The organism is Janibacter sp. YB324, assembly GCF_014217915.1.
GTDB classification, from domain to species: Bacteria; Actinomycetota; Actinomycetes; order Actinomycetales; family Dermatophilaceae; genus Janibacter; species Janibacter indicus.
The window spans coordinates 1,809,667-2,037,710 of record NZ_CP060120.1 but is presented as its reverse complement, the minus strand read 5'-3'; the positions used below and the strand labels follow the sequence as shown (position 1 = coordinate 2,037,710).

At 71.8% G+C, this 228,044-nt stretch carries 218 protein-coding genes, 3 tRNA genes, 3 rRNA genes, 1 other RNA gene and 5 pseudogenes (2 of these 230 only partly in view); 163 read left to right on the top strand and 67 right to left on the bottom strand.

Annotation, left to right across the window (positions count from 1 at the left end; genetic code table 11):
• The 3 genes in view from H7A72_RS09865 to H7A72_RS09855 are tightly spaced (each overlapping or abutting the next) and all read right to left on the bottom strand, a layout consistent with a single transcriptional unit that may run on beyond the window.
• Positions 1-84, bottom strand: the beginning of a protein-coding gene (locus tag H7A72_RS09865) for a response regulator transcription factor (RefSeq protein WP_185220421.1). 552 nt of this gene lie to the left of the window's left edge; the window shows 84 of its 636 coding nt (coding positions 1-84); it begins with the start codon at positions 82-84; the stop codon falls past the left edge of the window.
• Positions 81-1,280: a sensor histidine kinase gene (locus tag H7A72_RS09860; RefSeq protein ID WP_185220420.1), complete on the bottom strand. Its 1,200-nt coding sequence runs from the start codon at positions 1,278-1,280 to the stop codon at positions 81-83. Before H7A72_RS09860 ends, H7A72_RS09865 begins: the two co-directional genes overlap by 4 nt.
• The gene (locus H7A72_RS09855) at positions 1,277-3,346 is read right to left on the bottom strand and encodes an MMPL family transporter (protein WP_223277599.1); all 2,070 of its coding nucleotides are present in this window, start codon (positions 3,344-3,346) and stop codon (positions 1,277-1,279) included. Before H7A72_RS09855 ends, H7A72_RS09860 begins: the two co-directional genes overlap by 4 nt.
• Positions 3,347-3,684: 338 nt before the next feature.
• On the opposite strand from H7A72_RS09855, the gene H7A72_RS09850 reads away from it, so the two are divergent.
• From H7A72_RS09850 to rpsT, 4 genes are all read left to right on the top strand, one after another.
• Entirely contained in the window at positions 3,685-5,919 is a 2,235-nt protein-coding gene (locus H7A72_RS09850) for an ATP-dependent DNA helicase (protein WP_223277598.1), read from the top strand.
• Positions 5,920-5,928: 9 nt separating this feature from the next.
• Positions 5,929-6,903, top strand: a complete 975-nt coding sequence (locus H7A72_RS09845; RefSeq protein WP_185220419.1) for an aldo/keto reductase — start codon at positions 5,929-5,931, stop codon at positions 6,901-6,903.
• The gene (gene holA, locus H7A72_RS09840) at positions 6,900-7,865 is read left to right on the top strand and encodes a DNA polymerase III subunit delta (RefSeq protein WP_185220418.1); all 966 of its coding nucleotides are present in this window, start codon (positions 6,900-6,902) and stop codon (positions 7,863-7,865) included. Before H7A72_RS09845 ends, holA begins: the two co-directional genes overlap by 4 nt.
• Positions 7,866-8,008: 143 nt before the next feature.
• Complete coding sequence (rpsT, locus tag H7A72_RS09835) at positions 8,009-8,269, top strand: 30S ribosomal protein S20 (protein WP_072624931.1); 261 nt, start codon at positions 8,009-8,011, stop codon at positions 8,267-8,269.
• Positions 8,270-8,349: 80 nt separating this feature from the next.
• On the opposite strand, the gene H7A72_RS09830 is transcribed toward rpsT, so the two are convergent.
• Entirely contained in the window at positions 8,350-8,790 is a 441-nt protein-coding gene (locus H7A72_RS09830; RefSeq protein ID WP_185220417.1) for a type II toxin-antitoxin system PemK/MazF family toxin, read from the bottom strand.
• Positions 8,791-8,899: 109 nt separating this feature from the next.
• On the opposite strand from H7A72_RS09830, the gene H7A72_RS09825 reads away from it, so the two are divergent.
• The 6 genes from H7A72_RS09825 to H7A72_RS09800 all read left to right on the top strand — a co-directional run bounded on the left by H7A72_RS09825 (position 8,900) and on the right by H7A72_RS09800 (position 15,576).
• Complete coding sequence (locus H7A72_RS09825; RefSeq protein ID WP_185220416.1) at positions 8,900-10,588, top strand: alkaline phosphatase; 1,689 nt, start codon at positions 8,900-8,902, stop codon at positions 10,586-10,588.
• Between the two features lie 16 nt (positions 10,589-10,604).
• Complete coding sequence (locus H7A72_RS09820) at positions 10,605-11,864, top strand: alkaline phosphatase family protein (RefSeq protein WP_185220415.1); 1,260 nt, start codon at positions 10,605-10,607, stop codon at positions 11,862-11,864.
• Between the two features lie 40 nt (positions 11,865-11,904).
• Complete coding sequence (gene lepA, locus H7A72_RS09815; protein WP_370543528.1) at positions 11,905-13,806, top strand: translation elongation factor 4; 1,902 nt, start codon at positions 11,905-11,907, stop codon at positions 13,804-13,806.
• Between the two features lie 22 nt (positions 13,807-13,828).
• Positions 13,829-14,647, top strand: a complete 819-nt coding sequence (locus tag H7A72_RS09810; protein ID WP_072624924.1) for a helix-turn-helix domain-containing protein — start codon at positions 13,829-13,831, stop codon at positions 14,645-14,647.
• A gap of 128 nt (positions 14,648-14,775) precedes the next feature.
• Positions 14,776-15,042, top strand: a complete 267-nt coding sequence (locus H7A72_RS09805; protein ID WP_223277597.1) for a glyoxalase/bleomycin resistance/extradiol dioxygenase family protein — start codon at positions 14,776-14,778, stop codon at positions 15,040-15,042.
• A gap of 57 nt (positions 15,043-15,099) precedes the next feature.
• Positions 15,100-15,576: a hotdog fold domain-containing protein gene (locus tag H7A72_RS09800; protein WP_084451272.1), complete on the top strand. Its 477-nt coding sequence runs from the start codon at positions 15,100-15,102 to the stop codon at positions 15,574-15,576.
• 3 nt (positions 15,577-15,579) lie between these two features.
• Here the strand turns inward: H7A72_RS09800 and H7A72_RS09795 are convergent, their stop codons facing one another.
• On the bottom strand, positions 15,580-16,353 hold the full coding sequence (locus H7A72_RS09795; protein WP_084451344.1) for a tyrosine-protein phosphatase: 774 nt from the start codon (positions 16,351-16,353) through the stop codon (positions 15,580-15,582).
• A 32-nt stretch (positions 16,354-16,385) separates the two neighbouring features.
• On the opposite strand from H7A72_RS09795, the gene hemW reads away from it, so the two are divergent.
• The 3 genes from hemW to fabG all read left to right on the top strand — a co-directional run bounded on the left by hemW (position 16,386) and on the right by fabG (position 19,018).
• Complete coding sequence (hemW, locus tag H7A72_RS09790) at positions 16,386-17,549, top strand: radical SAM family heme chaperone HemW (protein WP_084451271.1); 1,164 nt, start codon at positions 16,386-16,388, stop codon at positions 17,547-17,549.
• On the top strand, positions 17,542-18,192 hold the full coding sequence (locus H7A72_RS09785) for a trimeric intracellular cation channel family protein (protein ID WP_084451270.1): 651 nt from the start codon (positions 17,542-17,544) through the stop codon (positions 18,190-18,192). Before hemW ends, H7A72_RS09785 begins: the two co-directional genes overlap by 8 nt.
• Positions 18,193-18,262: 70 nt before the next feature.
• Positions 18,263-19,018: a 3-oxoacyl-ACP reductase FabG gene (gene fabG / locus H7A72_RS09780; protein ID WP_185220413.1), complete on the top strand. Its 756-nt coding sequence runs from the start codon at positions 18,263-18,265 to the stop codon at positions 19,016-19,018.
• A 264-nt stretch (positions 19,019-19,282) separates the two neighbouring features.
• Here the strand turns inward: fabG and H7A72_RS09775 are convergent, their stop codons facing one another.
• Positions 19,283-20,164, bottom strand: coding sequence for a DUF3097 domain-containing protein (locus H7A72_RS09775; protein WP_084451268.1), 882 nt, complete (start codon positions 20,162-20,164; stop codon positions 19,283-19,285).
• A gap of 141 nt (positions 20,165-20,305) precedes the next feature.
• Between H7A72_RS09775 and hrcA the strand changes: the two genes are divergently transcribed.
• The 18 genes and pseudogenes from hrcA (at position 20,306) to H7A72_RS09685 (ending at position 37,372) form a co-directional block, all read left to right on the top strand.
• Positions 20,306-21,340 (top strand): heat-inducible transcriptional repressor HrcA, encoded by a 1,035-nt coding sequence (gene hrcA / locus H7A72_RS09770; protein ID WP_084451267.1) that lies wholly within the window; start codon positions 20,306-20,308, stop codon positions 21,338-21,340.
• A gap of 56 nt (positions 21,341-21,396) precedes the next feature.
• A pseudogene (gene dnaJ / locus H7A72_RS09765) lies at positions 21,397-22,517 on the top strand (molecular chaperone DnaJ).
• 84 nt (positions 22,518-22,601) lie between these two features.
• Positions 22,602-23,573, top strand: a complete 972-nt coding sequence (locus H7A72_RS09760; protein ID WP_185220412.1) for a WXG100 family type VII secretion target — start codon at positions 22,602-22,604, stop codon at positions 23,571-23,573.
• Between the two features lie 14 nt (positions 23,574-23,587).
• The gene (locus H7A72_RS09755) at positions 23,588-24,397 is read left to right on the top strand and encodes a hypothetical protein (protein WP_185220411.1); all 810 of its coding nucleotides are present in this window, start codon (positions 23,588-23,590) and stop codon (positions 24,395-24,397) included.
• Positions 24,394-25,527 carry a hypothetical protein gene (locus H7A72_RS09750; protein WP_185220410.1) on the top strand — a complete coding sequence of 378 codons (1,134 nt, stop codon included), beginning with the start codon at positions 24,394-24,396 and terminating at the stop codon, positions 25,525-25,527. Before H7A72_RS09755 ends, H7A72_RS09750 begins: the two co-directional genes overlap by 4 nt.
• Before the next feature lie 9 nt (positions 25,528-25,536).
• Positions 25,537-25,980, top strand: a complete 444-nt coding sequence (locus H7A72_RS09745; protein WP_185220409.1) for a hypothetical protein — start codon at positions 25,537-25,539, stop codon at positions 25,978-25,980.
• Positions 25,981-26,032: 52 nt separating this feature from the next.
• Entirely contained in the window at positions 26,033-26,365 is a 333-nt protein-coding gene (locus H7A72_RS09740; RefSeq protein ID WP_185220408.1) for a hypothetical protein, read from the top strand.
• Positions 26,362-27,117 carry a hypothetical protein gene (locus H7A72_RS09735; RefSeq protein WP_185220407.1) on the top strand — a complete coding sequence of 252 codons (756 nt, stop codon included), beginning with the start codon at positions 26,362-26,364 and terminating at the stop codon, positions 27,115-27,117. Before H7A72_RS09740 ends, H7A72_RS09735 begins: the two co-directional genes overlap by 4 nt.
• Positions 27,118-27,136: 19 nt before the next feature.
• Complete coding sequence (locus H7A72_RS09730; RefSeq protein WP_185220406.1) at positions 27,137-27,877, top strand: 16S rRNA (uracil(1498)-N(3))-methyltransferase; 741 nt, start codon at positions 27,137-27,139, stop codon at positions 27,875-27,877.
• Between the two features lie 83 nt (positions 27,878-27,960).
• Positions 27,961-28,968, top strand: a complete 1,008-nt coding sequence (locus tag H7A72_RS09725) for a hypothetical protein (RefSeq protein WP_072624911.1) — start codon at positions 27,961-27,963, stop codon at positions 28,966-28,968.
• Entirely contained in the window at positions 28,969-29,751 is a 783-nt protein-coding gene (locus H7A72_RS09720; RefSeq protein ID WP_072624910.1) for a hypothetical protein, read from the top strand.
• A 20-nt stretch (positions 29,752-29,771) separates the two neighbouring features.
• Positions 29,772-30,500: a hypothetical protein gene (locus tag H7A72_RS09715; protein ID WP_143445531.1), complete on the top strand. Its 729-nt coding sequence runs from the start codon at positions 29,772-29,774 to the stop codon at positions 30,498-30,500.
• 13 nt (positions 30,501-30,513) lie between these two features.
• Positions 30,514-31,566, top strand: a complete 1,053-nt coding sequence (locus H7A72_RS09710; protein WP_185220405.1) for a PhoH family protein — start codon at positions 30,514-30,516, stop codon at positions 31,564-31,566.
• A complete protein-coding gene (ybeY, locus tag H7A72_RS09705) occupies positions 31,563-32,033 on the top strand; it encodes an rRNA maturation RNase YbeY (protein ID WP_072624907.1) in 471 nt (156 codons plus the stop codon). The genes H7A72_RS09710 and ybeY overlap by 4 nt, the downstream gene beginning before the upstream one ends.
• A complete protein-coding gene (locus H7A72_RS09700; protein WP_185220404.1) occupies positions 32,030-33,322 on the top strand; it encodes a hemolysin family protein in 1,293 nt (430 codons plus the stop codon). The genes ybeY and H7A72_RS09700 overlap by 4 nt, the downstream gene beginning before the upstream one ends.
• The gene (gene era, locus H7A72_RS09695) at positions 33,319-34,251 is read left to right on the top strand and encodes a GTPase Era (RefSeq protein WP_072624905.1); all 933 of its coding nucleotides are present in this window, start codon (positions 33,319-33,321) and stop codon (positions 34,249-34,251) included. The genes H7A72_RS09700 and era overlap by 4 nt, the downstream gene beginning before the upstream one ends.
• 231 nt (positions 34,252-34,482) lie before the next feature.
• Entirely contained in the window at positions 34,483-36,267 is a 1,785-nt protein-coding gene (locus H7A72_RS09690) for a BCCT family transporter (RefSeq protein WP_223277596.1), read from the top strand.
• A gap of 67 nt (positions 36,268-36,334) precedes the next feature.
• A complete protein-coding gene (locus H7A72_RS09685) occupies positions 36,335-37,372 on the top strand; it encodes an aspartate-semialdehyde dehydrogenase (RefSeq protein WP_185220403.1) in 1,038 nt (345 codons plus the stop codon).
• Between the two features lie 98 nt (positions 37,373-37,470).
• On the opposite strand, the gene H7A72_RS09680 is transcribed toward H7A72_RS09685, so the two are convergent.
• The 8 genes from H7A72_RS09680 to H7A72_RS09645 are packed head-to-tail and all read right to left on the bottom strand — an operon-like array spanning position 37,471 to position 45,021.
• The gene (locus tag H7A72_RS09680) at positions 37,471-38,592 is read right to left on the bottom strand and encodes an MSMEG_0565 family glycosyltransferase (protein ID WP_185220402.1); all 1,122 of its coding nucleotides are present in this window, start codon (positions 38,590-38,592) and stop codon (positions 37,471-37,473) included.
• 31 nt (positions 38,593-38,623) lie between these two features.
• Positions 38,624-39,484 (bottom strand): carbon-nitrogen hydrolase family protein, encoded by an 861-nt coding sequence (locus H7A72_RS09675; RefSeq protein ID WP_084451256.1) that lies wholly within the window; start codon positions 39,482-39,484, stop codon positions 38,624-38,626.
• A gap of 20 nt (positions 39,485-39,504) precedes the next feature.
• On the bottom strand, positions 39,505-40,758 hold the full coding sequence (locus tag H7A72_RS09670) for an MSMEG_0569 family flavin-dependent oxidoreductase (RefSeq protein ID WP_185220401.1): 1,254 nt from the start codon (positions 40,756-40,758) through the stop codon (positions 39,505-39,507).
• Positions 40,755-41,069, bottom strand: coding sequence for an MSMEG_0570 family nitrogen starvation response protein (locus tag H7A72_RS09665; RefSeq protein WP_007926305.1), 315 nt, complete (start codon positions 41,067-41,069; stop codon positions 40,755-40,757). Before H7A72_RS09665 ends, H7A72_RS09670 begins: the two co-directional genes overlap by 4 nt.
• Positions 41,062-41,943 carry a carbon-nitrogen hydrolase family protein gene (locus H7A72_RS09660; protein WP_200811207.1) on the bottom strand — a complete coding sequence of 294 codons (882 nt, stop codon included), beginning with the start codon at positions 41,941-41,943 and terminating at the stop codon, positions 41,062-41,064. Before H7A72_RS09660 ends, H7A72_RS09665 begins: the two co-directional genes overlap by 8 nt.
• A gap of 29 nt (positions 41,944-41,972) precedes the next feature.
• Positions 41,973-42,500 (bottom strand): MSMEG_0572/Sll0783 family nitrogen starvation response protein, encoded by a 528-nt coding sequence (locus tag H7A72_RS09655; protein ID WP_007926309.1) that lies wholly within the window; start codon positions 42,498-42,500, stop codon positions 41,973-41,975.
• Positions 42,501-42,532: 32 nt separating this feature from the next.
• On the bottom strand, positions 42,533-43,936 hold the full coding sequence (locus H7A72_RS09650) for an MSMEG_0567/sll0787 family protein (RefSeq protein ID WP_223277595.1): 1,404 nt from the start codon (positions 43,934-43,936) through the stop codon (positions 42,533-42,535).
• Positions 43,936-45,021 carry an MSMEG_0568 family radical SAM protein gene (locus tag H7A72_RS09645; protein WP_185220399.1) on the bottom strand — a complete coding sequence of 362 codons (1,086 nt, stop codon included), beginning with the start codon at positions 45,019-45,021 and terminating at the stop codon, positions 43,936-43,938. Before H7A72_RS09645 ends, H7A72_RS09650 begins: the two co-directional genes overlap by 1 nt.
• 245 nt (positions 45,022-45,266) lie before the next feature.
• On the opposite strand from H7A72_RS09645, the gene leuA reads away from it, so the two are divergent.
• Positions 45,267-47,009 (top strand): 2-isopropylmalate synthase, encoded by a 1,743-nt coding sequence (leuA, locus tag H7A72_RS09640; protein WP_185220398.1) that lies wholly within the window; start codon positions 45,267-45,269, stop codon positions 47,007-47,009.
• A gap of 7 nt (positions 47,010-47,016) precedes the next feature.
• On the opposite strand, the gene H7A72_RS09635 is transcribed toward leuA, so the two are convergent.
• The gene (locus H7A72_RS09635) at positions 47,017-47,640 is read right to left on the bottom strand and encodes an alpha-ketoglutarate-dependent dioxygenase AlkB (RefSeq protein ID WP_185220397.1); all 624 of its coding nucleotides are present in this window, start codon (positions 47,638-47,640) and stop codon (positions 47,017-47,019) included.
• 98 nt (positions 47,641-47,738) lie between these two features.
• On the opposite strand from H7A72_RS09635, the gene recO reads away from it, so the two are divergent.
• From recO to H7A72_RS09620, 3 genes and pseudogenes are all read left to right on the top strand, one after another.
• A complete protein-coding gene (recO, locus tag H7A72_RS09630; RefSeq protein WP_084451249.1) occupies positions 47,739-48,500 on the top strand; it encodes a DNA repair protein RecO in 762 nt (253 codons plus the stop codon).
• Positions 48,497-49,286, top strand: a pseudogene (locus tag H7A72_RS09625) (isoprenyl transferase). Before recO ends, H7A72_RS09625 begins: the two are co-directional and overlap by 4 nt.
• A gap of 63 nt (positions 49,287-49,349) precedes the next feature.
• The gene (locus tag H7A72_RS09620) at positions 49,350-50,315 is read left to right on the top strand and encodes a class II glutamine amidotransferase (RefSeq protein WP_185220396.1); all 966 of its coding nucleotides are present in this window, start codon (positions 49,350-49,352) and stop codon (positions 50,313-50,315) included.
• 9 nt (positions 50,316-50,324) lie between these two features.
• On the opposite strand, the gene H7A72_RS09615 is transcribed toward H7A72_RS09620, so the two are convergent.
• From H7A72_RS09615 to H7A72_RS09595, 5 genes are read right to left on the bottom strand one after another with little or no spacing between them, the layout of a single operon-like run.
• Positions 50,325-50,717, bottom strand: coding sequence for a Fur family transcriptional regulator (locus H7A72_RS09615; protein ID WP_084451247.1), 393 nt, complete (start codon positions 50,715-50,717; stop codon positions 50,325-50,327).
• Positions 50,714-51,715 (bottom strand): metal ABC transporter permease, encoded by a 1,002-nt coding sequence (locus H7A72_RS09610; protein WP_084451342.1) that lies wholly within the window; start codon positions 51,713-51,715, stop codon positions 50,714-50,716. The genes H7A72_RS09615 and H7A72_RS09610 overlap by 4 nt, the downstream gene beginning before the upstream one ends.
• The gene (locus tag H7A72_RS09605) at positions 51,712-52,509 is read right to left on the bottom strand and encodes a metal ABC transporter ATP-binding protein (RefSeq protein ID WP_223277594.1); all 798 of its coding nucleotides are present in this window, start codon (positions 52,507-52,509) and stop codon (positions 51,712-51,714) included. The genes H7A72_RS09610 and H7A72_RS09605 overlap by 4 nt, the downstream gene beginning before the upstream one ends.
• Complete coding sequence (locus tag H7A72_RS09600) at positions 52,506-53,462, bottom strand: metal ABC transporter substrate-binding protein (RefSeq protein ID WP_185220395.1); 957 nt, start codon at positions 53,460-53,462, stop codon at positions 52,506-52,508. Before H7A72_RS09600 ends, H7A72_RS09605 begins: the two co-directional genes overlap by 4 nt.
• Before the next feature lie 49 nt (positions 53,463-53,511).
• Positions 53,512-53,820 carry a DUF6703 family protein gene (locus H7A72_RS09595; protein WP_185220394.1) on the bottom strand — a complete coding sequence of 103 codons (309 nt, stop codon included), beginning with the start codon at positions 53,818-53,820 and terminating at the stop codon, positions 53,512-53,514.
• A 60-nt stretch (positions 53,821-53,880) separates the two neighbouring features.
• Here H7A72_RS09595 and H7A72_RS09590 point away from each other — a divergent pair, with 60 nt between their 5' ends.
• Entirely contained in the window at positions 53,881-55,287 is a 1,407-nt protein-coding gene (locus H7A72_RS09590) for a glycine--tRNA ligase (RefSeq protein ID WP_185220393.1), read from the top strand.
• A gap of 24 nt (positions 55,288-55,311) precedes the next feature.
• Entirely contained in the window at positions 55,312-56,037 is a 726-nt protein-coding gene (locus H7A72_RS09585) for an alpha/beta fold hydrolase (protein WP_185222351.1), read from the top strand.
• A gap of 7 nt (positions 56,038-56,044) precedes the next feature.
• Here H7A72_RS09585 and H7A72_RS09580 read toward each other — a convergent pair whose 3' ends face one another.
• A complete protein-coding gene (locus H7A72_RS09580) occupies positions 56,045-56,866 on the bottom strand; it encodes a sulfurtransferase (protein WP_185220392.1) in 822 nt (273 codons plus the stop codon).
• Positions 56,863-57,822: a cation diffusion facilitator family transporter gene (locus H7A72_RS09575; protein WP_185220391.1), complete on the bottom strand. Its 960-nt coding sequence runs from the start codon at positions 57,820-57,822 to the stop codon at positions 56,863-56,865. Before H7A72_RS09575 ends, H7A72_RS09580 begins: the two co-directional genes overlap by 4 nt.
• A 49-nt stretch (positions 57,823-57,871) precedes the next feature.
• Here H7A72_RS09575 and dusB point away from each other — a divergent pair, with 49 nt between their 5' ends.
• A complete protein-coding gene (dusB, locus tag H7A72_RS09570) occupies positions 57,872-59,107 on the top strand; it encodes a tRNA dihydrouridine synthase DusB (protein WP_185220390.1) in 1,236 nt (411 codons plus the stop codon).
• Between the two features lie 3 nt (positions 59,108-59,110).
• Here dusB and H7A72_RS09565 read toward each other — a convergent pair whose 3' ends face one another.
• A complete protein-coding gene (locus H7A72_RS09565) occupies positions 59,111-62,485 on the bottom strand; it encodes a pyruvate carboxylase (protein WP_185220389.1) in 3,375 nt (1,124 codons plus the stop codon).
• 116 nt (positions 62,486-62,601) lie between these two features.
• Between H7A72_RS09565 and H7A72_RS09560 the strand changes: the two genes are divergently transcribed.
• The 7 genes from H7A72_RS09560 (at position 62,602) to H7A72_RS09530 (ending at position 68,902) form a co-directional block, all read left to right on the top strand.
• The gene (locus H7A72_RS09560) at positions 62,602-63,834 is read left to right on the top strand and encodes a deoxyguanosinetriphosphate triphosphohydrolase (protein ID WP_185220388.1); all 1,233 of its coding nucleotides are present in this window, start codon (positions 62,602-62,604) and stop codon (positions 63,832-63,834) included.
• A gap of 81 nt (positions 63,835-63,915) precedes the next feature.
• Entirely contained in the window at positions 63,916-64,824 is a 909-nt protein-coding gene (locus H7A72_RS09555) for an HNH endonuclease (RefSeq protein WP_223277909.1), read from the top strand.
• Positions 64,824-65,264 (top strand): SMI1/KNR4 family protein, encoded by a 441-nt coding sequence (locus H7A72_RS09550; RefSeq protein WP_185220386.1) that lies wholly within the window; start codon positions 64,824-64,826, stop codon positions 65,262-65,264. The genes H7A72_RS09555 and H7A72_RS09550 overlap by 1 nt, the downstream gene beginning before the upstream one ends.
• A 69-nt stretch (positions 65,265-65,333) precedes the next feature.
• On the top strand, positions 65,334-67,256 hold the full coding sequence (gene dnaG, locus H7A72_RS09545; protein ID WP_185220385.1) for a DNA primase: 1,923 nt from the start codon (positions 65,334-65,336) through the stop codon (positions 67,254-67,256).
• Complete coding sequence (locus H7A72_RS09540; protein WP_143445529.1) at positions 67,253-67,765, top strand: hypothetical protein; 513 nt, start codon at positions 67,253-67,255, stop codon at positions 67,763-67,765. Before dnaG ends, H7A72_RS09540 begins: the two co-directional genes overlap by 4 nt.
• Positions 67,765-68,763: an isopenicillin N synthase family oxygenase gene (locus tag H7A72_RS09535; RefSeq protein ID WP_185220384.1), complete on the top strand. Its 999-nt coding sequence runs from the start codon at positions 67,765-67,767 to the stop codon at positions 68,761-68,763. Before H7A72_RS09540 ends, H7A72_RS09535 begins: the two co-directional genes overlap by 1 nt.
• Positions 68,764-68,826: 63 nt before the next feature.
• Positions 68,827-68,902, top strand: a tRNA-Asn gene (locus tag H7A72_RS09530).
• Positions 68,903-68,953: 51 nt separating this feature from the next.
• Here the strand turns inward: H7A72_RS09530 and H7A72_RS09525 are convergent.
• Positions 68,954-69,988 carry a transporter substrate-binding domain-containing protein gene (locus H7A72_RS09525; RefSeq protein WP_185220383.1) on the bottom strand — a complete coding sequence of 345 codons (1,035 nt, stop codon included), beginning with the start codon at positions 69,986-69,988 and terminating at the stop codon, positions 68,954-68,956.
• A gap of 125 nt (positions 69,989-70,113) precedes the next feature.
• Here H7A72_RS09525 and H7A72_RS09520 point away from each other — a divergent pair, with 125 nt between their 5' ends.
• Genes H7A72_RS09520 through H7A72_RS09510 form a run of 3 tightly spaced genes read left to right on the top strand, consistent with a single transcriptional unit; the run spans position 70,114 to position 71,588 of the window.
• Positions 70,114-70,557, top strand: a complete 444-nt coding sequence (locus tag H7A72_RS09520; RefSeq protein ID WP_185220382.1) for a hypothetical protein — start codon at positions 70,114-70,116, stop codon at positions 70,555-70,557.
• Entirely contained in the window at positions 70,554-71,012 is a 459-nt protein-coding gene (locus tag H7A72_RS09515) for a hypothetical protein (protein WP_185220381.1), read from the top strand. Before H7A72_RS09520 ends, H7A72_RS09515 begins: the two co-directional genes overlap by 4 nt.
• Before the next feature lie 42 nt (positions 71,013-71,054).
• Positions 71,055-71,588: a glycine cleavage system protein R gene (locus H7A72_RS09510; RefSeq protein WP_185220380.1), complete on the top strand. Its 534-nt coding sequence runs from the start codon at positions 71,055-71,057 to the stop codon at positions 71,586-71,588.
• Between the two features lie 17 nt (positions 71,589-71,605).
• Here the strand turns inward: H7A72_RS09510 and H7A72_RS09505 are convergent, their stop codons facing one another.
• The 3 genes from H7A72_RS09505 to H7A72_RS09495 form a co-directional block, all read right to left on the bottom strand.
• Positions 71,606-72,277, bottom strand: a complete 672-nt coding sequence (locus H7A72_RS09505; RefSeq protein ID WP_185220379.1) for a hypothetical protein — start codon at positions 72,275-72,277, stop codon at positions 71,606-71,608.
• A gap of 110 nt (positions 72,278-72,387) precedes the next feature.
• Complete coding sequence (locus H7A72_RS09500; RefSeq protein WP_143445527.1) at positions 72,388-72,963, bottom strand: hypothetical protein; 576 nt, start codon at positions 72,961-72,963, stop codon at positions 72,388-72,390.
• Positions 72,964-73,079: 116 nt separating this feature from the next.
• A tRNA-Ile gene (locus H7A72_RS09495) sits at positions 73,080-73,153 on the bottom strand.
• 365 nt (positions 73,154-73,518) lie between these two features.
• On the opposite strand from H7A72_RS09495, the gene H7A72_RS09490 reads away from it, so the two are divergent.
• Positions 73,519-74,031: a DUF3145 domain-containing protein gene (locus tag H7A72_RS09490; protein ID WP_084451228.1), complete on the top strand. Its 513-nt coding sequence runs from the start codon at positions 73,519-73,521 to the stop codon at positions 74,029-74,031.
• Between the two features lie 74 nt (positions 74,032-74,105).
• Here H7A72_RS09490 and H7A72_RS09485 read toward each other — a convergent pair whose 3' ends face one another.
• Complete coding sequence (locus H7A72_RS09485) at positions 74,106-75,308, bottom strand: serine hydrolase (protein ID WP_185220378.1); 1,203 nt, start codon at positions 75,306-75,308, stop codon at positions 74,106-74,108.
• A gap of 179 nt (positions 75,309-75,487) precedes the next feature.
• Between H7A72_RS09485 and H7A72_RS09480 the strand changes: the two genes are divergently transcribed.
• Both H7A72_RS09480 and H7A72_RS09475 read left to right on the top strand, forming a co-directional pair.
• On the top strand, positions 75,488-76,456 hold the full coding sequence (locus H7A72_RS09480; RefSeq protein ID WP_185220377.1) for an alpha/beta hydrolase: 969 nt from the start codon (positions 75,488-75,490) through the stop codon (positions 76,454-76,456).
• A 39-nt stretch (positions 76,457-76,495) separates the two neighbouring features.
• Positions 76,496-77,557 (top strand): helix-turn-helix domain-containing protein, encoded by a 1,062-nt coding sequence (locus H7A72_RS09475; RefSeq protein ID WP_185220376.1) that lies wholly within the window; start codon positions 76,496-76,498, stop codon positions 77,555-77,557.
• Between the two features lie 38 nt (positions 77,558-77,595).
• Here H7A72_RS09475 and H7A72_RS09470 read toward each other — a convergent pair whose 3' ends face one another.
• The 12 genes from H7A72_RS09470 to argG form a co-directional block, all read right to left on the bottom strand.
• Entirely contained in the window at positions 77,596-78,474 is an 879-nt protein-coding gene (locus tag H7A72_RS09470) for an amino acid ABC transporter permease (protein ID WP_084451225.1), read from the bottom strand.
• Positions 78,471-79,151, bottom strand: coding sequence for an amino acid ABC transporter permease (locus tag H7A72_RS09465; RefSeq protein ID WP_185220375.1), 681 nt, complete (start codon positions 79,149-79,151; stop codon positions 78,471-78,473). The genes H7A72_RS09470 and H7A72_RS09465 overlap by 4 nt, the downstream gene beginning before the upstream one ends.
• A gap of 91 nt (positions 79,152-79,242) precedes the next feature.
• The gene (locus H7A72_RS09460; protein WP_084451337.1) at positions 79,243-80,079 is read right to left on the bottom strand and encodes a glutamate ABC transporter substrate-binding protein; all 837 of its coding nucleotides are present in this window, start codon (positions 80,077-80,079) and stop codon (positions 79,243-79,245) included.
• A gap of 63 nt (positions 80,080-80,142) precedes the next feature.
• Positions 80,143-80,901, bottom strand: a complete 759-nt coding sequence (locus tag H7A72_RS09455) for an amino acid ABC transporter ATP-binding protein (protein WP_084451224.1) — start codon at positions 80,899-80,901, stop codon at positions 80,143-80,145.
• A 96-nt stretch (positions 80,902-80,997) separates the two neighbouring features.
• Positions 80,998-81,423 carry a pyridoxamine 5'-phosphate oxidase family protein gene (locus H7A72_RS09450; protein WP_084451223.1) on the bottom strand — a complete coding sequence of 142 codons (426 nt, stop codon included), beginning with the start codon at positions 81,421-81,423 and terminating at the stop codon, positions 80,998-81,000.
• Positions 81,420-82,826: a carboxyl transferase domain-containing protein gene (locus H7A72_RS09445; RefSeq protein ID WP_084451336.1), complete on the bottom strand. Its 1,407-nt coding sequence runs from the start codon at positions 82,824-82,826 to the stop codon at positions 81,420-81,422. The genes H7A72_RS09450 and H7A72_RS09445 overlap by 4 nt, the downstream gene beginning before the upstream one ends.
• A 29-nt stretch (positions 82,827-82,855) precedes the next feature.
• Positions 82,856-84,106, bottom strand: a complete 1,251-nt coding sequence (gene fabF / locus H7A72_RS09440; RefSeq protein ID WP_084451222.1) for a beta-ketoacyl-ACP synthase II — start codon at positions 84,104-84,106, stop codon at positions 82,856-82,858.
• Between the two features lie 80 nt (positions 84,107-84,186).
• Positions 84,187-84,438, bottom strand: a complete 252-nt coding sequence (locus H7A72_RS09435; protein WP_068318328.1) for an acyl carrier protein — start codon at positions 84,436-84,438, stop codon at positions 84,187-84,189.
• 69 nt (positions 84,439-84,507) lie between these two features.
• The gene (locus H7A72_RS09430) at positions 84,508-85,512 is read right to left on the bottom strand and encodes a beta-ketoacyl-ACP synthase III (RefSeq protein WP_185220373.1); all 1,005 of its coding nucleotides are present in this window, start codon (positions 85,510-85,512) and stop codon (positions 84,508-84,510) included.
• The gene (locus H7A72_RS09425; RefSeq protein ID WP_185220372.1) at positions 85,509-86,690 is read right to left on the bottom strand and encodes an acyltransferase domain-containing protein; all 1,182 of its coding nucleotides are present in this window, start codon (positions 86,688-86,690) and stop codon (positions 85,509-85,511) included. The genes H7A72_RS09430 and H7A72_RS09425 overlap by 4 nt, the downstream gene beginning before the upstream one ends.
• A 55-nt stretch (positions 86,691-86,745) precedes the next feature.
• Complete coding sequence (locus H7A72_RS09420; protein ID WP_084451220.1) at positions 86,746-87,924, bottom strand: CdaR family transcriptional regulator; 1,179 nt, start codon at positions 87,922-87,924, stop codon at positions 86,746-86,748.
• 32 nt (positions 87,925-87,956) lie between these two features.
• Positions 87,957-89,384 carry an argininosuccinate synthase gene (gene argG, locus H7A72_RS09415; protein WP_084451219.1) on the bottom strand — a complete coding sequence of 476 codons (1,428 nt, stop codon included), beginning with the start codon at positions 89,382-89,384 and terminating at the stop codon, positions 87,957-87,959.
• 150 nt (positions 89,385-89,534) lie between these two features.
• Between argG and H7A72_RS09410 the strand changes: the two genes are divergently transcribed.
• The 3 genes from H7A72_RS09410 to H7A72_RS09400 all read left to right on the top strand — a co-directional run bounded on the left by H7A72_RS09410 (position 89,535) and on the right by H7A72_RS09400 (position 92,380).
• The gene (locus tag H7A72_RS09410; RefSeq protein ID WP_185220371.1) at positions 89,535-90,683 is read left to right on the top strand and encodes a glycerophosphodiester phosphodiesterase; all 1,149 of its coding nucleotides are present in this window, start codon (positions 89,535-89,537) and stop codon (positions 90,681-90,683) included.
• Between the two features lie 159 nt (positions 90,684-90,842).
• A complete protein-coding gene (locus H7A72_RS09405) occupies positions 90,843-91,550 on the top strand; it encodes a DUF2470 domain-containing protein (protein WP_159451186.1) in 708 nt (235 codons plus the stop codon).
• Positions 91,547-92,380: an arylamine N-acetyltransferase gene (locus tag H7A72_RS09400; RefSeq protein WP_185220370.1), complete on the top strand. Its 834-nt coding sequence runs from the start codon at positions 91,547-91,549 to the stop codon at positions 92,378-92,380. Before H7A72_RS09405 ends, H7A72_RS09400 begins: the two co-directional genes overlap by 4 nt.
• 18 nt (positions 92,381-92,398) lie before the next feature.
• On the opposite strand, the gene aceE is transcribed toward H7A72_RS09400, so the two are convergent.
• A complete protein-coding gene (gene aceE, locus H7A72_RS09395; RefSeq protein ID WP_185220369.1) occupies positions 92,399-95,191 on the bottom strand; it encodes a pyruvate dehydrogenase (acetyl-transferring), homodimeric type in 2,793 nt (930 codons plus the stop codon).
• Positions 95,192-95,278: 87 nt separating this feature from the next.
• On the bottom strand, positions 95,279-96,151 hold the full coding sequence (gene fdhD, locus H7A72_RS09390) for a formate dehydrogenase accessory sulfurtransferase FdhD (RefSeq protein ID WP_084451215.1): 873 nt from the start codon (positions 96,149-96,151) through the stop codon (positions 95,279-95,281).
• 80 nt (positions 96,152-96,231) lie between these two features.
• Between fdhD and H7A72_RS09385 the strand changes: the two genes are divergently transcribed.
• The 12 genes from H7A72_RS09385 to H7A72_RS09330 all read left to right on the top strand — a co-directional run bounded on the left by H7A72_RS09385 (position 96,232) and on the right by H7A72_RS09330 (position 105,270).
• Positions 96,232-96,753, top strand: coding sequence for a PH domain-containing protein (locus H7A72_RS09385; protein ID WP_223277592.1), 522 nt, complete (start codon positions 96,232-96,234; stop codon positions 96,751-96,753).
• Entirely contained in the window at positions 96,750-98,231 is a 1,482-nt protein-coding gene (locus tag H7A72_RS09380; protein ID WP_185220368.1) for a PH domain-containing protein, read from the top strand. Before H7A72_RS09385 ends, H7A72_RS09380 begins: the two co-directional genes overlap by 4 nt.
• Positions 98,232-98,263: 32 nt before the next feature.
• The gene (locus H7A72_RS09375; protein WP_084451212.1) at positions 98,264-98,698 is read left to right on the top strand and encodes a DUF3052 domain-containing protein; all 435 of its coding nucleotides are present in this window, start codon (positions 98,264-98,266) and stop codon (positions 98,696-98,698) included.
• On the top strand, positions 98,656-99,162 hold the full coding sequence (locus H7A72_RS09370) for a peroxiredoxin (protein WP_200811206.1): 507 nt from the start codon (positions 98,656-98,658) through the stop codon (positions 99,160-99,162). The genes H7A72_RS09375 and H7A72_RS09370 overlap by 43 nt, the downstream gene beginning before the upstream one ends.
• A 31-nt stretch (positions 99,163-99,193) precedes the next feature.
• Entirely contained in the window at positions 99,194-100,168 is a 975-nt protein-coding gene (locus H7A72_RS09365) for an isopenicillin N synthase family oxygenase (RefSeq protein WP_084451211.1), read from the top strand.
• A 51-nt stretch (positions 100,169-100,219) separates the two neighbouring features.
• Positions 100,220-100,292: transfer RNA gene (locus H7A72_RS09360), tRNA-Val, on the top strand.
• A 1-nt stretch (position 100,293) separates the two neighbouring features.
• Complete coding sequence (locus H7A72_RS09355) at positions 100,294-101,157, top strand: Nif3-like dinuclear metal center hexameric protein (RefSeq protein ID WP_185220366.1); 864 nt, start codon at positions 100,294-100,296, stop codon at positions 101,155-101,157.
• Positions 101,154-101,894 carry a zinc ribbon domain-containing protein gene (locus H7A72_RS09350; RefSeq protein ID WP_185220365.1) on the top strand — a complete coding sequence of 247 codons (741 nt, stop codon included), beginning with the start codon at positions 101,154-101,156 and terminating at the stop codon, positions 101,892-101,894. Before H7A72_RS09355 ends, H7A72_RS09350 begins: the two co-directional genes overlap by 4 nt.
• Entirely contained in the window at positions 101,894-103,015 is a 1,122-nt protein-coding gene (locus H7A72_RS09345; protein WP_185220364.1) for a bifunctional RNase H/acid phosphatase, read from the top strand. Before H7A72_RS09350 ends, H7A72_RS09345 begins: the two co-directional genes overlap by 1 nt.
• A 59-nt stretch (positions 103,016-103,074) precedes the next feature.
• Positions 103,075-103,569, top strand: a complete 495-nt coding sequence (locus tag H7A72_RS09340) for a hypothetical protein (protein ID WP_072624849.1) — start codon at positions 103,075-103,077, stop codon at positions 103,567-103,569.
• Between the two features lie 73 nt (positions 103,570-103,642).
• Positions 103,643-104,056, top strand: coding sequence for a rhodanese-like domain-containing protein (locus H7A72_RS09335; protein WP_185220363.1), 414 nt, complete (start codon positions 103,643-103,645; stop codon positions 104,054-104,056).
• Positions 104,053-105,270, top strand: coding sequence for an O-succinylhomoserine sulfhydrylase (locus H7A72_RS09330; protein ID WP_185220362.1), 1,218 nt, complete (start codon positions 104,053-104,055; stop codon positions 105,268-105,270). Before H7A72_RS09335 ends, H7A72_RS09330 begins: the two co-directional genes overlap by 4 nt.
• A 205-nt stretch (positions 105,271-105,475) precedes the next feature.
• On the opposite strand, the gene H7A72_RS09325 is transcribed toward H7A72_RS09330, so the two are convergent.
• Together H7A72_RS09325 and H7A72_RS09320 are read right to left on the bottom strand one after the other, a co-directional pair.
• A complete protein-coding gene (locus tag H7A72_RS09325; RefSeq protein WP_223277591.1) occupies positions 105,476-106,567 on the bottom strand; it encodes an ArsB/NhaD family transporter in 1,092 nt (363 codons plus the stop codon).
• Positions 106,564-107,310 carry a YaaA family protein gene (locus tag H7A72_RS09320; protein ID WP_185220361.1) on the bottom strand — a complete coding sequence of 249 codons (747 nt, stop codon included), beginning with the start codon at positions 107,308-107,310 and terminating at the stop codon, positions 106,564-106,566. The genes H7A72_RS09325 and H7A72_RS09320 overlap by 4 nt, the downstream gene beginning before the upstream one ends.
• A 37-nt stretch (positions 107,311-107,347) precedes the next feature.
• Here H7A72_RS09320 and H7A72_RS09315 point away from each other — a divergent pair, with 37 nt between their 5' ends.
• From H7A72_RS09315 to rnpB, 3 genes are all read left to right on the top strand, one after another.
• The gene (locus H7A72_RS09315) at positions 107,348-108,814 is read left to right on the top strand and encodes an RNB domain-containing ribonuclease (protein WP_185220360.1); all 1,467 of its coding nucleotides are present in this window, start codon (positions 107,348-107,350) and stop codon (positions 108,812-108,814) included.
• A 239-nt stretch (positions 108,815-109,053) separates the two neighbouring features.
• Positions 109,054-109,638, top strand: coding sequence for a TMEM165/GDT1 family protein (locus H7A72_RS09310; protein WP_185220359.1), 585 nt, complete (start codon positions 109,054-109,056; stop codon positions 109,636-109,638).
• A gap of 30 nt (positions 109,639-109,668) precedes the next feature.
• Positions 109,669-110,049: RNase P RNA component class A (rnpB, locus tag H7A72_RS09305), an RNA gene on the top strand.
• 29 nt (positions 110,050-110,078) lie between these two features.
• On the opposite strand, the gene H7A72_RS09300 is transcribed toward rnpB, so the two are convergent.
• The 3 genes from H7A72_RS09300 to map all read right to left on the bottom strand — a co-directional run bounded on the left by H7A72_RS09300 (position 110,079) and on the right by map (position 113,037).
• Positions 110,079-111,338, bottom strand: a complete 1,260-nt coding sequence (locus H7A72_RS09300; RefSeq protein WP_185220358.1) for an APC family permease — start codon at positions 111,336-111,338, stop codon at positions 110,079-110,081.
• A 67-nt stretch (positions 111,339-111,405) separates the two neighbouring features.
• A complete protein-coding gene (gene ppgK / locus H7A72_RS09295) occupies positions 111,406-112,161 on the bottom strand; it encodes a polyphosphate--glucose phosphotransferase (protein WP_185220357.1) in 756 nt (251 codons plus the stop codon).
• Positions 112,162-112,173: 12 nt separating this feature from the next.
• Positions 112,174-113,037 (bottom strand): type I methionyl aminopeptidase, encoded by an 864-nt coding sequence (map, locus tag H7A72_RS09290; protein WP_185220356.1) that lies wholly within the window; start codon positions 113,035-113,037, stop codon positions 112,174-112,176.
• A 32-nt stretch (positions 113,038-113,069) separates the two neighbouring features.
• Here map and H7A72_RS09285 point away from each other — a divergent pair, with 32 nt between their 5' ends.
• Complete coding sequence (locus H7A72_RS09285) at positions 113,070-113,312, top strand: methionine aminopeptidase (RefSeq protein WP_318843239.1); 243 nt, start codon at positions 113,070-113,072, stop codon at positions 113,310-113,312.
• Between the two features lie 3 nt (positions 113,313-113,315).
• Here the strand turns inward: H7A72_RS09285 and H7A72_RS09280 are convergent, their stop codons facing one another.
• Complete coding sequence (locus H7A72_RS09280) at positions 113,316-113,945, bottom strand: class I SAM-dependent methyltransferase (RefSeq protein WP_084451202.1); 630 nt, start codon at positions 113,943-113,945, stop codon at positions 113,316-113,318.
• Between the two features lie 2 nt (positions 113,946-113,947).
• Entirely contained in the window at positions 113,948-114,802 is an 855-nt protein-coding gene (gene panB / locus H7A72_RS09275; protein WP_084451201.1) for a 3-methyl-2-oxobutanoate hydroxymethyltransferase, read from the bottom strand.
• Positions 114,803-115,052: 250 nt separating this feature from the next.
• On the opposite strand from panB, the gene H7A72_RS09270 reads away from it, so the two are divergent.
• The 14 genes from H7A72_RS09270 (at position 115,053) to H7A72_RS09205 (ending at position 130,068) form a co-directional block, all read left to right on the top strand.
• A complete protein-coding gene (locus tag H7A72_RS09270) occupies positions 115,053-117,380 on the top strand; it encodes an immune inhibitor A domain-containing protein (protein WP_223277590.1) in 2,328 nt (775 codons plus the stop codon).
• 128 nt (positions 117,381-117,508) lie between these two features.
• Positions 117,509-118,846: a glutamine synthetase family protein gene (locus H7A72_RS09265; protein ID WP_185220355.1), complete on the top strand. Its 1,338-nt coding sequence runs from the start codon at positions 117,509-117,511 to the stop codon at positions 118,844-118,846.
• 7 nt (positions 118,847-118,853) lie between these two features.
• Positions 118,854-121,823: a bifunctional [glutamine synthetase] adenylyltransferase/[glutamine synthetase]-adenylyl-L-tyrosine phosphorylase gene (locus H7A72_RS09260; protein WP_185220354.1), complete on the top strand. Its 2,970-nt coding sequence runs from the start codon at positions 118,854-118,856 to the stop codon at positions 121,821-121,823.
• 56 nt (positions 121,824-121,879) lie between these two features.
• Positions 121,880-123,226 carry a histidinol dehydrogenase gene (gene hisD / locus H7A72_RS09255; RefSeq protein ID WP_084451198.1) on the top strand — a complete coding sequence of 449 codons (1,347 nt, stop codon included), beginning with the start codon at positions 121,880-121,882 and terminating at the stop codon, positions 123,224-123,226.
• Complete coding sequence (locus H7A72_RS09250; protein WP_084451197.1) at positions 123,223-124,341, top strand: histidinol-phosphate transaminase; 1,119 nt, start codon at positions 123,223-123,225, stop codon at positions 124,339-124,341. The genes hisD and H7A72_RS09250 overlap by 4 nt, the downstream gene beginning before the upstream one ends.
• Positions 124,338-124,946, top strand: coding sequence for an imidazoleglycerol-phosphate dehydratase HisB (hisB, locus tag H7A72_RS09245; protein ID WP_072624819.1), 609 nt, complete (start codon positions 124,338-124,340; stop codon positions 124,944-124,946). Before H7A72_RS09250 ends, hisB begins: the two co-directional genes overlap by 4 nt.
• An 8-nt stretch (positions 124,947-124,954) precedes the next feature.
• Entirely contained in the window at positions 124,955-125,545 is a 591-nt protein-coding gene (locus H7A72_RS09240; RefSeq protein ID WP_185220353.1) for a hypothetical protein, read from the top strand.
• The gene (gene hisH / locus H7A72_RS09235; RefSeq protein WP_185220352.1) at positions 125,542-126,195 is read left to right on the top strand and encodes an imidazole glycerol phosphate synthase subunit HisH; all 654 of its coding nucleotides are present in this window, start codon (positions 125,542-125,544) and stop codon (positions 126,193-126,195) included. Before H7A72_RS09240 ends, hisH begins: the two co-directional genes overlap by 4 nt.
• Entirely contained in the window at positions 126,192-126,935 is a 744-nt protein-coding gene (gene priA, locus H7A72_RS09230) for a bifunctional 1-(5-phosphoribosyl)-5-((5-phosphoribosylamino)methylideneamino)imidazole-4-carboxamide isomerase/phosphoribosylanthranilate isomerase PriA (protein WP_072624816.1), read from the top strand. The genes hisH and priA overlap by 4 nt, the downstream gene beginning before the upstream one ends.
• Positions 126,932-127,654 (top strand): SseB family protein, encoded by a 723-nt coding sequence (locus H7A72_RS09225; RefSeq protein ID WP_185220351.1) that lies wholly within the window; start codon positions 126,932-126,934, stop codon positions 127,652-127,654. The genes priA and H7A72_RS09225 overlap by 4 nt, the downstream gene beginning before the upstream one ends.
• 293 nt (positions 127,655-127,947) lie before the next feature.
• Entirely contained in the window at positions 127,948-128,586 is a 639-nt protein-coding gene (gene infC / locus H7A72_RS09220) for a translation initiation factor IF-3 (RefSeq protein WP_083546307.1), read from the top strand.
• Positions 128,587-128,629: 43 nt separating this feature from the next.
• On the top strand, positions 128,630-128,824 hold the full coding sequence (gene rpmI / locus H7A72_RS09215) for a 50S ribosomal protein L35 (RefSeq protein ID WP_007925928.1): 195 nt from the start codon (positions 128,630-128,632) through the stop codon (positions 128,822-128,824).
• A 39-nt stretch (positions 128,825-128,863) separates the two neighbouring features.
• Positions 128,864-129,247 carry a 50S ribosomal protein L20 gene (rplT, locus tag H7A72_RS09210; protein ID WP_072624813.1) on the top strand — a complete coding sequence of 128 codons (384 nt, stop codon included), beginning with the start codon at positions 128,864-128,866 and terminating at the stop codon, positions 129,245-129,247.
• Positions 129,248-129,303: 56 nt separating this feature from the next.
• Positions 129,304-130,068 (top strand): RNA methyltransferase, encoded by a 765-nt coding sequence (locus tag H7A72_RS09205; protein ID WP_185220350.1) that lies wholly within the window; start codon positions 129,304-129,306, stop codon positions 130,066-130,068.
• Between the two features lie 60 nt (positions 130,069-130,128).
• Here the strand turns inward: H7A72_RS09205 and H7A72_RS09200 are convergent, their stop codons facing one another.
• Together H7A72_RS09200 and H7A72_RS09195 are read right to left on the bottom strand one after the other, a co-directional pair.
• Positions 130,129-131,700: a catalase gene (locus H7A72_RS09200; protein ID WP_185220349.1), complete on the bottom strand. Its 1,572-nt coding sequence runs from the start codon at positions 131,698-131,700 to the stop codon at positions 130,129-130,131.
• 41 nt (positions 131,701-131,741) lie between these two features.
• On the bottom strand, positions 131,742-132,182 hold the full coding sequence (locus H7A72_RS09195) for a Fur family transcriptional regulator (protein ID WP_185220348.1): 441 nt from the start codon (positions 132,180-132,182) through the stop codon (positions 131,742-131,744).
• Between the two features lie 65 nt (positions 132,183-132,247).
• On the opposite strand from H7A72_RS09195, the gene H7A72_RS09190 reads away from it, so the two are divergent.
• Genes H7A72_RS09190 through H7A72_RS09140 form a run of 11 tightly spaced genes read left to right on the top strand, consistent with a single transcriptional unit; the run spans position 132,248 to position 144,675 of the window.
• Complete coding sequence (locus H7A72_RS09190) at positions 132,248-133,084, top strand: hypothetical protein (RefSeq protein ID WP_185220347.1); 837 nt, start codon at positions 132,248-132,250, stop codon at positions 133,082-133,084.
• Between the two features lie 25 nt (positions 133,085-133,109).
• On the top strand, positions 133,110-134,204 hold the full coding sequence (pheS, locus tag H7A72_RS09185; RefSeq protein WP_084451188.1) for a phenylalanine--tRNA ligase subunit alpha: 1,095 nt from the start codon (positions 133,110-133,112) through the stop codon (positions 134,202-134,204).
• A complete protein-coding gene (pheT, locus tag H7A72_RS09180) occupies positions 134,204-136,723 on the top strand; it encodes a phenylalanine--tRNA ligase subunit beta (protein ID WP_185220346.1) in 2,520 nt (839 codons plus the stop codon). Before pheS ends, pheT begins: the two co-directional genes overlap by 1 nt.
• A 37-nt stretch (positions 136,724-136,760) precedes the next feature.
• Entirely contained in the window at positions 136,761-137,828 is a 1,068-nt protein-coding gene (gene argC / locus H7A72_RS09175; protein ID WP_223277589.1) for an N-acetyl-gamma-glutamyl-phosphate reductase, read from the top strand.
• The gene (argJ, locus tag H7A72_RS09170; RefSeq protein ID WP_185220345.1) at positions 137,825-138,976 is read left to right on the top strand and encodes a bifunctional glutamate N-acetyltransferase/amino-acid acetyltransferase ArgJ; all 1,152 of its coding nucleotides are present in this window, start codon (positions 137,825-137,827) and stop codon (positions 138,974-138,976) included. The genes argC and argJ overlap by 4 nt, the downstream gene beginning before the upstream one ends.
• 14 nt (positions 138,977-138,990) lie before the next feature.
• A complete protein-coding gene (gene argB, locus H7A72_RS09165) occupies positions 138,991-139,950 on the top strand; it encodes an acetylglutamate kinase (RefSeq protein WP_185220344.1) in 960 nt (319 codons plus the stop codon).
• Positions 139,947-141,155, top strand: a complete 1,209-nt coding sequence (locus H7A72_RS09160; RefSeq protein ID WP_185220343.1) for an acetylornithine transaminase — start codon at positions 139,947-139,949, stop codon at positions 141,153-141,155. The genes argB and H7A72_RS09160 overlap by 4 nt, the downstream gene beginning before the upstream one ends.
• Positions 141,152-142,090 (top strand): ornithine carbamoyltransferase, encoded by a 939-nt coding sequence (gene argF, locus H7A72_RS09155; protein WP_185220342.1) that lies wholly within the window; start codon positions 141,152-141,154, stop codon positions 142,088-142,090. Before H7A72_RS09160 ends, argF begins: the two co-directional genes overlap by 4 nt.
• Positions 142,087-142,599, top strand: a complete 513-nt coding sequence (locus tag H7A72_RS09150; RefSeq protein ID WP_185220341.1) for an arginine repressor — start codon at positions 142,087-142,089, stop codon at positions 142,597-142,599. The genes argF and H7A72_RS09150 overlap by 4 nt, the downstream gene beginning before the upstream one ends.
• Complete coding sequence (argH, locus tag H7A72_RS09145) at positions 142,596-144,044, top strand: argininosuccinate lyase (protein ID WP_185220340.1); 1,449 nt, start codon at positions 142,596-142,598, stop codon at positions 144,042-144,044. Before H7A72_RS09150 ends, argH begins: the two co-directional genes overlap by 4 nt.
• A 1-nt stretch (position 144,045) precedes the next feature.
• Positions 144,046-144,675 (top strand): DNA-3-methyladenine glycosylase, encoded by a 630-nt coding sequence (locus H7A72_RS09140; RefSeq protein ID WP_185220339.1) that lies wholly within the window; start codon positions 144,046-144,048, stop codon positions 144,673-144,675.
• Here H7A72_RS09140 and bfr read toward each other — a convergent pair.
• Entirely contained in the window at positions 144,662-145,150 is a 489-nt protein-coding gene (gene bfr, locus H7A72_RS09135; RefSeq protein ID WP_185220338.1) for a bacterioferritin, read from the bottom strand. The two genes, H7A72_RS09140 and bfr, sit on opposite strands and share 14 nt — an antisense overlap.
• On the bottom strand, positions 145,137-145,394 hold the full coding sequence (locus tag H7A72_RS09130) for a bacterioferritin-associated ferredoxin (protein ID WP_223277588.1): 258 nt from the start codon (positions 145,392-145,394) through the stop codon (positions 145,137-145,139). Before H7A72_RS09130 ends, bfr begins: the two co-directional genes overlap by 14 nt.
• Before the next feature lie 161 nt (positions 145,395-145,555).
• Here H7A72_RS09130 and tyrS point away from each other — a divergent pair, with 161 nt between their 5' ends.
• Positions 145,556-146,827, top strand: coding sequence for a tyrosine--tRNA ligase (gene tyrS / locus H7A72_RS09125; RefSeq protein ID WP_185220336.1), 1,272 nt, complete (start codon positions 145,556-145,558; stop codon positions 146,825-146,827).
• Positions 146,828-147,075: 248 nt separating this feature from the next.
• Here tyrS and H7A72_RS09120 read toward each other — a convergent pair whose 3' ends face one another.
• Positions 147,076-147,387, bottom strand: coding sequence for a hypothetical protein (locus H7A72_RS09120; RefSeq protein WP_185220335.1), 312 nt, complete (start codon positions 147,385-147,387; stop codon positions 147,076-147,078).
• A gap of 75 nt (positions 147,388-147,462) precedes the next feature.
• Between H7A72_RS09120 and H7A72_RS09115 the strand changes: the two genes are divergently transcribed.
• The 20 genes and pseudogenes from H7A72_RS09115 (at position 147,463) to H7A72_RS09020 (ending at position 169,666) form a co-directional block, all read left to right on the top strand.
• Positions 147,463-148,985 (top strand): 16S ribosomal RNA (locus H7A72_RS09115).
• Positions 148,986-149,384: 399 nt separating this feature from the next.
• Positions 149,385-152,496: ribosomal RNA gene (locus H7A72_RS09110) — 23S ribosomal RNA — on the top strand.
• A gap of 108 nt (positions 152,497-152,604) precedes the next feature.
• Positions 152,605-152,721: ribosomal RNA gene (rrf, locus tag H7A72_RS09105) — 5S ribosomal RNA — on the top strand.
• Together the 16S, 23S and 5S rRNA genes form the textbook arrangement of a ribosomal RNA operon.
• 381 nt (positions 152,722-153,102) lie before the next feature.
• Positions 153,103-153,864, top strand: a complete 762-nt coding sequence (locus H7A72_RS09100) for a lipopolysaccharide assembly protein LapB (protein WP_185220334.1) — start codon at positions 153,103-153,105, stop codon at positions 153,862-153,864.
• Positions 153,861-154,859 (top strand): HAD-IIA family hydrolase, encoded by a 999-nt coding sequence (locus tag H7A72_RS09095; RefSeq protein ID WP_223277587.1) that lies wholly within the window; start codon positions 153,861-153,863, stop codon positions 154,857-154,859. Before H7A72_RS09100 ends, H7A72_RS09095 begins: the two co-directional genes overlap by 4 nt.
• Before the next feature lie 28 nt (positions 154,860-154,887).
• Entirely contained in the window at positions 154,888-155,400 is a 513-nt protein-coding gene (locus H7A72_RS09090; RefSeq protein WP_185220333.1) for a hypothetical protein, read from the top strand.
• Between the two features lie 13 nt (positions 155,401-155,413).
• Positions 155,414-155,626, top strand: coding sequence for a hypothetical protein (locus tag H7A72_RS09085; protein ID WP_185220332.1), 213 nt, complete (start codon positions 155,414-155,416; stop codon positions 155,624-155,626).
• A gap of 3 nt (positions 155,627-155,629) precedes the next feature.
• Positions 155,630-156,436: a TlyA family RNA methyltransferase gene (locus tag H7A72_RS09080; RefSeq protein ID WP_185220331.1), complete on the top strand. Its 807-nt coding sequence runs from the start codon at positions 155,630-155,632 to the stop codon at positions 156,434-156,436.
• Positions 156,433-157,341: an NAD kinase gene (locus tag H7A72_RS09075; protein ID WP_185220330.1), complete on the top strand. Its 909-nt coding sequence runs from the start codon at positions 156,433-156,435 to the stop codon at positions 157,339-157,341. The genes H7A72_RS09080 and H7A72_RS09075 overlap by 4 nt, the downstream gene beginning before the upstream one ends.
• A gap of 1 nt (position 157,342) precedes the next feature.
• Positions 157,343-159,076, top strand: a complete 1,734-nt coding sequence (gene recN / locus H7A72_RS09070) for a DNA repair protein RecN (RefSeq protein ID WP_185220329.1) — start codon at positions 157,343-157,345, stop codon at positions 159,074-159,076.
• 31 nt (positions 159,077-159,107) lie between these two features.
• Entirely contained in the window at positions 159,108-160,289 is a 1,182-nt protein-coding gene (gene steA, locus H7A72_RS09065) for a putative cytokinetic ring protein SteA (protein WP_185220328.1), read from the top strand.
• Positions 160,290-160,325: 36 nt separating this feature from the next.
• Positions 160,326-160,451 (top strand): annotated as a pseudogene (locus H7A72_RS17170) (copper transporter); the annotation flags it as partial.
• A gap of 13 nt (positions 160,452-160,464) precedes the next feature.
• Positions 160,465-161,268, top strand: coding sequence for a copper transporter (locus tag H7A72_RS09055; RefSeq protein WP_185220327.1), 804 nt, complete (start codon positions 160,465-160,467; stop codon positions 161,266-161,268).
• Positions 161,265-162,080, top strand: a complete 816-nt coding sequence (locus H7A72_RS09050) for a hypothetical protein (protein ID WP_185220326.1) — start codon at positions 161,265-161,267, stop codon at positions 162,078-162,080. The genes H7A72_RS09055 and H7A72_RS09050 overlap by 4 nt, the downstream gene beginning before the upstream one ends.
• A 5-nt stretch (positions 162,081-162,085) precedes the next feature.
• Positions 162,086-163,663, top strand: coding sequence for a lipid II flippase MurJ (locus tag H7A72_RS09045; protein WP_185220325.1), 1,578 nt, complete (start codon positions 162,086-162,088; stop codon positions 163,661-163,663).
• The gene (locus H7A72_RS09040; RefSeq protein ID WP_185220324.1) at positions 163,660-164,718 is read left to right on the top strand and encodes a glycosyltransferase family 4 protein; all 1,059 of its coding nucleotides are present in this window, start codon (positions 163,660-163,662) and stop codon (positions 164,716-164,718) included. The genes H7A72_RS09045 and H7A72_RS09040 overlap by 4 nt, the downstream gene beginning before the upstream one ends.
• 11 nt (positions 164,719-164,729) lie before the next feature.
• A complete protein-coding gene (locus H7A72_RS09035) occupies positions 164,730-166,451 on the top strand; it encodes a CTP synthase (protein WP_305066826.1) in 1,722 nt (573 codons plus the stop codon).
• Positions 166,451-167,104 carry an NUDIX hydrolase gene (locus H7A72_RS09030; protein ID WP_185220323.1) on the top strand — a complete coding sequence of 218 codons (654 nt, stop codon included), beginning with the start codon at positions 166,451-166,453 and terminating at the stop codon, positions 167,102-167,104. Before H7A72_RS09035 ends, H7A72_RS09030 begins: the two co-directional genes overlap by 1 nt.
• Positions 167,105-167,196: 92 nt before the next feature.
• Positions 167,197-169,023 (top strand): aspartate--tRNA ligase, encoded by a 1,827-nt coding sequence (aspS, locus tag H7A72_RS09025; RefSeq protein ID WP_185220322.1) that lies wholly within the window; start codon positions 167,197-167,199, stop codon positions 169,021-169,023.
• 4 nt (positions 169,024-169,027) lie between these two features.
• A complete protein-coding gene (locus H7A72_RS09020) occupies positions 169,028-169,666 on the top strand; it encodes an HAD family hydrolase (RefSeq protein ID WP_185220321.1) in 639 nt (212 codons plus the stop codon).
• A gap of 36 nt (positions 169,667-169,702) precedes the next feature.
• Here H7A72_RS09020 and H7A72_RS09015 read toward each other — a convergent pair whose 3' ends face one another.
• Genes H7A72_RS09015 through H7A72_RS09005 form a run of 3 tightly spaced genes read right to left on the bottom strand, consistent with a single transcriptional unit; the run spans position 169,703 to position 172,657 of the window.
• A complete protein-coding gene (locus tag H7A72_RS09015; protein WP_370543527.1) occupies positions 169,703-170,128 on the bottom strand; it encodes an NUDIX domain-containing protein in 426 nt (141 codons plus the stop codon).
• Between the two features lie 40 nt (positions 170,129-170,168).
• A complete protein-coding gene (locus H7A72_RS09010) occupies positions 170,169-171,881 on the bottom strand; it encodes an FUSC family protein (protein WP_185220319.1) in 1,713 nt (570 codons plus the stop codon).
• Positions 171,881-172,657 carry a GNAT family N-acetyltransferase gene (locus tag H7A72_RS09005; RefSeq protein WP_185220318.1) on the bottom strand — a complete coding sequence of 259 codons (777 nt, stop codon included), beginning with the start codon at positions 172,655-172,657 and terminating at the stop codon, positions 171,881-171,883. The genes H7A72_RS09010 and H7A72_RS09005 overlap by 1 nt, the downstream gene beginning before the upstream one ends.
• Before the next feature lie 18 nt (positions 172,658-172,675).
• On the opposite strand from H7A72_RS09005, the gene H7A72_RS09000 reads away from it, so the two are divergent.
• Complete coding sequence (locus H7A72_RS09000; RefSeq protein ID WP_185220317.1) at positions 172,676-174,094, top strand: replication-associated recombination protein A; 1,419 nt, start codon at positions 172,676-172,678, stop codon at positions 174,092-174,094.
• Positions 174,095-174,098: 4 nt separating this feature from the next.
• Here H7A72_RS09000 and H7A72_RS08995 read toward each other — a convergent pair whose 3' ends face one another.
• The gene (locus tag H7A72_RS08995; RefSeq protein WP_185220316.1) at positions 174,099-175,133 is read right to left on the bottom strand and encodes an LLM class flavin-dependent oxidoreductase; all 1,035 of its coding nucleotides are present in this window, start codon (positions 175,131-175,133) and stop codon (positions 174,099-174,101) included.
• 63 nt (positions 175,134-175,196) lie between these two features.
• Between H7A72_RS08995 and H7A72_RS08990 the strand changes: the two genes are divergently transcribed.
• From H7A72_RS08990 to aroB, 9 genes and pseudogenes are all read left to right on the top strand, one after another.
• On the top strand, positions 175,197-176,672 hold the full coding sequence (locus tag H7A72_RS08990) for an HNH endonuclease signature motif containing protein (protein WP_185220315.1): 1,476 nt from the start codon (positions 175,197-175,199) through the stop codon (positions 176,670-176,672).
• Positions 176,673-176,768: 96 nt separating this feature from the next.
• Entirely contained in the window at positions 176,769-177,668 is a 900-nt protein-coding gene (locus H7A72_RS08985; protein ID WP_185220314.1) for a hypothetical protein, read from the top strand.
• A gap of 174 nt (positions 177,669-177,842) precedes the next feature.
• Complete coding sequence (alaS, locus tag H7A72_RS08980; protein WP_185220313.1) at positions 177,843-180,524, top strand: alanine--tRNA ligase; 2,682 nt, start codon at positions 177,843-177,845, stop codon at positions 180,522-180,524.
• A gap of 79 nt (positions 180,525-180,603) precedes the next feature.
• Positions 180,604-181,059, top strand: a complete 456-nt coding sequence (gene ruvX / locus H7A72_RS08975; protein ID WP_234993858.1) for a Holliday junction resolvase RuvX — start codon at positions 180,604-180,606, stop codon at positions 181,057-181,059.
• A complete protein-coding gene (gene mltG, locus H7A72_RS08970) occupies positions 181,056-182,207 on the top strand; it encodes an endolytic transglycosylase MltG (protein ID WP_185220312.1) in 1,152 nt (383 codons plus the stop codon). The genes ruvX and mltG overlap by 4 nt, the downstream gene beginning before the upstream one ends.
• Positions 182,177-183,016, top strand: a pseudogene (locus H7A72_RS16675) (shikimate dehydrogenase); the annotation flags it as partial. The gene mltG and the pseudogene H7A72_RS16675, both read left to right, overlap by 31 nt.
• A gap of 66 nt (positions 183,017-183,082) precedes the next feature.
• Entirely contained in the window at positions 183,083-184,312 is a 1,230-nt protein-coding gene (gene aroC, locus H7A72_RS16670) for a chorismate synthase (protein ID WP_223277906.1), read from the top strand.
• Positions 184,309-184,824, top strand: coding sequence for a shikimate kinase (locus tag H7A72_RS08960; RefSeq protein WP_084451789.1), 516 nt, complete (start codon positions 184,309-184,311; stop codon positions 184,822-184,824). The genes aroC and H7A72_RS08960 overlap by 4 nt, the downstream gene beginning before the upstream one ends.
• Entirely contained in the window at positions 184,821-185,891 is a 1,071-nt protein-coding gene (aroB, locus tag H7A72_RS08955; RefSeq protein ID WP_185220310.1) for a 3-dehydroquinate synthase, read from the top strand. The genes H7A72_RS08960 and aroB overlap by 4 nt, the downstream gene beginning before the upstream one ends.
• Positions 185,892-185,906: 15 nt before the next feature.
• On the opposite strand, the gene H7A72_RS08950 is transcribed toward aroB, so the two are convergent.
• The 3 genes from H7A72_RS08950 to H7A72_RS08940 all read right to left on the bottom strand — a co-directional run bounded on the left by H7A72_RS08950 (position 185,907) and on the right by H7A72_RS08940 (position 187,796).
• On the bottom strand, positions 185,907-186,542 hold the full coding sequence (locus H7A72_RS08950; protein WP_255494301.1) for a response regulator transcription factor: 636 nt from the start codon (positions 186,540-186,542) through the stop codon (positions 185,907-185,909).
• A 50-nt stretch (positions 186,543-186,592) separates the two neighbouring features.
• Positions 186,593-187,282, bottom strand: coding sequence for a sensor histidine kinase (locus tag H7A72_RS08945; protein WP_185220308.1), 690 nt, complete (start codon positions 187,280-187,282; stop codon positions 186,593-186,595).
• Between the two features lie 73 nt (positions 187,283-187,355).
• On the bottom strand, positions 187,356-187,796 hold the full coding sequence (locus tag H7A72_RS08940) for a hypothetical protein (RefSeq protein ID WP_185220307.1): 441 nt from the start codon (positions 187,794-187,796) through the stop codon (positions 187,356-187,358).
• 145 nt (positions 187,797-187,941) lie between these two features.
• Here H7A72_RS08940 and H7A72_RS08935 point away from each other — a divergent pair, with 145 nt between their 5' ends.
• Together H7A72_RS08935 and H7A72_RS08930 are read left to right on the top strand one after the other, a co-directional pair.
• Positions 187,942-188,838, top strand: a complete 897-nt coding sequence (locus tag H7A72_RS08935; RefSeq protein WP_185220306.1) for an ABC transporter ATP-binding protein — start codon at positions 187,942-187,944, stop codon at positions 188,836-188,838.
• On the top strand, positions 188,835-189,626 hold the full coding sequence (locus H7A72_RS08930; RefSeq protein ID WP_084451785.1) for an ABC transporter permease: 792 nt from the start codon (positions 188,835-188,837) through the stop codon (positions 189,624-189,626). The genes H7A72_RS08935 and H7A72_RS08930 overlap by 4 nt, the downstream gene beginning before the upstream one ends.
• On the opposite strand, the gene H7A72_RS08925 is transcribed toward H7A72_RS08930, so the two are convergent.
• On the bottom strand, positions 189,619-191,181 hold the full coding sequence (locus H7A72_RS08925; protein WP_185220305.1) for an FMN-binding glutamate synthase family protein: 1,563 nt from the start codon (positions 191,179-191,181) through the stop codon (positions 189,619-189,621). The genes H7A72_RS08930 and H7A72_RS08925 overlap by 8 nt on opposite strands.
• A 47-nt stretch (positions 191,182-191,228) precedes the next feature.
• On the opposite strand from H7A72_RS08925, the gene H7A72_RS08920 reads away from it, so the two are divergent.
• The 5 genes from H7A72_RS08920 (at position 191,229) to H7A72_RS08900 (ending at position 195,380) form a co-directional block, all read left to right on the top strand.
• On the top strand, positions 191,229-192,479 hold the full coding sequence (locus tag H7A72_RS08920; protein WP_185220304.1) for an alpha/beta fold hydrolase: 1,251 nt from the start codon (positions 191,229-191,231) through the stop codon (positions 192,477-192,479).
• A 76-nt stretch (positions 192,480-192,555) separates the two neighbouring features.
• A complete protein-coding gene (gene efp, locus H7A72_RS08915) occupies positions 192,556-193,116 on the top strand; it encodes an elongation factor P (RefSeq protein WP_072624767.1) in 561 nt (186 codons plus the stop codon).
• Positions 193,117-193,530, top strand: a complete 414-nt coding sequence (gene nusB, locus H7A72_RS08910; RefSeq protein WP_072624766.1) for a transcription antitermination factor NusB — start codon at positions 193,117-193,119, stop codon at positions 193,528-193,530.
• Positions 193,531-193,539: 9 nt separating this feature from the next.
• On the top strand, positions 193,540-194,727 hold the full coding sequence (locus H7A72_RS08905) for an AI-2E family transporter (RefSeq protein WP_185220303.1): 1,188 nt from the start codon (positions 193,540-193,542) through the stop codon (positions 194,725-194,727).
• On the top strand, positions 194,724-195,380 hold the full coding sequence (locus H7A72_RS08900; protein WP_185220302.1) for an NUDIX hydrolase: 657 nt from the start codon (positions 194,724-194,726) through the stop codon (positions 195,378-195,380). The genes H7A72_RS08905 and H7A72_RS08900 overlap by 4 nt, the downstream gene beginning before the upstream one ends.
• Before the next feature lie 6 nt (positions 195,381-195,386).
• On the opposite strand, the pseudogene H7A72_RS08895 reads toward H7A72_RS08900, so the two are convergent.
• From H7A72_RS08895 to H7A72_RS08885, 3 genes and pseudogenes are all read right to left on the bottom strand, one after another.
• Positions 195,387-196,156, bottom strand: a pseudogene (locus H7A72_RS08895) (MetQ/NlpA family ABC transporter substrate-binding protein).
• A 155-nt stretch (positions 196,157-196,311) separates the two neighbouring features.
• Entirely contained in the window at positions 196,312-197,004 is a 693-nt protein-coding gene (locus H7A72_RS08890; protein WP_185220301.1) for a methionine ABC transporter permease, read from the bottom strand.
• On the bottom strand, positions 197,001-197,912 hold the full coding sequence (locus H7A72_RS08885; protein ID WP_370543525.1) for a methionine ABC transporter ATP-binding protein: 912 nt from the start codon (positions 197,910-197,912) through the stop codon (positions 197,001-197,003). Before H7A72_RS08885 ends, H7A72_RS08890 begins: the two co-directional genes overlap by 4 nt.
• 231 nt (positions 197,913-198,143) lie before the next feature.
• On the opposite strand from H7A72_RS08885, the gene pyrR reads away from it, so the two are divergent.
• The 22 genes from pyrR to H7A72_RS08775 all read left to right on the top strand — a co-directional run bounded on the left by pyrR (position 198,144) and on the right by H7A72_RS08775 (position 220,223).
• A complete protein-coding gene (pyrR, locus tag H7A72_RS08880; RefSeq protein ID WP_185220299.1) occupies positions 198,144-198,725 on the top strand; it encodes a bifunctional pyr operon transcriptional regulator/uracil phosphoribosyltransferase PyrR in 582 nt (193 codons plus the stop codon).
• Entirely contained in the window at positions 198,722-199,708 is a 987-nt protein-coding gene (locus H7A72_RS08875; RefSeq protein WP_185220298.1) for an aspartate carbamoyltransferase catalytic subunit, read from the top strand. The genes pyrR and H7A72_RS08875 overlap by 4 nt, the downstream gene beginning before the upstream one ends.
• Positions 199,705-201,027, top strand: a complete 1,323-nt coding sequence (locus tag H7A72_RS08870) for a dihydroorotase (RefSeq protein WP_084451768.1) — start codon at positions 199,705-199,707, stop codon at positions 201,025-201,027. Before H7A72_RS08875 ends, H7A72_RS08870 begins: the two co-directional genes overlap by 4 nt.
• Complete coding sequence (carA, locus tag H7A72_RS08865) at positions 201,024-202,193, top strand: glutamine-hydrolyzing carbamoyl-phosphate synthase small subunit (protein WP_185220297.1); 1,170 nt, start codon at positions 201,024-201,026, stop codon at positions 202,191-202,193. The genes H7A72_RS08870 and carA overlap by 4 nt, the downstream gene beginning before the upstream one ends.
• Positions 202,193-205,495, top strand: coding sequence for a carbamoyl-phosphate synthase large subunit (gene carB / locus H7A72_RS08860; protein WP_185220296.1), 3,303 nt, complete (start codon positions 202,193-202,195; stop codon positions 205,493-205,495). Before carA ends, carB begins: the two co-directional genes overlap by 1 nt.
• Positions 205,492-206,391, top strand: coding sequence for a dihydroorotate dehydrogenase electron transfer subunit (locus H7A72_RS08855; protein ID WP_223277585.1), 900 nt, complete (start codon positions 205,492-205,494; stop codon positions 206,389-206,391). The genes carB and H7A72_RS08855 overlap by 4 nt, the downstream gene beginning before the upstream one ends.
• A complete protein-coding gene (locus tag H7A72_RS08850) occupies positions 206,388-207,371 on the top strand; it encodes a dihydroorotate dehydrogenase (protein WP_072624756.1) in 984 nt (327 codons plus the stop codon). Before H7A72_RS08855 ends, H7A72_RS08850 begins: the two co-directional genes overlap by 4 nt.
• Positions 207,368-208,258 (top strand): orotidine-5'-phosphate decarboxylase, encoded by an 891-nt coding sequence (gene pyrF, locus H7A72_RS08845; RefSeq protein WP_185220295.1) that lies wholly within the window; start codon positions 207,368-207,370, stop codon positions 208,256-208,258. Before H7A72_RS08850 ends, pyrF begins: the two co-directional genes overlap by 4 nt.
• A 40-nt stretch (positions 208,259-208,298) precedes the next feature.
• Positions 208,299-208,610, top strand: a complete 312-nt coding sequence (gene mihF, locus H7A72_RS08840) for an integration host factor, actinobacterial type (RefSeq protein ID WP_185220294.1) — start codon at positions 208,299-208,301, stop codon at positions 208,608-208,610.
• Positions 208,607-209,164, top strand: a complete 558-nt coding sequence (gene gmk, locus H7A72_RS08835; RefSeq protein ID WP_084451756.1) for a guanylate kinase — start codon at positions 208,607-208,609, stop codon at positions 209,162-209,164. The genes mihF and gmk overlap by 4 nt, the downstream gene beginning before the upstream one ends.
• A gap of 25 nt (positions 209,165-209,189) precedes the next feature.
• Positions 209,190-209,504: a DNA-directed RNA polymerase subunit omega gene (rpoZ, locus tag H7A72_RS08830; protein ID WP_185220293.1), complete on the top strand. Its 315-nt coding sequence runs from the start codon at positions 209,190-209,192 to the stop codon at positions 209,502-209,504.
• Positions 209,505-209,517: 13 nt separating this feature from the next.
• Entirely contained in the window at positions 209,518-210,774 is a 1,257-nt protein-coding gene (coaBC, locus tag H7A72_RS08825) for a bifunctional phosphopantothenoylcysteine decarboxylase/phosphopantothenate--cysteine ligase CoaBC (RefSeq protein ID WP_185220292.1), read from the top strand.
• 76 nt (positions 210,775-210,850) lie between these two features.
• Positions 210,851-212,071: a methionine adenosyltransferase gene (gene metK / locus H7A72_RS08820; protein ID WP_084451750.1), complete on the top strand. Its 1,221-nt coding sequence runs from the start codon at positions 210,851-210,853 to the stop codon at positions 212,069-212,071.
• 59 nt (positions 212,072-212,130) lie between these two features.
• Complete coding sequence (locus tag H7A72_RS08815; RefSeq protein ID WP_185220291.1) at positions 212,131-214,164, top strand: primosome assembly protein PriA; 2,034 nt, start codon at positions 212,131-212,133, stop codon at positions 214,162-214,164.
• Positions 214,165-214,209: 45 nt separating this feature from the next.
• A complete protein-coding gene (gene fmt, locus H7A72_RS08810) occupies positions 214,210-215,142 on the top strand; it encodes a methionyl-tRNA formyltransferase (protein ID WP_185220290.1) in 933 nt (310 codons plus the stop codon).
• Positions 215,139-216,659 (top strand): RsmB/NOP family class I SAM-dependent RNA methyltransferase, encoded by a 1,521-nt coding sequence (locus H7A72_RS08805; RefSeq protein WP_185220289.1) that lies wholly within the window; start codon positions 215,139-215,141, stop codon positions 216,657-216,659. The genes fmt and H7A72_RS08805 overlap by 4 nt, the downstream gene beginning before the upstream one ends.
• Before the next feature lie 4 nt (positions 216,660-216,663).
• Positions 216,664-217,047 carry a VOC family protein gene (locus H7A72_RS08800; RefSeq protein WP_072624746.1) on the top strand — a complete coding sequence of 128 codons (384 nt, stop codon included), beginning with the start codon at positions 216,664-216,666 and terminating at the stop codon, positions 217,045-217,047.
• A gap of 41 nt (positions 217,048-217,088) precedes the next feature.
• Entirely contained in the window at positions 217,089-217,745 is a 657-nt protein-coding gene (gene rpe, locus H7A72_RS08795; RefSeq protein WP_185220288.1) for a ribulose-phosphate 3-epimerase, read from the top strand.
• 217 nt (positions 217,746-217,962) lie between these two features.
• Positions 217,963-218,676, top strand: coding sequence for a nicotinamide mononucleotide transporter family protein (locus H7A72_RS08790; protein WP_084451741.1), 714 nt, complete (start codon positions 217,963-217,965; stop codon positions 218,674-218,676).
• 11 nt (positions 218,677-218,687) lie between these two features.
• Positions 218,688-218,951 carry a phosphoribosyl-ATP diphosphatase gene (locus H7A72_RS08785; RefSeq protein WP_072624743.1) on the top strand — a complete coding sequence of 88 codons (264 nt, stop codon included), beginning with the start codon at positions 218,688-218,690 and terminating at the stop codon, positions 218,949-218,951.
• 10 nt (positions 218,952-218,961) lie between these two features.
• Positions 218,962-219,801, top strand: a complete 840-nt coding sequence (gene hisG, locus H7A72_RS08780; RefSeq protein ID WP_072624742.1) for an ATP phosphoribosyltransferase — start codon at positions 218,962-218,964, stop codon at positions 219,799-219,801.
• Positions 219,789-220,223 (top strand): PH domain-containing protein, encoded by a 435-nt coding sequence (locus H7A72_RS08775; protein ID WP_185220287.1) that lies wholly within the window; start codon positions 219,789-219,791, stop codon positions 220,221-220,223. Before hisG ends, H7A72_RS08775 begins: the two co-directional genes overlap by 13 nt.
• Before the next feature lie 23 nt (positions 220,224-220,246).
• Here the strand turns inward: H7A72_RS08775 and H7A72_RS08770 are convergent, their stop codons facing one another.
• Positions 220,247-220,795 (bottom strand): hypothetical protein, encoded by a 549-nt coding sequence (locus H7A72_RS08770; RefSeq protein ID WP_084451737.1) that lies wholly within the window; start codon positions 220,793-220,795, stop codon positions 220,247-220,249.
• Positions 220,796-220,876: 81 nt separating this feature from the next.
• Between H7A72_RS08770 and hisF the strand changes: the two genes are divergently transcribed.
• Positions 220,877-221,665: an imidazole glycerol phosphate synthase subunit HisF gene (gene hisF / locus H7A72_RS08765; RefSeq protein ID WP_185220286.1), complete on the top strand. Its 789-nt coding sequence runs from the start codon at positions 220,877-220,879 to the stop codon at positions 221,663-221,665.
• 19 nt (positions 221,666-221,684) lie between these two features.
• Here the strand turns inward: hisF and H7A72_RS08760 are convergent, their stop codons facing one another.
• Positions 221,685-222,323 (bottom strand): TIGR03085 family metal-binding protein, encoded by a 639-nt coding sequence (locus tag H7A72_RS08760; protein WP_072624738.1) that lies wholly within the window; start codon positions 222,321-222,323, stop codon positions 221,685-221,687.
• A 96-nt stretch (positions 222,324-222,419) separates the two neighbouring features.
• Between H7A72_RS08760 and hisI the strand changes: the two genes are divergently transcribed.
• The 7 genes in view from hisI to H7A72_RS08725 are tightly spaced (at most 14 nt apart) and all read left to right on the top strand, a layout consistent with a single transcriptional unit that may run on beyond the window.
• Positions 222,420-222,794, top strand: coding sequence for a phosphoribosyl-AMP cyclohydrolase (hisI, locus tag H7A72_RS08755; RefSeq protein ID WP_072624737.1), 375 nt, complete (start codon positions 222,420-222,422; stop codon positions 222,792-222,794).
• On the top strand, positions 222,791-224,362 hold the full coding sequence (locus tag H7A72_RS08750) for an anthranilate synthase component I (protein ID WP_223277584.1): 1,572 nt from the start codon (positions 222,791-222,793) through the stop codon (positions 224,360-224,362). The genes hisI and H7A72_RS08750 overlap by 4 nt, the downstream gene beginning before the upstream one ends.
• The gene (locus H7A72_RS08745) at positions 224,359-224,949 is read left to right on the top strand and encodes a Trp biosynthesis-associated membrane protein (RefSeq protein ID WP_084451734.1); all 591 of its coding nucleotides are present in this window, start codon (positions 224,359-224,361) and stop codon (positions 224,947-224,949) included. The genes H7A72_RS08750 and H7A72_RS08745 overlap by 4 nt, the downstream gene beginning before the upstream one ends.
• A gap of 9 nt (positions 224,950-224,958) precedes the next feature.
• Positions 224,959-225,747 (top strand): indole-3-glycerol phosphate synthase TrpC, encoded by a 789-nt coding sequence (gene trpC, locus H7A72_RS08740; RefSeq protein WP_185220285.1) that lies wholly within the window; start codon positions 224,959-224,961, stop codon positions 225,745-225,747.
• A 14-nt stretch (positions 225,748-225,761) separates the two neighbouring features.
• The gene (trpB, locus tag H7A72_RS08735) at positions 225,762-226,982 is read left to right on the top strand and encodes a tryptophan synthase subunit beta (protein WP_185220284.1); all 1,221 of its coding nucleotides are present in this window, start codon (positions 225,762-225,764) and stop codon (positions 226,980-226,982) included.
• Positions 226,979-227,776: a tryptophan synthase subunit alpha gene (gene trpA, locus H7A72_RS08730; protein ID WP_084451731.1), complete on the top strand. Its 798-nt coding sequence runs from the start codon at positions 226,979-226,981 to the stop codon at positions 227,774-227,776. The genes trpB and trpA overlap by 4 nt, the downstream gene beginning before the upstream one ends.
• A protein-coding gene (locus H7A72_RS08725; RefSeq protein ID WP_185220283.1) for a MauE/DoxX family redox-associated membrane protein crosses the window boundary here: on the top strand, positions 227,773-228,044 show its 5' portion. It continues 208 nt past the right edge of the window; only the first 272 of its 480 coding nucleotides appear in the window; it begins with the start codon at positions 227,773-227,775; its stop codon lies beyond the right edge, outside the window. Before trpA ends, H7A72_RS08725 begins: the two co-directional genes overlap by 4 nt.

Genomic DNA, 228,044 nt, shown 5'->3' with positions numbered 1-228,044 from the left:
CTGCCCGAGCAGGGCCACGACACCCATCCGGGTCACCGGGTGGTCCTCGACGACGACCACCCGCACCGCGCTCGTCGTGCTCATCGCCCGACCTCCACCCATCCGGAGACGGCCGTGCCCTCACCGGGGGCGGACTCGACGCTGAGGCCGCCACCCAGCTCGCGCAGGCGGGCGCGGGTGGCACGCAGGCCGTAGCCCCCTTCGCCCGAGGTCGGGGAGGGGCGCTGCCACCAATCGGTCGGGTCGAAGCCCACCCCGTCGTCGACGACGTCGACACGGACCGTCGTGCCGGCCTCCTCGAGGCTCACCCCGACGGTCTCGGCCCCGGCGTGGGTGCGGACATTGGCCAGCGCGCCCTGGACGAGGCGCAGCAGCGCCACCTCGACCGTCGTCGGGACCGGCGGCAGGTCCGGCGAGGCGGTGACCGTCGCCCGCACCCCGCTCTCGGCGGCGAAGCGGTCGGCGACCCGGCGGATCGCTGCGGCCAGGCTCCCTTCGTCGAGGTCGGTCGGGGCGAGCGCGCCCACGATCCGGCGCGACTCCTCCAGCCCCTGGGCGGCACCGGACTCGATGTGCTCGAGCAGCTGCGCCCGCCGCTGGGCGTCGGACTCGGCGCGGGCGGCCCGGGAGAGCAGGAGCAGGGAAGAAAATCCCTGGGCGATGCCGTCGTGGATGTCACGCGAGAGGCGGGTCCGCTCGCTCGTCACGCCCTGGGCCCGCTGCACCCGGGCCAGCTCGTCGGTGAGGGCGGCACTCTCCTCCTGCGCGGCGTAGAGCGAGGCGATGAGGCGCTGGCGCTCGATGCCGTCGCGGACCAGGGCCCGCTGCGCCCGGGCGACCCCGAGCGCGACGACCATGCCGATGCACGGCCCGATGATGGCGGCGTAGGAGACCTCGCCGCTGTGCCGCACCGGCTCGAGCGCGACGACGACGAGGACCGCGAGCGAGGTGGGCACCGCGGGCAGCAGCGGCAGCACGTGCCCGGCGAGGAGCCACAGGGGGAAGGCGAGCCAGACGTTTTCGGGGGAGACGAGTACGAGCAGCCCCCACAGGAGCACGAGCCCGACGAACCAGCCGGTGCCGTCGCGGCCGGCGCGCGCGACCCGCGGGCCGAGGGCGTACCAGCCGGCGAAGAGCGCGAGCGCGGCGAGCTCGGCCGCCGGGTGGGTGCCGTCGGCGATCGCCCGCACGGCGCACACGACGGCGAGCACCGCGAGGAGCGCGTGCTGGCCCAGCCGCAGCCAGCGGCTCGTGCCCGTCGGGTCGCTCGTGCTGCTCACGAGCGCGACGCTACCCGGCCCGGCCACCAGAAGCGCTCACCCAGCAGGGCGGTCGCCGCCGGGACGACGAGGGTGCGCACGAGCAGGGTGTCGAGCAGGACCCCGAGGCCGACGGCCAGGCCGAGCTGACCGAGGACGACGAGCGGCAGCACGCCGAGCGCGGCGAAGACCGCGGCCAGGACGATCCCCGCACTCGTGATGACGGCGCCGGTGCGCGCGACGGCTCGGGAGACACCCTCGCGGGTGCCGCGGCCGACCGCCTCGTGCCGGGCCCGGTGCATGAGGAAGATCGTGTAGTCGATGCCGAGCGCCACGAGGAAGAGGAAGGCCACGAGCGGGGTCTGCACGTCGAGTGCCGGGTGGCCGAGGAGGTGCTCGTCGAGCCAGGCGCCCAGACCGAGGGCGGCGAGAGCGCTCAGGGCGTTGAGGGTGAGCAGGACGAGCGGCCCGACGAGTGCGCGCAGCAGCACGACGAGCACGGCCAGGCTGACGAGGAGCACGAGCGGGGCCACGGTGCGCAGGTCCGCCTCGGCGGCGGCCCGGGCGTCGAGCAGCTCCGCGGACCCACCGCCGACGAGGGCCCGGGCGCCCGGCACCCCGTGGGCTGCAGACCGTAGGTCGGTGGCGAGCTCGAGGCTCGCGGGCGTGCCGGGGGACGGCTCGCCGACGACGGTGAGCCGGGCGCGGCCTGCGCCGTCGGTGCCGGACGGGGCGACGGTCGTCACGCCCGGCACCGAGCGCAGGGCAGCGGTCGTCGCGGCGGTGGAGTCCTCGTCCGTCGTGACGACGAACGGGGCGGCGGACCCGGCGGGGAAGTGCTCGCCGACCGTCACGAGACCGTCGGCCGACTCAGAGGCGGTGCGGAAGGAGTCGGCCTGGCTCAGCCCGACCCGGGCGCCGAGCAGCCCCGAGGCGAGCACTGCCAGGACGACGAGCCCCCCGACGAGGAAGGCGGCCGGACGCCGTACGACCACCCGGGCGACTCGGCCCCAGACGCCCTCGTGGGAGATCTCGTCGCCGGGGTGCGGGACGAAGGGCCAGAAGACGCGGCGACCGACGAGCGCCAGAGCGGCGGGCAGGACGACGACGACCGCGGCGAGGGCGATGAGCAGGCCGACGGCGGAGGCCAGGCCGAGCCCGCGCGTGCCCGGGACGGCGGCGAGCAGGAGGGTGCCCAGGGCGAGGACGACGGTCGCATTGCTCGCGACGATCGCCGGCACGGTGGCCCGCCACGCGGCGCGCAGCGCGACGCGGTGGTCGCCGTGCTCGTGGAGCTCCTCGCGGTAGCGCGAGATGAGCAGGAGGGCGTAGTTGGCCCCGGCGCCGAAGACGAGGACGGAGACGATGCCCGCGTCGAAGGGGAGGCCGCTCGCCTCCCCGACGGCAGCGGTCACCCGCCCGGCCACCTGGTCGGCGATGCCGACGACGGTGAGCGGGACGAGCCACAGGACGGGTGAGCGGTAGGTGAGCAGGAGCAGCAGCGCGACGACACCGATGGTCACCGCGAGGAGGGTGAAGTCGGCGCTGTCGAAGGCCGAGGCGATGTCGGCGCCGAAGGCCGGCCCACCGGTGACCTGCACGTCCAGTCCGTCAGGGGCGTGGTCGGCGACCTCGGCGCGCAGGTCCTTGATCGTCCGCACCTGGGCGTCGGAGTCCGCGCTGGTCGCAACGGGCACGGTGACCGTCGCGGCCTGCCCGTCGTCGCTGACCTGTGCCTGGGCGCGCTGCGCGCCGAGGTCGGTCGCCAGCCGCGTGAGACCCGTGGTGTCGGCCGGGGAGAGGGGCGCGCCCCCCTTCGTCGCGACGAGGAGGACCGGCGCCTCGTCGCTGCCCGGGAAACTCTCGAGCTGGTCGGCGACGACCGCCGACTCGGCCGTCGCCGGGTACGCCTCCCCGCGCGGCGGGGCCTCCGCCGACCCGAGGAGGGCGCTCGCCAGCCCGACGACGAGCACGGCGAGGACGAGCACGACCGGCGCCCCCCGCCGGCCGAGGATGCGCTGGACGAAGGGGGACGTGGTGATCCTGGGTGGGTTCTTCTGGGGTGCGGGGCGCAGGGAGGTCGACATGCCATCCAGTCCACCGGCGAAGGGGGTCCCGCCACATCGCGCACGAGGTTGGTCCTGCGATCAACCTTTCGATGGATGGGCGACGCACCAGCGAGCGGACGACGAAGCAGGTCGGCGCAGGCCCGCGCCTGCCACCACGACCCCTGAATCTGCATTGCCCTACGGCAATGCAGCCTGGTTGGGCCTGGAGGCTGCATTGCCGTAGGGCAATGCAGAGATCAGAGGGCCGGCCTCAGACGGTGACGGACGGGGAGGTCGGCGCGGGTCCTCGTCGGGCGCGGGGAACAGGGCTGTGGATGACGGGAGGGGCAGTCGGACCCACCACATAGGGTGGGGCGGTGTCCTCGTCCGTGGAGTCCCTGCTCGCCGCCGCCGTCGGGGGAGTGGGTGGTTCGACCCGGCCCGGGCAGGTCGAGATGGCCCTGGCCGTCGCCCGCGCCATCGACACCGAGGAGCACCTGCTCGTGCAGGCCGGCACCGGTACGGGCAAGTCGCTGGCCTACCTCGTGCCGGCCGTCGAGCACGCCCAGCGGGTGGGCAAGCCCGCGGTCGTCGCGACCGCGACGCTCGCGCTCCAGGGGCAGATCGTCGACCGCGACATGCCGCGTCTGGCTGATGCCCTGACTCCGCACCTGCGGCGCCGCCCGACCTACGCGATCGTCAAGGGCCGCCGCAACTACGTCTGCAAGCACAAGATCGAGGGCGGCTTCCCCGACGACGAGGACGGGCTCTTCGACGTCGGCGAGGCCGACGCGCAGGCCGGCTGGCTGGGCAAGGAGGTCGTGCGGGTCCGTGAGTGGGCTGCCGAGACCGAGTCGGGCGACCGCGACGAGCTCGTCCCCGGCGTCTCCGAGAAGGCGTGGCGGCAGGTCTCCGTGTCCGCCCAGGAGTGCCTCGGCTCGAAGTGCCCCATGGTCGCCGAGTGCTTCGTGGAGCTATCCCGCGAGGCGGCCAAGGACGTCGACGTCATCGTCACCAACCACTCCTTCATGGCCATCGACGCCTTCGAGGGCCGGCCGATGCTGCCCGACCACGACGTGCTCGTCATCGACGAGGCGCACGAGCTCGTCGACCGGGTGACCTCGACCGTCACCGACGAGCTCGCCCCCGGAGGAGTGAGGGCAGCGGCCAAGCGGGCCCGCAAGTTCGCCGAGTCGTCCGAGGTGCTCGACGACCTCGCGACCGACCTCGAGGCGGTCCTCGAGGAGGCCCCCGAGGGACGGCTGGCCACCGGCATCCCCGACGCGCTCGCCGGGGTGCTCGGCCGCTGCCGTGACGTCGCCCGCTCTCTCCTCACGGAGATGAAGCCGCCCAAGGGCGAGCAGGTCGACGGCACCCGCCAGGTCGCGCTCGTCGCCGTCGAGGAGGTCCACGACACCGCCGCACGGATGCTCGAGGAGCACGAGCTCGACGTCATCTGGGTCAGCCGCGACCTGCGGCGCGGTCCGCTGCTGAGGGTCGCACCGATGAGCGTGGCCATGCGCATGCGCGAGCGGATCTTCGGTGCCGGGGCCAGCGACGACGACGAGTCGGTGCGCGACCGCACCGTGGTGCTCACCTCCGCGACCCTCGAGCTCGGCGGCACCTTCGACGCCGTCGCCGGCACCCTCGGGCTGCGCGGTCAGGGCTCTCCCGAGTGGACCGGGCTCGACGTCGGGTCCCCCTTCGACTACGCCCAGCAGGGCATCGCCTACGTCGCCGAGCACCTCCCCGCTCCCGGCCGCGACGGGCTGGCGCCGCAGACGCTCGACGAGATCGAGGCCCTCGTGCGCGCCGCCGGCGGACGCACGCTCGGCCTCTTCTCCTCGATGCGCGCGGCCAAGGAGGCCACCGAGGCGATGCGTGAGCGGCTGGGTGACGACTTCGCCGTGCTCTGCCAGGGCGAGGAGATGATCGGCACGCTCGTGCGCGAGTTCGCCCGCGAGCCGCGCACCATCCTCTTCGGCACGCTCACCCTGTGGCAGGGCGTCGACGTGCCGGGCAGCAGCTGCCAGCTCGTGCTCATCGACCGCATCCCCTTCCCTCGTCCCGATGACCCGCTCTCGTCGGCGCGCACCCAGGAGATCGCCCGACGCGGGGGCAACGGCTTCATGGCGGTCTCGGCGACCCACGCGGCGCTGCGCCTGGCCCAGGGGGCCGGCCGGCTGATCCGGCGCGGTGACGACCGCGGGGTGGTCGTTTTCCTCGACCACCGGATGATCAAGGCGCGCTACGCCGGCTTCCTCCAGCGCTCGCTGCCGCCCTTCTGGCCGACGACCGACCGCGAGCTCGTCCTCGGGGCCCTGCGTCGGCTCGACCAGGTCGCGCCCCCTCCGCAGCCGGTCGCCGAGCCGGCCCGGCGCGGCATGACCAGCCGGGTGAGCGCGCCGGTCGCCGATCCCGGTCCGGCCGACGGAGCTCGCACGGCCGTCGTCCGTGGCGAGGGGTGGTCCGCCCAGGACGACGACGAGCTGCGCGACGGGGTCGACCTCGGGCTGCCGCTCACGGAGCTCGCCGAGTCCCTCGACCGCGACGAGGGCGCCGTCGCGGCCCGGGCCGAGACGCTCGGCCTGGTTGTCCCACCCCGCGGTTAGCCTGTCGCCATGGAACTTCGTCGACTCGGCTCCTCCGGACTCACCGTCTCCGTGGTCGGGCTCGGGTGCAACAACCTCGGCCGCCCCGGCACCGCCACCGAGAGCCAGGCGGGCACCGACGCCGTCGTCCACGCGGCGCTCGACGCGGGCATCACGCTCTTCGACGTCGCCGACACCTACGGTGCCGAGCCCGGCCTGTCCGAGACCCGCCTCGGTGCCGCGCTCGGAGCCCACCGCGACGAGGTCGTCCTCGCGACGAAGTTCGGCATGGACGTGCGCGGGGCCAACGGCCCCGACTTCGGTGCCCGCGGGTCGCGGCGCTACATCACGACCGCCGTCGAGGCCTCCCTTCGTCGGCTCGGCACGGACCGCATCGACCTCTACCAGTTGCACACGCCCGACCCGCTGACGCCCGTCGAGGAGACGCTCGACGCGCTCGACGACCTCGTGCGCGCGGGCAAGGTGCGCTACATCGGCCACTCCAACCTCGCCGGCTGGCAGATCGCCGACGCCGAGCACACCGCGCGCGCCCGCGGGGGAGCGCGCTTCGTCTCGAGCCAGAGCCACTACAACCTCCTCGACCGCCGGGCCGAGCTCGAGGTGACCCCGGCGGCCGAGCACTTCGGGCTCGGCGTGCTGCCCTACTTCCCCCTCGCCAGCGGGCTGCTCACCGGCAAGTACTCATCGGGCTCCGCGCCCGAGGGCAGCCGGCTGACCCACTCGCGCCAGTTCCTGCTCGAGGAGGCCGACCTCGACCAGCTGCGTGCCTTCGGCGACTACGCCCGAGCCCGTGACCTCACCGAGCTCGAGGTGGCCTTCTCGTGGCTCGCCTCGCGCCCGGCCGTCACGAGCGTCATCGCCGGCGCGACCCGTCCCGAGCAGATCGCGGCCAACGCCGCGGCCGTCTCCTGGGTGCCGACCCCCGACGACGAGGCCGAGCTCGACGAGATCTTCCCGACGGTGCCGCGGGTGGCCCTGTTTTGAGCGCACCCCCCCTCGTCCTCGTCCAGGGACCCGAGACCGTCCTGGCAGACCGCGCCGTCGAGCAGGTCATCGCCGACGTGCGGGTGACCTCACCCGAGCTCGAGGTCGTCACCCTGCGGGCCGAGGGCTACGAGGAGGGCGCGCTCACCGTCCAGGCCAGCCCGTCGCTCTTCGGCGAGGACAAACTCATCGTCGTGCGCGACCTGCACCAGGCGCCCGACGCGCTGCAGGTCGACCTGCTCGCCTACCTCGCCGACCCCGAGGACTCGGTGGCCCTCGTCGTCACCCACGCCTCGGGCAACAGGGGCAAAAAGGTCCTCGACACACTCAAGAAGGCCAAGGCGCTCGTGCTCGAGGCCCCGGCGATCAAGAGCGACCGCGACAAGGCCGACTTCGTGACCAACGAGTTCCGCCGGCAGCGCCGCAAGGCGACGAGCGAGGCCGTCCAGGCCCTCGTCGAGGCCGTCGGCAAGGACGTGCGCGAGCTCGCCTCAGCCTGCCAGCAGCTCGTCGACGACACGACCGGCACGATCGACGCCGACGTCGTCGAGCGCTACCACGGGGGTCGGGTCGAGGCGACCGGGTTCAAGGTCGCCGACGCCGCGGTCGCCGGGCAGACCGGCGAGGCGCTGCGGCTGCTGCGCCACGCGGTCAACGTCGGTGTCGACCCGGTGCCGATCGTCGCCGTCCTGGCCCAGCAGCTGCGCCAGCTGGCCAAGGTCGGGGGAGCGGGCCGCGGCCGCAGCGCCGACCTCGCCCGTGACCTGGGCATGGCGCCCTGGCAGGTCGACAAGGCGCGCCGCGCGCTGCGGGGGTGGACCGGGCCAGGACTCGGCCGCAGCATCCAGGCCGTCGCGGCCGCCGACTTCGAGGTCAAGGGCGGTGGTCGCGACCCCGTCTACGCCGTCGAGAAGGCGATCCTGTCGATCACCAGCGAGTTTGGCCGCGACCAGCGCCGCTGATAGATTTGTCGCTTGCGTGCGCGCATGGTCGTGCGCGCACCGCAGCAGTACCCAGGGCGTCTCTCCCACGGTGTCCCCACGCCGGTCCCGAGACGTCTTGCCGCCCTCTAACGGCAATCTTCGACCAAGCAGAAAGAAACCTCGTGGCAAACATCAAGTCCCAGATCAAGCGCGTCAAGACGAACGCCGCCCGGACCGAGCGCAACCGCGCCTACAAGTCCGAGCTGCGCACGTGGATCCGCAAGGTCCGCACGGCCGCCGACGCCGGCGACGCCGAGGCTGCCCAGGCCGCTCTCGTCACCGCCAGCAAGAAGCTCGACAAGGCCGTGAGCAAGGGTGTCATCCACGCCAACCAGGCCGCCAACAAGAAGTCGGCCCTGGCCAAGCGCGTCAACTCCCTCTGAGCTGACAACCTGACGAAGGGGGCCGGTCACCGCGAGGTGACCGGCCCCCTTCGTCGTGCGCACGACCTCCAGGCCAGGCGCTAGACCGGGTCGTCGTCGTAGTCGCGGCCGGCGGCCACGGCACGGACGGCCTCGGTCACCGCCGCGAAGACCTGCTCGTCGAGGACGGCTCCGTCGCGTCGGACCGAGCCGGGGTCGATCCGCAGCACCCGGTTGACCCGGGCCTCGCTGCGGCGACCGCCGCGGTCCCAGGCGCCGGCGCCGATGTCGATCCAGCGTCGACCGGCGGCCGCCTCCCGCTCGGCGTCGAGGTCGTGGTCCTGACTGGTCAGCTGCAGACCGAGGAGCCAGCCGCCGTCGCGGCCGACGAGGAGCACCGGGCGGTCCTTGCCCTGGGCGTGGTCCTCCTCGTAGGGCACCCACGCCCACACGACTTCGCCGGGGGAGGGCGTCGGGTCGTCGGGGGTCGGGGCCCAGTGCATCGTCGGCGTGCCGGTGAAGTCGCCGGGGTAGTTGCTCATGGCAGCCCACGCTAGTGCCGGCGCCCGTGAGCATCCTCACGAACTGTCCGCCGGGAAAGTTACCCACGAGGTAACCGGCCGTCCACCTCCGCCCGCAAGCCTTGCCGCCATGCCCTCGGACGCCACACCCCAGTCACCCCTGCCCGGACCCGCCCGACGCGATGTCGTGCGCGGGGCCGCCGCCGGGGCCGTCGTCACCACGGCGACGCTCGCCCCCTTCGCCACGTCGCCGGCGCACGCCGCACCGACCACCGGCTTCCTCCACGGAGTCGCCTCCGGCGACCCCCTGCCCACGTCCGTCGTCCTGTGGACGCGCGTGACCCCGACCGGCGACGCGACGCCCGGATCGGGCCGCGGGAGCCGCGTGTCCGTCGCCTGGGAGGTCGCGACGGACGCGAGCTTCGTCAAGGTGGTGCGGCGCGGCTCGATGGCGACCGGCACCGAGCGCGACCACACGGTCAAGGTCGACGCGACCGGACTGAAGCCCGGGACGCGCTACGCCTACCGCTTCCGCAGCCGCGGTCACGTCTCGCCGGTGGGCTGGACCCGGACCGCCCCGGCGGCCTCGGCGACGCCCTCCCGGCTGCGCCTCGGCGTCGTGTCCTGCTCCAACTGGGAGGCGGGCTACTTCGCCGCCTACCGGCACCTGGCCGACCGCGGCGACCTCGACGTCGTGCTGCACCTGGGGGACTACCTCTACGAGTACCCCACCGGCGAGTACGGCGCGGCGAAGGGAGCGGTGCGCGCCAGCGAGCCGGCCCACGAGATCGTCACCCTCGCCGACTACCGCGTGAGGCACGGCCACTACAAGACCGACCCCGACCTGCAACGGCTGCACGCCGCCGCGCCCTGGGTGACCACGTGGGACGACCACGAGAGCGCCAACGACGCGTGGATCGACGGGGCCGAGAACCACCAGCCGGAGAGCGAGGGGTCCTGGGCCGACCGCGCTGCTGCCGCCCGCCGGGCCTACGACGAGTGGATGCCGATCCGCCTGTCGGGGACCTCCGCCCTCGGTGACGGGAGCCAGGTCTACCGGCAGCTCTCCTTCGGCACCCTGGCCGACCTGCGGATGCTCGACCTGCGCTCCTACCGCAGCGAGCAGGCGTCGCCCGCCGCGCTCGGTGCGGTCGGCGACGCCGACCGCACAATCCTCGGAGACGGGCAGATGGCCTGGCTCAAGCAGTCGCTGAGCGACTCGTCGGCCACGTGGAAGCTCGTCGGCAACCCCGCGATGATCTCGCCGGTGACCTTCGGCGCCGTGGACGTCGAGGTCGGGCAGGCGCTGCACGACATGGGCGGGATCCTCCCGCCCGAGGGGATCCCCTACAACGTCGACCAGTGGGACGGCTACACCGCCGACCGGCGCGAGCTCATCGACCACCTCGCCGACCACGCGATCACCAACACGGTCTTCCTCACGGGCGACATCCACTCCGCGTGGGCGTGCGACGTGCCGAAGAACGTCGGCACCTACCCCTTCAGCAAGAGCGTCGCCGTGGAGTGGGTCGGCACGTCGGTGACGTCCAACAACCTCGACGACATCCTCAAGGTCGCGCCGCGCACGGTGTCGCTGAGCGTCGAGGGCGCGATCCGCACGGCCAACCCGCACGTGCGCTACCTCGACTTCGACCGGCACGGCTACAGCGTGCTCACCCTCACCCCGGCGCGGGCGCAGATGGACTGGTACGTCCTCGCCGACCGCACCGACCCGGACTCCGCCGCTCGGTGGAGCGCGGGCTTCGAGACCCTGCCCGGCACGCAGCGCACCCGCCGCGTCTGGTACCCAGCCAGCTGACACCACCGGAGAGACGATGACCGACCAGACCCAGCCCTCCCGCCGGACCCTGCTGCGCTTCGCCGCGGCCGGCGGCACGAGCGTGGCGATCTCGGGGGTGCTCGGTGCCCCCTGGGCGTCCGCGAAGTCCCGCAAGAGCTCGCGCCGCGTCTACGTGCTCGTCACCGACGGCCTGCGCCCCGACGAGATCACCGCCGACTGCACCCCCCACCTCCACGCCCTGCGCAGCGGTGGCACCTGGTACCCCAATGCCCGGTCGCTGCCGATCATGGAGACCATCCCCAACCACGTGATGATGATGACCGGCGTGCGGCCCGACCGCAGCGGCGTGCCGGCCAACAAGATCTACGACCGTGGCCTCGGCGAGGTCCGCGACATGGACCAACCGAGCGACATCAAGGTGCCGACCGTTATCGAGCGCCTCAACGCGCGGGGCCTCACGACCGGCACCGTGCTGTCGAAGGACTACCTCTACGGGATCTTCGGCGACCGGGCCACCTACCGGTGGGAGCCCAAGCCGCTCATGCCGATCACCGACCACGCGCCCGACGGCTACACCTACGACGCCCTGGTCAAGATGGTCGACGAGGCCGACCCGCACCTGGTCTTCGCCAACTTCGGCGACATCGACCGCGTCGGTCACGCCGACCTCGGCGGCACCATCAACCTGCCGGCGATGCGGTACGCCGCGCTCGCCAACACCGACCGCCTCGTCGGCAACTTCGTCGAGCACCTCAAGGCGAAGGGGGTGTGGGAGCAGTCGGTCGTCATCGTCCTCGCCGACCACTCGATGGACTGGTCGATGACCCATCGGGTCATCTCCCTCGGCGCACCGATCTGGTTCGACACCACCCTGCGGGACAAGGTCGAGATCGCGCAGAACGGGGGCGCCGACGGCTTCTACTGGACCGGCCCGGCGGGGGAGAAGGCCGCCGGCATCGCCCGGCTGCGCGAGCTCGTGCTGCGCCAGCCGGGGGTGCTGTCGGTCCACACGCCGGCCCAGCTGCGGCTGAGCCCGGTGGCCGGTGACCTCATCGCCTACTGCAAGCAGGGCTGGCGCTTCTCCGACCCGACGATCTTCAACAACCCGATCCCGGGCAACCACGGCCACCCGGTCACGGCGCCCATCCCCTTCGTCGTCGCAGGAGGCTCATCGCTCGTGCGGCCCGGCACCCGGACCGCGACCGCGCACACCGTCGACGTGGCGGCGACCGTCGGTGCGGTCTTCGACCTGCCGTCCCTGCCCGGCGGCTACGACGGGGTCTCCCGCCTCTGACCCGCGCCGTGTGCCGGCCCGGCCCCTCGTCCGTGGGAGGATGGGGGGCCGAGCCCTGTCCCGTCGAACCCGAGGTCCGTCACCCGTGTCACCCCAGGCCAGTCAGGCCCTCCCGCCGAACGCGACGCCGCCCGCGCAGATCCGCAACTTCTGCATCATCGCCCACATCGACCACGGCAAGTCGACCCTGGCCGACCGGATGCTGCAGATCACCGGTGTCGTCGAGGCTCGCCAGATGCGCGCGCAGTACCTCGACCGGATGGACATCGAGCGCGAGCGCGGCATCACCATCAAGTCGCAGGCCGTGCGCATGCCGTGGGAGCAGCAGGGCGAGGTCTTCTGCCTCAACATGATCGACACCCCGGGCCACGTCGACTTCACCTACGAGGTCTCCCGCTCGCTCGCCGCGTGCGAGGGCGCGATCCTGCTCGTCGACGCCGCGCAGGGCATCGAGGCCCAGACCCTCGCCAACCTCTACCTGGCGATGGAAAACGACCTGACGATCATCCCGGTGCTCAACAAGATCGACCTGCCGGCCGCGCAGCCGGACAAATACGCCGAGGAGATCGCCGGCCTCATCGGCTGCGACCCCGCCGACGTGCTCAAGGTCAGCGGCAAGACGGGCGAAGGGGTCGAGGAGCTCCTCGACGAGATCGTCGCCAAGCTGCCCCCGCCGGAGGGCGACGCGGACGCGCCCGCCCGGGCGATGATCTTCGACTCCGTCTACGACAACTACCGGGGGGTCGTCACCTACGTCCGCGTCGTCGACGGTGCCCTCCACCCGCGCGAGAAGATCGCGATGATGTCGACCAAGGCGACCCACGAGCTGCTCGAGATCGGGGTGATCTCCCCGGAGATGCTGCCGAGCAAGGGCCTTGGCGTCGGCGAGGTCGGCTACCTCATCACCGGCGTCAAGGACGTGCGCCAGTCCAAGGTGGGTGACACGGTGACCAATGCGGGGGCGCCGGCCACGGAGGCGATCGGGGGCTACAAGGACCCCAACCCGATGGTCTTCTCCGGGCTCTACCCGATCGACGGCAGTGACTACCCGACGCTGCGCGATGCGCTCGACAAGCTCAAGCTCAACGACGCTGCGCTCGTCTACGAGCCGGAGACCTCCGCGGCGCTCGGCTTCGGGTTCCGCTGCGGCTTCCTCGGACTGCTCCACCTCGAGATCGTGCGCGAGCGGCTCGAGCGCGAGTTCGACCTCGACCTCATCTCGACCCAGCCCAATGTCGTCTACGAGGTGACGATGGACGACGGGTCGCTCATCACGGTGACCAACCCGAGCGAGTTTCCCTACGGCAAGGTGGCCGAGGTCCGCGAGCCGGTCGTCAACGCGACGATCCTCGCACCGAGCGAGTTCATCGGCGCGATCATGGAGCTGTGCCAGTCCAAGCGCGGCCAGCTCGGCGGCATGGACTACCTCTCCGAGGACCGTGTCGAGATGCGCTACACGCTGCCGCTCGCCGAGATCGTCTTCGACTTCTTCGACCAGCTGAAGTCCAAGACCCGCGGCTACGCCTCGCTCGACTACCAGGAGGCCGGCGACCAGGCGGCCGACCTCGTCAAGGTCGACATTCTCCTGCAGGGCGAGACCGTCGATGCCTTCAGCGCCGTGGTCCACAAGGACAAGGCCTATGCCTACGGCACGATGATGGCCGGCAAGCTCAAGGAGCTCATCCCGCGGCAGCAGTTCGAGGTGCCGATCCAGGCCGCCATCGGCGCCCGGATCATCGCCCGCGAAAACATCCGTGCCATCCGCAAGGACGTGCTCGCCAAGTGCTACGGCGGTGACATCTCCCGCAAGCGCAAGCTCCTGGAGAAGCAGAAGGAGGGCAAGAAGCGGATGAAGAACATCGGCACCGTCGAGGTGCCGCAGGAGGCCTTCATCGCCGCACTCTCCTCCGACGACTCCGCGGTGGACAAGGCCAAGAAGTAGCCCATCCCACTAGCGTGGGTGGATGACCGACGCCGTCACGGCCGCGCTGCCCCGGCACCTCACCCCCTTCGTCGAGGCGATGGTCGGCTATCGCATCACCGGCGCGTCCCCGGGGACGCACGTCGGGATGCCGTCCGGGACGGTCACGCTCGTCCTCTCCCTCGACGCCCCGCTCGACCTGGTCGGGCCGGACGGCCGCGAGGGTCGCTTCGACGCGGTCGTCGCCGGGCTGCACGACCGCCCCGCCCTCATCCGGCATGACGGCAGCCAGCACGGTGTCCAGCTCGACCTGACCCCGGCCGGTGCGTCGCTGCTGCTCGGCGGTCCGGCCGCGGAGCTCGCGGGGACGGCCGTCGACCTCGCCGCGCTCGTCGGCCCGGATGCCGCGCGGCTGCACGAGCGCCTGTCGGAGACCGACGGCTGGGAGGGCCGCTTCGCGCTGGTGACCGACGCCCTCTTCGCCCGGCGCGAGCCGCGCCGACGGCCGCAGCCCGAGGTCGAGCACGCCTGGCGACTCCTGCAGCGCACCGCCGGGCGGGCCCCGGTCCACGAGGTGGCCCGCGAGGTGGGCTGGTCCACGCGACACTTGGCCGCACGCTTCCGGGCCGAGTACGGCCACGCGCCCAAGACGACCGCGCGGGTCCTGCGATTCCAGCGCAGCCACCGCCTCGTCGGGGCGGGGAGGCCGCTCGCGGACGTCGCGGCCGTCTGCGGCTACTCGGACCAGTCGCACCTGACCCGCGACTGGGTCGCCCTCGCGGGTGCCTCCCCGACCCGCTGGCTGCGCGAGGACGAGATCGCATTCGTCCAAGACGCCGGCGGCCCCCACGCCCGAGGCTGAGGGCATGGACACGACCACCGACCACAGCATCTGGCCCGGCCTGACCGCCCGCGACCCGCACGCCCTGCGCGCCTGGGCTCGTCACGCTCGGCTTCACCGAGGGCGTCCTCGTCGAGGAGGGGGACCTCGTGCGGCACAGCGAGATGCTCTGGCCCGAGGGCGGCCGGGTGATGATCGCGAGCGCCCGGCCGGACGACCCGCACTTCACGACGCCGGCCGGCAGCGCGAACCTCTACGTCGTCACCGACGACCCCGACGCGGTGCACGCGCACGCCGAGGCGCTGGGGGCGAGCTTCCCGGCCGATGAAGGAGGAGGACTACGGCTCGCGCGGGTTCAGCATCCTCGACCCCGAGGGCAACTCCTGGAGCTTCGGCACCTACGCCGGATGACGTGACGCAGCCGACGCGGCCTCCCCTTCCGGGGAACCAAGCGCGCGCTTAGTGTGTCGGGCATGGCCCAGCAGACCTTCGACCTGTACCAGCGCATCACGAGTCTCCCGGCGGGTAAGCGGATCTTCTCCCTGCTCTACGCCGTCAAGGCGCCCTACTTCGCGACGGTGCGCCCCCAGGTGCGCGAGGTCCGCGCCCACCACGCCGAGCTGTCGATCCGCAACCGCAAGCGGGTGCACAACCACATCGGCACCCTCCACGCGATCGCCGTGTGCAACGGCCTCGAAGCCGCCATGGGCCTGCTCGCCGAGGCGACCTGCCCGAGCGACCATCGGTGGCTGCCGCGCGGCCTGCAGGTGAGTTACCTGGCCAAGTCGACGACCGATCTGCTGTGCGTCGCCGAGACCGATCCCGAGCAGTGGACGGGCGAGGCTCCCTACGACGTCGACATCCGGGTCAAGGCGGTGCGCACCGACGGCGTCGTCGTCGTCGAGGGCGTCATCCCCGTCTACGTCACCGCCAAGCCGAAGAAGGCCTGAGCCTCACCCCGCGAGCCGGTCGCGCAGCCGCGTGACCTCCTCCTGGGACCACCCGGCGGCCTCGAGCCAGCCGACCGTCCCGCCGTGCTCCGCGTCGAGGTGCGAGAGCACCGCGGCCATCGACTCCGCGCGGGGTAGCTGCTCCTCGAGCGTGTGGGTCGGCAGCGACCTGCGGTAGGGCTCCACCTCGATCAGGCGCCCGATGATCCGCTCGAGTCGCTCGGCGGTCAGGACGTAGTCGGCGATGATCTCCTCCTCGGGCACCCCGGCGACGGCCAGGGCCATGCCGACGACCGTGCCCGTGCGGTCCTTGCCCGCGGCGCAGTGGACGACGGTGCCCCCGGCGCTGTCCCGGACCGCGGCGAGCGCGGCGGCCACGGAGTCGGGACGCCTCGTGAGGTAGCCCGTGTAGTGACGCGCCCAGAAGGTCCCGTCCCGCGGGGCGGGGTCCTCCCGACCCCACCGCACCGCGAGCGCCTCCGCGACCGTCTCGCCGGCATCGAGATCCTCGCGCAGCAGGCTGTGGTGGTGGTGGGTGAGCGGCGTGGACCGCAGCGGCCCGGCGCCGGTGACCTCGTGCTCCACGTGGCTGCGCAGGTCGACGACGTCGGTCACCCCGAGCTCCTCGACGAGGTGACGGACGTCCCCTTCGCTCAGGGCCTGGAGGTTGTCGCTGCGGATCAGCCGACCCTCGCGGGTGGTGCGGCCGTCGCGGGTGGGCAGCCCGCCGAGGTCCCGCATGTTGACGACGCCGTCGAGCTCGATCCACCGGGTCATGGCGACCACGCTATCGGTGGGAGGATGGGCCGGTGCGTCCCCCCTTCGGCATCTACCTGCACGTGCCCTTCTGCACGGTCCGCTGCGGGTACTGCGACTTCAACACCTACACGGCCACCGAGCTGGGTCCCGCCGGCGGGGCGAAGGGGGCGAGCGTCGCCACCTTCGTCGACGCCGCGATCAGCGAGCTCGACCTGGCGCTGCGGTCCGTGGGCACCGATCGCCCGGTCTCGACGGTCTTCGTCGGCGGCGGCACGCCGACCCTGCTGCCGCCGCAGGACCTCGTGCGCTTCCTCGACGCGGTGCGCGAGCGGTGGGGGCTGGCCGACGACGTCGAGGTGACCACCGAGGCCAACCCGGACAGCGTCACCGAGGAGTCGCTGCGCATGCTCGCCGACGGTGGGTTCACCCGGGTGAGCATCGGCATGCAGTCGGCCGTACCGCAGGTCCTCGCGACGCTCGACCGCACCCACGACCCGGCCAATGTCGCCCGCGCCCTGACCGCGGCCCGGGCCGCGGAGCTCGCGGTGAGCCTCGACCTCATCTACGGCACGCCGGGGGAGTCCCTCGAGCAGTGGCGCACCTCGCTCGAGACCGCGCTCGCCCTCGAGCCCGACCACCTGTCGGCCTACGCCCTGACCGTCGAGGACGGGACCAAGATGGCGGCCCGGGTGCGCCGCGGCGAGCTGCCGATGCCGACGGGTGACGACGAGGCCGACAAGTACGAGCTCGCCGACGAGCTGCTGACCGCCGCCGGCTACGACTGGTACGAGATCAGCAACTGGGCGCGCACCACCGCCGACCGCTGCCGGCACAACGAGGCCTACTGGCGCAGCCACGACTGGTGGGGCGTCGGCCCCGGCGCCCACAGCCACGTCGACGGCGAGCGCTGGTGGAACCTCAAGCACCCCGCGACCTGGGCCAGGTCGCTGGCCGAGGGCGACCCGGCCGCCGAGCGTGAGGCCCTGACGGCCGAGCAGCGCGCTGACGAAGAGGTCCTCCTCGGGGTGCGCCTGCGCGAGGGGCTGCCGACCGATCGCCTTGAGCCGCAGGGCCGCCGGGCGGTCGCCGGCCTCGTCGCCGACGGGCTCGTCGACGGCCGCGAGGCAGTGCGCGGTCGGGTCGTCCTCACCCGCCGGGGTCGGCTGCTCGCGGACACCGTCGTCCACCACCTCGTGGGGAGCGCCGGTGCCTGACGTCCCGCAGATCCCTGACCTCATCGCGGCCTTCGATCTGCTCGGCGTCTTCGCCAACGGTCTGCTGGGTGGGGCCGTCGCCCGCCGCCACCAGCTCGACCCGGTCGGATTCTCGGTGCTGGCGATCATCTCCGCTTTGGGGGGCGGCGCGATCCGTGACGTGCTCCTCGACGTCCAGCCCGTCGCGCTGACCGACCTGCGCTACCTCACCGTGGCCCTCGTCGCGGCGGGCATCGCCTTCCTCGTCCCGCTCGAAGGGCGCCGCTGGCGGCAGGTCTTCCCCTGGGTGGACGCCGTGGCGCTCGGCACCTGGGCCGTCGTCGGCACCCAGAAGGCGCTGCTGCTCGACATCCACTGGCTCCCGGCGATCCTGCTCGGCGTGCTCACCGCGTGCGGGGGAGGAGTCGTGCGCGACGTCATGCTCGGCAGCGTGCCCGCGATCCTGCAGCGCTCCGAGCTCTACGCGACCGCGGCCTTCGCCGGCGGCGCCTCCTTCGTCCTGCTCGAGCTGGTGACCGCTGATCCGCTCGCCTCGTTGGGCGCACTGCTCATCGGCGGCGGCGTGTGCGACCTCGCTCGACGGCGTGGGTGGATGCTGCCGACCGAGGCGACGTGGCGCCCGAGCCGGGTGCACCGCCGCTGACCCGGGCCTCGATGACCGCTCCGCGGACTCAGGTGTGCGAGCGCTTACCCGATGGCGCACGATGGGCCGCATGACCACGACTCGCACCGCCATCGTCACCGGAGCCGCCCGCGGGATCGGCCGGGCCATCGCCCTTCGCCTCGCCACCGACGGCCACCACGTCGCCGTGCTCGACCTCGACGAGTCCGCTTGCCAGGCGGTCGTCGACGAGATCACCGAAGGGGGCGGGACCGCCCTGGCCGTGGGCGTCGACGTCTCCGACGCCGAGCAGGTCGAGGCGGGCGTCGCTCGCGTGGCCGAGGAGCTCGGTGCCCCGACGCTGCTCGTCAACAACGCCGGCATCATCCGCGACAACATGCTCTTCAAGATGAGCGTCGACGACTGGGACTCGGTCATGGCGGTCCACCTGCGGGGCGCCTTCCTCATGACCAAGGCCGCCCAGGCGCACATGACCGCGGAAAAGTACGGCCGCATCGTCAACCTCAGCTCGACCTCTGCCCTGGGCAACCGCGGCCAGACCAACTACTCGGCCGCCAAGGCCGGCATGCAGGGCTTCACCAAGACCCTGGCGATCGAGCTCGGCAAGTTCGGCGTGACGGCCAATGCGATCGCCCCCGGCTTCATCCAGACCGACATGACGGCCGCGACCGCAGAGCGCATCGGTGTGCCCTTCGAGGACTTCCTCGCCCACGCGGCCAAGGAGACCCCGGTCGGCCGCGTCGGCCAGCCCGAGGACATCGCCGCCACCGCGTCCTTCCTCCTGTCCGAGGAGGCCGGCTTCGTGTCCGGCCAGGTCATCTACGTCGCAGGCGGCCCGAAGGACTGACCCCTCGGCGGCCGTCGTCGTGCGTGACGTCGGCTGGATCTGCGCCGGCATCCCCCTTCGCCTGCGGTCCGGTGCCGACGCGCTCAGCCCGTGGCCGGGAAATCCGCTCGTGGCCGGGAAAGCTGCAGGTGACCGCGCAATTTCGCGGTCACCAGCAGCTTTCCCGGCCGGATCCGATCTTCCCGGTCAATCGGTCCGGCCGGACGGGCGTCGGGGCAACCCTTCGAGACGGCCGCGGGCGACCTCCTCAGGGAGCGGGGAGGATCAGCCCTCGGGCGCCGTGACGAAGTCGATGAGCTCCTCGACGCGCCCGAGGAGGGCGGGCTCGAGGTCGGCATAGCTGCGGACGGTGCCCAGGATCTGCTTCCAGGCGCGGGCGATGTCGGCCTGGGAGTCGTGGGGCCAGCCGAGGTGGGCGCAGATCCCGCGCTTCCACTCCATCGAGCGGGGGATCGTCGGCCAGACCTCCATGCCGAGGCGCTGCGGGCGCACCGACTGCCACACGTCGACGTAGGGGTGCCCGAGGACGAGCACGTGCTCGGGCGCGACCTTGTTGGCCTCGGCGACGATGCGCGACTCCTTGCTGCCCGGCACGAGGTGGTCGACGAGGACCCCCATCCGCCGACCGCGGCCGGGGGCGAAGTCGCGGATCGCGGCCGCGAGGTCGTCGACGCCGTCGAGCATCTCGACGACGACGCCCTCGACCCGCAGGTCGTGGCCCCAGACCTTTTCGACGAGCTCGGCGTCGTGGCGGCCCTCGACGAAGATCCGGGACCCGATGGCGACCCGGGCCTTGGCGTCGTGCACGGCGACGGACCCGCTCGTAGTGCGGGAGGCCTGCTTCTCGGCGGCTGCGAGGGCCGCGCGCTGGGCCCCCTTCGGCGCGGTGAGCGAGACCGGGGCGCCGTCGACGAGGAAGCCCGGACCGAGCGGGAAGGCCTTGACCTTGCCCCGCCGGTCCTCGAGGTGGACGACGTGGACGCCGCCCGCCTTCTCCACGGCGACCACGGCGCCGACCCAGCCGGTCTCGACGTCCTCGACGACGGTGCCCGGCGCGGCCTCCATCGCCCGCGAGGTCGGTCGGGCCAGCCGGCCCTTCGACTTCCAGTCGCCGGAGAGGACGTCCATGCCGTATCGATCGCTCACGGCACGGACGGTAGGCCGAAGGGAGGTCACTCGCGGCGTCGGCACGCCGGATTCCGGGGAATGGCCGCCCCGGTCGTAGACTTGGCACTCAGGTGGACCGAGTGCCAGCGGTCCCGTTCGTGGGTGTCGAAGGAGGTCAGCATGAGCCAGGAGCGCCGCATGGCCGTGCTCAGCGCCATCGTCGAGGACTACGTCCAGACGTCGGAGCCGGTCGGCTCCAAGGCGCTGCTCGACCGCCACCAGCTCAACGTCTCGGCCGCGACCGTGCGCAACGACATGGCCGCGCTCGAGGACGAGGGGCTCATCATCGCCCCACACACCTCTGCGGGGCGCATCCCGACCGATGCCGGCTACCGGCTCTTCGTCGACCGGCTGCAGGCGATCCGCCCCATGTCCCGGGGGGAGCGCGCGGCGATCACCGACTACCTCGAGGGTGCCGACGACCTCGACGTCGTCCTCGACCGCACGGTCCGTCTGCTGTCGACGCTGACCCGGCAGGTCGCGGTCGTGCAGTACCCCTCGCTCACCCGCAGCACGGTCAAGCACATCGAGCTGGTGCCGATGAGCGAGACCCGGCTCATGGTCGTCGTCATCATGGGCACCGGCCGCGTCGAGCAGCGCGTGGTGCCCACGGGGGTCGACTACCTGGCTCCCCAGGGCGCCGATGCCCTGGCCAGCGCACGCGGCCGGGTCAACGCCGCCACCCGCGACCGCCGCCTCGCCGAGGCGCTGGAGTCGCTGCGCACCCTGCACGACGAGGACGTCGAGACCGAGGACGCCCTCACCGCCGGGGTCATCGGTGTCGTCGAGGCGGCACTGGCCGAGGAGCGGGCGACCAAGGTCACCCTGGCCGGCACGGCCAACCTCGCGCGCAGCTCGAGCGACTTCCCGATGACCCTCGAGCCGGTGCTCGACGCCCTCGAGCAGCACGTCGTGCTGCTCAAGCTGCTCAGCGTCGAGGCCGATCAGGAGGCGCCCGGCGTGTCCGTGCGCATCGGCTCCGAAAATCCCGTGACCGGGCTGCAGGGGACCTCGCTCGTCACCTCCGGCTACGGCGCGGGCGACGAGCAGGTCGGTGCCGTCGGCGTGCTCGGCCCGACCCGCATGGACTACCCGGCGACGATGGCACAGGTGCGTGCCGTCGCCACCTATCTCTCGCGGATCGTGGATGCCTGACCGGCGTCCGCTCCGCACCTGACCAGACCGACCCACGACCCACGAGGACGTCACGCGTGAACGACTACTACGAGGACCTGGGCGTCAGCCGTGAGGCGACGCCCGAGGAGATCAAGCGGGCCTACCGCAAGCTCGCCCGCACCCTGCACCCCGACGTCAACCCCGGGGCCCCGAGGCCGAGGAGCAGTTCAAGCGGGTCTCGCAGGCCTACGACGTCCTCTCCGACGAGACGAAGCGCCGCCAGTACGACATGGGCGGCGACCCCTACGGTGCCCACGACGGCTTCGGCGCCGGCTTCACCTTCAGCGACATCATGGAGCAGTTCTTCGGGCAGGCGGCCGGCGGCGCCGGCCGCGGCCCCCGCTCGCGCTCGGCGCGCGGGCAGGACGGTCTCGTGGGGCTCGAGCTCGACCTCGCGACCGCGGTCTTCGGCGGTCAGGAGGAGCTGACCATCGACACCGCCGTCGTCTGCGGCACCTGCTCCGGCGACGGCGCCCAGCCGGGCACCGGCCGCCGCACGTGCGAGACCTGCGCCGGCCGCGGCGAGGTCCAGCAGGTGCAGCGCTCCTTCCTGGGTCAGGTGATGACCAGCCGCCCGTGCCCGACCTGCCAGGGCTTCGGCGAGGTCATCCCCAACCCCTGCCACGAGTGCTCCGGCCAGGGCCGGGTGCGCAACCGCCGCACGATGACCGTGCGCATCCCCGCCGGCGTCGACAGCGGCACCCGCATCCACCTCGAGGGCGAAGGGGAGGTCGGTCCCGGTGGCGGGCCGGCCGGTGACCTCTACGTCGAGCTGCGGGTGCGTGACCACGAGACCTTCACCCGGCGCGGTGACGACCTGCACGCGTCCGTCGCGGTGCCGATGACCGCGGCGGCGCTCGGGGTGACGATGAGCTTCGCCACCCTCGACGGCGAGCAGGAGATCACCATCAAGCGGGGCACCCAGCCCGGCGACACGATCGTCCTGCCCGGCCTCGGCGTCACGCACCTGCGGCGCGAGGGCCGCGGTGACCTCGTCATCCACGTCGACGTGCGCACCCCGACCAAGCTCGACGCGGAGCAGGAGCGTCTGCTGCGGGAGCTCGCGGCCGTGCGCGACGAGGAGCAGCCCGATGGCGAGCTCGACGACGTCGACTCCGGCTTCGTCGGTCGGCTGCGGCACGCCTTCAAGCGCTGACCGGAGGGGGGAGTCCTCCCCATGTCGTCACCCCGGCTGCGTCGCTAGGTTCGTCGCAACACAGACCGTCCAGGGGAGTAGGCGATGATCAGCGAGGGAATGGATGCCGGCCGGGTCCGGCAGGTCGCGGGAGCGCTGCGGGCGCAGAGCTCGGCGCTCGGCGACGTGGGAGGCAAGGGCACGGCGCTGATGCGTGTGCTCGACGGCGCGTGGGAGGGCTCCGACACGGAGCAGTTCTCCCGGGCGTGGGACGGACTGCGCCCGGCCATCGAGCGGGCCAGCCAGATGCTCTCCCAGATGGCCGAGGGCCTGGCGGTGCAGGCCGAGGACCAGGAGGGCGCCTCCGAGGGTGAGGGCGGCCCGCGGCTGCCTCGCCTGCCCTTCCCGATCCCGCTCCCTCCGCTCCCGCCGCTGCCGCGGTGGCCCAAGCTGCCCCGACTGCCGCTGCCGCCGTGGCCCTTCCCGGTGCCGCCGATCCCGCCCTTCCCGCGGATCCCGCGGCTGCCGCTGCCGCCGTGGCCCTTCCCGCCCATCCCGCGGTGCCCCGTGCCCGTCCCGCCGCTCCCGGAGCCGCGCATCCCGCGCGTCCCCGATGGCGGGGGCGACGACGGCCCGAAACTGCCGCCGCCGGTCCCGCCGATCATGGCCACCTCGCCCTTCGCGTCGACCATGGTGGCCGATCCGCTGCCCACGCCGCCGTCCATCCCGGAGGACTTCCCCAAGGGGCCGTACAACCCGGTCCCTATGCCGGAGCCGTTGCCCATGCCGTGGCCGGAGGACTTTCCGGAGGGGCCGTTCAACCCGGTGCCGATGCCGGAGCCGATGCCCATGCCGTTCCCGGAGGACTTTCCGGAGGGGCCGTTCAACCCGGTGCCGATGCCGGAGCCGATGCCGTGGCCGGAGGACTTCCCCAAGGGGCCTTACAACCCGGTGCCGACGCCGATCCCGGTCGACCCCATGCCCTACCCGCTCGACCCGGACCCCTTCTCACCGGGTGGTCCCTTCGCGCACCCGCTGGACCGTCCCTTCCCCGAGCGTCCCTTCCCCGAGAACTGACGAGGTAGCCAGTCATGACCGACACGACCACCGCCCAGGATGCCGTGGAGCTGCCCGACCTGAGGTCCGCTCTCATGGCCGAGGCTGCGGGGGAGGCGGCGGCTGCCGTCACCGCCCGCCGGACCGAGCCCGGGGCGATGCGCCTGGGGTCGCTCACCGACGAGGAGCTGGTGGCCGCCCTCGGCGACGTCGAGACCGCGGCACCGCTCGGCCGGTGGTTCAGCGGACTCGACGACGCCACGGCCCAGACGGTCCGGGCATCGGCGCTGCGCTCCCTGACCTCTCGTGGGGAGGTCGTCTTCGCCCCCGACGAGGAGGGCACGGTCGCGCCCCGGGTGGGGCAGCGACTGCTGGGGCTGCTGCGCCTGCGCCTCGAGCCGGCTCGCCTCGTCGTCGAGTCCGTCGTCGGCTCCGGCCCCGCCTTCTACGTCCTGCGCCAGGGTTCAGCAGGGTGGATGCGTGAGCTCGTGAGCGCGGACGGCTTCCACTCCTTCGACCTGCTCGAGCTCGACGACACGGAGATCAACACCTTCGCGGCCGCGCTGGTTGTGGGCGCCGGGGCCGCCCCGAGCGATGTCGACCTCGTCCAGCCGGCCGACGGCGAAGCCCCGGCCGCGGTGCGCGAGGTCCTCGCTGCGCAGGAGCACGTCGCGCAGGTGACGCTCACCAGTGCCGAAGGGGAGACCACCGGGCTCGTCGTGGCGGTGGGTGCCGATGGTGCGCTGACCCTCGGCCGCCCGGCGGAGGACGGCTCGGTGCACTTCACCGGGGCGAGCACCGACGAACTGCGGGCCGTCTGGACCACGTGGAGGACCGACCAGTGAGCGTCGCAGAGGGGATGGAGACCGGCAGGGCCCGGTCGATCGCCGACCAGCTCAGGTCGCAGGGCTCCGTGATCGGCGACGTCGCCGCGCGCGGCAGCGCGATGATGAGCGTGCTCGAGGACGTCTGGCAGGGGCCCGACGTCGAGCAGTTCGCGCGCGAGTGGGGCAGTGCCCGGCCGCAGCTCGATCGCGCCGAGCAGCTGGTGCGGGACATGGGGGAGGAGCTCGCGCGCCAGGCCGAGGACCAGGACCGTGCCTCCGAGGGCTCGGGCATCGGTCCCGGGGGCCCACAGCTGCCCAAGCTGCCGGGCCTCCCGGACTTCCCGGGCTTGCCCGGCCTCCCGAAGCTGCCGTCCTTCCCCGACATCTTCGGTGTCATCGGCGACCTGCTCAAGGGGGCGTGGGACTTCCTGCGCAGCTTCGCCTACTCCATCCCGGCCTTCTTCTCGGACCTCCTGGGCTGGGCCGACGAGACCTTCAACGCGCTGAAGAACCTCAAGTGGCTCAAGTGGCTCTCCCTTCCGCTCAAGCTCCTCGGCAAGGTCACCCCCTTCCTCGGGGCGATCCTCGGGCTGTGGGACATGGGCGAGTCGATCTACCGCTGGTTCACCGAGGGCTTCTCCAAGGACTCGGTGCTGCAGTTCTTCCAGGGGCTCACCGGCACGATCGCCGGTGGCCTGGGCATCGCGGCCCTCTTTGCGACCGGCACGATCCTCGGGGCGCCGGCCGGGCTCGTGCTCGGGGGGTTGGCGCTCGTCTTCGGTGGGATCTCGATCGGCATCGGCATCTACCGCGAGTTCGACGACGAGATCGACGCCGCGGCGAAGTGGGCCTGGGACAACGGGCTCATCGGTGGCCCGCTCAACCCCAACAGCCCGCTGCCCGGGTTGCCGCTGCCCCTGCCGCAGTTCCCGCCGCCGACGATCCCCGGCCCTGGGCTACCGGACTGGCCGGGAGCGCCCACGCCGACGATCCCGCCGCTGCCCGTCCCGAGTCTGCCGGGGATCCCCACGCCGAGCTTCCCGAGCCTGCCGGGCCTCCCGACCCTGCCCGGCGTTCCGAGCCTGCCGGGGATCCCGGGCCTGCCCAAGCCGTCCTTCCCGGGCATCCCGATGCCCCGACTGTGGTGAGGTTGACCCATGACGACGATGCCGACCGATGCGCCCCCCGCGCCCGACGACCTGCCGGACCTGCGACCGATCATCGCCTCCGACGACGCGGCGCAGGCCGTGCATGAGGTGCTGGCCCAGTACGCGGAGTCTGCGGACACCAGCCACCTCGGGTCGCTGACCGACGAGGAGCTCGTCGTCCTCATGGGTGGCATCGAGGCCGTCGAGCCGGTGGGGCAGTGGTACCCGGGGCTCGGTGAGCACCCCCAGCGGGTCAGCCGCGCCACGGCCCTGCGCTCGCTGACCTCCCGCGAGGAGGTCATCGTCACCCAGGACGCCGAGGGCGACCTCAGCGCCCGCGTCTCCCGTCGCCTCATGGCCCTGCTGCGGATGCGCTTCGAGCCGGTCGGGCTCTCGGCGCAGTCGATGACCCGGCAGGGGCCGTCCTGGTACGTCCTGCGGAGGGCCGGGTGACCTCTGGCTGCGCGAGGTCGTCACCGCCCAGGGCTTCCACGCCTTCGACCTCGTGCGGCTCGACGACGACGAGGAGCTCTTCTTCCGCGGCATCCTCGGCCTGCTCGACCACGCCACCGCGTCGTCCGTCGACGGGCTGCGCCAGCCGGGTGGCGGGGCGCCGGCGCCGGGCGAGGTCACGACCTTCCTCGCCCGCCAGCGAAACGTCACCCAGCTGGCCCTCGTGCCGCCGGGGGAGGACGCGGAGCCCGAGGCGTGCGTCGTCGCCGTGGACGAGCAGGGCGGGACGACCGTCGGCACCGTCGAGGGCGACGGGCTCGTCTACGCCGGCACCGCGCCGCAGGACGTCCTCGAGCGCTACCGGGCCTGGCGCGGCGCCTGGTGACCCGGGGCTTCGTCCGCCTCGACGGTTCCGCCCGCTCGGCGGCGGACCTCGACGCCTGGCTGCGCCTCGGACCCGAGCACCTCGGCCAGGTCCGGACGCGCCACACGGTGCCCGCGGCCTCCCGCCCCGTCGCGGTCCTCCTCGGACTCGTGGCGCTGCTCCTCGTGGGACTGGTCGTCGTCATGGGCGTGCTGGCCGCGGTCGGGGCCATTCCTCTGGTCGCGGTGCTCTGCCCCCTCGGCGTCGGCGTGGTCGTCGCGGCGCTCCTGCTCCCGGCGATGCTCGCCACCCGCGGCAGCCGGACCATCGAGGTGCGTGAGCACGGCCTGCTCGTCGCCTCGCGCCCCGTGCCCTACGCGACGATGGACCCCGGCCGCATGGTGTGGGCGACCTCGGCGCGCGCCGCTCGGTCGGTCGTGACGCTCAACCGGCGCCGTCGGGTCGCCGGCGGGGAGTGCCTCCTGCTCAACGGCACCGACGGCCCTGACGCGGTCGAGGACTGGCGGGGGCTGGGCACCAAGTACGACCCGCTCTCCACCGCTCCCCGGCTGGACACCCCCTTCGTCTGGTGGGTGCTCGGGCCGCGCGACGTCGGCGGCTTCGTCCGTGATCTGGAGGCCGCGATGGCCGCCGACGGCTACCCCGTGCGGGGTCTCGCCGACCACCTGACGCGGCACCGCGCCGACGTCCCGACCGGACGTGAGGCTTACCCGCGCCGCGCGCCGTACGACCCGCCGCTCTGGCGGAGTTGACGCGAGGCAGGATGGGCGCATGACCGCGCCGCTCTTCCTCGTCGACCCCGGTGACCTGGACGGTCTCGCCGCGGACGACGTCGTCGACCTCACCGGGCCGGAGGCCCACCACGCCGCCACCGTCGTGCGGCTCGAGGTGGGGGAGGAGGTGCTCGTCGCCGACGGGCAGGGTGCGCGTGTGCTCACCGAGGCGGCCGAGGTCGGCCGTGACCTCGTGCGGCTGCGGGTGCGGCAGCGCGCCGACGAGCCGGAGCCCTCCCTTCGCCTGACGCTCGTACAGGCCCTGTCCAAGGACGGCCGCGACGAGGACGCCGTCGAGGCGGCCACCGAGCTCGGCGTCGACGGGGTCGTCCCTTGGCAGGCCGACCGCTCGATCGTGCGGTGGAAGGGACCCAAGGTCGACAAGGGCCTGCGCAAGTGGGCCAACGTGATCGAGCGGGCGGCCAAGCAGTCCCGCCGCGGCCGGTGGCCGCAGCTCGAGGGTCTGGCCACGAGCCAGACCCTCGCCGAGCGCTTCGCCGGGGCGACCCCCTTCGTCCTGCACGAGGACGCCACGACGCCGTTGGCCACGGCCGACCTGCCCGACGGGGGGGAGGTCCTCCTGGTCGTCGGTCCCGAGGGTGGGATCTCGCCGCAGGAGCTGGAGCGCTTCGTGGCCGCCGGCGGTGTCCCGGTCCGCCTCGGCACCCAGGTGCTGCGGGCCTCGACGGCCGGTCCGGCGGCCGTCTCCGTGCTCAGCGCACGGGATCGGTGGCGCTGAGGGGAGTGCTCCCCATGTCACGATCCACGAATGGTGCCTAGGCTCGGGGGTCGAGACAGGACCATCGAGCAGGAGGGCCACGGATGAGCGTGCAGGAGGGCATGGACGTCGAGCGCGTCCGGCAGATCGCGAGCGATCTGCTGCGCAACGGCGAGACGCTGAGCAACATCGGCAGCCAGGGGCGCGGTCAGCTGTCCGTCCTGTCGGGTGCGTGGGAGGGTCCGGATCTCGAGAGCTTCAGCGGCTCGTGGGGAGGTGCGGAGAAGTCCCTCGCCGCGGCCAGCCAGACGGTGCAGGCGCTGGGCAAGGGCCTGCAGCAGCAGGCGTCCGACCAGGACCAGGCCTCTCAGGGCGGGGGAGGTGCACCCGGTGGCGGGGGCCAGCCCGGTGGCCCGGGAGGGTCGGGTGCCCCCGGAGGCGGCGGAGGGGACGACGGCTTCGGGTTCGACGACCTGGCCGCGCTCGGCCCGCTGGGGTCGGGTATCGCAGCACTGGTGACCAAGGGCCCGCGCCTGCTCGCCGCCCTCACCGGCAACACCTTCAAGATGTACCAGGCACTGATGCCGGAGGCTCGCCTGCAGAGCATGCTCGGTGCGACGGCGAGTCAGATGGACGATCTCTTCCGCGGCACGATCCCGGCCAAGATCAGCTCCAAGCTGGGTGGCCTGCTGCGGGCGACCGGGCCGACCCTCGGCAAGGTCCTCGGGCCGCTGGGCGTCATCACCGGCGGCATCGACCTCGTGCAGGGCATCCGCGAGGGTGACTACCTGAGGGCAGCGGGCGGCGGTCTGGGAGCCCTGAGCGGTGGCCTGGCCACGGCGGCGGCCTTCGGTGTCGCGCTGGGCCCGGTGGGGATCGGCGTCATGGCCGTGGCCGGCATCGCCGCTGCGGGCATCGCGATCTACCAGAACTGGGATGCCATCTCGGGGGCGCTCTCCGACGCAGGCGGCGCCATCGTCGACGGCGCCAAGGCCGTCGGTGGGGCGATCGCGGACGGCGCCGGTGCGGTGGCCGACGGAGCCAAGGCAGTTGCCGACGGCGTTGGTAGTGTCCTGTCTGACCCTGTCGGCGCCATCGGAGGCCTGTTCTAAGTGCCTGAGCTCAAGACACCCGGAATCATCGACTCACCCGCAGCGGAGCAGGCAGCCGCGCAGGCGCTCGCGGCGCTGGGCGGCGACGCGCGACTCACCCTCGGTGCGCTGCCCGACGAGGCCATGGTGGCGCTCGTCGGCGATGCACAGCTCGCGGGCCCTCTCGGTGAGTGGTACCGCGGCTTGTCGCCCGAGGACAAGCAGCTCGCCCAGTCGGCCGCTCTGCGGACCCTGACGACCTTCGACGCTTTTGCGCTCGTGGCCGAGCGCGAGGACGGCGACAACGAGTACGAGGTGGCCGAGTCCCTCCTGGCCGCTCTGCACCTGCGACGCGTCGACGCCTCGCTCGTCGCGCAGCGGATGACCGAGGACGGCCAGTCGTGGCTGAGCTATCGGCCCGCCGGCGACGGCGTGCTCCTGCGAGAGGTCGTGAGCCCGCAGGGGTACCACGCCTTCGTGCTGACCCGGTCCGATGCCGACGAGATGGCCGAGTTCCTGCGCTTTCTCGGGGTCTCCGAGACTTCTGCCTCGAGTGGCGAGCCCCGCTCCGTCGGGGAGTCGGACCTGGCCAGTGGTGAGCGGCTGGACTTCCTCGCGGGGATCACCCACGTGACGACCTTGGCGCGGCAGCTGGGCGAGGCGGGTGACCTCAAGGTCGTCCACGCCTCTCCGTCGGAGCTCTACGTGGCCGAGCCCGGGGCAGATTCCGTGACCTACACGCCCGTGGCCCAGTCGGCCGTCATCGACCTGTGGACGCAGTGGAGCGAGGGCGCCGCGTCGTGACCGGACCGGCTGCTCCCCACGTGCGACCTCTCTTCCACCACGACGGCAGCCCAGCGGCCCAGGCGCACCTCGAGCAGCTCGTCGCCGCGGCGCAGGCCGACCCCGGTCGCGAGCTGGCGACCTTCCGTGCCCGCCCCACCGCGGGCTTCCTCACGGCACTCGTCCTGCCCTTCGTCCTCGTCGCGGTTCTCGCGGCCGTGATCGCGCCCGACCCCGCCATCGCGGTGGTCCCGCTGGCGATCGGCCTCGGTGCTGCGGCGATCTTCGTCGTCGCCGGGGCGTTGGACCGCATCAGGGTCCACGAGCGGGCCCTGGTCCTGGGCTTCCGGGGCCAGACAGCGATCCCGCTGGAGACCATCGACCCGGGGCGGGTCTACGTGTCCCGAGCGCTCTTCCTCACCCGGAATGTGGCGGCTCCTGCGGGCGCGACGCGCGGCACCGCCGGGCCCATGGTCGTGGTCAACGGATGGCAGCGATCGATGCTGTCGGCCAACGTGGCGGGAGCACCGGACCCCGGCCGATCGGTCTTCGGCTGGTACCTGCTGGGGGCGCGCAACCGCCGCGCCTTCCTCGCGGCGCTGGAGCAGGCGATGCTTGGGCAGGGCCTGACGGCCGCGACCGGTCTGGCCCAGGACGTCCTGGCCCACCGCGCGATCACCCCGACGTGGAGCGTGGCCCACCCCCCGCTCGTGGCCCCGCGGTCGACCACCGATCCGCCTCTGGGAGTGGGACCGCGCTCGCGCCCGTAGAATCGGGAGCACGATGCCTCCATCAGACCACCCCGACCTGCGCGCCCTCGACGCGATCTCCGACGACCCGCGGGCGGCCGCGTCCGGCCCGGCGCCCCGGGTGCAGCAGACGATCGTCCTGCCCGACAACATCCCGATGGTCAGCCTGCTCGGCCCGACCGACGAGCTGCTGCGGACCATGGAGCGGGCCTTCCCGCGCACCGAGATCCTCGTCCGGGGCAATGAGTTCCGCCTCCACGGGCCGGCCGGCGACCTCGAGGTCCTCGACCGGCTGCTCGACGAGCTGCTCGAGATCCTCGAGGCCGGGCAGCCGCTCAACAAGGATGCCGTCGAGCGCTCGATCACCATGCTGCGCGGCCAGACCCGCGAGCGCCCCGCCGACGTGCTGACGACCAACATCGTCTCCAACCGCGGTCGCACGATCCGCCCCAAGACGCTCGGGCAGAAGCACTACGTCGACGCCATCGGCGACAACACCGTCGTCTTCGGCATCGGGCCCGCCGGCACTGGCAAGACCTACCTCGCGATGGCCAAGGCGGTCGCCGCCCTGCAGGCCAAGCAGGTCAACCGGATCATCCTCACCCGCCCGGCCGTCGAGGCGGGGGAGAAGCTCGGCTTCCTGCCCGGGACGCTCAACGACAAGATCGACCCCTACCTGCGACCGCTCTACGACGCGCTGCACGACATGATCGACCCCGAGTCGATCCCGCGGCTCATGGCCGCCGGCACCATCGAGGTCGCGCCCCTGGCCTTCATGCGCGGGCGCACGCTCAACGACTCCTTCATCATCCTCGACGAGGCGCAGAACACCTCGCCCGAGCAGATGAAGATGTTCCTCACCCGCTTGGGGTTCGGCTCCAAGATGGTCGTCACCGGCGACACCAGTCAGGTCGACCTGCCCGGCGGCATCGAGTCCGGCCTCAAGGTGGTCCAACGGATCCTCACCGACGTCGACGGTGTGCACTTCGCCCACCTCGACGCCGCCGACGTCGTCCGGCACCGGCTCGTCGGGGAGATCGTGAGCGCCTACGACCGCTACGACGCGACGAAGGGGGCCCGCCGATGAGCATCGACGTGCTCAACGAGACCGACCACGTCGTCGACGAGGCCGAGTTCGTCGAGATCAGCCGCTACGTGCTGGCGCAGATGCGCGTGCACCCGCAGGCCGAGCTGTGCATCCGCTTCGTCGACGAGGCGACGATGACGGTGCTGCACGAGCAGTGGATGGACCTCGCCGGCCCGACCGACGTCATGAGCTTCCCCATGGACGAGCTGCGACCGGGGCGCGAGGGGGAGGCCCCGCTCGAGGGCGTCCTCGGAGACATCGTGCTGTGCCCCTCGGTCGCCGAACGCCAGGCCGCGACGGCCGGGCACGCCCCGATCGAGGAGATGCTGCTGCTCACCACGCACGGCATCCTCCACCTGCTCGGCTACGACCACGCCGAGCCCGAGGAGGAGCGTGAGATGTTCGAGCTGCAGCGCCAGCTCCTGCTCACCTTCCTCGCCGGGCGGGGCCGGGAGAGCGGCGCGTGACGACGCTGATCATCGGCGCGGTCGTCTCGATCGTCGCCGCCTTCGTCCTCACACTCGTCGACGCGGCGATCGGATCCGCCTCCCGGGTGGCCGCCGACGAGGCCGAGGCTGAGGGACGCCGCGGGGCCAGCGCGCTGCGGACGATCCTCGCCGACAGCGCGGGCCCGATCTCCGTCCTGGCCTTCCTCCGGGCCATCGCCGAGGCGACCGCGGCGGTGCTCATCACGCTCGTCGTCGTGGAGCAGGCCGAGCGCACCTGGGTGGCCCTGCTCATCTCCGCCGCCATCATGGTCGTCGTGACCTTCGTGCTCGTCGGGGTCTCCCCGCGGACCCTCGGGCGGCAGCACAGCACCGCGATCGCCCTGGCGTCCGCCCCCTTCGTCGTCGGGGTCCGGCGCGTCCTCGGGCCGGTGGCGCGGCTGCTCGTCACCTTCGGCAATGCCGTGACGCCGGGGCGCGGCTACCGCGACGGGCCCTTCCGCTCCGAGGCCGAGCTGCGTGACCTGCTCGACCTCGCGGGGGAGTCGTCGATCATCGAGGACGAGGAGCGCGACATGCTCCACTCCGTCTTCGAGCTGGGCGACACCCTGGCGCGCGAGGTCATGGTGCCCCGCACCGACATGATCACCATCGAGTCGGACAAGCCGGCGCGCAAGGCGCTCAACCTCTTCATCCGGTCCGGCTTCTCGCGGGTGCCGGTCGTGGGGGAGTCCAGCGACGACATCGTCGGCCTGCTCTACCTCAAGGACGTCGTGCGGCGCCTGCTCGCCGACGAGGAGGGACGCGACCTGCCCGTCGCGGACTTCATGCGGCCGGCCCCCTTCGTCCCCGAGAGCAAGCCCGTCGACCAGCTGCTGCGCGACATGCAGCGCGACCAGATCCACGCGGCGATCGTCGTCGACGAATACGGCGGCACGGCCGGCCTGGTGACGATCGAGGACATCCTCGAGGAGATCGTCGGCGAGATCACCGACGAGTACGACCGCGAGGGGCCGGGCATCGAGGAGCTCGACGACGGACGCACGCGGGTGCCCGCGGGGTTGCACGTCGACGACCTCGCCGAGCACTTCGGCGTGACGATCGACGAGGAGGAGGTCGACACCGTCGGTGGCCTCATCGGCAAGATCTCCGGGCGCGTCCCCATCGTCGGGGCCCACTGCGAGGTCGCCGGCCTCTCCCTCACGGCTGAGAAGATGTCCGGACGACAGCACCGCATCGCGACGGTCATCGTCGAGCGGGTCGAGCCCGTCGACAGCCGGCAGAGCGAGCACGAGGAGATCGGGGCATGACGATGGACGAGACGCAGACCGAGTGGCGCGCCGGGTTCGCCTGCCTCGTCGGCCGGCCCAATGCCGGCAAGTCGACCCTGACCAATGCCCTCGTCGGCGACAAGGTCGCCATCACCTCGAGCAAGCCGCAGACGACGCGGCACACGATCCGCGGCATCGTCACACGCGACCACCAGCAGGTCGTGCTCGTCGACACCCCCGGCCTCCACAAGCCCCGCACCCTGCTGGGGGAGCGGCTCAACGACCTCGTACGCGAGACTCTCCTCGAGGTCGACGTCATCGGCTTCTGCCTGCCGGCCGACCAGAAGATCGGTCCGGGCGACACCTTCATCGCCAAGGACCTCGCGGAGCTGCAGCGGGCCAAGCGCGTGCCCGTCGTCGCGATCGCGACCAAGAGCGACGCCGTCGACCGCGACCGGCTGGCCGAGCACCTCATCGCCATCGACCAGTTGGGCGACTGGGCCGCGATCGTGCCCTGCTCCGCGGTGCGCGGCGACCAGGTCGACGACGTGCTGCGCGTCCTGGCCGAGCACCTGCCGCCGTCGCCGGCGCCGCTCTACCCCGAGGACCAGCTGAGCGACGAGGACGACGAGCGGATGATCGCCGAGCTCGTCCGCGAGGCGGCCCTCGAGGGGGTGCGCGACGAGCTGCCGCACAGCCTGGCCGTCGTCGTCGAGGAGATCGTCCCGCGCGAGGGGCGCCCGGCCGACGACCCGATGCTCGACGTGCGGGTCAACGTCTACGTCGAGCGTGACAGCCAGAAGGCGATCATCATCGGACGAGGCGGGTCACGGCTGCGCGAGGTCGGCACGACGGCGCGGGCGGGCATCGAAAGGCTGCTCGACCACAAGGTCTTCCTCGACCTGCACGTCAAGGTGGCCAAGGACTGGCAGCGCGACCCCAAGCAGCTGCAGCGTCTGGGCTTCTGACCGGGTCGGATCACCCGACCCCAGGTCACGAGTCGGTCACGACCATTTGGGCGGCCGTGCGCCCGTGGGTCAAAGTGGGTGGTTGGCAGCATGCTGCCCAGAGACCGCCACCAACTCGATTTCGGGAGGAGTGGCCCCGGAGGCCTTGTCCACCGGGCCATACATAACGTGACAGACACCGCGCAACCACCAGCCTCTGGCAAGAACGCCCCGCCGCGTGACACCCGCCGGGTGGACCACCCGGCTCTCGAGCCGCGGATCATCCGCAAGCAGGACAAGCTCGGGATCGACTGGATCGTCTTCGGCATCACCGCCGTGCTGTCCCTCGCCTTCGTGCTCTGGGGCGTCATCAGCACCTCGTCGCTGTCCGATGCCTCGGCCAGCGGCCTGGACTGGGTCGTGACCAACACGGGCTGGCTCTTCGCCCTCGCGTCCACCGGCTTCGTCTTCTTCGTCATCTGGCTCGCGGCGAGCAAGTACGGCAACATCCCGCTCGGCGCCGACGGCGAGGAGCCGGAGTTCCGCACCATCTCGTGGATCGCGATGATGTTCTCCGCCGGCATGGGCATCGGCCTGATGTTCTGGGGTGCGGCCGAGCCGCTGGCCCACTACATCACCCCGCCGCCCGGCACCGGTGAGGCGGGCAACGACAGCTCGACCCGCACCGCGATGGCGACCACGCTCTTCCACTGGACCCTGCACCCGTGGGCGATCTACACGGTGGCCGGTCTGGCCATCGGTTACGGCGTCTTCCGCAAGGGCCGCGGCCTGACGATCAGCGCGGTCTTCGAGCCGCTCATCGGCAAGCGCCAGGTCAACGGCCCGGTGGGCAAGGTCATCGACATCTTCGCGATCTTCGCCACGCTCTTCGGCTCGGCGACCTCGCTGGGCCTGGGCGCTCTGCAGATCGCCTCCGGTGCCAAGATCGTCGGCTGGGCCGACGACGTGACCAACACGGTGCTCGTGCTGATCATCGTGGTGCTGACCATCTGCTTCATCTTCTCCGCTGTGTCCGGCGTCGAGAAGGGCATCCAGTGGCTGTCCAACACCAACATGGTGCTGGCCTTCGTCCTGGCGCTCTTCGTCTTCGTCCTCGGCCCGACGATCTTCATCCTCAACCTTGTCCCGACCTCGCTCGGCACCTACCTCCACCACATGATGGAGTACTCCGCGCGCACCAACGCTCAGGGCGAGCACGGCATCAAGTCGTGGCTGTCCGGATGGACGATCTTCTACTGGGCCTGGTGGGTCAGCTGGACCCCCTTCGTCGGCATGTTCATCGCCCGCATCTCCCGCGGCCGCACCATCCGTGAGTTCGTCACCGGCGTCCTGCTCGTCCCGAGCACGGTGAGCCTCATCTGGTTCGCGATCTTCGGTGGCGCCGCCATCAAGGCGCAGGAGATGGGCGCGACGCTCGACAAGTTCGGTGACGGTGAGGAGAGCACCCTCTTCGCGCTCCTCGACTCGATGCCCTGGGCGGGGGCCACCTCGATCCTCGTCATGGTCCTCGTGGCGATCTTCTTCGTCTCGGGTGCCGACGCGGCCTCGATCGTCATGGGCTCGCTGAGCGAGCGCGGCACGCTCGAGCCCAACAAGTTCACGGTCGTCTTCTGGGGTGTCGCCACGGGTGCGGCCGCGGCGATCATGCTCACGATCGGAGGCGAGGACTCGCTGACCGGTCTGCAGCAGATCACGATCATCGCGGCCCTGCCCTTCGTGCTGATCATGATCGGCATGGCGGTCGCACTGGTCAAGGACCTGCAGACCGACCCGATGGCGGTGCGCCGCGCCTACGCCCGCGAGGCCCTCAAGCAGGCCGTCGTCGCGGGGGTCACGGAGCACGGCGACGACTTCGTCCTGTCGATCGACCACGCCGAGCCGGGCGAGGGCATCGACCGCGACAAGGTCGCGGCCGTCGTGCCCGAGTCCAGGACGCCCAAGCGGCCCGAGGAGGCGCCGGACGTCACCGCCGACGGCTCCGCGGAGTCCGGGGAGCCCGAGCAGCCCCAGGGCTGACCCGCTCCACCGTCCGGGGCCTGAACACCGATGTGGGTGTTCAGGCCCCGACGCCTATCCTTGGCCCATGCACATCGGAGTCTTTGGAGCCACCGGCCAGGTCGGACAGGTCATGCGCACGCTGCTCGAGGAGCGGGACTTCCCCGTCACCTCGATCCGCTACTTCGCCTCTGCCCGGTCCGCCGGGTCGACCCTGCCGTGGAAGGGCGAGGAGGTGACCGTCGAGGACACCGCGACCGCCGACTTCTCCGGTCTCGACATCGCGCTGTTTTCCAACGGCGGGTCCACGAGCAAGGAGTGGGCGCCCAAGGTCGCGGCCGCCGGCGCCACCGTGGTCGACAACTCGAGCGCCTGGCGCAAGGACCCCCAGGTCCCGCTCGTCGTCTCCGAGGTCAACTCGGGCGACCTCGACGACCTGCCCAAGGGCATCATCGCCAACCCCAACTGCACGACCATGGCCGCAATGCCGGTCCTCAAGCCGCTGCACGACGAGGCGGGCCTGGTCGCCCTTCGCGTCGCCACTTACCAGGCCGTCTCCGGCTCCGGCGGCGCCGGCCTGACCGAGCTCGACAGCCAGCTGCGCGGCGGCTACGCCTCCGGTGACCCCAAGGACCTCGCCCGCGACGGTGGCGCCCTGACGCTGCCGGCTCCGCAGGTCTACGAGGTGCCCGTCGGCTTCAACGTCGTCGCGATCGCCGGGTCCGTCCAGGACGACGGCACCCTCGAGACCGACGAGGAGCAGAAGCTGCGCAACGAGTCGCGCAAGATCCTGCACATCCCCGACCTGCGCGTCTCCGGCACCTGCGTGCGCGTGCCCGTCTTCAGCGGCCACTCGCTGGCGATCCACGCCGAGTTCGAGCGCGAGATCAGCCCCGAGCGGGCCACCGAGATCCTCGAGTCGGCCGACGGCGTCGTCGTGACGGCCGTGCCCAACCCCCTCGAGGCCACCGGCAAGGACGAGGTCTTCGTCGGTCGCATCCGCGCCGACCAGTCGGTCGCGGACGGCAAGGGCCTGACGCTCTTCGTCGTCGGCGACAACCTGCGCAAGGGCGCCGCCCTCAACGCCGTGCAGATCGCCGAGGCGATCGTCGCGCGCAAGGGCTGACGGCGCCTCGTCCCACCCGTCACCCGATTCTCGGGTCACCCGATGAACCCCGGCTTCGCAAGGGTTTGGTACTCCTGCGAAGCCGGGGTTTCTCTTGCTCAGCGCGAAGGGAGGACCGCTCGGGCCGTCGTCGCGTCGAGGTGGCGGACGTAGAAGTCCTCGTGCGCGGAGGCCGCCGCGGCCCAGGTGTAGCCGGCCGCCAGCTCCCGCCCGGACTCGGCGTGGCCAGAGGGGTCGGACAGCGCAGCGTCGAGCGCCGCCGCCAGACCGTCGACGTCGCTGCCGTAGCGCACGGTGTCCCCGAAGACCTCCTGCAGCACCGGCAGGTCACGGGCGACGACAGGGACCCCGGCGGCGAGTGCTTCCATCGCCGCGAGTCCGAACCCCTCCTTCGTCGAGGGGAAGCCGAGCACCTGTGCGCCGGCGACGAGTGCTGGCAGCTCGTCGTCCTCGACCGGCCCCAGCACGAGCGGGCTGACGCCGAGCTCGCGGGCGCGGGCGTCACATCGGGCGCGGTAGTCGCGGTAGTCGAAGAGCGTCTCCCCACCACCGATGACGAGCTGCAGATCGCGGCGGTCGAGCCGGGCGAAGGCCTCGATCAGGTCGATCGTGCCCTTGCGTGGCTCGATGCCACCGAGCGCCAGGACGTAGCCGCCCAGCCGGGCGGTCCAGGCGTCGCGGGCGGGCGCACCCGCGGGGCCGGCAGCGCGGGCGAACCGGCCCGCGTCGACCCCGTTGGGAATCACCGCCGCGCGGTAGCCGTAGGCGGCCTCGACCTCGTCGGCAACCGCCCGCGAGACGCAGATGCGCGCGGCCGGGGCGTGGATGGCGCGCTCGTGGCAGGAGACCAGACGAGGTGTCGTGAAGGCGTCCAGGTGGTGGATGGTGCGGATGGGCGCGACGCCGGCGTCGAGCACGGCATTGGCCGAGATGCAGTCCTGCGCGTGCACGACGTCCGCGCCGGTGTCGAAGGCCGCGGCCAGAGCCGCGATGGACCGCTCGATGCGGTCACCGACGCTCTCGTCCTCGCGGGAGACGAAGGGGACGACCCGCACCTGCACGCGCGGGTCGAGGTCCCGGAAGAAGGCGCGGTCACCGCCCCGTCCCAGGGTCCAGATCTCGATGTCGTGCCCGCGGGCCGCGAGTGCCTCTGACAGGGCGAGCGTGTGGACGACCCCGCCACGGGGCTTGGTGGAGTAGGTGAGCTGGGCGATACGCATGGGTGGTCCGATCGTGCGCCGCCGGTGACGGTCAGGCGCTGGTGGTGGTGAGTCGGTAGGCGTGCTCCACCCGCTGGTGGATGTGGTCGAGGGAGCGGCGGGCCCGCGCCACGGCAGTGCTGACATCGGCCCCGGCGACGGCCAGTCCCCCCTTCGCCCAGGTCTTGGCGACGATCTCGCCGGCGGGGTCGACGACCTTGGCCTGACCGAGAAAGCGCAGGCCCCCGAGCACCCCGGTCTGGTTCGACGACACGAGGTACACCTGGTTCTCGGCGGCCCGGGCGCAGTCGTAGAGGTCGAAGAGGTGGGCCTGGCGGTCGTTGCGGATCCGGTCCGACCGGTCTGTGACGCTGGCGGGCCACGCGCTGAGGCAGGTCACCACCTCGGCGCCGTCGAGGGCCAGCGTGCGGGCGGCCTCGGGGAAGGTCTTGTCGAAGTCGATGAGCATGCCGATCCGTCCGACCGGGGTGTCGAAGGCCCGGAAACTGTCGCCGGAGCGATAGGCCTCGGCCTCGCCGAGCGGTAGGTGCACCTTGCGGTGCACGCCGAGCAGGCCGTCGCCGCTCACGCAGGCCGCGGTGTTGAAGCGCACCTCCTCGCCGTCGACGACGGCGCGCTCCGTGAGGCCGAAGCAGACCGTCATCCCGCCCGCCAGCGACACGACGGCGGCGACCTCGGGCCCGTCGAGCGCGATGGCCGGAGGCAGGTCGGCCCCCGTACCTCCCGGATGCCTCAGATCGCCGAGGTAACCGCCGATCGTGGCATCCGGGAGGACGAGCAGATCGACGCCGCGCTCGCGGGCCTGCTGGACGATGCCGGACAGCTTGGTGAGGGTGCGCTCGACGTCGCGTCCGAAGTGTGCGGCCACGGCCGCCATCGTCACGGTGCTCATCGGCCCAGACTAGGGACGTGTCAGGCCGCGCGGGCGGCCGCGCCCTCGGCGACGAGCGATGCCACGTGCTCCGCGTCGCGGGCGATCGCGTGGAACCGCCCGGAGCCCCATGTGTGGAGCCACGGCAAACCGAGGAAGTGGAAGCCGGGCACGGACGTGGCACCGCGCTCGTGCCTCGGGTGGCCGTCCTCGTCGAGGACGCGGAGCTCGCCGAGCCAGCCCCAGTCCGCCCGGAAGCCGACGGCCCAGACGATGCTGCCGATGTCGCGGAGGTCCAGGCTGCTGCCCCCGGGCCGTGGTTGCCACACGGGGGCGTGGCGTGCCTCCACCGGGGCGTCGATCCCTTCCCGCTCGATGTACCGGTCGATGTCGTCCTTGATGGACTCGGCGACCGAGTCGGCGTGGTCGAGGTTGCTCGCCAGGGAGTCGTCGAAGTGGACTGCCCCGTCGACGACCGCGAGCGCCCGGCCGTGCAACGTCATGCCGCCGACGGCGAACTGCCGCAGATCGATGTCGCGGCCGCCGTCGCGCCCCGTGACGTAGTGGTTGGTGGACTCCCGCTTGGTGAGGCCGCGCGTCGTGACCGGCACGTCGTACAGTCCCATCTCGGCGAGCCAGGTCATGCAGTCCCTGCCCCGGTAGAACCGGGCGACACGGGGTGCCCGGCCCACGGCGAGGTGCACGTTGCGGCCCTCGATGTGCAGGTCCTCGGCGATCTGGGTGCCCGACTGCCCGGTGCCGACGACGAGCACCGGCCCCTCCGGCAGCTGGCGCGCGTTGCGGTACTCGTGCGAGTGCACATGCGTGACCGACGCCGGGACGTCCTTCGCCCAGTCGGGCACCACGGGCTCGTGGTACCCACCGGTGGCGGAGGTGACGGTGTCGGCGGTGATCACCCCGGCCGAGGTGACGACGGTGAAGCCGCCCTCCGGCCGCTGCTCGACCCGGACGACCTCGACGCCCTGCGCGACGGGAGCGTCGAAGGTGTCGGCATACGCCCGCACCCAGGCGTGGACCTCGTCGCGCGTCATGAACCCGTCGGGGTCCGGGCCGTCGTACGCGTATCCCGGGAGCCGGCAGTGCCAGTTCGGCGTGACGAGCGTGAAGGCGTCCCACCGGCCGTCGCGCCACTCGTGGGCGACCTCGTCACGCTCGATGACGATGTGCCGGATGTCCCTCTCGACGAGGTGGTGGCTGAGCGAGACGCCGGCCTGCCCACCTCCCACGATGACGGCGTCGAAGTGGTCACCTGCGACGACTGGGGTCGGGATCATGATCCGGTCCTCTCGAGCTGCGGTTCCATGGTGAGCACCTCGACCTCGGCCGTCGGGTGGACGTCGGCTGGGTAGTGGGCGGCCGTGGCCGCGATCGTCTGCTGCGACTGCATGGCCGAGGTGCAGGCCATGCCGTACTTCGCGCGCACGCGCTCGCTGGCCTCGCCCAGGGCCGCGCCCGTCCGGGCGACGAAGTCCGCAAGCGGGTACCGGGCACCCGCCTCGAGGTGGTCGTGCATCACCAGGCTGGGGGAGTAGTGCGAGGTCTCGGCGCCGTCCGGCCAGCGCACGGAGAAGGTCATCTCAGGCATGGGCGAGCTCCCGCCACCGGTCGACGTGCGGCGCCGAGACCGCGGCCACCGGGCCGTACACGTGCGGGCACCGGTCGCGCAGGTGGAACATCCCGGCACGCATGGTCCGGAAGGTCGCGTCGACGTCGATCTCCGCGATCGCCAGCCCGGTCCCGAGCAGGGTGGTGGCGAGGATGTTGCCGCCCGGGTCGACGACCTTGGCGTTGCCGACGTAGCGCAGCGAGCCGAAGGTGCCGGACTGGTTCGACGCCATCCAGAAGACCTGGTTGTCCAGGGCACGCGCGATGTCGAACTGGTTGAACCGGTAGGTCCAGCGGTCCTCCTGCAGGTTGTCCGCCGTCGCGGTCCGGGCGGCGGGCCACGCGGACATGCTCACGACGATCTCGGCACCGTCGAGGGCGAGCATGCGGGCGGCCTCGGGGAAGGCCTTGTCGTAGCAGATCTGCATGCCGACGCGGCCGACCGGGGTGTCGAACGCGCGGTAGCTGTCACCCGCGGAGTAGGACATGTTCTCGCCGAGCGGCTGGTGCACCTTGCGGTAGGAGCCGTAGATCGTGCTGCCGTCGAGACACACCGCGGCGTTGTAGCGGGTGCTCCCGTCGTCGGCGAGCTCGCAGAAGCCGATCGTCAGCACGATGTCACCCGCGAGCTCCTGCACGCGTCGGATCTCCGGTCCGTCCAGCCGGATCGCCGGCGGCAGGGACCTGCTGGTCGTCTGCAGGGTGTCCCCGTGGTTGCCGAGCGACGAGAGGTAGCCGCCGATCGCGGCCTCGGGGAAGGCGACGAAGGAGACCCCCTCGGCGCGGGCGTCGTCGAGCAGCTGGGCGATGAGGGCGTAGTTCTGCTCCAGGTCCCGGGTGAAGTTCGCGGACACGGACGCGACTTTGATGGTCATCGCAGGCCTCAGAGGTTGTAGGTGGAGTTGATGATGGCGCCCTTGCGGGCGTAGTGGATGAGGGCGTCCTGCACGTCCAGGGGGTGCGCGGGGATGACGCCTTCGATGAGGTCCTCCTCGCGGATGCCGTGGAGCGCGAGCCCGAAGCGACAGCAGTAGACCGTGCCGCCCTCCTTGATGAAGGTCTCGAGCGAGTCGTTCATGTTGAGCTCACCCGGGAAGCCCGAGTCACCCGAGGTCGGGAACCCGCGGTTCGCGGTGGCCGCCAGGGTGCCCGGTCCGTAGAGGTAGATCGCGGACTCGAAGCCCTTGCGCAGGGCGCGGGTGGCCTGGAGGACGGCGACGAAGCTCACCGACGACTCGTGCGGGATCCCGTGGATGAGGGTGAAGTAGCTCTCCCCGTCCTCGGCCTGATAGTCGGGGAAGATCTTCGTCGAGCCGTACACGTTGCTGCCCTTGGGCAGGGCGGGGTGGGGGATCTCGCCGAGCGACTTGGCGATGTTGTCGGCGATCTGGGCGTCGATGTCGTTGGTCACGGTGGTGCCTTTCGTGGGGGTGCGGTGGGTGGTCAACCGGGCAGGAGCCCGGTGGCTGTGGGACCGACGGCGTCGGTCTCGACGCCGTCCGGCCAGAGGAGGCGCACGCCGGGCTCGGCGGTGGCGGTGCCGATGCGCGCGGTCCGCGCGATCGGGGAGGTCATCCGCCCCTGCCCGGGGCGGTCGGCGGTGAGCATGGCGAAGCCGGGGAAGCAGGTGAGCCAGTCGCCGAAGGGGACGCCGTCCGGTGCGGGGATCGAGTCCGGTTCGAGGGTTGCCCCGATCGCCGACGCCTCGGCGAGCATCGCGGCCGTGCCGACGATGCCGGCCATGCTGACGTCCTTGGCCGCTGCGGGACGAGCACCCGCGACGAGCGACCCCAGTGCGCGCAGGTCGGCGCCGGTGCGGGTGGAGGTGCTGTCCCACTGACGGCCCTCGAATCCGGGACGCCAGCGACCGTGCAGGTCGACGGTGAGCGAGATGTCGTCCCCACGGCGCGCGCCACCACCGGGGACCGGGGCGTCCGTCCGGCCGAGGGCGGTGACGGTGAGCGCGGAGGGCACACCGATCTGGGTGTGGCCGCCCAGGACGGGCACACCCCATGCCTGTGCGGCGCTGCGGATGCCACCGACGACGCGCCGGGCGATCTCGGGGGAGGGGGCGCCGATCGCGTCGAGGAGGCCGACCGGCGAGGCGCCCATCGCGGCGAGGTCGTTGACGTTGACGAGCACGGCGCACCAGCCAGCCCACTCGGGGTCCCGGTCGACGAGGGCCGGGAGGATCGCGTCGCAGGCGGCGACGACGTCGGTGCCGGGGACAGGGGCTCCGTCGTCGCCGAGGAACTCGGCCCCGCCGAGGGCGAACGGGCTGTCCTGCCGCAGGTCGCCGACGAGAGAGCCCAGCTCGCTCTTGGTGGACGCCACGAGGTCGCGGATCCGGGTGATGGGCCAGCGCATCCGCACGTGCGGCGTGCCCTGGATGCGCGTCGCCCCCCAGGCCGTCCACCCGAGTCTGCGGAAGAGGACCTCGTTGGGCTCCTGGACGGTCGCCTCGAAGCGCAGCACGCCCATGCGCAACGCGGTGGCGCAGGCCTCGCGGACGAGGGCGGGCCCGATGCCACCGGACTGGCGAGCGACCCGACGGACCACGAGCCGGCTGCCCGTCCACCAGCCGATGTCGCGCCCCGGGGTGGCGGGGGCCAGCCTGACGCCGCCGAGCACTCGGCCGTCCGCGCCGCGGGCGACGAGGACGATCGTGCGCGGGTCGTCGTCGAGATCGTCGTGGTCGACGTCGAGGACGCGTTGCTCGGCGACGAAGACCTCGCGGCGCAGGGCCCGGTAGTCCGCCGTCTCGCGCGGGTCGGCACGGCCGATGGTCCAGGCTCCCGTGTCGGGGGCCACCGTCGGCCCCATGAGCGAGGGGATCTCGAGCCGCATCAGGCACCTGCCGTCTGCAGGGCGCTGCAGGCGCCGCAGGCGGCGCACCCTGCTCGCTGGTCGGCGCCGCGCATCCCGGCGTCCCGCAGCAGTGTCGCCACGCGGGCCGTGACGTCGTTGACGACCTGTCGGTCGGGGGCCGGGACGTGGTCGACGTCGGTCGCGAGGGTCCCAGCGAGCGGGCGGAAGGGGACGACGAAGGGGTAGACGCCCATGTCGACGAGCTCCCGTGCTCCCTCGACGAGCTCGTCCGGGTCCTCCCCGAGCCCGACGAGCAGATAGGTCGAGACCTGGTTCCGGCCGAAGACCCGCACCGCCTCCCGCCAGGCAGTGCGGTACTCGGCCATGGTCACGCGTGACTTGCCCGGCATCCAGCGGGACCGTACGGCGTCGTCCATCGATTCGACGTGGATGCCGATGGATCGGGCGCCGGCGTCGTAGAGGTCGGTGATCGCCTGCAGGTCCGCGGGTGGCTCGCACTGGACCTGGATCTCCAGCGAGGGCACCGCGTCGTTGACCGCCCGGACGCATCGGGCCAGGTGCTTGGCGCCGCGGTCCCACCCGTTTGACGTCCCGGTGGTCATCACCATGCTCGTCACGCCGTCCAGGCGGACCGCCGCCTCGGCGACCTCGGCGAGCATCGCCGGGGTCTTGACGGCGATCGTCGAGCCGGCGTCGAGGGAGGCCTCGATCGCGCAGAAGCGACAGCGCTCGCTCTCCGCATACCGCACGCACGTCTGCACGACGGTGGTGGCGAGCACGTTGGTTCCGTGGAGCTTGGCGATCTTGTCGTAGGCGACGCCGTCCGCCGTCGACAGGTCGTAGAAGCGGGGGCGGGCGACGGGGGAGATGTCGAGGCCCAGGTCCGCGCCGTCAAGCGTCAGACGGCCGGCCGGATCGACGACGTAGGGGCTGCTGCTGTCGAGCCGGAGTGCGGCTCCGAGGCCATCGATGGCAAAATGTCCGTCATCGCTCGGGCCCGCACCGCCCGCACGGCGGACCGGTGCGTCGCTACGGACGCCGAGGATCGCGATGTCGACACGAGTGGAGACGCGGTCGGGGTTCGGTGTCGGGTTCGGGGCCATGCGGCAAGTACACGGGCGGCCCGTTTCGGAGTGGTTTCACTCGGAATGCAGGACTGTTTCCGGGAAACGATCGTGTTTCGTCCGCATGGTGACCGCCGTCATGACCCTCCGGGGTGAGGAGTAAGGTGCTGGGCATGCGGACGGACCTCCTCCTTCTCTGCCGCGGCGAGGCCTGACAGACGGCCACCTCGTCGCGGAGTTCGTGGTGCCGGCCAGCCCCCACCCCACGTGACGAAGGACAGAGCATGATCCACCCCCAGCGGCCCACCGCGATGCCGGTGCGCAAGTACGTCCCCTTCCAGGAGCAGATCGCCGTCGAGCTGCCCGACCGCACCTGGCCCGACCGCGTCATGACCCGGGCCCCGCGCTGGTGCGCGGTCGACCTGCGCGACGGCAACCAGGCCCTCATCGACCCCATGGACGCCGAGCGCAAACTGCAGATGTTCCAGCTGCTCGTCAGGATGGGCTACAAGGAGATCGAGGTCGGCTTCCCCAGTGCGAGCGAGACCGACTACAACTTCTGCCGCCAGCTCATCGATGGCGGTCACATCCCCGACGACGTCACCATCCAGGTGCTCACGCAGTGCCGTGACCACCTCATCGAAAAGACCTTCGACGCCATCGCCGGCAGCAAGACGGCGATCGTCCACTTCTACAACTCGACGTCGGTCCTGCAGCGTCGGGTGGTCTTCAACTCCGACCAGGACGGCATCGTCGACATCGCCCTGCAGGGTGCGCGGCTGTGCAAGAAGCTCGAGGAGACCATCCCCGACACCGACGTCTACTACCAGTACTCGCCGGAGTCCTACACGGGCACCGAGCTCGACTTCGCGGCGCGCATCTGCAACGAGGTCATCGACATCATCGACCCGACGCCGGACCACAAGATGATCATCAACCTGCCGGCGACGGTGGAGATGGCCACGCCCAATGTCTATGCCGACTCGATCGAGTGGATGAGCCGCAACCTCGAGCGTCGCGAGTCGGTCGTGCTGTCGCTCCACCCGCACAACGACCGCGGCGAGGGCGTGGCTGCCGCCGAGCTGGGCTATCTCGCCGGTGCCGACCGCATCGAGGGCTGCCTCTTCGGCAACGGCGAGCGCACCGGCAATGTCGACCTGGTGACGCTGGGGATGAACCTCTTCAGCCAGGGCATCGACCCGCAGGTCGACTTCTCGCAGATGGACGAGATCCGTCGCACCGTCGAGCACTGCACCCAGCTGCCGGTCCACCCGCGTCACCCGTGGGGTGGCGACCTCGTGTACACCGCCTTCTCGGGCTCGCACCAGGATGCGATCAAGAAGGGCTTCGAGGACATGGAGGTGCGGGCCAAGGAGGCCGGCACCGACGTCAACGGCATCGACTGGGGCGTGCCCTACCTGCCCATCGACCCGCACGACATCGGCCGCTCCTACGAGGCCGTCGTCCGAGTCAACTCCCAGTCCGGCAAGGGCGGCGTCGCCTACCTGCTGAAGTCCGAGCACGGCCTCGACCTGCCGCGTCGACTGCAGATGGAGTTCTCCGCGGTCGTCCAGCACAAGACCGACAGCGACGGTGGCGAGATGAGCGGGCTGGCCCTGTGGCAGGTCTTCAACGACGAGTACCTGCACAGCGAGGACAAGGACGGCTGGGGTCGCTTCCAGCCGGTGCGCTCGACGCTCACCGGTGAGGACTCCGGCCTGGACCGCATCGAGGGGCACATCCTCGACGCCGGCCAGGAGGTCGAGATCTCCGGCAGCGGCAACGGCCCGATCGCGGCCTTCCTCGACGCGCTGGCTCCGCTGGGTGTCGACGTGCGGGTCCTCGACTACGCCGAGCACGCCCTGTCGGCCGGTGGCGACGCCCGCGCGGCTGCCTACGTCGAGTGCGCCGTCGGTGACCGTGTCCTGTGGGGCGTCGGCTTGCACGACTCGATCGTCAAGGCCTCGCTGCGCGCGATCCTCTCGGCGGTCAACCGCGCGGAGCGGGACATGGTCGCTCAGGCCTGAGGCGCTGTCAGCGCACCCCGGCCACGCGGAACTGGATGGACACCCGGGGCCCGACCCGGGCGCTCGTCTTGGGCACGGCGTGCTCCCAGGTGCGCTGGCAGGCGCCGCCCATGACGACGAGGTCGCCGTGGCCGAGCGCGACCCGCTGCGAGGGTCCGCCCTCGCGTGGGCGCAGGCAGAGGTGCCGCGCGGAGCCGAGGGAGACGATGGCGATCATCGTGTCCTGCTCGCGGCTGCGGCCGATGCGGTCGCCGTGCCAGGCGACGGAGTCCTGGCCGTCGCGGTAGAGGCACAGCCCGGCGGTGACGAAGGGTTCACCCAGCTCCGTCGCGTAGTGCGCCGAGAGCTGCTCACGCATGTCGGTCAGCAGCGGGTGGGGAAGGCTCTCGCCTGCGGCGTAGAAGCAGGTCAGACGAGGGACGTCGACGACCGAGTCGTACATCCGACGGCGCTCGGCCCGCCACGGGACGTCGTGGAGCAGGGCGTCGAGGACCTCGTCGCTGCCGCACGCCCAGCCTGGCAGCAGGTCGACCCACGCCGTGCCGTCGAGGTAGCGCCGATGGCGCCGCCCGAGATCACCGAGCGTGGGGGAGTCGGCGGTGTCGAAGAGCGAGGACTGGAGCGCCTGCATGTTGAGACCATAGCAGTGGGTCGAACAACTGTTCGACAGGTCGTGCGGGCGCGGCGTGGGGTCGGCGCGCTGTCAGGGCGAAGGGAGACAATGGAGCCATGCCCCTCTACCGCGACTCCGGAGTCGTGCTGCGCACCCACAAGCTGGGTGAGGCCGACCGGATCATCACCGTGCTCACACGGGGCCGGGGCAAGATTCGCACGGTGGCCAAGGGGGTGCGCCGCACCAAGTCCAAGTTCGGCGCCCGCCTCGAGCCGGGCATGCACGTCGACCTCCAGTGCTACGAGGGCCGCAACCTCGACACCGTGACGCAGGCCGAGTCGCTCGACCCGTGGGGCGACCAGATCGCGCGCGACTACTCGCGCTGGACCGCAGGCACGGCGATCCTCGAGACGGCTGACCGCCTCAGCGAGGAGCACGAGCCCTCGGTGCAGCAGTACCTCCTGCTCGCCGGAGCCCTGCGGACCCTGGCCCAGGGCGACCACGCCGCCGAGCTCGTCCTCGACGCCTACCTCCTGCGGGCGCTGGCCGTCGCGGGGTGGGCACCGAGCTTCCACGACTGCGCCCAGTGCGGCGAGCCGGGGCCGCACCGCGCCTTCCACGTCGCCCACGGCGGGGTCCTGTGCCGCAGCTGTCGGGTCCCGGGCTCGTCGGCTCCCGCGACCGAGACCCTCGAGCTCCTCGCTGCGCTGCTCGTCGGTGACTGGGTCGTCGCCGACGCCTCCGACCCACGCCATCGACGTGAGGGGTCCGGCCTGACCGCCGCCTACCTCCAGTGGCACCTCGAGCGCGGGGTGCTCTCCCTTCGTCACGTCGACCGCACCACCAGCCACCCCACCCCATCGCAGAGGACCGGATGAGCCGCTACGAGACCCCCTTCGCCCACCCGAGCGGAGCGACGCCGCCGCCGGTGCCCGCCGACCTGGTCCCCGGGCACGTCGCGATCGTCATGGACGGCAACGGCCGCTGGGCCAACCAGCGCGGCCTGCCGCGGACCAAGGGGCACGAGGCCGGCGAGGGTGCGCTGCTCGACGTCGTCGCCGGCGCGCTCGACATCGGCGTCAAGCACCTGTCGACCTATGCCTTCTCGACGGAAAACTGGCGGCGCTCGCCCGAGGAGGTCCGCTTCCTCATGGGCTTCAACCGCGACGTCATCCGGCGCCGCCGCGACCAGCTGCACGCGTGGGGTGTGCGCATGCGCTGGGTCGGCCGCCGGCCGCGGCTGTGGAGCTCGGTCATCAAGGAGCTCGAGATCGCCCAGGAGATGACCCGCGACAACGACGCGATGACGCTGTACTTCTGCGTCAACTACGGCGGCCGCGCCCGAGATCGTCGACGGGGTGCGGCGCATCGCCGACGACGTGAAGGCCGGCCGGCTCAAGGGCTCGGGCATCGACGAGCGCACCATCGCGCGCTACCTCACCGAGCCGACGATGCCCGACGTCGACCTCTTCCTGCGCAGCTCGGGGGAGCAGCGCACGAGCAACTTCCTGCTGTGGCAGTCGGCCTACGCCGAGATGGTCTTCCAGGACACCCTGTGGCCCGACTACGACCGCCGCCACCTGTGGGAGGCCATCGAGACGTATGCCCGGCGCGAGCGCCGGTACGGCGGAGCGGTGGACGCCCCCACCCCGGGGATCGTCTGAGCGTCACCTACGCTGGCGAGACCGTGCACCGACGCACGGTGAGCCGTCACGGAGAGGTCGCACATGTGTCGAGTCCTTGCCTACATCGGGCCGGAGACCCCGCTGGAGAGCCTGCTGCTCACGCCGGACAACAGCCTGATCAACCAGGCGCTCGACCCGGAGCGTCACCCCGAGCTGCAGCTCGCGGGGTGGGGCTTCGGCGCCTGGGGTGACCACCTGCTCAAGCCCGACGAGCCACTCGTCTACCGCCGGCCGATGGCGGCCTTCTACGACGACAATGCCGCAAGTATCATCCCCAGCCTCCAGGCCAACACCCTCCTCGCGCACGTGCGGGCGGCGGCCTACGACTCCCAGGTCGTCCTGGCCGACGAGAACTGCCACCCCTTCTTCTTCGAGGGCGCGCCGTGGCTCGTCGCGCAGAACGGCTACCTGCCGAGCTGGCAGATCCTGCAGCGCGAGCTGCTGCAGCACTGCACGGACGAGTACCTCCAGCAGATGCGCGGCACGACCGACACCGAGTTCCTCGCCGTGCTCCTGCTGTCCTTGCTCGAGGGTGAGAGCGACGAGGACGTCCAGCGTGCCGTCGAGCGACTGGTCCGACTCGTGGCCGATGCCATGGAGACCCTGCAGCTCCCGGGCCTGACCAAACTCAAGATGGCCCTGGTCTCGCCGGGACGCATCATCGGGATCAACTGGGGTCTCGGGCACCACGGCGAGGTGGACCCGCCGGGAGACTGGCGCGAGCTGCGCAAGGCTCCCGCAGGCAGCGACGACTTCGACCTCGGGATGCTCCTCGAGCCGATGTACCTGCTGCTGGGACGCAACTTCGAGCAGGCTGAGGGGACCTACGGCTTCGAGGAGTGCACCGAGGAGGACGCCACCGCGGCCGTCTTCGCCTCCGAGCCCCTCACCGAGGACGGCGAGGGCTGGCTGCCGCTGGAGTACGGCTCGATGATGTTCCTCGCCAAGCAGGAGGACGGCCGCATCACCCGGTCGGTCCGCGGGCTCGCCCTGCCCGCCGCGCCGTAGCCGGTTCGCCTAGCCACAGTCCACGCAGCGGCCGAAGAGCTCGAGGGTGTGCGACACGTCGGTGAAGCCGTGCTCGGCGCTCACCTTGTCGGCCCACCGCTCGACCGCCGGGCCCTCGACCTCGACGGTGCGGCCGCAGTCGCGGCAGACGAGGTGGTGGTGGTGCCCGGTGCTGCAGCGGCGGTAGACGATCTCCCCGTCGTCGGTGCGAAGGGAGTCCAGCGCCTCCTCGTCGACCATGGCCTGCAGGGTCCGGTAGACGGTCGCCAGACCGATCTTGTCGCCGCCGGCGGCGAGGCTCGCGTGGACCTCCTGCGCCGAGCGGAACTCGTCGGACCGGTCGACGTCGGCCTCGATCGCCGTGCGCTGGCGGGTGGGGCGGCGGGTGCGGGTGTCGGTCATCGGGGGCTCCCTTCGAGGGTGGGGCCTGCGGGGTCGGGGGTGTGCTCGTCCCAGTGGTCGCCGTGGCGGGCGTGCCGGCGCCCGTCGTGCAGGTAGTCGACGTGGTCGCCGTGCAGGACGACCTCGTGACCGCAGTCCTCCCAGTGCACGTGCTCGTGCGCCTCGGCGGTGCGGTGTCGTCGGTGGCCGAGGGCCCGCACGAGCGTCATGCCCGCAGCGGCGACGACGAAGACGGCGATGGCCAGCAGGACGATCGTCGCGCCCGAGGGGGTGTCGACGTAGAAGCTCGTGACGACGCCGCCGACGCTCGTCAGCGTGCCAACGAGAACCGCCCAGACCAGGCTCCCGCGGAAGGATCGTCCGAGGTACTGGCCGGTGGCATTGGGCAGGATCATCAGGGCGCTGATGAGCAGCAGCCCGATGACCCGCATCGAGATGACGACGGTGACGCCGGTGAGCACGGCGAGCAGGATGTTGGTGGCGAGAACGGGCAGGCCCGAGGCGCGGGCGTACTCGTCGTCCTGGGCGACGGCGAAGAGCCGCTCGCGCAGGACGATCACCGTGACGACCACGGCCGCCGCGAGCACGGCGAACTGGACGAGGTCGCTGGGCGAGACGGTCGTCAGGGCTCCGAAGAGGTAGCCCTGCAGGTTGTTGGCCGACCCGGCGGGGGCCTTGGCGATGATGACCACACCGGCGGCGAGGCCGCCGTAGAACATCACGGCGAGCGCGAGGTCACCACCGGTGCGGCCGAGGTGGCGCAGTAGCTCGATGGCGACCGCCGCGAGGACGACGACGACGAGGGCGGTGAGCACGGGGGAGGTGCTCGTGAGCACCCCGATGCCGACGCCGGCGAGGGCGACGTGCCCCATGCCGTCGCCGACGAGCGACATGCCCCGCTGCACGAGGAAGACACCCACGAGCGGCGCCGACGCCCCCACGAGCAGGGCGGCGATGAGCGAGTTGCGCATGAAGTCCAGGGCCAGCAGGTCCATCAGCGGTGCCCTCCCGCGGACGTGATGATCGTGGTCGGCACGGTCGAAGGGGGTGGTGCCTCCTCGCCGGAGTGGTGGGTGTGGGCCTCCTCGCCGGCGGCCAGCTCACCCGGCGCGCAGTCCTGCCGGATGCCACCGCCGCGCACGACGATCGTGCGGGTGACGATCTCGGCGAGGGCGTCGAGCTCGTGGGTGACGATGATCAGGGTCGCGCCGCGCTCGACGAGACGGCGCATGACGGCCACGAGCACCGCCTGGTGCCCGCGGTCGACGCCGGCAGTCGGCTCGTCCATGAGGAAGACGTCGGCCCGGCTGGCCAGTGCCCGAGCGATGAGGACCCGGCGTTGCTGGCCACCCGAGAGCGTGGCGACGTCGTGCGTGGCCAGGTCGGCGAGGCCGACGACCGACAAGGATTGGTGGACGAGGTCTCGTCCCGCCGCGTCGCGGATGCGCCACGGCGCCCACCACGGGGTGCGCACGGTACGGCCCATGGTGACGATCTCGGCGGCGGTGGCCCGCACGGCCGAGGCGAGGGTGTGTCGCTGGGGCACGTAACCGATCCCGGCGCGCGCGCCGGGGGAGCCGACCTCGTGACCGAGGACCCGCGCGCTGCCGGCGTGCAGCTCGGACAGGCCGAGCAGCCCCTTGACCAGGGTCGACTTGCCGGAACCGTTGGGGCCGAGCACGGCGACGACCTCACCGCGGCGGACGGTGAGGTCGAGGTCGCTGACGATCGTGCGGTCCTCGTAGCCGAAGGCGGCGCCCTCGAGCTCGATGACGGGGGTCGCTCCGGTCATGAGCAGCCCTGCCCCTCACGCACGGTCTCGAGGTTGCTGCGCATGACCGAGACGTAGTCGTCGCCGGCGGACGCGTCGGTCAGCCCCTCGATCGGGTCGAGCACGGCGACCTCGGCGCCCGTCTCGCGGGCGATGGTGTCGGCGGTGTCCTGGGGGACGAGCGTCTCGGCGTACACGGTCGTGATCTTCTCATCCTCGATGTGCTCGACGAGGTCGGCGAGGGCCGTCGGGCTCGGCTCGGCGCCGGGGGTCAGCCCGCTCACCGACTCCTGGTGGAAGCCGTAGCGGTCGGCGAAGTACGCGAAGGCGGAGTGCCCGGTCACCAGGTCGGTGCTCGTGCAGTCGTCGAGCCCGGCCGTGAGGTCCTCGTCCAGAGCCGTGAGCTCGCCGGCGAACTCCTTGGCGTTGGCGCGGTAGTCGGCGGCGTGGTCGGGGTCGGCCTCGGCGAAGCGCTCGCCGAGGGCCTCGACGACGTCGGCGTAGCGCGTCGGGTCGAGCCAGAAGTGCGGGTCGGTGCCGCCGTGATCATGTCCGGCGTGGCCCTCCTCGCCTTCCTCGTGGTCGTGCCCCTCGTGCTCGCCGGTCTCGATGTCCAGACGGGCGAAGGGGGAGACGTCCATCGCGCTGTCTCCGGCCTCCTTGGCCGCGTCGTCGACCGACGGCTGGAAGTCCCCCAGGTAGACGAGGGCGTCGGCGCGGGTGGCCTCGAGGACCTGCTTGGGCGTCAGCTCGAGGTCGTGCGGCTCGGCGCCGGGCTTGGTGAGGTTGGTGACGGCGACGTGGTCGCCGCCGACCTGCTCGGCCGCGTGCTGGAGCGGGTAGAAGGAGGTGGCGACGGTCAGCGAGGCGTCGCCGTCGGCGGAACCCCCTTCGCCACCGTCGGCGGAACCGCACCCGGTGAGGGCGAGGACGAGGGCGGAGACGGCGAGGGGGAGACGGTGGCGCATCGGCATGAGAACGATTCTCAGATGAAATGAGAACCGTTGTCAAACCACGGGCGAGCTACCGGGGGAAGAGCCGCACGGCCGTCACGCCCACGACCAGAAGGATCACGGCGACGCGCATGAGGCGCTCGCTCGACGTCAGCCGCGGCCAGCTCAGGGCGAGCATCCACGCGAGGAAGAGCACGACGATGCCGAGCGGGATCGCTCCCCACGGACCGAGGAAGGCGCCGACGAGCACGAGGGCGAAGACGGCGACGATCGGCACGGCCGGCGGCAGGCCCGCGATGACACGGGTCAGCGGCAGGCTCGCGCGCTCGAAGGCATTGGTCGCGACGGGCTCGGGGCGGCGGGAGGAGCTGCTGGACACCCCCACAGGGTAAGCGGGCCGATGCGGCTGCTCGGCACGGCGCCGGATAACCTCTCCCACATGGCCAAGCAGACCTCCACCGTGGACACCGTCGTCAACCTCTGCAAGCGCAGGGGCTTCGTCTTCCCGTGCGGTGAGATCTACGGCGGTACCCGCTCCGCGTGGGACTACGGGCCGCTCGGTGTCGAGCTGAAGGAGAACATCAAGCGTCAGTGGTGGCGCTCGATGGTCACCGGCCGCGACGACGTCGTCGGCCTCGACTCCTCGATCATCCTGCCCCGGGAGACCTGGGTCGCCTCGGGGCACGTCGGTACCTTCACCGACCCGCTCACCGAGTGCCTCAACTGCCACAAGCGCCACCGCCAGGACCACCTGCAGGAGGCCGTGGCCGACAAGGCGGCGAAGAAGGGTCAGGAGATCGACCCCGACAGCATCCCGATGAGCGAAATCGTCTGCCCGGACTGCGGCACGCGCGGCCAGTGGACCGAGGCCCGCGAGTTCAACATGATGCTCAAGACCTATCTCGGCGTCATCGAGGACGAGTCCGGTCTGCACTACCTGCGCCCGGAGACCGCGCAGGGCATCTTCATCAACTTCAACAACGTCCTGCAGACCTCGCGCAAGAAGCCGCCCTTCGGCATCGCGCAGACCGGCAAGTCCTTCCGCAACGAGATCACGCCGGGCAACTTCATCTTCCGCACCCGCGAGTTCGAGCAGATGGAGATGGAGTTCTTCGTCAAGCCGGGCGAGGACGAGGACTGGCACCAGTACTGGATCGACGAGCGCACCCGCTGGTACACCGATCTGGGCATCAACCCCGACAACCTGCGCCACTTCGAGCACCCGCAGGACAAGCTGAGCCACTACTCCAAGCGCACCGTCGACATCGAGTACCGGTTCAACTTCGCGGGCAGCGAGTGGGGCGAGCTCGAGGGCATCGCCAACCGCACCGACTACGACCTGACGAGCCACAGCAAGCACTCGGGCACCGACCTCGTCTTCTACGACCAGGCCAACAACGAGCGCTACACCCCCTACGTCATCGAGCCTGCGGCCGGCCTGTCCCGCTCGATCATGACCTTCCTCGTCGACGCCTACGCCGAGGACGAGGCGCCCAACGCCAAGGGCGGCGTCGACAAGCGGACCGTCCTGCGCCTCGACCACCGGCTCGCGCCGGTCAAGGCGGCCGTGCTGCCGCTGTCGCGCAATGCCGACCTGTCGCCCAAGGCGCGCGACCTGGCGGCGCAGCTGCGCAAGAGCTGGAACGTCGACTTCGACGACTCGCAGGCCATCGGCAAGCGCTACCGCCGCCAGGACGAGATCGGCACGCCATACTGCATCACCGTCGACTTCGACACCCTCGAGGACAATGCGGTGACGATCCGCGAGCGCGACACCATGGCGCAGGAGCGGGTCTCGATCGACCAGGTCGAGGCGTGGCTCGCGCCGAGGCTGCTCGGGTCCTGACGTCATGACCCGGGCGGGGCGCCGATCCGGCTGCTGCTCGTCCACGGCAGCCGGCTCAACTCCGCGTCCTGGATCCCCCTCGAGGAGGCCCTCCTCGGGCGGATCGTCTGCCACCACGTCGACCTGCCCGGGCACGGACTCGCGACCGAGCTGCCCTTCACGATGGAGGGTGCGCTCGAGGCCGTGAGCGCCGGCGTGGCCGAGCTCGACCCCGGTCGGCACCGGGTCGTGCTCGCCGGCCACAGCCTCGGCGGCTACGTGGCGATGGAGTGGGCGGCACAGCACCACATGGTCCTGTCCGGTCTCGTGCTCATGGGCTCGACGGCCCAGCCGAGCTCTCGGCTCGCACGCGTCTACCGGGCGATGGGGTCCGCGCTGCGGGCCGGGCTCGGTGACGAGCGTCGGGCCTCGCAGCTCCGCGAGACCGATGCGGCGTCGCTGCGCCGCATCATCGGTGAGCGCACGGCCAACGCGGTGCTCGAGCGCGGCCCCGGCCTTGCGGCGATCCCCGACGCCTGGGATGCCGTCATCGACGAGGTCGACCTGCGCTCGCTCACCGAGGTCGACGTGCCGATCCTCGCGATCAACGGTGAGTTCGACCAGTTCCGGGTGGGCGAAGGGAGGGCCCGTCGCCTGCGTCAGGACCTCGAGATCGTCCACGTGCCCGGAGCCACGCACTTCGCCCCGATGACCCACCCGGCGCCCGTGGCCCGCGCGATCGCGGAGTTCGTCTCGGGCCTGCCGGCCTGATCGGCGTTTACTCGCCCGTCGCCACCGGGCGGCTCGGGTCGGTGATCCACTCGCTCCAGCTGCCGACGTAGACGTCGGCGTCGACGCCCGCCTCGTGCAGGGCGAGGGCGCTGTGGGCCGCGGTGATGCCCGAGCCGCAGTAGGTGCCGACGATGGTCACCTCGTCGATGTCCTCGCGGGCGAAGCGCTCGCGCAGCTCGCGCGCCGGCCGCAGTCGCCCGTCGGGCTGCAGGAGGTCGCTCATCGGCACGTTGACGGCGCCGGGGATGTGGCCCGCGACCGGGTCGATCGGCTCCTCCTCGCCGCGATAGCGCTCCGGCGAGCGGGCGTCGACGAGCACCCCGAGCTTGGCCGTGGCGACGGCGTCCTCGGCGTCGAGCGCCACGAGCTGGTCGGCCTCGAGGTGGACCGCGCCCGGCTCCGGGCTCACCGGCTCGGTGACCACGGTGCCGCCGGCGGCACGCCACGCGGGCAGCCCGCCGTCGAGGACGCGCACGTCCTCGACCCCGGCCCACCGCAGGACCCACCACGCCCGGGCGGCGCCGAGCGAGGTGCCCTGGTCGTAGACGACGACGCGCGAGTCGTCGTCGAGACCGGCCGCGCGCAGGCCGGCCTGCAGCGTCTCCACGTCGGGCAGGGGGTGCCGCCCCCCTTCGCCCGCGGGGCCGGCGAGGACCGTGTCGAGGTCGACGAAGGGAGCGCCCGGCACGTGGCCCTCGGAGTACAGGCGGGGGCCGTCGCCGGTGAGCGTGTACTGGACGTCGAGGACGAGCAGGTCCTCCTCGTCGATCTCGTGCAGCAGGTCGTCGGCGGTGATGAGGGCGGTCATGCGGGCTCCTCGGGGTCGTGGGGCAGGGTCTGGATCGGGACCTCGTAGTCACCGAAGTCGTCGTAGGCGCGCGGGTCCTCGCGCGGCTCGATGTGGGTCGTCACCGTGAGGTCGTCGAACTCGGCCTCGAGCGCGCGCTCGATCTCCTCGACGATGTCGTGGGCGCGGCGCACGGACCAGGTGCCGGGGACGAGGACGTGCATCTCGGCGAAGGACAGGTGGCCGGCACCCCGGGTGCGCAGGCCGTGGATGTCGACCTCGTCGGTACGGTGCCGGGAGAGCGCGTCGGCGATGCGGGCATTGGTCTCCGGGTCGAGCGCCTCGTCCATGAGGCCGCGGCCGGACTCGCTGACGAGCTTCCACCCGGTCCAGATGATGTTGGCCCCGACGAGCAGGGCGACGACCGGGTCGAGCCGGTCGATGCCGGTGATGACGACGAGGAGCACGCCGACGACGACCCCGACGGAGGTCCACACGTCGGTGAGCAGGTGCTGGCCGTCGGCCCGCAGTGTGATCGAGCGGTGGCGGCGGCCGGCGCGCAGAAGCACCCACGCCACCGCGCCGTTGATGACCGACGCGATGACCGAGATCGCTAGGCCGATGCCGGCCTGCTCGATGGGCTGCGGGTCGAGCAAGCGACCGATCGACTGCCAGATGATGAAGCTCGCGGCGACGAAGATCATCCCGCCCTCGATCGCCGCGGAGAAGTACTCCGCCTTGCTGTGGCCGAAGTGGTGGTTGTCATCGGCGGAGCGCGCCGCGACCCGCAGGGCGACGAGCGCGGCCACGGCCGCGACGAGGTTGACGATCGACTCGGCGGCGTCGGCGAGCAGGCCGACCGAGTCGGTCACCCACCACGCGCCGGTCTTCAGCGCGATCGTCGCGAGGGCCGCGGCGATCGACAGCCACGCGAACCTCTCCAGACTGCTGCGCGATGAGGAGGCTCGGGTGGTCACGCCCACGATTGTCCCTGCCGGCCCAGCCGGTGCGACACTGGGAGGCGCGATGACGACCTCCACCCTTGCCCCCACCACCCCGGCGACCACGGGGGAGCGCGTGCTGCCTCCCCTTCGCATCGGCCGGCACGTCATCGACTCACCGGTCGTCCTCGCGCCCATGGCCGGCATCACCAACCGCGCCTTCCGTCGCCTGTGCCGCGAGGCTGGCGACGCCGGGCTCGCCGCGAGCGGGCTGACCGGCGCGAGCAGCCTCTACGTCAACGAGATGGTCACCTCGCGCGCGCTCGTCGAGCGCACGCCGGAGTCGATGCGACTCATCGAGCACGACGAGGACGAGCGGCCGCGCAGCGTGCAGCTCTACAGCGTCGACCCGGCGACGACCGCCGCCGCCGTGCGGATGCTCGTCACCGAGGACCGCGCCGACCACATCGACCTCAACTTCGGCTGCCCGGTGCCCAAGGTGACCCGCAAGGGCGGGGGAGCGGCGCTGCCGTGGAAGCGCGACCTCTTCCGCCGGATCGTCTCGGCCGCCGTCACCGAGGCCGCTCGGGCCGACGTGCCGGTCACCGTGAAGATGCGCAAGGGCATCGACGACGGGCACCTGACCTATCTCGAGGCGGCGCAGGCCGCGGTCGAGGAGGGGGTCGCCGCGGTCGCCCTGCACGGCCGCACAGCGAGCCAGGCCTACTCGGGCCAGGCCGACTGGTCGGCGATCAAGCTGCTCAAGGAGACGATCACCTCGGTGCCGGTGCTCGGCAACGGCGACATCTGGTCGGCCGAGGACGCCCTCGCGATGGTCGAGCAGACCGGCTGCGACGGCGTCGTCGTCGGTCGCGGCTGCCTCGGTCGGCCGTGGCTGTTCGCCGACCTCGCGGCCGCCTTCGCCGGGGCCGAAGTGCGCGTGACACCGACGCTGGGTGAGGTGACGGCCACGCTGCGCCGGCACGCCGAGCTGCTCACCGACTTCTACGCCGGCGACGAGCTGCGCGCCTGCCGCGACATCCGCAAGCACATCGCCTGGTACCTCAAGGGCTTCCCCGCCGGGTCGACGGTGCGCAACCAGCTCGCGCTCGTCGACTCGCTCGCCGCCCTCGACCGGCTCATCGAGACGATGGACCCGACGAGCCCGTGGCCCGGCGCTGCCGCCGAGGGTCAGCGTGGTCGGGCCGGGTCCTCGCGCGTCGTGGCGCTGCCGGAGAACTGGCTCGCCTCCCGCGAGCTCGACGAGGACCAGCGGGCGCAGGTCGCCGCCGCCGAGCAGTCCGTCGCCGACGGCGGCTGACCCTCACTCCACGACGACGAGCAGGTCGCCCCCTTCGACCTGCTGGCGCGCGCCGACCGCGAGCCGGCGCACCGTGCCCGCGACGGGGGTCGTGATGCCGGCCTCCATCTTCATCGCCTCGATCGTCGCGACGGTGGCGCCCGCCTCGACCTCGTCGCCCTCGGCGACCTGGACCGTGACGACCCCGGCGAAGGGGGCCGCGACCTGACCGGAGGCGCCCGGGTCGGCCTTCTCGGCCGCGACGACCTCCGCGTCGACGCCGCGGTCGCGGACCTGGACGGGGCGCAGCTGACCGTTGACCGTCCCCATGACGGTGCGCATGCCGTGCTCGTCGGGCTCGCTCACCGAGCTCAGGCCGATCGTCAGGGTCTTGCCCGGCTCGATCTCGACCTCGTCGTCGCGCCCTTGCTCCAGGCCGTGGAGGAAGAGGCCGGTGTCGAGCACCGAGGTGTCGCCGAAGCTCGCCCGGGCGGTGCGCATCTCCTGGGTCGGGCCGGGGAAGAGCAGCTCGTTGAGCGTCTCGCGCGGGGCGTCGCGCAGGGCCTGCTCCTGCTCGGGGGTGAGATCGGCGGTCGGCGGGTGCTCGCGGCGGCCCTCGAGCGCCTTGCTGCGGAAGGGCTCGGGCCACCCGCCGGGCGGGTCGCCGAGGTCGCCGCGGAGGAAGCCGATGACCGAGTCGGGGATGTCGAAGCGGGCCGGGTCGGCCTCGAACTGCGCCGGGTCCGCGCCCAGGCCGACGAGGGAGAGCGCGAGGTCGCCGACGACCTTGCTGCTCGGCGTCACCTTGACGATGTGGCCGAGCATCGCGTCGGCGGCCGCGTACATGTCCTCGACCTCCTCGAAGCGCTCGCCGAGGCCGAGGGCGATCGCCTGCTGGCGCAGGTTGGACAGCTGCCCGCCGGGAATCTCGTGCCGGTAGACGCGGCCGGTGGGGGAGGCCAGCCCGGACTCGAAGGGCGCGTAGAGGCGCCGCACGCCCTCCCAGTAGGGCTCGAGCGCGAAGACCTGTTCGATGTCCAGGCCGGTCGGCCGGTCGGTACCGTCGGTCGCCGCGACGAGGGCGGACAGCGAGGGCTGCGAGGTGGTGCCGGCCATCGTCGCGCTCGCCGCGTCGACGGCGTCGACGCCGGCCCCGATCGCCGCGAGGAGGGTGCCGATCTGGCCGCCCGCGGTGTCGTGGGTGTGCAGGTGCACCGGGAGGTCGAACCGCTCGCGCAGCGCGGTCACCAGGCGGGCCGCCGCGGGGGCGCGCAGCAGCCCGGCCATGTCCTTGATCGCCAGGACGTGCGCGCCGGCGTCGACGATCCGTTCGGCGAGGCGCAGGTAGTAGTCGAGCGTGTAGATCTCCTCGCCCGGGTCGAGGAGGTTGCCGGTGTAGCACAGGGCGACCTCGGCGACCGCGGTGTCGGTCGCGAGCACCGACTCGATCGCGGGGCGCATCTGGTCGACGTCGTTGAGCGCGTCGAAGATGCGGAAGATCGACAGGCCGCTGCGGGCAGCCTCGGCCACGAAGGCGTCGGTGACGCTCGTCGGGTAGGGCGTGTAGCCGACGGTGTTGCGCCCGCGCAGGAGCATCTGGAGGGCGACGTTGGGCATCGCCTCGTGCAGGGCCGAGAGCCGCTCCCACGGGTCCTCGTGGAGGAAGCGCAGGGCGACGTCGTAGGTCGCGCCGCCCCAGGCCTCGACGGACAGCAGCTGCGGGGTGAGCCGGGAGACGTGCTCGGCGACGTGGAGCAGGTCGCGGGTGCGCACGCGGGTGGCGAGCAGCGACTGGTGGGCGTCGCGGAAGGTCGTGTCGGTCACCGGGACGTCGGTGCGGGAGCGCAGGTCGGCGGCGAAGCCGGCGGGGCCGAGCCGCAGGAGGCGGTCACGGCTGCCCTCGGGGCGCTCGCCCTGCGGCAGCTGCCGCAGCTTGGTCTTCGGGCGCAGGTCGCTCGTGCGCGGGCCGTGCGGCTGGTTGACCGTGACGTCGGCGAGGTAGGTGAGCAGCTTGGTCGCCCGGTCCTTGCCCGTCGGGGCCTCGAGCAGCTCGGGGCGCTCGTCGATGAAGCTCGTCGTGACCCGGCCGGCCTGGAAGTCGGGGTCGGCGAGCACCGCCTCGAGGAAGGGGAGGTTGGTCGCGACCCCGCGGACGCGGAACTCGGCGAGCGCCCGTCGGGCCCGGCGGACCGCGAGCGGGAAGGTGCGGGCGCGGCAGGTGAGCTTGACGAGCATCGAGTCGAAGTGGGCGCTCACCTCGGCCCCGACGAAGGTCGTGCCGCCGTCGAGGCGCACCCCGGAGCCGCCGGCGGAGCGGTAGGCGGAGATCGTGCCCGAGTCGGGGCGGAACCCGTTGGCCGGGTCCTCGGTCGTGATCCGGCACTGCAGGGCGAAGCCGTGCGTGCCGATGTCCTCCTGGCGCATGCCGAGCTCGGCGAGGGTCGCGCCGGCCGCGATCCGCAGCTGCATGACGACGAGGTCGACCTCGGTGACCTCCTCGGTCACGGTGTGCTCGACCTGGATGCGCGGGTTCATCTCGATGAAGACGTAGCGGCCGTCCTCTCCGAGGAGGAACTCGACGGTGCCGGCGTTGACGTAGCCGATGGACTTCGCGAAACGCACCGCGTCGGCGCACATCCGCTCGCGCAGGTCGGGGTCGAGGTTGGGCGCCGGGGCGATCTCGACGACCTTCTGGTGGCGCCGCTGCACCGAGCAGTCCCGCTCGAAGAAGTGGAGGACCTCACCGCTGGCGTCACCGACGACCTGGACCTCGATGTGCCGCGGGTTGACGACCGCCTCCTCGAGGTAGAGGGTCGGGTCGCCGAAGGCCGACTCGGCCTCGCGCTGGGCGGCCTCGAGGGCCCCGCGCAGGTCCTCGCGGCGCTCGACGCGCCGCATGCCGCGGCCACCGCCGCCGCTCACCGCCTTGACGAAGACGGGGAACCCGATCTCCTCCGCGGCGCGCTCGAGGGCGTCGAGGTCGGTCGTCGCCTCGGCGCCGTCGAGGGTCGGCAGGCCGGCCTCCTTCGCCGCGGCGATCGCGCGGGCCTTGTTGCCGGTGAGCTCGAGGACCTCGGCCGGGGGACCGATGAAGGTGATGCCGTGGCGCGCGCACTCCTCGGCGAGCTGCGGGTTCTCGGAGAGGAACCCGTAGCCCGGGTAGATCGCGTCGACGTCGGCCTCGCGGGCCACCCGCACGATCTCCTCGGGGTCGAGGTAGGCGCGGACCGGGTGGCCCTCCTCGCCGATGACGTAGGCCTCGTCGGCCTTCATCCGGTGCTCGGAGAGGCGGTCCTCGACCGGGTAGACGGCGACGGTCGTCGCGTCGACCTCGGTGGCCGCGCGGAAGGCGCGGATGGCGATCTCGCCTCGGTTGGCGACGAGGATCTTGCGGAACATGGGAGCCTCCGGGGTGTGTCGGCCATGGGTCGTGCCAACGCTAGTCGCGATGCCGCTCCCGGCGCAGGGGGTGTTCCGCAAGCTGGGTCCGCCCCGGCCGACGTAGGCTCACCCGCGTGAGCGAGAGCAGCGACCGGGAGCGGTGGGTCTCCGAGGACCCGGTGCACAAGCGCGCCGACCGTGACGACTTCGCGCGCGACCGCGGGCGGCTCATCCACTCCGCGGCTCTGCGACGCCTCTCGGCCAAGACCCAGGTGCTCGGCCCGGGCAGCGACGACTTCGTGCGCAACCGGCTGACGCACAGCCTCGAGGTGGCCCAGATCGGCCGCGAGTTCGGCGGTGCGCTCGGCTGCGCGGCCGATGTCGTCGAGGTCGCCTGCCTCGCGCACGACCTGGGGCATCCCCCCTTCGGTCACAACGGCGAGACGGCGCTCGACGAGGTCGCGGCCGACATCGGCGGCTTCGAGGGCAATGCGCAGACGCTGCGCATCCTCACCCGGCTCGAGCCCAAGCGGGTCCACCCCGACGGGCGGCCCGCCGGCCTCAACCTCACCCGCGCGAGCCTCGACGCGGCCACGAAGTACCCGTGGCGGCGGGGTCGCGGCCCCGCTCCCACACCGAAGTTCGGCGTCTACGAGGACGACCTGCCCGTCTTCGACTGGATGCGCGAAGGGAGCCCCGGTGGCCTCGTGCGCTGCCTGGAGGCCGACGTCATGGACTGGTCCGACGACGTCGCCTACTCGGTCCACGACGTCGAGGACGCCGTCGCCTCCGGCCGGCTGGACCTGCGCCGGCTGCGCGACGCGGAGGACACCGAGGCGGTGCTCGACATGGCGGTGCGCTTCTTCGCCGCCGACCTCGGTCGGGACGCCGTCGGCGAGGGGCTCGAGCGGATCCTCGCCACCGGTGCCGTGCCCGAGCACTACGACGGTTCGCGCGCCGGCCTCGCGGGGCTCAAGGACATGACCTCACGGATCATCGGACGCTTCGTCCACGCCGCCGAGCAGGCGACCCGCGCCGTGCACGGGCCCGGCGACCTCGGGCGCTACGACGCCCGCCTCGTCGTCCCCGACGACTCGCGTGCCGAGGTCGCGGTGCTCAAGGCCGTGGCCGCGCACTTCGTCATGTTCTCCGGCGAGCGTGACGACGAGTACGCGCACCAGCGCGCGGTCGTCGCCGACCTCGCCCGATGGTTCGCCGCGGACCCCGAGGCGCGGGTCGACGCCGACCTGCGCCCCGATCTCGCTGCGGCGCAGGACGACTCGGCCCGGCTGCGGGTCGTCGTCGACCAGGTGGCGAGCCTGACCGACGTGCGGGCCCTCGCCCTGCACGCGGCGCACTGCGGCTGACGGGTGAACTCCCGGTGACAGGGGAGTCCTCCCCATTCCCGCGGCCCGCCGGGTCCTGCCACGGTCGGGCGCGTGACGGTCATGCAGGGGATGGACACGGCGCGGGTCCGCGCGGTCGCGCAGGCGCTGCGCGGCTGCGCCCGCGAGTTGGACGAGGTCCGCGCCGCGGGGACGGCCAACGCAGGCCTCCTCGCGGAGGTCTGGTGGGGCGGTGATGCCGAGCACCTGCTGCGCTCGTGGGCGGATCTGACCCCCGCGCTCGTCGGCGCCGGGACGGCGCTCGAGGAGGCGAGCGCGGGCCTGCTGCGTCAGGCCGACGACCAGGAGGCGGCCTCCGGCGAAGGGGGAGGGGCCGCCCCCTTCGTCCTCGCGTCCTCGACGACGCCGCTCAAGGTCGCCGAGGACACCAACCCGGCGCCGCGCGAGGCGCTCGCCGACGTCGACCCCGAGACGGGGGCGATGACCCGGGACGCGGCGGAGCGGTGGCGCGAGGAGCACACCGACGGCGTCAACCCGGCGTGGGACGTCGACCCCGAGGACGGCACGGCGGTCATCAACGACCGCGGGGTGCCCAATGGCGACTTCGCAGGGAAGACCTACGGCGGGCCGGGCTGGAGCGAGGAGACGGCCGAGGAGCACGGGCCGCAGTGGAGCGAGGAGCTGCAGGGGGCCTACCCCGACGGCGTCGAGATCGACGAGTTCGGCTTCCCCGACTTCTACCCCTATGCCAGCACGGAGTACCCGCCGGTGCTCATCGAGCTGACCACGACGTCGAGCAAGGACATCCGCCTGGCCTACGAGGCCGCGGGCATCGACAAGGACACGGCCAAGGAGCTGCAGGAGGACTGGGTGTGGCACCACACCCACGCCTACGACCCCGAGACCGGGCGCGGTGAGCTGATCCTCATCCCGCGTGACCTGCACGCCGCGGTCAAGCATGCTGGGGGACGGTCACTGCACAAGCACAACGGAGCCGAGACGAGCGATTGATGGACTTCCGCACCCGCTACGCCGCACCCGACGACGCCGCGCTCGCGGCCCTCGAGTCGCAGATCGGTTCGCCCCTGCCCGCCGACTACCGGGAGTGGCTGCGCGCCAACGGTGGTGGCGTCACGGAGGACGACCTCAAGTACGGCACCGACGACCTCGACGTCGACGAGGCCACCCACCCGGTGGTGACGATCTTCTTCGGGCTGGGCGTCGAGCACGCCGAGCTCGACCTGCGCCGCTCGCGCGAGGTCTACGCCGGCCGGGTCCCGGACGACCTGACGCCCATCGGCACCAACGACGCCGGTGACCTCGTCTGCCTCGCGGTCGCGGGGAATGCCCCGGGGTCGGTGTGGTCGTGGGCCCACGAGGAGGAGGCGGCCACCCGCGTCACCGCCGGCTTCACCCCCTTCGTCGAGGGGCTGCGGCCGATCCCCTGGTGACCGGGGCCGCCGGCGTCGGTGGCGCGACCTAGACTCGGGACCACGATCGACGTGGGAGCGAGGTGGCCAGTGGCGGGACGGATCCGCGCCGAGGACGTGCAGGCGGTCAAGGAGCGCTCGTCGATCACCGACATCGTCCGCGAGCACGTGAGCCTGCGGCCGGCCGGCATCGGCTCGATGAAGGGTCTGTGCCCCTTCCACGACGAAAAGACGCCGAGCTTCACCGTGCGCGAGACCGTCGGTGCCTACCACTGCTTCGGCTGCGGCGAGGGCGGCGACGTCATCTCCTTCGTGCAAAAGCTCGACCACCTGACCTTCGCCGAGGCCGTCGAGCGACTCGCCGGCAAGCTCGGCATGGAGCTGCGCTACGAGGAGGGCGGCGGCCCCCGCGACGGCGTGGGGCTGGGCAAGCGGGGTCGTCTGCTCGAGGCGCACAGAGCCGCCGCGGAGTTCTACCACGAGCGGTTGCTCGGCTCGCCCGAGGCGCGCATCGGGCGGGACTTCCTGCGGGAGAGGGGCTTTGCCTCGCCCGAGGCCAAGCTCTTCGGCATCGGCTACGCGCCCCGCGGTGGCGAGGAGCTGGCCCGGCACCTGCGCGCGAAGGGCTTCACCGACGACGAGCTGACCATCGGTGGCCTGTGCGGCAAGGGCTCGCGGGGCCTCTACGACCGCTTCCGCGGCCGGCTCGTCTGGCCGATCCGCGACATCACCGGCGACACCATCGGCTTCGGTGCCCGCCGCCTGTGGGACAACGACCGCATCGGCGCCAAGTACCTCAACACCACCGAGACGCCGATCTACAAGAAGTCGAGCGTCCTCTACGGCCTCGACCTGGCCAAGAAGTCGATCCGCGACGAGCGCCTGGCCGTCGTCGTCGAGGGCTACACCGACGTCATGGCCGCCCACCTCTCCGGGGTCGAGGGCGCGGTCGCGACGTGCGGCACGGCCTTCGGCGCCGACCACATCAAGGTGCTGCGGCGCATCGTGCGCGACGAGGCCGACCAGGCCCCGGCCAAGGTCGTCTTCACCTTCGACGGAGACAAGGCGGGCCAGGAGGCCGCGATGAAGGCCTACGCCCAGGACGACAAGTGGGCCAGCCAGAGCTACGTCGCCGTGGCCAAGGACGGCATGGACCCCTGCGACCTGCGACTGCGTGAGGGTGACCTCGCCGTGCGCGAGCTCGTCGCCGACGCGGTGCCGATGTTCGAGTTCGCCGTCCGCACCACGCTGGGCCGCTTCGACCTCGACACCGCCGAGGGGCGGGTGCGGGGGATGGGCGCGGTCGCGCCGATCATCAACAGCATCCGCGACAGCGCCCTGCGCCCGGAGTACGTGCGCACCGTCGCCGGCTGGGTCGGGGTCGAGGTCGAGCAGATGCGTGAGGCCGTGACCCGTGCCGGGCGGGTCCAGGCGCGCGACGAGGCGAAGGGGGAGCACCGCACCCAGGTCGACGCCCCGGAGCCGACGGCGGCCGAGGCGGCCGGCGGGGTGCCCGCCCCCGACCTGCGCGACCCGGTGGTGCTCACCGAGCGCCAGCTTCTGCAGTCGATGCTCCAGCACCCCTCGCTCTTCACCTCGCAGGACCTCGACGAGGTCGACCCGCAGGGTTTCTCCGCGCCCGCGCACCGGGCGGTCTTCGACGCGATCCGCTCCGTGGGCCCACTCGTCGAGGGGTTGACGCAGACGGCATGGCACGCGCGGGTCGACGAGGCGACCCCTCTGGCGGCGTCGGCGCTGCTCGCCGAGCTGTCGGTGGCACCCCTGCCCGTCGTCCACGACTCCTCGACCGGCCTGCCGCCGCCGCACTACACCCGCTCGCTCCTCGTGCGGGTCCGCGAGGTGGCCCTGCAGCATCGGATCGCCGAGGCCACCTCGCGCCTGCGGCAGCTCGACACCGACCCGCAGTCCGACCCTGACCAGCGCCGTCAGCTGGGACAGGCGCTCTACGACCTGCAGCGGCAGCGGGCTGCCCTGCGTGAGGAGGCCCAGTGAGCCCCATGTGGTCCCGGCGCCAGCGCGCACGCGCGGTGCCCGTCCCAGACGGCGTCGAGCTCGCTCGCGGTGAGCGGGTCCTCGCGACGGCGGCAGCCGGCGACGAGGTCGTCGTCATCACCTCGCACCGACTCGTCGTGCCCGGCGGCGAGCTGGCCGAGGGGCGGCCGTGGCACCTCGTCGACCGCGGCCGGTGGGACCCCGAGACCGATGTGCTCACCGTGACCTGGGTCGACGGCGGCCCGGCCGGCACGTGGACCCTGAGCGAGCCCGGCGGCGTCCCCGACGCCTTCCACGAGCGGGTGCAGGCGAGCGTCGTGCTCGTCGAGGAGGTCACCCTCGACCGTGCTCGACGGGCCCGGGTCGTGCTGCGCAAGGACCTCACGAGCGACCGGGTGATCGCCCAGACGATCGTCGGTCGCGGGTGCGACCCCGACGACCACGAGCTCGTCGCTGCGACCGAGGCCGTCGCGCAGCGACTCGCCGAGCAGGTCGGGAGGGAGGCCTGATGTCCCACGACGCCCTGCCCGTGCTCGACCTGGCTGATCTCTACGCCGGCCCCGAGGCCGTCGAGCGTTTCCGCGAGCAGCTGCGGGTCGCGACCCACGAGGTCGGCTTCTTCCACCTGCGGCACGGCATCGAGCGGGCCGTCATCGACGAGCTCTTCGCGACCGCTCGAGCCTTCTTCGCCCTCCCTGAGGAGGACAAGCGCGCCATCGAGATGACCAACAGCGCGCAGTTCCGCGGCTGGACTCGACTGGGCGGCGAGCTCACCCGGGGCCAGGCCGACTACCGCGAGCAGATCGACATCGGACCGGAGAGGCCGCTGCGGGACGACGTCGACCCGCCCTACCTGCGGCTCGACGGACCCAACCAGTGGCCCGCGGCCCTGCCGCAGCTGCGCACGGTCATCGAGGCGTGGACCGACCGCCTCGGGGCCATCGGCCGCGACCTCATGGCGCAGTGGGCGCTGTCGCTCGGCGCTTCCGCAGACCACTTCACCTCGACCTTCGACGACGCGTCGACGCTGCTGAAGATCGTGCGCTACCCGGGGACGGAGCAGACCTCCCAGGGGGTCGGTGACCACAAGGACCCCGGCTTCCTCACCCTGCTGCTCATCGAGCCGGGCAAGTCCGGCCTGCAGGTCCAAACCGACGGCGGGTGGATCGACGTCCCGCCGACGGATGACTGCTTCGTCGTCAACATCGGCGAGCTCATGGAGGCGGTCACCGACGGCTACCTGCGGGCCACCTCGCACCGGGTGACGGCGCCGGCCGTGGGCTCGGAGCGGCTGTCGATCCCCTTCTTCTTCAACCCCGCTCTCGACGCGGAGGCGCCGGTCGTCCCCCTTCGTCCGGAGTACGCGGAGCGAGCGCGAGGGGTCACCCAGGACGCCGCCAACGTCATCTCGGCGCGCTACGGGGACAACCTGCTCAAGGCACGGCTGCGGGCCCACCCGGACGTCGCGGCCCGCCATCACGCCGACCTCGTGGGCGGCGCCGGCTGACCGCCGCCCCGTTTTCGTATCCCGGCCACCTTCTTGCTATGGTGGCGCAGCGCTTCGGCGCGATCCCCTGTAGCTCAATTGGCAGAGCATTCGGCTGTTAACCGGAGGGTTGTTGGTTCGAGTCCAACCGGGGGAGCCACCACGAGAGGCCCAGCGTCCGCACGGACCTGGGCCTCCGGTCTGCCCGGGCTCAGCTCGAGGCCGAAGAGGGCCCGGTGGTGCGTGTGCTCGGGCTGCGTGGGGCCGGGCAATCGACGAGCGGCGGGGGAGTGGCGGTGCCCCGCGGCAGGCTGCGGGCGGGGCCGAGGTTGTCAGTGACCGCGCGCTTCCACGCGCCGGTCTCGACCATGTCCGCCAGGGCGTCGCTGACGTCCTCGCACAGGGCCGTGTCCTCGGGGCGCATCGCCACGCCCCACCGCTCCCGGGTGAAGGGCCGGCCGACCAGCCGCAGCCGGTCAGCGCCCGACGATCCACGGACGAAGGGGAGCAGCACCGCCGCGTCGGACGTCACCGCGTCGACCGTGCCCTCGCGCAGCAGGGCGACACAGTCGGAGATCTTGGGTTCGACGGTCAGGTGCAGCCCCGGGTGGTCGTCGACGAGCTCGTCGGTCGAGCGAGACCCCTGCACGCTGCACAGGGTGGCCCCCTGCAGCTGTCCGACGGAGCGGATCCGGCTGCGTGCCGGGACCAGCAGGTCCTGCCCGGTGGTCAGGTAGGGGCCGGCGAAGGTCACGTCGTCGGCCCGCTCGGGCGTCATCGAGTAGGCGGCGAGCACGAGGTCGACCTGGCCGGTCTCCAGCAGCGTGCGCCGCTGGTCGGTCACTGCCTCGACGAAGCTGATGCGTGGGATCCCGAGGTAGCGCGCGATGTGCTCGGCCACGTCGACGTCCAGCCCCGTGTACGAGTTCCCTTGTCGCAGACCGATGCCCGGCTGGTCGAAGGACACCGCCACCCGCAGGGTGCGCGGCAGGTCGGTCCGGTGCGGGCTCGTGCGCGACGACGCGGACGCGGTGCCCGAGGGCGCGACCGTCGAGGTCACGGCCGGCTCGGCGGTGGTGCTGGGCGCGACGTCGACCGGCCGAACGCACCCGGCGAGCAGGGCAGCCCCCACGGCGGCGGCAGCCAGCGCTCGGACCGGGTGCACGTCGTCCCCCTTCGTCGGACGGCTCCATCCTCGCAGCCCGCGGTCGACGGCGAAGGGGGGTGTCCGCCAAGACGGGTGCATGGATGAGGCCACTTTCATCGCGGTCTCATCCATACTTCATCCGGGAGCGGTTGCCTGTGTCGTGTCAGCACGGCGACCGGAAGCACGGGAGGAACATCATGGGGATGACGACGAGGGCTGCGGTCGTGACCGCAGCGCTGCTGGTGGGAACCATCGGAGGAGCTGCGGCGAACTCCGCGAGGGTTGCGACGCCGCAGCTCGCACCGACGCAATCGTCGGTGAGTGTCGGTGGCTGCGTCATCCGGCTCTACACCGCGGGGCCGGAGTTGCACGCCAACTCCACGCACACCTGCGTGGGCGTCCGCAGCGTCGATGTCACGTCGATGGGCCGGCTGCGTGTGCGCTACACGGCGGCGTCCGATGTCGTGGGGCTGAGCGCGGGGGCCGACGAGACGCTGGCCGGGCGCGGCATCCAGGTCGGCGTCGACGGGACCTCGAGCTACGCGACGATGACCCTCTACGACGCCAAGCTCGAGCGCCGACTCAACCTCTCGCGGACCACCGACTACCGACGCGCCGCGGGCTCCTCGTCGAACATCTGGTTCGGCTCGGTGAAGGCCGCGTCGTGAGGCGGGCGACCTTCGTCACCGCGGCCCTGGCCGGAGCTGGTGTGCTCGCCGGAGCATCGACCGCCTACGCCACGCTCGCGCCTCGCATGCACGAACTCGCGCCGGAGGAGACCGGGGTCCTCGCGTGTCACGTCGGGTGGGACGGCAGCGCGCCCGTGCTCGATCGCCGGGAGGGGAGCGGCTGCGCCGGGTTCACGGGAGCATCGGTCGATGGTCAGGGCCGGATCACCGTGACCCACACCTACGACCCGGTGGTCGCCATCATCGTCACCCCGGACGAGGCTGCCGCCGGGCGCGGACTCACGGCCGGTGCGTCCGGGGGCTCTGCTCGCACGATGCTCACCGTCGCCGACGCGCGCGTCGGACGCCGGCTCTACCTGCACACCGAGCGCGACGCCGACCGGGTGGGAAGTGGCTCCGGGTGGTGGCTGGTCATCACGAACGACGCCCGGTGACCGTCCCTGACGGGGGATGGTCAGCGTGGCTAGGCTGGCATCGTGACCACGACACTCGTCCTCTCCGTCATCGGCAACGACCGCGCCGGCCTCGTCAAGGCACTGGCCGACGTCATCGAGCAGGAGGGCGGCAACTGGGAGCGCAGCCACCTGAGCGAGCTCGCCGGCAAGTTCGCCGGCATCGTCGTCGTCACGGTGCCGGGTGAGCGGGCGGACGGCCTGCGTGCGGCACTTGAGCCGCTCCACGGACTGCTCGACGTCGCGGTGCACGACGCGACGGCCGTCGAGGACCTCGTCGAGAGCGGCCAGGAGGTGCGCGTCGAGCTGCTCGGCAACGACCGGCCCGGCATCGTCGGTGCCGTCTCCGGTGTGCTCGCACAGCACGGGCTGAGCGTCGCCGAGCTGGTGAGCACCACGAGCGACGCGCCCATGGCGGGCGGACGGCTTTTCGAGGCGATCGCGGTCGTCACGGTGCCGGCCGGCGCCGACCTCGACGCCCTGCAGGGTGACCTCGAGCGCTTGGCCACCGAGATCATGGTCGACCTGACCCTCAGCCCCCACGACGACGAGGACTGAGGGTCCGGTCGCCCGGGTCAGCGGCGCGCGGACGTCGAGGCGCGGCCCCACGTCGTGCTGCTGTCGACCGTCGCGAGCTGCCAGTAGCGGGTGGTCGAGGCGTAGGCCTTGAGCGTGACCCGGCCGTAGCGGTCGGTGGTGCCGGACTTGACCCACTTCCACGAGCAGGAGGAGCAGGTCTTCTGCCGGAGGGCGACCTTGGTGCCCGGCCAGGCGCGGAAGCCACTGGGGTAGGAGGTGCGCGAGTAGCGCGTCGAGGTGCCCTTGACCGTGACGTAGCGGCCGGAACGGCTGGTGCTGATGCTCTGGCGGGCGCCGAGCTTGACCGTCATCTTCCGGGAGTTCTGCGTCATGGCGTTGTAGTTGTAGTCGTACGCGCCCTCCGGTCGGACGGTGTAGGTCCCCATGGGGTTCCAGTCGTACCAGTCCATCGTGTCGCTCGAGGTGGAGCCGTCGAAGTAGAGGTACTCGAAGGAACCCTGGGTCGGGTGGATGACGCTCCACGAGGCCCAATCGGCGTAGCGCAGGCAGCCGCTGCTGAACTTCGCCGTGATGGCCTTGTAGGGGCTGGTGATCGAGACCTTGCTCGGGGTGGAGACCGAGCACGAGTACGCCGCCTGGGCGGGCACCGCGGTGACCGCGACGGGGACGAGGGAGAGAGCGGCGGCAGCCGCGACGCGCTTGAGCATGGGTGGATGACCTCGGGTGAGCGAAGGGAGTGTGGCGGGGCAGCCCCCCGACCGAGGAGAAGACTAGGGCCGGGCTCCGACAACCACCAGAGCCCGGTCACCCCTCGGCGTCACCAGGTGTGTGCGACGTCGACGACGAGGCGCGACCCGCCCGTGGTCTTGATGATGAAGACCCGCATCGGCAGGCGCGCACGGGTGCCGACACCGAAGGTGCTCTGCCCCTCGAAGCTGCCCGCGAAGGCGATCTGGCGGAAGGTTCGGAAGCCGGTGACGTCGACCGCGTTGAGCTTCGAGCGGGGGTTGTAGGTGGCTCGTCCCCGGCTGTCGTAGGCCGGGCCGCGCACGATGACGCGCAGATCGGCTCCACCCTTGAGCCAGACCCGCTTGCCCTGCCCCTCGGTGTAGACGGGGGCGTAGCGCACGTCGTAGCCCCGCAGCGTGCCCCGCAGATCGACGACGAAGCGGTCGTAGCACGTGTGCCGCCCCGCCCGCGCGTTGGTGATCTGCGACCACGACATCGTCGGTGCGCTCTTGGCGCCCGAACCCCAGTCCGTCGCGCAGGCGGTGCCTGCCGCAGCGGCGCCGGTCGATCCCTGGGCGGGCGCGCTCGCCAAGGCACCTCCCGCGACCGTCATCGCCGCCGCACACGTCGCGGCCGCAAGCCGCGCCTTCATGGTCCTGCTCATGGTGCCCACATCCCCTGATCGGGCGGCGGCTCCGGTGTCGCCGCGATCCACCTAGGATCCTCCCGGGAGTGGGGTCACGCGAGAGGCTGTCGCCGAACGGTTCGTTGGCGGCAGGGTGGGGCCACTGGGGCTTGAACCCAGGACCGACGGATTATGAGTCCGCTGCTCTGACCGACTGAGCTATAGCCCCTTCGCCCGAGGGCGACGGCGTGAGGTTACCCCGTCGGATCAACGCCGCACGACAGCGGGATGGTGCCGGAGCGCACACCCGGCGAGTCGCTGGGGGCCCAGCGCGCGGCCGCGTGGTCCGATGCTCTGTGCAAATCATGACGTCGACCGGCAGAGGCCGGACTGCACGAGCGGCGGGTGATGAGGAAGTGGCCACGGTGAGGGCTGGTGCTCCTGTGGTAGTTGGGGCACAATGGCCGCACAAGCACGTACGCGTGCACATATCGCTCGAGCAGCACGCCGCAGAGTCATCGCGCAGCAGCCGTTCGGTCCCACGGAAGTGCCTGGCGTTGGGGAAGACGTCCATCGCACTCAAGGAGGATCAGGATGTCTGCAGGAAAGCGCGTCACCACTCGAGGTGTGGTGTTCATCCACAGCACCCCGACGGCTCTGTGCCCCCACATCACGTGGGCGCTCGAGTCCGTGCTGGGGCAGTCCGTCACCCTCGACTGGACCGAGCAGCAGCTCGGCCGGTCGCTCAAGCGTGCCGAGTTCTCCTGGACCGGAGAGCCCGGCACCGGCGCCAAGCTCGCCTCCGCCATGCGCGGCTGGGACAACGTGCGCTACGAGGTCACCGAAGAGCCGACGCCGGGCCTCGACGGCTCCCGCTGGAGCCACACGCCCACGCTCGGCATCCACCACGCCACGATCAGCGCGTCCGGCGACGTCGTCCTCCACGAAAACCGCCTGCGTGAGGTCATGACCCTCGCCCAGGGTGCCGGCGAGGCCGTCGAGGACATGCTCGGCGAGCTCCTCGGCGACGCCTGGGATGCCGAGCTCGAGCCCTTCAGGCACGCCGGCGACGGTGCCCCCGTCCGCTGGTTGCACAAGGTCGGCTGACCGGCACCCACCACCGCCCCATGCACGAAGGGGGCTGCGCACCCTCCTTGGCGCAGCCCCCTTCGGTCGTGCCCTCAGCTGGTGGTGAGGGCCTGGTAGGCGGCGGCCTCGAACTCGACGAAGCGGGTGAAGCACGTGGCGTCCGCGAAGGGCAGGATCTGCGTGGCCCAGTAGCCACCGATTCCGTTGTCGCGGTCGATCCAGTAGTACAGGTTCGCCAGGCCGGCCCAGCCGATGGCGCCTGCGGGACGTCCCGTCGGGAACGGCTCCTCGCCGTACTGGAAGGTGTAGGACCAGGTCTTCTTGAGGCCGGGGAAGAACTCGGCGTCGTTGGACAGCGTAGGGATGACCCCGGGTAGCAGCTTCACCTGCAGGTGGTCGGGAAGCTGGTTGGTGAAGCCGAGGTCGACCGAAGCCGGCGAGAGCACCTGCTCACCCGTCGCACTGCGTCCTTCGTTGAGCCACATGCGGATGAACTTGAGGTAGTCGGGCACCGTCGAGAACAGCCCGTGGCCACCGAAGTCGACCTCCGGGACCGGGGGTGTCTCAAAGTCGCTCGGGGTGAGCGTGCCGTCCTCCTCACGCTGGTGGTGTCGCGCCTTGCGGGCGAGCATCTCCTCGGACGGGGCGAAGGTCGAGGAGTCCATGCCCAACGGCGCGAAGATCTTCTCGGCGAAGACCTCGCCGAGCCTCTTGCCGGTGATGCCCTCGACCACCTGACCCGCCAAGTCGATGTTGCTGCCGTACTCCCACTGCGTACCGGGGTCGAAGAGCAGCGGGGTCCGGAGGGCGGCGCGGCTGGCGGTGGCGACGCTGGGCTGGCCGTGCTCCTCGGCGAGCCGCTTGTACTTCTCGTTGAAGAAGTCGTAACCGAACCCGGCGGTGTGGGTCAGCAGGTGATGGGTGGTGACATCACTGGTGGGCGCCCGCAGGATGGGCTGGCCGTCGCCGTCGAATCCGTCGATGACCTGGAGCTCGCCGATGGCAGGGGCGTACTCCTTGGCCGGAGCGTGCAGGTCGAGGTCACCCGACTCGACCAGCTGAAGGCAGGCGGTGCCGGTGATCGCCTTGGTCGTGGACCAGATGTTGAAGACCGTGTCCGTGGTCATGGCGGTGTCGCCGGACAGGTCACGCATGCCGGAGACGCCGAGGTACACGTCCTCGTGGCGATCGGTGACGCCGGCCACGACCCCCGGAACCCGCTCCTCGCCGGAGGCGGGTCCCTGTGACGCGGACTGGACGACGGCGTCCACTGCGGCTGTCAGCTTGTCGTTCATGGGTGTTCCTTTCGTCAGGACCTCCACTCTCCCGGCCGTGTGGTGAGCACTACAACCGACGCGACGGCGCAATTCACCACCCGTGCCCCGCCACATGGCGGGAGACCCGGGCGGAGCGCCCGAATAGGCTTCGAGGAAGGCGGACGCCACACCCTGCGTTCCGATTGGAGGAGAGCGCCATGTCGACGGATGGGATGCCTCGACCGCCCTTCGATGCCGAGCTGCGAGCCGGTCTGGCGGTGGTCGGGGGGATGTTTCCACCGACGATCACCCCTGAGCTCGTCGACTTCATGCGGGTCTCGTACGCCTCGCCGCCCATGGCGGAGGCGTTCAGGGAGCGCGGCGTCTCCGTCCAGGACGTGGTGATCCCCGGGTACCAGGGCGCTGACCTCACGGCCGCGGTGCTTCGCCCGATGGGGGTCGGCGGAGCCCGCCCCGCCGTGGTCTACGCCCATTCGGGCGGGCTGATGTTCGGCGACAAGTTCAGCGGGCTGGACCTGGTGCTGGACTGGGTCACCGAGCTGGGCGCCACCTTGATCACCGTCGACTACCGGTTGGCGCCGGAATTTCCCGACCCGTATCCGCTGGAGGACATGTACGCCGCGGTGGAGTGGGTGGCAGCACACGTCGAGGACCTCGGCATTCGCCGTGACCGGATCATGGTGGCGGGCGCGAGTGCCGGGGGTGGCCTCGCCGCGGGCATCGCCCTCGCTGCCCGCGATCGCGGTGGACCCCGGCTGTGTGGCCAGGTCCTGGACTACCCGATGCTCGACGACCGGCTGGTCACTGCCTCGACGAACCAGTTCGACGGTGTCGGCGTCTGGGACCGGATCAGCAACGAGACCGGGTGGCACGCCTTGCTCGGAGACCGGCGCGGCGGCGACTCCGTCTCGCCGTACGCCGCCCCCGCGCGGGCTCGGCACCTGGGCGGGTTGCCGCCGGCCTTCATCGACGTCGGCGCCGCGGAGATCTTCCGGGACGAGGCGATCGCCTACGCGGACCGGATCTGGCAGGCCGGCGGAGATGCCGAGCTGCACGTGTGGTCGGGCGCCTTCCACGCCTGTGACATCTTTGCCCCACACACCAGCGTCGGTCGCTCGATGATCCGGACCCGCAACGCATGGGTCGAGAAGATCCTCGGGGACTAGGGTCACCGGTGCGGGGGTGACGTCGAAAGGGAGACGGTGATGCAGGAACTCCTGGGGCGGATCGCTCGGCTCGACCCCAGCGCGAGCCTGGGGCTTCGTGTCATCGCGTGCTTCGACGAGCTGGTCGTGGGCAACGTCAACACCCGTGCCCTGCTTGCTGCCGCTGCGTCCCTGGCCGGGTGCACGGCTGGGTTCGCCCATCCCGACTCCGGGCGATCGCTGCGGATCACGGCGAAGGGGCAGGTCGCCGAGGGGCCGACACCTTCGGTCCGTGAGGACCTCACGGCGTCCGTCGGCGACGAGATGTCCGTGTGGCTCGAACGAGACGACGACCCCTGGGCCAACGACGCCATCATCTTGGAACGGCTCGCCCTGGCCGTTCAGATTCGGCAGGGCGACGGGCGGCGCGCGATGGACAACCGCCGCCACCTCGGCGTCCTCACCGAGCGGAGCAGCACGCCCGAGGAACGGTTGGAGGCAGCCGCAGCCATCGGGCTGGTGTCATCGGGGCAGTACCGGATCCTCGCTGCGCCCCTCTTCGCCGTCTGGGACGAACGACCGCCCGGACCCGAGGACGTCATCGCCACCCGCTTCGGTCCCATCCACACCATCGTCGTCCGGGAGTCCCACGAGTCCTTCATGGCGTCGCCGTGCGGAGTGGGCGTGGCCGTCCCCGCACACGAGCTCGATCGTTCCTTCCGCAGTGCCCTCGTTGCGCTGCGTCTGTGCGACCCGCCGGGAGAGCCGCTCGTCGAGGCAGAGGCCTACGGCGGACTGATCGAGCTCCTGGCCGAGACCGACGACGCCCAGCGCGGCCAGACCGACACGCTGCGCGGGGTCGCGCACCATCCGTGGGCCCTCGAGACCGTCGCCGCCCTCGTCACCACGCAGACCGTGCGCGAGGCCGCACGCGTCCTGAACGTGCACCACAGCACGCTTCAGGCCCGCGTCGACACCATCCGGGCCGAGATCGGATTCGATCCCTTGCACGGGTTCGGGCGCACCCGGCTCGGCACCGCCTTCCTCGTCCATCGGCTGAATCGATCGAAAGTGCTGGACCTGCCGGCTCCGGGGGGCGTTCGGGGCGACGCGCGCACCTGAGCGGGGCACCGGACCCACGCCAGGTCGACAGGGGTTCGTCAGGGCTTGTCTGCCTCGGCACCGACCACCGTCGGGGCGGCGGCGATGGCGTCACCCGCGGTGCGACCACGCCGGTTGAGCCGCCGCTCGAGCAGCCCGGCCAGCGAGGTCAACGTCCAGTTGACGATGATGAAGACGATCGCCACGACGACCAGCGCCGCGAAGATGTTGGAGTGCAGCGAGGAGAGGTTCTGCCCCTGCTGCAGCAGCTCCGGGTAGGTGATGACCGTGCCGAGCGCCGTGTCCTTGAGGATCACGACGAGCTGGCTGACCAGGGCCGGCAGCATCGCGGTGACCGCCTGCGGGATCTGGATCGAGCGCAGGACCTGGCCGGGGGCGAGCCCGACCGACAGCCCGGCCTCGCTCTGGCCGCTCGGCAGGGAGTGCACGCCCGAGCGCAGCAGCTCGGCCATGACCGACCCGTTGTAGAGGGTGAGTGCAGTGACGACCGCGGCGAGCGGGTTGAGGTCGGCGGAGAAGACGCCGTTGTAGGCGTAGATCCCGAAGAAGAAGATCATCATGATTAGCACCGGGATCGCGCGGAAGAACTCGACGACCGCACCGCTGACCCAGCGGACGACCCGGTTGCCGGAGAGCCGGCCCGCGCCGAAGACGAAGCCGAAGATGCTCGCGCCGACGACCGACAGGGCAGCCGCCTTGACGGTGTTCCACAGGCCGATGAGCAGGTAGTAGCGCCAGGTCTCCCAGGTCGCCATCGGCGACCACTTCGCGCCGGAGAACTCCTCGTACTCGTTCAGCTTGCCGACGACGACCCATGCGAGCGCCGCGGCGACGAGCAGACCGAGCGCGGCGATGATGCGGTAGCGCATCCGCGCCCGGGGGCCGGGGTTGTCGAAGAGGACGGTCTGGGTGCTCATCGCTTGACCGCCATCCGCCGCGACAGGCTCGTCAGCCCGATGCCGATCGGCAGGGTGAGGAGCAGGAAGAACCCGGCCACGAGGGCGAAGGTCACGTAGTTGAGGTCGGCACGCAGCTCGATCGCCTCGCTCATGAGGGCGGCGGTCTCGGCGACGCCGATGGCCGCAGCGACAGTCGTGTTCTTGATCAGGGCGATGGTCACCGAGGCGAGCGGGGCGATGGCACCGCGGATCGCCTGGGGGAGCACGACGTGGCGCAGGTTCTGGGTGAAGCCCAGGCCGATCGAGCGCGCCGCCTCTGCCTGTCCGGGCGGCACGGTGTTGATCCCGCTGCGGATCGCCTCGCAGACGAAGGCTGCGTGGTAGACGGCCAGGCCGACGATCGCCCAGCGCACACCGTTGTCGGTGATCGAGGTCGGGCTGTTCTCGTCGGCGAGGTTGATGCCCAGGTCGTAGAGCATGACCATGATCGTGAAGGTGAGGATCAGGGTCAGCGGGGTGTTGCGCACGATGTTGACGTAGGCGCTCCCGGCGAAGCGGAAGACCGCGACCGGCGAGACCCGCATGATCGCGATGATCGTGCCGAGCACGAGTGCTCCCGCGAGGGAGAACACCGCCAGCTTGATGGTGAGGCAGAAGGCGCCCCACACGTCGAACTGCTGGAAGAGCTCGCTCATCCACTACTCCTTGTCGATGGCGTCAGCGGCGGGACGAAGGGGGCCGACGCCCGCCACGCGCAGGTGGGCCGGCCCCCTTCGTCCTCGTCGGTCAGGAGCAGGTGTCGAGCTTCGGCGGGTTGGTCTCGGAGTCGACCTCGAAGCCGGCGGGCCCGAAGTTCTTCTCCACCGCCTTGTCCCACTCGCCGTCGTCGACCATCTTGGTCAGCGCCTCGTTGACCTGCTCGCACAGCTCGGTGTCGCCCTTCTTCAGGCCGACGCCGTAGCGCTCCTCGGAGAAGGGCGCACCGACGACCTTGAGCTTGCCCTTGTACTGGTCCTGGGCCGCGTAGCCGGCGAGGATCGTGTCGTCGGTCGTCAGCGCGTCGAGCTGGCCCTTGGAGACCGCCTCCGCGCACTTGGAGTAGGTGTCGAACTCCTGGAGGTTGACGCCCGGGACCTCCTTCTTGACGTTGTCCGCGGAGGTGGAGCCGGTGACCGAGCACAGCTTCTTGCCGTCGAGGTCCTTGGGCCCGGTGATCTTGGCGTCGGTGGCGACGAGGAGGTCCTGGCCGGCGATGAAGTAGGGGCCGGCGAAGGAGACCTTTTCTTTGCGCTCGTCGGTGATCGAGTAGGTCGCGAAGATCAGGTCCACCTGGCCGGTGGCGATGAGGTCCTCGCGCTGCTTGCTCGGGGCCTGGACGAACTGCACGTCGGTCTTGCCCATCTCCTTGGCGACGTAGTTGGCCACGTCGACGTCGAAGCCGGTGTAGGTGTTGCCCTCCTTCAGCCCCAGGCCGGGCTGGTCGAACTTGATGCCGATCTTGATGCTGTCGCCGCCGTCACCGCCGGACCCGCCGTCACCGCCGCCGTCGTCGCTGCCGCACGCGGCGAGACCGAGGGTGAGGACGAGTGCGGCTGAGGCTGCGCCGAGACGTCGCATGGTCATGGTGTTCTCCTCCTGGTTGTCACGACCCACACCCTGTGCGCCGCGGTCGAGCTGTCGTGCTGGTCAGTGGCTGAGGATCTTGCCGAGGAAGTCCTTGGCGCGGTCGCTGCGCGGGTTGGTGAAGAACTCCTCGGGGGTGGCGGTCTCGACGATCTGCCCGTCGGACATGAAGACGACGCGGTCGGCCGCCCGCCGGGCGAAGCCCATCTCGTGGGTGACGACGATCATCGTCATGCCGGTCTGCGCCAGCTGCGCCATGACGTCGAGGACCTCGTTGATCATCTCGGGGTCGAGGGCCGAGGTCGGCTCGTCGAAGAGCATGACCTTGGGGTCCATCGCGAGGGAGCGGGCGATCGCCACGCGCTGCTGCTGGCCACCGGAGAGCTGGGCCGGGTACTTGTCCGCCTGGGCCTCGACGCCGACCCGGGTGAGCAGCTCGCGGGCCCGCTGCTGTGCGTCCGCCTTCGACTTCTTGCGCACCTTCATCGGCCCGAGGGTGACGTTGTCGAGGATCGTCTTGTGGGCGAAGAGGTTGAAGGACTGGAAGACCATGCCGACGTCGGCGCGCAGCCGGGCCAGCTCCTTGCCCTCCTCGGGCAGCGGCTGGCCGTCGATGGTGATGCTGCCGGACTCGTAGGTCTCGAGCCGGTTGATCGTGCGGCACAGCGTCGACTTGCCCGAGCCCGACGGGCCGATGACGACGACGACCTCGCCGCGGCCGACGGTCAGGTTGATGTCCTGGAGCACGTGCAGCTGCCCGAAGTGCTTGTTGACGTCGGTGAGCACGACGAGGGGCTCGTGGGTGGTGGTGTCGCTCGGCATGACGCAGAACCTACTGGCCCGCAAGTGTCAGGGGACGCGGGAACGGCGAGTGTGACCGGAGCGAGACACAACCGGCGCCTGTCGGGCGCCGATGCGTCAGTCGGTGGCGCGCATGTGCTCCCACGGCTTGTGCAGGTGGAAGCGGCGACCGCTCACCTCGTCGGGGGCGATCTCGACGACGTGGTGCTTGTCGTCGCCGACCCAGGGCCGCAACGGCACCTGCTCGGCACGATCGGCCTCGGCGCCCTCGAGCACCCGCGCGGACCCCCGCACGACGACCGACCATGCGCTCTCCTGCGTCAGCTCGTCGATCTCGAGCGCGACACGCGCATGCATGACCACGCCGAGCAGCTTGTTGCCCTCGGCGGTGCGGAAGAGCAGTCGATCACCGTCGACGGCGTAGTTGAGGGGGGTGATCTGCACGTCGCCGACGAGGGGGAAGGCGAGCCGCCCGAACTCGTGGGCGGCGAGCAGGTCCCAGCACTGGGCGGTCGACAGCGACTGCGGCGGTTCGAAGCTCACAGGGGAATGTTCCCATGCTCACCCCGTCGAGCGGGAGCCTGCGCCAGGGCGGACGCCACGGTCGAGCGCGTCAGCCTCGGCTCGACGATCTCGTCGACGACACCGATCTCGACCGCGCGCGGCAGCCCACCCGACAGGCGGTCGTGCTCGTCGGCGAGCTGCTGCTCGACCTCGGCGACCTCGGCCTCGTCGACCTCCGCGAGCCGGCGGCGGTGGAGGATCCGGATCGCCGCGACCGACCCCATGACCGCGACGTGGGCGTCGGGCCAGGCGAAGACCTTTGTCGCGCCGAGCGAGCGCGAGTTCATCGCGATGTAGGCGCCGCCGTAGGTCTTGCGCGTCACGACCGTCACCCGCGGCACGACGGCCTCGGCGAAGGCGTGCAGCAGCTTGGCCCCGCGGCGCACGACGCCGTCCCACTCCTGGCCGACGCCGGGCAGGTACCCGGGCACGTCGACGAGCACGACGAGCGGGACACCAAAGGCATCGCACATGCGCACGAAGCGCGCCGCCTTCTCCGCGGAGGAGGAGTCGAGGCAGCCGCCCAGGCGCATGGGGTTGTTGGCGATGACGCCGACGGTGCGTCCCCCCATGCGGCCGAGGGTGGTGACGATGTTGGGTGCCCAGCGGCCGTGGAGCTCCTGCACCTCGCCGCTGTCGAGGAGCTGCTCGACGAGCGGGTGCACGTCATAGGCGCGCTTGGCCGACTCGGGCAGCTGCTCGGCGAGGTCGACGTCGGTCACCGCGTCGAGGTCGAAGTCGCCCTGGCTGCTCAGCAGCCGGCACAGCGTGCCGGCCCGACCGTAGGCGTCGTCGATCGACTCGGCGAGCACGTGGACCACGCCGGAGCGGCGACCGTGCGGCTCGGGTCCACCGAGGCGAAGGGCGTCGACGTCCTCACCCGTGACCGAGCGGACGACGTCGGGACCGGTGACGAAGATGCGCCCCTCCGGGGCGAGGATGACGATGTCGGTCAGGGCCGGGCCGTAGGCGGCACCGCCGGCGGCGGCACCGATGACGACCGAGATCTGGGGGATCTTGCCCGAGGCGCGGGTCATGATCGCGAAGACCTCGCCGACGGCGTGCAGCGAGACGACACCCTCGGGCAGGCGGGCGCCACCGGAGTGCCACAGGCCGACGACCGGGACCTCGTCGGCGAGGGCCCGCTCGTAGGCTGCCACGACGACCCTGCACCCGGCGACGCCCATCGCGCCGCCCATGATCGTCGCGTCGGAGGCGAAGACGACGATGGGCTGACCGCCGACGGTGCCCGTGGCGGCGAGCATGCCCGAGTCGTCGTCGGCCGTGATCAGCTCGACCGACCCGTCGTCGAGGAAGTCAGCGATGCGGTGGTTGGGGTTGCGCGGGTCCTGCTCGCGCGGGACCTTGGTCCGCGTCGACACCGATGCGGAGGCCGCATTGGGCTGGCGCGTCACGAGTGCGTCCCGAAGGCCAGGGCGACGTTGTGCCCGCCGAAGCCGAAGCTGTTGTCGAGGACGAGCAGGTCGCCGTCACCCAGCGGGCGCGGTGTGTCGCGCACGATGTCGAGGTCGACCGCCGGGTCGAGGTTGTCGATGTTGATCGTCGGGGGAGCGAGCCGGTCGCGCACGGCCTGGGCGGCGAAGACGGCCTCGAGGGCGCCGGCAGCGCCGAGCAGGTGACCGGTCATCGACTTCGTCCCGCTGATGGCCATGTGGTCGGCGTCCTTGCCGAAGGCCCGGCGGATCGCCGCGACCTCGGCGACGTCGCCGACGGGGGTCGACGTCGCGTGGGCATTGATGTGGCACACGTCGGAAGGCGTCGCGCCGGCGTCGAGCACCGCGTCGGCCATGGCGCGGGAGGCCCCGGCGCCCTCGGGCTCGGGCGCGGCGATGTGGTGCGAGTCGGCGCTCACGCCGAAGCCGGCGAGGGTGCAGATGATGTTGGCGCCGCGTGCCCGGGCGTGCTCCTCCGACTCGAGGACGAGGATCGCCCCGCCCTCACCGAGGAGGAAGCCGTCGCGGTCGGTGTCATAGGGCCGCGAGGCGGTCCGGGGGGAGTCGTTGCGCGTCGAGAGGGCCTGCATCGCGGCGAAGCCGGCGATGGGCAGCGGGTGGATCGAGGCCTCGGAGCCGCCGGCGATGACGACGTCGGCCAGTCCCTCGCGGATGAGGTGGGCGCCGTAGCCGATCGACTCGGCGCCTGAGGAGCAGGCCGAGACGAGGGTGTGGGCGCCGGCCCGGGCACCGAACTCGAGCGAGACCGTGCCCGACGCGGAGTTGGGCATGAGCATGGGGATCGACAGCGGGTAGACCCGGCGAGGACCCTTGGTGCGCAGCGCCTCCCACGCGGTGAGCAGGGTCTGCACGCCACCGATGCCGGTGCCGACGGCACTGGCGAGGCGCTCCGGCTCGACCTCGGGCGAGCCGGCATCGGCCCAGGCCTCACGTGCGGCGACGAGCGCGTACTGGGCGAAGGGGTCGAGGCGCTTGGTCTCGACCTTCTTGAGCACCTCGGTCACCGGGACGGCGAGCTGGGCGGCGAAGGTCACCGGGAGCTCGTACTCCTCGACCCAGGAGGCATCGAGCGTGCTCGCGCCGGAACGACCGGCGAGGACGGACTGCCAGGTCTCCTCGGCGGTCCCGCCGAGCGGGGTCGTGGCGCCGAGGCCGGTGACGACGACGGTGGGTCGGGGAGAGGACATGCGGGGCTCCTGTGGGTCGGTGGACGAGGACCGGGCGGCTCCCCCCTTCGCTCATGACGAAGGGGGGAACGTCACCGTGGTCAGGCCGCCTGGTTGGCCTTGATGAAGTTGACGGCGTCGCCGACGGTCTTGAGGTTCTTGACCTCCTCGTCGGGGATCTTGGCCCCGAACTTCTCCTCGGCGGTGACGGCGATCGTCATCATCGACAGCGAGTCGACGTCGAGGTCGTCGGTGAAGGTCTTGTCGGCGGTCACCTCGGACGCGTCGACACCGGTCTCCTCCGAGACGATCTCGGCGAGGCCGTCGAGGATCTCCTGGTCGCTGAATGCCATGGAACTGCTCCTTGTGTGTGCGGTTGGGGCGGTGTGCTGGCCCGATGACCCGTCGGACCGACGGGTGAACTAGGGGAGGGTCACGACCTGCGCGGCCCAGACGAGACCGGCGCCGAAGCCGATCTGCAGTGCCAGACCGCCGGGCTCGACCTCGCCCTCGCGGAGCATGCGCTCCATGGCGAGGGGGACCGAGGCGGCCGAGGTGTTGGCGGTGGTGACGATGTCACGGGCGATCGGCAGGTCCGGGGGCAGGCCCAGGGTCTTGGCCATCTGGTCGATGATCCGCACGTTGGCCTGGTGGGGGATGAAGGCGGCGAGCTCGTCGGCACGCACCCCAGCGGCGTCGAGGGCGCGCTGGGCCTCCTTGGCCATCGACCACACGGCCCAGCGGAAGACGCTCGGGCCTTCCATGATGATCGCCGGCCAGCGCAGGTCGCGGTCGTCGCGCAGCTGCGTCCACGCGTCGCGCTGGGTGATGAAGCGGTGCTTGTCGCCGTCGCTGCCCCACACGGTGGGCCCGATACCCGGCGTCTCGCTCCGGGAGACGATGGCCGCCCCGGCGCCGTCGCCGAAGATGAAGGCGGAGCCGCGGTCCTGCGGGTCGGTGAAGTCCAGCAGCTTTTCGACCCCGACGACGAGGACGTGCTCGGCGGTGCCGACCCGCACCATGTCGTTGGCCACGGAGATCGCGTGGCAGTAGCCCGCGCAGGCGGCGGAGATGTCGAAGGCGGCCGCGCCGGACCCGAGTCGGGCCGCGAGGATCGGGGCGGCCGCGGGCGTCTGGTAGGGGTGGGTCACCGTCGCGACGAGGACGGCGCCGACCTGCTCGGCCCGCAGACCGGCGTAGGCGAGGGCTGCGCGCGAGGCGCGCTCGGCCATGTCGACGACGCTCTCGTCCTCGGCCGCCTTGTGGCGCGAGGCGATGCCGGACCGCTCGCGGATCCACTCGTCGGAGGAGTCGATCGCCTCGATGATCTCGCTGTTGGGGACCACGCGCTCGGGGCGGTAGGCGCCCACCCCGGTGATCCGGGCATGGTGCAGGACGTCGGGGACGCCCAGGGTCGAGGTGCTCACGCGATCGACCCCTCGGGGTGCAGGCGCAGCAGGGGCTGGCCGGGGGAGACCGGGTCGCCGTCCTCGACGAGCCACTCGACGACGGTGCCGCCGTGGTCGGCCCGCACCTCGAGGGTGTCGCGGAGGGAGGAGATGCGGGCCACGACGTCGCCCGGGGTGACGGCCGCGCCGGGGCCGGCCGAGCCGACCTCGACGGTGCCCTTGACCGGTGCGGTGACCAGACGCCACGTCGGCTGCGAGGCCGACCGAGCCGAGCCGTGCTCGCGCACCATGCGGTAGGCGGCCTCGAGGTCGTCGGGCGTCTTGAGGGCGAGCACCTCGACTCCCTTGAGGCCGCGCTTGGCCAGACCGGTGAGAGCACCGGCCGGCGGGATCTCGATGACCCCGGTGACGCCGAGGTCCTTGAGGGTCCCCATGCACAGGTCCCAGCGCACGGGGTTGCGCACCTGGCTGACGATGCGCGAGAGCACCTCGCGACCGGAGTGGATGACGGCACCGTCGACGTTGGAGACGAGCGGGACCCGGGCGTCGTGGGTCGAGACGGCGCGGGCCAGCCGGCCCATCTCGGCGACGGCGGGGGACATGTGCTCGGTGTGGAAGGCGCCGGCGACCTTGAGCGGCATGACCCGCGCCTTGGCCGGCGGGGCCTCGGCGAGGGCGGCCAGCTGCTCGATCGTGCCGGCGGCCACGACCTGGCCGGCGCCGTTGATGTTGGCGGGGGTGAGGCCGTGCCGGGCGATGGTCGCGAGCACCTCGTCGGGGTCGCCGCCGAGGACGGCGCTCATCCCGGTGGGGGTGGCCTGTGCCGCGGCGGCCATGCCGCGACCGCGCTCGCGGACGAGGACCATGGCCTGCTCGGCAGAGATGACGCCTGCGGCGCTGGCCGCGGTGATCTCGCCGACGCTGTGGCCGGCACCGGCGCCGACCACGCGGAAGCCGTCGGCCGGGTGCTCGAAGAGGGCCAGCAGCGAGAGCAGGCCCGCGGCGACGATGAGCGGCTGCGCGATCGCGGTGTCCTTGATCGTCTCCTCGTCGCTCGTCGTGCCGTGCGCGGCGAGGTCGATGCCGGCCACGGCCGAGAGCCAGTGCAGGCGGTCGGCCACGCCGGGCAGCTCGAGCCAGGGGTTGAGGAAGCCGGGGGACTGGGAGCCCTGTCCGGGGCAGGTGATGGCGAGCACCCATCCAGAGTCGCGGTCGAGGGGGGAGATGGGCGAGGTCGACCTCGCCAGAGAATCACCCCGCGATGTTGGAGGGATCCTCCAAGATCGCCCCGAGGGTCAGCGCGACGCGGACGGTGAAGGCCTCGTGCGGCACGGTGAGGTCGTAGCCGATGACCTCGCTGATCCGGCCCAGCCGGTAGCGGACGGTGTTGACGTGGACGATGAGGGTGCGTGCGGTCGCCTCGAGACCCGGGGACTCCAGATGTGTGCGCGCGGTGTCGAGGAGGCTCGGGTGCTCCTCGAGGGGCAGCTGCACCTGCTCGACGAGCGTGGCGCGGGCGAGGTCGTCGCCGGCGATGGCCCGCTCGCCGAGCAGGTCGTCGGCGGCGACGGGGCGAGGGCGCGCGGGCCAGCCGGGAGCGGCGACGTGCCCGGCGACGGCGGCGTGCGCCGACACAGCTCCCTCCGTGAGGTCGGTGACGAGCGGTCCGTGCACGAGGTCTCCGTCGGCGAAGCACTCGGCGAACCCGGCAGCCGTCGCGGCCGGGTCCTGCACCGAGCCGACGACCGCCACGAGGCGGGCGCCCTGGACGCCGGCGAGCACGGGGAGATCGAGCCGCTGGGCTGTGCGGTGCACCTGCCCGACCGCGAGGGCGGGGTCGTCGTCATCGCTGCTGCGGGGCGAATCGCCCACCAGCACAACGAGATCGGTGACATCACCCCAGCCGAGGGCGGCGGCGCGGGTGCGGATCGACTCGTCGACCTCGCCGCGCATGACGGCGTCGATGACGAGCGACTCGAGCCGGGCGTCCCAGGCGCCCCGCTGCTCGGCGGCGTGGGCGTAGACCTGCGCGGCGCCGAAGGCGATCTCGCGCGAGTAGCGCAGGACGGCGATGCGCAGGTCGGTGACGTCTGCCGGCTTGGCGAGCTCCTCCACGTGCTCCTCGACGACCTCGACGACCGAGCGAGCCAGCTCGAGGGTCTGGGCGAGGCTGATCGTGCGGGTCAGCTCCCGGGGCGCGGCACCGAAGGTCGTGCGGGTGTCGGCCGACTCCTCGCCGTCGAGCCACTGGATGAAGTTGGCGATGCCGGCCTGCGCGACGAGCCCGACCCACGAGCGCTCCTGGGCAGTGAGCCTGGCGTACCAGTCGTGCTGCGCCTCGAGTCGCCGGGTCGCCGCCCGGGCCAGGTCGCCGCCGTTGCGGCGCACCTGCCGACGGGTGGTGAGGGAGACAAGGCCACGGCGCGACACCCCGTCATCCTATGTGCGAAGACCACAAGTGCTCAGTCGGTGCCGAACTCCATGGCGGCGCGGTCGAGGGCGTCGTCCTCGTCGTCGACGTTGGCCGCGGCCGGGTTGGAGGCGATCTGGTCGCCGCCGCCGGCCTCGAGCTCGCCCATGATCTCCAGGTAGCCACCGGAGAGCTGGTCCTGCGCGGCGTAGACCTCGAGCTTGCTGCGGCTGTCGGCGATGTCGAGGTTGCGCATCGTCAGCTGGCCGATGCGGTCGACCGGGCCGAAGGCGGCATTCTCGGTGCGCTCCATCGACAGCTTGTCGGGGTGGTAGCTGAAGTGCTCGCCGACGGTGTTGACGATCGTCCAGTCCTCGCCGCGGCGCAGGCGCACGGTGACCTCGCCGGTGACGACGGAGGCGACCCAGCGCTGCAGCGACTCGCGGAGCATGAGCGCCTGCGGGTCGAACCAGCGGCCCTCGTAGAGCAGCCGGCCGAGGCGGCGGCCCTCGGCGTGGTAGCTCGCGATGGTGTCCTCGTTGTGGATCGCGTTGAGCAGGCGCTCGTAGGTCAGGTGCAGCAGGGCCATCGCCGGGCCCTCGTAGATGCCGCGGGACTTCGCCTCGATGATGCGGTTCTCGATCTGGTCGGACATGCCCAGGCCGTGGCGACCACCGATGGTGTTGGCCGCCATGACGAGCGCGACGGCGTCGCCGCCGAAGTCGTCACCGTTGATCGCGACCGGGCGCCCGCGCTCGAAGCGCACGGTGACGTCCTCGGCCTCGATGGCGACCTGCGGGTCCCAGAAGCGCACGCCCATGATCGGCTCGACCGTCTCGAGCGAGACGTCGAGGTGCTCGAGGGTCTTGGCCTCGTGGGTGGCGCCCCAGATGTTGGCGTCGGTGGAGTAGGCCTTCTCCGCGCTGTCGCGGTAGGGCAGGTCGCGGGCGGTGAGCCACTCGGACATCTCCTGGCGGCCGCCGAGCTCGGTGACGAAGTCGGCGTCGAGCCAGGGCTTGTAGATGCGCAGCCCGGGGTTGGCCATGAGGCCGTAGCGGTAGAAGCGCTCGATGTCGTTGCCCTTGAAGGTCGAGCCGTCGCCCCAGATCGAGACGCCGTCCTCCTTCATGGCGCGCACGAGGAGGGTGCCGGTGACGGCCCGGCCCAGGGGAGTGGTGTTGAAGTAGGTGCGTCCGCCGCTGCGGATGTGGAAGGCGCCGCACGCGATGGCGGACAGGCCCTCCTCGACCAGCGGGCCCTTGCAGTCGACCAGTCGCGACAGCTCCGCGCCGTACTGGCCGGCGCGGCCCGGGATCGACTCGATGTCGTCCTCGTCGTACTGGCCGAGGTCGGCGGTGTAGGTGCACGGCACCGCCCCCTTCTCGCGCATCCACGCGACGGCCACCGAGGTGTCGAGACCGCCGGAGAAGGCGATGCCGACACGTTCACCTGCAGGAAGAGAAGTCAGTACCTTGGACACGCCACACAGCCTAGGTCCTCCCCGTCCGCGCGGGCTCCACCGGTCCATCAGCGCGGCGAAGGGAGGAGCCCCACGCGTTCACCCAGTGGTCACGGAGCCGACACGGCGGCGTCGGCCGGGGGTGCGGCCGGCCCGCCTAGCGTCGCGCCCATGAACGCCACCAAGATCGCCACCGCCCTCGTCGCCGCCGCGGCACTCGTCGTGCCGGCCGCGACCGCGACCGCCACGCCGGCCGCCTCGCCGGAGAAGTCCCAGTCCTCCGGTAACCCGGGATACCGGGAGAAGAACATGGCCGACCCCCTCGTCCTCGCCCACCGCGGTGCCTCCGGCTACCGCCCGGAGCACACGCTGGCCGCCTACGACCTGGCCGTCGAGCAGGGTGCCGACTACATCGAGCCCGACCTGGTGATGACCAAGGACGGCGTGCTCGTCGACCGCCACGAGCCGGAGATCTCGGGGACGACCGACGTCGCCGACCACCCGGAGTTCGCCGACCGCAAGACGACCAAGAACCTCGACGGCAAGCCCGTGACGGGGTGGTTCGTCGACGACTTCACGCTCGCCGAGCTGAAGACCCTGCGCGCCAAGGAGCGCCTGGGCAGCATGCGTCCAGAGTCTGCGAGCTACGACGGGCAGTTCGAGGTGCCCACCTTCGAGGAGGTGCTCGCCACGCGAGAGGCCCTGTCCCGCAAGACCGGTCGCGTCATCGGCATCATCCCGGAGATCAAGCACTCCACCTACCTCCACGACGAGGGCTTCGACCCCGAGGCCGAGGTCGCCCGTCTGGTCACCGAGTACCACCTCAACCACCCCAAGGCGCCGCTGTGGGTGCAGTCCTTCGAGCTCACCGCGCTCAAGGACCTGCGTGACGAGCACGGCTACAAGGGCAAGAGCACCTTCCTCACGACGGTCAAGGGCGGCCCCTACGACCTGCACGAGCAGGGGACGACCTATGCCGAGCTGACCACCGCCGCGTCGATGCAAGACCTGTCGCAGTGGATCGACGGCTTCGGCCCGGAGAAGAACGCCGTCATCGCGCGCAACGCCGACGGCAGCCTGGGTGAGCCGACGAGCTTCGTCGAGGACGCCCACGCCGCGGGGCTCAAGGTCACGCCGTGGACCTTCCGCTCGGAAAACTCCTTCCTGCCGGTCGACTACCGCATCGGCACCGACCCGGCGACGCACGGCCGGGCCAAGGACGAGGTGACCCGCTTCTTCGAGGTCGGCATCGACGGCGCCTTCTGCGATCAGCCCGATGTCTGCGTCGAGGCGCGCGCGGACTTCCTCGAGCAGGACTGAGCCGACCGGCAGGACGAAGGGAGGGCGCGCCCGGCGCACCCTCCCTTCGTCATGAGGTTAGGCTTACCTTCATTCGACGTGGAGGAGGCCCCAGTGGCACAGGACGCACAGCTGGCCAGGACGGTGGTCGCGACAGCGAGCTGCCTCGAGGTGGGACTGATGGGCAGCCGTGCTCCCGTCAGCCGGCACGCCACCGACGGCTCCGGAGCGGTGTTCTTCGCCCTGGCGGAGGCCGCTCCCGACTGCGTCCACCTGGCGGTCCCGGGTGAGCCCGGACCGGTCGTCGACGCGGTCGCGTACGACGTCTCGTCGGTGGCGCACCCGGGGCGCCTGCGCGGGCTGGTGCGACTCTCCGGCCCGGCCGAGGTCATGACGGAGCCCGTCACCGACGACCTCCGCGAGCACCTCGGTCTGGCCGAGGACGGGCTCGTCGGCCGCCTCGTCCCGGACACCGTCACGCTCGAATGGACCGTCGAGCGGGGCCGCTCCGACCGGTCGCCCGTCGACGTCGACGCCGGGGACTACGCCCTCGCGGACATCGACGCCCTCGGCGGCTGGCAGGACGGCTGGATGGCCCACCTCGATCAGCACCACCGCGACGACCTGCGTGATCTCGTGGCCCACGAGGTGCAGCCGGTCGCGGTGGTCCGTCCGGTCCACGCCGACGAGCGGGGCATCGTGCTCCGTGAGCACATGGGCACCTACCAGCGCGACATCAGGGTGGCCTTCCCGCAGCGTGTCCGGTGCGGGTGCGAGGCGGTCGAGGCGCTCACGAGCATCATGGCGGTGCATGCCGCGGGGGTGAGCTGCTCGGTCCGTGGTGGTCTTGACCTCAACCGGACTTCAGGTCACAGACTCGGCCCATGACCGACATCGACCTGGCCGCATACCTCGGGCGCACGGGCGCTGCGGAGGAGACTCTGTCCCTCGCGGCGCTGACCCGGCTACTCCACGCCCACGTGACGACCTTCCCCTTCGACACCGTCGACGTGCTCCTCGGCCAGCACCGGGGCGTGGACCTCGACACGGTCGGGGCGAAGTTCCTCGACCACCACCGGGGCGGGTACTGCTTCGAGCACGCGACCCTCTTCCATGCGGTGCTCCTCGCCCTCGGCTACGACGCCCGCCTGCTCCTCGGGCGCGTCGGTGACCCGGCCACGGCCCCACGGACCCACCTCGCGGTGGTCGTGACGATCGACGGCGTTCGCCACCTGTGCGACCCCGGCATCGGGGTGCCGCCGACGGCGCCGATCGAGCTGCGCGACGGTGCCCGCGTCGAGGGCGGGATCTGGCCGCACGAGATCCGCCGGGTCGACGAAGGGAGCGCCGGCGCGGCCTGGCAGCTGTGGCGGGTGCGCTCCGGGGGCTGGGAGCACATGCACACGATGGACGAGCTGCAGGTGCGGGAGGTCGATGTCGCGATGGGCCACCACTGGACGTCCACGTCGCCGCGCTCGCACTTCCGCCGCTCGCTCACGCTCGCTCGCCACGGGGTGGCCGCCGACGGCACCCCGGTCCAGGTGTCGGTGTCCACGGACACGATCACCGAGCGGAGGGCAGGGGAGCCCTCGCGGCAGCGTCCGTACGCGGTGGAGGAGCTGCCCGAGCTCCTGCCCCTGCTCGGCATCCGCCTCGACAGCCCGGAGGCCACGAGACTCGTCGAGCGAGTCCGTGGCCTCCGGGAGGGTGTGCGCTGAGCCGTGACCTGCGCCGGGTCAGGCGTCGCCCCCGGCGTTGCCGGACGTCCCGGCGGTGACGTCGAGCAGCCGGTACTTCTCGGCGGCCTTCGCCGGCACGTCCTCGGCGACCCAGCCCCGGTCGGCGAGCATCTGGAGGGCGCGGACCGCCATCGACGGGCCGTCGACGTGGAAGTAGCGGCGCGCGGCAGCCCGGGTGTCGGAGAAGCCGAACCCGTCCGTGCCCAGCGCGGAGTACTCCTCGGGGACCCACGGGCGGATCTGGTCCTGGACCTGCTTCATGTAGTCCGAGACGGCGACGATCGGGCCGATCGACCCCTCGAGCGCCTGCGTGACGTACGGCGTGCGGCGCTCCTCCTCGGGGTGGAGGAAGCGGTGCTCGTCGCAGGCCATCGCCTCACGGCGCAGCTCGCTCCAGCTCGTGACCGACCAGACGTCGGCGACGACGCCCCAGTCCTCGCGCAGCAGCTCCTGGGCCTCGAGCGCCCACGGCATGCCGACGCCGCTCCCGAGGAGCTGGCAGCGCGGCGGGGTGTCGCCGAGCCCGGAGTCGTCACCCGCGGAGTAGCGGTAGATGCCCTTGAGGAGCCCGTCGACGTCGAGCCCCTCGGGCTCGGCCGGCTGGACGATCGGCTCGTTGTAGAGGGTGAGGTAGTAGATGAGGTTGCGGCTCGGGTCGGCCTGAGGGGCGTCCCCTCCGTACATCCGCTCGAGGCCGTCACGCATGATGTGCGCGATCTCGAAGCCGTAGGCCGGGTCCCAGGCCACGACAGCGGGGTTGGTCGCGGCGAGCAGCGGCGAGTGGCCGTCGGCGTGCTGGAGACCCTCACCCGTGAGCGTGGTCCGCCCGGCGGTCGCGCCGAGCATGAAGCCGCGGGACATCTGGTCGGCGGCCGCCCAGATCCCGTCGCCGGTCCGCTGGAAGCCGAACATCGAGTAGAAGATGTAGACCGGGATCATCGGCTCGCCGTGCGTGGCATAGCTCGTCGCCGCAGCGGTGAAGGCAGCCACCGACCCCGCCTCGTTGATGCCGGTGTGGAGGATCTGCCCCTGCTCGGACTCCTTGTAGGCGAGCATGAGGTCCGCGTCGACCGAGGTGTAGTTCTGCCCGTGGGGGTTGTAGATCTTCTTGTTCGGGAAGAAGGAGTCCATCCCGAAGGTCCGCGCCTCGTCGGGGATGATCGGCACGATCCGATCGCCGAAGCCCTGCTCCCGCATGAGGTCCTTGATGAGCCGGACCCAGGCCATCGTCGTGGCGATCTCCTGCTTGCCGGAACCCTTCGCCATCTGGCTGTAGGCCTTGTCGCCCGGGAGGGGCGGGGCGGCGTACTGCACCCGCCGCGAGGGCAGACCGCCTCCGAGCTTCGTCCGGCGCTCCTTGAGGTACTGGATCGCCTCGTCGTCCTCGCCCGGGTGGTAGTAGGGCGGCAGGTAGGGGTCCTTCTCGAGCTCCTCGTCCGAGATCGGGATCTTCAGCCCGTCCCGCAGGCCCTTGAGGTCCTCGATCGTCAGCTTCTTCATCTGGTGGGTCGCGTTGCGCCCGGCGAAGCTCGAGCCGAGGCCGTACCCCTTGATCGTCTTCGCGAGGATCACCGTCGGCTGACCGGTGTGCTCCATCGCGGCGCGGTAGGCGGCGTAGACCTTGTTGTAGTCGTGGCCACCGCGCTTGAGCTTCCACCAGATGTCGGCGTCGGACCAGTCCTCGACGAGCTTGCGGGTCCGGGGGTCGCGGTTGAAGAAGTTGTCCCGCACGTAGGCGCCGTCGTTGGCGCGGAAGGTCTGGTAGTCGCCGTCCGGCGTCTGGTTCATGAGGTTGACGAGCGCCCCGTGCCGGTCGGCGGCGAGGAGCGGGTCCCACCCCCGGCCCCAGACGACCTTGATGACATTCCACCCGGCTCCGCGGAAGTAGGCCTCGAGCTCCTGGATGATCTTGCCGTTGCCACGGACCGGGCCGTCGAGCCGCTGGAGGTTGCAGTTGACGACGAAGGTGAGGTTGTCCAGCTCCTCGAAGGCCGCGGTCTGCAGCAGGCCACGGCTCTCCGGCTCGTCCATCTCGCCGTCGCCGAGGAAGGCCCACACGTGCTGCTGGGAGGTGTCCTTGATGCCCCGGTTGTGCAGGTACTTGTTGAACTGCGCCTGGTAGATCGCGTTCATCGGGCCGATGCCCATCGACACCGTCGGGAACTCCCAGAAGTCCTGCATGAGCCGCGGGTGGGGATAGGACGGCAGGCCCGAGTCGGCCTGGCCGGCGAGGTGCGCGGCCTCCTGGCGGAAGCCGTCCATCTCCTGCTCGTCGAGCCTCCCCTCGAGGAAGGCCCGGGCATACATGCCGGGGGAGGCATGGCCCTGGATGAAGATCTGGTCGCCGCCGCCGGGGTGGTCCTTGCCGCGCCAGAAGTGGTTGAAGCCCACCTCGTACATCGTCGCCGCGGAGGCATACGAGGAGATGTGACCGCCCACGCCGAGCCCGGGACGCTGGGCGCGGTGGACCTGGATCGCGGCGTTCCAGCGGATCCAGGCGCGGTACTGGCGCTCGACCTCCTCGTCACCGGGGTACCAGGGCTCGTTGGACGGCGAGATCGTGTTGACGTAGTCGGTCGTCGTCAGCGACGGCACGCCCACGCGCTTCATCCGCGCGCGCTCCAGCAGACGCAGCATCACGTAGCGGGCCCGCGAGCGGCCGGACTCGTCGATGAGCGCATCGATGGACTCGAGCCACTCCGCCGTCTCCTCCGAGTTGATGTCCGGCAAGTGGGTCGGAATCCCGTTGAGGATGGGTCCGTCGCTGAGGTGATCTGCCGATCCGGGCACGTCGTCGTCCTTTCCAAGACCATTCCTCCGGGGGTGTCGGAGGACACATCCATCTTCCCCGGTGGTGGTGCGGGTCACAAACCCGGCTCAGTCCGTGATCCGCTCCGGGTGGCTGAGGGCGGTCGCCCGCGGCTCCCGGACGAAGCCGAGGAGGGTCAGGCCCGCGCGGTCGGCCACCTCGACGGCCAGCGTCGTCGCGGCGGAGACGCAGGCGAGGACGGGCACGCCGGCGACCGCCGCCTTCTGGGCGATCTCGAAGCCGGCCCGGGAGGAGACGAGGAGCACGTGCCCACGAAGGGGGAGACCCCCTTCGCGCGCAGCCCACCCGAGGACCTTGTCCACCGCGTTGTGCCGGCCGATGTCCTCGCGGACGGCGAGCACGGTCCCGTCGGGCCCGAGGAGCGCCGCGGCATGGACCCCGCCGGTGGCCTCGAAGACCTTCTGCCGCTCGCGCATCGCGGCCATGCCCGCGTGGATCGCCGCGAGCGGCACCCGGACGTCGTCATCCGAGGGGCGGTGCGGCAGGACGGCGAGCAGGTCGTCCACGGACGCCGACCCGCACACCCCACAGGCGCTCGTCGCGACCTCGGTCCGCTCGGTGACCGGTCGCCGCAGGGAGACCCCGGCCGCGAGGGTCACCTCGACGACGTTGAAGGTCGGCGAGCCGTCCGGCGCGGTGTCGGTGCAGTGCATCATCGTCGCGACGTCCTCGGCCCCCGCGACGAGTCCCTCCGCGACGAGGTGCCCGAGGGCGAGGTCGAAGTCATCGCCGGGCAGGCGCATCGTCGTCGTGACCGTCGTCGACGGCGGACGAAGGGGGGAGCTCCCGGCAGGCACGCCGCCGTCGGGCAGGGCCGCGACCCGGATCTCGAGCGGCTCCTCGACGGCGACCGACTCGATGCGACGCAGGGTGCGTCCGTCACGTCGCTCCACCTTGAGCCGCTGCGTCACCCGACCCATCGGGCACCTCCTTGCTCGCTTGCACGTCGCTCGTCCACCACGCGTCCAGCCTACGGACCGTGGTCTGGTGTGATGGTGCCGTGGACGAGCAGCCGACCCCGCCCCCTTCGGTCCCGCACGTGCTCCCGCTGCACGGTGACGGTGGCGCGGACTGGCGGCCCGTCTCGCCCGCGCTCGCCCGCGTGCGCCGGGTGAGCACGAGCGCGGTGCTCCTGCCGGTGGCGCTGGCCCTCGGCGTGGCCGCGGCGCTGTTGTGGCCCTGGCTGGCGGTCGGCTCCGCGCTGGTCGTCGTCATCTGGGCCTGGCTCATGTGGCTCATCGGGGTCCAGGTGCGGGCGATGAGCTGGGCCGAGCTGCCCGAGGAGCTGGCCATCCGCCGGGGTCGCATGTGGCGGCGCCTGGTCACCGTGCCCTACGGCCGCATCCAGTACGTCGACCTCAGCTCCGGTCCCTACATGCGACGCGCCGGGCTGGCCGAGATCACCGTCAACACCGCCTCGCCGGCGAGCAGCGGGACGATCTGCGGCCTGCCGGCCGACGTGGCCGAGGAGCTGCGTGTGCGTCTGGCCGCACGTGGCGAGGCGCAGCGAGCAGGACTGTGACCGGAGCCGACGCCGACGGGTTCGCCCGGGTCCACCCGATCTCGCCCTTCATCCGCGGCGGGCTCGTCGTCCTCGGCGTGCTCGGCTACCTCGTGAGCCAGCAGATCGACACCCTCGCCGCGGCCTTCGGTGGTGGTGACGGCGGCTCGGGCCGGGGAGGGCCCGCGGGCGCTGTGCCGGGTGTCGCGACGCTGCTGCAGGTCGGCGCGGTCGCACTCGTCGTCCTCGGCGCGATCCTCCTCGGCCTCGTGTCCTGGTGGTTCACGCGTTACCGGATCGGCGAGGACAGCATCGAGATGCGCACGGGCGCCCTCTTCCGCCAGCACCGTCAGGTGCGCTACGACCGCATCCAGGCCGTTGACGTCGTGCGGCCGCTGCTCGCCCGCCTGTGCGGCCTGTCGGAGGTGCGCGTCGAGTCGGCGGGCGGCGGCGACTCGCACCTGTCGATCGCCTACCTGCGAGCCGCCGACGCCGAGTCGGTCCGAGAGCGTCTGCTGGGCCTGGCCCATCGGGCGGCGGCCGGCCCGCCCGAGACCGCCGGGTCTCCCGAGGAGGGCGGGCTCGGGCCCGATCGCCGCGCAGGTGACCGCCCGGAGGAGCGGCTGTTGAGCGTGCCGCCGGGACGGATCGTCGCCTCGGTGCTGCTGAGCGGCGAGGCGATCTTCCTCGCCGGCATCGGCGTCATCGCGGTCGTCCTCGCGCTCGTCGGCCTCGCCCCGGCCGTCACCGGGTTCTTCCCCGTCGTCGTCGTGGCCGGCGGCCGCGCGCTGCTGCGCCTCACCCGCTGGTGGGGCCTGGTCATCGGGCTGCGCGGGGGCACCCTGACCAGCCAGCGCGGCCTGACCGACACCCGTACCTCGTCCGTGCCGATCAACCGTGTGCAGGCCGTCGCGATCGAGCAGCCCTGGCTGTGGCGCCGTCCCGGATGGTGGTCGCTCAAGGTCAACGTCGCCGGCGCCGAGATCGGCTCGGCGTCCGAGGCGGCGTCCGACGCCGTCCTCGTCCCCGTCGCGACCACCGACGAGGTGCTGCGGCTGCTCGCCGTCGTCACCGACGACCCCGAGACCACCGCTGAGGTCGGGTCGCTCGTGGGGGCCACCCCCGACGGGTTCGTCGGCCAGCCGCGACGCGCCCGGTGGGTCCACCCCTTCGCCCACCGCCACATCGGCTACCTGGCCGGGCGCCGGGCCCTGGTCCTGCGACGCGGCTGGCTCGACCGCAGCCTGCAGGTCGTGCCGTGGCACCGGGTCCAGTCGCTCACGGTGAGCCAGGGGCCCGTGTCGCGCCGTCTCGACCTCGCGAGCGTCGCGGTGGTGAGCACGGTCGGGCCGGTGAGCCCCGAGGTCTGCCACCTCGACCGGGCGCGCGCCGAGGCGCTGCGCGGGCTCGTCGAGGCGCACGCGAGCCCCGCGCGACGCGAGGAAGACGGTGGACCTGCTTGCAACCGCGGGCCGGACACGGTGGACTATGAGGGATGAGTGATCAGCGAGCAGCAGAAGGGACCAGTGTCGTGACGGGGGAGCCCCGGTCCGCGGGAGCGGATCTTGCCGAGGCCGCGGTGGAGAAGCTCGGCTTCACCACCGGGCAGATCGTGCAGGAGTACGGCTGGGACGACGACGTCGACGAGGACCTGCGGGCGGCGGTCCAGGACGTCATCGGCGAGGAGCTCGAGGACGAGGACTACACCGGCGTCGTCGACGCGGTGATCCTGTGGTGGCGCGACGGCGACGGTGACCTGACCGACGCGCTCGTCGACACCCTCGGCACCCTCGCGGAGGGCTCCTCGATCGTGCTCCTCACGCCCCGTCCCGGTCAGGCGGAGGAGGTCGACCCCAGCGAGGTCGACGAGGCGGCGACGACCGCGGGCCTGCACACCTCCGGGTCGGTCATGTGCTCCGAGGAGTGGGTGGCCACCCGGCTGGCCGCGCCCAAGGGCGCGCGCTGAGCCTGTCTGTCGGGCAGCACGCTCCCGACTTCACCCTGCGCGACCAGAACGGCCGTGACGTCTCGCTCGCCGAGCTGCGTGCCGACCGGGCCGTGCTCCTGGTCTTCTACCCCTTCGCCTTCTCGGGCATCTGCACCGGCGAGCTCGGGGAGATCCGCGACGACCTCGGGCGCTTCGAGTCCGAGCAGGTGACGACCGTGGCGATCTCGTGCGACCCGATGTTCAGCCTGCGGGCCTGGGCCGACCAGGAGGGCTACTTCTTCCCCCTGCTGTCCGACTTCTGGCCGCACGGGCAGGTGGCTCGGGCCTACGGCGTCCTCGACGACGAGCGCGGGATGGCCCGGCGAGGGACCTTCCTCGTCGACCCCGCCGGACGCGTGGCCTGGTCGCTCGTCAACCCCACGGGGCAGGCGCGTGACTTCACCGGCTACCACGAGGCGCTCGCGCAGCTCGGCGGTCCCTGACGGGCCTGCACGACGGGTAGTCTTCGCCCTCATGAGCGATGACATCCTCGAGGTGGACCTGCTGGCCTTCGAGTCCGGGGACGCTGAGCGCGAGCGGGCCGTCGTCGACGGCCTGATGACGTCGCTGGAGACCGGCTTCGTCTACGTCAAGCACGACCTGTCGGAGGACCTCATCGACAGCGCCTACGGGATGCTCGAGGAGTTCTTCACCGCCGAACGCGAGGTCAAGGAGCAGTTCGTCGCGCCGGGCACCCACGGGCAGACCGGCTACACGGGGCTGCTCGTCGAGACCGCCGCGACCGCCGACGTCGCGGACTGGAAGGAGATGCTCAACTGGGGCCCCGCGATCCCTGCCGGGCACCCGCTGCGCACCCGCTACCCGCACCGCTACCACGACCCGGTGCTTCCCGAGTCGGCCGTGCCGGGCATCACCGAGACGCTGACGACCTTCCACCGCTCGGTCGCCGACCTGCAGCGGCGGGTGCTGCGCATCATCGCGACCGGTGTCGGTGCCCACCCCGACTACTTCGAGAAGATGCTCGTCGACGGGCCGACCCTCTCCCGCGCAATCCACTACCCGGCGATGGAGTCCGCGCCCGAGGCGCCCCACGTGTGGGCCGCGGAGCACGCCGACATCAACCTCATCACCGCCCTGCCGCGGGCGACCGCGGCCGGTCTGCAGGTGCGCCTCAAGGACAGTGGCGAGTGGATCGACGCGATCGCCCCCGACGGCGGCGCGATCATCAACACCGGTCTCATGCTCGAGGTCGTGACCAACGGCGTCATCGAGCCCGGCATCCACCGGGTCGTCGCGGCCCCCGGCCAGGAGGGCGACCGCTACTCCGTCGTGCAGTTCACCCACCCGACGCCGTGGACGGTCCTCAGCCCGCTCGTGTCGACGGTCACCGAGGCGACCCCGCAGCTCTTCTCGCCGATCAGCGCGGCCGATGCCCTCGACCTCGTCCTCTACGAGATCAACCTCATCGAGGACGCGCGGCGCGTCTGAGGTCGGGTCGCGGCCTGACACAATGACGCCGGCGCCCCCTCGGGGCGTCCGGGGCCTGTAGCTCAGTTGGTAGAGCACCGCGTTTACACCGCGGGTGTCGTCGGTTCGAGCCCGGCCGGGCCCACATGAGCCACCTTCGCCTCCAGGACGTCCTGGCGGTCCTCGAGCAGACCTTCCCGCTCGACTCGGCGCAGTCGTGGGACCGCGTCGGCCTCGTGACCGGCGACCCCGAGCAGCCCGTGCGGCGCATCCACGCCGCGGTCGACCCGACCCTCGCCGTCATCGAGGAGGCCCGCGAGGCCGGAGCGGACCTGCTCGTCACGCACCACCCGTTGCTCCTGCGCGGCGTGCACTCGGTCGCCACGACGAGCGCGAAGGGAGCGGCCGTCACCTCGCTCGTCGTCGGAGACGTCGCCCTCTACGTCGCGCACACCAACGCCGACGTCGCCGAGCCGGGCGTCAACACCGCCCTGGCCACCGCGTGCGGCCTGACGACGAGCGAGCCGCTGAGCGTCGAGGAGGGCCGCCCCATGGGACGCGTCGGTGACCTCGACGAGCCGGTGACCCTCGCGGACTTCGCGTCGGGCCTGGCGGCGGCGCTCCCTTCGGCACCGGCGGGGGTGCGGGTGTCCGGCCCGCCCGACGCGCAGGTGCGCCGCGTGGCCCTGCTCGGCGGGGCCGGCGACGGGCTGCTCGACGCGGCGGCCGCGGCCGGTGCGGACGTCTACGTCACCTCCGACCTGCGCCACCACCCGGTGCTCGAGGCCCGCGAGGAGGCCACGAGCCGGGCCGGCACCCCCTTCGTCGTCGACGCCGGTCACTGGGCCACCGAGTCGCTGTGGCTGCACGAGATGCTCGAGCGTCTCGTGGGGTCGCTCGCCGCGGCGGGCCACGATGTGATGGGCTTGGACACCCACGTGAGCACCATCTGCACCGACCCGTGGACCTTCACCGTCGGCGCCCGACCCCTCCAAGGAGACCCGCAGTGAAGGCAGACCCCTTCGTCCAGGCACGACTCCTCGAGCTGCAGGCTCTCGACACGAGGCTGCAGCAGATCGACCACGCGCGCACCCGGGTGCCGCAGATCGCCGCGCTCGCGGAGGCGCGGGCCCGGCTGCAGCAGGTGAGCGACGACGTGGTGCGTGTCGAGACGGGTCTGTCGGACATCCGTCGCGAGGTCGAGCGGGCCGAGACCGACGTGCAGCAGGTGCGCGACCGGGCGGCCCGCGACCAGGCGCGGCTCGAGGCCGGCACCGGCATGACCTCCAAGGACCTCACCTCGCTCCAGCACGAGCTGCAGACCCTCGCGCGTCGTCAGGCCGAGCTCGAGGACGTCGAGATCGAGGTCATGGAGCGCCAGGAGGGCGCCGAGGCCCGGCTCACCGAGCTGACCACCGAGCGCGACGCGGCCCAGGCCGAGGTCGACCGACTCACGGCCGAGCGGGACACCGCCGTGGGTGACCTCGACGCCGAGCGGGTCGAGGTCGAGCGGCCGCGAGCCGACCTCGTCGGCGGCATCGACGACAAGCTCCTCGCCCTCTACGACCGCATCCGTGACAGCTCGGGCGGTCTCGGGGCGGCGGAGTTCACGCACGGCCGCTGCGGCGGCTGCCGGCTGGAGCTCAACCCGGTCGACGTCTCGGCCATCGAGCGGGCCGCGAGCGACGAGGTCGTGCGGTGCGAGGAGTGCGGCCGCATCCTCGTGCGCACCCATACCGAGAGCTGATGGGGCGCACGCTCCGCGTCGAGGCCGACGGTGGGTCCCGCGGCAACCCCGGCGTGGCCGGGTACGGCGCACTCGTGCGTGACGAGGCCGGGACCGTCCTCGTCGAGCTCGCCGCCCCCATCGGCACCGCGTGCAACAACGTCGCCGAGTACCGAGGCATGCTCGCCGGGCTGGCGGCGGCACATCGGATCAGCGCCGACGCCGAGGTCGTCGTCGCCATGGACTCCCAGCTCGTCGTCGAGCAGATGTCCGGTCGCTGGAAGGTCAAGCACCCCGACATGCGCGCCCTCGCGCAGCAGGGCCGCGACCTCGTCGCCCGCATCGTCGACGCCGGTGGCAGTGTCGACTTCGTGTGGGTGCCACGAGCGGACAACTCCGCGGCCGATGCCCTGTCCAACCGGGGCATGGACGGTGACGAGGTCGAGGACTGGCACGCCGACGAGCAGGAGCGCGACGACCTTGCGCCGTCCCGTGACGGCGAGCAGGAGCCGGCTCGACCATGGAGCGGCCGGGGCACCCCAACGCGCGTGGTGCTCGTGCGCCACGGGGTCACCGCGTTCACCGAGCAGGGGCGCCTCGACGGGCGAGGTGGGTCCGACCCGGACCTCACCGACGCCGGCCGGCGCCAGGCGCAGCGAGCGGCCGAGCTCGTCGCAGGGCTCGTCGGAGACGACCCCGTGCAGGTCGTCACGTCGGACCTGGCCAGGGCGCGGCAGACCGGAGCGGTGATTGCCGAGCGGCTCGGGACCGCGATCGAGGTCGATCGGGACTGGGACGAGCAGTCCTTCGGCGACTGGGACGGCGCCGCGGTGCGTGACCTCGTCAAAGACGCTGCCGAGGAGTTCCGGGCGCTGCGCGACGACCGGGGTTACGCCCGGCCCGGGGGAGAGAGCCACGACGAGATGCTCGAGCGGGTGCTCGGTGCGTGGGAGCGGGTGGTCGCGCGCGGGGGCACGGTCGTCGTCGCGAGTCACCGCAAGCCCATCCTCGCGGTGCTCGGTCTGGTCCTGGCTCTCCCGCACGAGTCCATGTGGCGGATCGCGGGGTCACCCGGGTCCCTCACCGGCATCGAGGCCTGGCCCGACGGGCAGGCCGTCGTCGCCTTCACCAACCGCACCTGAGAGGCGCCGACATCGACGACCTGCCCACCTGGCTCACGGCCTCCGGCCTCGTCGGGGCCGTGCTCTTCGGGCTGCTCTCCGCCTACTTCCCGCCGCTCAACGCCGAGATCTACGCCATCGCCGCCCCGGTGATCTTCCCCGAGACCTGGGCGCTGCACGTGGCGGCCATGACCGCCGGACTCGTCGCGGGCAAGATGACCCACTTCGTGGCCGCCGCCAAGGGGGCCGAGGCCTACACCCGGCGACGCGAGGCCAAGGAGGCCCGCGAGGCGCAGGAGGCGGCCGACCAGCGCCGCACCGTCGGTCCGGTCCGCGAGCGCCTCACCCGGTGGAGCAAGGCGATGATCGACGTCCTCGACCGCCCGCGTCTCGGGCCGCTCGTCATGCTCGCCAGCTCAGGCATCGGCTTCCCGCCGCTGGCCGTCGTCACCGTCGCCGCCGGGATCAAGCGGGTCAGCGCGGTCACCTTCCTCGCCGTGACGACGATCGGCTGCCTCGCCCGCTTCCTCGCGACATCGTGGCTGGTCAGCCACGGCGTCTCCCTGGGGCACTGACGCCCGCACCCGCCGACGTCTCGGGTGCTGACCCGAGCGGGGCGTGTGGGGGAGCGGTGACTAGCCTGACGCCATGAGTCAGCACGCAGACCTCACCCCCCAGGAGGCGTGGGAGCGCCTCGAGAGCGACCCCCACGCGGTGCTCGTCGACGTGCGCACGCAGGCCGAGTGGTCCTTCGTCGGGCTGCCCGACCTGACGTCGATCGGCAAACGGGTCGTCCCCGTCGAGTGGACGACCTTCCCCGAGGGCGCTCCCAACCCGCACTTCCTCGACCAGCTGCGCACCGCGCTGCCGAGCGAGGACGCACCCGTGCTCTTCCTGTGCCGTTCGGGCGCTCGCTCCGCTGCGGCGACGGCCACGGCATCTGCCGCTGGGTACACCGGTGCGGTCAACGTCACCGAGGGCTTCGAGGGAGAACTCGACGCGCAGGGACACCGCGCCGTCAACGGCTGGAAGCAGGCCGGCCTGCCGTGGAGGCAGGGGTGAGCGCGACTCCCTTCGGCCCGGGCAACCCTCGTCCCTACCTCGATCCCGAGGGGCTGTCCCCGCAGACCCTCGCGGTGCGGGGCGGGCAGGCCAGGTCGACCTTCGACGAGACCTCCGAGGCGCTCTACCTGACCTCCGGCTTCGTCTACGGCAGCGCCGAGGAGGCCGAGGCGGCCTTCACCGACGAGGTGGAGAAGTTCGTGTACTCGCGCTACGGCAACCCGACCGTGGCGATGCTCGAGGAGCGGCTGCGGCTGCTCGAGGGAGCCGAGGCGGCCTACGCGACGGCATCGGGCATGTCTGCCGTCTTCACCGCCCTCGCGGCGCTCCTGGCACGGGGGGACCGGGTCGTCTCCTCCCGTGGCCTCTTCGGCAGCTGCTTCGTCATCCTCGACGAGATCCTGCCGCGGTGGGGTGTCGAGACCGTCTTCGTCGACGGGCCTGACCTCGACCAGTGGCGCGAGGCGCTGTCCGAGCCGACGACCGCGGTGTTCTTCGAGACGCCGAGCAACCCGATGCAGGAGCTCGTCGACATCGGCGCGGTGAGCGAGCTCGCGCACGCCGCGGGCGCGCAGGTCGTCGTCGACAACGTCTTCGGCACGCCCGTCTTCTCCCGGCCGCTCGAGCACGGCGCCGACATCGTCGTCTACTCGGCGACCAAGCACATCGACGGCCAGGGCCGCGTGCTCGGCGGCGCGATCCTCGGGCCGCAGGACTACATCGACGGCCCCGTCCGCAACCTCATCCGGCACACCGGTCCGTCGCTGTCGCCCTTCAACGCCTGGGTGCTGCTCAAGGGCCTGGAGACGATGGACCTGAGAGTGCGACGCATGGCCGAGTCCTCGCTCGCGGTCGCCCGGGCCCTGCAGGAGCACCCCAAGGTGGCCCGGGTCATCCACCCGTGGCTCCCGGAGCACCCCCAGCACGAGCTGGCTCGGCGGCAGATGACCGGGGGTGGCACGGTCGTCACCTTCGACATCGAGGGGGGCAAGGCTGAGGCCTTCGCGGTGATGAACTCGCTGCGCACCGTCGACATCTCCAACAACCTCGGCGACTCCAAGTCGCTCATCACCCACCCGGCGACGACGACCCACCGCCGCATGGGCGAGGAGGCACGGGCCGCGATCGGCATCACCGACGCCACCCTGCGCATCTCGGTGGGTCTCGAGGCCGCCGAGGACCTCATGGCCGACCTGAGGCGCGCGCTGGGCTGACCCCCGCGACCGGTCAGGCGGTGCACCACCGTGGCCGCTCTGGCGACGACTGCACCTCGCGGCGTCCGGTCGGCACCTGGCTCCTCCGGGTTGCTGGGCCTCTGACCACGGTTGTGTGTTGAACCGGTAGTCCTGCGTGCCGGAAGCCTCTGGTGGGGTTCGCCGGCAGGCTGGGCTACCACTTCAACACACAACCCACGGGCGGTCAGGCCCCGAGGGCGAGGACGGCGGCGCCGCCGGCGACGAGCGCCACCGCGAGTCCCTGGGCGACGAGGTGCAGCGGGGCGACCCGCAGTCCGGCCGCGCGCACCCGGTGCAGCCACAGGAGCGTGGCGAGCGACCCCCACGGGGTGACGATCGGCGCGACGTTGGTGCCGACGAGCAGCGCCACGAGCCGCGTGGGTGTCGTCCCGGCAGCCGCCTCGAGGGCGAGATAGCCCGGCAGGTTGTTGAGCAGGTTGGCCGCCAGCGCGCCGAGGCCGGCGACGCGGGCGAGGTCCCCCACGCCCTCGCCCGAACCCGACAGGTCGGCCAGCACGGCTCCCGCGCCCGCGTCGAGCAGCAGCTGCACGAGCACGAAGAGACCGGCGACGACGAGGGCCATGCCCCACGGCGGACGGACCTGGCGCAGCAGGAAGGGGGCACGCCACGCCATCGCGACGAGGAGGACGAGGGCGGCCACGGACGCGACGAGCCACGGCTGCAGACCCACGGCGAAGAGCGGCGCGCTCACGAGACATGTGAGCGCCGCGATCCGCAGCAGGACACGGTCGTGGGGCGCTGCCGGGGGCTCGACGGCGTAGCGCCCGGTCAGCGCCCGACGGTGCACGAGCCCGATGACGAGCAGGGTGCCCGCGACCGCGGCGAGACCGGGCAGCAGGGTCAGCCGCACGAAGTCGCCGTGGCCTGCGCCCAGCGTCGCGAGGTGCTGCACGGCGAGCAGGTTGGTGAGGTTGGAGACGGGGAGGAAGAGCGAGGCGGTGTTGGCCAGGAAGAGCGTCGTCAGCGCGAAGGGGGCTGCCCCCACCCCGACCTGCCGAGCCACCGTGAGCGCGACCGGCGTGAGCAGCACTGCGGTCGTGTCGAGCCCGAGGAAGGCCGTGACGAGGACCGCCAGCGCGGCGAGCAGCAGCCACAGCACGACGGTGCGGTGACCGGCCAGGCGGGCCGTGGCGTGACCCGCGACGTCGAAGACGCCCGCGAGGTCGGCGATCTCGGCGACGACGGTGATGGCCACCAGGAAGGCCATGACCGGAAGGGTCCGGGCGAGGACCTCGGCGGCCTCGGCGGTGCTCACCTCACGGTGGTGTCGAGCACCCAGGGCTGGCCCGGTCGGGCCGGCTCGGTGAGGCCGACCTCGAAGGCCGGCTCGAGCGCGCGGGCGAGCGCCGCGGGCGTCCGCGGCTCCCGGTCGACCCCGAGCAGGTGCCGGGTCACCAGACCGCGGGTGTGCTTGGCCATGTGGGTGGCGCCGGGCACCCGGATCTGCACCCACCGGCGCGACACGTCGCCGCTCGGCGTCCACGCGGCGACATAGGTGCTCGACCGGCAGTCGACGACGAGCCCGGTCCCCGCCGCGGCGGTCAGCTCGTCGTCGAGGACGGGCCGCCAGTGACCCGCGAGGGGGCCCACCCCCGGGAGGTTGACGGCCATCGAGAGCCGGTAGGGCGGGATGCGGTCGGGGGGGCGCACGGCACCGAAGAGGGCCGACACGACGACGATCCAGCGGTTGGCCCGCCGGCGCTGCCCGGGGGTGAGGTCGCCGAGGTCGAGGGCGTCGTAGAGGACGCCGGTGTAGACCTGCGCGGCCGGGGGAGCGGGAGTGCTCATCAGGGCGGTGTTGCGGGCGACCTCGTCGACGAGGTTGGGGCTGACGCCGAGGACCTCGTGGGCGTCGTGGGCAGCGCTCGCCGCGGCGAGCGCGTCGAGCACCTGCTGCCGGTGCGCGGTGAGTGTGGGGAAGGACAGCCGCCCCAGGTCGAGGGGCGTGCCGCGCGAGCGGCCGGTCTTGGACTCCGAAGGGGGCAGCAGCACGAGCACCCCTCGGACGATACGTCAGCCATCTAGGGTGGCTGGCATGGCAGCCGCACAGCGAACCGTCACCCTGCGCCCGAGCGACCCCCAGTCCGGGGAGGTGGTCGCCGCCGCGGGGCTCACGGAGCGCTTCGACGCGATCCGGGCCGAGCAGGAGGTGCCCGACGAGTTCCCCGCGGACGTGCTGGCCGAGGCCGAGCGCGTTGCGGCCCAGCCGCTCTCGCAACCGGAGCGCGACGAGAGCGACCTCCCCTTTGTCACCATCGATCCGCCCGGCTCGATGGACCTTGACCAGGCCATGCACCTGTCGCGGGAGGGCGACGGCTACCGGGTGCGCTACGCGATTGCGCACCTCGAGTCCTTCGTCGAGCCGGGTGGGGCCATCGACGCAGAGGCTCGTCGTCGCGGGCAGACGATCTACGCGCCCGACGAGCGCACGCCGCTGCACCCGCCGGTGCTCAGCGAGGGTGCGGCCAGCCTCCTGCCGGAGGAGGTCCGCCCCGCCTACGTCTGGGACATCCGGCTCGACGCGACGGGCGCCCACACCTCGGCCGAGCTCTACCCGGCGCTGGTGCGCAGCGCCGAGCGGCTGGAGTACACGGCCGTCCAGGCGGCCGTCGACGCAGGGTCCGACGACGAGCGACTGGTGCTGCTCAAGGAGATCGGCGAGCTGCGGATCGCGCTCGAGCAGGAGCGCGGCGGCGCCTCGCTGCCGATGCCGGACCAGCAGGTCGAGGAGGTGGACGGAGGCTTCCGACTCCATCTGCGACCGCTCGTGCCCGCGGAGGACTGGAACGCCCAGATCTCGCTGCTCACCGGCATCGTCGCGGCCGAGATGATGCTCGAGGCCGGAATGGGGATCCTGCGCACCATGCCCGAACCCGAGGAACGCGACGTGCAGCAGCTGCGCCGGATCGCCCGAGCCCTCGGCGTCGAGTGGGCCGAGGGCACCGAGCACGGGACCTTCCTGCGGTCCCTCGACGGGACCGACCCGAAGCACCTCGCGCTGATCCACGAGTCGACCGTGCTCTTCCGCGGGGCTGGCTACACGGCCTTCGACGGCGAGCCCCCCGAGGTCGTCGAGCAGGCGGCCATCGCTGCTCCCTATGCCCACGTGACGGCACCCCTGCGTCGTCTCGTCGACCGCTTCGGGCTGGCGCTGTGCGCCGCGGTGAGTGCGGGCGCGGAGGTGCCCGGGTGGGTGCGCGAGGCGCTCCCGCTCCTGCCGGAGCTCATGGAGGCCTCCGACCGGCGGGCGGGCGCCGTCGAGCGGGCCACGACGGACGCCGTGGAGGCCGCGACCCTGGCCGACCGGGTGGGGCAGTCCTTCGACGCGGTGGTCGTCGACGTCCCGGAGGGCGACGACGGCACGGGGCGCGTCCAGATCCAGCTCGTGGACCCGCCCGTGATGGCCAGGGCATCGGGTGCCGCGGAGCTCGGCGCCGAGGTCACCGTGCGGCTCGAGAGCGTCGACCTGGCGCAGGGCAGGGTCGAGCTCACCGTGGTGTGAGCCCCGCGTGCGACGGGTGGTTTTTGCTCCCTTCGTCCGTGGGCTAGGGTGGGGCCAGCGAAAGGGAGTAGTCCCCAACAGGTGTGTCGACACACTGAGCCTGAGGTTTTGGCCCCGGCTCCGGCACATCGGGCCAGCACCACTGGCGGACGAGACTTTCGACCGGTTTGTCATACGACGTCCCGGTCGAGGCTCGTCGCACGCAGACTCCTCGTCCGGGCTGGACGAGGAGTTTTTTCATGTTCTCAGCACTGGTGCTCAGCACCGTGGTCATCTTCGTCGCCGAGCTCGGCGACAAGAGCCAGCTCATGGCGATGACCTTCGCGACCCGCTACCGGGCCCGCGACGTCATCCTCGGCATCACCGCCGCGACGGCCGTCGTGCACCTGGCCTCGGTCGGCATCGGCTACTTCATCGGCGCGAGCTTCGAGCGCTACCAGGGGCCGATCGTCATCGCTGCCGGCATCGCCTTCCTCGGCTTCGCAGCCTGGACCCTGCGCGGCGACGAGCTGACCGACGAGGAGGCGCAGAAGGCGCGCAAGGCGAAGGGGTCGGCCCTGCTGGCCGTCGGCCTGGCCTTCTTCCTCGCCGAGCTCGGCGACAAGACGATGCTGGCGACGATCACCCTCGCGGTGCGCGAGAACTGGTTCGGCACCTGGATCGGCTCGACCGTGGGCATGGTCGCGGCCGATGCGCTCGCCATCGGCGTCGGCGCCCTGCTCGGGCGCAAGCTGCCCGAGAGGGTCATCAAGTACGGGGCGGCAGCCGCCTTCGCGATCTTCGGACTGGTCCTGATCGCCGAGGGCGCGGGGTGGCTGGGCTGACCTGCGCCGCACCGTAGAATGCTCGTCGGATGAGTCGGCCGGACGGCTGCGTCACCGCCTCGGCGGTGTCGAGGAAAGTCCGGGCTCCACAGGGCAGGGTGGTGGCCAACAGCCACCCGGGGTGACCCGCGGGACAGTGCCACAGAAAGCAGACCGCCACGACGACCTCGGTCGTCGCGGTAAGGGTGAAACGGTGGTGCAAGAGACCACCAGCGATCCGGGTGACCGGATCGGCTCGGTAAACCCCACCCGGAGCAAGTCCAGACAGTGTGCGTCCGAGGGCGGCCCGCCCGAGCACACGGGTAGGACGCTGGAGGTCGTCGGCAACGGCGACCCGAGATGGATGGCCGTCACCCCGGTCCGGGCAACCGGCCCGGGGGACAGAACCCGGCTTACAGGCCGACTCATCCCCCTCCCTTCGCGCCACGTGCCGAAGGGGGTCACTCGCGCGTCGTGTGCCGCACCCATCCGATGAAGGCACCGATCGCCAGGACCACCGCCCCGGCGAGGACCGACTCCCACGGCAGCAGCACGGCCACGAGGAGGCAGCCGATGAACCCGACCGCCGCGACCGCGCGCCCGAGCCAGCCGTCGTCGAGGGTCCATGCGCTGGCATTGGCGATGGCGTAGTAGACGAGCACGCAGAAGCTCGAGAAGCCGATCACCCCGCGCAGGTCGACGAGCACGATCATCACGATGACGAAGCCGGCGACGACGATCTCGGCCCGGCGGGGGACCCGGTGCGGCCCCTCGAGCCGCGCGAGCACCGGTGGCAGGTGCCGGTCGCGCGCCATGGCCAGGACGGTCCGGGAGACGCCCAGTGTCAGGGCGAGCAGCGCGCCGCCGGCCGCGAGCACGGCCGCGATGCGCAGCATGGGGCCCAGCCAGGGCCAGGCGGAGATCTCGGCCGCCTCGGCGAGCGGCGCCTCGCGCGCGGCGACCCACCCGGCACCCAGGGTGCGTCCCAGGGCCACGGTGATGAGCACGTAGAGGCCCAGCACGACGCCCAGGCAGATCGCGACGGCGCGCGGGATGGTGCGCCGCGGCTCGAAGACCTCCTCGCCGAGGGTCGCGACCCGGGCGTACCCGGCGAAGGCGAAGAACATGAAGCCCGCGGCCTGCGCGACGCCCCACCAGCCGCCGGACCCGGGCGGGGTCGGCGGGGGAGCGTCGGCGGTGACCGGTGGGCTCATCAGGAGCACGACGACGAAGGTGAGCACCACGACGAGCACGGCGAGCGCGATCGCCCGCGCGACCCGTGCCGGTCGCTCGATGCTCTGGAGGTTGAGTGCGAGCACCACCAGCACGACGAGGATCGCCACGGCCTCGGACCAGCCGGGGAGCACGTGGACACCGATCGTCAGTGCCATGGCCGCGCACGAGGCGATCTTGCCGCTGATGAAGGCCCACCCGGCCAGGTGCCCCCAGGGCATGCCCAGCCGCTCACGCCCGTAGACGTAGGCACCGCCTGCCCTGGGATATCGGGTCGCCAGCCGTGCGGTCGAGGTGGCGTTGACGACGGCGAGCGCCCCGGCGAGGACGACGGCGAGCAGCAGCAGCGAGCCGGCCCGGGCCGCCGCCGGGGCGAAGACGACGAAGACCCCGGCCCCGAGCATCGAGGCAAGCCCGATCCCGACGGCGTCGGTCAGGCCGAGCCGACGTGAGAGGGCCGGATGGCCCGCTCCCCGCGAGGTCGTCATGGCCCCAGCCTGCCGCATGCGACGGGTCGGGCCGGGCCCGACACCACGAGCCGAGACCGGATCGTGGTCAGGAGCCCTTGGCCGCGAGATGGGCGGCACCGATGATGCCGGCCTTGTTCTTCAGCTTCGCCGCGACGATCGGCGTCCGCAGGTCGAGCAGGGGCAGGAAGGTGTCGGCCTGCTTGCTGACCCCGCCGCCGACGACGAAGAGATCGGGCCACAGCAGCGCCTCGAGGCGCGAGTAGTAGGTCTGCAGGCGCTCCACCCACTCCTGCGTCGACAGGCCCTCGCGCTCACGCACGGACTCCGCGGCGCGGGTCTCGGCGTCGTGCCCGTCGATCTCGATGTGCCCGAGCTCGGTGTTGGGCACGAGGTGCCCGTCGACGAGCACGGCCGTGCCGATGCCGGTGCCGAGGGTGGTGAGGACGACGGTGCCCTTGGCTCCCTTCGCCGCTCCGTGGTGCCGCTCGGCGACCCCTGCGGCGTCGGCGTCGTTGACGAGGTGGACCTCACGCCCGAGACGGTCGCTGAAGAGCTCGTCGGCGTCGACCCCGATCCACGCCTTGTCGATGTTGGCCGCGGTCTGGACCACGCCGTGCATGACGACGGCCGGGATCGTGATGCCCAGCGGCAGGTCCTTCTTCACCGAGAAGTGGTCCACGATCTGCGCCACGACGTCGCACACGGCCTCTGGGGTCGACTCCTCGGGGGTGGCGATCCGCAGCCGGTCGTCGGTGAAGCTGCCCTTGTCGAGGTCGACCGGGGCACCCTTGATGCCGCTGCCGCCGATGTCGATGCCCAGGGCGTGGGGCTTCTTGCTCATCGCTACCTGCCTTCAGGGGAGGGTGAGGATCTCGTTGCCGTCGTCGGTGATGAGGATCGTGTGCTCGAACTGCGCGGACCGCCGACGGTCTGCGGTCACGACGGTCCACCCGTCGTCCCACATCTCCCAGTCGGGCGTGCCGGGGTTGAGCATCGGCTCGATCGTGAAGGTCATGCCCGGCTCGATGACGGTGTCGTGACCGGGGGCGGCGTCGAAGTGGGGCACGACGAGCCCGGAGTGGAAGCTCGTCCCGATGCCGTGGCCGGTGTAGTCGCGCACCACGCCGTAGCCGAAGCGGGCGGCGTAGCGCTCGATGACCCGACCGATGATGTTGATCTGCCGTCCGGGCAGCGCCGCCTTGATGCCACGCATCATCGCCTCGTGCGTGCGCTCGACGAGCAGGCGGGACTCCTCGTCGACCTCGCCGGCGCAGAAGGTCGCATTGGTGTCGCCGTGCACGCCACCGACGAAGGCGGTGATGTCGATGTTGACGATGTCGCCCTCCTCGATCGCCCGCGAGTCGGGGATGCCGTGGCAGACGACCTCGTTGACCGAGGTGCACAGCGACTTGGGGAAGCCGCGGTAGCCCAGGGTCGAGGGGTAGGCGCTGTGGTCGAGCAGGAACTCGTGGCCGATCCGGTCGACTTCGTCGGTCGTCACGCCGGGAGCCACGGCCGCACCGGCCGCGGCGAGCGCCTGCGCGGCGATCCGCGAGGCGTGCCGCATCCGCTCGATCGTCGCGGCGTCCTTGATCTCGCTGCCGTCGAAGGGGGTCGGCGCCGGCCGGTCGACGTACTCGGGCCGCGCGATGGCGGCAGGGACGGCGCGGCGGGGGGAGACCTCACCGGGTGTCACGGTTGCGGCAGCGGCAGGCATGCGGTGAAGTCTAGGCAACGAGGGCGTGACCGATGCGCCCCGGTCCGCGGGTCACCGCGAGGAAGGACGGCACGACGATGGCGTACTGGTTCAACATCGAGACCCAGCAGGTCGAGACCGACGACAACCGCTCCCAGGGCGAGGACGTCATGGGCCCCTACGAGACCGAGGCCGAGGCCGCCGCCGCGCTCGCCACCGCGCGCGCCAAGACAGAAGCCTGGGACGAGGAGGACCGCAAGGAGCGCGAGTGGCAGACCGGCGACGCCGGGGCCTGACGGTCAGCGCGGCCGGTGCACGGTCAGGGCATAGGAGCCGTCACCGGGCCAGCGCTGCGCCTCCCACGTCGCGTAGCGCGTGACGAGGGACAGGTCGGCGGCGAAGGCCGCCCGCTCGTAGTCCTCGGGCGAAACCGCGGCGGCCCCGTCGGGCTGGTGGCCCGGCAGGGACCACCCGGCGACGAGCAGCCCGTCACCCGTGAGGTGTGCCCGCAGTCGGCGCAGGACCTCGACGAGCGTGCCGTCGGCGAGGAAGGGCACGACATTGCCCGCGAGGAGCACGACGTCGAAGGCCTGCGTCGTGAGGGACAGCGTGGCCAGGTCGGCGTGGACGAAGCGGGTCACGTCGTCGCGCTCGCGGGCCACCTCGATCATCGCCGCGTCGGCGTCGACCCCGACGACGTCGTGGCCGAGCCGGGTCAGCTCGGTCGCGACCCGCCCGGTGCCGCACCCGGCGTCGAGGACGCGCACCGGTGCCTCGTGCAGGCCGTGGACGAAGCGCGCCTCGCCGTCGAGGTCGGCACCGCCGCTCGCCAGCTCGTCGAAGCGTCGCTGGTAGGCGTGCGCGGCGTCGATGCCGCCGGACACCTCCGACCACCGCGTGCGGATCTCGGGCAGGTCGTCGGGGGCCATCGTCAGCTCTCGAAGGAGTGCTCGGACGCCGGGAAGGTGCCGGCCGCGACGTCCGCGGCATAGGCGCGCGCCGCGTCCTCGAGGACGGTGCCGACGTCGGCGTAGCGCTTGACGAAGCGGGGAGCCTTGCCCGTGCGCAGCCCGGCCATGTCCTGCCACACGAGGACCTGCGCGTCGCAGTCGGGGCCGGCGCCGATGCCGATGGTCGGGATGCTCAGCTCGCGCGTCACCTCGGCCGCGGCCGGCGCGGGCACCATCTCCAGGACGACCGCGAAGGCGCCGGCGTCCTGGACCGCCCGGGCGTCCTCGAGCAGCTTGCCCGCGGCCTCGCCGCGCCCCTGGACGCGGTAGCCGCCAAGAGTGTGCTCGCTCTGCGGAGTGAAGCCGATGTGCGCCATGACGGGGATGCCCCCCTGGGTCATCCGCTCGATCGTCGGCGCCATCTCTGCGCCGCCCTCGAGCTTGACGGCGTGCGCCAGACCCTCCTTCATCAGGCGGGCCGCCGAGAGGTAGCCCTGCTCGGGGGAGGCCTGGTAGGTGCCGAAGGGGAGGTCGGCCACGACGAGGGCGCTCGCCGCGGCACCGGCGACGGCGCGGGTCAGCGGGATCATCTCGTCGAGCGTCACGGGCACGGTCGTCTCGTGGCCGTAGACGTTGTTGCCGGCCGAGTCGCCGACGAGCAGCACCGGGATGCCCGCGCGGTCGAAGACCTGTGCGGCGTACATGTCGTAGGCGGTGAGCATGGCCCAGCGCTCGCCACGATCGGTCATCGCCTGCAGGTGGGGGATGCGCACCCGCTTGGGCGCCGAAGGGGGAGGGGTGCTCCCGGATCCGTAGGGGGCGGTCGTCTCGCTCATGGGGCCACCCTAGGCCTGACCGCACGATGCGCCGGAGGATAGAGGGAAAACCCGCAGGGTCGCCGGGTCAAGAGTAAGGATTCCTTCAGAAACTCCTGTGGTGACTCCCGGAGGCCGGCAAATCTTGGTTGAGTGCGCTCACCCCCTGTGGTTCGAGCCACAACATCTTTTTGGAGGACCCGTGAAGAGACGCCACACCCATGTCGTGTCCGGCCTCGCGGCTTCCGCCCTCGTCCTGACCCTCGCGCCGATGGCCGCGAGTGCAGGGACGAGTGCCGCGGTGGCACCCGAGGACAAGGCCGCTTCGTCGGCCCGGCACGACGACCTGCCCAACCCCCTGGGTGACGCCCAGCGCGAGCTGCGCGAGGACGCCGTCGACAAGCTGATGCGCGGCGAGGCCCGCGTGGTCACCAAGAACGGCACGCAGGTCATCGAGATCACCAGCGATGACGCCGCCGAGACCCACGCCAAGGCCAAGGGCCACCAGGACAACACGACCGCCGCCAAGGGCAAGGGCAAGGGCAAGCGCACCAAGTACGTCCAGTACGACGTCGACCGGGAGGCGAGCGTCTTCACGATCCTCACCGACTTCGGTGACCAGACCAAGCCCGCCCAGGGCGGCGAGGCCGGTCCGGTCCACAACGAGATCCCCGAGCCGGACCGGTCGGTCAACAACTCGACCATCTGGGACGAGGACTTCAGCCGCGACCACTACACCGAGCTGATGTTCGGGTCCGACGCCGAGACCAAGGGCAAGGGCAAGGGCAAGGGCAAGAAGAAGGAGCAGGAGTCCTTCCGCGACTTCTACCTCAAGCAGTCGCAGGGCCGCTTCCTCACCAAGGGCGACGTGAGCGACTGGGTGACGGTGCCCTTCAACGAGGCCCGTTACGGCCACAACCCGGTCGCGGGTGACGGCACCTCCGAGGCCGAGGGCTACTGGAACTACGTCAAGGACACCGCCACCGCCTGGTACGAGGACCAGAAGGCCCAAGGCACGTCCGACGCGGAGATCAAGGAGTACCTCGCGCAGTTCGACGTCTGGGACCGCTACGACTTCGACGGTGACGGCGACTTCAACGAGCCCGACGGCTACATCGACCACTTCCAGGCGATCCACGCCGGTGAGGGCGAGGAGGCCGGTGGCGGCGAGCAGGGCGAGGACGCCATCTGGAGCCACCGCTGGTACGCCTTCTCCAACAACATCGGCAAGGACGGCCCGGAGCAGAACAAGCTCGGCGGTGTCCCGCTCGGCGACTCCGGCATCTGGATCGGTGACTACACGACCGAGCCGGAGAACGGCGGCCTGGGTGTCTTCACCCACGAGTTCGGTCACGACCTCGGTCTGCCCGACCTCTACGACACCGCCGGCGGCGACAACGGCACCGGCTTCTGGACCCTGATGTCCGGCGGCTCGTGGCTCAACGACGGCACCGTCGACATCGGCTCCAGCCCGGGCTACATGGGTGCCTGGGAAAAGCTGCAGCTCGGCTGGCTCGACGCCGAGACGGTCAAGCCGGGTCAGAACGTCAACCTCGCCCTGGGCCCCGCCGACCGCGACCACGCCAAGCTGCCCCAGGCCGCTGCGGTCCTCCTGCCCGAGGAGACCGTGACGACCGACTACAACACCCCCCACTCCGGCAGCTACGAGTGGTGGTCCGGCTCCGCCGACAACCTCAACAACACCCTGACCCGCGAGATCGACCTCACCGGGGCGACCTCGGCGTCGGTCTCGGCGCAGCTGGCCACCCAGATCGAGGCCGGCTACGACTTCCTCTACACGGAGGTCAGCGCCGACGGTGGGTCCACGTGGGAGGAGCTGTCCGCCACCGACGGCGGCGACCTGTCGTGGAACGAGGTCACGACCGACCTGAGCGCCTACGCGGGCCAGAAGGTCCAGTTCCGCTGGCGTTACCAGTCGGACGGTGGTGTCTCCGAGCCCGGGGCCTTCATCGACGACATCACCATCACGGTCGACGGGACCGCGGTCCTCACCGACGACGTGGAGTCCGGCGACAACGGCTGGACCGCAGACGGCTTCACCCGGATGTCGGGCTCCACGTCGGAGACGGTCCAGAGCTACTACCTCGCGGAGAACCGCGTGTACTCGGGCTACGACAAGAACCTCAAGACCGGTCCGTACAACTTCGGTGACCCCGAGCGCCCCGACTGGGTCGAGCGCTTCCCGTACCAGGACGGCCTGCTCGTCTGGTACATCAACAACGCCTACTCGGACAACAACACCAGCGTGCACCCCGGCTACGGCCAGGTCCTGCCCGTCGACGCCCGCCCGGCGCCGGTGAAGTTCTCCAACGGCAAGCTGCTCGGCAACCGCCGTCAGCCCTTCGACGCCACCTTCGGCACCCAGCGCACCGACGAGGTGACCTTCCACAACGCAGGCATCCCGCAGACGGTCCCCTCGACTCCGGGCATCCGCACGTTCGACGACTCCGACCCCAACCGCTACTGGTCGGCCGACAACCCGTGGAGCTCGACCAAGGTCGCCGGATCCGGCACGAAGATCACCGTCCTGAAGGAGAAGAAGGACGAGATGTCCCTCCGGATCCAGTCCGGGAAGTGATCGCACCCACCTGCTGAGCACCGCAGGCGATCGCCGGGCCCGCCTCACCCCCTTCGACCGAAGGGGGTGAGGCGGGCCTCGTCGTGCCCTGCACGATCTGTGCCGCCCGCCTAGGGCAGGATGGGCGCATGGATCGTCAGCAGGAGTTCGTCCTCCGCACCATCGAGGAGCGGGACATCCGGTTCGTCCGGTTGTGGTTCACCGATGTCCTCGGCACGCTCAAGTCGGTCGCCATCGCCCCCGCCGAGCTCGAGGGCGCCTTCAGCGAGGGCATCGGCTTCGACGGGTCGGCCATCGAGGGCTTCACCCGGGTCTACGAGGCCGACATGCTCGCGCGTCCCGATCCCTCGACCTTCCAGGTGCTGCCGTGGCGCGGTGAGCACCCGGGCACCGCGCGCATGTTCTGCGACATCCAGCTGCCCGACGGCAGCCCCGCCCTGGCCGATGCGCGCTACGTCCTGCGCCGCACGCTGGGCAAGGCCGCCGACATGGGCTTCAGCTTCTACACCCACCCCGAGATCGAGTTCTTCCTGCTCCAGCAGGGCACGCCGCGGGGCGAGCGGCCCGAGCCGGTCGACGACGGCGGCTACTTCGACCACGTGCCGAAGGGGGAGGCCCACGACTTCCGTCGTGCCGCCATCACCATGCTCGAGTCGGTCGGCATCTCCGTGGAGTTCAGCCACCACGAGGGCGCCCCGGGGCAGAACGAGATCGACCTGCGCTACGCCGACGCGCTGTCGATGGCGGACAACATCATGACCTTCCGCACAGTGATCAAGGAGGTGGCGCTCGAGCAGGGTGTCTACGCGACCTTCATGCCCAAGGTCTTCGCCGAGCACCCCGGCAGCGGGATGCACACCCACCTCTCGCTCTTCGAGGGCGACACCAATGCCTTCTACGAGGCCGGTGCCCCCTACCGGCTGAGCAAGGTCGGCCGTCAGTTCATCGCCGGCCTGCTCCACCACGGTCGCGAGTTCACGGCCGTGACCAACCAGTGGGTCAACAGCTACAAGCGCCTGTGGGGCGGCGGCGAGGCGCCGGCGCACCTGACGTGGGGCCACAACAACCGCTCGGCGATGGTCCGGGTGCCGATGTACAAGCCCAACAAGAGCAACTCCAGCCGGGTCGAGCTGCGCAGCCTCGACGCGGCGTGCAACCCCTACCTCGCCTTCGCCGTCACCCTCGCCGCGGGGCTCAAGGGCATCGAGGAGGGCTACGAGCTCCCGGCGGAGACCGAGGACGACGTGTGGAGCCTCACCGACCGCGAGCGCAAGGCGATGGGCATCAAGCCGCTGCCCTCGAGCCTCTCCGAGGCCATCGAGGCGATGGAGGAGAGCGAGCTCGTCGCCGAGACCCTGGGCGAGCACGTCTTCGACTTCTTCCTGCGCAACAAACGGCAGGAGTGGGCCGACTACCGCAACCAGGTCACCCCCTTCGAGCTGGAAAGTCTGCTGCCGCGACTGTGAGGACCGCGTGACACCACCCGCCCGACCCGGACCCAGCATCTCCCGACGAGGCTTCGACGACACCCGTCGGGCCGAGTCCCTGCTGGCCGACCCCGCACTCGCGCCGCTCGCCGAGGTCCGTGACGACCTCGTCGCGGCCCTGACACGAGCCGCCGACCCCGACAGCGCGCTGCTCGGGCTCGTCCGGGTCGTCGAGTCGGCTGGCGACGAGGTCGAGGCGCTGCTCGCCGCCCTGCGGGACGACGCGGAGGCGCGGGCCCGGATCATCGGGGCGATGGGCGTCTCGACGGCGCTCGTCGACCATCTCGTCGCCCACCCCGAGCAGTGGCGTGATGCCGTCGACGCCCGGGAGATGACGCCGGAGGAGCGGACCGAAGCCCTGCTCGCCGAGATCGCCGACCCCGGCGACCTCGAGCCGCAGGACGCCCTGCGGGTCGGCTACCGGCGCCAGCTGCTCGGCATCGCCGCCCGCGACACGACGGCCGAGGACCCCGTGGAGTTCCTGCCCCAGGTCGGGCGCGCCCTGGCCGACCTCGCTGGCTCGGCGCTCGAGGGCGCGGTCCGGATCGCGATCGACGAGCTGGGTGACGAGGGGCAGACCTGCCGCTTCGCCGTCATCGGCATGGGCAAGGCCGGCGGTCGCGAGCTCAACTACGTCTCCGACGTCGACGTCATCTTCGTCGCGGAGCCGGTCGAGGGCGCCGACGAGGCCGCCGCGCTCGACGTCGCCACGCGGGTGGCGACCCGGATGATGCACGCGTGCTCCGACGCGACCGCCCACGGCAGCCTGTGGCCGGTCGACCCGGCGCTGCGGCCGGAGGGCAAGCAGGGCCCTCTTGTGCGCACCGTGGCCAGCCACCGTGCCTACTACGAGCGCTGGGCCAAGACGTGGGAGTTCCAGGCCCTGCTCAAAGCGCGTCACCTGGCCGGCGACGCCACGCTGGGGGCGGAGTACCTCGCCGCGGTGCAGCCGATGGTCTGGGAGGCGGCCTCCCGGGAGGACTTCGTCGACGACGTGCAGGCGATGCGCCGTCGCGTCGAGGAGCACATCCCCGCCGCCGAGGCCTCCCGCCAGCTCAAGCTCGGTCCCGGTGGTCTGCGCGACGTGGAGTTCTCCGTCCAGCTGCTCCAGCTGGTCCACGGCCGCACCGACGAGAGCCTGCACTCGGGCACCACGCTCGACGCCCTCGCCGCGCTGTCGGCCGGTGGCTACGTGGGGCGAGCGGACACCGCCGTGCTCGCCGACGCCTACAAGGTCCTGCGCACCCTCGAGCACCGCATCCAGCTCCACCGGCTGCGGCGCACCCACCTCATGCCGACCGCCGAGGCCGACCTGCGGCGGCTCGGACGGGCCCTGCACCTGTGGGACCAGCCCGACAAGCAGGTCGTCCAGCTGCGCACCGAGCACTCCCGCGAGGTGCGGCGTCTCCACCAGCGGCTCTTCTACCGCCCCCTGCTGTCGGCGGTCGCCAAGCTCAGCCCCGACGAGGCGCGGCTGACCCCCGACGCGGCCCGCGCGCGGCTGAGCGCGCTCGGCTACCGCGACCCGGCCGGTGCCCTGCGCCACCTCGAGGTCCTCACCGACGGGGTCAACCGCACGGCGGCCATCCAGCGGCAGCTGCTGCCCGTCATGCTCGAGTGGTTCGCCGAGATGGCCGACCCCGACGCCGGTCTGCTCGCCTTCCTCAAGGTGAGCGAGGAGCTCGGCACGACCCACTGGTACCTGCGCCTGCTGCGTGACGAGGGCGAGGCCGCCCAGATCCTCGCCCACACCCTGGGGGCGAGTCGATTTGCCGGGGACCTGCTGCTGGCCAGCCCCGAGGCGGTGCAGATGCTCGGCGACCCCGACGGACTGCGCCCGCGCGAGCGGGAGGAGATCCTCAAGCGGATGCGGGCTGCCGCGAGCCGTCGGGACGAGGCCGATGCGGCCGTCGCGTCCATCCGCGCGATCCGGCGGGCCGAGATCTTCCGCGTCGCGGTCGCCGACCTGCAGGGGCGGATCAACCTCGAGCAGGTGGGCGACGCGCTCACCGACATCAGCGAGGCGGTCATCCAGGCCTCCCTCGAGGTTGTCGTGCGCGCGGTCGAGGCCGATCGAGGGGCGCCGGTCGGCACCGACCTGCTCATCGTCGGCATGGGGCGCCTCGGTGGCAGCGAGATGGGCTACTCCTCCGATGCCGACGTCCTCTACGTGCACGAGCCCCACGAGGGCACGGACGACCAGGCAGCCCAGGAGGCCGCACTCGCCGTCGTCGGTGAGCTGCGACGCCTGCTCGGCGCCCCGGGGTCCGACCCGCCGCTCGGTCTCGACGCCGACCTGCGGCCCGAGGGCAAGAGCGGGCCGATGGTGCGCTCGCTGGCGTCCTACGCGACCTACTACGAGCGCTGGTCCGAGACCTGGGAGGCCCAGGCCCTGCTGCGCGCTCGTCCGGTGGCGGGCGACCCCGGGCTGGGGGAGCGCTTCACCGCCCTCATCGACCCCATCCGCTGGCCCGCCGAGGGGCTCGACGCGACCCAGGTGCGCGAGGTGCGCCGACTCAAGGCGCGCATGGAGGCCGAGCGGCTGCCGCGCGGCGCGGACCGCAAGGCGCACTTCAAGCTCGGCATGGGCGGTCTCTCCGACGTCGAGTGGACCGTCCAGCTGCTCCAGCTGCAGCACGCGCACGACCACGAGGAGCTGCGCACGACCCGGACCCTGCCGGCGCTCGGGGCGGCCGTCGAGGTCGGGCTCGTCGGGGGCGAGGACGCCGTGGTCCTGCGCGAGGCCTGGTCGATGGCCTCGCTGCTGCGCAATGCCGGCATGCTCTTCCGCGGGCGACCCGTCGACTCGGTGCCGTCCAACCTGCGCGAGGCCGACGGCGTCGGGCGCATCGTCGGCATGGCGCCGCAGTCGGGGCTGGCCCTCGCCGAGTCCTACCGCCGCACCGCACGCCACGCCCGCCAGGTGGTCGACCGGATCTTCTACGGCGGGGTCTGACCCCGACGCATGAGACGCCGGTCAGGAGCCGGCGCGGACATACCTAGACTTGGGGCATGCTCGCGACGATCGACCTGCGCTCACAGCCCCTCGGCGCCCGGCAGCTGCGTGCCGTCCTGCCGCGGGCCGAGTACGACGTCGAGGCCGCCCTGGACGCGGTCCGGCCGATCAGCGACGACGTCCATGACCGTGGGGCCGCAGCCCTCTACGACCTCGCCGAGCGCTTCGACGGGGTGCGGCCGTCCTCCCTTCGCGTCCCGCAGGAGGTCCTCGAGGCCGCCGTCGACACCCTCGACCCGGCCGTGCGCACGGCCCTCGAGGTGGCCATCGAGCGCACCCGGGCGGTGCACGCCGACCAGCGGCGCACCGACACCACGACCGACCTCGGTGGCGGCGGCACCGTCACCGAGCGATGGGTCCCCGTCGAGCGCGTCGGCCTCTACGTCCCCGGCGGCCGGGCGGTCTACCCGTCGTCCGTCGTGATGAACGTCGTGCCCGCGCAGATCGCCGGGGTCGGCTCGCTCGCCGTCGCCAGCCCGCCGCAGAAGGAGAACGTCGGCGTCTTCGCCGGCTACCCGCACCCGACGATCCTCGCCGCCTGCGCCCTGCTCGGCGTCGACGAGGTGTGGGCCATGGGCGGCGCCCAGGCGGTGGCGGGATTCGCCCACGGCTTCGAGGACGAGGCCTCGGGGGAGCGCGGCGAGTGCCTCCCGGTGAGCCTCGTGACCGGCCCGGGCAACATCTACGTGGCCGCCGCCAAGCGCCTGCTCAAGGGGATCGTCGGCATCGACGCCGAGGCCGGCCCCACCGAGATCGCGGTCCTCGCCGACGCCACCGCCGACCCGGAGCACGTCGCGGCCGACCTCATCAGCCAGGCCGAGCACGACCCCATGGCCGGGTCGGTCCTCGTCACCGACTCCACCGAGCTCGCCGACGCCGTCGCCGGCGCGGTCGAGCGACGGGCCGCCGCGACGAAGCACAGCGAGCGCGTCGCCGAGGCCCTCTCCGGCCGGCAGTCGGCGATCGTGCTCGTCGACGACCTCGACGCCGGCCTGCGGGTCGTCGACGCCTACGCCGCCGAGCACCTCGAGGTCATCACCGCCGACGCGCCCGCGGTCGCCGCCCGGGTGCGCAGCGCCGGGGCGATCTTCGTCGGGGCGCACTCGCCGGTGAGCCTCGGCGACTATGTCGCGGGGTCCAACCACGTGCTCCCCACGGGCGGCAGCGCCGCCCACAGCAGCGGGCTGTCGGTCCAGTCCTTCCTGCGCGGGATCCACGTCGTCGAGTACTCCGAGCAGGCGCTGGCCGAGGTCGCCCCGCACGTCCTCGCGCTGTCCGAGGCCGAGGACCTGCCGGCCCACGGCGAGGCCATCAGCGCGCGCACCGGGGAGGCCCTGCGATGAGCGAGATCGAGCAGCTGCTGCGCCCCGCCCTGCGCGGACGCACTCCCTACGGCGCCCCGCAGCTCGACGTCGACGTCCAGCTCAACACCAACGAGTCCTCCTACCCGGTGCCGCCCGAGGTCGTCGCGGCCATCGTCGCCGAGCTCGAGGAGCAGCTCGGGGGGCTCAACCGCTACCCGGACCGGGAGTTCACCGACCTGCGCACGGCGCTCGTCGCCTATCTCGAGGACCGCAGCGGGGTCTCCCTTCGTCCCGAGCAGGTGTGGGCCGGCAACGGCAGCAACGAAGTCCTCTCGCACCTCGTCCAGGCCTTCGGCGGACCGGACCGCACGGCGCTCGGCTTCACGCCTGCCTACTCGATGCACCCGATCATCAGCGAGACGCTCGGCACGACGTGGGTCGACGGCCAGCGCGACCGTGACTCCTTCGACCTGACCGTCGAGTCCGCCGTCGAGCAGGCCCGGCGGGTCGACCCGCACCTGGTCTTCCTCTGCTCGCCCAACAACCCGACGGGCACGGCGCTGCCCTTCGACGTCATCGAGGCGATGCTCGAGGCGGCTCCGCGGGCGGTCGTCGTCGTCGACGAGGCCTACGCCGAGTTCGCCCGGCCCGGCACGCCGAGCGCACTGTCGCTGCTGGCCGCCCACCCGCGCCTGGTCGTCACCCGGACCATGAGCAAGGCCTTCGCCCTCGCCGGTGGCCGCCTGGGGTATCTCGCGGCCGACCCGCAGGTCGTCGATGCGCTGCGGCTGGTCCGCCTGCCCTACCACCTGTCGGCCCCCACGCAGACGATCGCCCGCGTCTCGCTCGAGCACGCCGACCGGCTGCTCGAGACCGTCGACGCGATCAAGGAGCAGCGCGACCGGCTCGTCGCCGAGCTGACCGCGATGGGCCTGCGGCCCGTGCCGAGCGATGCCAACTTCGTCCTCTTCGGCGGGCTCGCCGACGCGCCGGCGACGTGGCAGGCTCTGCTCGACCGGGGGGTCCTCGTCCGTGACGTCGGTATCCCGCACCACCTGCGGGTCACCGCCGGCACCCCCGAGGAGACCGGTCGCTTCCTCGCGGCGATGACCGAGCTCGTCACCACCCACGCATCGAGCCAGGAGGCCTCGTGAGCACACCGTCCCGCACCGCCACCGTCACCCGGGGCACGTCGGAGAGCCGCGTCGAGGTGAGCGTCGACCTCGACGGCACCGGCAAGGGTGACGTCTCCACGGGCGTGCGCTTCTACGACCACATGCTGCTCTCGCTCGCCAAGCACAGCCTCATCGACCTCACGGTCCGGGCCGACGGCGACGTCGACGTCGACGCCCACCACACGGTCGAGGACGTCGCGATCGTCCTCGGGCAGGCCGTGCGCGAGGCGCTCGGCGACAAGTCGGGCATCAGCCGCTTCGGTGACGCGACGGTCCCGCTCGACGAGGCCCTCGTCCATGCGGTCGTCGACGTCGCCGGTCGCCCCTACGTCGTGCACTCGGGTGAGCCGGCCGGCCAGGAGTACGTCATCATCGGCGGCAACTTCGTCGGGTCCCTCACGCGACACGTCCTCGAGTCCTTCGCCTACAACGCCGGCATCGCCCTGCACGTGCGCGTGCTCGCCGGCCGCGACCCGCACCACATCGTCGAGGCGCAGTTCAAGGCGCTGGCACGGGCCTTGCGCGCAGCCGTCCAGCCCGACCCGCGCGTCGTCGGCATCCCCAGCGCCAAGGGCGCCCTGTAGAGGATGCGATGACCCAGCAGGGCAGGGGAGTGGTGCTCCTCGCCGCCTCGTCCGCGAGCGCGGTGGAGTGGGTACGTCGTGGTGTCGTGCCGTGCCACGTGCTCGAGCACAGCGCGTGGTCGATCGTCGTGCCGGCAACGCGGGCGAGCGTCACCGCGGCCCCCTACGACGACGCCCTCGCGCTTCTCGCCTCGCGGCACGTGGGCCCTCGGCTGACCCCCGCGATCGGCCTGTTCGCCATGGACGACACGGCCGTGGTCACCGCCCGGGCCGGCCGCAGCCCGGCCCGGTGGGCCCTGCGTGCGGCCGACCGTGAGATCGTGCGCGGTCCCCGGCTGCCCGCGCTCACCCCCGAGGACCTGCACCGCACCCTCGCCGGCAACTCCGGCGCGCGGGAGGTGCCGATCCGTGAGGTCCGTGCCCTCTGGGGCCGGACCGACCTGACCCACCTGGAGTGGCTCGTCGAGGTCGTCACGGTGCTCGGGCTCCCCGGTGGGCGGGCACTCGACGGCAGCGACGGGGCCCTGGGGCCGGTCATCTCGCCCGACGAGAGCGCTGTGCGCGCCTTCGAGTCCGTCGTCAAGGATGTGCACCAATGAGCACCAGCCCCCACGTCGTCGTCCTCGACCACGGTTCCGGCAACGTCCACTCCGCCGTCCGGGCGCTCGCCCACGTCGGAGCCCGCGTCGAGCTGACCGCCGACCGCGAGGCGGTGCTCGCCGCTGACGGGCTGCTCGTGCCCGGGGTGGGCAACTTCCACGCCTGCATGGCCGGTCTGCGCGCGGTCGACGGTCCGTCGCTCGTCGACACCCGGCTCGCCGGTGGTCGTCCCGTGCTCGGCGTCTGCGTCGGCATGCAGGTGATGTTCGACGGGTCCGACGAGCCGGCCGGTGCCCAGCCACCGCAGCAGGGACTGCAGCAGTGGCCCGGGACCGTCGCCCGTCTCGACGCGCCCGTCGTGCCGCACATGGGCTGGTCGACCCTCGAGGTGCCCACCGGCACACGGCTCTTCGCCGGTGTCGAGGACGAGCGGTTCTACTTCGTGCACTCCTACGGGGTGCCCACCTGGGACCTGCCCCGACCCGATGGTGCGCTCTCGGCCGCAGCGCCCCTGGTCACGTGGAGCGAGCACGGGTCCCCCTTCGTCGCCGCCGTCGAGAACGGCGCCTTGTCCGCCACGCAGTTCCACCCCGAAAAATCCGGGGACGCCGGGCTGCACCTCCTGAAGAACTGGGTGATGTCACTGTGACCACGACCGAGAGCCCCCGCCTGGAGCTCCTGCCCGCCGTCGACGTGCGCGAAGGGCGGGCCGTGCAGCTGCAGCAGGGCGTGGCCGGGTCGGGCTGGGACTTCGGCGACCCGCTGCAGGCCGCCCGGGCCTGGCAGGAGCAGGGCGCCGAGTGGATCCACCTGGTCGACCTCGACGCCGCCTTCGGCACCGGGAGCAACCGTGACCTGCTCGCGGGCATCGTCGGCGGTCTCGACATCAAGGTCGAGCTGAGCGGCGGGATCCGCGACGAGGAGTCGCTGACCGCAGCCCTCGACTCCGGCTGCGCGCGGGTCAACCTCGGCACGGCCGCACTCGAGAACCCGGAGTGGACCGCGCAGGCCATCGCCGAGCACGGCGACCGCATCGCCGTCGGTCTCGACGTGCGGGGCACGACCCTCGCCGCCCGCGGGTGGACCCAGGAGGGCGGTGACCTCTGGGAGACGCTCGCCCGACTCGACCGCGAGGGGTGCGCGCGCTACGTCGTCACCGACGTCGCCAAGGACGGCATGCTCGCCGGTCCCAACCTCCAGCTCCTGAAGGACGTGTGCGCCGCGACCGACGCCGCGGTCGTCGCCAGCGGTGGCGTGACGACCCGCGACGACGTCATCGCCCTGCGCGGGCTCGTCGCCGAGGGCGTCGAGGGCGCGATCATCGGCTCCGCGCTCTACAAGGGCACGGTCACCCTGGCCGAGGCACTCGACGCTGCGGGGCGGCCGTGACCACCGGCGACTCCGCCGGCATCCCGTGGCAGGGCCGCGAGCTGCCCACCGGCGGCTTCGGCGGGGACACGGGCGAGGCCGACCCGGCCCTGCTGCGGGCCCTGACGACCGGGGGCGAGGCCGAGGTCGTCGACCGGCTGGCGGGCGCCCGGCTGCTCGTGCCGGTCAAGGCCGTCGCCGGCGAGACCGCCGAGGGCGAGCACGGGGTCGTGGCCGACAAGGAGGCCGACATGGCGGTCGTGCTGCTCGAGCACCCCGACGGGCGCACGGCGCTCCCGGTCTTCTCCTCCATGGCCGATCTCGCGGCCTTCGACGGGTCCGTGCGGCCGGTGCCCGTCGAGGCCGCCCGGGCTGCCCAGGCTGCCGTGAGCGAGCAGGCCGACCTCATGGTGCTCGACTGCGCCAGCGAGCACGCCTTCGAGGTGCGGTCCTCCATGGTCTGGGCCCTGGCCCAGCAGCGGGCCTGGCTGCCCGCCCACGAGGACCCCTTCGTCGCCGAGTCGGTGGCGCGGGTCGTCGCCACCCGTGAGGAGATCACCGAGCACGCCCTGGGGGCCGGCGTCCCCGACGGTCAGGGGGTCCTGCAGATCACGCTCACCCTCGTGCCGGGGCTCGGCGAGGAGCAGGTGCGCTCGCTCGTCACCGGTGTGGCCGAGCAGCTGGCCACCGACGGTGAGCTGCGCGCGCGGGTCGACGGGCTGTCCTTCGCGGTCGTCTGAGTCGGCGGCGATTTCGACTCTGCGGGGTCCGCTGGTATCGTTGTGCCACGACCGGTCACCGTCCTCGCGGCGGTGACGCAAGAGGAGCCTCGCTTCCACCCGCGTCGACCACAGGTTCGCATGGACCACTCGGTTGCCGGGTCACAGGTCTCGACGCGGTCCCGACCGCGGGAGTGGCACCGTCGCTCCCTTCGTCCGGGTGTGGTGTCGTGCTCTGGTGAGGCTCCTCGCGATCGGCGAGGAGCCTTTCTTCGTCGGTGGCGGGAGTGACACACCGAGCTAAGGAGCAGCACATCAGCGAGCCTCGCATCAATGACCGTATCCGCGTCCCGGAGGTGCGGTTGGTCGGCCCCAACGGGGAGCAGGTCGGCATCGTCCGCGTGGAGGACGCCCTTCGTCTCGCCGCAGAGGCGGACCTCGACCTCGTGGAGGTCGCTCCGATGGCCAAGCCCCCCGTCGCCAAGCTCATGGACTTCGGCAAGTACAAGTACGAAGCCGCCATGAAGGCGCGTGAAGCGCGCAAGAACCAGGTCAACACGGTCATCAAGGAGATCAAGCTCCGACCGAAGATCGACAGCCACGACTACGGCACGAAGAAGGGCCACGTCGAGCGCTTCCTGGGTGCCGGCGACAAGGTCAAGGTGACGATCATGTTCCGTGGCCGCGAGCAGTCCCGCCCCGAGCTGGGCTTCCGACTGCTGCAGCGTCTCGCGGAGGACGTCGTGGAGCTCGGCACCGTCGAGTCGGCCCCCAAGCAGGACGGCCGCAACATGGTCATGGTGCTCGCCCCGACGAGGAAGAAGTCCGAGGCCCGCGCCGAGGCGCGACGCAAGAAGGACGAGCAGAAGGCGGCCACCGCGGCCGCTGCCGCCCCGGCGGAGTCGGCCGAGACGACCGAGGCCGAGACCACCGAGGCCCCGGCCGAGTCCTGAGCCGGCCCCAGACCAGCACAGCAACGAGAAGGAGATCGGCGCCATGCCGAAGAACAAGACGCACTCCGGTGCGAAGAAGCGCTTCCGGGTCACCGGCTCGGGCAAGATCATGCGCGAGCGCGCCAACCACGTCCACAAGTTCCACGAGAAGACCCCGCAGCACGCGCGTCGTCTCGCCAACGACGTCCTGGTTTCCAAGGCCGACGAGAAGAAGATCAAGAAGCTGCTCGGTCGCTGACCTGAGCCTCTTGTCCCCACACATCTAAGGAGTCATCACGTGGCACGCGTGAAGCGGGCGGTCAACGCCCACAAGAAGCGCCGGGTCGTCCTCGAGCGCGCCAGCGGCTACCGGGGCCAGCGGTCCCGCCTGTACCGCAAGGCCAAGGAGCAGGTCACCCACAGCGCGGTCTACAGCTACCGTGACCGTCGCGCCAAGAAGGGCGACTTCCGTCGCCTGTGGATCCAGCGCATCAACGCCGGCGCCCGCGCCAACGGCATGACCTACAACCGCTTCATCCAGGGCCTGCGCGCCGCGGAGATCGAGGTCGACCGTCGCATGCTCGCCGAGCTCGCCGTCAACGACGAGGCCGCCTTCGCCGCGCTCGTCGAGATCGCCAAGGCCAACGTGCCGGCGACCACCGACGCCAAGGTCGAGGCCTGAGCGACCACACCGGACGCCGGGAGCGCCCACCACTGACCAACCCCGCCTCGGAGCGGGTGCGGTCGGTGCGCGGGCTCTCCCGGCGTTCTGCGCGTCGACGCACCGGCCGTGTCCTCGTCGAGGGACCCCAGGGGGTGCGTGAGGCGGTGCGCTTCACGCCGGAGAGGGTCGTCGACCTCTACGCGACGGCCGAGGCCGCCGAGCGCTACGCCGAGTTCGTCGAGCCGGCCCGTGAGCGCGGGATCTTCGTCCACGAGGTCACCGACGAGGTCCTCGCCGCGATGTGCGATGCCGACACCCCGCAGGGGACGGTCGCCGTCGTCGACTGGTCACCCAGTTCGCTGGAGGGCGTCCTCGCCGGCGACCCGCGGCTGCTCGTCCTGCTCACCCATGTCCGCGACCCCGGCAACCTCGGCACGGTGATCCGTGGTGCCGATGCGGTCGGGGCCGACGCCGTGCTCGTCAGCGACGCCTCCGTGGACGTCACCTCGCCCAAGGTGGTGCGCTCCACGGCCGGCTCGCTCTTCCACCTGCCGGTGGTCACCGGTCTGGCGATCGAACCGACCCTGGCGACCCTCGGGGAGGGCGGGGTGCGGCGTCTGGCCGCCGACGGCGGGGGAGCGGGGACGATCGACGACACCGACCTCGCCGGCCCCCACGTGTGGGTCATGGGCAACGAGGCCTGGGGTCTGGAGGAGGCGACCCTCGCCGCCTGCGACGAGGCCGTGCGGGTGCCGATCCACGGGCACGCCGAGTCGCTCAACCTCGCGATGGCGACGACGATCTGCCTCTATGCCTCGGCGCGCCAGCAGCGAGCCTGACACGACGAAGGGCGCCGCCCCCGGTGCGGGGAGCGGCGCCCTTCGTCGTGGTGGGACCGGTCAGGCGTCCGCGCCGGCGCGGGCGTGGGTCTCCTGGCCGCGCAGGATCTCGCCCGGGTCGCTCGGCGCCTCGTCGGCCGCCTGCTTGCCCGCGGCGATGCGCTGGCCGATCTCGGCGTCGATGTTCTTCCAGTACTGCAGGGCCTGACCGAGGACCGGCTCCTGCACCCCGGCGAGCGCCCCGACGACGGTCTCGACGAGCCGGTCGCGCTGGGCGTCGTCGAAGACCTCGCGCACGAGGGTGCCGGCCTGCCCGAAGTCGTCGTCCTCGGCGTGCAGCTCGTAGGCCGAGCGGACGATCTCGCCGTCGGCCTCCCACCCGTCGTCGACCGGGCCCTGGGTGTCGGCGTGGGGCCGACCGAAGCTGTTGGGCTGGTAGACGGGGGCGGCACCGGAGTGCTCGTAGCGCATCGGGCCGTCGAAGGAGAAGTGGTTCTCTGCGGCGACCGCCGGTCGGTTGACCGGCAGCTGGTGGAAGTTCGGACCGATCCGGGCGCGGTGGGCGTCGGCGTAGGCGAAGACCCGGCCGAGCAGCATCTTGTCCGGGGAGAAGCCGATGCCCGGCACGGTGTTGCTCGGGGCGAAGGCCGCCTGGTCGATCTGCGCGAAGAAGTTGACCGGGTTCTCGTCGAGGGTCATCGTGCCGACCTCGATGAGCGGGTAGTCCTCGTGCGACCAGGTCTTCGTCAGGTCGAAGGGGTTGAAGCGGTAGGTCTTGGCCTCCTCGTAGGGCATGACCTGCACCGACAGCTTCCACTGGGGGTGCTCGCCGCGGGCGATGGCGTCGAAGAGGTCACGCCGGTGGAACTCCGCGTCCTCGCCGGCCAGGCGACCGGCCGCGTCGTTGGTCAGGCCCTCGACGCCCTGCTGGGTGTGGAAGTGGTACTTGACCCAGAACTTCTCGCCCGAGGCGTTGACCCACATGTAGGTGTGGCTGCCGTAGCCGTTCATGTGCCGCCACGAGCGGGGCAGACCGCGGTCGCCCATGAGGTAGGTGACCTGGTGCGCCGACTCGGGGTTGTTGGTCCAGAAGTCCCACTGCATCGTGTTGTCGCGCAGGCCGGAGTCGGGCAGGCGCTTCTGGCTGCGGATGAAGTGGGGGAACTTCAGCGGGTCGCGCAGGAAGAAGATCGGCGTGTTGTTGCCGACGAGGTCGAAGTTGCCCTCGCTCGTGTAGAAGCGCAGCGCGAAGCCGCGCACATCGCGCCAGGTGTCGGGGGAGCCGAGCTCACCGGCGACGGTGGAAAATCGGGCGAGCATCCGCGTCGTCGTGCCCTGCTGGAAGAGCGCCGCCTTGGTGTACTGCGAGACGTCAGCGGTCGCCTCGAAGTGCCCGAAGGCACCGGAGCCCTTGGCGTGCGGCTTGCGCTCGGGGATGTTTTCCCGGTTGAAGTGGGCGAGCGTGTCGACCAGGTGGGTGTCGTGGAGCAGCAGCGGTCCGTTGCTGCCGACCGAGAGGCTGTTGCGGTCGCTGACGGCGGGGGCGCCGTTGACCTGCGTCGAACGTCCCGACACGTCGAGCGTGCCGTTGGCGTCCGAGCGCGGGGCGGGGGTGGAGGGGGTGGATGACATCTGCTGCTCCTCTTTCTCTGCGGGGTGGGGAGTAGTGCGGGTCAGGGTGCTGCGGTCTGCGCGCAGCCGGGGCAGATGCCCCAGTAGATGACCTCGGCCTCGTCGATGGCGAAGCCGTGGTCGTCGGCGGCGTCGAGGCACGGGGCCTTGCCCGGGGCGCACTCGACGTCGACCATCGTGCCGCAGGTGCGGCACACGAGGTGGTGGTGGTTGTCGCCGAGCTCGAGCTCGTAGCGGGCGGGGTGCCCGGCGGGCTCGAACTTGCGGACCATGCCCTGTGCGGCGAGGGCGCCGAGGATGTCGTAGACGGCCTGGGTGCTCACCGAGCCCAGCCGCTCGCGGGTGGCGCGGGTGATCGTGTCGACGTCGGCGTGGGGGTGCGCGGACAGCTCCCGCAGCACCGCCACCCGGGGGGCGGTGACGCGCAGGGAGTGCTCGCGCAGGAGGCCTGCCGCCACGTCGGTGTCGATCATCGTGCTCATCGCTTCCAGAGTCCCACCAGAACTTGAACGAGTCAAAAAAAGGGGCGCGGCTAGGGTGCCGTGCCATGAAGTGGTGGCGGACCCTGCGGCAGTGGATCAGGTGGCGGCGACGCGGACCGGGCGAGGTCGAGGCCGGTGCGGTCATCCCCTTCGTCCCCGGCGGCACGGAGGTGCCCCAGGGGCTGGCCCACGACGCGGAGCACGACGAGTGGCTCTACACCTTCTACGACGCCCGCAACCCCCGGGACGGCCTCCTCGTCATCGCCGATGCGAAGGGGGAGGCCACGGCCCGCGTCGAGCTCACCGGACTCGACCACTACGGGGGTGTGACCGTCCTCGGTGACCGGACCTACGTGAGTGGTCGGGGGCGGCTGCAGGTCCACGAGACGGCCCGGCTGCGCGAGGGCATCGCCGACCCGGTGCTCACGGTCAAGGTCCAGGCCAGCTCGACCGTCACCGCCCACGACGGCGAGCTGTGGGTCACCCGGTTCGTCGTCGACGGACCGGGGCGCACCTACCGCTACGTCCTCGACGACGAGGGACGTCCGCAGTGGAGCGGTGAGGAGCTCGTCGTCCCGCCGCGCACCCAGGGGATGGCCTTCGACGAGGATCGGGCCGTGTGGTTCTCGCGCAGCTGGGGGCGCACCGCGCCGTCGACACTCACCCGGGTGGACGCGGGGGACTTCCGCCGGGACGGAGGGTGGACACCCCTGACCGGACGCAACACCCTGCTGCCGCCCATGGCCGAGGGCTCGGTCGTCGTCGACGGGCGGCTGCACCAGCTCTACGAGTCCGGTGCCACCGCCTACTCGCGCCACCAGCGCGGACCCGAGCCGGTGATGAACCTCGTCCTCGGCCGGCTGCACCCGCGCGACCGGCTGACCGTGCACGATCTGGACTGACGAGGGGCCCGTAGACTCGGGCCTCGTGTCAGGACCCAACACCAACTACGACCCGGTCGAGGTCGCCGCGCTCGACCCGCAGGTGATCGACGAGGCCGTTCAGGCCGCACTCGACGCCGCCGCGGGCGCCACGACCCTCGACGAGCTCAAGCGGATCCGCGGGGCCCACCAGGGCGACAAGAGCCCGCTCGCCCTCGCCAACCGCGAGATCGGTGCGCTGCCGCCGAGCGCCAAGGCCGAGGCCGGCAAGCGCGTCGGCCAGGCCCGAGGCCGCGTCGCTCAGGCCTTCGCGGCCCGGCAGGCCGAGCTCGAGGCCGAGCGCGACGAGCGGATCCTCGTCGAGGAGACCCTCGACCTGACCGTGCCCAGCCCGCACCAGCGCCTCGGGGCGCGGCACCCGATCAGCCTCGTGACCGAGCGGGTCGAGGACATCTTCGTCGGCATGGGCTGGGAGATCGCCGAGGGGCCGGAGATCGAGTCCGAGTGGCTGACCTTCGACGCGCTCAACATCGGGCCCGACCACCCGGCCCGCGGCGAGCAGGACACCTTCTTCGTCGAGCCGGCCGACGCCGGCGTCGTGCTGCGCACGCACACCTCGCCGGTGCAGATCCGCACGATGCTCGACCGCGAGCCGCCGATCTACGTGCTGTGCCCCGGCAAGGTCTTCCGCACCGACGACCTCGACGCGACCCACACCCCGGTCTTCCACCAGTTCGAGGGGCTCGTCGTCGACAAGGGCATCACGATGGCCCACCTGCGCGGGGCTCTCGACGCCTTCGTCCAGGGGCTCTTCGGCGAGGGCATCGTCACGCGGCTGCGGCCCAACTACTTCCCCTTCACCGAGCCGAGCGCCGAGATCGACTGCCAGTGCTGGGTCTGCCGTGGTGCCGACTCCTCCTGCCGCACCTGCGGCGGCACCGGCTGGATCGAGCTCGGCGGCTCCGGCATGGTCAACCGTCGCGTGCTCGCGGCCGCGGGCGTCGACCCGGACGAGTACACCGGCTTCGCCTTCGGCCTGGGCATCGAGCGCTCGCTCATGCTGCGCCACGGCGTCGCCGACATGCGCGACATCATCGAGGGAGACGTCCGCTTCTCGGCGGCGTTCGGGATGGAGATCTGATGCGGGCACCGATCGAGTGGCTCCGAGAGCTGACCGAGGTCGACCCGCAGGCGAAGGGGGCGGACGTCGCCGCCACCCTCGTGCGGGTGGGTCTCGAGGAGGAGGACATCCTCGGTGGCGAGGTCACCGGCCCGCTCGTCGTGGGCAAGGTCCTCGAGCGCACGCCCGAGGAGCAGAAGAACGGCAAGACGATCAACTGGTGCCAGGTCGACGTGGGTGCCGCCAACGGCACCGGCGAGCCGCAGGGCATCGTGTGCGGCGCGCACAACTTCGACGTGGGTGACCTCGTCGCGGTGATCCTGCCCGGCGGTGTGCTGCCGGGGAACTTCGAGATCTCCGCGCGCAAGACCTACGGGCACGTGAGCGCCGGCATGATCTGCTCCGCGCTCGAGCTGGGCCTCGGCGAGGACCACGACGGCATCATCGTGCTCACCGAGTACCTCGCCGACCGCCCGGAGGTGTTGGCGGCCCTCACCCCCGGTGACGACCTCATCCCCGTGCTCGGCCTCGACGCCGAGACGGTCGAGGTCAACGTCACGCCCGACCGCGGGTACTGCTTGTCCATGCGCGGCATCGCGCGGGAGTACGCGCTGTCCGAGGGCACCCCCTTCGTCGACCCCGCGGACATCGTCGTCGCGCCGGCCACCGGGCCCGGGCACGAGGTGCGGCTCGTCGACGAGGCGCCGGTCGACGGTGTGCCGGGCTGTGACCGCTTCGTCGCCCGCGTCGTGCGCGGGATCGACGCGTCGGCACCCTCACCCACGTGGATGCGCCGCCGCCTGACCGAGGTCGGCATGCGGCCGATCTCGCTGGCCGTCGACGTCACCAACTACGTGATGATGCTGCTCGGTCAGCCGCTGCACGCCTACGACCTGGCCAAGCTCGGGGGAGCCATCGAGGTGCGTCGCGCCCGGGCGGGAGAGACCCTCATGACCCTCGACGACGTCGAGCGCACCCTCGACCCCGCTGACCTGCTCATCACCGACGGCGGCACGACACCGCTCGCCATCGCCGGCGTCATGGGTGGCGCGACGAGCGAGGTCGACGAGACGACGACCGATGTGCTCGTCGAGGCGGCGCACTTCGACTCCGTCACCGTGGCCCGCTCCTCGCGTCGGCACCGGCTGACGACCGAGGCGTCCAAGCGCTTCGAACGGGGTGTCGACCCTGCCGTGACGGCTGCGGCCGCCCAGCTGGCCGTCGACCTGCTCGTCGAGCACGGCGGGGGTACGGCCGATGACGCGGCGACCGACATCGGGTCCGTCGCCGAGCCCGCGGCCATCCCCTTCGACCCCGCGCTGCCGAGCCGCTACATCGGGCTCGACTACCCGCGCGATGAGGTCGTCGAGACCCTCACCACGATCGGGTGCACCGTGGTGGACTCAGGGGAGTCCCTCCTCGTCACGCCGCCCACCTGGCGCCCCGACCTCGGTGACGGCCCGGACCTCGTCGAGGAGGTCGCGCGGGTGCGTGGCTACGACCAGATCCCCTCCGTCGTGCCCCGGGCCACGGCCGGGCGTGGTCTGACCCACGGCCAGCGGGCGCGGCGCACGGTCGCCCGCACGCTCGCGGCCACCGGTCTGGTCGAGGTGCTCTCCTACCCCTTCACCTCGAGCGAGCGCCACGATGCCTTCGGCTACAGCGCGGACGACCCGCGACGCACGACGGTGCGGCTGGCCAACCCGCTGCAGGACGAGGCGCCGATCATGCGCACCTCGATCCTCGACACGCTCCTCGACACCCTGCGGCGCAATGTCTCCCGGGGTCACCGCGACGTCGGGCTCTACGAGATCGGCCTCGTGACGGCGGGCGGGATCACCCCCCTCCCGCTGCCGCCCGGTGGGGTGCTGCCCGCCGCGCCGACCCTCCAGCAGATCATCGACGGCGTGCCCCCGCAGCCGCGGCACGTGGCCATCGCCGCGGCCGGGGCGGCGCTGGCCGCCGGACCCCACGGGCCCGCGCGGTCCGTTGACCCGACCGACGTCGTCGGGTGGGTGCGGGCGATCGGTGACTCGATCGGCGTCGAGCTGGGCGTCGAGGCCGCGCAGCGGGAGCCCTTCCACCCGGGGCGCTGCGTCGCGGTCTCCGTGCCCGGTGGCGCGGTCGTCGGCCACGCGGGTGAGCTGCACCCCAAGGTCTGCTCGCGCCTGGAGCTGCCCGAGCGCACGGTCGCGGCCGAGGTCGACCTCGACGCGATCGTCGCTGCCTCCGGTGAGCCGGTCAAGCCCGCCCAGCTGTCCACCCAGCCGGTCGCCAACACCGACGTCGCGCTCGTCGTCGACGAGGGCGTGCCCGCCGCGGTCGTCGCCGCTGCGCTGCGCTCGGGTGCGGGTGACGACCTCGAGTCGCTGACGCTCTTCGACGTCTACCGGGGTGACCAGGTGGGCGAGGGGCGCAAGTCGCTCGCCTACCGCCTGACCTTCCGCTCCGGTCGCACGCTCACGACCGACGAGGTCAGTGCGCTGCGCGACCGGGCAGTGGCCTCGGCGGCTTCGGCGACGGGGGCCCAGCAGCGCTGACCCCGGCGAGCCCTGTGGCACGCGTTTGCATGAAACCATGCGTCTGCGTATGGTCATGCAGGTGATCACCGCAGCCATTGCCGGAGCCAGCGGCTACGCAGGAGCCGAGATCGCTCGGCTCCTGCTCGGCCACCCAGACGTCGAGATCGGCGCACTCACCGCGTCGGGCAATGCCGGGGTCCGCTTCGGTGACCTCGCGCCGCACCTGCAGCCGCTCGCCGACCGCGTCCTCGAGCCGACGTCCGCCGACACGCTCGCCGGCCACGACGTGGTCTTCCTCGCCCTGCCGCACGGGCACTCCGCGGCGATCGCCGAGCAGCTGCCTGACGACGTGACGGTCGTCGACTGCGGGGCCGACTTCCGGCTCGACGACGAGCAGGACTGGACGGACTACTACGACACCCCCTTCGCCGGGACCTGGCCCTACGGGCTCCCCGAGCTCGTGCGGGCCGACGGCACCAAGCACCGTGACGACCTCGCCGGCGCGCGGCGGATCGCCGTCCCGGGGTGCTACCCGACGGCCGCCAGCCTCGCCCTCGCACCGGGCCTGGCCGCGGGCGTCGTCGAGCCCGGCGACGTGGTCGTCGTCGCCGCCTCCGGCACCTCCGGCGCCGGCCGCTCGACCAAGCCGCACCTCATCGGGTCCGAGGTCATGGGCGCGATGAGCCCCTACGGCGTCGGTGGGGTCCACCGGCACACGCCGGAGATCGAGCGCAACCTCTCCCGGGCCGCCGGGCAGGACGCGACGGTCTCCTTCACGCCGACCCTCGCGCCGATGCCGCGGGGCATCCTGGCCACCGTCACGGCCCGCGCCGCTGCCGGCGCCACAGTGACGACCGTCCGCGCCGCGTGGGAGCGGGCCTACGCCGACGAGCCCTTCGTCCACCTGCTGCCCGAGGGGCAGTGGCCGCACACGGGCAGCATCGTCGGCTCCAACCTCGTCCACGTCCAGGTCGTCCTCGACGAGCGGAGCGGCCGGGTCGTCGCGATCGCGGCCGAGGACAACCTGACGAAGGGGACGGCCGGCGCCGCCGTGCAGTCCATGAACCTCGCCCTGGGTCTCCCCGAGACCACCGGGCTGCCGACGACGGGAGTGGCGCCGTGAGCACGACGACCCCTGCAGGATTCCGCGCCGCCGGCGTCACCGCCGGCCTCAAGGCGAGCGGCCGACCCGATGTGGCCCTCGTCGTCAACGACGGCCCCGACCGGCACGCGGCGGCGGTCTTCACCACCAACCGGGTCGAGGCTGCCCCGGTCACCTGGTCACGCCAGTCCCTCGTCGACGGTCGTGCCGACGCAGTGGTGCTCAACTCCGGCGGCGCCAACGCGTGCACCGGGGCGCAGGGCTTCCAGGACACGCACGCCACCGCCGAGCACACGGCCGAGGCGCTCGGCGTCTCGGCGGGCGACGTCGTCGTCTGCAGCACCGGCCTCATCGGTGAGCTGCTGCCGATGGCCAAGCTCACCGCGGGCGTCACCGCTGCCGCCGGCTCCCTCACCGCCGAAGGGGGAGCCGCCGCGGCCGAGGCGATCATGACGACCGACACCGTGCCCAAGACCGCTGCGGCCGTCCGCGATGGGTGGAGCGTGGGTGGCATGGCCAAGGGGGCCGGGATGCTCGCCCCCGCGCTGGCCACGATGCTCGTCGTCGTCACCACCGACGCGGTGACGAGTGCCGCCGACCTCGACGCGGCCCTGCGCGAGGCGACCCGCACGACCTTCGACCGGATCGACTCCGACGGGTGCATGTCGACCAACGACACCGTCCTCGCCATGGCCTCCGGCGCATCCGGGACCACCGTCTCCCGCGACGAGCTCACGGAGGCGGTGCGTGAGGTCTGCGCCGACCTGGCCCGCCAGCTCATCGGTGACGCCGAGGGCGCCCACCACGACATCGAGATCGTCGTGCAGCGGGCCGCGAGCGAGGCCGACGGCCTCGAGGTCGCGCGCAGCATCGCCCGCAACAACCTCTTCAAGTGCGCGATCTTCGGCAAGGACCCCAACTGGGGTCGCGTGCTGGCCGCGGTCGGCACGACCTCGGCCGTCTTCGAGCCCGCACGGCTCGACGTGTCGATCAACGGCGTGCAGGTCTGCCGTGCCGGCGGGGTCGGTGAGGACCGCACGCTCGTGGACCTCGAGGCCCGCGAGGTGCGCGTCGAGGTCGACCTGCACGCCGGTGACGACGAGGTGACGGTCTGGACCAACGACCTGACCCACGACTACGTCCACGAGAACTCCGCCTACTCCACGTGAACGGAATGACCGGCATGCCTGCTGAATCCACCCTTCGCGGTGCCATCGACGCGGCCGCACTGCGGGTCGCCCAGACCAAGGCGAGCACCCTCGTCGAGGCCCTGCCCTGGCTCGAGCGCTTCCGCGGGGCACTCGTCGTCATCAAGTACGGCGGCAATGCCATGACCGACGACGCGCTCAAGGCGGCCTTCGCCGAGGACATCGTCTTCCTGCGCTATGCCGGCCTGCGCCCGGTCGTCGTCCACGGCGGCGGCCCGCAGATCCAGGCGATGCTCGACCGGCTCGGACTCCAGAGCGAGTTCAAGGGCGGCCTGCGGGTGACGACCCCCGAGGTCATGGAGGTCGTGCGCATGGTCCTCACCGGCCAGGTCGGCCGCGAGCTCGTGGGCCTGCTCAACCAGCACGGCCCGGTGGCCGTCGGCCTGTCCGGCGAGGACGCGAGTCTCTTCGGCGGCCGCCGCAAGGGCGTCGTCGTCGACGGTGAGCCGGTCGACATCGGCCTCGTCGGCGACGTCGAGTCCGTGGACCCGGCGGCCGTCCTCGACATCCTCGACGCCGGTCGGATCCCGGTCGTCTCGACGATCGCACCCGACCTCGACGTCGACGGTCAGGTGCTCAACGTCAACGCCGACACCGCCGCCGCAGCACTGGCCGTCGCCCTGCGGGCACACAAGCTCGTCGTCCTCACCGACGTCGACGGGGTCTACGCCGACTGGCCCGACCGCGACTCGCTGCTGTCGCACCTCACCGCCTCGGGCGCGCGCGACCTGCTCGCCACGGTCGACTCCGGGATGATCCCCAAGCTCGAGGCCTGCATCCGGGCCGTCGAGCACGGCGTGCCCCAGGCGCACGTCGTCGACGGCCGCCAGCCGCACTCGATGCTCCTCGAGCTCTTCACCAACGAGGGCTTCGGCACGATGATCCTGCCGGACCTCGACGACACCGACGATGAAGGGGAGGGCAGCCCCTCATGAGCACCCCCAGCGAGCATCACCAGGCTCTGCTCGAGCGCTATCGCGCCAGCCACATCGGGGTCTTCGGCCTTCCCGGCCTCGTCCTCGCCCGCGGTGAGGGCGCCTGGGTGTGGGACGTCGACGGCACCCGCTACCTCGACCTCCTCGGGGGCATCGCCGTCAACGCGCTCGGTCACGGTCACCCCGAGCTCGTCGCGGCGATCTCCAAGCAGGCCGGTGAGCTCGTCCACGTGAGCAACTTCTTCACGACCCCCGCGCAGATCGAGGCGGCCGAGGCGCTGCTGCGCGTCGCGCAGGCGCCCCAGGGGTCGGGCGTCTTCTTCTGCAACAGCGGCTCCGAGGCCGTCGAGACGGCGATCAAGCTCTCCCGGCGCACCGGCCGCAGCGGCATCGTCGCCGTCGGCGGCGCCTTCCACGGCCGGACCACCGGAGCGGTGAGCCTGACCCACAAGGAGGCCTACCGGGCCCCCTTCGAGCCCCTCCTGCCCGGCGTCACGCACATCGCGCCCGGCGACGTCGACGCCCTCCGCGCAGCCGTCGGACCCGACACCGCGATGGTCCTCCTCGAGCCGATCCAGGGTGAGGCCGGCGTGGTGACGCCGCCGCAGGGGTATCTCGCCGCAGCCCGCGAGATCACCCGTGAGGCCGGCGCCCTCCTCGTCCTCGACGAGATCCAGACGGGCATCGGGCGCACCGGGGCGTGGTTCGCCCACCAACTCGACGGCGTCGTGCCCGACGCGATCACCGTCGCCAAGGGTCTCGGCGGGGGAGTGCCGATCGGTGCCCTGGTGACCTTCGGCCCGGAGAACACCGGGCTGCTCACGGCCGGCCAGCACGGCTCGACCTTCGGCGGCAACCCGCTCGCCTGCAGCGCAGCCCTCGCAGTGATGTCGACCATCGAGTCCGAGGGTCTGGTCGAGCACGCGGTCACCGCCGGAGACCTGCTCGTCGAGCGGGTCGCGGCACTGGGTCACCCGCGAGTCGGCGGCGTGCGCGGGGCGGGGCTGCTCCGCGCCATCGCCCTGACCGAGCCGATCGCCCCTGCGGCGGCGCTCGCGGCCCGCCGTCACGGGTTCATCATCAACCCGGTCGCGCCCGAGGCGCTGCGCCTGGCGCCACCTCTCACCATCACCACCGACCAGCTCACGAGCTTCGTCGACGCCCTGCCGGCGATCGTCGACGAGGCCGCCAAGGAGTCCGCATGACCGTCCGCCACCTCCTCGCCGACGACGACCTCACCGCCGAGGAGCAGTCCGCGGTTCTCGACCTGGCGGCCGCCCTCAAGGCCGACCGGCACGCCGAGCAGCCGCTCGCCGGGCCCCGGTCGGTCGCGATCATCTTCGACAAGCCGACGCTGCGCACCCAGCTGTCCTTCACCACCGGCGTCGCCGAGCTCGGCGGCTACCCGATGGTCGTCGACGGCAACCTCGCCCAGATCGGCACCCGCGAGTCGATCCCCGACGTCGCCCGGGTCGTGGGGCGCCAGGTGAGCGCCATCGTCTGGCGCACGCACGGTCAGGACCGGCTGCAGGAGATGGCCGACCACGTCGACGTACCGGTGGTCAACGCGCTCACCGACGACTACCACCCTTGCCAGCTGCTCGCCGACCTGCTGACGATCCGCGAGCACAAGGGTGGCACCGCCGGACGCACCATCGCCTACGTCGGCGACGGGGCCAACAACATGGCGCACTCCTACCTGCTTGCCTGCGCCCTCGCCGGCATGCACGTGCGCATCGGCACCCCGGCGAGCCACCAGCCCTCGGCCGACGTCCTGGCCAGGGCCGAGCGCATCGCCGGCGAGCAGGGCGGCTCGATCCTCGTCACGGACGACCCCACGGCCGCGGTGGCGGGCGCCGACGTCGTCGCCACCGACACCTGGGTGTCGATGGGCATGGAGAGCGAGAAGGGCGACCGTACCGGACAGACCTCGCCCTTCGCCCCCTTCGCCGTGACGACGCAGCTGCTCGACCACGCCGCCGCGGATGCGATCGTCCTGCACTGCCTGCCCGCCTACCGAGGGCTGGAGATCGCTGCCGACGTCATCGACGGCCCGCAGTCGGTCGTCTGGGACGAGGCCGAAAACCGGCTGCACGCGCAGAAGGCCCTGCTCACCTTCCTGCTGCGCGCCTCGTCATGATCCCCGCGACCCGACCGGGCCGGCAGGCACGGATCATCGAGCTCCTGCGGGAGCACGCCGTGCGCAGCCAGCCGGAGCTGCTCGAGCTGCTCTCTGCCGACGGCATCGAGATCACCCAGGCGACGCTGTCCCGGGACCTGCTCGAGCTGCGCGCCGAAAAGGTGCGGGTGGGCCGCGATCTCGTCTACGCCATCCCCGGCGAAGGGGGCGACCGCACCCCGCGCGCGGCCGTCGACCCGGCGGAGTACGACGACCGGTTGCGCCGGCTGTGCGAGGAGCTCCTCGTCACGGCCAGGGCGAGCGCTCAGCTCGTCGTCGTGCGCACACCCCCCGGTGCCGCCAACTACCTCGCCTCGGCGATCGACCACGCACGTCTCACGGGAGTGCTGGGGACGATCGCGGGGGATGACACGATCATGATCATCACCGGCGGCCCCGACGAGGGTGCCGCCGTCACCGCACAGCTGCTGGGCCTGGCCCAGACCACCGACAGCCAGGAGGCACCGTGACCCAGGACGAGACCGCGACGACCGCCGAGCGGGTGAGCCTGTGGGGTGGCCGCTTCGCCGGGGGGCCGAGCGATGCTCTCGCCGCCCTGAGCAAGTCGACGCACTTCGACTGGCGTCTGGCCCCCTACGACATCGCCGGGTCGAGGGCCCACGCGCGCGTCCTCCACGGTGCCGGCCTGCTCGACGACGCGACGCTCGAGGCGATGCTCGAGGCCCTGCGACGACTCGCCGACGATGTGGCGAGCGGCGCCTTCGAGCCCGCGCTCGACGACGAGGACGTGCACACCGCCCTCGAGCGCGGTCTCATCGAGCGCGCCGGTGCCGATGTCGGTGGCCGACTGCGCGCCGGGCGCTCGCGCAACGACCAGGTGGCCACCCTCTTCCGGATGTACCTGCGCGACCACGCCCGCATCGTCTCCGGCCTCGTCCTCGACGTCGTGCGGGCGCTCGTGGACCAGGCCCGCGACAACATCGACGTGGCGATGCCGGGGCGCACCCACCTGCAGCACGCCCAGCCGGTCCTGCTCAGCCACCACCTGCTCGCGCACGCGTGGCCGCTGCTGCGCGACGTGCAGCGCTTCGTCGACTGGGACGAGCGCACCTCGCTCAGCCCCTACGGGTCCGGTGCGCTCGCCGGCTCGTCCCTCGGTCTGGACCCCGAAGCGGTCGCGGCGGACCTGGGCTTCGCCGGGGCGACCGCCAACTCGATCGACGGCACGGCCTCGCGCGACTTCGTCGCGGAATTCTGCTTCGTCGCGGCGATGACGGCGGTCGACATCTCGCGGCTGGCCGAGGAGGTCATCCTCTGGGCGACCAAGGAGTTCTCCTTCGTCACCCTCGACGACGCCTTCTCCACCGGGTCGAGCATCATGCCGCAGAAGAAGAACCCCGATGTGGCCGAGCTGGCCCGGGGCAAGGCCGGTCGTCTCGTCGGTGACCTCGCCGGCCTCATGACCACCCTCAAGGCGCTGCCGCTGGCCTACAACCGCGACCTCCAGGAGGACAAGGAGCCGGTCTTCGACGCCGTCGACACCCTCGAGGTCCTGCTGCCCGCCTTCGCCGGGATGATGGCGACGATGACCTACCACGGAGAGCGAATGGCCGCCCTCGCGCCGCAGGGCTTCTCGCTCGCCACCGACATCGCCGAGTGGCTCGTGCGCCAGGGCGTGCCCTTCCGAGTCGCCCACGAGGTCGCCGGGGCGTGCGTGCGGGTCTGCGAGGAGCGTGACATCGAGCTGTGGGACCTCACCGACGAGGACCTCGCCGGGATCAGTGAGCACCTGACGCCGGGGGTCCGCGAGGTCCTGTCGGTGGAAGGCTCGCTCGCCTCCCGCGACGCCCAGGGCGGCACCGCCCCCGCCCGGGTCCGCGAGCAGCTCGCCGACGCCACGGCCCTGCTCGAGGAGCTGTCCGCGTTCGCCGCGAGCCGCATCGAAGCCCGCTGACGTGACCACGACGGGGCGTCGCCTGACCGGGTCCGACCTGGCGGGCGACCCCCTGTCCGTCGCACCCATGCTGCTCGGGACCCGGCTGGTGGCCGGCGACGTCACGCTCCGCCTGACCGAGGTCGAGGCCTACTGGGGCGGCAACGACCCGGGCTCGCACGGCTACCGGGGGATGACCCCACGCACCGAGGTGATGTTCGGTCCGGCCGGGCATCTCTACGTCTACCGCTCCTACGGCATCCACTGGTGCGCCAACGTCGTCGTGGGATCGAAGGGGGAGTGCGCTGCGGTCCTCCTTCGGGCCGGTGAGGTGGTCCGGGGGGAGGAGACCGCTCGAGACCGCCGCGGCGACGTGCGTGCGCGAGACCTGGCCCGTGGGCCGGGTCGACTGACCCGCGCCCTGGGGCTGACCGGCGAGCACGACGGCAGCGCGCTGGTCGGGAGCCGCGCTCCCATCGCCCTCGTCGCGCCCGACGAGCCCGTCGACCCCCAGCGCATCCGTACCGGGCCGCGGGTGGGGGTCTCGGGACCCGGGGGAGACGGAGCCGACTACCCGTGGCGCTTCTGGCTCGACGGGGAACCGACGGTCTCGGCCTATCGGCCGGGCAAGCCGCGGGTCAGGCGGGGTTGACGCCCACGTCGACCTGCTGGGCCAGGTAGTTCTCGACGCCGACGCGGACGATGGCGTCGAGCTGCGCCTCGAACCAGTCGGCGTGACCCTCCTCGTCGCGCGCCATCTCCTCGAAGACCGCTGCGGTCGCGTGGTCACCCAGGTCGTGGCACTCCTGCGCGGCGGAGTTGAACTGCTTGACCGCGACGATCTCGCTGGCGAGGGCCAGCTCGAGCATCTCCTTGGCGTCCTCGCCGATCTGGATGTTGTTCAGCTTCTGGACGTTGGGGTGGCCGTCGAACATCAGGATGCGCTCGATGAGCTCGTCGGCATCCTTCATCTCACCGATGGACAGGTCGTAGAAGACCTTGCCCAGGCGGGGCAGGCCCCAGTTGTCGAGCATCCGCGCGTGGAGGAAATAGCCGTTGACGACGGTCAGCTCGAGGGTGAGCGCTTCGTTGAGGAGGGTGACGACTCGGGGGTCAGCTGGCTGCACGGTCTACCTCCGCGGGAGATGGGAAGAGGCCGCTGTCGACCTCACCTCCCACACTCTCGCAGAGGATGCGCCGCACTGAGAAGACACAGGCACCACAATCACGACCCGCGCCGGTGCTGGCGCAGACCCGGGAGAGGGTTATCGCGCCGGCGGCGGCGGCTTCGGCGATCTGACGATCGCCGACCACGGCGCAGTGACAGACGATCACGGCCCATCTCCCTTCGTCTTTGGTGAGGTGAGGCATACCTTAACCCGACGAAGGGAGGGTTCGTCACCCGGTGTTCCACATGGCGGATCGACTCTCGCCCACCGGTGCGCCTGACGGCAGTCGCCCCGGTCCGTGGCAGGCTGTCTCAGGGCATGCGACCGCGTGCCCGGCAACCTCCCGGAAGGACCGAGACGACCGTGACCGACATCCTCGACGAGCTGCAGTGGCGCGGAGCGGTGGCGCAGACCACCGACGAGGCCGCCCTGCGACAGGCCCTCGCCGACGGACCGATCTCGGTGTATTGCGGCTTCGACCCGACCGCGCCCTCTCTGCACTTCGGCAACTTCGTGCAGCTCGTCGCCCTGCGACGGTTCCAGCGCGCCGGCCACAAGGTGATCTGCCTCGTCGGCGGGTCCACCGGGCTCATCGGTGACCCCAAGCCGACGAGTGAGCGCCAGCTGCGGACCAAGGAGCACACGGCGCACAACGTCTCCCGGATCAAGGAGCTCGTGCGCCCCTTCCTCGACTTCGACGGGAGCAGCGGCGTCGCGCACCCGGCGATCCTCGTCGACAACCTCGACTGGACCGCACCGATGACCGCGCTCGACTTCCTGCGGGACATCGGCAAGCACTTCCGGGTCAACCAGATGATCCGCAAGGACGCGATCTCGGCCCGGCTCGAGAGCCAAGAGGGCATCTCCTACACGGAGTTCAGCTACCAGCTCCTCCAGGCGTTGGACTACCTCGAGCTCTACCGCCAGTACGACTGCACGCTCCAGCTCGGCGGGTCCGACCAGTGGGGCAACCTCACTGCGGGGGTCGACCTCATCCACCGTGCGGAGGGCGGGTCGGTCCATGCTCTGACCTCGCCGCTGCTCACCGACTCCCACGGGGTCAAGTACGGCAAGTCCGAGGGCAATGCCATCTGGTTGTCCGCCGACATGACCAGTCCCTACGCCTTCTACCAGTACTTCCTCAACGTCGAGGACGCCTCCGTGGTCAAGCTGCTCAAGGTCTTCACCGACCGAGGCCGCGAGGAGATCGACGAGCTCGAGCGGCTGGTCAAGGACGAGCCCCACCGTCGTGCGGCCCAGCGAGCCTTGGCGTCCGACATGACGACGCTCGTCCACGGCGAGGCCGCCACGATCTCGGTCCAGGCGGCCTCGGAAGCCCTCTTCGGCAAGGGCGATCTCACGGAACTGGACGCCGGCACGCTGCTCGACGCGACGGCCGAGCTGCCCGGCGCCGATGTCCCCGTGGGCACGGGGCTGCTCGATGCCCTCGTGGCGACCGGGCTCGTCGACTCCAAGAAGGCCGCGCGTCGCGCGATCTCGGACGGCGCGGTCTCGGTCAACGGCACCAAGGTGTCCGACGAGCAATTCGTCCTCGGGCCGGGGGACTACCTGCACGGGCGGGTGGCCGTCCTGCGACGGGGTCGCAAGAACCTCGCGGCGGCCCGGCAACGCTGACCTGCAACGACACCCCTCGGGGTCGGATCGCCCGGAAACTCGGGGGATCCGACCCCGATTTGGTGAAGTCGGGATCGGTGATCTAATGTTCTCGACGTCAGCCCGAGAGGGAGGAACGGACACCACGCGGCGGCCCTTGCAGGGTCGCACCAAGCAGGCCGGTCCCGCGAGCTGACACCACTCCCAGCGAGTCACGCGAAGCACTTCGGTGCCACTGCGAAGCGAGTTGGAGCGAGGCAGCCAGGCTGCTAGAGTGGGAGATCGCCGCAGGCGACAAGCACCGCAAGATCCACCGGATCAGCGAGTTTGACCCTGAGGCCATCACAGTAGTAACTTGAAGAAGTTGCCCCTTGAAGTACTGGCCGGTTGGTTGGTGGTGATGGGTGTGCGTGTGAATCTTGAGAACTCAACAGCGTGTCAAAAATCGATGCCAATACCTCGTCTTGGCTGATTGTGCCCTCGCCTTTTGTGGGTGTGGGTGTGGTTGGTCGGATGATTTTTTTCCTTTGGTTGAGAATGAATGAACACAGCGATTGCGCTGGTTGTTCTTGCTCAGTCATGGTTCAGCCCTTTGTTGGGTTATTGATTGGCCCTGGTGCTTGCTGCTTTTGTGGTGGGTGTTGGGGTGTTGATCATCAACGGAGAGTTTGATCCTGGCTCAGGACGAACGCTGGCGGCGTGCTTAACACATGCAAGTCGAACGGTGAAGCTCCAGCTTGCTGGAGTGGATCAGTGGCGAACGGGTGAGTAACACGTGAGCAACCTGCCCCTGACTCTGGAATAAGCGCTGGAAACGGCGTCTAATACTGGATATGAGAAGGGTCCGCATGGGCACTTTCTGGAAAGTTTCTCGGTTGGGGATGGGCTCGCGGCCTATCAGCTTGTTGGTGAGGTAATGGCTCACCAAGGCGACGACGGGTAGCCGGCCTGAGAGGGCGACCGGCCACACTGGGACTGAGACACGGCCCAGACTCCTACGGGAGGCAGCAGTGGGGAATATTGCACAATGGGCGAAAGCCTGATGCAGCGACGCCGCGTGAGGGATGACGGCCTTCGGGTTGTAAACCTCTTTCAGCAGGGAAGAAGCGAAAGTGACGGTACCTGCAGAAGAAGCACCGGCTAACTACGTGCCAGCAGCCGCGGTAATACGTAGGGTGCGAGCGTTGTCCGGAATTATTGGGCGTAAAGAGCTTGTAGGCGGTTTGTCGCGTCTGCTGTGAAAATCCGGGGCTCAACCCCGGACTTGCAGTGGGTACGGGCAGACTAGAGTGTGGTAGGGGAGACTGGAATTCCTGGTGTAGCGGTGAAATGCGCAGATATCAGGAGGAACACCGATGGCGAAGGCAGGTCTCTGGGCCACTACTGACGCTGAGAAGCGAAAGCATGGGGAGCGAACAGGATTAGATACCCTGGTAGTCCATGCCGTAAACGTTGGGCGCTAGGTGTGGGACTCATTCCACGAGTTCCGTGCCGCAGCTAACGCATTAAGCGCCCCGCCTGGGGAGTACGGCCGCAAGGCTAAAACTCAAAGGAATTGACGGGGGCCCGCACAAGCGGCGGAGCATGCGGATTAATTCGATGCAACGCGAAGAACCTTACCAAGGCTTGACATATACCGGAAACTTCCAGAGATGGTTGCCCCCTTTGGGTCGGTATACAGGTGGTGCATGGTTGTCGTCAGCTCGTGTCGTGAGATGTTGGGTTAAGTCCCGCAACGAGCGCAACCCTCGTTCTATGTTGCCAGCACGTGATGGTGGGGACTCATGGAAGACTGCCGGGGTCAACTCGGAGGAAGGTGGGGATGACGTCAAATCATCATGCCCCTTATGTCTTGGGCTTCACGCATGCTACAATGGCCGGTACAAAGGGCTGCGATGCCGTAAGGTGGAGCGAATCCCAAAAAACCGGTCTCAGTTCGGATTGGGGTCTGCAACTCGACCCCATGAAGTCGGAGTCGCTAGTAATCGCAGATCAGCAACGCTGCGGTGAATACGTTCCCGGGCCTTGTACACACCGCCCGTCAAGTCACGAAAGTCGGTAACACCCGAAGCCGGTGGCCCAACCCTTGTGGGGGGAGCCGTCGAAGGTGGGACTGGCGATTGGGACTAAGTCGTAACAAGGTAGCCGTACCGGAAGGTGCGGCTGGATCACCTCCTTTCTAAGGAGCTCTGGCCACCGTTGGGTGGTCCAGGACCTATGTCGCCGGCGAGTGTTCGGCGGTAGGTGCTCATGGGTGGAACATCGATTATTTGGCATTGTGCTTCTGGTGGTCGAGTACCTGCCGGGCATCTGCTGGTTTTGTGCTGGTGGGTGTGTGGTGGTGGAAAGTGGCTGGCTTGGGGGTGGGGTGTCTGACACGTTGTTGGGTCCTGAGGGTTCACGCGAGTGAAGCTTCATGGACCACGACCCCGACGGTTTCGGTTGTTGGGGTTGGGTTGTGGGCCTTGCCTGGTCTGCATACTGCTTCCCGGTTGTGGGGGTGGGTGTGGCTGGTTGGTGGGGTTGCCGCCCGTATGTTGAGAACTACACAGTGGACGCGAGCATCTTTATCTTTGTGGCTCAAGTTTTTAAGGGCGCACGGTGGATGCCTTGGCACCAGGAACCGAAGAAGGACGTAGGAATCTGCGATAAGCCTCGGGGAGTCGATAACCAGACTTTGATCCGAGGATTTCCGAATGGGGAAACCCGGCTGGAGGCAAGTCCAGTCACTCCTGTCTGAATATATAGGGCAGGTAGAGGGAACGCGGGGAAGTGAAACATCTCAGTACCCGCAGGAAGAGAAAACAATAGTGATTCCGTGAGTAGTGGCGAGCGAAAGCGGATGAGGCCAAACCGGGTCTGTGTGATAGCTGTCAGGCGTTGCAGGTTCGGGGTTGTGGGGCTTTTTGTTCCAGGACTGACATTCTGGGCTGGAGTGAGAAATTCATGTCATAGTCGAAGAGTCTTGAATGGCTCGGCATAGAGGGTGCGACCCCCGTAGACGAAATGGTGTGGACTCCGGATGATTGTTCCCAAGTAGCACGGGGCCCGTGAAATCTCGTGTGAATCTGGCGGGACCACCCGCTAAGCCTAAATATTCCCTGGTGACCGATAGCGGACAAGTACCGTGAGGGAAAGGTGAAAAGTACCCCGGGAGGGGAGTGAAATAGATCCTGAAACCGTGCGCTTACAATCCGTCGGAGCCTCCTTGTGGGGTGACGGCGTGCCTTTTGAAGAATGAGCCTGCGAGTTAGTGCTCAGTGGCGAGGTTAACCCGTGTGGGGAAGCCGTAGCGAAAGCGAGTCCGAATAGGGCGAATGAGTCGCTGGGTCTAGACCCGAAGCGGAGTGATCTACCCATGGCCAGGTTGAAGCGACGGTAAGACGTCGTGGAGGACCGAACCCACTTAGGTTGAAAACTGAGGGGATGAGCTGTGGGTAGGGGTGAAAGGCCAATCAAACTCCGTGATAGCTGGTTCTCCCCGAAATGCATTTAGGTGCAGCGTCACGTGTTTCTTGCCGGAGGTAGAGCTACTGGATAGCCGATGGGCCTCACCAGGTTACTGACGTTAGCCAAACTCCGAATGCCGGTAAGTGAGAGCGTGGCAGTGAGACTGCGGGGGATAAGCTCCGTAGTCGAGAGGGAAACAGCCCAGATCACCAGCTAAGGTCCCTAAGCGTGTGCTAAGTGGAAAAGGATGTGGAGTTGCCGTGACAACCAGGAGGTTGGCTTAGAAGCAGCCACCCTTTAAAGAGTGCGTAATAGCTCACTGGTCAAGTGATTCCGCGCCGACAATGTAGCGGGGCTCAAGCACACCACCGAAGCTGTGGCATTGACACACTGCTCGGCACCTTTGTGGTGTCCAGGCGTGTTGATGGGTAGGGGAGCGTCGTGTGGCGAGTGAAGCGGCGGAGTGATCCAGTCGTGGATGCCACACGAGTGAGAATGCAGGCATGAGTAGCGAATGACGGGTGAGAAACCCGTCCGCCGAATAACCAAGGGTTCCAGGGTCAAGCTATCTGCCCTGGGTAAGTCGGGACCTAAGGCGAGGCCGACAGGCGTAGTCGATGGACATCCGGTTGATATTCCGGAACCGGCGAAGAACCGCCCATGATGAATCCAGTGATGCTAAGCGCCTGAAGCTCACCGTTAGATGCCCTTCGGGGTGTCGCTGGTGGGTGGAACGCGTGACCCGAGCTGGTAGTAGTCAAGTGATGGGGAGACGCAGGAAGGTAGCCTCCGCGTGGCGATGGTTGTCCACGTCCAAGGGTGTAGGGAGTCAGGTAGGCAAATCCGCCTGGCACGTATCCTGAGACCTGATGGTGACCGCTTTAGCGGGAAGCAGGGTGATCCTATGCTGCCGAGAAAATCCTCTAGCGAGGTTCGAGCCGCCCGTACCCCAAACCGACTCAGGTGGTTAGGTAGAGAATACCAAGGCGATCGAGTGAATCGTGGTTAAGGAATTCGGCAAAATGCCCCCGTAACTTCGGGAGAAGGGGGGCCTGGACCCTGAAGCTCTTTACGGGCTAGGGGAAAGGGCCGCAGAGACCAGGGAGAAGCGACTGTTTACTAAAAACACAGGTCCGTGCGAAGTCGCAAGACGATGTATACGGACTGACGCCTGCCCGGTGCTGGAAGGTTAAGAGGACCGGTTAGCCCTTTGGGCGAAGCTGAGAATTTAAGCCCCAGTAAACGGCGGTGGTAACTATAACCATCCTAAGGTAGCGAAATTCCTTGTCGGGTAAGTTCCGACCTGCACGAATGGCGTAACGACTTCTCCACTGTCTCAACCGCGAACTCGGCGAAATTGCACTACGAGTAAAGATGCTCGTTACGCGCAGCAGGACGGAAAGACCCCGGGACCTTCACTATAGCTTGGTATTGGTGATCGGGACGGCTTGTGTAGGATAGGTGGGAGACTGTGAAGCATGCACGCCAGTGTGTGTGGAGTCATCGTTGAAATACCACTCTGGTCGTTCTGGTTATCTAACCTCGGTCCGTGATCCGGATCAGGGACATTGCCTGGTGGGTAGTTTAACTGGGGCGGTTGCCTCCTAAAATGTAACGGAGGCGCTCAAAGGTTCCCTCAGCCTGGTTGGCAATCAGGTGGCGAGTGCAAGTGTACAAGGGAGCTTGACTGCGAGACAGACATGTCGAGCAGGGACGAAAGTCGGAACTAGTGACCCGACGGTGGCTTGTGGAAGCGCCGTCGCTCAACGGATAAAAGGTACCCCGGGGATAACAGGCTGATCTTCCCCAAGAGTCCATATCGACGGGATGGTTTGGCACCTCGATGTCGGCTCGTCGCATCCTGGGGGTGGAGTAGCTCCCAAGGGTTGGGCTGTTCGCCCATTAAAGCGGCACGCGAGCTGGGTTTAGAACGTCGTGAGACAGTTCGGTCCCTATCCGCTGTGCGCGTAGGAAACTTGAGAGAGGCTGACCTTAGTACGAGAGGACCGGGTTGGACGAACCTCTGGTGTGTGAGTTGTTCTGCCAAGGGCACCGCTCATTAGCTACGTTCGGGAGTGATAACCGCTGAAAGCATCTAAGCGGGAAGCATGTCTCAAGATGAGGTTTCCATGAACTACGGTTCGAGAGGCTCCCAGTAGACTACTGGGTTGATAGGCCAGATGTGGAAGTGCAGCAATGCATGGAGCTGACTGGTACTAATAAGCCGATAACTTGATACACAACACAACCTTGTTGCGTTAAAGAAGAACAAAGATTGTTCGCGTCCACTGTGCAGTTCCCGAGATACGGTCGGGACACGATGATTGTCCACGGTATTTCCATAGAGTTACGGCTGTTATAGCGAAGGGGAAACGCCCGGTCCCATTCCGAACCCGGAAGCTAAGCCCTTCAGCGCCGATGGTACTGCACTGGTGACGGTGTGGGAGAGTAGGACGCAGCCGGACAAACATTCACGAAAGCCCCCCAGCCACCACGCTGGGGGGCTTTCGCCATTCCAGACCCGATTGCCGACCATCACGCCATGGTGTTGCGTCATGTGCCCAGGTCGGGAGAGTCTGGCCCGAGAAAACAGGTCAAGAGAGGTTGATGTCGTGGACGAAAGGTCGAGCAGGCCGGATCGTGGTCGTGGCGGGTCCGCGGGGCGCGGGGGCCAGGGTCCCCGCGGTGGTTCCGGAGGAGGCCGCGGTGGCCGGCCGGAGCGGCGTGGATCTTCCGGGCGACCCGAGCGCGGTGACCGTCAGGCACGCCCGGAGCGAGGTGGTCGTTCCGATCGTCGCGGAGCACCGCGGGAGGCTGACGCCGACAACCGCGGTGGGTCGCGGCTGGTGCCCAAGGAGGGCCGCAAGCCGGAGCCGGCGATCGCGCCGGACGTCACCGGGGCCGAGCTGGATCGCAGCGTGCGCCAGCAGCTGCGCACCCTGAGCAAGGAGAATGCGGACGGCGTGGCCCAGCACCTCGTCATGGTCGCCGCCCTGCTGGAGGCCGAGGACCTCGACGGTGCCGTGGCGCACGCGGAGACGGCGGTGCGACGGGCTGGTCGGGTGCCGGCCGCTCGCGAGGCGCTCGGCTTCGTCGCCTACCGCATGGGCGACTTCGCCCGGGCGCTCACCGAGTTCCGCACGGTCCGGCGACTGAGTGGGTCCTCGCACCTGCTGCCGCTCATGGTCGACTGCGAGCGGGGCCTCGGTCGTCCGGCGCGGGCGCTCGAGCTGCTCGGTTCGCCTGAGGCGCGTCAGCTGGGCCAGGAGGAGCAGGTCGAGCTGCTCATCGTGGGCTCCGGCATCCGTCGCGATATGGGTCAGCCGCAGGCCGCTGTCCTCGCCCTGCAGGGCCAGGTCGACAAGGTCAAGAACAAGCCGTGGGCTGCCCGCGTCTGGTACGCCTACGCCGACGCCCTGCTCGAGGTCGGTCGTGAGGCCGACGCGCGGTCGTGGTTTGCCAAGGCGGCTGTGGCCGACCAGGACGGCGAGACGGACGCGATCGAGCGCGTCGAGGAGCTCGACGGGGTGCACCTCCAGGAGGTGCCCGACAGCGACGTCCAGGCGGTGCCCGAGGGCGAAGGCGACGACACGACGTCGACGCCGTGACCCCGCCGGCGGCGGGTGACCAGCTGGCCGCGGCCTACGACGCGATCATCTGCGACATCGACGGCGTCGTCGTGGCCGGAGTATCGGCTGTGCCTCATGCGGTCGAGGCCCTCGGTGCTCTCGAGGTGCCGGTGGTCTTCGCCACCAACAACGCCTCGCGCACCCCGGCGCAGGTGGCCGAGCACGTGGCGGCTCTGGGTGTCCCGCTCACCGAGGGGGACGTGCTCACCAGCTCGCTGGCAGCAGCGCGGGTCCTCGCCGATCGGTATCCGCCGGGGAGCGAGGTGCTGGCGGTCGGTGGTGCCGGGGTCGGGGCCTCCCTTCGCGCTGTCGGTCTGCTGCCGGTGGCACCCGGGACGAAGGGGGCGCCGGTGGCCGTGCTCCAGGGGTACGGACCGCACGTGACGGCATCGGACCTCGGGGAGGCCGCCTGCGTCATCCGCGGGGGAGCCCGGTGGGTGGCGACGAACACCGACCTGACCCTGCCGACGGACCGGGGGCCCTTGCCGGGCAACGGGTCGCTCGTCGCAGCGGTGCGCAACTGCGTCGATGTCGACCCGGAGGTCATCGGGAAGCCGCACCCGCCGATGTACCAGCTGGCCGCCCGACGACTTGGCGTGGCGACCGACCGGGTGCTGGCGGTCGGGGACCGGCTGGAGACCGACATCGAGGGCGCGGTGGCCACCGGGATGGACGGTGCACTCGTCCTCACCGGCGTGCACGGGATCGGGGACGCGGCCGCGGCACCCGTCCAGCGGCGCCCGACCCACGTCCTCGAGGACCTGCGAGGTCTCGCCGCCCCGTACCCACCGGCCGAGCAGCACGATGGCTGGGCCGTGCGTGACCGGTCCCGCGCTCGGGTGGTCGACGGGCGCCTCGAGGTCGAGGGCGGTGGCATCGACGCAGACCGGGCGCGCCTGGACGCACTGTGGTCGGCCGTCGACGCGGGGTTGATCACGCCGGCAGACGCGAGCCGGCTCGTCTTCAGCCGGTAGCGTGGGACGCCCCGACCCGAGGAGTGACGTGGACCCCGTACGTGGACTGATCCATCTGGGCCTGAAGACGACCGAGGCGACTCTCGACCGGGTGCTCGCCGTCGTGCGTCTGGTCGACACCATGCTCGTCTCGAGCGCGGTGCCGCCCGTGCGTGAGCGCACCGACAGCACGCCGACCTGGCCCCAGGAGGAGCAGGGCGACCTCGACGCGCTGAGCACGGCGCTGCGCGAGCGCGTCGTGGCCGACGAGGTTTCGACTGCACCGGTGACCGGACCGACGGCATCCACGCCGGCCACGAAGCGCCCGGCGCGCAAGGCGCCTGCCCGGCGCTCGACGTCGACGGCGGCGAAGAAGGCGGCCACCAAGACGTCTGCGGCGCCGGCGAAGGCCACTGCGAGGAAGGCTGCGGCCAAGAAGTCTGTGCCGGCGAAGAGGGCCACTGCGAAGAAGGCCACTGCGAAGAAGGCGTCTGCGAAGAAGGCGACGACCGCCAAGACCGCCTCGCCGGCCTCGACCCAGCCCGTGCTCCCCGATGCCTGAGGAGGCCACACCCGTGCCGGAGGCCCCGCGGCCCACTCCGGGCGACCTCGCCCCCAGAGCTCCCGAGCCGATGCCCGAGGGCACCCCGGAGACGGGCGACCTCGTCGTCGACGCGGCGTTGCGTGACCTCGCCGTCGTCGACCCCGAGGACCTCGACACGGTGCTGAATGCGGGGGAGTCGGTGCACGGCACCCTGACCTCGCGCCTGTCCGACCTCGGGACCTGACGGGTGCCCGAGACGACCCGACTGGACCTCGCCCTCGTCGAGCGCGGCCTGGCGCGCAGCCGCACCCGGGCGCGCGAGCTCGTCGAGTCGGGCCAGGTGCGCGTGGCCGGGCAAGTGGCCACCAAGTCCTCGCAGCAGGTCACGCCGGACGCCCCCGTCGAGGTCGCCGGTGACGCCGATCGGTGGGTCGGTCGAGCGGCCGGCAAGCTGCTCGGGGCTCTCGACGCCTTCGAGCTCGAGGTCCAAGGCCGTCGGGCACTCGACATCGGCGCCTGCACCGGCGGGTTCACCCAGGTCCTCCTCGAGCACGGTGCCGACCACGTCATCGCCCTCGACGTCGGGCACGACCAGCTCGCGCCGGAGCTGGCCGCCGACCCGCGGGTGACCGACCGCAGCGGCACGACGATCCGAGGCCTCGCCCCGCACGACATCGGGGGCCCGGTCCCCCTGGCCGTCGGGGACCTGAGCTTCATCTCCCTTCGTCTCGTGCTCGCCGAGATCGCGGACCTGCTCACCGACGACGGTTACGCGGTGCTCCTGATCAAGCCGCAGTTCGAGGTGGGCCGGGACCGGCTCGGGCGCAAGGGCGTGGTCACCGACCCCGCCGCCCGACGTGCAGCCATCACCGGGGTGCTCGAGCGTGCCGCCGAGGTGCGGCTCGCGGTCCTGGGCATCGCCCGCAGCCCGGTGCGTGGGGGAGAGGGCAACCACGAGTACCTCGTCCACCTGACCCGGCGCACGGGTGTCGGCCTGACGTGGCAGGCTCAGACCGACATCGCCCACGAGCTGGTCCAGGAGGAGGCCCGATGACCCAGCGGCGTGTGCTGCTCATGGCGCACCCGAGCCGGCCCGAGGCCCTCGAGGTCGCGATGGGCGTTGCCGACAAGCTCGCCCAGGCCGACATCGAGGTGCGCCTGCCCGCGGGCGAGCTCGGCGAGAGCCTGCTCGGCCAGCACCCTGGCGTCGTGGTCCACGACGGAGACCGGCCGGCCGACGGTGTCGAGCTCGTCGTGGTGCTCGGTGGTGACGGGACGATCCTGCGCGGTGCCGAGGCGGCCCGCGGCAGTGGAGTCCCGCTGCTGGGCGTCAACCTCGGGCACGTCGGCTTCCTCGCCGAGGCCGAGCGCGAGGACGTCGACGCGACCGTCGAGCACATCGTCGAGCGCATGTACGAGGTCGAGGAGCGGATGGCCCTCGACGTCGTCGCGACCCTCGACGGGCAGGAGATCGCCCGCAGCTGGGCACTCAACGAGGTCACCGTCGAAAAGGCCTCCCGCGAGCGGATGCTCGTGCTCACCGTCGAGATCGACGGCCGGCCCCTCTCCACGTGGGGGTGCGACGGCGTCGTCATGGCCACCCCGACCGGCTCGACGGCCTATGCCTTCTCCGCGGGCGGCCCCGTCGTCTGGCCGGGGGTCGAGGCGATGCTCGTCGTGCCGATCAGCGCCCACGCCCTCTTCGCCCGCCCCCTCGTCGTCGCACCCACGTCGGCGCTGGCCGTCGACCTCGTCCCCGGCACCGAGGGCCACGGCGTGCTGTGGTGCGACGGCCGGCGGGCGGTCGACCTGCCGCCGGGGGCGCGCATCGAGGTCAGCCGCTCGGAGGAGCCGGTGCGACTGGCCCGGCTGAGCAGCTCGCCCTTCACCGACCGGCTCGTCGCGAAGTTCGACCTGTCCGTCCACGGCTGGCGCGGCCGCAACCGCTCGGGGGCCTGACGTGCTGCGCGAGCTGCGGATCCGCGACCTCGGGGTGATCGAGGACGCCACCCTCACCCTCGATCCCGGCCTGACCGTCGTCACCGGCGAGACCGGAGCGGGCAAGACCATGGTCGTCACCGGCCTGGGGCTGGTGCTCGGGGGCCGCGCCGATGCGGCCCTCGTGCGCACCGGGAGCGACGAGGCGGTCGTCGAGGCCGAGCTCGAGCTGGCCGACGACCACCCGGCCCGAGCGGTCGCCGAGGACGTCGGTGGCGTCGCCGACGAGCCCGAGCTGCTCCTGTCGCGCACGGTCTCCTCCGCCGGCCGCAGCCGCGCCCACGTGGGCGGTCGCCGGGCACCGGTCGGCACCCTCGCCGACCTCGGCGAGGGCCTCGTCGCCGTCCACGGGCAGGCCGACCAGTGGCGCCTGAAGCGTCCCTCGCAGCACCGTGCCCTTCTCGATGCCTTCGGGGGCGACGAGGTCGCCGATCCGGCGGCGCAGGTCGCGCAGGCGCACCGCACCTGGCACGAGGCGAAGGGGGAGCTGGACCGCCTGGTCGAGGGGGAGCGCACCCGCCTGCAGGAGGTCGAGCTGCTCACCCACCAGCTCGAGCAGATCGACGGCGTCGAGCCGCAGCCCGGCGAGGACGTCGAGCTCGCCCGCGAGGCCGAGCGCCTCGGCCACGCCGAGGAGCTGCGCACCGGGGCCGACACCGCCCACCGGCTGCTGTCCGACCCCGACAGCTTCGACGGCGACGACGTCGTCGGTCGGGTGGCCCGGGCAGCCGGCGAGCTGGAGCGGCTCGCCGACCACGACCCGCAGCTGTCCGACCTGCACCGTCGCCTGGCCGAGGTCGGCGTGCTCGCCGCCGAGCTGGCGACCGAGCTGTCGGGCTACGCCGCGGACATCGAGGCCGACCCGGCACGCCTGGGGGCCGTCGAGGAGCGGCGGGCCGCCCTGCACGAGCTCACCCGGCGCTACGGCGACGACGTCGCGGCCGTGCTGCGTCACCGCGATGCCTCCCGAGAGCGACTGCAGGGCCTGCTCGGGGCCGACGAGCGGATCGAGGCGCTCACCGCGCAGGTCGCCGAGGCGGAGCAACAGCTCGCCGAGGCGGCCACCCGACTCACCGAGGCCCGGACCGCTGCCGCGGCCGGGCTCTCCCGCGCCGTCGAGGACGAGCTCGCCCACCTGGGCATGGACAAGGCCCGGGTCGAGGTGGCCGTCGAGCCCCGCGGCGACGAGTCGGCGCTCGAGGTGACGTCGGCTGACGGGACCACCCGGCGGGTCGGACCCGATGGGGCCGATGTCGTCGAGGTCCGGGTCGCCGCCAACCGTGGCGCCCCGCCCCGTTCGGTCGCCAAGGCCGCGTCCGGGGGTGAGCTGAGCCGGATCATGCTGGCCATCGAGGTCGCGACCGCCGGGTCGACCGGCAGCCAGGTCCCCACCTTCGTCTTCGACGAGGTGGACGCCGGTGTCGGTGGCCGCGCGGCCCTCGACGTCGGGGCCCGGCTCGCGGCGCTGGCCTGCACCAGTCAGGTCATCGTCGTGACGCACTTGGCGCAGGTGGCGGCCCACGCCGACCGTCACCTCGTCGTGCACAAGGCCCACGGCGACCAGGTGACCGCGAGCGGGGTGCGCCCCGTCGAGGGCGACGAGCGACTCGGAGAGCTCTCCCGGATGATGGGTGGCGACGACTCGAGCGTGGGCCTGCGGCACGCCCACGAGCTGCTCGAGCAGTGTCGCCGCTGAGCCGCGACGGCTTCGTGGGACGATGCACCGGATGGCCCTTCGACGCACGCGCGATTCCGCCCGCCACCAGGCGCTGCCCGGTGTCCGCGGGCGTCTGCGGATCGACCGGCGGACCAAGAGCCTGACCAAGCGACTGCGTCCCGGTGAGATCGCCGTCATCGACCACTCCGACATCGACCGGGTGAGCGGCGAGGCCCTCGTCGCGTGCCAGCCGATCGCCGTGGTCAACGCCGGGCGCTCGATCAGCGGTCGCTACCCCAACGTCGGCCCGCAGATCATCGTCGACGCGGGCATCCCGCTCCTCGATGTCGACGACGAGGAGCTGCTCGACCGCCTCAAGGACGGCGCGACGGCCAGCGTCGACGGGGACACCATCCACCTGGCCCGCGAGAGCATCACCGGCAGCCGGTGGGACAGCGACCAGATCGCGGCCGCCATGGACTCCGCGCGCGCCGGGCTCGGCACCCAGCTCGAGGCCTTCGCCGCCAACACCATGGAGTACCTCAACCGCGAGCGCGACCTGCTCTTCGACGGGGTCGGCGTCCCCGAGATCGCGACGGACCTGCGGGGCCGCCACGCGCTCATCGTCGTGCGTGGGTACCACTACAAGGAGGACCTCGCCGCCCTTCGTCACTACATCCGCGAGTACAAGCCGGTCCTCATCGGGGTCGACGGGGGCGCCGACGCGCTCGTCGAGGCGGGCCACCGGCCCGACCTCATCGTCGGTGACATGGACTCCGTCTCGGACACGGTGCTCGGCTGCGGGGCGGAGGTCGTCGTGCACGCCTACCGCACCGGTGAGGCACCAGGCGTGGCCCGGGTCGAGGCGCTGGGCGTGACGCCCGTGGTCTTCCCGGCGACGGGCACGAGCGAGGACATCGCCATGCTCCTCGCGGACGACAAGGGAGCCCAGCTCATCGTCGCGGTCGGGACGCACGCGACGCTCGTCGAGTTCCTCGACAAGGGCCGGGCGGGCATGTCGAGCACCTTCCTCACCCGGCTGCGGGTGGGCAGCAAGCTCATCGACGCGAAGGGGGTCAGCCGGCTCTACCGCACGCGCATCTCCTCGTGGTGGCTGCTCGGGCTGGCCCTGGTCTGCCTCTTCTCGCTCTTCGTCGCCCTCTGGGCGACACCCACCGGCCAGGCTGCACTGCAACTGCTCGGGGCCCGTTGGGACGACCTGTGGGCCCTCGTCGAAGGACTCCTCACGTGATCGACTTCAGGTACCACCTCGTCTCCCTCGCGGGCCGTGCTCATCGCCCTGTCGATCGGGATCGTGCTCGGGGCCGGGCCGCTCAACGACAACATCGGCAGCACCCTGTCGGGCGAGGTCACCAAGCTGCGCCAGGAGAAGGAGGAGCTGCGCCGCCAGGCCAAGGAGGATCAGCGTGGCCTCGAGGCGCGCGACGCCTACGACGAGCAGACCCTGCCCGGGGTCCGGCGACCGGCTCGTCGAGCGCACCGCCACGGTCGTCGTGCTGCCCGAGGCGGCCGACGACGACGTGCAGGAGGCGCGCGACGTCCTCGAGGAGTCGGGGGCGAGCGTCGCCGACACCGTGGAGGTCGACGCCGACTGGGCGGCCGCGGGAGACGCGTCCGCGGACGAGCGGGATCGCACCGGCGACGGCGCCCTGCGCGACCTCGGCGTGGATGCCGAGGTCCCCGACGGGGCGCAGACCGTCGACCAGGCCCTCGCGGTCGTCGTCACCGGTCGGGAGCGGGCGGGGTCGACCGAGCGGGTCGAGCGCTCGGCACGGGACGCCGCCTGGACGCGGTTGCGCGACGCCGGGCTCGTCGAGGGTCCCGCACAGGCCCCGGCTGCCGCCGACCTCGTCGTGGTCGTCGGAGGACCGGTCGCGGCCGAGTCGGCTGACGACACCTCGGGGTCCGTCGACCGCGCCGCCGAGGCGACCGCCGCCACCTGGGTGGCCCTGACCCACCTCGTGCAGAACCACGCCGACGGAACCGTGCTCGCCGCGCCCGAGGCCGAGGAGGGGTCCGCCGACGCCTCGCCCGTGACCATGGCGCGCACGCAGGGCTCACTCGCCGAGGGGGTGTCGACGGTCGACGACCCTGACCTGCCCATGGGCCGGGCGGCCATCGTCCTGGCTCTCGACGAGCAGCTCGACGGCGGCTCCGGCCACTACGGCATCGGAGCCGGAGCGGATGCCCCGGTGCCCGAGGGCACATGAGCGTCGTCGTCACCGGCCTCGCCGGGATCGGCCTGACCCGAGCGCTCACCGGGCTCGGCCGCCGACTGCCCGAGGCCGCACGCGCCCCGTGGGCCCGACGCAACCACGCCGGCGTGCCGGTGACCCTCCTCGAGGGACCCGTCGTCGTGCTCGCGGCAGCGGCCACAGCCACGACGGGGGCCCGCGATGCCGGCACGGCCCTCGTCGTGCTGGCACCCGGCCTGCTCGGCGGGCTCGACGACCTCGTCGGCGACGGCACGACCAAGGGGCTGCACGGGCACCTCGGTGCACTGCGGCGTGGTCGCGTGACGACGGGCGCGCTCAAGATCCTCGGCCTGGGCGCCACTGCTGTCCTCGCTGCGCACCTCGAGACACGAGGCAGCACCCGACAGGGGGTGGGGCAGAGCGTCGCCGGGACCGCCGTCGACGCCGTCGTCGTCGCCGGCACCGCCAACCTCGTCAACCTGCTCGACCTGCGCCCCGGGCGGGCGCTCAAGGTGACCACCACGGCAGGGGCTCTGCTCAGCGTGCCCCGATCAGCGCGACCGCTGGGGGTGACCCTCGTCGGGGTCGGCCTCGGCGCCCTGCCCGAGGACCTCGCGGGCGAGACGATGCTCGGCGACTGCGGGGCCAACGCGCTCGGTGCGCTCGTCGGGCTGGCCCTCGTCCGTGGTCTCGGCCCCCGGGGACGTGTCGCCGTCGCCGGGGTGGTCACCGGCCTGACGCTGCTGTCGGAGCGGGTGAGCTTCACCCGGGTCATCGAGTCGACCCCCGTGCTGCGCGAGCTCGACGCCTGGGGCCGACCACGGTGAGCCGGGTGGCCCGGGACGCCGGCACCGTCGCGGTGGTCACGGCCGTGGCGAGGGTCGTCGGCCTCGTGCGCTGGCTCGTCTTCGCCTGGGCGGTGGGCGCGACCGGCGTCGGCACCGTCTACCAGAGCGTCAACACGGTGCCCAACATCGTCTACGAGATCGCCGCCGGGGGCGTCCTGGCCGCTGTGGTCGTCCCGCTCGTCGCGGCCCGCGTCGGTGCCGGCGGCGCCGAGAGCGCCGACGACGTCGCCTCTGCCCTCCTCACCCGCACCCTCGTGGTGCTGCTGCCGCTCGCCCTGCTCGTGGCGGGGGTCGCCCCCTTCGTCAGCCGGATGCTCCTGGGTGACCTCGAGGTCGACGGGGCCGTGCCGCTCGGTACCCGGCTGCTCGTCGTCTTCAGCCCGCAAGTGGTGCTCTACGGACTGGGCATCGTCGTCTCCGGAGTGCTGCAGGCGCACCGGCGCTTCCTCGCGGCGGCGATCGCCCCGCTGCTCTCGAGCCTCGTCGTCATCGTCACCTACGTGCTGTGGGCCCTCGTCGTGCCCGCCGGCACGACGCCGGCCGGCGTGACCTCGGGTGAGCTGCTCCTCCTCGGTGGTGGCACGACCCTCGGAGTCGTCGCGCTGTCGCTGCCGCTCCTCGTCGTGGCCGAGCGGGCGGGGATCCGGCTGCGGCCACGCTGGCGCCTCGCGCCCGAGACGGCGGCGCGGGCCCGGACCCTCGCTGCCGCCGGGGTCGTCGCGCTGCTGGCCCAGCAGGCCACCGTGCTCGCCACGCTCACCGTGGCCAACCGGGCCGGGGGCGACGGCACCCTCGTCGTGCAGAACTACGTCCAGGCTCTCTACCTGCTGCCCTATGCGGTCCTCGCGGTGCCGGTCGCCACGGCGGTCTTCCCGGTCCTCGCGGCCGCTGCGGACGAAGGGAGCCAGACCTCCGTCGCCGAGACGCTCGCCGCGTCGCTGCGTGCCGTCGTCGTCCTCGCCGCGTCGGCCGCCGCCGGGCTGGTCGCCGCGGCCGGCGCGGTGGGGCTGGTCTTCACCGCGATCGACCGCAGCGCCGAGGGCGCGGCCGCGCTCGCCGCGATGCCGGAGGCCCTCGTCGCGATGGCCCCCGGACTCCTCGGCTTCAGCATCGCCGCCGTGGCGCTGCGGGCGCTCTACGCCCGAGGCCGTGCGCTCGTCGCCGGCACGATCATGGCCGCGGGGTGGCTCGTCGCCGCGCTCCTGCCGCTGCTGCTGCTCGCCGGGACGGGTGGCGCCCGACGCACCCTCGTGGGCCTCGGGCTCGCCTCGTCACTCGGGATGACCGTCGCCGGTGTGGGGCTGCTCGTGCGGGTCCGGCGCGACTGGGGGCGCGGCGCGCTCGCCGGTCTGCCCCGGGTCCTGCTCCTCGCCGCCGCCGCGCTCGCCCTCGGCCTGGCGGTGCACGTCGGCCTGCGCGAGCGCTGGCCGGACGACGCCGTGACGGCCACGCTTGCGGGTGCTGTCGTGGCGCTCGTCGTCGCCGGCGGGGTGCTGCTCGGCGGGCTGGGGCTCGACCCGACGCTGCGCTCACGTCTGCCCGGGCGGCGGGTCACCCGATGAGGATCCTGCTGTGCCTCGCCTCGGCCGCCGGAGGGATCGGCACGCACGTGGCCGACCTCTCCCGGTCGCTGTCCGCGGCCGGCCACGACGTGCACGTCGCGACCGACCCGGCGACGCGGGCGCGCTTCGACCTGCCGGGAGAGTCGATGCTCACCGTCGGCGAGGTGCGGGCGTTCGGTCGGGGAGCCGACGTCGTCCACGCCCACGGGTTCCGGGCCGGGCTCGTCGCCACGACGGCGATGGCGACGCTCGCTCCCTTCGGCGCAGGCGTGCCGGTCGTCGTCAGCCTGCACAACCCGATCCGGGGCGCAGGGTCCTCGCCGCGTCGCCTTGCCGGCGAGGTGGCTGCGCGCGCAGTGGTGCGTCGGGCCGCGCTCGTCACCGGGGCGAGCAGCGATCTCGTCGCCGACGCCCGGGCGCTCGGCGCTCGGCGGGCCGAGCTCGCCGAGGTGCCCTCCCCGCGCGTCCCGACGCTCCTGGCCACCGACCGCGCAGGATGGCGGGCGGCGCACCGTGACGCGCTGCTGGCGCGGCACGACCTGGCGGGGGAGACCCCCTTCGTCCTGACGATCGCGAGGGTCGCCCCGCAGAAGGGCATCGACGTCCTCGCCGAGGCCGCCGCCGGTGCCCCCGGGCAGTGGGGGCTCGTCGGGCCGGGTCAGCAGGACCTGGCAGCGGACGGACCCCTGTACCTGCTCGGCGAGACCGCCGACGCCACCCCGTGGCTGCTGGCGGGCGACGTGCTCGTCGTGCCGAGCGAGTGGGAGGCCCGCGCGCTCGTCGTGCAGGAGGCCATGGCCGCCGGGACCCCCGTCGTCGCCCGACGCGTCGGTGGCCTGCCCGACCTGCTCGACGGTGTCGGCCTGCTCGTCGACGGGCCCCAGGAGGCGTCGGCCGGTCCGCTCGCCCGTGCCGTGGCGGCGGTCCTCGACCACCCGGACCGGGCTGCGCACGCCGCGCTGGCCGCCCGGGAGCGGGCGCGGGGCTGGGACGGGCTCGACGACAGCGCAACTCGCTGGGTGCAGCGTTACCGAGCACTCGCCCACGTGACGTAGATTGGAACCCCGTGGTGGCACTGACGAAACACATCTTCGTGACCGGAGGAGTCGTCTCCTCACTCGGCAAGGGACTGACGGCCTCGAGCCTCGGGCACCTGCTTCGAGCGCGTGGCCTCAAGGTCACGATGCAGAAGCTGGATCCCTACCTCAACGTCGACCCGGGGACGATGAACCCCTTCCAGCACGGTGAGGTCTTCGTCACCGAGGACGGCGCCGAGACCGACCTCGACATCGGGCACTACGAGCGTTTCCTCGACACCAACCACGACGGCTCCGCCAATGTCACGACCGGGCAGGTCTACAGCCGGGTCATCGCGCGGGAGCGCAAGGGCGAGTACCTCGGCGACACCGTCCAGGTCATCCCGCACATCACCAACGAGATCACCTCGCGGATGCGTGCACCCGCCGCCGGCAGCCCCGGCGTCGACGACGCCGCCGCGCCCGACGTGATCATCACCGAGATCGGTGGCACCGTCGGCGACATCGAGTCGCTGCCCTTCCTCGAGGCCGCCCGACAGGTGCGTCACGAGCTCGGTCGCGACAACTGCTTCTTCCTGCACGTCTCGCTCGTGCCCTACATCGCGCCGAGCGGCGAGATGAAGACCAAGCCGACCCAGCACTCCGTCGCCGCGCTGCGCCAGGTCGGCATCCAGCCCGACGCGCTCGTGCTGCGCGCCGACCGCGAGATCCCCGCCGACATCAAGCGCAAGATCTCGATGTCGTGCGACGTCGACAAGGACGGCGTGGCCGCGTGCGTCGACGCCCCGAGCATCTACGACATCCCCAAGGTGCTGCACCGCGAGCACCTCGACACCTTCGTCATCCGCCGTCTCGGCCTCAACTTCACCGACGTCGACTGGGGGAGCTGGGACACCCTGCTGCGCCGGGTCCACCAGCCGCGCCACGAGATCGAGGTCGCGCTCGTCGGCAAGTACATCGACCTGCCCGACGCCTACCTCTCGGTCACCGAGGCCCTGCGCGCGGGTGGCTTCCACAACGACGCCAAGGTGCGCATCCGCTGGGTGCCCTCCGACGACTGCGACACGCCGGCCGGGGCGAGCAAGGCGCTCGGCGGGGTCGACGCGGTGCTCGTGCCGGGCGGCTTCGGCGTGCGGGGCATCGAGGGCAAGCTCGGTGCGCTGCGCTGGGCGCGCGAGCAGCAGGTGCCCACGCTCGGCATCTGCCTGGGCCTGCAGTGCATGGTCATCGAGTACGCGCGCAACGTCGCCGGCATCGAGGGCGCCAGCTCCACGGAGTTCGACCCGGCGTCGAGCGCGCCGGTCATCGCCACGATGGAGGAGCAGAAGTCCTTCGTCGACGGTGCCGGTGACCTCGGTGGGACGATGCGTCTGGGCTCCTACCCGGCCGACCTGCGTGAGGGCTCGGTCGCCGCGACCGCCTACGGCTCCACCCAGGTCACCGAGCGGCACCGCCACCGCTACGAGGTCAACAACACCTACCGCGACCAGCTCGAGCAGGCCGGCCTCGTCGTGAGCGGCACCCACCCGCAGCTCGGGCTCGTCGAGTTCGTCGAGCTCCCGCGCGAGGTGCACCCCTACTACGTCTCGACCCAGGCGCACCCCGAGTTCAAGTCGCGCCCGGACAAGGCCCACCCGCTCTTCGCTGGCCTCATCGGTGCCGCGGTCCAGGCGCAGCGCGACTCGCGCCTCGTCGAGGTCGACCCGCCGGAGGAGTCGGCCGAGCCGGCGACCGTGGACGTCGAGGCCTGATGACCGACGAGACGGTGCCGCTGCGCGACGAGCTGCTCACCCGCTCGGTGACCTCCAGCGAGGTGGTCTTCGAGGGCGCGGTCTGGGATGTGCGTCGTGACACCTTCGAGCTCGAGGGCGAGACCCTGGTGCGCGAGGTCGTCGACCACCCGGGCGCCGTCGCCGTCCTGGCCCTCGACGAGCAGGACCGCGTGCTGCTCATCCGGCAGTACCGTCACCCCGTCTCGGCCAACGAGTGGGAGATCCCCGCCGGCCTGCTCGACATCGCGGGTGAGGACCCGCTCGTCGGCGCGCAGCGCGAGCTGGCCGAGGAGGCCGACGTCACGGCCGACGAGTGGGCGGTCCTCGTGGACTACTTCACCTCGCCCGGTGGCATGGACGAGGCGATCCGCGTCTACCTCGCGCGGGGGCTGCGTCCCGTGCCCAAGGGCGAGCGGCACCAGCGCGAAGGGGAGGAGGCGCACCTGCTCCAGCGGCGCGTGCCCCTCGACGAGGTCGCTGCGGCGGTCCTCGCCGGGGACCTGCACAACTCCACCCTCGTCATCGCGACGATGACGGCCCGGGCGTCCCGAGAGGGCGGCTGGACCTCCCTTCGTCCTGCCGACAGCCCGTGGCCCGAGCACCCCGGCCGCAGGGACGGCCCGACCGGCTGATCAACCCGTTGGCCCGGCACCCGCCGGGCTCCGTAGGATGGACCGGCCCGCGCGACCCGCCGGGCGACCCGAAGGACAAGGAAGAACACCCCGTGCTCCGCACCCACGACGCCGGCACCCTGCGTGCCGAGCACTCCGGCCAGACCGTCACGCTCACCGGCTGGGTGGGTCGTCGTCGTGATCACGGGGGCGTGGCCTTCCTCGACCTGCGCGACGCGTCCGGCGTCGCCCAGGTCGTCGCCCGTGACGAGGTCCTCACCGGTGCGGCCCACGACCTGCGCAACGAGTACGTCATCAAGGTCGTCGGCGAGGTCACCCCGCGCGACCCCAAGGACGTCAACCCCAACGTCGCGACCGGCGAGATCGACGTCGTCGCCAGCTCCATCGAGGTGCTCTCCGAGGCCGCACCGCTGCCCTTCCAGATCGACGAGCGCGTGAGCGTCGGCGAGGAGGCCCGCCTCAAGCACCGCTACCTCGACCTGCGCCGCCCGGGCGCCACGAGCGCCGGCGCCGGCCTGCGCCTGCGCAGCAAGGTCAACGCCGCGGCCCGCACGGTGCTCGCCGAGCGCGACTTCGTCGAGATCGAGACCCCGACGCTCACCCGTTCCACGCCCGAGGGCGCCCGCGACTTCCTCGTGCCTGCGCGCCTGGCGCCGGGCGCGTGGTACGCCCTGCCGCAGAGCCCGCAGCTGTTCAAGCAGCTGCTCATGGTCGCCGGCATGGAGCGCTACTACCAGATCGCCCGCTGCTACCGCGACGAGGACTTCCGCGCCGACCGGCAGCCCGAGTTCACCCAGCTCGACATCGAGATGTCCTTCGTCGAGCAGGACGACGTCATCGAGCTCGGCGAGGCCATCGCCAAGGCCGTGTGGGCGACCATCGGGGTCGACCTGCCGACGCCCTTCCCGCGCATGACCTATGCCGAGGCCATGGAGCGCTATGGCTCCGACAAGCCGGACCTGCGCTTCGGGGTCGAGCTCGTCGACTGCACCGAGTACTTCGCCGACACCCCCTTCCGCGTCTTCAAGAACGACTACGTCGGCGCGGTCGTCATGCCGGGTGGCGCCAGCCAGCCGCGGCGCCAGTTCGACGCCTGGCAGGAGTGGGCCAAGCAGCGCGGCGCCAAGGGCCTGGCCTATGTCACCGTCGGCGAGGACGGCGAGCTCGGTGGCCCGGTCGCCAAGAACATCTCCGACGAGGAGAAGGCCAACCTGGCCGCCCACGTCGGTGCGGCCCCCGGCGACTGCATCTTCTTCGCCGCCGACAAGGCCAAGGCCGCGCGGGCGCTCCTCGGCGCGGCCCGTCAGGAGATCGCCCAGCGGTGCGAGCTCATCGACGAGACCGCGTGGTCCTTCCTCTGGGTCGTCGACGCCCCGCTCTTCGAGCCGGCCGGCGATGCCGTCGCCGCCGGTGACGTGGCGGTCGGTGCGGGTGCGTGGACCGCGGTCCACCACGCCTTCACCAGCCCCAAGGAGGAGTTCCTCGACTCCTTCGACACCGACCCCGGGCCGGCCCTCGCCTACGCCTACGACATGGTCTGCAACGGCAACGAGATCGGCGGCGGCTCGATCCGTATCCACCGCAAGGACGTGCAGGAGCGCGTCTTCAAGGTCATGGGCCTGGACGAGGAGTCCGCGCAGGAGAAGTTCGGCTTCCTCCTCGAGGCCTTCAAGTACGGCGCCCCGCCGCACGGCGGCATCGCCTTCGGCTGGGACCGCATCTGCATGCTCCTGCTCGGTGCCGACTCGATCCGTGACGTCATCGCCTTCCCCAAGTCCGGCGGCGGCTACGACCCGCTCACCGACGCGCCGGCGCCGATCACCCCGGAGCAGCGCAAGGAGGCCGGCATCGACGCCACACCCAAGCGTGACGAGGACGCCGAGGCGGCCCAGGCCGCGGGCGACCGGGCGGGCGCCTGATCCGATGAGCCAGCCGGTCGAGGTGCTCCTGTGGGACTGCGACGGCGTCCTGCAGCACGGGCGCTTCGACTGGCGGTCTCGGCTCGATGGTGCAGTCCGGCCGGGCTTCGCCCGGAGGGTCTTCGAGGCCGAGCTGCCGGCCCTGCGGGGCGAGCGGCCGCTGCGTGAGGTGCTCGAGGAGCTGCTCCGGCTGGAGCAGGAGCAGTCAGACCACGTGCCGATCACGGTCGAGGACCTGCTGTCGATCTGGGAGCAGTTCGACCTCAATCCCGAGGCGATCGCCGTGCTCACGGCCGTGCGCGACCTCGGCGTACCCTGCATGCTCGCGACCAACCAGCAGGACCACCGCGTGCAGCACATGCGCGAGGTCCGTGGCTACGACGACCTCGTCGACGGCTCCTACTACTCCAGCGAGATCGGCGCGATGAAGCCGGACCGGGTCTTCTTCGAGCGGGTCCTCGACGACCTCGGCCTGCCGGGGGAGCAGGTCGGGTTCGTCGACGACGTCGCGGCCAACGTCGAGGCGGCGCGATCGGTGGGCATCCGCGCCGTGCTCCACGACCCGGCATCCGGCGCCGAGGGGCTGGTCGAGGACCTCACCCCGCTCGTGCCGGCCCTGGCCCACCTGGGCGCACGACCTTAAGGAAATGCGGCCCTGGGACAGGCCGGGCGCACGACCTTAAGGAAATGCGGCCTCGAGGCGGTCGAGGAAGTCCGCCTGGGCGGCGACGACGAGCTCTCGCGCGGCGTCGAGGTCGTGCCACTGCCCACGGTCGAGCTCGGGGAAGGCCTGCCGGCGCCCGGACCTGGGCGGCCACTCCATCTCGAAGGTGCTGCTCTCGACGAGGGTGACGTCGACCCCCTTCGTCACCTCGATCGCCCACGCGTGGACGACCTTGCCGCCGGACTGCCGCACCTGACCCAAGGGCAGGCGCGGCCCGGCGGGGGCTGGAGCGCCGGTCTCCTCGGCGAACTCACGCTCGGCCGCCGCGAGCAGGTCCTCGCCGGGCTTGACCTCGCCCTTGACGATCGTCCAACCGCGGGGCCGCCGGGCCCACAGCGGCCCGCCCATGTGCCCCAGCCATACCCGGGTCGCACCCTCCACGCGGACAAAGGGGAGGAGCCCGGCACTCGTGCGCGGCACGTCAGGCCTCGGCGAGGATCGTCTGGACCCGCCGCAGGTCGGCGGTGATCTCGTCGGCCGACCGGTGGCGGGTCACGGGGTGGACCGTCAGGCCGGAGAGGGCCTCGCGCGCCCGGGCCATGACCTCGCTCTGGCCGCGGACCCGGGGGTTCCAGGTGGCGCCGAGGACCTGGTAGCCGATCGCCGCGAGCACCTGCTCCATGCGCCGGTAGGGCGCGACGGCGTCGGGGGCGTCGGCGTGGGCCCGGGCGGCGACCCGGTCGGACTCGAGCAGCTCGACGTAGAGCTGCTTGCAGTGGTCGAGGTGAGCGGCCATGCCTTCGTCGGTGCGCGTGCGGCGCTCGCCGAGGTCGGCGAGGACGTCGTCGAGGGCGAGCACCACCCGACGGGCGTGGGCGCGCAGCAGCAGCTCTGGCCGGCCGAGGCGGCTCGAGACGACGAGCACGAGGACGGCCGCGCCGACGCCGATGAGGGTGTCGACCGCGCGGTCGAAGACGATCGTGTCGGGGTCCATGCCGGTCACCGACTCGGAGATCAGCAGGGCGAGGGGGGTGAGGAAGATGACGGCCAGGGCGTAGTTGCGCGTGATCAGCAGCTCGACGACGAACTGGAAGCCGATGATGATCGCGATGATCCACCAGTGCGTGGGGTCGAGCCGCAGCAGGAGGGCGAAGACGAGCAGACCCGCCGCGGTGCCGACGGTGCGCTGGAAGGCCCGGTGGAACTGCATGGAGCGGGTGCCGCCGGTGTGCACGACGAGGACGGCGAAGGCCGCGGCCCAGTAGGCGTGGGCGTTGTCCAGGGCGAGGGCGATGCAGCCGGCGATCAGGGTTGCGGCGGCGACGCGGGCGGCGACGAGGAGGTCCTCGCTGGGCCAGCGCAGGGCCTGCCGCAGGGACCACGAGGCGCGAGGGCGGCCCAGCGAGACCTGACGCACCCGCGCTGCCTCGTGCAGGGCCAGCTCTGCGGTGACCTCGGCATCGGGGCCGTCGACGGCTCGGGAGACGGCGCTGGCATAGCGGCTGTGCACGCGCTGCAGCCGGCCCCCGAAGCGGTCGTCGGAGCCACCGTCGGTCACCGCGGTCCAGGCGTCGTTGAGTGCCCGGGCCGCGGCGCGGCGAGCAGCGGGGACCCGGCCCGGGTCGCCTTCGTCGAGGTAGGCGCCGACGACCTGCTCGGCGTGGGTCACCGCCGCGTCCTCGATGCCGTGGGCCCGGAGCCAGAAGTCGGAGGTGCCCACGACGATCGCGGACAGGACACCGGTGCCCGCGATGCCGAGGAGGGTCGTGGCCGGGGTGCCACCGGTGGCCGCGAGGTTGCCGATGCCGCACACGAGGGCGAAGAAGAAGCCTCCGGGTGGGCCGATCTGGAGCGTGTAGGTGAGCATCGCGGCCACCGTGGCGGCCAGCGCCATCGCGATGATCGCGAGGACGGCGTGACCGGCGAGGGCGATGCCGAGGGCCATCGAGGCCAGCAGGCCCAGGCCCGCGAGCGGGGTGATGACGAAGCGACGTCGGACGGGAGCCGAGGCGCCGTACAGGACGGCGAAGACGCCCATGCCGGCGAGGAAGCCCTGCTGGGCGTGACCGGTGATCGTGAAGCCGATGAGCGGCAGGGCCACGGCGATCGCTGCCCGTCCGGCGACCCACCGGCGCTGCGGTCCGGGGTTCCAGCTGACGAGCGGGCGCAGGTACTCGCTGACGACACCGGCCATCAGGTCAACCTCCCGCTGCTCCACTCGGCGTGCACGACGTATCCCAGTGAACGGTAGATCCCGCGCGCCCGGTCGTTGTGCGAGTACATGCCGAGGGTGCACCACCCGTGCTCGGCCACCGCGACCCGGGTCAGGTCGGCGGTCACGGCCCGGCCGAGGCCGAGCCCGCGCGCGGTGGGGACGACGGTGATGCCGGCCAGGACGGGGGCACCCGAGGACTCCGGCTCGCAGCAGCCGACCGCGAGGAGGTCGCCGCCCTTGTCGCGGACCCCGACCCACCGCTGCCCGGGGCGGGCGAAGGGCTGACCGTCGGTCCCGGGGTTGTGCTCGTCGAGCAGTGCCTGCACCTCGTCACGGTCGGCGACGGGCAGGTCGACGAGCCCGCGGGGGGCGACCACGGGGACGACGTCGGTCGTCGACATGAACTCCCAGCGTGAGGGCGTGGTGGCGAGGAGCCCGAGGTCCTCGGCCGTGCGCGGCAGGGTGACGGCGTTCGCTCCCTTCGCCCGCGCCCGGTCCGACCACGAGGCGAAGGGGGCGGACCCCACGAGCTCGCGGAGAAGGACGTCGTCGCCACGGAGCATGAGCGAGATCCCATGCGTGTGGGTGGGGCGCACGAAGGCGACGGCCCAGCGGCCGTCACGGCGCAGCCCGAGGGCGGCCGGCTCCACGCTCGGGGTGGCCTCGGCACGCACCGCCGGGTCGTCGTCGGTGAAGTGGAGCAGCCGGTCCATCGGGACCTCGGTGGGGGTCGTCGGGGCGGGGTGTCTGCTCACCGGGATAGCGTGCCACCTGTGGTTCCCGACGATCTCTTCGCCTCCGCCCAGGACGACACGGAACCCACCGGCGCCGACCTCAACGCGCCGCTGGCCGTGCGGATGCGCCCGCGCACCCTCGACGAGGTGCGCGGCCAGGGCGAGGTGCTGCGCCCCGGGTCGCCGCTGCGACGGCTCGTGGAGGGCAGCGCCAATGCCGTCGCCGGGCCGATGTCGGCGATCATCTGGGGCCCGCCCGGCACCGGCAAGACCACCCTGGCCCACCTCGTGGCGACGGCCGCGGACCGCGACTTCGTCCAGCTGTCGGCGGTGACGGCAGGGGTCAAGGACGTGCGTGCGGTCATGGAGCGTGCCGCGACCAATCGGTCGATGTACGGCCGGCAGACGGTGCTCTTCCTCGACGAGATCCACCGCTTCAGCAAGGCCCAGCAGGACGCCCTCCTGCCCGGCGTCGAGAACCGCGAGGTGGTCCTCGTCGCGGCCACGACCGAAAATCCCTCCTTCTCGGTCATCGCGCCCCTGCTGTCCCGCTCGATCCTCGTGACGCTCGAGTCGCTGACCCGCGAGGAGGTCGGCGAGGTCATCGACGCGGCCCTGACCGACGAACGCGGGCTGGCCGGCGGCTACGACCTCGCCGACGAGGCCCGGGAGCACCTCGTGGCGATCGCCGGCGGCGACGCACGACGGGCCCTCACCTCACTCGAGGCCTCGGCCGGGGTTGCTGACGGCGATCACCCCTTCGGCCGTGAGGTCCCGAAGGACGGGATCCCGCTCACGCTGGCGCACGTCGAGCAGGCGGTGGCCCGGGCCGCGGTGCGCTACGACCGCACCGGCGACCAGCACTACGACGTCGCCTCGGCCTTCATCAAGTCGATGCGCGGGTCCGACGTCGACGCGGCTCTGCACTACCTCGCCCGGCAGCTCGAGGCGGGGGAGGACCCGCGCTTCATCGCCCGGCGGATCGTCATCTCGGCCTCGGAGGACGTCGGCATGGGCGACCCCACGGCGCTGCAGACCGCGGTCGCGGCGATGCACGCCGTCGCCCAGATCGGCATGCCGGAGGCACGGATCATCCTCGCCCAGGCGGTGGTCCACAACACGCTCGCGCCGAAGTCCAATGCGGCGTACACGGGCATCAACGAAGCCGTCGCCGACGTGCGCGCCGGCAAGGTCCAGGCGGTCCCGCCGCACCTGCGCGGGTCCGGCTACACCCAGGCGTCGGACCGGGCGAAGGGTGCCGTCGGCGGCGCCAAGGTCGAGGGCTATGTCTACGCCCACGACCAGCCCGATGCCGTTGCGGCCCAGCAGTACCTGCCCGACGACCTGCACGCCGAGCTGGCCGATCGGTCGTACTACCGCCCGACCGATCGCGGCTTCGAGGCGCGGCTGCAGGAGCGGTGGGCGTGGTTGCGGGGGCGGTTGCGCGGCAAGGGCTGAGGAGTCAGGCCTCGCCCATGAGCTCACGGACCCGCGGGACGACCTGCTCGCCGTAGAGGCGAATCGAGGACATCCGCAGGTCGTGGGGCAGGCGGCCGTTGCTGTACTTGAGCTGGAAGCGGGTCGCGCCCAGCGTGCGCAGCGTCGTCGCGATCTTGCGCGCCACGGTCTCGGGGGAGCCGCAGTAGACCGCACCCTGCGGGGTGAGCTGCTGACGGGCCTGGGCCTCGGTCATGGGCGACCAGCCGCGCTCGGCGCCGAGCTTGCGCATCTGCTCGACGAAGTACGGCAGGTACTCCTGCGCCGCCTGCTCGTCCGTCTCGGCGACGTGGCCGGGGGAGTGGACCGCGACCGGAAGGCCCGGGTGGCCGGCCTCCTCGCAGGCGCGACGGTAGAGGTCGGCGAGCGGCGCGAACTGCGCCGTCGCCCCACCGATGATCGCGATGACGATCGGCATGCCGTAGCGGGCCGCGCGGACGACCGACGCGGGCGTGCCGCCCACCCCCACCCACGTCGGCAGGTGACCGGACTCGGTCGGCGGCATGATCCGGTCGACCTCGACCGGCGGTCGGGTGCTGCCCTGCCAGCGGACCGGCTCCTCGCGCAGCACGTGCGCGAGGAGGTCGAGCTTGTCGGAGAAGAGGACTTCGTAGTCCTGCAGGTCGAGGCCGAAGAGCGGGAAGGACTCGACGAAGGAGCCGCGCCCGACGGTGATCTCGGCGCGCCCGTGGGAGAGGGCGTCGACGGTCGAGAAGCGCTCGAAGACCCGGATCGGGTCGTCGGAGCTCAGCACGGTGACCGACGTGCCCAGGCGGATCCGCTCGGTCGTCGTCGCCAGGCCGGCGAGGAGGGTGTCGGGTGCGGAGACCGCGTAGTCGGGGCGGTGGTGCTCGCCGACCCCGAAGACGTCGATGCCGAGGGAGTCGGCGAGCTGACCTTCCGCGAGAACCTCGCGGACGACGGTGGCCGCCGGCAGCGGCTGCCCGTCGACGTCGAGGGCGATGTCGCCGAAGGTGTCGAGACCGAGCTGGAGATCCATGACCCCATCCCAGCAGGTCGCGGGTCCGGGTGCGTTGTCGGTGCTCGCCCGTAGTGTTCAGTCATGGACCTCACCGCACCCCTCGACACCCTCGACGCCACCGGCGTCACGGGGATGATCGAGCGTCTGCGGGAGCTCGGCGGTCCGGTCGACGAGGCGGAGGCGATCGACGAGATCGCAGCGCTGGAGCGGCTGAAGTCCGCTGCCGCGGCCGCCCAGGCCAGGGTCACCGCAGCCCTGCGTGAGGGCCGCGTGACGCGCGAGATGGATGCCGGGGTGCCCGCCACGGAGCGGGGCCGCGGGTTGGGGGACGAGATCGGCCTGGCGCGCCGTGAGAGCGCGACCCTCGGCTCCCGACACCTCGGTCTGGCCCGCGCGCTCGTCGACGAGCTGCCCTGCACCCTGGCGCACCTCACCGCGGGGACGGTGAGCGAGTGGGGCGCGACGCTTCTGGCCAAGGAGACGGCGGTCCTGGACCCCGACGACCGACGGCGGGTCGATGCCGAGCTCGCCGACCGGCTGGCGACCATGACACCGCGGCAGATCGAGCGGGCAGCCCGGGCGATGGCCCTGGCGCTCGACTCCCGAGCCATGGCCCGTCGGCGAGCGCGGGCCACGGCGGACCGGCGTGTGTCGATCCGTCCGCAGCCCGACACGATGGCCGCGGTCACCGGGCTGCTCCCTGTCGAGCAGGGCGTGGCCGCGTGGGCCTCCCTGCGGCGCGATGCCGAGGCCGCCAAGGCTGCCGGCGACGAGCGCGGCATCGGGCAGCTCATGGCCGACCTCTTCGTCGAGCGCCTCACCGGACAGACCGCCGCCGACGCGGTCCCGGTCGAGGTCCAGCTCGTCATGTCTCCTGGCACCCTGCTCGGCCTCGACGACGTGCCGGCCTCGCTGCCCGGGCACGGTGCGCTCCCGGCCGGACTGGCCCGCGATCTCGTCCTCGGGGTCGAGGGTGCGGGTGATGACGGCGCCGGTGACGAGGAGCTGCCTGGCCGTGCCTGGTTGCGGCGCATCTTCACCGACGACGCCGATCGCGTCGTCGCCACCGATCCGCGCCGACGTCCCTTCCCTTCATCGCTGCGGCGGCTGCTGCGTGTGCGCGACGGGGTGTGCCGGTTCCCCTTCTGCGATGCCCCGATCAGGCACGACGACCACGTGGTGTCCGTGGCCCTCGGCGGCGCCACGACCGCGCACAACGGCCAGGGGCTGTGCGCGCGTCACAACCTCACCAAGGCGCGACCCGGGTGGCGCTCCGCAACCGTCGACGCGCGTGCGGGAGCCGACGGCACGGCTGCGAGCACCGTGCCCGACGTCGTCACCCTGACCCCGACGGGGCACCGCTATCGCAGTCCCGTGCCGCCGGTCCTCGAGCGCCCGCCGAAGCCTTCCCTGCCGGACCCTTCCACCGCGGAGGCCCGGGTGCTGTCGATGCTCCCGGGCCGCGACAGGACGGCCCGGCGACGACGCCGTGTCGATGTGCTCAGACCCGACGTGCTCAGACCCGCCGCAACCATCGAGCTGCTCGACACAGGGTGAGCGTCAGACGGGGCGGGTGCCCTCGGGTGGGGTAGGGCCCACATCGGCCGAGGAACTCCGTGGCACGGGGCGACCTCGGGCCGTCAGACTGCCGACATGTCCGAGCACCCGATCGCCGAGCACGCGAAGGCGCTGCATCACCACCTGACGTTGCACCCGCCGACCTACGGCTTCCGTCTCGTCGACGTGCGCGCCGAGGGCGGCACCGAAGCGACGAAGGGGGACGAGGTCGCCGTCGTCTTCAGGTGGCGGCGCAACCCGCACACCTTCGTCGTGCGGTTCGGCCGGGACCTCCAGGGGCCGTACAGCGACCACGAGGCCTGGCCTGAGGGCCAGGACCCCGTGGAGGCGTGGTGCGAAGACGTGCAGTTCTGGCTCATGGAGGAGCTCGACACCGGCCTGCTCGCCCGGGCCACGCGGCGTCGGGTGGGGGCGGAGATCGTGCTGTCCTCTCCGTCGACGACGATCGAGGACGAGGACGGGCTGTGGGTCAGTGATGTCCCGCAGTACGCACCCGAGGTCAGCTGGCACCCGGGGCGCGGGGTGCGGTTGCCATGGCGCACGCGCCTCAGGGTGGCCCCTGGCATGCTGCTGGCGGTCCTGCGTGGACGGTCCTTCTCCTTCGGGTGGCTGGCCGACGTCGACACCGAGGCCGAGGCAGGTGACGGAGCGAGTGACGGGAGCTGGTTGGCAGGTGCCGGCCTCGACCCTGGCCGGGTGCGCGCCATCCGCGCAGAGGGACGCCTCCTCGTCTGGCTGCAGCTGCTGGGCGAGGACCTCGCTGAGGGGCCCGCTGGGCAGTGCGCCGTCGTGACCTGCCCGGAACAGGACGTGGCGTGCACCGAGGTGCTCGAGCTCTCCGAGGACGCACCGCACGATGCTCGTCAGCGCATGGTCGACGCCGCCGTGCACGCTGCGGCCGACCTCGGCGTCCGAACGCTGCTCGTCCCCGATGACCAGGGCGGCCACGAGGCCGTCGGCACCGCGCTGTGCTGAGGTCGGGCACCGACCGGTGGGTAAGGTAGGGGCCATGACCGTGCCTCTCGGACGGCCGCGCCGGATCACCGCGCGGCGAGCTATCTCGGGGTCGGCCCGCGCCTGACGCGCCGGTCGCCCCCTTCGCTCCTGCCCCGAGAACCCCACTGCATCACTGATTGGACGCGAACACCCATGGAAACTGCCGAGATCCGGCGCCGTTGGCTCACCTTCTTCGAGGGCAAGGGACACGCGGTCGTCCCCTCCGCCCCGCTGATCCACGAGGACCCCAACCTCCTCTTCGTCAACGCCGGCATGGTCCCCTTCAAGCCCTACTTCCTCGGGCAGGAGACCCCGGCCTGGACGCGCGCCACGAGCGTGCAGAAGTGCGTGCGCACCGGTGACATCGACGAGGTCGGCAAGACCTCCCGCCACGGCACCTTCTTCCAGATGAACGGCAACTTCTCCTTCGGCGACTACTTCAAGCGTGACGCCATCGCCTTCGCCTGGGAGCTGCTCACCACCCCCCAGCCCGAAGGGGGCTACGGCCTCGACCCCGAGCGCCTGTGGGCGACGGTCTACACCGACGACGACGAGGCCGAGCAGCTGTGGCTGGAGCTGACCACGATCCCCCAGGAGCGGATCGTGCGTCGCGCCGAGGCCGACAACTACTGGTCGATGGGCGTGCCCGGCCCCGGCGGGCCGTGCAGCGAGATCTTCTACGACCGCGGCGAGGAGTACGGCCGCGAGGGCGGGCCCGAGGTCGACGAGGACCGGTACATGGAGATCTGGAACCTCGTCTTCATGCAGTACGAGCTCTCGGCCGTGCGGTCGAAGGCGGACTTCGACGTCGCCGGTCCGCTGCCGGCGCAGAACGTCGACACGGGCATGGGCCTGGAGCGGATCGCGAGCATCCTCCAGGGCGTCGACAACATGTACGAGATCGACGAGGTCTACCCGGTGCTGGAGCAGGCCGCGGAGATGACCGGCCGCACCTACGGCGCCTCGTCCGGGCAGACCGCGGGTGACTCGCACCCCGATGACGTCCACCTGCGCGTCGTCGCCGACCACGTCCGCTCCTCGCTCATGCTCATCGGTGACGGCGTCACCCCGGGCAACGAGGGCCGCGGCTACGTCCTGCGCCGCATGCTGCGCCGCGCTGTGCGTGCGATGCGCCTGCTCGGCTACGAGGACCCGGCCCTGCCGCACCTGCTGCCCGTCTCGATGGAGCGGATGAGCGCGTCCTACCCCGAGCTGCGCACCGGCTTCGACCGGATCGCGCAGATCGCCTACGCCGAGGAGCAGGCCTTCCGTCGCACCCTCGCGCAGGGCACGACGATCCTCGACACCGCGGTGAGCCGGACCAAGGAGAGCGGCGGCGACACCCTCGCCGGCGAGCAGGCCTTCGCCCTGCACGACACGTACGGGTTCCCCATCGACCTCACCCTCGAGATGGCGGCCGAGCAGGGGCTCAAGGTCGACCGTGACGGATTCGTCCGCCTCATGGACGAGCAGCGCCAGCGCGCCAAGGCCGACGCCAAGGCGAAGAAGGGCGGCCACGCCAACACCGAGGTCTGGAAGGACCTGCGGGCGCTCGGCGCGACCGACTGGCGCGCCTACGAGGAGCTGACGACCCAGGGGTCCGTGGTGGGTCTGGTCCGCGACGGTGCTCGCGTCGACGAGCTCGAGCCGGGCCAGACCGGTCAGGTGGTGCTCGACCGGACGAGCTTCTACGCCGAGTCCGGTGGCCAGATCGCCGACTCCGGCACCATCGTCGTCGACGGCGCGCGCCTGCTCGTGCGCGACGTGCAGCGCCCGGTCAAGGGCCTGGTCGTCCACACGGTCGAGGTCGCCGACGGCCCGGTGCGGGTTGGGCAGGAGTCCTCCGCCGAGGTCGACCCGCAGTGGCGCATCGACGCCTGTCAGGCGCACTCGGGCACCCACGTCGTGCACGCGGCCCTGCGTCAGGTGCTCGGCCCCTCGGCCCTGCAGTCCGGCTCCTACAACAAGCCCGGCTACCTGCGTCTGGACTTCGCGTGGAACCAGTCCCTGTCCGCCGACGCGCGCGCCGAGATCGAGCACGTCGCCAACCTTGCGGTCCGCGACGACCTGCCGGTCTCCGCCGACTGGATGACCCTGCCCGAGGCGCGTGAGCGCGGCGCGCTGGCCCTCTTCGGCGAGACCTACGACGAGCAGGTGCGCGTCATCGAGATCGGTGGTGAGTGGTCGCGCGAGCTCTGCGGTGGCACCCACGTGCGCCACTCCAGCCAGATCGGCGCGCTCACCCTCACCGGCGAGTCCTCCGTCGGCTCCGGCGTGCGCCGCCTCGAGGCCTTCGTCGGCATGAACGCCCTGCAGCACCTGGCGACCGAGCGCGCGCTCGTCGCAGAGCTGTCGACCATCGTCAAGGCGCCGGCCGCCGACCTGCCCGAGCGGGTCGGTGAGCTCGTCGCCCGGCTGCGTGAGGTCGAGAAGGAGCTGGAGAAGGTCCGCCGTGAGCAGGTCGCGGCCTCGGCCGGCTCGCTCACCGACGCGGCCAGCGACGTCGGAGGTGTCACCTACATCGGCCAGCACATCTCCGGCGGTGCACCCGACGACCTGCGGCAGATGGTGACCGACACCCGCGCCCAGCTCGGCGAGGAGCGGCCGACGGTCGTCGCCCTCACGGGTGACGGCCCCGGCAAGCCCGTCGTCGTCGTGGCCACCAACGGCGCAGCCCGGGCGAAGGGGGTCAAGGCGGGGGCCCTCGTGCGGGTCGCCGCCCAGGTCCTCGGCGGCGGGGGCGGCGGCAAGGACGACCTCGCCCAGGGCGGCGGTCAGGACGCCACCAAGGTCGAGGACGCCCTGGCCGCGATCGAGCGGGAGCTCGGTGCCTGAGAAGGGCACGGCCGAGCAGACCCCGCGCCGCGGGGTCCGCATCGGCATCGACGTGGGCGAGGCCCGCGTGGGGGTCGCGATGAGCGACCCCCACGGGCTCCTCGCCACGCCGGTCGAGACGGTGGCGCGTGATCTCGAGCACGCCACCGACATCGACCGGGTGGTCCAGATCGTCTCGGAGGCGCAGGCCCTCGAGGTCGTCGTCGGCCTGCCGCGCTCCCTCGACGGGAGCGAGGGGCCGGCAGCCGACAAGGCCCGATCCTGGGCCAGATCGCTGGGTCAGGCGCTGTCCGAGGCACCGATCGGGAACACGCCGATCCGCCTCGTGGACGAACGCCTCACGACAGTGGATGCTCATCGGGGCCTGCGGGAGAGCGGTGTTGCCGGTCGTCGCCATCGGGACGTGGTGGACCAAGCGGCAGCGGTGCTCATCCTGCAGACTGCGCTGGACACGGAGCGCGCAACCGGTAGACCCCCTGGGGAACGGGTAGGTCGGCCGCGCCGACGCACACCGCGGAAGGGCAAGAAGGCATGAACCAGCTCGACGACGACATCTTCGACGACGGGCCGCGCGAGCACGGCCACACCCGCCGTCAGCGCCGGTCCAAGGAGGCGCGCTCCAGCCGCAGTGGCGGCGCCGGATGCCTGGCGATGGTCATCGCGGCCGCCGTGGTCGTCGGTGCCGTCTTCTTCGCCTTCGGGTCGCTGCGTTCGATGATCCCCGGCGGCTCCGAGGACAAGGACTTCGAGGGCCCGGGCCACGGCAAGGTCGAGGTCGAGGTCGCCTCCGGCCAGGCCGGCTCCGAGATCGGTGAGACGCTCGTCGAGGCGGGAGTCATCAAGTCGACGAGCAGCTTCACCGAGGTCGCCGCGACGCAGCCCGACAAGGCGGCGTCGATCCAGCCGGGCACCTACGCGATGCTCAAGGAGATGAAGGCCGCCGACGCCTTCGACCGACTGCTCGACCCCAAGAACCGCGTGGCCAAGGGCATCACGATCCCCGAGGGGCTGTGGCGCTCGGAGATCTACACAAAGCTCTCCGAGGGCACCGACGTGCCCGTCGCCGACTACGAGAAGGCCGAGAAGTCGGCGCAGCTGAAGCTGCCCGACGAGGCCGAGGGCGACCTCGAGGGGTGGCTCTTCCCGTCGACCTACGAGTTCGACAAGGACGCCACCGCCGTCGAGCAGCTCAACGAGATGATCTCGATGACGACCAAGGAGCTGGAGAAGGCCGGCGTCGAGCGGGCCGACTGGGAGCGCACCCTCACCATCGCCTCCATCGTCGAGGGCGAGGCAGGGGCCGCCGACCGCGGCAAGGTCGCGCGGGTCATCGAGAACCGGCTCAAGGACGTGGGTGGACCGACGGTCGGCATGCTCAACATGGACAGCACGGTCCACTACGTCTTCCAGGAGCGCGGCAAGGCCGGCACGACCGACGAGATGCGCAACTCGGACAGCCCCTACAACACCTACAAGCACACCGGTCTGCCTCCGGGGCCGATCAACAACCCCGGGGCCGAGGCGATCAAGGCTGCCGGCAACCCCGACGAGGGGGACTGGCTCTTCTTCGTCACCGTCGACCCCGACACCGGCGAGACGAAGTTCGCCGAGACGCAGCGCGAGCACGACAACAACGTCAAGGAGTTCGAGCAGTGGTGCGCGGACAACCAGGACCGGTGCTGACGAGCGAGACGACCCGGCACGCGGGCGTCCTCGGCAGCCCGATCCGGCACTCCCTCTCGCCGACCCTCCACGTGGCCGGCTACGAGGCGGCCGGCCTCGCCGACTGGGACTACACGCCCCACGAGGTCGACGAAGGGGGACTGGCCCCCTTCGTCGCCGGCCTCGACGTCATGTGGCGCGGCCTGAGCCTGACGATGCCGCTCAAGGTCGCGGCCTTCGACGTGGCCGACGAGGTGAGCGAGCTGGCCCGCCGGGCCGGGGCGATCAACACCCTCGTGCGCACCGACGCCGGCTGGACCGCGGACAACACCGACGTCTACGGGCTCCGGGCCGCGCTGCGCGAGGCGGGGGTGACCGCGCCCGCGAGGACCCTCGTGCTCGGCTCCGGCGCGACGGCTCGCTCGGCGGCGCTCGCGCTGCACGAGCTCGACGCCGAGCAGGTCGGCATCGCCGCCCGCGACGAGGCCAAGGCCGCCGCCCTCGCTGACGCCGTGCCGGGCGTGATCACCGGTGGGACCGGCCCGCTTCGCTCGTGGACCTCGACCGGTCCGCAGGTCGTCGTGAGCACCGTGCCGGGCGGCGCGGCCAACGAGGCCGTGGCGGCCACGGTCGACGGAGCCGACCTCGAGGGGGTCGTCCTGCTCGACGTCGTCTACGCCGACTGGCCGACACCACTGGCTCGCGCCGCGAGGGAGCGTGGCGCCACCGTGGTCTCCGGGCTCGAGATGCTCGTCCACCAGGCGGCGCGGCAGTTCGAGCTCTTCACCGGAGAGCCGGCGCCGGTGGCCGCGATGCAGGCCGCGGGCCGGGCGGCCCTCGGCCACACCCCCGGACGCCTGACGGGGTCGCGCCCGCGGGATGGGAAGATGCCGGACATGTTGCGTTGGTTGACTGCTGGTGAGTCGCACGGCCAGGCCCTCGTGGCGACCCTCGAGGGGCTGCCGGCCGGGGTCGAGGTCACGACCTCGGACGTCGCGGGTGCGCTCGCCCGTCGTCGTCTCGGCTACGGGCGCGGTGCCCGGATGAAGTTCGAGCAGGACCAGGTGACCTTCCTCGGCGGAGTGCGCCACGGCAGCACCCTCGGCTCCCCGCTCGCCGTGATGATCGGCAACACCGAGTGGCCCAAGTGGGAGACGGTCATGAGCGCCGACCCCGTCGACGCCGCCGCCTTCGCCGCCTCCGACGACGTCAACGCCGACAAGGAGATCGCCCGCAACCGCCCGCTGACCCGCCCGCGGCCCGGGCACGCCGACCTCGTCGGCATGCAGAAGTACGGCTTCGACGAGGCGCGTCCCGTCCTCGAGCGCGCCTCGGCCCGCGAGACCGCCGCCCGCGTGGCCCTCGGCGAGATCGCCGAGCGCTTCCTCGAGCAGGCCTATGGCATCCGGCTCGTCGCGCACACCGTCGCGATCGGCGAAGGGGAGGCCCCTGCCGACGGTCCGCTGCCGACGCCCGACGACACCGCCACCCTCGACGCCAACCCCGTGCGCGCGATGACCCGCGAGGGCACCGACGCGATGGTCGCCGAGATCGAGGCGGCCAAGAAGGACGGCGACACCCTCGGCGGCGTCGTCGAGGTCCTCGCCTACGGCCTGCCGCCGGGCCTGGGCAGCCACGTCCACTGGGACCGCCGGCTCGACGCGCGTCTGGCCGGGGCGCTCATGGGCATCCAGGCGATCAAGGGCGTCGAGGTCGGCGACGGCTTCACCACCGCCCGCCGCCGTGGCTCCGCGGCCCACGACGAGATGGAGCGCGACGCTGACGGCACGATCCACCGCCGCACCGGCCGCGCCGGGGGCACCGAAGGGGGCATGAGCACCGGTGACGTGCTGCGCGTGCGCGCCGCGATGAAGCCGATCAGCACCGTCCCGCGGGCGCTCGAGACGATCGACGTCGCCGGCACCGACCCGGCGACCGCGATCCACCAGCGCTCCGACGTGTGTGCCGTCCCCGCCGCGGGCGTCGTCGCCCAGGCGATGGTCGCGCTCGTGCTCGCCGAGGCGTGCGTCGAGAAGTTCGGTGGCGACTCGGTCGCCGAGACCGCCCGCAACCACCGGGCCTACCTCGACGCGATCCCCGAGCTCATGCGGACGTGGGAGGCGTGAGCGGGGCTCCCTTCGTCGTCGTCATCGGTCCGCCCGGGGTCGGCAAGTCGACCGTCGCCGCCGCCCTGGCGCAGCGACTGGGTCGTCGCCTCGTCGACACCGATGCCCTCGTCGAGGAGCGCGAGGGGCGCACGATCTCCGACCTCTTCGTCGACGAGGGCGAGGACTACTTCCGGGCCGCCGAGGAGCGCGCCGTGCTCGACTCCCTGACCGATGACGGCACGGTGCTCGCCCTCGGTGGGGGAGCGCCGATGATCCCCGCGGTCACCGAGGCGCTGGCCGCGCACCGCGTGCTCTTCCTCGACGTCGGTATCGCCGATGCCGCCAAGCGGATCGGCTTCGACAAGAGCCGACCGCTGCTGTCGGTCAACCCGCGGCAGAGCTGGATCAAGACGATGGAGGCGCGCCGCCCGACCTACGAGTCGCTGGCCGACCACCGCGTCGACACCGCCGGACGCGACGTCGAGGCCGTCGTCGCCGAGGCCCTGGCCCTGCTCGAGGTGAGCGCATGAGCGACGTGACGACCATCCCCGTCGGTGACGACTACGAGGTGCTCGTCGGCCACGGGGTCTCGGCGCGGGTCGCCGAGGTGCTGCCCGAGGGCGTGGCCCGGGCCCTCGTCGTCCACGGTGCTCCGCTGACCCGACTCGCCGAGCCGGTGACCACCGCCCTGCGCGACGCCGGGCTCGAGGTCCACGTCGCCCCGGTGCCCGATGCCGAGGCGGCCAAGACCGTCGAGGTCGCCGCCGGGCTGTGGGGTGTCATGGGACAGGCCGGCTTCACCCGCACCGACGCGGTCGTCGCGGTCGGTGGCGGCAGCGTCACCGACCTGGCCGGCTGGGCGGCAGCCGCCTGGCTGCGGGGCGTGGCCGTCGTGCACGTCCCGACGACGGTGCTCGGCATGGTCGACGCGGCCGTCGGTGGCAAGACGGGGATCAACACCGCCGAGGGCAAGAACCTCGTCGGCGCCTTCCACACCCCGGCCGCCGTGCTGTGCGACCTCGACCACCTCGCGACCCTGCCCCCGGCCGACCTGTCCGCGGGCCTGGCCGAGGTCGTCAAGGGCGGCTTCATCGCCGACCCGCGCATCCTCGAGGTCGTCGAGGCCGACGAGTCGAGCGTGCAGGACCCCGGCTCGACGGCACTGCGCGAGGTCATCGAGCGCAAGATCGCCATCAAGGCCCGGGTCGTCGCCGCCGACCTGCGCGAGTCGAACCTGCGCGAGATCCTCAACTACGGCCACACCCTCGGGCACGCCATCGAGCACCACGAGGGCTACCGGATGCGGCACGGCGAGGCCGTCGCGATCGGCATGGTCTACGCCGCGGAGCTGGCCCACCGCACCGGCCACATCGACACCGCCCTCCTCGAGCGGCACCGCTACGTCCTGGGGTTGCTCGGGCTGCCGACGAGCTACTCCGGCGCGAGCTTCGACGAGCTGCTCACGGCCCTGCGGCGCGACAAGAAGACCCGAGGGGCCACGCTGCGCTTCGTCGTCCTCGACGCCCTGGCCGAGCCCACCCGCCTCGTGGGCCCCGACGAGAGCCTGCTGCGCGAGGCCTACGTGGCCCTCGCCTGATCCGGGCCAGCAGGGTCAGACGCGGTCGTCGAGCTCGGCCTCGTGGACCGTGATGGCGACCTGCACGCGGTTGTCGGCGTCGAGCTTGTCGAGGATCCGGCCCACGTGCGCCTTGACCGTCGCGACGCTCAGGTAGAGACGGGCCGAGATCTCGGCATTGGACAGGCCGGCACCGACCGCCTTGGCCACGTCGAGCTCACGCTCGGTGAGCGCGGTCAGGCGGGCGCGGGCGTCGTCGCGGGCGACGTGGGCGCGGCCGACGGAAGCGGTGCGCACCGACTCGAGCACCTGGGCGGTGACGCTGGGGGAGAGGATCGACTGGCCGGCCGCGACGAGACGGACCGCCTCGACGATCCGGTCCGGCGGGGTGTCCTTGAGCAGGAAGCCGTCGGCGCCGTGCCGCAGCGCGCGCATGACGTCGTCGTCGGCGTCGAAGGTCGTGAGGACGATGACCTTGCTCGGCGATCCGCTGCGCACGAGCTCGTCGGTCGCCGCCAGCCCGTCGAGGCGCGGCATGCGGATGTCCATGAGCACCACGTCTGGGGAGCGCTCGGCCACGACGGACACCCCCTGGCGCCCGTCCTCGGCCTGCGCGACGACGGTGATCTCCGGGGCGCCGCCGAGGATCATCGCCAGCGCCGTGCGGACCATGGGGTCGTCGTCCACGAGGACGACGGAGATCGGTGCCCTGCTCGAGTCGCTCACGTCGGCCACGGTAGCCACACCGCGAGGCGGTGCCGTCCCTCGGGGGTCCAGCCGTGCTCGATGCGGCCACCGGCGAGGTCGACGCGTTCGGAGAGCCCCAGCAGCCCGGTGCCCGTCCCGGGCACCTCGGCGTGGGCCGTCTGGACGGAGCGGGGGTTGGTCACGCTGATGTCGAGACCGGCCCCCGGCGCGCCGGTGAGGCGCACCTCGACCCCGGCTCCGGGCGCGTGCTTGCGGGCATTGGTCAGGCCCTCCTGGACGACCCGGTAGGCGGTGCGGCTCGTCGACTCGGGCAGGTCCGCGACGTCGAGGTCGGCGTCGACGATCACCCGCGTGCCGCCGGCTCGTGCCTCGTCGAGGAGCTCGGGCAGGTGGACGAGCGTGCTCTGCGGACGAAGGGAGGTCCCCTCCTCGTCGGCGCGCAGCACCCCGAGCACCTCGCGCAGGTCGGTGAGGGCAGCGCGCGCGTTGCCGTCGATCGCCGCGATCGCCGCCCGCCGCTCCTCCTCGGGCAGGTCGTGGCGATAGCTGAGGACACCCGAGTGCATGGTCACGAGCGAGATGCGGTGCGCGAGCACGTCGTGCATCTCCCGGGCGATGCGGGCGCGCTCGGCCGTCTGGGCCCGGGCGACCCGGGCCCGCTGCTCCGCCTCGGCCGTCTGCGCCCGTTCGACCCAGGAGCGCACGAGGGCCCGCCGCGAGCCGATCGAGTAGCCGATGGCGACGATGACGGCGATGACGAGCAGGTTGACCAGCAGCTCACCCCACAGGGGGAGGGCCTCGGGGGTCGGGGTAGACCACGCGGGTGCTGAAGACCCCCGCGAGGGTCGTGAGCAGGACCATCGGCGCGATCTCGGGCCAGCGCTGGCGGGTCGCGAGCGAGACGAAGGCGACGGTCTGGGCACCGGCCGCCACCGTGGACACCGCGCTGAGGACGGTGGTGACGAGCGTGATCGGCACCGGCCAGCGCCGGCGCCACGGCACCAACGCCGCGGCCACCAGGCCGATGACCGGGTCGACGAGGACGAGCCACGCGGCACGCCAGGAGTCGGGGATGTCGGCGTCGCCCGGGTAGAGCAGGGCGATGGTGAAGAACCAGAAGGTCAGCCCGAGCAGCAGGGCGGCGCCGACCCGCCAGGTCGTGTCCCACCAGGTCAGGCGGTCGGGATGGCGCTCGTCGGGTGCCGCAGTGCTCGTCACGGGCCCACCGTAGGTGGTGACGACCCGGCCGGACATCCGCCGTCGGTCCATGACGAAGGGGGGACACCCCCCTTCGGAAGTCGTAGTCGCGGTCGCGACCTGCGGGCGATGTGCCGACCCCCTGTCGGGGCGGATCGTGGTCGTCATGATCACCGCCACCCACCTGACCAAGCGTTACGGCGACTTCACCGCCGTCGACGACATCACCTTCACCGCGAGGCCGGGCAGCGTCACCGGCTTCCTCGGGCCCAACGGCGCGGGCAAGTCGACCGCCATGCGGATGATGACCGGCCTGACCCCGCCGACCTCCGGGGAGACGACCGTCCTCGGCCACCGCTACGCGGACCTGCGCAACCCCGGGCGTCACGTCGGCGTCATGCTCGATGCCTCGGCGCAGCACCCGGGGCGGACCGGGCGCGAGGTCCTCACGCTTGCTGCCCGGACCATGGGCGTCGGCTCCGACGCCGTGACCCGTGGGCTCGCCCGCGTCGGGCTCACCGACAAGGAGGCCGGGCGCCGGGTGCGCAACTACTCGCTCGGCATGCGCCAGCGACTCGGTCTGGCGACCGCCCTGCTCGGCGACCCGCAGGTGCTCGTCCTCGACGAGCCGGCCAACGGTCTCGACCCGCAGGGCATCCACTGGATGCGCGGCCTGCTGCGTGACTTCGCCGATGCCGGGGGCACCGTGCTTCTGTCCTCACACCTGCTGAGCGAGGTGCAGATCATCGCCGACGAGCTCGTGATCATCGGCAACGGGCGGATCGTCGCCGAGGGCACGACCACGCAGCTGCTCGAGCAGCAGGGCACGCGGGTGCGCTCGCTCGACGACGACGCACTCGAGGTCGCCCTGCGCGCGGCCAACATCGACGTCGCCCTGACGCCCGCGGGTCTGGTCGCCCAGGCCCCGGCGGCAGCCGTCGGCCGCGTCGCCCTGGACGCCCGCATCGTCCTCACCGACCTCGCTGCCGGCTCCGCCGGTGGACTCGAGGAGCTCTTCCTCACCCTGACCGCCGCTGACTCCCGAGGAGCTGATGCAGCATGAGCACTACGACCGCACCGTCCACGACCACCGACCCGACCCCCGCCCCGGCACCGATCGACCTCGACGGCGACCTCATCCCCTTCGCCCGGCTCGTGGGGGTCGAGGTGCGCAAGATGGTCGACACCCGCGCCGGGATGTGGATGCTCATCACCATGGCGGCGATCAGCTTCGTCGTGTGCGGGGTGCTCATCGCCGTCGGGGAGGGCGATGACATCTCGATGGCGACCTTCCTCGGCTTCATCACCATGCCGATGCTCGTCCTGCTGCCGATCATGGGGATCATGTCGGCGACCCAGGAGTGGAGCCAGCGCACCGGTCTGGCGACCTTCACCCTCGTGCCCCGGCGCGGTCGGGTGCTCTCCGCCAAGGTCGTCGCCTCGCTCGTGCTCGCCCTCGGGCTGCTCGTCGTCGCGGCCCTGGCGGCGGCGCTGTCCACGCTCGTCTCCGGAGGGGACTTCGCGCTGGAGGGGCTCTCCGTGCCCGGGCTGGTCCTCACCGCGCTGATCTTCACCCTGCAGGGCGTGGCCTTCGGGGCGGCCCTGCTCAACACCCCGCTCGCGATCGTCACCAGCCTGGCGCTGCCGACCGTGTGGACGATGCTCACGTCGATGAGCGAGCGGATGAGCGACATCGCACAGTGGCTCGACCTCAACATCGTCACCGGGCCGCTCGTCGAGGGGACGATGACCGGCTCGGACTGGGGTCACCTGGCGACCGGTGGCCTGGTCTGGGTGGGAGTGCCCCTGGCGATCGGGACCTACCGGGTGCTCACCCGGGAGATCAAGTAGCCGGGACCTCCTCGTCCTCGCTGGAGGGCGCGGCCTGCGACATGATCTCGATGATCGCGGGCCGCGTCCTCCTCGCCGAGGTGCCCCAGCCGGGCTCGTAGTCGTAGACCTCGCCGAGCGGGGTCGCCTTGCGGTTGCCGAGGAGCAGCTCGACGTCGTCGACGGTGAGCAGGCCCGGGTGCCAGACCCCGCAGGCCTCCGAGACCTTGAGCAGGTCGCGGCGCAGGGTGCGCAGGTAGTTGTCGACCCGGTGCGCCTTGAGGGTCGGGTCGAGGCCCCGGGAGAGCCAGGGATTTTGCGTGGCGACACCGGTCGGGCAGTGGTCGGTGTGGCACTTCTGGGCCTGGATGCACCCGAGGGCGAGCATCGGCTCGCGGGCCACGTGGACCATGTCGACGCCCAGGGCGAAGGCGACGAGCGCATTTTCGGGGAGGCCGAGCTTGCCCGAACCGACCCAGACGACCCGGTCGGTCAGGCCGGCCCGGGCGAAGATGCCGTAGACACGGGTGAAGGCCAGACGGAAGGGCAGGGCGACGGCATCGCTGAAGACGAGCGGCGCCGCGCCGGTCCCGCCCTCGCCGCCGTCGATGGTGATGAAGTCGACGCCGCGGGTGCCGTCGGCCATCGCGGCGGCGAGCTCCTCCCAGAAGGTCGAGTCGCCGACCGCCGACTTGATGCCGACCGGCAGGCCGGTGACCTCCGCGACCCGCTCGACGAAGTCGAGCATCGAGTCCACGTCGTCGAACTCCGTGTGCCGCGACGGGCTGGCGCAGTCCTCGCCCTGCGGGATGCCTCGGGTCTCGGCGATCTCGGCCGAGATCTTGGCGGCGGGCAGCATGCCGCCCAGGCCCGGCTTGGCGCCCTGGCTGAGCTTGATCTCGATCGCCCGCACCGGCGCCGACGCGACGACCGAGGCGAGCCTGTCGAGGTCGAAGCGGCCCTGCTCGTCGCGACAGCCGAAGTAGGCGGTGCCGATCTGGAAGATCAGGTCGCCGCCCTGGCGGTGGTAGGGGGAGAGCGAGCCCTCGCCCGTGCAGTGCATGGCGCCGGCCAGACGGGCTCCCTCGTTGAGCGCGTGGACGGCATTGCCCGACAGCGAGCCGAAGCTCATCGAGGAGATGTTGACGACCGACTGGGGGCGGAAGGCGTGGCGCCGCCCGCGCGCGGCGCCGAGGACCTTGGCGCAGGGCAGGGGGGTGTCCTCGCCGGCGTGCGCGCTCGTCGCGGGGGCGACGGACGAGAAGGTGCGGTGCTTGAGGACCGGGTAGCCCTCGACCCGCTCGACGTCGTTGTCGGTGCCGAAGCCGACGTAGTTGTTCTCCTTCTTCGACGAGGCGTAGACCCAGGCCCGCTGGTCGCGGCTGAAGGGCCGCTCCTCGTCGTTGCTCGTGACGATGTACTGCCGCAGCTCCGGCCCGATCCGCTCGAGCAGGTAGCGGGCATTGGCCACGACGGGGAAGTTGCGCTTGAGGGAGTGCTGCTTCTGCAGGAGGTCCCGGGCGGCGAGACCAGCGGTCCCGGCAGCGACGGCGGCGAGCAGGGCGGTGGACTTCATGTCCGCCATCCTGCCTCGTCCGGAACCGGTCTGCGAGGATGCATGACATGGCGATCGGGGGACGGCGACGACGCGGGATCGTAGGACTTGCCGCGCTCCTCGTCGTGGCGGTCGTCGTCGCGGCGCTCCTGTGGCGGACGCGGGGCGACGGCGACGAGCTGGTGACCGGGCCGTCGGGAGAGGCCTTCTACGAGACCACCGCCGAGCAGCTGGCCGCCGGCCGGCACGGCACGATCATCTGGTCACGCCGCGTGGTCGACGGGCCGACGATCGGCGGGACGACCCACCTCGTCATGTACCGCTCGACCAGTGCGAAGGGAGAGCCCGTTGCCGTGTCCGGCGTGGTCTCCGTCCCCGAGGGCGAACCGCCGGCGGGCGGGTGGCCAGTCATCAGCTGGGGCCACGGGACGACCGGTACCGCAGACCGGTGCGCGCCGTCCCGGTCCCTCGTGGACGAGCAGACCGGCGTCTACGCGGCCTCGATGGACCGGGCGACGGCCGATCTGGTTGCCGACGGCTTCGCCGTCGTGCGCACCGACTACGAGGGGCTGGGCACGCCCGGGCCGCACCCCTACCTCATGGGCCAGTCCGCCGGGGCGGCGATGAGCGACATCGTGCTCGCCGCGCACGAGCTCACCCCCGACCTGTCCTCCCGATGGGTCGCGATGGGGCACTCGCAGGGGGCGCAGGCGGCGATCTTCACCGCGCGCTTCACCGATGCCTACACGCCCGGTCTCGACCTCGTCGGCATCGTCGCCATCGCCCCGCCGAGCCAGCTCGGCGTCGTCGTCGAGATGGCCGACGGTGGGGCACCGGCAGGGACCTCGGCCGACGAGGCGGCGGCGGCCGAAGGGCAGGACGCGGGCTTCCTCGGCCCGCTCGTCGTCGCGGCGGCGCGCACCGCGGACGTCCCGGTCGAGCAGGTCGTGAGCCCCCAGGGGCGGCGGTTGCTGCCTCAGCTGGAGCAGCGGTGCATCGCCGAGCTCTTCCGTGACGACTCCTTCGGCGGGATGCAGCTCACCGACTTCGTCCGCGGGGACGCCGACCTCTCCCGGATCCGAAGGACGGTCGGGACCAACGACGCGGCCGAGGTGCTACCGCAGGTGCCGGTCCTGCTCGTCCACGGCGACCTGGACACGACCGTCCCGGTGCTCCTGAGCGACCGGCTTGCCGAGCAGTACGAGGAGCAGGGCGCGGACCTGGAGTACGAACGGGTCACCGGGGCCGACCACATCTCGGTCCTCACCGAGGGGGAGCCGCGGGTGCGCGCGTGGGTGGATCGGGTCTTCGCCGGTTAGGATGCTGGGCGGCCCGCGCGCCCTCGGCGCTGCAGTGGCAGGCACATCTGACGACGACGCGAAGGCGAGCACACCCGTGGCAACGACGAATGACCTCAAGAACGGCATGGTCCTCAACCTCGAGGGGCAGCTCTGGAGTGTCGTGGAGTTCCAGCACGTCAAGCCCGGCAAGGGCCCGGCCTTCGTGCGGACCAAGCTCAAGAACGTCACGAGCGGCAAGACCGTCGACAAGACCTTCAACGCCGGCACCAAGGTCGAGACGTCCAACGTCGACAAGCGCACGATGCAGTACCTCTACAACGACGGCACCGACTTCGTCTTCATGGACCCCGACACCTACGACCAGATCCCGGTCGCGCCGGAGGTCGTCGGTGACGCGGCGAAGTACATGCTCGAGAACCAGGAAGCGGTCGTCGCCCGCCACGACGGCAACGTCCTCTTCGTCGAGCTGCCGGCGTCGGTCGTCCTCGAGATCACCTACACCGAGCCGGGCCTGCAGGGCGACCGCTCCACCGGTGGCACCAAGCCCGCGACCCTCGAGACGGGTGCCGAGATCTCCGTGCCGCTCTTCCTCGAGCAGGGCACCAAGGTCAAGGTCGACACCCGCGACGGGTCCTACCTCGGTCGCGTGAACTGAGTGGGAGCCCGGACCAAGGCGCGGCGCCGCGCGATCGACCTGCTCTTCGAGGCGGAGTCCCGAGGGCTCAACGCCGGTGAGCTCGCCCGGGAGCGTGCCGAGTCGCCCGTGACCCCCGCGCCGCTCAACGACTACACGATCAGCGCGGTCCAGGGAGTCGTCGCCCACTGGGGCGACATCGACGACGCACTGACGACGTACAGCCAGGGGTGGAGCCTGGACCGCATGCCCGACGTCGACCGCGCGATCCTGCGGCTGGGCGCGTGGGAGATCCTCTTCAACGACGAGGTGCCCGACGGCGTCGCCGTGAGCGAGGCGGTCGCCCTGGCCACCGAGCTGAGCACGGACGAGTCGCCGAAGTTCGTCAACGGCCTCCTGGCGCGCATCGTCGAGGTCAAGCCCACCCTCGTCTGAGGAGAGACATTGAGCACAGCGCACGACCCGGCGCAGGTGCCGGCGACCACCGTCGATCGAGGCACCGTCATCGGTGAGGGCTTCACGTGGCTGGCGCGCTGGTCGTGGCGCCTGCTGCTCGTGTCCGCCGGCGCCGCCATCCTGTGGTGGATCCTCGGCAAGCTGTGGGTCGGGGTCTTCCCCGTCCTGCTCGCCCTGATCGTCGCGACCGTCCTGTGGCCGCCGACGCGGTGGCTGCGGTCCAAGGGGCTGCCCGACGCGCTCGCCGCGGTGCTCGTGATCCTCGGTGCCCTCGTCGTCTTCTTTGGCGTGCTGGGGGCGATCACCCCGTCGCTCATCAGCCAGTCGGGCGACCTGGCCGACTCCGCCGCCAAGGGTCTGTCGGAGCTGCAGCAGCGGGCGGCCAAGCCGCCCTTCAACCTCGACAACCAGACGATCAACGACGCCGTCAGCACCGCCCGCACCTGGCTGCAGGACCGGGGCGGTCAGATCGCCACCGGCGCTCTCGCGGGAGCCTCGGCGGTGGGTTCGGGTGTCGTCACGCTCGTGCTCGTGCTGGTGCTCGTCTTCTTCTTCCTCAAGGACGGGCCGGCGTTCCTCCCCTTCGTCCGTCGCGTCAGCGGACCGCGGGCCGGCGCCCACCTCACCGAGGTCGCCACCCGCTCGTGGGCCACCCTCGGTGGCTTCATCCGCACCCAGGCGGTCGTCTCGGCCGTCGACGCCGTGCTCATCGGCATCGGTCTCGTCGTGCTCGGGGTGCCGCTCGCCTTCGCCCTGGCCGTGCTGACCTTCTTCGGTGGCTTCATCCCGATCGTCGGTGCCTTCGCGGTCGGCTTCCTGTCGGTCCTCGTGGCCCTCGTCGCCGAGGGGCCGTTGACGGCCCTGCTGGTGCTGGCGCTGATCATCGCGGTGCAGCAGATCGAGGGCAATGTCCTCCAGCCCTTCCTCCAGGGCCGCTCGATGCAGCTGCACGCCGGGATCATCCTGCTCGCCGTCACCATCGGGGGCACCGTCTTCGGCATCGTCGGGGCCTTCCTCGCGGTCCCCGTGGCCGCCGTGGGCGCCGTCGTCCTGCGCTACCTCAGCGAGCAGGTGGCCCTGCGGGCCGGTGAGATCACCGCCGACGAGGCCGAGTCCGAGACCGAGGAGGGCTCCGACGTCGCCGAGGTCGAGCAGGACGCCGCGGTCACCGAGTGAGCGTCCTCCCGCGTCCGGCCGTCAGCGTCATCCCGCTGCGGGACGGGGCGCGGGGCCCGGAGGTCTTCGTCCAGCACCGTCAGCAGACGATGGACTTCGCCGCCGGTGCCGTGGTCTTCCCCGGCGGACGGTGCGACCCCGACGACGTGGCGAAGGGGGCCGACCTCGCCCTGTCGTCCGCGACCGTGGCCGACCACGTCCACAGGTGGCGACTCGTGCCCGTCGACGGGGACCGCGCCGTCGACGCCCGCACCCTCGTCGCCACCGGGCTGCGGGAGCTGGTCGAGGAGACCGGCCTCGTCGCCGAGTCCGAGGCGCTGCTGCCGTGGGACCGCTGGGTGACGCCGGAGGGCCCGCCGAAGCGCTTCGACGTCTCCTTCTACGTCCTGCCGGTCCCGCACGCGTCGGCGTGTCAGCCGGCGCACCTCACGAGCGAGGCGGTCGACTCGCGCTGGGAGGCCGTCGCCGACCTGCTCGCCGCCGGCCGCGACGGGAGCGTGCGCCTGATGACCCCGACCCGCGTCATCCTCCAGGAGCTGCTCGACCTGGGCACCGTCGCGGCCGTGACACGACTGCGGCCGGTCATCACGTGTGTCCGTGACGACCGGCCGGGGTCGCGCCCGCGGGCCACCGACGTGGCGCCGCAGGGCTGAGCGGGCTCAGAAGGCGGGCAGGACCTCGCCGTCGGGCCAGGTCTGCTCGATGTACTTCTTCACCTCCGGGGAGTGGAGCAGCTCGTCGAGCTTCTGCAGGCCCTCGTTGTCCTCGTTGGCGGACTGGACGGCGAGGAAGTTGGCGTAGGGGTTGTCCTTGCCCTCCTCGACGACCAGGGCGTCGTCGACCGACAGGCGGCCTCGATGGCGTAGTTGCCGTTGATGACGGCCGCGTCCAGGTCCTGCAGGGAGCGGGCCAGCTGCGCCGCGTCGGTCTCCTTGAACTCCAGGTCCTTGGGGTTGTCCTCGACATCGAGGATCGTCGCGTTGGTCGCGTCGACGCCGTCCCCCAGGGTGATGACGTCGTGGTCGGCGAGCAGCTGCAGCGCCCGGCCCTGGTTGGACGGGTCGTTGTTGATCCCGATCGTCCCGCCCTTGGGCAGGTCCTTGATGTCGTCGATCGAGTCGGCGTAGAGCGCGAAGGGCTCGATGTGGATGCCGTCGTAGTGGGCGAAGTCGTAGCCGCGGTCCTCGACCTGCTCCTCGTAGTAGGGCAGGTGCTGGAAGTAGTTGGCGTCGAGCGTGCCCCCGGAGAGCTGGACGTTGGGCTGCACGTAGTCGTCGCAGGTCTTGATCTCGAGGTCGAGGCCGGCGTCGGCGGCGAGCTCCTTGTCGACGTACACGAGGATCTTGGCGTGCGGCGTGGGGGAGGCGCCGACGGTGATCTTCGTGACGCCGTCACCGTCGGCAGCGGGACCCTCGGCGTCGTCCTGCATCAGACCGCACCCCGTGAGGGCCAGGGCGGAGACGGACAGGACCGCGGCGGCGCGGGTGGCGGTGCGGGCGGGGGACATGGGGGTTCCTCTCTGTGGTGGCCGGTCGGCCGGGGTGGGACGAAGGGAGTGGGACGCGGGCGTGGTGCCGGGCTCGGTCAGCGGCGGTCGAGTCGACGGGCGACGAGGTCACCGATGACCTGCACGGCGGTGACGATGACGACGAGCAGCGCGACGCACACGACCATGACGTCGGTCTCGAACCGGTTGTAGCCGTAGCTCATGGCCACGGCCCCGAGGCCGCCTCCACCGACCGCGTCGGCCATCGCCGTGTAGCCGATGAGGGCGATGAGGGTCGTCGTCAGGCCGGCGACGAGGCCCGACCTGGCCTCGGGCAGCAGCACCTTGCGGGTGATCTCGCGCCGCGTGGCGCCCATCATCGTCACGGCCTCGACCTTGCCGCTCGGCACCTCGCGCAGGGAGGTCTCGACGAGTCGGGCGTAGAAGGGGATGGCGCCGACGGTGAGGGGCACGACCGCGGCCTGCCAACCGATCGAGGTGCCGACGATCAGCCGGGTGACCGGGATGATCACGATCATCAGGATGAGGAAGGGCAGGGAGCGGCCGAGGTTGACCAGCGCGCCGACGAGACGGTGGGTCACCGGGCTGGGGGAGGTGCCGTCGGGCGAGGTGGTGAAGAGCAGCACCCCGAGGGGGATGCCGAGCAGGGCCGTGATGAGCCCGGCGACGGCGGTCATGCCCAGGGTCTCGAGCACCGCGGTCGGGACGATCTCCCGGATGACCGGGTTGTCGAACCACTGGTCAGCGGGAATCGCGATCAGGGCGCTCATGCGGCCACCTCCGGCGACAGGTGGGCGGCCTCGAGGAGCCGGACGGCCTCGGCAGCGTGCCCCGGGTCGACCTCGAGCTGGATCCGACCGACGCGTCGGCCGGCGATCGTCTCGAGGGTGGCGGCGGCGACCTCGGCCGGCACCCCGCCCTCGCGCAGGAGGCTGAGCACGGCGTCGACGCTCGTCGTGCCGGAGCGGGGGTCGCCGAGCGAGACCTCGACGTAGCCGCCGGCGTGCTCGAGGGGGAGCGGGGGCAGCGGGATGAGGTCGCGGTGCAGCTGGGTGGCGGCGGCGGTGACGACCTCGCCGATCGGGCCGGTCTCGACGACGCGTCCGTCGGCCAGGAGGGTCACGGTGTCGCAGACCTCGCGGACGACCGAGGGCTCGTGGGTGATGATGACGACGGTGATCCCGAGGCGCTCGCGCAGGTCGCGCAGCAGGCCGAGGATCTGGCGCGTGGTGCCGGCGTCGAGCGCCGAGGTCGGCTCGTCGCACAGCAGGATGTCGGGGCGCGTGGCCAGGGCACGGGCAATTCCGACGCGCTGCTGCTGACCGCCGGAGAGCTGCCCGGGGTGGTTGTCGGCGCGGTCGGTGAGGCCGACGACGTCGAGCAGCTCGGCGACCCGGGCACGGCGGTCCTGCGCCGACCACCCGGCGATCTCTAGGGGGAGGGCGATGTTGTCGGCGGCCGAGCGGGAGTCGAGCAGGTTGGCGTGCTGGAAGACCATGCCGAAGCGGCGCCGGACGGCCCGCAGGTCGGCGCCGCGGAGGGCAGGGATGTCGGTGCCGTCGAGGTCGACGGTGCCGGCCGTCGGCTCCTCGAGCCCGGTGAGGCAGCGGATGAAGGTCGACTTGCCGGCGCCGGAGCGGCCGAAGATGCCGTGGATGGAGCCGCGGGGGATCGACACCGGAAGGTAATAGAAAGTTATGGAACGCATAAGCAAAACGCCTGCGTCACCCTGCAGTGCCCTACGGCAATGCAGAGTCGAGGTTCGGGGCCACTCGACTCTGCATGGCCGTAGGGCACTGCAGAGTTGGTGACGGGTTCGGTCGCGGGGGCGGACGCGGGTAGAGTCAACGCCGATCGACATCCTTTAACCACTGTCCCGTGAGGCAGAGAAGGAGGTCTTGAGACACCCATGTGTCCGGAGACGCCCCCCGAGGTCATCCCTCAGCCACCCGCCCGCGAGGTCATGAGCACCTCCGACGTCGCGCGCGGCCTGCGCCGCATCGCGCACGAGATCGTCGAGCGCAACAAGGGGGCCCAGGACGTCGTCCTGCTCGGCATCCCCAGTCGCGGCGTCGAGCTCGCCCAGCGCCTCGGCGCGCTGATCACCGAGATCGAGGGCGCCACCGTGCCCGTCGGCTCCCTCGACGTGACGATGTACCGCGACGACCTGCGCGGTCGTCCGACGCGCTCGCCGCAGCAGACCCAGTTCCCCGCCTCGGGGGTCGACGACCGCGTCGTCGTCCTCGTCGACGACGTGCTCTACTCCGGCCGGACCGTGCGCGCCGCCCTCGACGCCCTCGCCGACTACGGCCGGCCCCGCGCCGTGCGCCTAGCGGTGCTCGTCGATCGGGGTCACCGCGAGCTGCCGATCCGCGCCGACCACGTCGGCAAGAACCTCCCGACCTCGCAGGCCGAGCGGGTCACCGTGCGCCTCAGCGGTCACGACGGCGTCGACGACGCCGTGTCGATCTCCGGGGGCGAGGCCCGATGACGCGCCACCTCCTCTCCGTCGCGGACCTCGACGACGACGCCCTGCGGGCGGTCCTGGACACCGCGGCCGAGATGCACGAGGTCCAGCACCGCCAGGTCAAGAAGCTGCCCACCCTGCGTGGTCGCACCGTCATCAACCTCTTCTTCGAGGACTCCACCCGCACCCGCTCCTCCTTCGAGATCGCGGGCAAGTGGATGAGCGCCGACACGATCAACATCACCGGCAAGGGGTCGAGCACGTCGAAGGGGGAGTCCCTCCGCGACACGGTGCGCACCATCGCGGCCATGGGGGTCGACGCCATCGTCATGCGCCACCAGGCCTCCGGGGCAGCACACCAGGTCGCCCGCTGGTTCGACGAGACGGGCACGCCGACGAGCGTGGTCAACGCCGGTGACGGCACCCACGAGCACCCGACGCAGGCGCTGCTCGACGCCTACACCATCGAGCGCCGGCTCGGCTCCCTCGAGGGCAAGCGGGTCGCGATCGTCGGAGACGTCACCCACAGCCGGGTCTTCCGCTCCAACGTCCTGGCGCTGCCGCGCCTGGGCGCCGAGGTGACCGTCGTGGCCCCGCCGACCCTCATGCCGAGCGGGGCCGCCGCGTGGGCACGGGCCGAGGGCTTCGCCCTGGCCGACGACCTCGACGAGGTCATCGCGTCCGGCGTCGACGCCCTGATGATGCTGCGGGTCCAGCGCGAGCGGATGTCGGGTGGGTTCTTCCCCACGGCCCGCGAGTACACGGTCGGCTACGGCCTGACCCGCGACCGGCTCGCCGCGCTGACCGCAGCCAATCCCGAGGCGGTCATCTGCCACCCCGGCCCGATGAACCGCGGCCTCGAGATCGCTGCCGACGCGGCCGACGCCGCGAGCAGCCTGGTCCTCGACCAGGTGAGCGCCGGTGTCGCCGTGCGGATGAGCGTCCTCTACCACCTGCTGGCGTCGGGGCCCACCGACGCCCCGACCACGACGGGAGACGCGGCATGAGTCGCCCCGCCACCGAGCCGAGCGATCTGCTGATCACCGGCGCCTCGCTGCTCGGCCGCACGAGCGCCGACGTCCTCGTCCGCGAGGGCGTCATCGCGGCCGTCGGCCCGGACGCCGCCACCGATGCGGCCGCCGGGACCCCGCGCGTCGACGGCGACGGCCTCGTGCTGCTGCCCGGGTTCGTCGACCTGCACACCCACCTGCGCGAGCCGGGGCGCGAGGACGCCGAGACCGTGCGCACCGGGTCCGCGGCCGCCGCCGCGGGCGGCTTCACCGCCGTGCTCGCCATGGCCAACACCAGCCCCGTGACCGACACCGCGGAGGCCGCCGAGCGGGTGCTCGACCTCGGCGTCGCGGCCGGCCACTGCGACGTGCAGCCGATCGGCGCGGTGACCAAGGGGCTCGAGGGTGCCGAGCTCGCCGAGCTCGGGCTGATGCACCGCTCGCGCGCCCGGGTGCGCGTCTTCTCCGACGACGGTCGGTGCGTGCACGACGCACGCGTCATGCGTCGGGCGCTGGAGTACGTGCGCGCCTTCGACGGGGTGATCTCGCAGCACAGCCAGGACCCCACCCTCGCCGGGCCCTCGGCCTGCTGCCACGAGGGCGAGCTGAGCGGCCGACTGGGCCTCACCGGCTGGCCCGCGGTCGCCGAGTCGAGCATCATCGCCCGCGACGCCGAGCTCGCGCTGCACACCGGGTCGCGCGTGCACGTCGCGCACGTCTCGACCGCCGAGGGCGTCGAGGCGGTGCGCTGGGCCAAGCGCCGCGGGGCCCGGATCACCGCCGAGGTCACGCCCCACCACCTCGTCCTGACGACCGACCTGCTCACCGGTTACGACCCGGTCTACAAGGTCAACCCGCCGCTGCGCCCGGCCGAGGACGTCGAGGCCCTGCGCGAGGCGCTGGCCGACGGCACCATCGACGCCGTCGCGACCGACCACGCCCCGCACGCCCGCCACGACAAGGAGCACGCCTTCCCCGACGCGGCCTTCGGCATGCTCGGGCTGGAGACCGCCTTCGCCGTCGTCCACGACGTCATGGTGGACTCGGGGCGGATCGACCTGGCGACGCTCGCCGAGCGCATGTCGCACGCCCCGGCACGCATCGCCGGCCTCACCGACCACGGCCGCGCGATCGAGGCGGGCGCCCCCGCCCACCTCGTCCTCGTCGACCCGACCGACCGGATCACCGTCGACCCGGCCACGTCGCACTCCCTGTCCCGCAACACCCCCTTCGCCGGGCACACCCTCACCGGGCGTGTCCGCACGACGATCCTGCGCGGCCGCGTCACGGCCGCCGACGGAGAGGTCCGCAATTGAGCACGCACAGCAGCACCGGCGCCCCCGCACCGGCCGTCCTCGTCCTCGAGGACGGACGCACCTTCGCCGGCACCGCCTACGGTGCCGTCGGTGAGACGGTCGGCGAGGCCGTCTTCAACACCGGCATGACCGGCTACCAGGAGACCCTCACCGACCCGAGCTACCGCGGTCAGGTCGTCGTCATGACCGCGCCGCACGTCGGCAACACCGGCTGGAACGACGAGGACGACGAGTCCTCGCGGATCCACGTCGCCGGCTACGTCGTGCGCGACCCCGCGCTGCGGCCGAGCAACTGGCGCTCGCAGCGCACCCTCGAGGACGAGCTGCGCGCCCAGGGCGTCGTCGGCATCGCCGGTGTCGACACCCGGGCTCTCACCCGGCACCTGCGTGAGCGGGGCGCCATGCGCGTGGGCATCTTCTCCGGCGACGCCGTCACCGACGAGACCGCGATGCTCCAGCGGGTGCAGGCCGCCCCCGAGATGGCCGGCTCCGCGCTGGCCGCCCAGGTGAGCACGAGCGAGCCCTACGTCGTCGCGGCGAAGGGGGACAAGCGCTTCACCGTCGCGGCCCTCGACCTGGGCATCAAGACGATGACCCCGACCCGCCTCGCCGAGCGCGGGATCGAGGTTCACGTCCTGCCGGCGACCGCGACGATCGACGACGTGCGCGCCGTCTCGCCCGATGGTCTCTTCTTCAGCAACGGCCCGGGCGACCCGGCCACAGCGGGCGACCAGGTCGCGCTGCTCCAGGAGGCGCTGCGCGACGGGCTGCCCTACTTCGGCATCTGCTTCGGCAACCAGCTCTTCGGCCGGGCGCTGGGCTTCGGCACCTACAAGCTCAAGTACGGCCACCGCGGCATCAACCAGCCGGTCTTCGACCGCACGACCGACAAGGTCGAGGTGACCGCGCACAACCACGGCTTCGCCGTCGACGCGCCGCTCGACAGGGCGACGCAGACCCCCTTCGGCACGGCCACCGTGAGCCACGTGTGCCTCAACGACGACGTCGTCGAGGGTCTGGAGCTGCACGCCGACGACGGCCGGCTGCTCGGCTTCTCCGTCCAGTACCACCCCGAGGCCGCGGCCGGCCCGCACGACGCCGCCTACCTCTTCGACCGATTCACCGACCTGCTGGCGAGCGCCGGCACCAAGGAGGCGCAGGCCTGATGCCCAAGCGCGACGACATCTCCAGCGTCCTCGTCATCGGCTCCGGGCCGATCGTCATCGGGCAGGCCTGCGAGTTCGACTACTCCGGCACCCAGGCGTGCCGCGTCCTGCGCGAGGAGGGCATCCGGGTCATCCTCGTCAACTCCAACCCGGCGACGATCATGACCGACCCGGAGTTCGCCGACGCGACCTACATCGAGCCGATCACCCCCGAGGTCGTCGAGAAGATCATCGAGCGCGAGCGCCCCGACGCCGTGCTCGCGACCCTGGGTGGTCAGACCGCCCTCAACACCGCGATCTCGCTCCACGAGGCCGGGGTGCTCGAGCGCTACGGCTGCCCGCTCATCGGTGCGAGCGTCGAGGCGATCGAGCTCGGCGAGGACCGCGAGCGCTTCAAGGGCGTCGTCGAGCGCTGCGGCGCCGAGTCGGCCCGGTCGGTCATCTGCCACACGATGGACGAGTGCCTCGCGGCCGCCGACGAGCTGAGCTACCCGGTCGTCGTGCGGCCCTCCTTCACCATGGGCGGCCTGGGCTCCGGCTTCGCCTACGACGAGGCCGACCTGCGCCGCATCGCCGGCGCCGGCCTGCAGTACAGCCCGACGACCGAGGTGCTCCTCGAGGAGTCGATCCTCGGTTGGAAGGAGTACGAGCTCGAGGTCATGCGCGACACGGCGGACAACGTCGTGGTCGTCTGCTCGATCGAGAACTTCGACCCGGTCGGCGTGCACACCGGTGACTCGATCACCGTCGCGCCCGCGCTGACGCTCACCGACCGCGAGTACCAGCGCATGCGCGACGTCGGCATCGCGGTCATCCGCGAGGTCGGGGTCGAGACCGGTGGCTGCAACATCCAGTTCGCGATCAACCCCGACGACGGCCGGATGATCGTCATCGAGATGAACCCCCGCGTCTCGCGCTCGTCCGCGCTGGCGTCCAAGGCCACCGGCTTCCCGATCGCCAAGATCGCCGCCAAGATGGCCATCGGCTACACCCTCGACGAGGTCCCCAACGACATCACCGAGGAGACCCCGGCGGCCTTCGAGCCGACCCTCGACTACGTCGTCGTCAAGGTGCCGCGCTTCGCCTTCGAGAAGTTCCCCGCCGCCGACCCGACCCTCACGACGACGATGAAGTCCGTCGGCGAGGCGATGGCCATCGGCCGCAACTTCACCGAGGCGCTGCAGAAGGCCCTGCGCTCTGCCGAGCGCAGTGGCGCGGCCTTCCACTGGGACGGCGACCAGCCGACCCTCGAGCAGGGACGCGAGCTGCTCGAGGCGGCGAAGACCCCGACCGACGGGCGGATCGTCCAGGTCCAGCAGGCGATGCGCGCCGGACTGTCGGTCGAGGAGGTCTTCGAGGCCACGAAGATCGACCCCTGGTACCTCGACCAGATGGAGCTGATCAACGACGTGGCCCAGCAGGTCCACGACGCCGACGAGCTCAACCCGCAGGTGCTGCGCCTGGCCAAGCGGCACGGCTTCTCCGACGCACAGATCGCCCGGCTGCGCCGGATGGACGAGGCCGTCGTGCGCGGCGTGCGGCACGCCCTCGGGGTGCGCCCGGTCTTCAAGACCGTCGACACCTGCGCCGCGGAGTTCGCTGCCCGCACGCCCTACCACTACAGCTCCTACGACGAGGAGACCGAGGTCGAGCCGCGCGAGCGCCCGGCCGTCATCATCCTCGGCTCCGGTCCCAACCGGATCGGTCAGGGCGTCGAGTTCGACTACTCCTGCGTCCACGCGAGCTTCGCCCTGCGCGACGCCGGCTACGACACGGTCATGGTCAACTGCAACCCCGAGACGGTCTCGACCGACTACGACACGAGCAGCCGCCTGTACTTCGAGCCGCTGACCCTCGAGGACGCGCTCGAGGTCATCCACGCCGAGACCCAGGCCGGTCCGGTCGCGGGTGTCATCGTCCAGCTCGGTGGTCAGACGCCGCTCGGTCTGGCCGACCGGCTCAAGGCCGAGGGTGTGCCGATCGTCGGCACCTCGCCCGAGGCGATCGACCTTGCCGAGGACCGCGGCCACTTCGGGCGGGTGCTCCACGAGGCCGGTCTCAACGCGCCCAAGCACGGCACCGCCTTCAGCGCCGAGGAGGCCGTCGAGATCGCCCGCGAGATCGGCTACCCGGTCCTCGTGCGTCCCTCCTACGTCCTCGGTGGGCGCGGCATGGAGATCGTCTACGACGACCAGACCCTCTCCGAGTACGTCACCCGGGCGGCCATCGCCAGCCCCGAGCACCCGATCCTCGTCGACCGCTTCCTCGACGACGCGATCGAGATCGACGTCGACGCGCTCTACGACGGCACCGAGATGTACCTCGGCGGGATCATGGAGCACATCGAGGAGGCCGGCATCCACTCCGGTGACTCCAGCTGCACCCTCCCGCCGGCGACGCTCGGCACCTCCGAGCTGCAGCGGGTGCGCGAGGCCACGCTCGCCCTCGCCGAGGGCATCGGGGTGCGCGGCCTGATGAACGTCCAGTTCGCCCTGGCGCAGGACGTGCTCTACGTCCTCGAGGCCAACCCGCGGGCCTCGCGGACCGTCCCCTTCGTCGCCAAGGCCACCGGTGTCCCGCTGGCCAAGGCCGCGGCCCGCGTCATGCTCGGCGCCACCATCGCCGAGCTCAAGGACGAGGGCATGCTGCCGCGCGACGCGGACGGCGGCTCGATGCCGGCGCACGCGCCGATGTCGGTCAAGGAGGCCGTCCTGCCCTTCAAGCGCTTCCGCACCAAGGAGGGCGACGTCGTCGACTCCCTCCTCGGTCCCGAGATGCGCTCCACCGGCGAGGTCATGGGCATCGACGCCGACTTCGGCGCCGCCTTCGCCAAGAGCCAGCTCGGGTCGCTCGCCTCGGGTCTGCCGACGAGCGGCAATGTCTTCGTGTCCGTCGCCAACCGGGACAAGCGCGCGATGATCTTCCCGATCAAGCGCCTGGCCGACCTCGGCTTCACGATCCTCGCGACCGAGGGCACCGCCGACGTGCTGCGTCGCAATGCCGTCGAGTGCGAGGTCGTCGTCAAGCACTCCGAGCGCGGCGAAGGGGAGGCCAGCGTCGTCGACCGGATCCTCGCCGGCGAGGTCGACATCGTCTTCAACACCCCGTCGGGGCAGCACGCCCGGGCCGACGGCTATGCGATCCGCGCGGCGACGACGGCGATGGACAAGCCGATCGTCACGACCGTGCAGCAGCTGACCGCCGCGGTCCAGGCCATCGAGGCCCGCATGCACGGCGAGCTGCGGGTCAAGCCGCTGCAGGAGCACGCCCGCGACCTCGACCTCTACGGGGTCGGGCGGTGACCGCCCGCACCGTCGCGGCCCGCGAGGGTGCGGGCGTCGTCCAGGTCGACGCCGAGGTCCTGGGCAATGTCGCCGTCGGGGCCTACCGGCACCTGACGCTCGTCACGCCCGGCCTCGCCGAGCTGGCGCGACCGGGTCAGTTCGTCGCCCTGGCCGTCGGTGACGGCACGAGCTCGATGCTGCTGCGGCGCTCCTTCTCCATCCACCGGGTGAGCCCGGCCGGCACCTACGGGGGCACGACCGAGATCGTCGTCGCCGCCCACGGGCCGGGCACGCAGGTGCTCACCGCCCTCGAGCCGGGGGAGAGCGTGAGCGTCGTCGGCCCGCTGGGCCGGGGCTTCCCGCTGCCCTCCCAGGCGGTGCCGTGCATCCTCGTCGGCGGTGGCTACGGGTCGGCACCGCTCTTCTGGCTCGCCGAGCAGCTGCGCGAGCGTGGCTGCCCGGTCGAGATCGTCCTCGGCGCCGCGTCCGCCGACCGGCTCTTCGGGGTCGTCGAGGCCCGGCGGGTCGCCGACGGCGTCACCGTGACGACCGACGACGGGTCGGCCGGCACCCAGGGCTGGGTCTCCGACGTGCTGCCCGACCTCATCGCGCGCACCGGCGCCGGGGTGCTCTACGGCTGCGGCCCCATGGGCATGCTCCGCTCGATGAGCGGGATCGCCGCCGAGCACGGCATCGTCGCCCAGGTGGCGGTCGAGGAGGCCATGGCCTGCGGTGTCGGCATCTGCATGACCTGCGTCATGCCGGTGAGCGACGCCCAGGGCACGACCAAGATGGTCCGCAGCTGCCTCGAGGGCCCGGTCTTCCGCGGTGACCGCGTGCGCTGGGATGCCTTCGAGGACGGCCTGTGCCGTGTCCCCGCCGACGCCGTCGGCGCCCCCAAGGAGGTCCGATGACCACCGGAGCGACACCCCCTTCGACCGTGGACATGTCCGTCGACCTCGCCGGGGTCCGCCTGCCCAACCCGATGATGACGGCCAGCGGGTGCGCGGCCAACGGCCGGGAGATGCACCGCTTCATCGACGTCGCCCAGCTGGGTGCCTTCGTCACCAAGTCGGTCAAGGCCCAGCCGGTCTCCGGGCGCGGCACGCCCCGCATGGCCGAGACGCCCTCCGGGATGCTCAACTCGATCGGTCTGCAGGGTCCGGGGGTGCAGGCCTTCGTCGACGAGGACCTCGCCTGGCTGCACTCGATCGGTGCCCGCGTCGTCGTCTCGATCGCCGGCAACACCGCCTCGGAGTTCGCGGGCGTCGCCCGCGCCGTCGTGCGCAGCCGCTACGCGAGCGCGGTGGCCGCCATCGAGGTCAACATCTCGTGCCCCAACGTCGCCAACCGCGGCCTCGTCTTCGCCTGCGACCCGGCGAGCTCCCACAAGGTCATGACCCTCGTGCGCGAGGAGGTCCCGCGTGGCCTGCCGATGCTCGCGAAGCTCAGCCCCGACGTCACCGACATCGTCGAGATCGCCGACACGGTCCTCAAGGCCGGCGCCCACGGCCTGACGATGATCAACACCACCCTCGGGGTGGCCATCGACGTCGACCGGTTGCGGCCGCACCTCATCGCCGCGACCGGAGGGCTCTCCGGCCCGGCGATCCGCCCGATGGCCGTGCGCGCGGTGTGGCAGGTCGCCGGTGCGATGCGCGCCGGGCGGATCAAGACCGCGCCCATCGTCGGCGTCGGGGGAGTGCGCAGCGGGCGCGACGCCCTCGAGCTCGTCGCAGCCGGCGCGAGCGCGATCCAGGTGGGCACCGCCGCCTTCAACGACCCCACGGCACCCGAGCGGGTCGGCCGTGAGCTCGAGCAGCTCGTCGCCGAGCGGGGATTCGACCGACTGGCTGACGTCGTCGGCATCGCCCACGAGAGGTTCATGCCATGAGCAGCACCCGTCGAGGCTCCTCCGTCGCACCCCAGGGAACATTTGGGGAGCGCCTGCAGGCCGCGATGACCGAGCACGGGCCGCTCTGCGCCGGGATTGACCCGCACCGCGGGCTCGTCGAGTCGTGGGGCCTGACCTACGACCTCGCCGGGGTGGAGCGCTTCACGATGACCTGCGTCGAGGCCTTCGGCGGGTCGGTGGCTGCGGTCAAGCCCCAGTCGGCTTTCTTCGAGGTCTTCGGGGCGAAGGGGGTGGCGCTCCTCGAGCGGGCCCTCACCGAGCTGCGTGCCGCCGGCACCCTCACCGTCCTCGACGTCAAGCGCGGCGACATCGGCACGACCGTCGACGCCTACGGCGAGGCCTTCCTCGGCAAGGACGCGCCGGCGGCAGCCGACGCGATCACCCTCAGCCCCTATCTCGGCTACGGGTCGCTGCGCCCGGCCATCGACCTGGCACACGCGACCGGCCGCGGCGTCTTCGTCCTCGCGCTGACCTCCAACCCCGAGGGCGCGAGCGTCCAGCACGCCCGGCTCGCCGACGGGCGCTCCGTCGCCGGTGCGGTCGCCGACGACGCAGCCGCGGACAACGCCGAGGCCCGCCGGCGCGGAGAGCTCGGCAGCGTCGGACTCGTGGTCGGCGCGACCGTCGGCTCGGCGGTGCGCGACCTCGGTGTCGACCTTCCGGGCATGGCCGGACCGATCCTCGCCCCGGGACTGGGCGCCCAGGGCGCGACCGCCGCCGACGTGCGCTCGGTCTTCTCCGGGGCACTGCCGCAGGTGCTCGCCAGCAGCAGCCGCGACGTGCTCCGTGCCGGGCCGGACGTGACCTCCCTTCGTGCTCGTGCCCGGGAGGTCGCGACCGAGGTGGCCGCCATCACCGCCTCGTGAGAAGGTGACCGGACCCGTCCCCGGTCGACCTGGAGGAGCCGTGCCCGTCCCGACCCTCAGCGCGCAGCAGCGCGCCCGGGCGCTGGAGCAGGCCGCGCAGGCCCGCCGGGAGCGTTCGCTCCTGCGGGACCGGCTCAAGCACGGCCGCACGACTCTTGCCGAGACGCTCCGCTCCGCCGACACCGACCAGGTGATCGCCCGGATGCGGGTGGTCACCGTGCTCGAGTCCCTGCCCGGCATCGGGCCCGCCCGGGCCCGCCGGGTCATGGCCGAGCTCGACATCGCCGACTCCCGACGGCTGCGCGGGCTGGGCCCGCACCAGCGTGCCGCACTCATCGAGAGGTTCACATGAGCAGCCCCCGCCTGACCGTCCTCGCCGGACCGACAGCCGTCGGCAAGGGGACGGTGGCCGCCTGGGTCCGCGAGCACCACCCCGAGGTGTGGCTCTCGGTGTCGGCGACGACCCGTCCGCCGCGACCGGGGGAGGTCGACGGCGTCCACTACTGCTTCATGTCCGGCGACGAGTTCGCCGAGATGGTCACCCGCGGCGAGATGCTCGAGTGGGCCGTCGTGCACGGGCGCGCCTCCTACGGCACCCCGCGCGGGCCCGTCGACGACGCGCTCGCGGCCGGGAGGCTGCCGCTGCTCGAGATCGACCTGCAGGGCGCTCGCCAGGTCCGGGCCTCCATGCCGGACGCCCGCTTCGTCTTCCTCGCGCCCCCGTCGTGGGAGGAGCTCGTCGGCCGGCTCGAGGGCCGCGGCACCGAGACGGCGGACGAGCGTGCCGTCCGGCTGGAGACCGCCAAGGTCGAGCTGGCCGCCCAGGGCGAGTTCGATCACGTGATCGTCAACGACGACATTCGTCGTGCGGCCGAGGAACTCGTATCATTGATGGGATCCCACTGACCCCGACGACAAGGACCACCTCGACGTGTCCGGCACCCAGGCCAACCCCATCGGCATCACCAACCCGCCGATCGACGACCTCCTGACCAAGGCTGACTCCAAGTACGCCCTCGTCATCTACGGCGCCAAGCGCGCCCGTCAGATCAACGCCTACTACTCCCAGCTCCAGGAGGGGCTGCTCGAGTACATCGGCCCCCTCGTCGACGCACAGGTCCACGACAAGCCCCTGTCGATCGCGCTGCGCGAGATCAACGAGGGCCTGCTCACCAAGGAGGCCACCCCCGAGGAAGGCACCGCGCCCGCCGCACCGGTCGCCGAGACGCCGGTCGACGAGGCCTGAGCGGACCCCCTTCGTGCGTATCGTCCTCGGTGTCGGTGGCGGCATCGCCGCCTACAAGGCAGCCCTGCTGCTGCGCCTGTTCACCGAGGGCGGTCACGAGGTGACGGTCGTGCCGACCGACGCGGCCCTGCGCTTCGTCGGGGCACCGACCTGGGAGGCCCTGTCGGGTCGACCCGTCCAGGCCGACGTCTGGAGCAACATCACCGACGTCCCGCACGTGCGCATCGGCCAGGAGGCCGACCTCGTCGTCGTCGCCCCGACGACGGCCGACCTCCTCGCCAAGGCCGCGCACGGTCTCGCCGGTGACCTGCTGACCAATGTGCTGCTCACCGCGCGCTGCCCCGTGGTGCTCGCCCCGGCCATGCACACCGAGATGTGGGAGCACGCCGCGACCCGCGCAAACGTCGCGACCCTGCGCGAGCGCGGGGTCACCGTCGTCGAGCCCGACTCCGGCCGGCTGACCGGAGCCGATACCGGCCCGGGCCGCCTGCCCGAGCCCGAGGCGATCCACGCGGCCGCGATGGCCGTGGTCGCTGGCGACGACGGGGGAGCAGCCGGCACGCAGTCCGGCCACGTGCGCGACCTCGAGGGGCGTCGGGTGCTCGTCAGCACCGGCGGCACCCGTGAGCCGCTCGACCCGGTGCGCTACCTGGGCAACCGGTCCTCCGGCAAGCAGGGTCTGGCCCTGGCCGAGGCCGCGGCCGTCCGAGGGGCGCAGGTGACGCTCGTCGCGGCCAACCTCGCCCTGCCGGTGTCCGAGGGCATCACCGTCGTGCCGGTCCAGACGGCCCTGGAGCTGCAGGCCGAGATCTCCGGCCGCGCGGGCGAGCACGACGTCGTCGTCATGGTGGCGGCGGTGGCCGACTTCCGGCCGGCGGAGTACACCGAGAGCAAGATCAAGAAGACGCACGACCCGGCCGACCCCGACGCGGCCCCGACGATCCGGCTCGTGCGCAACCCCGACATCCTCGCCGGGCTCGTCGCCGACCGCGGTGCGGCGAGCGCCCCGGTCATCGTCGGCTTCGCCGCCGAGACCGGCGACGCGACCGGCTCCGTGCTCGACCTCGGGCGGGCCAAGCTCGCGCGCAAGGGCTGCGACCTGCTCGTCGTCAACGAGGTCGGCACCGACAAGACCTTCGGTGCCGACGAGACGAGCGTGCACGTGCTGACCCGGGGCAGCGACGACGTCGTCGACATCGGACCGGCGAGCAAGTCGGTCGTCTCGCACGGCATCTGGGACGTCGTCGTGGGATCGGCGCTCATCCGCTGACCCCGGGTGCTTAGACTGGGCCGGCCCGTACCGGGCGGTCACGACGGCCGTCCACCCACGACCTTGGGAGTCTTGCGTGTCCGGACGTCTCTTCACCTCGGAGTCGGTGACCGAGGGTCACCCCGACAAGATCTGCGACCAGATCTCCGACTCGATCCTCGACGCGATGCTCGAGCAGGACCCCCGCAGTCGGGTGGCCGTCGAGACGATGGTCACGACCGGGCTGGTGCACATCGCCGGTGAGGTCTCGACCGAGTCCTACGTCGAGATCCCGCAGCTGGTGCGCAGGGTCATCGCCGAGGGCGTCGGCTACGACTCGTCGGACAAGGGCTTCGACGGCCGCTCGTGCGGCGTCTCGGTGTCGATCGGCGCGCAGAGCCCCGACATCGCGCAGGGGGTCGACACCGCCTACGAAAACCGGACCGGGGGCATCGACCCCAAGGACAAGCAGGGTGCCGGCGACCAGGGTCTGATGTTCGGCTACGCCTGCGAGGACACGCCCGAGCTCATGCCGCTGCCGATCTTCCTGGCGCACCGGCTCTCCCAGCGCCTCACCGAGGTGCGCAAGTCGGGCGAGCTGGAGTACCTGCGCCCGGACGGCAAGACCCAGGTGACCATCGACTACGACGGTGACCGGGCCGTTCGCCTCGACACCGTCGTGCTGTCGACGCAGCACTCCGCCGAGATCGACCACGAGCGCCAGCTCCCGGCCGACATCAGGGCGCACGTCTTCGAGCCGGTCATGGCGGCACTCAAGGACTCCGGTGTCGAGCTCGACACCTCCGACTACCGCACGCTGATCAACCCCACCGGCAAGTTCGTCATCGGCGGGCCCATGGGCGACGCCGGCCTGACCGGCCGCAAGATCATCGTCGACACCTACGGCGGCATGGCCCGTCACGGTGGCGGTGCCTTCTCCGGCAAGGACCCGTCGAAGGTCGACCGCTCGGCCGCCTACGCCATGCGCTGGGTCGCCAAGAACGTCGTCGCGGCCGGGCTCGCCGGTCGCTGCGAGGTCCAGGTCGCCTACGCGATCGGCGCGGCGCAGCCGGTCGGCCTCTACATCGAGACCTTCGGGACCGAGCAGGTCCCGGTCGACAAGATCCAGGCCGCGGTCAGCTCCGTCTTCGACCTGCGCCCGCTGGCGATCGTCGAGGAGCTCGACCTGCTCCGCCCGATCTACGCCCCGACGGCGGCCTACGGCCACTTCGGCCGCACCGAGGCCGCCGGCTACGACAACCCCTTCCCGTGGGAGCAGACGACCAAGGTCGAGGCCCTGCAGGCCGCGGTCCGCTGACCGACGCTCGCTGACCGGGTGGGGCGTCGCTGACACCCCACCCGGTTACGTTTGTCCCCGTGCGCGTCGCCCAGGTCCTCGTCGACTCGGGGCTGGTCCATCTCGACCGGCCCTTCGAGTACCTCGTGCCCGAGGAGCTCGACGAGGCCGCCCAGCCGGGCGTGCGGGTCAAGGCCCGCTTCGCGGGGCGTGACCTCGCCGGCTACGTCGTCGAGCGCAGCGACGTCGCCGAGCACACCGGGCGACTGGCGCCGATCCGCACCGTCGTCTCGTCGGAGCAGGTGCTCACGCCGCAGGTCCTCGAGCTGGCGCACCGGGTCTCCCGGCACCAGGCCGGCACCGTGATGGACGTGCTGCGGCTGGCGATCCCGCCGCGGCACGCCCGGGCGGAGAAGGCACTGCCCGTCGAGCCGCCGGCGCTGGCCGACGACGAGTCCGCGACCGACGAGCCGGCCGCGGACCAGCAGGCCGAGGCTGCGGACCAGCAGGTCGAAGGGGAGGACCCCCCTTCGCCTGTACCAGCGCCCGAGGTGTGGGCCGGCTACCGAGCCGGTGCCGCGTGGTGGTCCCGGGTCGCGGCAGGGGAGTCGCCCCGCGCAGCCTGGCTGGCCGGGCCCTCGCGCTCGGCCGCGAGCGACTGGCCGCGCGCCCTTGCCGAGGCGGCGCGAGCCGCGTTGCTCTCGGGCCGGGGCAGCGTCGTCGTCGTGCCCGACCAGCGCGACGTGGCGCGTGTCGACGCCGCCCTGACCGAGGTGCTCGGCCGGGACCAGCACGTGCGGCTGACGGCCGACCAGGGGCCGCAGGCCCGCTACACCGCGTGGCTCAAGGTGCTGCGCGGCCACGTCCGGGTCGTCGTCGGCACGCGCGCCGCGGCCTACGCGCCCGTGCGCGATCTCGGGCTCGTCGCCTGGTGGGACGACGGCGACGACCTCCACGAGGAGCCCCGCGCGCCCTACGCCCACGTGCGGGAGGTCCTGACGACGCGGGCCGACGTCGAGGACTGCGCCCTGCTCGTCGGCGGCCTGGCCATGTCGACAGACGTGGCCGCGCTCGTCGACGCCGGTCGGGTCCATCTCGTCGGCGGCTCGACCTCCCGACGCGAGGCGCCACGCGTCCTCGTGGCGGGTGAGGGGGTCGACGAGGAGCGCGACGGTCCCGGCGCCCGTGCCCACATCCCCTCCTCTGCCCACCGGGCCGCGTCGGCGGCGCTGCAGCAGGGGCCGGTCCTGCTGCAGGTGCCGCGGCGGGGCTACCTGCCCGCGATGTCCTGCGCCACCTGTCGGGCGCCGGCCCGGTGCCCCGAGTGCCGGGGGCCGCTCGCCCTGCCGGCGCCCGACCAGGCGCCCCGCTGCGGCTGGTGCGGCACGAGCCCGCGCGGCTTCGAGTGCCCGCACTGCGACGGCACCCGGCTGCGCGCCGGGATCATCGGTGCGCGGCGCACGGCCGAGGAGATCGGGCGCTCCTTCCCGGGCACGCGCGTCATCACCTCCGGGGCAGGCGAGGTCCACGAGGAGGTCGGGAGCGAGCCGGCCATCGTCGTCTCGACCCCGGGGGCCGAGCCGGTCGCCGCGGGAGGCTACGCCGCCGTGCTGCTGCTCGACGCGTGGGCGAGCCTGGACCGGCCGGACCTGCGGGCGGCCGAGGAGGCCGTGCGGCGCTGGGTCCTGGCGGCGGGACTGGCCAGGCCGTGGAGCAACGGGGGAGTGGTCGTCCTCTGCGGAGCGCCCTCGCACGTGACGATCCCCGCGGTCGAGGCGCTCGTGCGCTGGGACCCCCAGTGGTTTGCGGCGCGCGAGCTCGCCGAGCGGGCCGAGCTGTCGCTGCCGCCCACGACGTGGACCGCCGAGGTGGTCGCCGACCGCAGGCGCGTCGAGCCGATCGAGCACGCGGTGCGGGCAGCCGCGCCCGACGCCCAGCTGCTCGGACCGCTGCCCGTCACGGGCTCGCAGGACAAGCGCCGACTCGTCGTCACCGCCCCCTTCGCCGACGGGCCGCTCGTGGCCGCCGCGCTCAAGGACGTGCGGGCAGGGGAGAGCGCCCGCAAGGCCGCGGACCTCACCTCGGTCAAGGTCGGGCACCTCACCGTCGGGTGACCTGGGGGCACCGGCGGTGCCCGCGAGGCATCTAGACTGCGCCGGGTGCGACTGATCTTTGCCGGGACCCCCGAGGTCGCCGTCCCCTCCCTTCGTGCCCTGCTCGACTCCGACCACGAGGTCGTCGCCGTCGTCACCCGACCCGATGCCCGGGTCGGGCGCGGCCGTCGGCTCGAGCCCTCGCCGGTCAAGGCCGCGGCGCTGGAGGCCGGGGTCGAGGTGCTCACGCCGATGCGGCCGACGGACGAGGACTTCGTCGCCCGGCTCACCGAGCTCGCGCCCGACTGCTGTCCGGTCGTCGCCTACGGCGCCCTGCTGCCCGCCGGGGTCCTCGACATCCCGACGCACGGCTGGGTCAACCTGCACTTCTCGCTGCTGCCCGCCTGGCGTGGCGCCGCTCCCGCCCAGCGGGCGCTCATCGCCGGCGACGAGATCACGGGCGCGAGCACCTTCCTCATCGAGACCGGGCTCGACACCGGGCCCGTCTTCGGGACGATGACCGAGCGGATTCGACCCGACGACACCTCCGGGACGCTGCTCGACCGGCTCGCCGAGGCCGGCGCACCGCTGCTCGTCGCGACGATGGACGGCATCGCCTCCGGCGACCTCGAGCCGCAGGCGCAGCCGGGCGAGGGCGTCAGCCACGCCGCGAAGCTCACGGTCGACGACGCCCGGATCGACTTCACCCACCCGGCCCTGGCCGTCGACCGGCTCGTGCGCGGGTGCACCCCGGCGCCGGGTGCCTGGACGACCTTCCGCGGCGAGCGGCTCAAGATCGGGCCCGTGGCGATCACCGACGAGCAGCTGCCCGCCGGCGTCGTCGACGCCCGCAAGCGGGAGGTGCTCGTCGGCACGGCGGACCACGCCGTGCGCCTGGGCGAGGTCACCCCCCTCGGCAAGAAGCCCATGCCGGCCGCCGACTGGGCCCGGGGCGTGCGCATCGACGCCGACGAGCGGCTCGGGGAGGAGACGGCATGAGCGACCAGCGACGTCAGGGCGGCGGCGGTCCGGGCGGGGCCCGGGGAGGACACCGTGGTCCACGCCATAAGTCACGCACGGCACCCTCGGCCCGCTCCCGTCAGGGCGACCTGCCGCGCAGCACCGCGCTGCGGGTGCTGCGGGCGGTCTCGCACGAGGGCGCCTACGCCAACCTCGAGCTGCCCAAGGCGCTGCGCCGGGCGCGGCTCAGCGGCCGGGACGCCGGCTTCGCCACCGAGCTGACCTACGGGACCCTGCGGATGCAGGGCCTCTACGACGCGATCATCGCCGAGGCCGCCCAGCGCCCGGTCTCGAAGCTCGACGGGGGAGTCCTCGACGTGCTGCGCATGGGCGCCCACCAGGTGCTCGGCATGAGAGTGCCCGAGCACGCCGCCGCCGACCAGTCCGTCGCGCTCGCCCGCTCCGTCGCGGGGCAGGGCGCTGCCGGTCTCGTCAACGCCGTGATGCGCCGCATCGGAGAGCGCTCGCGCGAGGAGTGGCTCGAGGCGGTCGTGCCCACCGAGCCCGTCGTCGAGCGCCTCTCCGTCGCGCAGTCCCACCCCGTGTGGGTCGTCAAGGCGCTGCGGCAGGCCCTCATCGGTCACGGGGTGGCGACCGCGGAGTCCGCGGACACGGTGCTCGAGGACCTGCTGGCCGCCCACAACGTGCCCGCCGACGTCACCCTCGTCGCCCGCCCCGGTCTGGCCACGGTCGACGAGCTGCTCGCCGCCGGTGCGCAGCCCGGGCGGTGGTCTCCCTTCGCCGTGGAGCTCGAGTCCGGTGCCCCTGGAGACCTCGAGGCCGTCCGCGACAGCCGCGCCGCCGTCCAGGACGAAGGGAGCCAGCTGCTCGCCCTCGCACTCGCCGCCGCGCCGGTCACCCCGCGCAGCGACGGTGCGCCCGAGCGGTGGCTCGACCTGTGCGCCGGCCCCGGAGGCAAGGCGGGCCTCCTCGCCGCCCTCGCGCTGCAGCAGGACGCCGACCTCGTGGCCAACGAGGTGAGCGAGCACCGCACCGATCTCGTCCGGCAGAGCCTGCGCCCCGCGCTCACCGCGGCCGGTGAGGCCGGCCGCGAGATCGTCGTGCGCACCGGCGACGGTCGCGAGACGGGGCAGGAGGAGCCCGAGGCCTACGACCGGGTCCTCGTCGACGCACCGTGCACCGGGCTGGGGGCGCTGCGGCGCCGGCCCGAGGCCCGCTGGCGCCGTCAGCCGGGCGACCTCGTCGGCCTCGGTCCGCTGCAGCGCGAGCTGCTCGCCTCGGCCATCGACGCGACCCGCCCCGGTGGGGTCATCGCCTACGCCACGTGCAGCCCGCACCTGTCGGAGACGACCTTCGTCGTGCGCGACGTGCTCAAGAAGCGCGACGACGTCGAGGCGATCGACGCCCGGGAGCTGCTCGCGGGCGCTGCCGTCGCCGAGCTCACCGGGCTCGGTGAGGGGCCGCACGCCCAGCTGTGGCCGCACCTGCACGGCACCGACGGCATGTTCCTCGCACTCCTGCGCAAGAAGGGATGACCAGATGCGCGTCATCGTCACCGGGCTGCACGTCACGGACACCCACCGCGCCTACGACTTCTACACCGAGGTGCTCGGCTTCCGCGACGTGCTCGTCGTGCCGGACAAGGAGCTCTACATCCTCGGGCCGAGCACCGGCTGGGAGCAGGGCTGCCAGATCAACCTCGAGCCGATCCCCGACGAGCTCACCCGGCGCTACTGCGAGCACCAGCTGCGCGAGGGGCTGACCGCGCTCATGCTCGGGGTGCCCGATGCCGAGACGGAGTACCGCCGGCTCAAGGAGCTCGGCGGCCTCGTCTTCCGCGAGGAGCTGACCAAGGACGCCATCGGTCTGCACTTCCAGATCGAGGACACCGTCGGCAACATCCTGTCGATCCACACCGCCTGATCTCCCGTCGACCCGAACCCGCCTCTCCCGCAAGGACTCCCGTGCAGATCTCCCCGAGCATCCTCTCCGCCGACTTCGCCAACCTCGAGTCCGAGCTCGGCGCGATCGCCAACGCCGACTGGGCGCACGTCGACGTCATGGACGCGCACTTCGTGCCCAACCTCACGCTCGGCCTCCCGATCGTCGAGTCCCTGCTCAAGGTCAGCCCGATCCCGATCGACTGCCACCTGATGATCGAGGACCCCGACCGCTGGGCACCGCCTTACGCCGAGGCGGGCGCCCAGAGCGTCACCTTCCACATCGAGGCCGCCTCCGACCCGGTGACCCTCGCGCGCGACATCCGGGCCCAGGGAGCCCGGGCGTCGATGGCGATCAAGCCGGGGACCCCCTTCGGGCCCTACGAGGACCTGCTGCCCGAGCTCGACATGGTGCTCGTCATGACGGTCGAGCCCGGCTTCGGCGGACAGTCCTTCATGGCCGACCAGATGCCCAAGGTCCAGCAGGTGCGCGAGGCCGTGAAGAGGCACGGCGGCGACATCTGGGTCCAGGTCGACGGCGGCGTCTCGGCCAGGACCATCGAGCAGTGCGCCGAGGCGGGCGCCGACGTCTTCGTCGCCGGGTCGGCCGTATACGGGGCCGAGTCGGCCGCGGCGGCCGTGGACGAGCTGCGCGAGCTGGCCCGGGGTCACCGGCACTGAGTCGGGCTCGTGGCCCGGATCACGGGGCCACCGAATTGCCGAGCAGGACCTCCCTTCGGACAATGGGTGGGCACGTGCCACGTGACGCGGTGAAACTCCGCACCGGCGGTGAGAGCCCGCGACCCGACTGCTGCGGCAGGCGGTGAACTCCGGTCAAGAACCCCGGGGCCGACGGTGACAGTCCGGACGAGAGCGGCGCGCGCGGATCGGATCACGCATGTCCATCATCGAATGGATCTACTCGGCCGGGGTCGACATCGCCGACTACCGGCTCTCCCTGATGGAGGTCATCGGGATCGGCTTCGGGCTGGCCTCGGCGGTCGGTGGGATGCTCCGCAAGGTCTGGGCCTGGCCGATCGGCATCGTCGGCAACGTCATCCTCTTCTTCGTCTACATCGGCATCACGCTGGGCGTCGACGACAAGGCGCCGCTCTTCGGCCAGTCGGCCCGTCAGATCTTCTTCATCATCACCTCGCTCTACGGCTGGTGGCGCTGGCGCCAGGTCAAGCTCGCCGACCACAGCGGGGACGCCCACGCGATCACCCCGCGGTGGGCCACGTGGGGGGAGCGGGCCGGGCTGGCCCTCACCATGGTGCTCGGCATCGCCGTCGCCCAGCAGGTCTTCACGATGCTCGGCGCCGGCTGGCCCGCCCCGCGCTGGTACCACGTCGCGGACGCCTGGATCTTCATGGGCTCGCTCCTCGCGACCTATGCGATGGCGCGCGGGTGGAACGAGTTCTGGCTCATCTGGATCGGGGTCGACCTCGTCGGCGTGCCGCTGCTGTGGACGAGCGGTTACATCCCCACGGCCGTCCTCTACGCCTTCTACGCCGCGTTCGTCCTCTACGGCTTCGTCGTGTGGCTGCGCGCCTCGCGCGCCGAGCGTCCGGACGGTGAGCCCGTGGACGGGCGCGCACCGGTCGCCAACTAGTCTGGGGCCCCGTGAAGACCTTCGAGACCCTCTTCGACGAACTCTCCCGCAAGGCCGCCGAGCGGCCCGAGGGCTCGGGCACCGTGGCCCAGCTCGACGCGGGGACCCATGCCATCGGCAAGAAGGTCGTCGAGGAGGCCGCCGAGGTGTGGATGGCCGCCGAGTACCAGAGCAAGGAGGAGCTGGCCGAGGAGATCAGCCAGCTGCTCTACCACCTGCAGGTCCTCATGATCGACGGTGGGCTCACCGTCGAGGACGTCTACACCCACCTCTGAGAGGACTCCTGTGCGCATCGCCGTACCCAACAAGGGCTCGCTGTCCGAGCCGACCGTCGAGATGCTCCGCGAGGCGGGCTACCGGGTCCGCCGCGACAGCAAGGAGCTGATCGTCGCGGACCAGGACAACGACGTCGAGTTCTTCTACCTGCGTCCCCGTGACGTCGCCCTCTACGTCGGCAAGGGTCAGGTCGACGCCGGCATCACCGGCCGTGACCTGCTCCTGGACTCCGGCTCCACCGCGACCGAGGTCATGGGCCTGGGCTTCGGCGGCTCGACCTTCCGCTTCGCCGGCCGGCCCGGCGAGGCGAGCAGCGCGGCCGACCTCGACGGTCGTCGCGTGGCCACCTCCTACGCCGGCCTCGTGCGCTCCCACCTCGAGGCGAAGGGGGTGACCGCCGACGTCGTGCGTCTCGACGGCGCCGTCGAGACGGCCATCACCCTCGGCGTCGCCGACGCGATCGCCGACGTCGTCGAGACCGGCACGACCCTGCGCCAGCAGGGACTGGAGGTCTTCGGCGAGCCGATCCTGCGCAGCGAGGCCGTGCTCATCCGCCGGGCCGACGCGAGCGAAGGGGGCATCGACGTCCTCCACCGTCGTCTCACCGGCGTCGTCACCGCCCGCGAGTACGTCCTGCTCGACTACGACTGCCCGGCGGCCATCGTCGAGCAGGCGGTGCAGCTGACGCCGGGCCTGGAGTCGCCCACGGTGAGCACGCTGCACGACGAGACCTGGTGCGCGGTGCGCTCGATGGTGCCGCGCGGTCGGACCAACCGGATCATGGACGAGCTCTACGACCTCGGCGCCCGGGCCATCCTCGTCACCGAGATCACGGCGTGCCGACTGTGACCGTCCCGGACCGTGCCACCGCAGCCGTCTTCCGCCCGACGCGGGGACGCTGGGTCTCCACGGTCCTCGGCGTGGCGACGCTTGTCGGCTCGGTGCTGCTCGCCCTGGGCCTGCCCGAGCGCTTCGGGGTCATGGACCAGCTGACCTGCATCGGCATCGGGGCCGGCGTCGCCGTCCTCATGTCGCGCTACGCGACGATCCACGCCCGGCCCACGTCCGAGGGGCTCTACGTCCGCAACCTCGGGCCGGGGGAGCTCGTGCCGTGGGAGCAGATCACCGCGGTGCGCTTCTCCCAGGGGATGCCGTGGCCGCGGATCGACCTCGCCGACGGGCTCGACATGGCCGTCATGGCGATCCAGCGCTCCGACGGCCCGGTCTCGGTCGACGAGGCCCAGCGCCTGGCGGACCTCGTCGGTCGCTGACCCGCGGTCACCTCGGCCGGCGGTCAGGTCGGCCCGACCGACTCCAGGACCACGTGGGCCCGCGAACGGGTGCCGTCGGCCCCGAAGACCCTCTCCTCCTGCGCGGCCCACATCTCCCAGTGGGCCTCGAAGATCGCGCCGTCCCGGGCGATGGCGCGGGCCCGACGCAGGTCGGCCGGGCCGTCGAGCCACACGCGCGTGCCGGCGAAGTCCGCCGCCTCGCCGACCGTGCTGCCGCAGCCCTCGACGACGAGACGGTCGGTCACGGCGAGCGGGATGCGAGGACCGGGGCGGTCGGCGAGCCAGTCCCAGGTGGGCACGATCGGCTGCTCGCCCCGGGAGAGGGGCCGCAGGACGTGCTCGACGAGCAGGTCGGTGGCGGCGGCCAGGCCGGACCACCCGGGGTAGATCGAGTCCATCGACACGAGCGGCGCGCCCCAGGCGCTCGTCACCTCACGGGCGAGCGAGGTCTTGCCCGAGCCGCTGCGCCCGTCGATCGCGACGACGTGGACCCGGCCGCACGAGGGCGGTGCCGTGGCGGCGTGGTCGAGGACCTGGCGAAGGGCGGACACCGCACGGAGCGTAGCCGCCCACCGGGCCCACCACGTGACCGGCGGCGGTGCCCCCTTCGCGCTGCTGGGTAGGCTGCCCGCGTGTCCCTCGCCGTACGTGTCATCCCCTGTCTCGACGTCGACGCCGGCCGCGTCGTCAAGGGCGTCAACTTCGAGAACCTGCGCGATGCGGGTGACCCCGTCGAGCTGGCCCGCCGCTATGGCCGGGAGGGCGCCGACGAGCTGACCTTCCTCGACGTCACCGCGAGCAGCTCCGACCGGGCGACGACCTACGACGTCGTGACCCGCACGGCCGAGGAGGTCTTCATCCCGCTGACCGTCGGTGGTGGCGTCCGCACGGTCGACGACGTCGACCGGCTGCTGCGGTGCGGGGCCGACAAGGTGGGCGTCAACACCGCCGCGATCAACCGACCCGAGTTGATCAGCGAGGTCGCCGAGCGCTTCGGGGCCCAGGTGCTCGTGCTGTCGGCCGACGTGCGCCGCCGCACCCGCGAGGACGGCTGCGCCGCAGGCGGGTTCGAGGTGACGACCCACGGTGGTCGCACCCGTACGGGTATCGACGCGATCGAGTGGTGCGCCCGGGCCGCGGAGCTCGGGGCGGGGGAGATCCTGCTCAACTCGATGGACGCCGACGGGACCAAGGTGGGCTTCGACCTCGAGCTGATCCGGGCCGTGCGTGCGGAGGTGGGCGTCCCCGTCATCGCCAGTGGGGGAGCGGGGGCCGCCGAGCACATGCCGCCGGCCGTCGACGCCGGTGCCGACGCGGTGCTGGCGGCGAGCATCTTCCACTTCGGCGAGGTGAGCATCGGGCAGGCCAAGGACGCGCTGGCGGCAGCCGGTCACCCGGTGCGGCGCGGTCGCGCCGACTGAGCTGCGCCGACCGACCTGCTCAGACCTCGTAGCTCCCGGTGCGGACCGTCTCGACCGCGTCGGGCGGGCCGATCAGCTCGACCTCGGCGACCGCCTGCCGCCCGAAGCCGAAGAGCAGGATCTCGCCGGGTCGGCCGTGGATCTCGACGACCGGGCCGTTGCCCGAGCCGACCTTGGTACGCCGCTTGGCGGTGACCAGGGCGAGGTCGACCCCCTTCGCGCTGCGGAAGAGCATCCGGGCCATGATGTTGAGGCGGTCACCGAGGGCCGAGGTCATCTCGCTGCTGATCGTGCGTCGCGGCGCACCCAGCTGGGCCCGCAGGACGTCCTCGTGGTGGATGAACATCTCGACGAGGTTCATCTGCTCGTCGACGAGGGGCACGCGAGCCGGGTGCAGCTTCGGTGGCCCCTGCCGCAGCCGCTCCACCAGGTCGACGAAGTCGTGCTCCGCGAGGAGGCGCGTCATGGCGCTCTCGGTCCGGCCGGCCAAGGGCGCGGCGAAGATGCCCGCCGCCAGGTCGGGCCGGCCCTCACGGACGATGAGGTGGGCGAGCAGCTCGGCGCTGGTCCAGCTGCCGCACAGCGTGGGCACGTCGGGGCCGACCTCGAGGAGGGTGTCGCACAGGGCGCCGCGCTCGGCGTGGGCGTAGCGGGTCATGTGGGCCTCCTCGGCGGGCGGGTTCGTGCTGCTGACGTGGCAGGGTAACCCCGGGCAGACGCACGGCGCGATGCGAGCGGGTGCCAGAATACGGGGGTGCCCACCCCGACGACCTCACCCCTGCCCGCCGACCTCGCCGCACGCCTTCGCCGGGACCCGGCCGGTCTCGTCGCGGCCATCGTCCAGCAGCACGACACCCGCGAGGTGCTCATGCTCGGCTGGATGGACGACGAGGCGCTGCACCGCACCCTGACGAGCGGGCGGGTGACCTTCTGGTCGCGCAGCCGTGAGGAGTACTGGCGCAAGGGCGACACCTCGGGCCACGTCCAGCACGTGCGCTCGGTGGCCCTCGACTGCGACGGTGACGCCCTGCTCGTGCAGGTCGACCAGGTGGGTGCGGCGTGCCACACGGGCGAGCGCACCTGCTTCGACGCCGGTGACCTCGGCGCGACGGTGGGGGAGGTCGCGTGAGCGCACCCCGCACCCACGTGCCCGACCTCACGCCGGGCCGCACCTGGCCCGAGCTCGACACCTTCACCGTCCTGGCCCGTGACCGGCGGATCGTGCCGGTCGTGCGTCGGCTCGTCGCCGACGGCGAGACCCCGGTCGGCGTCTACCGCAAGCTGGCGGGGGATGCGCCCGGCACCTTCCTGCTCGAGTCGGCGGAGCACGGCGGGGTCTGGTCGCGCTGGTCGATCATCGGCGCCCAGAGCCGCGCGACCCTCACCGAGCGTGACGGGCAGGCCCACTGGATCGGCGAGCCGCCGGTCGGCGTCCCGACCGACGGGGACCCGACCGCCGCCCTGCGGGCGACCCTCGAGGCGCTGGCGACCGACCCGGTCGAGGGCCTGCCGCCCCTCACCGGCGGCATGGTCGGGGCGATCACCTACGACGCGGTGCGGCGGTGGGAGCGGGTGCCGAGCGAGCTGCCCGACGTCCTCGGCGTCCCCGAGCTCGGCATGGTCCTGGCCACCGACGTGGCGGTGCTCGACCACAGCGACGGATCGCTTCTCCTGGTGGCCAATGCCATCAACTACGACGACACCGACGAGCGGGTCGAGGAGGCGTGGCAGGACGCCGTCGACCGTCTCGACGCGATGACCGAGCGTCTCGCGGCCCCGGCACCCAGCACGGTCGCCACCGTCGACCCCGACGTGGCGGCGCAGGCGCGCACCGAGGTCGAGAGCGACGTCACCGTCGAGCGCTTTGAGGAGATCGTCGAGGAGGCCAAGGAGGACATCCGCGCCGGCGAGGTCTTCCAGGTCGTGCTCTCGCAGCGCTTCTCCACGCCCTGCCCGGTCGACGCGCTCGAGGTCTACCGCGCCCTGCGCCGGTCCAACCCCAGCCCCTACATGTACTTCGTGCGGCTGCCGCACCCCGACGGATCCGTCTACGAGGTCGTCGGCTCCTCGCCCGAGGCCCTCGTCAAGGTCTCGGGTCGGCGGGCCATCACCCACCCGATCGCCGGCACCCGCCCCCGTGGCAAGAACCCCGAGCACGACCTGCAGCTCGAGGAGGACCTCGTCGGCGACCCCAAGGAGCGGGCCGAGCACCTCATGCTCGTCGACCTCGGCCGCAACGACCTGCAGCGGGTGTGCGATGCGGGCACCGTCGACTGCGTCGAGTTCATGACGCTGCGGCGCTACAGCCACGTCATCCACCTCGAGTCGACCGTCGTCGGCGACATGGCGAAGGGGGTCAACGCCTTCGACGTGCTCGTCGCCACCTTCCCCGCCGGCACCCTCTCGGGCGCCCCCAAGCCGCGCGCCCTGCAGCTCATCGAGCACTACGAGCGCAGCCGTCGCGGGGTCTACGGCGGGGTGGTCGGCTACCTCGACTTCCACGGCGACATGGACATGGCGATCGCGATCCGCACGGCCCTGGTCAAGGACGGCACGGCGCACGTGCAGGCCGGTGCCGGCATCGTGGCCGACTCGGTGGCGAGCCTCGAGCAGGAGGAGACGGTCCACAAGGCGGGCGCCGCGCTCGCGGCGGTGGCCGCAGCCCGAGCCGGCCGACCCGTGGGAGGCGCCTCGTGAGCCTCCTCACGCGCAAGCCGGTCGTCGTCCTGCTGGCGGTCGCCGCGGGCATCGTCCTGCTCGCCGCCGGCCGGGCCGACTGGATCACCGGCACCGTCGACGGCGTCGCCGGTCCGGTCCGCAGCAGCGCGGTGGGCACCGAGGCCGCCCCCGGGCTCGCCGGGCTGGCCCTCGTCGCGATGGCGGCGTCGATCGCCGCGACGACCTCGGGACGCATCGCCCGCTGGATCTGCCTCGCCGTGCTGGGCCTGGTCTCCGCCGGCGTCATCGCCCTGTCGCTGCGGGCGGTGCTCGACGCACCCGCCGTGCTCGGCTCGGTGGCCGCCACGCACTCGGGCGGGACCGGGGCGCTCGAGGCCGAGGGGTCGGCCACGGCCTGGCCGTGGGTCGCGGTCGTGGCCGCGGTGCTCCTCGCCGTCTCGTGCGTCGGGGGCATCGTCGGTGGGCGACGGTGGGGCGGGCTCGGGCGCAAGTACGAGCGGCCCGGCACCGATCCCGACAGCGGTCAGGTGAGCGGCGCCCGTGGTGAGCGGGTCGGGTCCGACTGGGACCGGGTCACCCTCGGGGACGACCCGAGCGTCGACTAGCCTGTCGGCATGCCCAGCGTCCTCGACCAGATCATCGACGGCGTCCGTGAGGATCTGGCGGGTCGAGAGGCCCAGACGCCTCTCGAGCGTCTCCAGCGCCAGTGCGACGGACTGCCCGCACCCCGCGACGCCGAGGCGATCCTGCGTCGGCCCGGTCTCGGCGTCATCGCCGAGGTCAAGCGGTCCAGCCCGAGCAAGGGTGCCCTGTCCGACATCCCCGACCCCTCGGCGCTCGCCAGCGCCTACGCCGAGGGCGGCGCGTCGGCGATCTCGGTCCTCACCGAGGAGCGCCGCTTCGACGGCAGCCTCGCCGACCTCGACGCCGTGCGCGCCGCGGTCGAACTGCCGGTGCTGCGCAAGGACTTCATGGTCAGCGAGTACCAGATCTGGGAGGCGCGGGCCCACGGGGCCGACATCATCCTGCTCATCGTCGCCGCCCTCGACGACCGTCGGCTCGCCGACCTGCTCGCCATGACCGGGTCGCTCGGCATGACGGCGCTCGTCGAGGTCCACGACGAGGCCGAGGCCACCCGCGCGGTCGACCTCGGCGCCACGGTCATCGGCGTCAACAACCGCAACCTCAAGACACTCGACGTCGACACCGACACCTTTGCCCGTCTCGCCCCGCTCATCCCCCCTTCGTGCGTCCGGATCGCCGAGTCCGGCGTCCGCGGGCCCGACGAGGCCGCCCTCTTCGCCCGAGCCGGAGCCGACGCGATCCTCGTCGGCGAGGCGCTCGTCATCGGCGGAGACCCCGCGGGTGGGGTGCGCTCGATGATCGCGGCGGGCCTGCAGTGACGACCGGAGGACCAGTGACCGACCAGACCACCCCCGAGCCCGTGCCCGGCCGCTTCGGCCGCTTCGGCGGGCGCTACGTGCCCGAGGCGCTCATCCCGGCGCTCGAGGAGCTCGACGAGGCCCGGCAGAAGGCACTCGTCGACCCCGACTTCGTTGACGAGCTGGCCCGGCTGCACCGCACCTACACGGGCCGGCCGAGCATCATCACCGAGGTGCCCCGCTTCGCCGAGCACGCCGGTGGCGCCCGCATCGTCCTCAAGCGCGAGGACCTCAACCACACCGGCAGCCACAAGATCAACAACGTCCTGGCCCAGGCGCTGCTCACCAAGCGCATGGGCAAGCGGCGGGTCATCGCCGAGACCGGCGCCGGCCAGCACGGCGTCGCCACCGCGACGGCAGCGGCCCTCATGGGCCTGGAGTGCACCGTCTACATGGGCAAGGTCGACACCGAGCGCCAGGCCCTCAACGTCGCGCGCATGCGCATCCTCGGTGCCGAGGTCGTCGCCGTCGAGCACGGCAGCGCCACGCTCAAGGACGCGATCAACGAGGCCATGCGCGACTGGGTGACCCATGTCGAGCACACGCACTACGTCCTCGGCACGGTCACCGGCCCGCACCCCTTCCCCGAGATGGTCCGCGACTTCCACAAGATCATCGGTGAGGAGGCCCGCGAGCAGGTCCTCGAGCTCACCGGCCGCCTGCCCGACGCGGTCATCGCCTGCGTCGGCGGCGGGTCCAATGCCATGGGCATCTTCCACCGCTTCGTCGGTGACGAGGGGGTCCGCCTCATCGGCGTCGAGGCCGGGGGAGAGGGCATCGAGTCCGGCCGCCACGCGGCGCGCTTCGCCACGGCCGAGCCCGGCGTCCTCCACGGGGCGATGAGCTACCTCATGCAGGACGACGAGGGGCAGACGCTCGAGACGCACTCGATCTCCGCCGGCCTCGACTACCCGAGCGTGGGGCCCGAGCACTCGCACCTGCGCGACTCCGGGCGGGCCGAGTACCGCTACGCGACCGACGAGCAGGTGATGCACGCCTTCCGGCTGCTCTGCCGCACCGAGGGCATCATCCCGGCCCTGGAGTCCTCGCACGCCCTGGCGACGGCACTCGAGGTCGGACAGGAGCTCGGCCCCGACGGCCTGCTCCTCGTCAACCTCTCCGGTCGCGGGGACAAGGACATGCACACCGCCGCCGAGTACTTCGGCTACGTCGACGGGTCGGAGGAGCAGGCGTGAGCGCCCTGGACGAGGTCTTCGCCCGCTGCCGGGCCGAGGGGCGCGCGGCGCTCATCGGTTACCTGCCCGTCGGCTTCCCCGACGTCGAGGGGTCGATCGCCGCGGTGCGGGCCCTCGCCGAGGCCGGTGCCGACATCGTCGAGGTCGGGATGCCCTACAGCGACCCGGTCATGGACGGTCCCGTCATCCAGCGAGCCGCGACCGAGGCGCTGGCCCAGGGGGTGCACGTCGACGACGTCTTCCGGGCCACCGCCGCGGTGCGTGACGCGGGCGCGGTGCCCGTCGTCATGTCCTACTGGAACCTCGTCCTGCGCCGCGGGGTCGACCGCTACGCGGCCGACCTCGCCGCCGCCGGTGGAGCCGGCATCATCACGCCCGACCTGATCCCCGAGGAGGCCGGGGAGTGGACCGAGGCGAGTGAGCGCCACGGCCTCGACCGGATCTTCCTCGTCGCCCCCAGCTCGACCCCCGAGCGCATCGCGACCGTCACAGCGGCCTGCAGCGGCTTCGTCTACACCGCGTCGACGATGGGTGTGACCGGCACCCGCGGCAGCGTGGGCAGCAGCGCCCCGCAGCTCGTCGCCCGGGTCCGTGAGGCGACCGACCTCCCGCTGTGCGTCGGGCTCGGCGTGAGCAACGGTGCCCAGGCGGCCGAGGTCGCCACCTTCGCCGACGGCGTCATCGTCGGCAGCGCGCTCGTGGCGACGCTGCTCGACCGGGGCCGCGAGGAGGGGCTGGCGGCCCTGCGCGACCTGACGGCCGAGCTCGCCGAGGGCGTGCGGGGCCGGGCGTGAGCGCTGCCGCGCTCCGAGACCACACCGGGCTCCTCGCCCGCCTCGTCCTCGGGGTCGTGCTCGTCGTCGCCGGTGCGCTCAAGATCGGCAACCCGCTCGGCGCTGCCCGCGCCGTCCAGGCCTACGACGTCATGCCCTTCGAGCTGGCACGCTGGATCGGCTACGCCCTGCCATGGGTCGAGATCGTCGTCGGCGTGCTGCTCGTCCTCGGGCTCTTCACCAGGGTGTCCGCGGTCATCGGGACCCTGCTCATGCTCGCCTTCGTCAT

Coding starts and splice junctions, on each gene's coding strand:
- H7A72_RS09130 (WP_223277588.1), bottom strand. CDS start 145,394: ATGCCTCACCTCACCAAAGACGAAGGGAGATGGGCCGTGATCGTCTGT.
- H7A72_RS09355 (WP_185220366.1), top strand. CDS start 100,294: ATGAGCCACCTTCGCCTCCAGGACGTCCTGGCGGTCCTCGAGCAGACC.
- steA (WP_185220328.1), top strand. CDS start 159,108: ATGGCCCTTCGACGCACGCGCGATTCCGCCCGCCACCAGGCGCTGCCC.
- H7A72_RS08990 (WP_185220315.1), top strand. CDS start 175,197: ATGGACCTCACCGCACCCCTCGACACCCTCGACGCCACCGGCGTCACG.
- aroC (WP_223277906.1), top strand. CDS start 183,083: ATGTTGCGTTGGTTGACTGCTGGTGAGTCGCACGGCCAGGCCCTCGTG.
- H7A72_RS09435 (WP_068318328.1), bottom strand. CDS start 84,438: ATGGCATTCAGCGACCAGGAGATCCTCGACGGCCTCGCCGAGATCGTC.
- ybeY (WP_072624907.1), top strand. CDS start 31,563: ATGAGCATCGACGTGCTCAACGAGACCGACCACGTCGTCGACGAGGCC.
- pyrR (WP_185220299.1), top strand. CDS start 198,144: ATGTGTCCGGAGACGCCCCCCGAGGTCATCCCTCAGCCACCCGCCCGC.
- H7A72_RS09480 (WP_185220377.1), top strand. CDS start 75,488: ATGTCGACGGATGGGATGCCTCGACCGCCCTTCGATGCCGAGCTGCGA.
- H7A72_RS09795 (WP_084451344.1), bottom strand. CDS start 16,353: ATGACCCGGTGGATCGAGCTCGACGGCGTCGTCAACATGCGGGACCTC.
- lepA (WP_370543528.1), top strand. CDS start 11,905: ATGGGGGGCCGAGCCCTGTCCCGTCGAACCCGAGGTCCGTCACCCGTG.
- H7A72_RS09635 (WP_185220397.1), bottom strand. CDS start 47,640: ATGCAGGCGCTCCAGTCCTCGCTCTTCGACACCGCCGACTCCCCCACG.
- H7A72_RS09825 (WP_185220416.1), top strand. CDS start 8,900: ATGCCCTCGGACGCCACACCCCAGTCACCCCTGCCCGGACCCGCCCGA.
- pyrF (WP_185220295.1), top strand. CDS start 207,368: ATGAGCAGCACCCGTCGAGGCTCCTCCGTCGCACCCCAGGGAACATTT.
- H7A72_RS09475 (WP_185220376.1), top strand. CDS start 76,496: ATGCAGGAACTCCTGGGGCGGATCGCTCGGCTCGACCCCAGCGCGAGC.
- H7A72_RS09470 (WP_084451225.1), bottom strand. CDS start 78,474: ATGAGCACCCAGACCGTCCTCTTCGACAACCCCGGCCCCCGGGCGCGG.
- H7A72_RS09335 (WP_185220363.1), top strand. CDS start 103,643: ATGAGTCAGCACGCAGACCTCACCCCCCAGGAGGCGTGGGAGCGCCTC.
- H7A72_RS08850 (WP_072624756.1), top strand. CDS start 206,388: ATGACCACCGGAGCGACACCCCCTTCGACCGTGGACATGTCCGTCGAC.
- argF (WP_185220342.1), top strand. CDS start 141,152: ATGACCGTCCGCCACCTCCTCGCCGACGACGACCTCACCGCCGAGGAG.
- H7A72_RS09120 (WP_185220335.1), bottom strand. CDS start 147,387: ATGACTGAGCAAGAACAACCAGCGCAATCGCTGTGTTCATTCATTCTC.
- H7A72_RS09485 (WP_185220378.1), bottom strand. CDS start 75,308: ATGAACGACAAGCTGACAGCCGCAGTGGACGCCGTCGTCCAGTCCGCG.
- H7A72_RS09300 (WP_185220358.1), bottom strand. CDS start 111,338: ATGACGACCTCGCGGGGAGCGGGCCATCCGGCCCTCTCACGTCGGCTC.
- carB (WP_185220296.1), top strand. CDS start 202,193: ATGCCCAAGCGCGACGACATCTCCAGCGTCCTCGTCATCGGCTCCGGG.
- H7A72_RS09820 (WP_185220415.1), top strand. CDS start 10,605: ATGACCGACCAGACCCAGCCCTCCCGCCGGACCCTGCTGCGCTTCGCC.
- argB (WP_185220344.1), top strand. CDS start 138,991: ATGCCTGCTGAATCCACCCTTCGCGGTGCCATCGACGCGGCCGCACTG.
- H7A72_RS09650 (WP_223277595.1), bottom strand. CDS start 43,936: ATGCGGCTCGAGATCCCCTCGCTCATGGGGCCGACGGTGGCCCCCGAC.
- H7A72_RS09020 (WP_185220321.1), top strand. CDS start 169,028: ATGAGCCAGCCGGTCGAGGTGCTCCTGTGGGACTGCGACGGCGTCCTG.
- H7A72_RS09460 (WP_084451337.1), bottom strand. CDS start 80,079: ATGACCATGCGACGTCTCGGCGCAGCCTCAGCCGCACTCGTCCTCACC.
- H7A72_RS09685 (WP_185220403.1), top strand. CDS start 36,335: ATGCACATCGGAGTCTTTGGAGCCACCGGCCAGGTCGGACAGGTCATG.
- H7A72_RS08930 (WP_084451785.1), top strand. CDS start 188,835: ATGAGCACTACGACCGCACCGTCCACGACCACCGACCCGACCCCCGCC.
- era (WP_072624905.1), top strand. CDS start 33,319: ATGACGATGGACGAGACGCAGACCGAGTGGCGCGCCGGGTTCGCCTGC.
- H7A72_RS09200 (WP_185220349.1), bottom strand. CDS start 131,700: ATGTCATCCACCCCCTCCACCCCCGCCCCGCGCTCGGACGCCAACGGC.
- H7A72_RS09365 (WP_084451211.1), top strand. CDS start 99,194: ATGAGCGATGACATCCTCGAGGTGGACCTGCTGGCCTTCGAGTCCGGG.
- H7A72_RS08995 (WP_185220316.1), bottom strand. CDS start 175,133: ATGGATCTCCAGCTCGGTCTCGACACCTTCGGCGACATCGCCCTCGAC.
- hisH (WP_185220352.1), top strand. CDS start 125,542: ATGAGCACCAGCCCCCACGTCGTCGTCCTCGACCACGGTTCCGGCAAC.
- H7A72_RS09310 (WP_185220359.1), top strand. CDS start 109,054: ATGTTCTCAGCACTGGTGCTCAGCACCGTGGTCATCTTCGTCGCCGAG.
- H7A72_RS09150 (WP_185220341.1), top strand. CDS start 142,087: ATGATCCCCGCGACCCGACCGGGCCGGCAGGCACGGATCATCGAGCTC.
- H7A72_RS09410 (WP_185220371.1), top strand. CDS start 89,535: ATGAACGCCACCAAGATCGCCACCGCCCTCGTCGCCGCCGCGGCACTC.
- H7A72_RS09580 (WP_185220392.1), bottom strand. CDS start 56,866: ATGACCGCCCTCATCACCGCCGACGACCTGCTGCACGAGATCGACGAG.
- H7A72_RS09555 (WP_223277909.1), top strand. CDS start 63,916: ATGCAGGGGATGGACACGGCGCGGGTCCGCGCGGTCGCGCAGGCGCTG.
- H7A72_RS09830 (WP_185220417.1), bottom strand. CDS start 8,790: ATGAGCAACTACCCCGGCGACTTCACCGGCACGCCGACGATGCACTGG.
- H7A72_RS09405 (WP_159451186.1), top strand. CDS start 90,843: ATGGGCAGCCGTGCTCCCGTCAGCCGGCACGCCACCGACGGCTCCGGA.
- H7A72_RS08935 (WP_185220306.1), top strand. CDS start 187,942: ATGATCACCGCCACCCACCTGACCAAGCGTTACGGCGACTTCACCGCC.
- H7A72_RS09535 (WP_185220384.1), top strand. CDS start 67,765: ATGTCCCACGACGCCCTGCCCGTGCTCGACCTGGCTGATCTCTACGCC.
- H7A72_RS09280 (WP_084451202.1), bottom strand. CDS start 113,945: ATGGCCCCCGACGACCTGCCCGAGATCCGCACGCGGTGGTCGGAGGTG.
- recO (WP_084451249.1), top strand. CDS start 47,739: ATGCCCCTCTACCGCGACTCCGGAGTCGTGCTGCGCACCCACAAGCTG.
- hrcA (WP_084451267.1), top strand. CDS start 20,306: ATGAGCCAGGAGCGCCGCATGGCCGTGCTCAGCGCCATCGTCGAGGAC.
- H7A72_RS09050 (WP_185220326.1), top strand. CDS start 161,265: ATGAGCGTCGTCGTCACCGGCCTCGCCGGGATCGGCCTGACCCGAGCG.
- ruvX (WP_234993858.1), top strand. CDS start 180,604: ATGAGCGACCCCCACGGGCTCCTCGCCACGCCGGTCGAGACGGTGGCG.
- H7A72_RS08890 (WP_185220301.1), bottom strand. CDS start 197,004: ATGAGCGCCCTGATCGCGATTCCCGCTGACCAGTGGTTCGACAACCCG.
- rpmI (WP_007925928.1), top strand. CDS start 128,630: ATGCCGAAGAACAAGACGCACTCCGGTGCGAAGAAGCGCTTCCGGGTC.
- H7A72_RS09030 (WP_185220323.1), top strand. CDS start 166,451: ATGACCGACGAGACGGTGCCGCTGCGCGACGAGCTGCTCACCCGCTCG.
- H7A72_RS09160 (WP_185220343.1), top strand. CDS start 139,947: ATGAGCACCCCCAGCGAGCATCACCAGGCTCTGCTCGAGCGCTATCGC.
- H7A72_RS09760 (WP_185220412.1), top strand. CDS start 22,602: ATGATCAGCGAGGGAATGGATGCCGGCCGGGTCCGGCAGGTCGCGGGA.
- H7A72_RS08950 (WP_255494301.1), bottom strand. CDS start 186,542: ATGGTCCGCACGGCGCTGGCGATGATCCTCGGCGGCGCCCCGGAGATC.
- H7A72_RS08875 (WP_185220298.1), top strand. CDS start 198,722: ATGACGCGCCACCTCCTCTCCGTCGCGGACCTCGACGACGACGCCCTG.
- H7A72_RS09455 (WP_084451224.1), bottom strand. CDS start 80,901: ATGCCGAGCGACACCACCACCCACGAGCCCCTCGTCGTGCTCACCGAC.
- H7A72_RS08760 (WP_072624738.1), bottom strand. CDS start 222,323: ATGACCCGCTACGCCCACGCCGAGCGCGGCGCCCTGTGCGACACCCTC.
- H7A72_RS09400 (WP_185220370.1), top strand. CDS start 91,547: ATGACCGACATCGACCTGGCCGCATACCTCGGGCGCACGGGCGCTGCG.
- H7A72_RS09745 (WP_185220409.1), top strand. CDS start 25,537: ATGACGACGATGCCGACCGATGCGCCCCCCGCGCCCGACGACCTGCCG.
- H7A72_RS09810 (WP_072624924.1), top strand. CDS start 13,829: ATGACCGACGCCGTCACGGCCGCGCTGCCCCGGCACCTCACCCCCTTC.
- H7A72_RS09550 (WP_185220386.1), top strand. CDS start 64,824: ATGGACTTCCGCACCCGCTACGCCGCACCCGACGACGCCGCGCTCGCG.
- gmk (WP_084451756.1), top strand. CDS start 208,607: ATGAGCAGCCCCCGCCTGACCGTCCTCGCCGGACCGACAGCCGTCGGC.
- H7A72_RS09315 (WP_185220360.1), top strand. CDS start 107,348: ATGGCAGCCGCACAGCGAACCGTCACCCTGCGCCCGAGCGACCCCCAG.
- H7A72_RS09525 (WP_185220383.1), bottom strand. CDS start 69,988: ATGCACCCGTCTTGGCGGACACCCCCCTTCGCCGTCGACCGCGGGCTG.
- H7A72_RS09285 (WP_318843239.1), top strand. CDS start 113,070: ATGCGCCCCGGTCCGCGGGTCACCGCGAGGAAGGACGGCACGACGATG.
- ppgK (WP_185220357.1), bottom strand. CDS start 112,161: ATGAGCAAGAAGCCCCACGCCCTGGGCATCGACATCGGCGGCAGCGGC.
- panB (WP_084451201.1), bottom strand. CDS start 114,802: ATGAGCGAGACGACCGCCCCCTACGGATCCGGGAGCACCCCTCCCCCT.
- aroB (WP_185220310.1), top strand. CDS start 184,821: ATGAGCGACGTGACGACCATCCCCGTCGGTGACGACTACGAGGTGCTC.
- H7A72_RS09730 (WP_185220406.1), top strand. CDS start 27,137: ATGACCGCGCCGCTCTTCCTCGTCGACCCCGGTGACCTGGACGGTCTC.
- mltG (WP_185220312.1), top strand. CDS start 181,056: ATGAACCAGCTCGACGACGACATCTTCGACGACGGGCCGCGCGAGCAC.
- H7A72_RS08790 (WP_084451741.1), top strand. CDS start 217,963: ATGTCCATCATCGAATGGATCTACTCGGCCGGGGTCGACATCGCCGAC.
- H7A72_RS09855 (WP_223277599.1), bottom strand. CDS start 3,346: ATGTCGACCTCCCTGCGCCCCGCACCCCAGAAGAACCCACCCAGGATC.
- H7A72_RS09075 (WP_185220330.1), top strand. CDS start 156,433: ATGACCCAGCGGCGTGTGCTGCTCATGGCGCACCCGAGCCGGCCCGAG.
- H7A72_RS09195 (WP_185220348.1), bottom strand. CDS start 132,182: ATGAGCACGATGATCGACACCGACGTGGCGGCAGGCCTCCTGCGCGAG.
- H7A72_RS09645 (WP_185220399.1), bottom strand. CDS start 45,021: ATGGCCCCGAACCCGACACCGAACCCCGACCGCGTCTCCACTCGTGTC.
- H7A72_RS09675 (WP_084451256.1), bottom strand. CDS start 39,484: ATGAGCACCGTGACGATGGCGGCCGTGGCCGCACACTTCGGACGCGAC.
- H7A72_RS09490 (WP_084451228.1), top strand. CDS start 73,519: ATGTCTGCAGGAAAGCGCGTCACCACTCGAGGTGTGGTGTTCATCCAC.
- H7A72_RS09755 (WP_185220411.1), top strand. CDS start 23,588: ATGACCGACACGACCACCGCCCAGGATGCCGTGGAGCTGCCCGACCTG.
- H7A72_RS09670 (WP_185220401.1), bottom strand. CDS start 40,758: ATGATCCCGACCCCAGTCGTCGCAGGTGACCACTTCGACGCCGTCATC.
- H7A72_RS09725 (WP_072624911.1), top strand. CDS start 27,961: ATGAGCGTGCAGGAGGGCATGGACGTCGAGCGCGTCCGGCAGATCGCG.
- fabF (WP_084451222.1), bottom strand. CDS start 84,106: ATGTCCTCTCCCCGACCCACCGTCGTCGTCACCGGCCTCGGCGCCACG.
- pheT (WP_185220346.1), top strand. CDS start 134,204: ATGCGGGCACCGATCGAGTGGCTCCGAGAGCTGACCGAGGTCGACCCG.
- dusB (WP_185220390.1), top strand. CDS start 57,872: ATGACGACCTCCACCCTTGCCCCCACCACCCCGGCGACCACGGGGGAG.
- H7A72_RS09500 (WP_143445527.1), bottom strand. CDS start 72,963: ATGAGCAGGACCATGAAGGCGCGGCTTGCGGCCGCGACGTGTGCGGCG.
- H7A72_RS09615 (WP_084451247.1), bottom strand. CDS start 50,717: ATGACCGACACCCGCACCCGCCGCCCCACCCGCCAGCGCACGGCGATC.
- H7A72_RS09665 (WP_007926305.1), bottom strand. CDS start 41,069: ATGCCTGAGATGACCTTCTCCGTGCGCTGGCCGGACGGCGCCGAGACC.
- H7A72_RS09190 (WP_185220347.1), top strand. CDS start 132,248: ATGAAGTGGTGGCGGACCCTGCGGCAGTGGATCAGGTGGCGGCGACGC.
- H7A72_RS08805 (WP_185220289.1), top strand. CDS start 215,139: ATGAGCGACCAGCGACGTCAGGGCGGCGGCGGTCCGGGCGGGGCCCGG.
- leuA (WP_185220398.1), top strand. CDS start 45,267: ATGATCCACCCCCAGCGGCCCACCGCGATGCCGGTGCGCAAGTACGTC.
- alaS (WP_185220313.1), top strand. CDS start 177,843: ATGGAAACTGCCGAGATCCGGCGCCGTTGGCTCACCTTCTTCGAGGGC.
- H7A72_RS09590 (WP_185220393.1), top strand. CDS start 53,881: ATGGCCAAGCAGACCTCCACCGTGGACACCGTCGTCAACCTCTGCAAG.
- H7A72_RS09800 (WP_084451272.1), top strand. CDS start 15,100: ATGGCCCAGCAGACCTTCGACCTGTACCAGCGCATCACGAGTCTCCCG.
- H7A72_RS09270 (WP_223277590.1), top strand. CDS start 115,053: ATGGCCGCGAGTGCAGGGACGAGTGCCGCGGTGGCACCCGAGGACAAG.
- H7A72_RS09010 (WP_185220319.1), bottom strand. CDS start 171,881: ATGGCCGGTGTCGTCAGCGAGTACCTGCGCCCGCTCGTCAGCTGGAAC.
- H7A72_RS09345 (WP_185220364.1), top strand. CDS start 101,894: ATGGGGCGCACGCTCCGCGTCGAGGCCGACGGTGGGTCCCGCGGCAAC.
- fdhD (WP_084451215.1), bottom strand. CDS start 96,151: ATGGGTCGGGTGACGCAGCGGCTCAAGGTGGAGCGACGTGACGGACGC.
- fabG (WP_185220413.1), top strand. CDS start 18,263: ATGACCACGACTCGCACCGCCATCGTCACCGGAGCCGCCCGCGGGATC.
- H7A72_RS09240 (WP_185220353.1), top strand. CDS start 124,955: ATGACCCAGCAGGGCAGGGGAGTGGTGCTCCTCGCCGCCTCGTCCGCG.
- H7A72_RS09605 (WP_223277594.1), bottom strand. CDS start 52,509: ATGACCGGAGCGACCCCCGTCATCGAGCTCGAGGGCGCCGCCTTCGGC.
- H7A72_RS09040 (WP_185220324.1), top strand. CDS start 163,660: ATGAGGATCCTGCTGTGCCTCGCCTCGGCCGCCGGAGGGATCGGCACG.
- H7A72_RS09620 (WP_185220396.1), top strand. CDS start 49,350: ATGTGTCGAGTCCTTGCCTACATCGGGCCGGAGACCCCGCTGGAGAGC.
- H7A72_RS09505 (WP_185220379.1), bottom strand. CDS start 72,277: ATGCTCAAGCGCGTCGCGGCTGCCGCCGCTCTCTCCCTCGTCCCCGTC.
- H7A72_RS09600 (WP_185220395.1), bottom strand. CDS start 53,462: ATGCCGATGCGCCACCGTCTCCCCCTCGCCGTCTCCGCCCTCGTCCTC.
- H7A72_RS09710 (WP_185220405.1), top strand. CDS start 30,514: ATGCCTCCATCAGACCACCCCGACCTGCGCGCCCTCGACGCGATCTCC.
- H7A72_RS08985 (WP_185220314.1), top strand. CDS start 176,769: ATGTCCGAGCACCCGATCGCCGAGCACGCGAAGGCGCTGCATCACCAC.
- H7A72_RS08925 (WP_185220305.1), bottom strand. CDS start 191,181: ATGAAGTCCACCGCCCTGCTCGCCGCCGTCGCTGCCGGGACCGCTGGT.
- H7A72_RS09465 (WP_185220375.1), bottom strand. CDS start 79,151: ATGAGCGAGCTCTTCCAGCAGTTCGACGTGTGGGGCGCCTTCTGCCTC.
- H7A72_RS08920 (WP_185220304.1), top strand. CDS start 191,229: ATGGCGATCGGGGGACGGCGACGACGCGGGATCGTAGGACTTGCCGCG.
- H7A72_RS08870 (WP_084451768.1), top strand. CDS start 199,705: ATGAGTCGCCCCGCCACCGAGCCGAGCGATCTGCTGATCACCGGCGCC.
- H7A72_RS09250 (WP_084451197.1), top strand. CDS start 123,223: ATGAGCGAGATCGAGCAGCTGCTGCGCCCCGCCCTGCGCGGACGCACT.
- argC (WP_223277589.1), top strand. CDS start 136,761: ATGCGTCTGCGTATGGTCATGCAGGTGATCACCGCAGCCATTGCCGGA.
- hisD (WP_084451198.1), top strand. CDS start 121,880: ATGCTCGCGACGATCGACCTGCGCTCACAGCCCCTCGGCGCCCGGCAG.
- H7A72_RS09265 (WP_185220355.1), top strand. CDS start 117,509: ATGGATCGTCAGCAGGAGTTCGTCCTCCGCACCATCGAGGAGCGGGAC.
- H7A72_RS08800 (WP_072624746.1), top strand. CDS start 216,664: ATGCGCGTCATCGTCACCGGGCTGCACGTCACGGACACCCACCGCGCC.
- H7A72_RS09565 (WP_185220389.1), bottom strand. CDS start 62,485: ATGTTCCGCAAGATCCTCGTCGCCAACCGAGGCGAGATCGCCATCCGC.
- H7A72_RS09680 (WP_185220402.1), bottom strand. CDS start 38,592: ATGCGTATCGCCCAGCTCACCTACTCCACCAAGCCCCGTGGCGGGGTC.
- map (WP_185220356.1), bottom strand. CDS start 113,037: ATGCCTGCCGCTGCCGCAACCGTGACACCCGGTGAGGTCTCCCCCCGC.
- H7A72_RS09845 (WP_185220419.1), top strand. CDS start 5,929: ATGGAACTTCGTCGACTCGGCTCCTCCGGACTCACCGTCTCCGTGGTC.
- trpC (WP_185220285.1), top strand. CDS start 224,959: ATGCCCAGCGTCCTCGACCAGATCATCGACGGCGTCCGTGAGGATCTG.